General features: G+C 38.8%; 219 protein-coding genes and 2 tRNA genes (2 of these 221 only partly in view). 90 read left to right on the top strand and 131 right to left on the bottom strand.

What is annotated here, in order from left to right; all coding sequences use genetic code 11:
* Nucleotides 1–464, bottom strand: the 5' portion of a protein-coding gene (locus CRT24_RS01380) for a glycosyltransferase (protein ID WP_099369459.1). It extends 460 nt beyond the left edge of the window; only the first 464 of its 924 coding nucleotides appear in the window; its start codon is at nt 462–464; its stop codon lies off the left edge, out of view.
* A 124-nt stretch (nt 465–588) separates the two neighbouring features.
* Between CRT24_RS01380 and CRT24_RS01375 the strand changes: the two genes are divergently transcribed.
* The 3 genes from CRT24_RS01375 to CRT24_RS01365 are packed head-to-tail and all read left to right on the top strand — an operon-like array spanning nt 589 to nt 4515.
* On the top strand, nt 589–2043 hold the full coding sequence (locus tag CRT24_RS01375; RefSeq protein ID WP_099369458.1) for a lipopolysaccharide biosynthesis protein: 1455 nt from the start codon (nt 589–591) through the stop codon (nt 2041–2043).
* Nucleotides 2043–3416: a hypothetical protein gene (locus CRT24_RS01370; protein ID WP_099369457.1), complete on the top strand. Its 1374-nt coding sequence runs from the start codon at nt 2043–2045 to the stop codon at nt 3414–3416. The genes CRT24_RS01375 and CRT24_RS01370 overlap by 1 nt, the downstream gene beginning before the upstream one ends.
* Nucleotides 3394–4515 carry a CapA family protein gene (locus tag CRT24_RS01365; protein WP_099369456.1) on the top strand — a complete coding sequence of 374 codons (1122 nt, stop codon included), beginning with the start codon at nt 3394–3396 and terminating at the stop codon, nt 4513–4515. The genes CRT24_RS01370 and CRT24_RS01365 overlap by 23 nt, the downstream gene beginning before the upstream one ends.
* Here CRT24_RS01365 and CRT24_RS01360 read toward each other — a convergent pair.
* The 4 genes from CRT24_RS01360 to CRT24_RS01345 all read right to left on the bottom strand — a co-directional run bounded on the left by CRT24_RS01360 (nt 4512) and on the right by CRT24_RS01345 (nt 7822).
* Nucleotides 4512–5255, bottom strand: coding sequence for a DeoR/GlpR family DNA-binding transcription regulator (locus tag CRT24_RS01360; RefSeq protein ID WP_099369455.1), 744 nt, complete (start codon nt 5253–5255; stop codon nt 4512–4514). The two genes, CRT24_RS01365 and CRT24_RS01360, sit on opposite strands and share 4 nt — an antisense overlap.
* Nucleotides 5256–5313: 58 nt before the next feature.
* Nucleotides 5314–6069, bottom strand: a complete 756-nt coding sequence (locus CRT24_RS01355) for a hypothetical protein (protein ID WP_099369454.1) — start codon at nt 6067–6069, stop codon at nt 5314–5316.
* A gap of 75 nt (nt 6070–6144) precedes the next feature.
* Nucleotides 6145–6870: a YebC/PmpR family DNA-binding transcriptional regulator gene (locus tag CRT24_RS01350; RefSeq protein ID WP_099369453.1), complete on the bottom strand. Its 726-nt coding sequence runs from the start codon at nt 6868–6870 to the stop codon at nt 6145–6147.
* A 1-nt stretch (nt 6871) separates the two neighbouring features.
* A complete protein-coding gene (locus tag CRT24_RS01345) occupies nt 6872–7822 on the bottom strand; it encodes an NAD-dependent epimerase/dehydratase family protein (RefSeq protein WP_099369452.1) in 951 nt (316 codons plus the stop codon).
* A gap of 367 nt (nt 7823–8189) precedes the next feature.
* On the opposite strand from CRT24_RS01345, the gene CRT24_RS01340 reads away from it, so the two are divergent.
* Nucleotides 8190–9179, top strand: a complete 990-nt coding sequence (locus tag CRT24_RS01340; protein WP_099369451.1) for an aspartate-semialdehyde dehydrogenase — start codon at nt 8190–8192, stop codon at nt 9177–9179.
* A 110-nt stretch (nt 9180–9289) separates the two neighbouring features.
* Here CRT24_RS01340 and CRT24_RS01335 read toward each other — a convergent pair whose 3' ends face one another.
* Nucleotides 9290–10282, bottom strand: a complete 993-nt coding sequence (locus CRT24_RS01335) for a kelch repeat-containing protein (RefSeq protein ID WP_099369450.1) — start codon at nt 10280–10282, stop codon at nt 9290–9292.
* Nucleotides 10283–10285: 3 nt separating this feature from the next.
* Entirely contained in the window at nt 10286–11647 is a 1362-nt protein-coding gene (locus CRT24_RS01330) for a DUF4270 family protein (protein ID WP_099369449.1), read from the bottom strand.
* A 273-nt stretch (nt 11648–11920) separates the two neighbouring features.
* On the opposite strand from CRT24_RS01330, the gene CRT24_RS01325 reads away from it, so the two are divergent.
* From CRT24_RS01325 to pncA, 3 genes are read left to right on the top strand one after another with little or no spacing between them, the layout of a single operon-like run.
* Complete coding sequence (locus CRT24_RS01325) at nt 11921–13354, top strand: sensor histidine kinase KdpD (RefSeq protein ID WP_099369448.1); 1434 nt, start codon at nt 11921–11923, stop codon at nt 13352–13354.
* Nucleotides 13351–14025, top strand: coding sequence for a response regulator transcription factor (locus CRT24_RS01320; RefSeq protein WP_099369447.1), 675 nt, complete (start codon nt 13351–13353; stop codon nt 14023–14025). Before CRT24_RS01325 ends, CRT24_RS01320 begins: the two co-directional genes overlap by 4 nt.
* Nucleotides 14026–14038: 13 nt before the next feature.
* Nucleotides 14039–14629 carry a bifunctional nicotinamidase/pyrazinamidase gene (pncA, locus tag CRT24_RS01315; RefSeq protein WP_099369446.1) on the top strand — a complete coding sequence of 197 codons (591 nt, stop codon included), beginning with the start codon at nt 14039–14041 and terminating at the stop codon, nt 14627–14629.
* Here the strand turns inward: pncA and CRT24_RS01310 are convergent, their stop codons facing one another.
* Complete coding sequence (locus CRT24_RS01310) at nt 14630–16066, bottom strand: M28 family peptidase (RefSeq protein ID WP_099369445.1); 1437 nt, start codon at nt 16064–16066, stop codon at nt 14630–14632.
* Between the two features lie 36 nt (nt 16067–16102).
* Complete coding sequence (gene trmB, locus CRT24_RS01305) at nt 16103–16756, bottom strand: tRNA (guanosine(46)-N7)-methyltransferase TrmB (RefSeq protein WP_099369444.1); 654 nt, start codon at nt 16754–16756, stop codon at nt 16103–16105.
* A gap of 55 nt (nt 16757–16811) precedes the next feature.
* Here trmB and CRT24_RS01300 point away from each other — a divergent pair, with 55 nt between their 5' ends.
* Nucleotides 16812–17750: a GDP-L-fucose synthase gene (locus CRT24_RS01300; protein WP_099369443.1), complete on the top strand. Its 939-nt coding sequence runs from the start codon at nt 16812–16814 to the stop codon at nt 17748–17750.
* Nucleotides 17751–17763: 13 nt separating this feature from the next.
* Here CRT24_RS01300 and CRT24_RS01295 read toward each other — a convergent pair whose 3' ends face one another.
* The 3 genes from CRT24_RS01295 to CRT24_RS01285 all read right to left on the bottom strand — a co-directional run bounded on the left by CRT24_RS01295 (nt 17764) and on the right by CRT24_RS01285 (nt 19151).
* Complete coding sequence (locus tag CRT24_RS01295) at nt 17764–18321, bottom strand: hypothetical protein (protein ID WP_180269035.1); 558 nt, start codon at nt 18319–18321, stop codon at nt 17764–17766.
* 7 nt (nt 18322–18328) lie between these two features.
* On the bottom strand, nt 18329–18790 hold the full coding sequence (locus CRT24_RS01290) for a hypothetical protein (RefSeq protein ID WP_180269034.1): 462 nt from the start codon (nt 18788–18790) through the stop codon (nt 18329–18331).
* A 91-nt stretch (nt 18791–18881) separates the two neighbouring features.
* On the bottom strand, nt 18882–19151 hold the full coding sequence (locus tag CRT24_RS01285; protein WP_099369442.1) for a YtxH domain-containing protein: 270 nt from the start codon (nt 19149–19151) through the stop codon (nt 18882–18884).
* 389 nt (nt 19152–19540) lie between these two features.
* On the opposite strand from CRT24_RS01285, the gene CRT24_RS01280 reads away from it, so the two are divergent.
* Nucleotides 19541–20359: a penicillin-binding transpeptidase domain-containing protein gene (locus CRT24_RS01280; RefSeq protein WP_099369441.1), complete on the top strand. Its 819-nt coding sequence runs from the start codon at nt 19541–19543 to the stop codon at nt 20357–20359.
* A gap of 738 nt (nt 20360–21097) precedes the next feature.
* Here CRT24_RS01280 and CRT24_RS01275 read toward each other — a convergent pair.
* From CRT24_RS01275 to CRT24_RS01145, 29 genes are all read right to left on the bottom strand, one after another.
* Nucleotides 21098–21676 (bottom strand): hypothetical protein, encoded by a 579-nt coding sequence (locus CRT24_RS01275; RefSeq protein ID WP_099369440.1) that lies wholly within the window; start codon nt 21674–21676, stop codon nt 21098–21100.
* A gap of 50 nt (nt 21677–21726) precedes the next feature.
* Nucleotides 21727–22542 (bottom strand): DUF4099 domain-containing protein, encoded by an 816-nt coding sequence (locus CRT24_RS01270; protein WP_099369439.1) that lies wholly within the window; start codon nt 22540–22542, stop codon nt 21727–21729.
* Nucleotides 22543–22570: 28 nt separating this feature from the next.
* Nucleotides 22571–23797, bottom strand: a complete 1227-nt coding sequence (locus tag CRT24_RS01265; RefSeq protein ID WP_099369438.1) for an ArdC family protein — start codon at nt 23795–23797, stop codon at nt 22571–22573.
* Nucleotides 23790–23945, bottom strand: a complete 156-nt coding sequence (locus CRT24_RS20755) for a hypothetical protein (protein WP_180269033.1) — start codon at nt 23943–23945, stop codon at nt 23790–23792. Before CRT24_RS20755 ends, CRT24_RS01265 begins: the two co-directional genes overlap by 8 nt.
* A 1-nt stretch (nt 23946) precedes the next feature.
* Nucleotides 23947–24471 carry a M23 family metallopeptidase gene (locus CRT24_RS01260; RefSeq protein WP_099369437.1) on the bottom strand — a complete coding sequence of 175 codons (525 nt, stop codon included), beginning with the start codon at nt 24469–24471 and terminating at the stop codon, nt 23947–23949.
* A gap of 53 nt (nt 24472–24524) precedes the next feature.
* Nucleotides 24525–26561, bottom strand: coding sequence for a type IV secretory system conjugative DNA transfer family protein (locus CRT24_RS01255; protein WP_099369436.1), 2037 nt, complete (start codon nt 26559–26561; stop codon nt 24525–24527).
* A gap of 139 nt (nt 26562–26700) precedes the next feature.
* The gene (gene traN, locus CRT24_RS01250; protein WP_099369435.1) at nt 26701–27549 is read right to left on the bottom strand and encodes a conjugative transposon protein TraN; all 849 of its coding nucleotides are present in this window, start codon (nt 27547–27549) and stop codon (nt 26701–26703) included.
* Between the two features lie 22 nt (nt 27550–27571).
* Nucleotides 27572–28732: a conjugative transposon protein TraM gene (gene traM, locus CRT24_RS01245; RefSeq protein ID WP_099369434.1), complete on the bottom strand. Its 1161-nt coding sequence runs from the start codon at nt 28730–28732 to the stop codon at nt 27572–27574.
* A 15-nt stretch (nt 28733–28747) separates the two neighbouring features.
* Nucleotides 28748–29188, bottom strand: a complete 441-nt coding sequence (locus CRT24_RS01240; protein WP_099369433.1) for a hypothetical protein — start codon at nt 29186–29188, stop codon at nt 28748–28750.
* On the bottom strand, nt 29166–29786 hold the full coding sequence (traK, locus tag CRT24_RS01235; RefSeq protein ID WP_099369432.1) for a conjugative transposon protein TraK: 621 nt from the start codon (nt 29784–29786) through the stop codon (nt 29166–29168). The genes CRT24_RS01240 and traK overlap by 23 nt, the downstream gene beginning before the upstream one ends.
* 21 nt (nt 29787–29807) lie before the next feature.
* Nucleotides 29808–30641, bottom strand: coding sequence for a plasmid transfer protein (locus CRT24_RS01230; RefSeq protein WP_257213913.1), 834 nt, complete (start codon nt 30639–30641; stop codon nt 29808–29810).
* Nucleotides 30536–30949 (bottom strand): hypothetical protein, encoded by a 414-nt coding sequence (locus CRT24_RS21135; protein ID WP_257213912.1) that lies wholly within the window; start codon nt 30947–30949, stop codon nt 30536–30538. Before CRT24_RS21135 ends, CRT24_RS01230 begins: the two co-directional genes overlap by 106 nt.
* A gap of 18 nt (nt 30950–30967) precedes the next feature.
* Complete coding sequence (locus CRT24_RS01225; RefSeq protein ID WP_144034476.1) at nt 30968–31756, bottom strand: hypothetical protein; 789 nt, start codon at nt 31754–31756, stop codon at nt 30968–30970.
* Between the two features lie 2 nt (nt 31757–31758).
* Nucleotides 31759–32433, bottom strand: coding sequence for a hypothetical protein (locus tag CRT24_RS01220; protein WP_099369430.1), 675 nt, complete (start codon nt 32431–32433; stop codon nt 31759–31761).
* Complete coding sequence (locus CRT24_RS01215; RefSeq protein WP_099369429.1) at nt 32430–33086, bottom strand: hypothetical protein; 657 nt, start codon at nt 33084–33086, stop codon at nt 32430–32432. Before CRT24_RS01215 ends, CRT24_RS01220 begins: the two co-directional genes overlap by 4 nt.
* A complete protein-coding gene (locus CRT24_RS01210; RefSeq protein WP_099369428.1) occupies nt 33083–33745 on the bottom strand; it encodes a hypothetical protein in 663 nt (220 codons plus the stop codon). Before CRT24_RS01210 ends, CRT24_RS01215 begins: the two co-directional genes overlap by 4 nt.
* Nucleotides 33742–36231, bottom strand: coding sequence for a TraG family conjugative transposon ATPase (locus tag CRT24_RS01205; RefSeq protein ID WP_099369427.1), 2490 nt, complete (start codon nt 36229–36231; stop codon nt 33742–33744). Before CRT24_RS01205 ends, CRT24_RS01210 begins: the two co-directional genes overlap by 4 nt.
* The gene (locus tag CRT24_RS01200) at nt 36203–36514 is read right to left on the bottom strand and encodes a DUF4133 domain-containing protein (protein ID WP_099369426.1); all 312 of its coding nucleotides are present in this window, start codon (nt 36512–36514) and stop codon (nt 36203–36205) included. Before CRT24_RS01200 ends, CRT24_RS01205 begins: the two co-directional genes overlap by 29 nt.
* Nucleotides 36511–36819 (bottom strand): DUF4134 domain-containing protein, encoded by a 309-nt coding sequence (locus tag CRT24_RS01195; protein WP_028069947.1) that lies wholly within the window; start codon nt 36817–36819, stop codon nt 36511–36513. Before CRT24_RS01195 ends, CRT24_RS01200 begins: the two co-directional genes overlap by 4 nt.
* Before the next feature lie 41 nt (nt 36820–36860).
* Nucleotides 36861–37166 carry a DUF4134 domain-containing protein gene (locus CRT24_RS01190; RefSeq protein ID WP_099369425.1) on the bottom strand — a complete coding sequence of 102 codons (306 nt, stop codon included), beginning with the start codon at nt 37164–37166 and terminating at the stop codon, nt 36861–36863.
* Between the two features lie 7 nt (nt 37167–37173).
* The gene (locus tag CRT24_RS01185) at nt 37174–37494 is read right to left on the bottom strand and encodes a hypothetical protein (protein ID WP_099369424.1); all 321 of its coding nucleotides are present in this window, start codon (nt 37492–37494) and stop codon (nt 37174–37176) included.
* 336 nt (nt 37495–37830) lie between these two features.
* Nucleotides 37831–38466 carry a ParA family protein gene (locus CRT24_RS01180; RefSeq protein WP_099369423.1) on the bottom strand — a complete coding sequence of 212 codons (636 nt, stop codon included), beginning with the start codon at nt 38464–38466 and terminating at the stop codon, nt 37831–37833.
* A 37-nt stretch (nt 38467–38503) separates the two neighbouring features.
* Nucleotides 38504–39751 carry a relaxase/mobilization nuclease domain-containing protein gene (locus CRT24_RS01175; RefSeq protein ID WP_099369422.1) on the bottom strand — a complete coding sequence of 416 codons (1248 nt, stop codon included), beginning with the start codon at nt 39749–39751 and terminating at the stop codon, nt 38504–38506.
* The gene (locus CRT24_RS01170) at nt 39748–40158 is read right to left on the bottom strand and encodes a hypothetical protein (RefSeq protein ID WP_099369421.1); all 411 of its coding nucleotides are present in this window, start codon (nt 40156–40158) and stop codon (nt 39748–39750) included. Before CRT24_RS01170 ends, CRT24_RS01175 begins: the two co-directional genes overlap by 4 nt.
* 406 nt (nt 40159–40564) lie before the next feature.
* Complete coding sequence (locus CRT24_RS01165; protein ID WP_180269032.1) at nt 40565–41218, bottom strand: toprim domain-containing protein; 654 nt, start codon at nt 41216–41218, stop codon at nt 40565–40567.
* A 317-nt stretch (nt 41219–41535) separates the two neighbouring features.
* A complete protein-coding gene (locus CRT24_RS01160) occupies nt 41536–42369 on the bottom strand; it encodes a hypothetical protein (protein ID WP_099369419.1) in 834 nt (277 codons plus the stop codon).
* A gap of 576 nt (nt 42370–42945) precedes the next feature.
* Nucleotides 42946–43194 carry a hypothetical protein gene (locus tag CRT24_RS01155; RefSeq protein ID WP_218962551.1) on the bottom strand — a complete coding sequence of 83 codons (249 nt, stop codon included), beginning with the start codon at nt 43192–43194 and terminating at the stop codon, nt 42946–42948.
* A gap of 156 nt (nt 43195–43350) precedes the next feature.
* The gene (locus CRT24_RS01150; protein ID WP_099369417.1) at nt 43351–44523 is read right to left on the bottom strand and encodes a hypothetical protein; all 1173 of its coding nucleotides are present in this window, start codon (nt 44521–44523) and stop codon (nt 43351–43353) included.
* 66 nt (nt 44524–44589) lie between these two features.
* Nucleotides 44590–45564 (bottom strand): hypothetical protein, encoded by a 975-nt coding sequence (locus tag CRT24_RS01145; RefSeq protein WP_099369416.1) that lies wholly within the window; start codon nt 45562–45564, stop codon nt 44590–44592.
* Between the two features lie 246 nt (nt 45565–45810).
* Here CRT24_RS01145 and CRT24_RS01140 point away from each other — a divergent pair, with 246 nt between their 5' ends.
* The 5 genes from CRT24_RS01140 to CRT24_RS01120 all read left to right on the top strand — a co-directional run bounded on the left by CRT24_RS01140 (nt 45811) and on the right by CRT24_RS01120 (nt 49457).
* Nucleotides 45811–46755, top strand: coding sequence for an AvrD family protein (locus tag CRT24_RS01140; protein ID WP_099369415.1), 945 nt, complete (start codon nt 45811–45813; stop codon nt 46753–46755).
* Nucleotides 46752–47456, top strand: coding sequence for an ATP-binding protein (locus CRT24_RS01135; RefSeq protein WP_099369414.1), 705 nt, complete (start codon nt 46752–46754; stop codon nt 47454–47456). Before CRT24_RS01140 ends, CRT24_RS01135 begins: the two co-directional genes overlap by 4 nt.
* Nucleotides 47457–47460: 4 nt before the next feature.
* Complete coding sequence (locus CRT24_RS01130) at nt 47461–48432, top strand: helix-turn-helix transcriptional regulator (RefSeq protein WP_099369413.1); 972 nt, start codon at nt 47461–47463, stop codon at nt 48430–48432.
* A gap of 104 nt (nt 48433–48536) precedes the next feature.
* Nucleotides 48537–49031 carry a MauE/DoxX family redox-associated membrane protein gene (locus CRT24_RS01125; RefSeq protein ID WP_144034474.1) on the top strand — a complete coding sequence of 165 codons (495 nt, stop codon included), beginning with the start codon at nt 48537–48539 and terminating at the stop codon, nt 49029–49031.
* Nucleotides 49032–49130: 99 nt separating this feature from the next.
* A complete protein-coding gene (locus CRT24_RS01120) occupies nt 49131–49457 on the top strand; it encodes a hypothetical protein (RefSeq protein WP_099369411.1) in 327 nt (108 codons plus the stop codon).
* Nucleotides 49458–49554: 97 nt separating this feature from the next.
* Here the strand turns inward: CRT24_RS01120 and CRT24_RS01115 are convergent, their stop codons facing one another.
* Genes CRT24_RS01115 through CRT24_RS01105 form a run of 3 tightly spaced genes read right to left on the bottom strand, consistent with a single transcriptional unit; the run spans nt 49555 to nt 55648 of the window.
* Entirely contained in the window at nt 49555–50919 is a 1365-nt protein-coding gene (locus tag CRT24_RS01115; RefSeq protein WP_099369410.1) for a RagB/SusD family nutrient uptake outer membrane protein, read from the bottom strand.
* Nucleotides 50920–50923: 4 nt separating this feature from the next.
* On the bottom strand, nt 50924–54109 hold the full coding sequence (locus CRT24_RS01110; protein ID WP_099369409.1) for a SusC/RagA family TonB-linked outer membrane protein: 3186 nt from the start codon (nt 54107–54109) through the stop codon (nt 50924–50926).
* 9 nt (nt 54110–54118) lie between these two features.
* On the bottom strand, nt 54119–55648 hold the full coding sequence (locus tag CRT24_RS01105; RefSeq protein ID WP_099369408.1) for a TlpA disulfide reductase family protein: 1530 nt from the start codon (nt 55646–55648) through the stop codon (nt 54119–54121).
* Between the two features lie 690 nt (nt 55649–56338).
* On the opposite strand from CRT24_RS01105, the gene CRT24_RS21355 reads away from it, so the two are divergent.
* Nucleotides 56339–56566, top strand: a complete 228-nt coding sequence (locus CRT24_RS21355; RefSeq protein ID WP_099369407.1) for a helix-turn-helix transcriptional regulator — start codon at nt 56339–56341, stop codon at nt 56564–56566.
* 128 nt (nt 56567–56694) lie between these two features.
* Here the strand turns inward: CRT24_RS21355 and CRT24_RS01095 are convergent, their stop codons facing one another.
* Entirely contained in the window at nt 56695–57618 is a 924-nt protein-coding gene (locus CRT24_RS01095) for an IS3 family transposase (protein ID WP_257213927.1), read from the bottom strand.
* Nucleotides 57619–57647: 29 nt separating this feature from the next.
* Nucleotides 57648–58061 carry a hypothetical protein gene (locus tag CRT24_RS01090; protein WP_099369405.1) on the bottom strand — a complete coding sequence of 138 codons (414 nt, stop codon included), beginning with the start codon at nt 58059–58061 and terminating at the stop codon, nt 57648–57650.
* 44 nt (nt 58062–58105) lie between these two features.
* On the opposite strand from CRT24_RS01090, the gene CRT24_RS21000 reads away from it, so the two are divergent.
* A complete protein-coding gene (locus tag CRT24_RS21000) occupies nt 58106–58378 on the top strand; it encodes a hypothetical protein (protein ID WP_218962550.1) in 273 nt (90 codons plus the stop codon).
* A 44-nt stretch (nt 58379–58422) separates the two neighbouring features.
* Nucleotides 58423–58716 (top strand): site-specific DNA-methyltransferase, encoded by a 294-nt coding sequence (locus tag CRT24_RS20995; RefSeq protein ID WP_218962558.1) that lies wholly within the window; start codon nt 58423–58425, stop codon nt 58714–58716.
* 374 nt (nt 58717–59090) lie between these two features.
* Here the strand turns inward: CRT24_RS20995 and CRT24_RS01080 are convergent, their stop codons facing one another.
* From CRT24_RS01080 to CRT24_RS20985, 7 genes are all read right to left on the bottom strand, one after another.
* Complete coding sequence (locus CRT24_RS01080; protein WP_099369404.1) at nt 59091–60176, bottom strand: FRG domain-containing protein; 1086 nt, start codon at nt 60174–60176, stop codon at nt 59091–59093.
* A gap of 171 nt (nt 60177–60347) precedes the next feature.
* On the bottom strand, nt 60348–61424 hold the full coding sequence (locus tag CRT24_RS01075; RefSeq protein ID WP_099369403.1) for a restriction endonuclease: 1077 nt from the start codon (nt 61422–61424) through the stop codon (nt 60348–60350).
* Nucleotides 61402–62586, bottom strand: a complete 1185-nt coding sequence (locus CRT24_RS01070; RefSeq protein ID WP_099369402.1) for a DNA cytosine methyltransferase — start codon at nt 62584–62586, stop codon at nt 61402–61404. The genes CRT24_RS01075 and CRT24_RS01070 overlap by 23 nt, the downstream gene beginning before the upstream one ends.
* 202 nt (nt 62587–62788) lie before the next feature.
* A complete protein-coding gene (locus CRT24_RS20990; RefSeq protein WP_218962549.1) occupies nt 62789–63478 on the bottom strand; it encodes a winged helix-turn-helix domain-containing protein in 690 nt (229 codons plus the stop codon).
* 318 nt (nt 63479–63796) lie between these two features.
* Nucleotides 63797–65416: a hypothetical protein gene (locus CRT24_RS01055; RefSeq protein WP_099369401.1), complete on the bottom strand. Its 1620-nt coding sequence runs from the start codon at nt 65414–65416 to the stop codon at nt 63797–63799.
* A 198-nt stretch (nt 65417–65614) separates the two neighbouring features.
* Nucleotides 65615–67045: a hypothetical protein gene (locus CRT24_RS01050; RefSeq protein ID WP_099369400.1), complete on the bottom strand. Its 1431-nt coding sequence runs from the start codon at nt 67043–67045 to the stop codon at nt 65615–65617.
* Entirely contained in the window at nt 67038–67229 is a 192-nt protein-coding gene (locus CRT24_RS20985; protein WP_218962548.1) for a hypothetical protein, read from the bottom strand. The genes CRT24_RS01050 and CRT24_RS20985 overlap by 8 nt, the downstream gene beginning before the upstream one ends.
* 141 nt (nt 67230–67370) lie before the next feature.
* Here CRT24_RS20985 and CRT24_RS21130 point away from each other — a divergent pair, with 141 nt between their 5' ends.
* The gene (locus CRT24_RS21130) at nt 67371–67655 is read left to right on the top strand and encodes a phage integrase N-terminal SAM-like domain-containing protein (RefSeq protein WP_257213906.1); all 285 of its coding nucleotides are present in this window, start codon (nt 67371–67373) and stop codon (nt 67653–67655) included.
* Nucleotides 67656–67676: 21 nt separating this feature from the next.
* Complete coding sequence (locus CRT24_RS21125) at nt 67677–68210, top strand: tyrosine-type recombinase/integrase (RefSeq protein WP_257213924.1); 534 nt, start codon at nt 67677–67679, stop codon at nt 68208–68210.
* Nucleotides 68211–68501: 291 nt separating this feature from the next.
* Here CRT24_RS21125 and CRT24_RS01040 read toward each other — a convergent pair whose 3' ends face one another.
* Nucleotides 68502–69236 carry a VCBS repeat-containing protein gene (locus CRT24_RS01040; protein ID WP_099369399.1) on the bottom strand — a complete coding sequence of 245 codons (735 nt, stop codon included), beginning with the start codon at nt 69234–69236 and terminating at the stop codon, nt 68502–68504.
* A gap of 22 nt (nt 69237–69258) precedes the next feature.
* Nucleotides 69259–69573 (bottom strand): VCBS repeat-containing protein, encoded by a 315-nt coding sequence (locus CRT24_RS01035; protein ID WP_099369398.1) that lies wholly within the window; start codon nt 69571–69573, stop codon nt 69259–69261.
* Between the two features lie 78 nt (nt 69574–69651).
* Here CRT24_RS01035 and CRT24_RS01030 point away from each other — a divergent pair, with 78 nt between their 5' ends.
* The 4 genes from CRT24_RS01030 to CRT24_RS21350 are packed head-to-tail and all read left to right on the top strand — an operon-like array spanning nt 69652 to nt 70633.
* Nucleotides 69652–69852, top strand: a complete 201-nt coding sequence (locus CRT24_RS01030) for a hypothetical protein (protein ID WP_180269031.1) — start codon at nt 69652–69654, stop codon at nt 69850–69852.
* Nucleotides 69803–70090, top strand: coding sequence for a GNAT family N-acetyltransferase (locus tag CRT24_RS01025; RefSeq protein ID WP_099369397.1), 288 nt, complete (start codon nt 69803–69805; stop codon nt 70088–70090). Before CRT24_RS01030 ends, CRT24_RS01025 begins: the two co-directional genes overlap by 50 nt.
* Nucleotides 70091–70136: 46 nt before the next feature.
* Nucleotides 70137–70322 carry a hypothetical protein gene (locus CRT24_RS20750; RefSeq protein ID WP_099369396.1) on the top strand — a complete coding sequence of 62 codons (186 nt, stop codon included), beginning with the start codon at nt 70137–70139 and terminating at the stop codon, nt 70320–70322.
* On the top strand, nt 70310–70633 hold the full coding sequence (locus CRT24_RS21350) for a dihydrofolate reductase family protein (RefSeq protein WP_099369395.1): 324 nt from the start codon (nt 70310–70312) through the stop codon (nt 70631–70633). The genes CRT24_RS20750 and CRT24_RS21350 overlap by 13 nt, the downstream gene beginning before the upstream one ends.
* Before the next feature lie 34 nt (nt 70634–70667).
* On the opposite strand, the gene CRT24_RS01010 is transcribed toward CRT24_RS21350, so the two are convergent.
* The 5 genes from CRT24_RS01010 to rsfS form a co-directional block, all read right to left on the bottom strand.
* Nucleotides 70668–71084: an SRPBCC domain-containing protein gene (locus CRT24_RS01010; RefSeq protein ID WP_099369394.1), complete on the bottom strand. Its 417-nt coding sequence runs from the start codon at nt 71082–71084 to the stop codon at nt 70668–70670.
* An 83-nt stretch (nt 71085–71167) separates the two neighbouring features.
* Nucleotides 71168–71797 carry a rhomboid family intramembrane serine protease gene (locus CRT24_RS01005; RefSeq protein WP_099369393.1) on the bottom strand — a complete coding sequence of 210 codons (630 nt, stop codon included), beginning with the start codon at nt 71795–71797 and terminating at the stop codon, nt 71168–71170.
* Between the two features lies 1 nt (nt 71798).
* Entirely contained in the window at nt 71799–72446 is a 648-nt protein-coding gene (locus tag CRT24_RS01000) for an LUD domain-containing protein (RefSeq protein WP_099369392.1), read from the bottom strand.
* Between the two features lie 49 nt (nt 72447–72495).
* Nucleotides 72496–74568: an ATP-dependent zinc metalloprotease FtsH gene (ftsH, locus tag CRT24_RS00995; protein WP_099369391.1), complete on the bottom strand. Its 2073-nt coding sequence runs from the start codon at nt 74566–74568 to the stop codon at nt 72496–72498.
* 33 nt (nt 74569–74601) lie between these two features.
* Nucleotides 74602–74976, bottom strand: coding sequence for a ribosome silencing factor (gene rsfS, locus CRT24_RS00990; protein ID WP_099369390.1), 375 nt, complete (start codon nt 74974–74976; stop codon nt 74602–74604).
* A 62-nt stretch (nt 74977–75038) separates the two neighbouring features.
* On the opposite strand from rsfS, the gene CRT24_RS00985 reads away from it, so the two are divergent.
* The 6 genes from CRT24_RS00985 (at nt 75039) to CRT24_RS00955 (ending at nt 81327) form a co-directional block, all read left to right on the top strand.
* Nucleotides 75039–75818 (top strand): biotin--[acetyl-CoA-carboxylase] ligase, encoded by a 780-nt coding sequence (locus CRT24_RS00985; protein WP_180269029.1) that lies wholly within the window; start codon nt 75039–75041, stop codon nt 75816–75818.
* A 96-nt stretch (nt 75819–75914) separates the two neighbouring features.
* Nucleotides 75915–76367 carry a protein-disulfide reductase DsbD domain-containing protein gene (locus tag CRT24_RS00980; protein ID WP_099369388.1) on the top strand — a complete coding sequence of 151 codons (453 nt, stop codon included), beginning with the start codon at nt 75915–75917 and terminating at the stop codon, nt 76365–76367.
* 78 nt (nt 76368–76445) lie between these two features.
* Nucleotides 76446–78164, top strand: a complete 1719-nt coding sequence (locus CRT24_RS00975; protein ID WP_099369387.1) for a protein-disulfide reductase DsbD — start codon at nt 76446–76448, stop codon at nt 78162–78164.
* A 52-nt stretch (nt 78165–78216) separates the two neighbouring features.
* On the top strand, nt 78217–79191 hold the full coding sequence (gene pfkA, locus CRT24_RS00970) for a 6-phosphofructokinase (RefSeq protein WP_099369386.1): 975 nt from the start codon (nt 78217–78219) through the stop codon (nt 79189–79191).
* 439 nt (nt 79192–79630) lie between these two features.
* Nucleotides 79631–80938: a UDP-N-acetylmuramoyl-tripeptide--D-alanyl-D-alanine ligase gene (murF, locus tag CRT24_RS00960; protein ID WP_306473154.1), complete on the top strand. Its 1308-nt coding sequence runs from the start codon at nt 79631–79633 to the stop codon at nt 80936–80938.
* Nucleotides 80938–81327, top strand: a complete 390-nt coding sequence (locus CRT24_RS00955) for a VOC family protein (RefSeq protein ID WP_099369383.1) — start codon at nt 80938–80940, stop codon at nt 81325–81327. The genes murF and CRT24_RS00955 overlap by 1 nt, the downstream gene beginning before the upstream one ends.
* Here the strand turns inward: CRT24_RS00955 and CRT24_RS00950 are convergent.
* The 9 genes from CRT24_RS00950 to xseA form a co-directional block, all read right to left on the bottom strand.
* Nucleotides 81324–81770 carry an Rrf2 family transcriptional regulator gene (locus CRT24_RS00950; RefSeq protein WP_099369382.1) on the bottom strand — a complete coding sequence of 149 codons (447 nt, stop codon included), beginning with the start codon at nt 81768–81770 and terminating at the stop codon, nt 81324–81326. The genes CRT24_RS00955 and CRT24_RS00950 overlap by 4 nt on opposite strands.
* Nucleotides 81771–81816: 46 nt before the next feature.
* Nucleotides 81817–83457 carry an alkaline phosphatase PafA gene (pafA, locus tag CRT24_RS00945; protein ID WP_099369381.1) on the bottom strand — a complete coding sequence of 547 codons (1641 nt, stop codon included), beginning with the start codon at nt 83455–83457 and terminating at the stop codon, nt 81817–81819.
* Between the two features lie 13 nt (nt 83458–83470).
* Complete coding sequence (uvrA, locus tag CRT24_RS00940; RefSeq protein ID WP_099369380.1) at nt 83471–86278, bottom strand: excinuclease ABC subunit UvrA; 2808 nt, start codon at nt 86276–86278, stop codon at nt 83471–83473.
* 83 nt (nt 86279–86361) lie between these two features.
* A complete protein-coding gene (locus tag CRT24_RS00935) occupies nt 86362–87486 on the bottom strand; it encodes a cytochrome-c peroxidase (RefSeq protein WP_099369379.1) in 1125 nt (374 codons plus the stop codon).
* Between the two features lie 8 nt (nt 87487–87494).
* Nucleotides 87495–89003: a DUF6850 family outer membrane beta-barrel protein gene (locus tag CRT24_RS00930; protein ID WP_099369378.1), complete on the bottom strand. Its 1509-nt coding sequence runs from the start codon at nt 89001–89003 to the stop codon at nt 87495–87497.
* 5 nt (nt 89004–89008) lie between these two features.
* Nucleotides 89009–90205 (bottom strand): DUF4876 domain-containing protein, encoded by a 1197-nt coding sequence (locus CRT24_RS00925; protein WP_099369377.1) that lies wholly within the window; start codon nt 90203–90205, stop codon nt 89009–89011.
* A 13-nt stretch (nt 90206–90218) separates the two neighbouring features.
* The gene (locus CRT24_RS00920) at nt 90219–92981 is read right to left on the bottom strand and encodes a carboxypeptidase-like regulatory domain-containing protein (protein ID WP_144034472.1); all 2763 of its coding nucleotides are present in this window, start codon (nt 92979–92981) and stop codon (nt 90219–90221) included.
* A gap of 178 nt (nt 92982–93159) precedes the next feature.
* Entirely contained in the window at nt 93160–93366 is a 207-nt protein-coding gene (gene xseB / locus CRT24_RS00915) for an exodeoxyribonuclease VII small subunit (RefSeq protein WP_099369375.1), read from the bottom strand.
* On the bottom strand, nt 93356–94627 hold the full coding sequence (gene xseA / locus CRT24_RS00910; protein ID WP_099369374.1) for an exodeoxyribonuclease VII large subunit: 1272 nt from the start codon (nt 94625–94627) through the stop codon (nt 93356–93358). Before xseA ends, xseB begins: the two co-directional genes overlap by 11 nt.
* An 88-nt stretch (nt 94628–94715) precedes the next feature.
* Here xseA and CRT24_RS00905 point away from each other — a divergent pair, with 88 nt between their 5' ends.
* Together CRT24_RS00905 and CRT24_RS00900 are read left to right on the top strand one after the other, a co-directional pair.
* On the top strand, nt 94716–96446 hold the full coding sequence (locus CRT24_RS00905) for a serine hydrolase (protein ID WP_099369373.1): 1731 nt from the start codon (nt 94716–94718) through the stop codon (nt 96444–96446).
* Nucleotides 96446–97612, top strand: coding sequence for a dipeptidase (locus CRT24_RS00900; RefSeq protein WP_099369372.1), 1167 nt, complete (start codon nt 96446–96448; stop codon nt 97610–97612). Before CRT24_RS00905 ends, CRT24_RS00900 begins: the two co-directional genes overlap by 1 nt.
* Before the next feature lie 560 nt (nt 97613–98172).
* On the opposite strand, the gene CRT24_RS00895 is transcribed toward CRT24_RS00900, so the two are convergent.
* Nucleotides 98173–98712, bottom strand: coding sequence for a hypothetical protein (locus CRT24_RS00895; RefSeq protein ID WP_099369371.1), 540 nt, complete (start codon nt 98710–98712; stop codon nt 98173–98175).
* Between the two features lie 96 nt (nt 98713–98808).
* On the opposite strand from CRT24_RS00895, the gene ung reads away from it, so the two are divergent.
* Entirely contained in the window at nt 98809–99480 is a 672-nt protein-coding gene (gene ung, locus CRT24_RS00890) for a uracil-DNA glycosylase (RefSeq protein WP_099369370.1), read from the top strand.
* Between the two features lie 6 nt (nt 99481–99486).
* Here the strand turns inward: ung and CRT24_RS00885 are convergent, their stop codons facing one another.
* Nucleotides 99487–100551, bottom strand: a complete 1065-nt coding sequence (locus tag CRT24_RS00885) for a DUF6695 family protein (RefSeq protein WP_099369369.1) — start codon at nt 100549–100551, stop codon at nt 99487–99489.
* Between the two features lie 10 nt (nt 100552–100561).
* The gene (locus CRT24_RS00880; protein WP_093101265.1) at nt 100562–101032 is read right to left on the bottom strand and encodes an Lrp/AsnC family transcriptional regulator; all 471 of its coding nucleotides are present in this window, start codon (nt 101030–101032) and stop codon (nt 100562–100564) included.
* A gap of 327 nt (nt 101033–101359) precedes the next feature.
* Between CRT24_RS00880 and sufB the strand changes: the two genes are divergently transcribed.
* From sufB to CRT24_RS00860, 4 genes are all read left to right on the top strand, one after another.
* The gene (gene sufB / locus CRT24_RS00875) at nt 101360–102811 is read left to right on the top strand and encodes a Fe-S cluster assembly protein SufB (protein WP_099369368.1); all 1452 of its coding nucleotides are present in this window, start codon (nt 101360–101362) and stop codon (nt 102809–102811) included.
* 14 nt (nt 102812–102825) lie between these two features.
* Complete coding sequence (gene sufC / locus CRT24_RS00870; RefSeq protein ID WP_099369367.1) at nt 102826–103584, top strand: Fe-S cluster assembly ATPase SufC; 759 nt, start codon at nt 102826–102828, stop codon at nt 103582–103584.
* 48 nt (nt 103585–103632) lie between these two features.
* Entirely contained in the window at nt 103633–104940 is a 1308-nt protein-coding gene (gene sufD / locus CRT24_RS00865; RefSeq protein ID WP_099369505.1) for a Fe-S cluster assembly protein SufD, read from the top strand.
* Between the two features lie 232 nt (nt 104941–105172).
* Entirely contained in the window at nt 105173–106414 is a 1242-nt protein-coding gene (locus CRT24_RS00860) for an MFS transporter (protein ID WP_099369366.1), read from the top strand.
* Here the strand turns inward: CRT24_RS00860 and CRT24_RS00855 are convergent.
* From CRT24_RS00855 to CRT24_RS00845, 3 genes are all read right to left on the bottom strand, one after another.
* A complete protein-coding gene (locus CRT24_RS00855) occupies nt 106411–106842 on the bottom strand; it encodes a PH domain-containing protein (protein WP_099369365.1) in 432 nt (143 codons plus the stop codon). The genes CRT24_RS00860 and CRT24_RS00855 overlap by 4 nt on opposite strands.
* Before the next feature lie 46 nt (nt 106843–106888).
* Nucleotides 106889–106961 (bottom strand) — tRNA-Gly (locus CRT24_RS00850).
* A gap of 78 nt (nt 106962–107039) precedes the next feature.
* Complete coding sequence (locus CRT24_RS00845; protein ID WP_099369364.1) at nt 107040–108587, bottom strand: NAD(P)/FAD-dependent oxidoreductase; 1548 nt, start codon at nt 108585–108587, stop codon at nt 107040–107042.
* A gap of 151 nt (nt 108588–108738) precedes the next feature.
* Between CRT24_RS00845 and CRT24_RS00840 the strand changes: the two genes are divergently transcribed.
* The 4 genes from CRT24_RS00840 (at nt 108739) to CRT24_RS00825 (ending at nt 111842) form a co-directional block, all read left to right on the top strand.
* On the top strand, nt 108739–109317 hold the full coding sequence (locus CRT24_RS00840; protein ID WP_099369363.1) for a LemA family protein: 579 nt from the start codon (nt 108739–108741) through the stop codon (nt 109315–109317).
* Nucleotides 109318–109401: 84 nt separating this feature from the next.
* Entirely contained in the window at nt 109402–109836 is a 435-nt protein-coding gene (locus tag CRT24_RS00835; RefSeq protein ID WP_099369362.1) for a TPM domain-containing protein, read from the top strand.
* Between the two features lie 6 nt (nt 109837–109842).
* Nucleotides 109843–110673: a YgcG family protein gene (locus CRT24_RS00830; protein ID WP_099369361.1), complete on the top strand. Its 831-nt coding sequence runs from the start codon at nt 109843–109845 to the stop codon at nt 110671–110673.
* A 41-nt stretch (nt 110674–110714) separates the two neighbouring features.
* Nucleotides 110715–111842 carry a TlpA disulfide reductase family protein gene (locus CRT24_RS00825; RefSeq protein ID WP_099369360.1) on the top strand — a complete coding sequence of 376 codons (1128 nt, stop codon included), beginning with the start codon at nt 110715–110717 and terminating at the stop codon, nt 111840–111842.
* Between the two features lie 68 nt (nt 111843–111910).
* Here the strand turns inward: CRT24_RS00825 and radA are convergent, their stop codons facing one another.
* Nucleotides 111911–113299: a DNA repair protein RadA gene (gene radA, locus CRT24_RS00820; RefSeq protein ID WP_099369359.1), complete on the bottom strand. Its 1389-nt coding sequence runs from the start codon at nt 113297–113299 to the stop codon at nt 111911–111913.
* Between the two features lie 69 nt (nt 113300–113368).
* Between radA and CRT24_RS00815 the strand changes: the two genes are divergently transcribed.
* Nucleotides 113369–113875: an RNA polymerase sigma factor gene (locus tag CRT24_RS00815; RefSeq protein ID WP_099369358.1), complete on the top strand. Its 507-nt coding sequence runs from the start codon at nt 113369–113371 to the stop codon at nt 113873–113875.
* Nucleotides 113875–114501, top strand: a complete 627-nt coding sequence (locus CRT24_RS00810; RefSeq protein ID WP_099369357.1) for a hypothetical protein — start codon at nt 113875–113877, stop codon at nt 114499–114501. Before CRT24_RS00815 ends, CRT24_RS00810 begins: the two co-directional genes overlap by 1 nt.
* Nucleotides 114502–114510: 9 nt before the next feature.
* On the opposite strand, the gene CRT24_RS00805 is transcribed toward CRT24_RS00810, so the two are convergent.
* The 4 genes from CRT24_RS00805 to CRT24_RS00790 form a co-directional block, all read right to left on the bottom strand.
* Entirely contained in the window at nt 114511–114984 is a 474-nt protein-coding gene (locus CRT24_RS00805; protein ID WP_138089416.1) for a hypothetical protein, read from the bottom strand.
* Nucleotides 114985–114994: 10 nt separating this feature from the next.
* Complete coding sequence (locus tag CRT24_RS00800) at nt 114995–115468, bottom strand: DUF4293 domain-containing protein (protein WP_099369355.1); 474 nt, start codon at nt 115466–115468, stop codon at nt 114995–114997.
* Between the two features lie 98 nt (nt 115469–115566).
* Nucleotides 115567–117564 carry a sensor histidine kinase gene (locus tag CRT24_RS00795; RefSeq protein ID WP_099369354.1) on the bottom strand — a complete coding sequence of 666 codons (1998 nt, stop codon included), beginning with the start codon at nt 117562–117564 and terminating at the stop codon, nt 115567–115569.
* An 80-nt stretch (nt 117565–117644) separates the two neighbouring features.
* Nucleotides 117645–118100, bottom strand: a complete 456-nt coding sequence (locus CRT24_RS00790) for a hypothetical protein (protein ID WP_099369353.1) — start codon at nt 118098–118100, stop codon at nt 117645–117647.
* Nucleotides 118101–118294: 194 nt separating this feature from the next.
* Between CRT24_RS00790 and truA the strand changes: the two genes are divergently transcribed.
* The 3 genes from truA (at nt 118295) to CRT24_RS00775 (ending at nt 121551) form a co-directional block, all read left to right on the top strand.
* Entirely contained in the window at nt 118295–119056 is a 762-nt protein-coding gene (gene truA, locus CRT24_RS00785) for a tRNA pseudouridine(38-40) synthase TruA (RefSeq protein ID WP_180269028.1), read from the top strand.
* Nucleotides 119057–119066: 10 nt separating this feature from the next.
* A complete protein-coding gene (locus CRT24_RS00780; protein WP_099369352.1) occupies nt 119067–120830 on the top strand; it encodes an ABC transporter ATP-binding protein in 1764 nt (587 codons plus the stop codon).
* Nucleotides 120831–121002: 172 nt separating this feature from the next.
* Complete coding sequence (locus CRT24_RS00775; RefSeq protein ID WP_180269027.1) at nt 121003–121551, top strand: putative glycolipid-binding domain-containing protein; 549 nt, start codon at nt 121003–121005, stop codon at nt 121549–121551.
* Between the two features lie 112 nt (nt 121552–121663).
* On the opposite strand, the gene CRT24_RS00770 is transcribed toward CRT24_RS00775, so the two are convergent.
* Nucleotides 121664–123793: a M3 family metallopeptidase gene (locus CRT24_RS00770; protein WP_099369350.1), complete on the bottom strand. Its 2130-nt coding sequence runs from the start codon at nt 123791–123793 to the stop codon at nt 121664–121666.
* 160 nt (nt 123794–123953) lie between these two features.
* On the opposite strand from CRT24_RS00770, the gene CRT24_RS00765 reads away from it, so the two are divergent.
* From CRT24_RS00765 to CRT24_RS00740, 6 genes are all read left to right on the top strand, one after another.
* Nucleotides 123954–125042, top strand: coding sequence for a DUF4407 domain-containing protein (locus CRT24_RS00765; RefSeq protein ID WP_099369349.1), 1089 nt, complete (start codon nt 123954–123956; stop codon nt 125040–125042).
* 46 nt (nt 125043–125088) lie between these two features.
* On the top strand, nt 125089–126264 hold the full coding sequence (locus tag CRT24_RS00760; RefSeq protein WP_099369348.1) for a P1 family peptidase: 1176 nt from the start codon (nt 125089–125091) through the stop codon (nt 126262–126264).
* A complete protein-coding gene (locus tag CRT24_RS00755) occupies nt 126233–127345 on the top strand; it encodes a serine hydrolase (RefSeq protein ID WP_099369347.1) in 1113 nt (370 codons plus the stop codon). The genes CRT24_RS00760 and CRT24_RS00755 overlap by 32 nt, the downstream gene beginning before the upstream one ends.
* Nucleotides 127346–127358: 13 nt before the next feature.
* The gene (locus CRT24_RS00750) at nt 127359–128114 is read left to right on the top strand and encodes an aspartate/glutamate racemase family protein (RefSeq protein WP_099369346.1); all 756 of its coding nucleotides are present in this window, start codon (nt 127359–127361) and stop codon (nt 128112–128114) included.
* Between the two features lie 37 nt (nt 128115–128151).
* Nucleotides 128152–128661 (top strand): ecotin, encoded by a 510-nt coding sequence (locus tag CRT24_RS00745; RefSeq protein WP_197734045.1) that lies wholly within the window; start codon nt 128152–128154, stop codon nt 128659–128661.
* A 90-nt stretch (nt 128662–128751) separates the two neighbouring features.
* Nucleotides 128752–130161, top strand: coding sequence for an aldehyde dehydrogenase family protein (locus CRT24_RS00740; protein WP_099369502.1), 1410 nt, complete (start codon nt 128752–128754; stop codon nt 130159–130161).
* On the opposite strand, the gene CRT24_RS00735 is transcribed toward CRT24_RS00740, so the two are convergent.
* Both CRT24_RS00735 and typA read right to left on the bottom strand, forming a co-directional pair.
* The gene (locus CRT24_RS00735) at nt 130158–130517 is read right to left on the bottom strand and encodes a Rieske (2Fe-2S) protein (protein ID WP_099369345.1); all 360 of its coding nucleotides are present in this window, start codon (nt 130515–130517) and stop codon (nt 130158–130160) included. The genes CRT24_RS00740 and CRT24_RS00735 overlap by 4 nt on opposite strands.
* A gap of 95 nt (nt 130518–130612) precedes the next feature.
* Nucleotides 130613–132418 carry a translational GTPase TypA gene (gene typA, locus CRT24_RS00730; protein WP_099369344.1) on the bottom strand — a complete coding sequence of 602 codons (1806 nt, stop codon included), beginning with the start codon at nt 132416–132418 and terminating at the stop codon, nt 130613–130615.
* Between the two features lie 358 nt (nt 132419–132776).
* On the opposite strand from typA, the gene CRT24_RS00725 reads away from it, so the two are divergent.
* Nucleotides 132777–133736, top strand: coding sequence for a hypothetical protein (locus tag CRT24_RS00725; protein ID WP_099369343.1), 960 nt, complete (start codon nt 132777–132779; stop codon nt 133734–133736).
* Between the two features lie 209 nt (nt 133737–133945).
* Here CRT24_RS00725 and kbl read toward each other — a convergent pair whose 3' ends face one another.
* On the bottom strand, nt 133946–135136 hold the full coding sequence (kbl, locus tag CRT24_RS00720; RefSeq protein ID WP_099369342.1) for a glycine C-acetyltransferase: 1191 nt from the start codon (nt 135134–135136) through the stop codon (nt 133946–133948).
* Nucleotides 135137–135271: 135 nt separating this feature from the next.
* A complete protein-coding gene (locus tag CRT24_RS00715; RefSeq protein WP_099369501.1) occupies nt 135272–135685 on the bottom strand; it encodes a DUF2147 domain-containing protein in 414 nt (137 codons plus the stop codon).
* A gap of 151 nt (nt 135686–135836) precedes the next feature.
* Between CRT24_RS00715 and CRT24_RS00710 the strand changes: the two genes are divergently transcribed.
* Entirely contained in the window at nt 135837–136187 is a 351-nt protein-coding gene (locus CRT24_RS00710; protein WP_099369341.1) for a phage holin family protein, read from the top strand.
* Between the two features lie 126 nt (nt 136188–136313).
* Here CRT24_RS00710 and CRT24_RS00705 read toward each other — a convergent pair whose 3' ends face one another.
* From CRT24_RS00705 to CRT24_RS00695, 3 genes are all read right to left on the bottom strand, one after another.
* A complete protein-coding gene (locus CRT24_RS00705) occupies nt 136314–137792 on the bottom strand; it encodes a PepSY domain-containing protein (protein ID WP_099369340.1) in 1479 nt (492 codons plus the stop codon).
* Nucleotides 137793–137877: 85 nt separating this feature from the next.
* Complete coding sequence (locus CRT24_RS00700; RefSeq protein ID WP_099369339.1) at nt 137878–139230, bottom strand: hypothetical protein; 1353 nt, start codon at nt 139228–139230, stop codon at nt 137878–137880.
* 24 nt (nt 139231–139254) lie between these two features.
* A complete protein-coding gene (locus tag CRT24_RS00695; protein WP_099369338.1) occupies nt 139255–141678 on the bottom strand; it encodes a TonB-dependent receptor plug domain-containing protein in 2424 nt (807 codons plus the stop codon).
* Nucleotides 141679–141767: 89 nt separating this feature from the next.
* On the opposite strand from CRT24_RS00695, the gene CRT24_RS00690 reads away from it, so the two are divergent.
* Nucleotides 141768–142712, top strand: a complete 945-nt coding sequence (locus tag CRT24_RS00690; RefSeq protein ID WP_099369337.1) for a helix-turn-helix transcriptional regulator — start codon at nt 141768–141770, stop codon at nt 142710–142712.
* A gap of 86 nt (nt 142713–142798) precedes the next feature.
* Here the strand turns inward: CRT24_RS00690 and CRT24_RS00685 are convergent, their stop codons facing one another.
* Nucleotides 142799–145216 (bottom strand): TonB-dependent siderophore receptor, encoded by a 2418-nt coding sequence (locus tag CRT24_RS00685; RefSeq protein WP_099369500.1) that lies wholly within the window; start codon nt 145214–145216, stop codon nt 142799–142801.
* Between the two features lie 161 nt (nt 145217–145377).
* Nucleotides 145378–147300, bottom strand: a complete 1923-nt coding sequence (gene nagB / locus CRT24_RS00680) for a glucosamine-6-phosphate deaminase (RefSeq protein ID WP_099369336.1) — start codon at nt 147298–147300, stop codon at nt 145378–145380.
* A gap of 265 nt (nt 147301–147565) precedes the next feature.
* On the opposite strand from nagB, the gene CRT24_RS00675 reads away from it, so the two are divergent.
* A complete protein-coding gene (locus CRT24_RS00675) occupies nt 147566–148231 on the top strand; it encodes a TlpA disulfide reductase family protein (RefSeq protein WP_099369335.1) in 666 nt (221 codons plus the stop codon).
* A 112-nt stretch (nt 148232–148343) separates the two neighbouring features.
* Here the strand turns inward: CRT24_RS00675 and CRT24_RS00670 are convergent, their stop codons facing one another.
* Nucleotides 148344–149165, bottom strand: a complete 822-nt coding sequence (locus CRT24_RS00670) for an SMP-30/gluconolactonase/LRE family protein (RefSeq protein WP_099369334.1) — start codon at nt 149163–149165, stop codon at nt 148344–148346.
* Between the two features lie 131 nt (nt 149166–149296).
* On the opposite strand from CRT24_RS00670, the gene uxaC reads away from it, so the two are divergent.
* Nucleotides 149297–150703 carry a glucuronate isomerase gene (gene uxaC / locus CRT24_RS00665; protein WP_099369333.1) on the top strand — a complete coding sequence of 469 codons (1407 nt, stop codon included), beginning with the start codon at nt 149297–149299 and terminating at the stop codon, nt 150701–150703.
* Between the two features lie 3 nt (nt 150704–150706).
* Here uxaC and CRT24_RS00660 read toward each other — a convergent pair whose 3' ends face one another.
* From CRT24_RS00660 to CRT24_RS00645, 4 genes are all read right to left on the bottom strand, one after another.
* The gene (locus tag CRT24_RS00660) at nt 150707–151294 is read right to left on the bottom strand and encodes a TIGR00730 family Rossman fold protein (RefSeq protein ID WP_099369332.1); all 588 of its coding nucleotides are present in this window, start codon (nt 151292–151294) and stop codon (nt 150707–150709) included.
* A gap of 204 nt (nt 151295–151498) precedes the next feature.
* Entirely contained in the window at nt 151499–153928 is a 2430-nt protein-coding gene (locus tag CRT24_RS00655; protein ID WP_099369331.1) for an outer membrane beta-barrel family protein, read from the bottom strand.
* Between the two features lie 51 nt (nt 153929–153979).
* The gene (locus CRT24_RS00650; RefSeq protein WP_099369330.1) at nt 153980–155761 is read right to left on the bottom strand and encodes a PspC domain-containing protein; all 1782 of its coding nucleotides are present in this window, start codon (nt 155759–155761) and stop codon (nt 153980–153982) included.
* A gap of 24 nt (nt 155762–155785) precedes the next feature.
* Nucleotides 155786–156121, bottom strand: a complete 336-nt coding sequence (locus tag CRT24_RS00645) for a PadR family transcriptional regulator (RefSeq protein WP_099369329.1) — start codon at nt 156119–156121, stop codon at nt 155786–155788.
* Between the two features lie 190 nt (nt 156122–156311).
* On the opposite strand from CRT24_RS00645, the gene CRT24_RS00640 reads away from it, so the two are divergent.
* On the top strand, nt 156312–156698 hold the full coding sequence (locus tag CRT24_RS00640) for a VanZ family protein (RefSeq protein ID WP_099369328.1): 387 nt from the start codon (nt 156312–156314) through the stop codon (nt 156696–156698).
* Here the strand turns inward: CRT24_RS00640 and CRT24_RS00635 are convergent.
* Entirely contained in the window at nt 156695–157339 is a 645-nt protein-coding gene (locus tag CRT24_RS00635) for a ComF family protein (RefSeq protein ID WP_099369327.1), read from the bottom strand. The genes CRT24_RS00640 and CRT24_RS00635 overlap by 4 nt on opposite strands.
* A gap of 195 nt (nt 157340–157534) precedes the next feature.
* On the opposite strand from CRT24_RS00635, the gene CRT24_RS00630 reads away from it, so the two are divergent.
* Both CRT24_RS00630 and CRT24_RS00625 read left to right on the top strand, forming a co-directional pair.
* Nucleotides 157535–158569 carry an LLM class flavin-dependent oxidoreductase gene (locus CRT24_RS00630; RefSeq protein ID WP_306473153.1) on the top strand — a complete coding sequence of 345 codons (1035 nt, stop codon included), beginning with the start codon at nt 157535–157537 and terminating at the stop codon, nt 158567–158569.
* Nucleotides 158570–158642: 73 nt separating this feature from the next.
* Nucleotides 158643–159527, top strand: a complete 885-nt coding sequence (locus tag CRT24_RS00625) for a DUF4349 domain-containing protein (RefSeq protein ID WP_099369326.1) — start codon at nt 158643–158645, stop codon at nt 159525–159527.
* Here the strand turns inward: CRT24_RS00625 and CRT24_RS00620 are convergent.
* Complete coding sequence (locus tag CRT24_RS00620; protein ID WP_099369325.1) at nt 159524–159859, bottom strand: hypothetical protein; 336 nt, start codon at nt 159857–159859, stop codon at nt 159524–159526. The two genes, CRT24_RS00625 and CRT24_RS00620, sit on opposite strands and share 4 nt — an antisense overlap.
* Nucleotides 159860–160094: 235 nt before the next feature.
* Here CRT24_RS00620 and rlmN point away from each other — a divergent pair, with 235 nt between their 5' ends.
* Nucleotides 160095–161177 carry a 23S rRNA (adenine(2503)-C(2))-methyltransferase RlmN gene (gene rlmN / locus CRT24_RS00615; RefSeq protein WP_099369324.1) on the top strand — a complete coding sequence of 361 codons (1083 nt, stop codon included), beginning with the start codon at nt 160095–160097 and terminating at the stop codon, nt 161175–161177.
* A 39-nt stretch (nt 161178–161216) separates the two neighbouring features.
* On the opposite strand, the gene CRT24_RS00610 is transcribed toward rlmN, so the two are convergent.
* Entirely contained in the window at nt 161217–161798 is a 582-nt protein-coding gene (locus CRT24_RS00610) for a tRNA-(ms[2]io[6]A)-hydroxylase (protein ID WP_099369323.1), read from the bottom strand.
* Between the two features lie 76 nt (nt 161799–161874).
* On the opposite strand from CRT24_RS00610, the gene CRT24_RS00605 reads away from it, so the two are divergent.
* Nucleotides 161875–163101 (top strand): glycosyltransferase, encoded by a 1227-nt coding sequence (locus CRT24_RS00605; RefSeq protein WP_099369322.1) that lies wholly within the window; start codon nt 161875–161877, stop codon nt 163099–163101.
* Between the two features lie 39 nt (nt 163102–163140).
* On the opposite strand, the gene CRT24_RS00600 is transcribed toward CRT24_RS00605, so the two are convergent.
* Nucleotides 163141–163545, bottom strand: a complete 405-nt coding sequence (locus CRT24_RS00600; protein WP_099369321.1) for a hypothetical protein — start codon at nt 163543–163545, stop codon at nt 163141–163143.
* Between the two features lie 209 nt (nt 163546–163754).
* Here CRT24_RS00600 and CRT24_RS00595 point away from each other — a divergent pair, with 209 nt between their 5' ends.
* The 3 genes from CRT24_RS00595 to CRT24_RS00585 all read left to right on the top strand — a co-directional run bounded on the left by CRT24_RS00595 (nt 163755) and on the right by CRT24_RS00585 (nt 170093).
* Nucleotides 163755–164810 (top strand): sugar phosphate isomerase/epimerase, encoded by a 1056-nt coding sequence (locus CRT24_RS00595; RefSeq protein WP_099369320.1) that lies wholly within the window; start codon nt 163755–163757, stop codon nt 164808–164810.
* 418 nt (nt 164811–165228) lie between these two features.
* Complete coding sequence (locus CRT24_RS00590; RefSeq protein WP_257213899.1) at nt 165229–168708, top strand: SusC/RagA family TonB-linked outer membrane protein; 3480 nt, start codon at nt 165229–165231, stop codon at nt 168706–168708.
* Nucleotides 168709–168725: 17 nt separating this feature from the next.
* Nucleotides 168726–170093, top strand: a complete 1368-nt coding sequence (locus CRT24_RS00585) for a RagB/SusD family nutrient uptake outer membrane protein (protein WP_180269025.1) — start codon at nt 168726–168728, stop codon at nt 170091–170093.
* Between the two features lie 57 nt (nt 170094–170150).
* Here CRT24_RS00585 and CRT24_RS00580 read toward each other — a convergent pair whose 3' ends face one another.
* Nucleotides 170151–171959 (bottom strand): hypothetical protein, encoded by a 1809-nt coding sequence (locus tag CRT24_RS00580; protein ID WP_099369319.1) that lies wholly within the window; start codon nt 171957–171959, stop codon nt 170151–170153.
* Between the two features lie 318 nt (nt 171960–172277).
* Here CRT24_RS00580 and CRT24_RS00575 point away from each other — a divergent pair, with 318 nt between their 5' ends.
* The gene (locus tag CRT24_RS00575; RefSeq protein ID WP_099369318.1) at nt 172278–172811 is read left to right on the top strand and encodes a hypothetical protein; all 534 of its coding nucleotides are present in this window, start codon (nt 172278–172280) and stop codon (nt 172809–172811) included.
* A 4-nt stretch (nt 172812–172815) separates the two neighbouring features.
* Complete coding sequence (locus CRT24_RS00570) at nt 172816–173685, top strand: hypothetical protein (RefSeq protein ID WP_099369317.1); 870 nt, start codon at nt 172816–172818, stop codon at nt 173683–173685.
* A gap of 5 nt (nt 173686–173690) precedes the next feature.
* On the opposite strand, the gene CRT24_RS00565 is transcribed toward CRT24_RS00570, so the two are convergent.
* The 7 genes from CRT24_RS00565 to CRT24_RS00530 all read right to left on the bottom strand — a co-directional run bounded on the left by CRT24_RS00565 (nt 173691) and on the right by CRT24_RS00530 (nt 177866).
* A complete protein-coding gene (locus tag CRT24_RS00565) occupies nt 173691–173957 on the bottom strand; it encodes a hypothetical protein (RefSeq protein WP_099369316.1) in 267 nt (88 codons plus the stop codon).
* 596 nt (nt 173958–174553) lie between these two features.
* Complete coding sequence (locus tag CRT24_RS00555; protein WP_099369314.1) at nt 174554–175312, bottom strand: class I SAM-dependent methyltransferase; 759 nt, start codon at nt 175310–175312, stop codon at nt 174554–174556.
* Nucleotides 175306–176043, bottom strand: coding sequence for a DUF2071 domain-containing protein (locus CRT24_RS00550; RefSeq protein ID WP_099369313.1), 738 nt, complete (start codon nt 176041–176043; stop codon nt 175306–175308). Before CRT24_RS00550 ends, CRT24_RS00555 begins: the two co-directional genes overlap by 7 nt.
* 3 nt (nt 176044–176046) lie before the next feature.
* Nucleotides 176047–176367 carry a DoxX-like family protein gene (locus CRT24_RS00545; RefSeq protein ID WP_197734037.1) on the bottom strand — a complete coding sequence of 107 codons (321 nt, stop codon included), beginning with the start codon at nt 176365–176367 and terminating at the stop codon, nt 176047–176049.
* A gap of 4 nt (nt 176368–176371) precedes the next feature.
* Complete coding sequence (locus tag CRT24_RS00540) at nt 176372–176983, bottom strand: hypothetical protein (protein WP_099369311.1); 612 nt, start codon at nt 176981–176983, stop codon at nt 176372–176374.
* Nucleotides 176984–177122: 139 nt separating this feature from the next.
* Nucleotides 177123–177476 (bottom strand): hypothetical protein, encoded by a 354-nt coding sequence (locus CRT24_RS00535; RefSeq protein WP_099369310.1) that lies wholly within the window; start codon nt 177474–177476, stop codon nt 177123–177125.
* Between the two features lie 3 nt (nt 177477–177479).
* Nucleotides 177480–177866: a hypothetical protein gene (locus tag CRT24_RS00530; protein ID WP_099369309.1), complete on the bottom strand. Its 387-nt coding sequence runs from the start codon at nt 177864–177866 to the stop codon at nt 177480–177482.
* A 167-nt stretch (nt 177867–178033) separates the two neighbouring features.
* On the opposite strand from CRT24_RS00530, the gene CRT24_RS00525 reads away from it, so the two are divergent.
* On the top strand, nt 178034–178933 hold the full coding sequence (locus tag CRT24_RS00525; protein WP_099369308.1) for an AraC family transcriptional regulator: 900 nt from the start codon (nt 178034–178036) through the stop codon (nt 178931–178933).
* Nucleotides 178934–178985: 52 nt separating this feature from the next.
* Here CRT24_RS00525 and gldM read toward each other — a convergent pair whose 3' ends face one another.
* From gldM to CRT24_RS00500, 5 genes are read right to left on the bottom strand one after another with little or no spacing between them, the layout of a single operon-like run.
* Nucleotides 178986–180518, bottom strand: coding sequence for a gliding motility protein GldM (gene gldM, locus CRT24_RS00520; RefSeq protein WP_099369307.1), 1533 nt, complete (start codon nt 180516–180518; stop codon nt 178986–178988).
* 29 nt (nt 180519–180547) lie between these two features.
* Complete coding sequence (gene gldL / locus CRT24_RS00515; RefSeq protein WP_099369306.1) at nt 180548–181360, bottom strand: gliding motility protein GldL; 813 nt, start codon at nt 181358–181360, stop codon at nt 180548–180550.
* Between the two features lie 46 nt (nt 181361–181406).
* The gene (gene gldN / locus CRT24_RS00510) at nt 181407–182591 is read right to left on the bottom strand and encodes a gliding motility protein GldN (RefSeq protein ID WP_099369305.1); all 1185 of its coding nucleotides are present in this window, start codon (nt 182589–182591) and stop codon (nt 181407–181409) included.
* A 33-nt stretch (nt 182592–182624) separates the two neighbouring features.
* The gene (locus tag CRT24_RS00505; protein WP_171017491.1) at nt 182625–183911 is read right to left on the bottom strand and encodes an SUMF1/EgtB/PvdO family nonheme iron enzyme; all 1287 of its coding nucleotides are present in this window, start codon (nt 183909–183911) and stop codon (nt 182625–182627) included.
* Between the two features lie 39 nt (nt 183912–183950).
* Complete coding sequence (locus tag CRT24_RS00500) at nt 183951–184640, bottom strand: outer membrane beta-barrel protein (RefSeq protein WP_099369303.1); 690 nt, start codon at nt 184638–184640, stop codon at nt 183951–183953.
* A gap of 1487 nt (nt 184641–186127) precedes the next feature.
* Here CRT24_RS00500 and CRT24_RS00495 point away from each other — a divergent pair.
* Complete coding sequence (locus CRT24_RS00495; RefSeq protein WP_099369302.1) at nt 186128–188719, top strand: TonB-dependent receptor; 2592 nt, start codon at nt 186128–186130, stop codon at nt 188717–188719.
* A gap of 52 nt (nt 188720–188771) precedes the next feature.
* Here the strand turns inward: CRT24_RS00495 and CRT24_RS00490 are convergent, their stop codons facing one another.
* Nucleotides 188772–189242: a hypothetical protein gene (locus CRT24_RS00490; RefSeq protein ID WP_099369301.1), complete on the bottom strand. Its 471-nt coding sequence runs from the start codon at nt 189240–189242 to the stop codon at nt 188772–188774.
* 117 nt (nt 189243–189359) lie between these two features.
* A complete protein-coding gene (locus CRT24_RS00485; RefSeq protein ID WP_099369300.1) occupies nt 189360–190421 on the bottom strand; it encodes a DUF5007 domain-containing protein in 1062 nt (353 codons plus the stop codon).
* A gap of 80 nt (nt 190422–190501) precedes the next feature.
* Between CRT24_RS00485 and CRT24_RS00480 the strand changes: the two genes are divergently transcribed.
* Both CRT24_RS00480 and CRT24_RS00475 read left to right on the top strand, forming a co-directional pair.
* Complete coding sequence (locus CRT24_RS00480) at nt 190502–191071, top strand: beta-lactamase family protein (RefSeq protein WP_257213922.1); 570 nt, start codon at nt 190502–190504, stop codon at nt 191069–191071.
* A gap of 26 nt (nt 191072–191097) precedes the next feature.
* Nucleotides 191098–192114: an acyltransferase gene (locus tag CRT24_RS00475; RefSeq protein ID WP_099369298.1), complete on the top strand. Its 1017-nt coding sequence runs from the start codon at nt 191098–191100 to the stop codon at nt 192112–192114.
* A gap of 521 nt (nt 192115–192635) precedes the next feature.
* Here CRT24_RS00475 and CRT24_RS00470 read toward each other — a convergent pair.
* Both CRT24_RS00470 and CRT24_RS00465 read right to left on the bottom strand, forming a co-directional pair.
* On the bottom strand, nt 192636–192929 hold the full coding sequence (locus CRT24_RS00470) for a nuclear transport factor 2 family protein (RefSeq protein ID WP_138089368.1): 294 nt from the start codon (nt 192927–192929) through the stop codon (nt 192636–192638).
* Nucleotides 192930–193720: 791 nt separating this feature from the next.
* Nucleotides 193721–194710, bottom strand: coding sequence for an alpha/beta fold hydrolase (locus CRT24_RS00465; protein ID WP_099369296.1), 990 nt, complete (start codon nt 194708–194710; stop codon nt 193721–193723).
* Nucleotides 194711–195044: 334 nt separating this feature from the next.
* Here CRT24_RS00465 and CRT24_RS21120 point away from each other — a divergent pair, with 334 nt between their 5' ends.
* Both CRT24_RS21120 and CRT24_RS00455 read left to right on the top strand, forming a co-directional pair.
* Entirely contained in the window at nt 195045–195260 is a 216-nt protein-coding gene (locus CRT24_RS21120; RefSeq protein ID WP_257213895.1) for a transposase, read from the top strand.
* A 295-nt stretch (nt 195261–195555) separates the two neighbouring features.
* Nucleotides 195556–195795, top strand: a complete 240-nt coding sequence (locus tag CRT24_RS00455; RefSeq protein ID WP_099369295.1) for a hypothetical protein — start codon at nt 195556–195558, stop codon at nt 195793–195795.
* A gap of 634 nt (nt 195796–196429) precedes the next feature.
* Here the strand turns inward: CRT24_RS00455 and CRT24_RS00445 are convergent.
* Complete coding sequence (locus CRT24_RS00445; RefSeq protein WP_257213894.1) at nt 196430–199402, bottom strand: DEAD/DEAH box helicase; 2973 nt, start codon at nt 199400–199402, stop codon at nt 196430–196432.
* 200 nt (nt 199403–199602) lie between these two features.
* Between CRT24_RS00445 and CRT24_RS00440 the strand changes: the two genes are divergently transcribed.
* Together CRT24_RS00440 and CRT24_RS00435 are read left to right on the top strand one after the other, a co-directional pair.
* Nucleotides 199603–200403 carry a hypothetical protein gene (locus CRT24_RS00440; RefSeq protein ID WP_099369292.1) on the top strand — a complete coding sequence of 267 codons (801 nt, stop codon included), beginning with the start codon at nt 199603–199605 and terminating at the stop codon, nt 200401–200403.
* Nucleotides 200404–201270, top strand: coding sequence for a nucleotidyl transferase AbiEii/AbiGii toxin family protein (locus tag CRT24_RS00435; protein ID WP_099369291.1), 867 nt, complete (start codon nt 200404–200406; stop codon nt 201268–201270).
* A gap of 77 nt (nt 201271–201347) precedes the next feature.
* Here the strand turns inward: CRT24_RS00435 and CRT24_RS00430 are convergent, their stop codons facing one another.
* The 3 genes from CRT24_RS00430 to purD form a co-directional block, all read right to left on the bottom strand.
* Complete coding sequence (locus tag CRT24_RS00430; protein ID WP_099369290.1) at nt 201348–201800, bottom strand: Arm DNA-binding domain-containing protein; 453 nt, start codon at nt 201798–201800, stop codon at nt 201348–201350.
* 233 nt (nt 201801–202033) lie between these two features.
* Nucleotides 202034–202108, bottom strand: a tRNA-Glu gene (locus CRT24_RS00425).
* Nucleotides 202109–202205: 97 nt separating this feature from the next.
* Nucleotides 202206–203480: a phosphoribosylamine--glycine ligase gene (gene purD, locus CRT24_RS00420; protein WP_099369289.1), complete on the bottom strand. Its 1275-nt coding sequence runs from the start codon at nt 203478–203480 to the stop codon at nt 202206–202208.
* 105 nt (nt 203481–203585) lie between these two features.
* On the opposite strand from purD, the gene CRT24_RS00415 reads away from it, so the two are divergent.
* The 7 genes from CRT24_RS00415 (at nt 203586) to CRT24_RS00385 (ending at nt 212412) form a co-directional block, all read left to right on the top strand.
* Nucleotides 203586–206255 (top strand): TonB-dependent receptor plug domain-containing protein, encoded by a 2670-nt coding sequence (locus tag CRT24_RS00415; protein WP_180269024.1) that lies wholly within the window; start codon nt 203586–203588, stop codon nt 206253–206255.
* Nucleotides 206256–206406: 151 nt separating this feature from the next.
* The gene (locus CRT24_RS00410; RefSeq protein WP_099369287.1) at nt 206407–207174 is read left to right on the top strand and encodes an enoyl-CoA hydratase/isomerase family protein; all 768 of its coding nucleotides are present in this window, start codon (nt 206407–206409) and stop codon (nt 207172–207174) included.
* A 4-nt stretch (nt 207175–207178) separates the two neighbouring features.
* Complete coding sequence (locus CRT24_RS00405; RefSeq protein ID WP_099369286.1) at nt 207179–208051, top strand: SDR family oxidoreductase; 873 nt, start codon at nt 207179–207181, stop codon at nt 208049–208051.
* Nucleotides 208052–208053: 2 nt separating this feature from the next.
* Complete coding sequence (locus tag CRT24_RS00400) at nt 208054–208704, top strand: hypothetical protein (protein WP_099369285.1); 651 nt, start codon at nt 208054–208056, stop codon at nt 208702–208704.
* 41 nt (nt 208705–208745) lie between these two features.
* Nucleotides 208746–210485: a phospho-sugar mutase gene (locus tag CRT24_RS00395; protein ID WP_099369284.1), complete on the top strand. Its 1740-nt coding sequence runs from the start codon at nt 208746–208748 to the stop codon at nt 210483–210485.
* Entirely contained in the window at nt 210485–211027 is a 543-nt protein-coding gene (locus tag CRT24_RS00390; RefSeq protein WP_099369283.1) for an NUDIX hydrolase, read from the top strand. Before CRT24_RS00395 ends, CRT24_RS00390 begins: the two co-directional genes overlap by 1 nt.
* Before the next feature lie 71 nt (nt 211028–211098).
* Entirely contained in the window at nt 211099–212412 is a 1314-nt protein-coding gene (locus CRT24_RS00385; protein WP_099369282.1) for a nicotinamide mononucleotide adenylyltransferase, read from the top strand.
* Between the two features lie 46 nt (nt 212413–212458).
* Here CRT24_RS00385 and CRT24_RS00380 read toward each other — a convergent pair whose 3' ends face one another.
* From CRT24_RS00380 to gcvP, 3 genes are all read right to left on the bottom strand, one after another.
* The gene (locus CRT24_RS00380) at nt 212459–213283 is read right to left on the bottom strand and encodes an N-acetylmuramoyl-L-alanine amidase (RefSeq protein WP_257213892.1); all 825 of its coding nucleotides are present in this window, start codon (nt 213281–213283) and stop codon (nt 212459–212461) included.
* 20 nt (nt 213284–213303) lie between these two features.
* On the bottom strand, nt 213304–214056 hold the full coding sequence (locus CRT24_RS00375; protein ID WP_099369280.1) for a DUF1080 domain-containing protein: 753 nt from the start codon (nt 214054–214056) through the stop codon (nt 213304–213306).
* 129 nt (nt 214057–214185) lie between these two features.
* Nucleotides 214186–217059, bottom strand: coding sequence for an aminomethyl-transferring glycine dehydrogenase (gene gcvP / locus CRT24_RS00370; RefSeq protein ID WP_099369279.1), 2874 nt, complete (start codon nt 217057–217059; stop codon nt 214186–214188).
* Between the two features lie 477 nt (nt 217060–217536).
* Here gcvP and CRT24_RS00365 point away from each other — a divergent pair, with 477 nt between their 5' ends.
* On the top strand, nt 217537–218451 hold the full coding sequence (locus CRT24_RS00365) for a dimethylarginine dimethylaminohydrolase family protein (RefSeq protein ID WP_099369278.1): 915 nt from the start codon (nt 217537–217539) through the stop codon (nt 218449–218451).
* On the top strand, nt 218451–219365 hold the full coding sequence (gene ctlX, locus CRT24_RS00360) for a citrulline utilization hydrolase CtlX (protein ID WP_099369277.1): 915 nt from the start codon (nt 218451–218453) through the stop codon (nt 219363–219365). The genes CRT24_RS00365 and ctlX overlap by 1 nt, the downstream gene beginning before the upstream one ends.
* Nucleotides 219366–219379: 14 nt before the next feature.
* Here ctlX and CRT24_RS00355 read toward each other — a convergent pair whose 3' ends face one another.
* From CRT24_RS00355 to rpmB, 7 genes are all read right to left on the bottom strand, one after another.
* The gene (locus CRT24_RS00355; protein ID WP_218962547.1) at nt 219380–219982 is read right to left on the bottom strand and encodes a Crp/Fnr family transcriptional regulator; all 603 of its coding nucleotides are present in this window, start codon (nt 219980–219982) and stop codon (nt 219380–219382) included.
* A gap of 1 nt (nt 219983) precedes the next feature.
* Entirely contained in the window at nt 219984–221573 is a 1590-nt protein-coding gene (gene bshC, locus CRT24_RS00350) for a bacillithiol biosynthesis cysteine-adding enzyme BshC (protein ID WP_099369276.1), read from the bottom strand.
* 94 nt (nt 221574–221667) lie between these two features.
* Nucleotides 221668–223002: a 30S ribosomal protein S12 methylthiotransferase RimO gene (rimO, locus tag CRT24_RS00345; RefSeq protein ID WP_099369275.1), complete on the bottom strand. Its 1335-nt coding sequence runs from the start codon at nt 223000–223002 to the stop codon at nt 221668–221670.
* 13 nt (nt 223003–223015) lie between these two features.
* Nucleotides 223016–223978 (bottom strand): signal recognition particle-docking protein FtsY, encoded by a 963-nt coding sequence (gene ftsY / locus CRT24_RS00340; protein ID WP_099369274.1) that lies wholly within the window; start codon nt 223976–223978, stop codon nt 223016–223018.
* Nucleotides 223979–224122: 144 nt separating this feature from the next.
* Nucleotides 224123–224284, bottom strand: coding sequence for a DUF4295 domain-containing protein (locus CRT24_RS00335; RefSeq protein WP_099369273.1), 162 nt, complete (start codon nt 224282–224284; stop codon nt 224123–224125).
* A gap of 44 nt (nt 224285–224328) precedes the next feature.
* Nucleotides 224329–224511 carry a 50S ribosomal protein L33 gene (rpmG, locus tag CRT24_RS00330; protein ID WP_002998409.1) on the bottom strand — a complete coding sequence of 61 codons (183 nt, stop codon included), beginning with the start codon at nt 224509–224511 and terminating at the stop codon, nt 224329–224331.
* Between the two features lie 75 nt (nt 224512–224586).
* On the bottom strand, nt 224587–224820 hold the full coding sequence (rpmB, locus tag CRT24_RS00325) for a 50S ribosomal protein L28 (RefSeq protein WP_099369272.1): 234 nt from the start codon (nt 224818–224820) through the stop codon (nt 224587–224589).
* 204 nt (nt 224821–225024) lie between these two features.
* Here rpmB and CRT24_RS20565 point away from each other — a divergent pair, with 204 nt between their 5' ends.
* Nucleotides 225025–225264 (top strand): signal peptidase, encoded by a 240-nt coding sequence (locus tag CRT24_RS20565; RefSeq protein WP_138089354.1) that lies wholly within the window; start codon nt 225025–225027, stop codon nt 225262–225264.
* Nucleotides 225264–225983: a DNA repair protein RecO gene (gene recO / locus CRT24_RS00320; RefSeq protein ID WP_099369271.1), complete on the top strand. Its 720-nt coding sequence runs from the start codon at nt 225264–225266 to the stop codon at nt 225981–225983. Before CRT24_RS20565 ends, recO begins: the two co-directional genes overlap by 1 nt.
* A 68-nt stretch (nt 225984–226051) precedes the next feature.
* On the opposite strand, the gene CRT24_RS00315 is transcribed toward recO, so the two are convergent.
* Nucleotides 226052–226243, bottom strand: coding sequence for a cold-shock protein (locus tag CRT24_RS00315; protein ID WP_093100014.1), 192 nt, complete (start codon nt 226241–226243; stop codon nt 226052–226054).
* A 159-nt stretch (nt 226244–226402) separates the two neighbouring features.
* Here CRT24_RS00315 and CRT24_RS00310 point away from each other — a divergent pair, with 159 nt between their 5' ends.
* The 5 genes from CRT24_RS00310 to gcvT form a co-directional block, all read left to right on the top strand.
* Nucleotides 226403–227116 carry an SIMPL domain-containing protein gene (locus CRT24_RS00310; RefSeq protein ID WP_099369270.1) on the top strand — a complete coding sequence of 238 codons (714 nt, stop codon included), beginning with the start codon at nt 226403–226405 and terminating at the stop codon, nt 227114–227116.
* 2 nt (nt 227117–227118) lie between these two features.
* Nucleotides 227119–227598: a DUF4112 domain-containing protein gene (locus tag CRT24_RS00305; protein ID WP_099369269.1), complete on the top strand. Its 480-nt coding sequence runs from the start codon at nt 227119–227121 to the stop codon at nt 227596–227598.
* A 33-nt stretch (nt 227599–227631) separates the two neighbouring features.
* Complete coding sequence (locus CRT24_RS00300; RefSeq protein ID WP_099369268.1) at nt 227632–228000, top strand: DUF4359 domain-containing protein; 369 nt, start codon at nt 227632–227634, stop codon at nt 227998–228000.
* A complete protein-coding gene (locus CRT24_RS00295; RefSeq protein ID WP_099369267.1) occupies nt 228000–228683 on the top strand; it encodes a pseudouridine synthase in 684 nt (227 codons plus the stop codon). Before CRT24_RS00300 ends, CRT24_RS00295 begins: the two co-directional genes overlap by 1 nt.
* A 1067-nt stretch (nt 228684–229750) precedes the next feature.
* On the top strand, nt 229751–230686 hold the 5' portion of the coding sequence (gene gcvT, locus CRT24_RS00290; protein ID WP_099369266.1) for a glycine cleavage system aminomethyltransferase GcvT. The gene runs 144 nt beyond the window's last position; the window shows 936 of its 1080 coding nt (coding positions 1–936); the start codon lies at nt 229751–229753; the stop codon falls past the right edge of the window.

Here is a 230686-nt window from a genome sequence, read left to right as displayed (position 1 = left end):
CAGCCCCAACTATTTGCTACCCTGAAGAAAAATGATTGCGGCAATTTTTTAGGCTTTTCTACAGGATACATATAACCAGAAATTTCCATCACTTTTTCTTGGTCTTCATATTGGTTCAAGGCATCATTGAAATATTGAAGAGCATAAACAGAAGTCTCAAGGTCATCTTCCAACACAATAATTCGTCCGTGCTTTTGAACAACCTGTGTTACTCCTTCAATAATACTGTTAGCAAGACCTTTATTTTGAGATCGTTCTATGATAAAAATATGTTTGAATTTCCAAGGTTCACGGATAATGGAACGAACTTGATTCACTGCATCAACATCTTGAGCCGTCTTTGCACCGTCTGAAAAAATATAAATCTCAGAATCCTCCGCCAACGTATTGGCTTCTAATGCTGCTAAGGTTTTCCTAGTATGTGTGGGTCTATTATAAACAAATAATGCGATCGGTGCTAACATGAAAAAAGCAAAATCAAAGTATTATAAATCAAATATATGAGTAAATCTTGTAAAGCATTAAGTATAATGCTTTTTTCTTATGCTGTACAAGAATCTTTCCTAAATTTGTTGATTAATCAAATTCATGAGCGAAAACACGAAAAACATCACCATCAAAGGACTATTCTGGAATGCCCTAGATAGGTTTGGAAACCAAGCTATCGTTACGATAGTAGGTATTATCACCGCTAGGATATTGATGCCGGAGGATTTTGGTGTTGTGGCAGTCCTTATGATCTTTTCGATTATTGCTACCGCATTTGTCGACAGTGGGTTAGCAACATCCCTGGTAAGGTCTAAAGTCGTTGAAGAAAAAGATTATTCTACAATGTTTGTTTTCAACCTCGCCATCAGTGTTGTCCTTTATTTCATCCTATTTTTTTCGGCACCATTAATAGAAAAATACAATGAAATTGAAGGCCTTACACTCTATTCTAGGATATTATTTCTTCAGATCATAGTGCATTCTTTTGGAATTGTTCAATATGTAAAAATCCTCAAGAAGTTCCAGTTTCAGCTCACCGCGAGAGTCAATGTACTATCCATCTTATTTGCTGGAATATTGGTGATAGCAATAGCTTTAATGGGTTATGGTGTATGGGCATTATTGCTTCAGCCCGTATTTTATTCATTATTTAGGACAATTATGCTCTGGATGTGGGGCGATTGGAAGTTTAATCTCACATTTAGCCCTGATTCTTTAAAAAATCATTTTTCATTCTCCTTGTCATTTATGGTTTCCAATATGTTAGGAAAGGTTCTTTCTCCATTCTATTCCTTTTTCATTGGAAAACACTATAGCTTGGATGACACTGGATATTATTTCACTGGCAATAAATGGGGCGAAACTCCTGGTCAAACCATTACAGCAATTATTCAAGGAACGACACTTTCAACGCTTACTCCCATTCAGGACGATAAACCCAGATTTCTAAATGCTTCAAGAAAAACCATGTCTTCATTGGCTTTTATCTTGGTACCTATTAGTTTTTTGGCAATCTGTGTTGCTAAACCTGGTTTTATTTTCTTCCTTACAGATACATGGATCCCATCTGTAGTTTTGTTTCAGATCTTATGTTTCGCAGGAATATTCACATCCATTACTGACTTGAATGTTAATTTTCTGAATATAAAAGGAAGATCAAAATTCTTCCTTTCCCTTGAAATCATTAAAGTCACATCCGCATTACTATTGCTCTATTTTACCATTGAACATGGCTTAACCACGATTGCTGTGGGTTTATTAACTGTACGCATCCTTTGTTATATCATTGCTGGCATAATGAGTGGAAAAGTATATGGTTATAACCTTTTGCTTCAGATTAAAGATTTACTGCCTTCAGTGATTATTTCTGCCATAGCCGCTGCTGTTGCTTACTTACCCTTATATTACAACCTATTGCAACATAATTTAGCTTTAGTCATCGTACAAAGCATTATCTTCGCAATAATATATATTGGCATCAACCATATAATGAAAAATCATATATGGATGGAAATATTGAGTTTATTAAAAAAGAAATTAGTTAAAAAGTCTTAATGGAAGTTGCAAAAGGAAATTGGGTAGGATATCAAACTTTATTTTACAATTTAAAAAATGGAAAATACAGCCATGATATCAATGAGGTTATAGATTATTCTGATCTAGAAATAGATCTGGAAGGATTGGCCGCCTACTTAGATTTTGGCTATAGTGTTTTTGGGCATACTCCAGTAAAAGATGTGCATTATCTTCTACCGAATCAGGTTTTAAATTTCCAGAACGGCATGCTTTCAGTTCAGGAAACTGATGACAAAACTCTTAATTTATTGGGAAGAACAACCCAGGAAGACGATGTTCTTGACAAGATCAGTTCTGCCATCAACCAATGGGCTGATGGTTTCAATGATGATATTTTAATCCCAACAAGTGGAGGTTTCGACTCCCGTTTGATGAATGTTTTATTGAAGGATAAGCGTAGAATTCATGCCTACACCTATGGTACATCCTTAAATCAAGATGAATCTCGCGAATCGGTATATGCAGGTCTGCTATCTAAGCGCTTGGGTACGCAATGGAAACGCATTCCTTTAGGGAAGTTCAATGTTTACATGGATCAGTGGTATGATCAGTTTGGGCCAGCTGTTGCTGCTTCTGGCACCTATCACATGGAATTTTATAACAAGATCAAACAATTAGAAGGTGGAAACCCAATGCATTTATTGAGTGGTATCATTGGTGATGCTTGGGCTGGAGCTGTAAAAGTTCCAATGATAGACAGTGCTGCCTCCTATCGTACCTTGGGATACACCCATGGCATGAGTGCCGATTCAAAACTAGCCATGAATGTGAATTATATTGGCATCGTTGAGCCCATCTATGATAGACAGAAAGATTATCTGAAATCATCTGAATATCGAATAATCACGGCTATGAGGACAAAAATGATGATGTTACAATATCTAATTTCCGTCCCAGCAAAATTAGGCTACCCCGGATATTCTCCATTTGTAGATGAAGATATTTCCATTTCTATGCTAAACCTCCCTGCAGATCGCAGAGAAAACAGAGCTTGGCAAAGAGATTTCTTCAAAAAACAAAACCTGCTTTTCGAAGAGGAAAAACATAAGTACACTTACCAAAACACATTGAACTACTACGCTCTTTTGAATGAATCTTTAGTGCCATTAGACACAGATGTGTTGAAAGAAGTCTTTAATACCGAGTATTTAAACTGGATAAACTCCAAGATTCAACATATAGGCAGAAAAGAACGTCTTTTCCAAACCTTGATGCATACTCCAAAAGTGAAAGGAGTTCTCAAACTTCTTGGTGCCAAGAACGACCTTTTGGAAGCTTATTTTGCTTATATTACCATTAGACCAATCGAAACTTTATTGTTAAGAAGAAATGCAAGCATCAAAAAAGCATAAATTCATCTTTGTTGGAGATGTGGTTTGCGAGAAAAAACCGCACTTTTCTGAGGAATTGCAGAACCTTTTCCGTTCTGCAGAAATTAGGTCTTGCAATTTTGAAGCTCCAATAGCGGGTTTTGGAAAACCAATCGACAAAACCGGGCCCCTTGTTTCCCAGAATTCAGAAGCACCCCAATGGATCCAGGAATTGGGATTCAATTGCTTCTCTTTAGCCAATAATCATATCAATGATTATGGTAAAGAGGCACTATTGAAAACAATGGACCAATTTCCAAAGGATGAAATATTAGGTGTAGGAAATGAAAAGGATGCCTATAGCTTGAATACAAAAACAATCGATGGTGTGAGTTATGGATTCTTAGCCTATGGTGAAAATGGTTATGGTGCCTTGAATGGTGACCGAGAATTTGGGCATGCCTGGGTAAATGCAAAAAGAGTAAACAACGATATACAAGAATTCAAAAAACAGGTAGATATCCTAATCGTTCAAATTCATGCTGGAGTTGAATTATTGGATGTTCCTATTCCAGAATGGAAAGAAAGGTATCACGAGCTGATAGATTTGGGAGCTGATGTTATCATTGCTCACCACCCGCACGTTGTCCAAGGCATAGAAGAATATAAAGGCAAATTCATCGCATACAGCTTAGGAAATTTCTATTTTGATTATCCCTCAAATCATCCTCAATGGAATACTGGCGGGCTATTGGAAATTATATTTGAAGAAAAGAAATTATCAGCATTTAAGTTCCGTCTTGTTGAGAAAAAAGGCCAATCTGTAGAGTTAAAAGATGAAACAAGTTCCAATAACTTCATAAATCCTCTCTCTGAAAGATTAAAAGGCAAGGATTATGAAGAATATGTCAATATAAAAGCGGTAGTGGATTGGGAAAATCATCATGCCTCTTATTATGCGAAACCATTTAACGGACTAGCGGATTACAGCTTAGGCAAACTGTTGAAACATGTTAAGAGGTCTATCTTCAATCGTGAGGTCAATCATAACTTAATTTGGCACAATCTATTTATAGAAAGCAACAAATGGCTCGTAGAAAGAGCCATTCGCATAAAAACTTTTGGTAAAAACAGATCTTAGATAACGGTAATCTGTTTACTGAACTCTTCTAAACTTGGATGTTTAGGGTTTAAATCTGTTATCAGGTAAGTAATATCTTTTAATTGACACACCCTAAGTTTCTGATTAGAATTCAATTTCTCAACAATACTCAACACTCCTAATTTCTGTGAAGATTTTATCATAGCCTTTTTTATCTGCACGACTTCCCAATCTGAATCAGTCACACCTTCTTCGACCGATAAGCTATTTGTCCCTAATAGACATAGATCCACTTTAATATCTGACAGTTCATTGATAACTTGGGACCCAGAAACTACATTGGTATTTCTGGAGAGTTTCCCTCCTAACAAGAACACTTCTAAATTTTCTTTCTCAGCTAATTCCAAAGCAACCAATGGGCTAATGGTAAAAAACGTACATTGAATATCTTTTGGAACCAATCTAGCCAATTCAATCATACTGGTACCACCCCCCACAAGAATGGTCATACCACTTTGAATCAAAGAAATAGCTTTGGAAGCAATTTCCTTCTTCGCTTCCTTAGCATATACATTTCCTTCCTGAAATGGATATTGGAAAGATTTTGATAATGCACCACCATATACCTTAAGTACCTTTCCACTTTCTGCCAACTCATTCAAATCACGACGGATAGTGTCCTCTGAAACATTTAATTGAACACTCAGATCAGAAGATAATACTTTATTGTGTATGTTGATTTGGTGTATAATATATGCTTGCCTTTCTTCTTTTAACATAGTTTAAACTGAATTTTGTATTTAAAAATATAAAAATAATGGGAGTTTCACACTCTTTCTATTCTTCTTTGTCGTTTTGGTCTGGAGATTTTTTTGCCGCAAATCTTGGCTTAAAACCAACAGGTTTGGATGTAGTTGGGGTAGATGGTTCTTTAGGTTGTGCAGTATTCTGCTCCGAATGAGTGTCCGGAATATCTTGGGTAGTATTTGTTTTTGTTACACCTGCTTTAAACCGAGGTTTAAAACCAGCAGGTTTTGAAACAGGCGTATCGATATTTTCTTTCGTATCTTTTAACTCTATTTTTTCTTCTGAAGATTTTTCTTCATTTACTTTTTCTTCCTCGACTTTTTTCGGAAGGTTACTTGCCTTAAATCTTGGCGTAAAGCCTTTTGGTTTTGAAGCAGGCTCAGTTTTTTCTGTCTGTGCATCTGAGGTTGCCTCAGGCTGGCTAGAAGATGGAATATCCTCTTCGACTTTTTTCGGAAGGTTACTTGCTTTAAACCGTGGAGTAAAACCCTTTGGTTTTGCAACCGACTCCTGTTTATCTGTAGAGGCACTATCGCGAACTACTGTCGCTTCTTTTTTCGTAACGTCAGCTTGGCTATCAGTTTTTTTAGATTCAGAAATTTCAATTTCTTGCAATAAATAATCTTTTCGCAGTCTATTGAACCAGAATTTTTTGCTGTGGTCGAAACTCTTTTCACCCATCAAAGCATAGTCTCTATCAAATTCTTGATATAGGTCAGGTCTTCCGATCTGCAAAGCTTTGAGGTCGATTTTCTTTTTCGTGAAGAATTCCGTGAACGATAGCATATACAAATGTATACATTTAGACATAAAAAAAGAGGGCAAAGCCCTCTCGTTTAATATTTATAAGCATTTAATGCATTATTCCATATTGTGGTAAACTGCTTGAACATCGTCGTCTTCCTCGATTTTGTCGATCATTTTCAGTACATCTGCTGCTTGTTCTTCAGACAGAGCAGTATGTGAAAGGGAGATGCGCTCAAGTTTGGCAGAGGATACTTCAATTCCTTTTTCCTCCAGTAAACGTTGCATATTCCCGAAGTCTTCAAAAGAGGTTTGAACAACCACGATATCGTTTCCTTCTTCATCAGCTTCTACGTATAACTCTTCCAATCCACCATCGATCAATTCCAACTCTAGTTCTTCCACGTCAAGTTCATCATTTGCAGGGAAGCGGAAAATAGATTTTCTTTGGAAAATAAAATCCAGGGATCCAGTTTTTCCTAGTGAACCACCGGCTTTTGTAAAATAGCTTCTGATATTCCCTACGGTTCTGTTGGTATTATCAGTTGCTGTTTCAATCAATACAGGCACACCATGGGGGCCGTATCCTTCATACACATATTCTTCGTAACCTTTGGAATCCTTTTCAGAAGCTCTTTTGATTGCTGCTTCTACACGGTCCTTAGGCATGTTTACAGCTTTGGCATTTTGTACTGCGGTACGCAAGCGCGAGTTATTCTCCGGGTGAGGACCGCCTTCTTTTACTGCCATTGCAATTTCTTTTCCAAGACGCGTAAATTGAACGGCCATTTTGGCCCAGCGTTTAAATTTTCTTTCTTTTCTGAATTCGAAAGCTCTACCCATTTTATTTTAGTTTTGTTTTAAGATTCTCCAGCATGTCTTTTGTCATCCCTGCCAGATCAAATGTCGGCTGCCAGCCCCAGTCTGCTCTTGCTTCATCATCATTGATGCTCTTAGGCCATGAATCAGCAATTGCCTGACGTGGATCATTGTCTGAATAGGAGATTTCAAAATTAGGGAGAATTTTTTTAATTTCTTCAGCAATTTGTTTCGGAGTGAAACTTACTCCCGCCAAATTATAGCTTGAACGAATTTTTAAACTATCTGATGGCGCGTCCATTAGCTCAATTGTACCACGTACAGCGTCATCCATGTATAACATCGGAAGCTCCGTGCTTTCTGACAAGAAAGAAGTGTATTTCCCTTGACGAATAGCCTCAAAAAAGATATGTACAGCATAATCTGTAGTACCTCCTCCGGGTTCTGTTCTCCAAGAAATAATTCCAGGATAGCGGATACTGCGGATATCTAAACCATATTTATTGTGATAATATTCGCATAAACGCTCACCTGCCAATTTACTGATCCCGTAGATACTGTTAGGATCCATAACGCAATATTGAGGGGTATCGATTTTTGGTGAATGAGGTCCAAATACAGCGATAGAACTTGGCCAAAAGATTTTTTTAATGCCTAGTTCGACTGCTAAATCCAGGACATTCAACAGTCCATTCATGTTTAGATCCCAAGCTTTCTGTGGATATTGCTCTCCGGTTGCCGAAAGCATCGCTGCCAATAAATAAATCTGCGTAGGTTTATATTTTAATATCAAAGCTTTGATAGCTTCTTTATCTAAGACGTTTAAAGTTTCAAAGATTTCGCCTGCTGCGATTTCTTTGGGCTCTCTGATATCTGAGGTGATAACATTCTCGTTGCCAAACTTAACTCTTAATGCGGCTGCTAATTCAGAACCAATTTGTCCATTGGCTCCGATCATCAAAATGACTTCTTTCATTTGAAAAATGATAGTTTTATAAGTTGAGTTATTTCAATAACCATTAATAATGGCGAAATTACCAATAAAATGCCTGAATAGGATGAATCCCAACATTTTGCGCAAACGTATGATTTAATTTTTTACATTCAAAAAGCTTTCAACATATTATACTCTCCAAAAGCAAATTTTCAATGAAACATTGTCAATAAAACCGACGATTGACTGAACGAATTACATCAAAACACAATAGTCATTGAACATTATTCTATCATTGTGATAATCAATTATTAAAAGCTAAAATATTCCAAAAATCTTCAGGTTTATTTAGTATGTTTGTTACCTTAAGAAAATCAATAATAATTAAAATTTAAAGCAAACATTATTTATGAAAGTTGCAGTAGTAGGCGCGACAGGATTAGTCGGGTCAGAAATGTTGACAGTATTAGCGGAGCGAAATTTCCCCGTAACAGAATTGATTCCAGTAGCTTCTGAAAGAAGCAAGGGTAAAGAAATCGAATTCAAGGGAAAGAAGTATAAGGTGGTTACTGCATCTGAAGCTATTGCACTTAAACCTGATGTTGCAATATTCTCCGCAGGAGGTGGCACCTCAACAGAATATGCGCCTTTGTTTGCAGAGGCCGGAATCACTGTGATAGATAACTCTTCAGCGTGGCGTATGGACCCTACTAAAAAATTAGTAGTACCTGAAGTTAATGGAGACGTATTAACTGCGGACGATAAAATCATTGCAAATCCTAACTGTTCGACCATACAAATGGTTGTCGTATTAAAACCATTGCACGAAAAATATAAAATCAAACGTGTGGTAGTTTCTACTTACCAATCTGTTACGGGTACTGGTGTGAAAGCAGTAGACCAATTGATGAATGAGCGTAAAGGTATTGAAGGAGAGAAGGCTTATCCTTATCAAATCGACCTGAATGTTATTCCTCAGATTGACGTATTCCAAGATAATGGATATACCAAAGAGGAAATGAAGATGATCCTAGAGACAAACAAAATTATGGGCGACGACTCCATCAAGGTTACTGCGACTACTGTACGTATCCCAGTAATTGGCGGTCACTCAGAGTCGGTAAATATTGAATTTGAAAATGAATTTGACTTAGCAGATGTTCGTGCTGCATTAGAAGCGCAGGAAGGCGTGGTTGTTGTAGATAATCCTGCTAATTTGGAATACCCTATGCCTAAAGATGCACATGGCAAAGATGAGGTTTTTGTAGGTCGTATCCGTAGAGATGAGACACAAGATAAAACTTTAAATCTTTGGATCGTTGCTGACAACCTTCGCAAAGGTGCCGCTACAAATGCAGTTCAGGTTGCTGAACTCCTTCATTCCAAAGGTTTGATTTAAGAAGATTCATAAAACTAATATAAAGCGGTTCAAATTTGAACCGCTTTTATTTTGTCCAACAAAAAAGGGATATCTTAATGGATATCCCTTTTCTATCGTTATATAAAATATTATCTAACAGGTGTAAACACGTAAGTGTCATCGAAGAAAGTTGTACCGCTACTTCCAGTAGTGATATAACCTTTTCCTTTTAACGCGAATGCTACAGCTTTTTCACGTGGTGAAGGCAATTGTTGGCTACCATCTGTCCATGAGTCATCTGAAGGGTTGTATTTCCAAACTGTTGAAACAACTCCAGTTTGAGAACGACCACTCACAACATAACCATTACTTCCAATTGCAAATGCACCAGCTCTGAAACGTCTAGCGTCTTTGTTATCAGCGTTTAATGCTTTTTTCTTAGTCCAAGTTTTTCCATCAAACGAATAGAAATCTTCAGTAGGAACTCCATTAGAGTAACCACCACCAACATAAGCAACATTATTAATTACGAATGCAAAAGCATCGCCTTTTTTGTTGCTGAATGAAGTTTGGATTTCAGACCATGTATTTGAAGCCGGATCATATTTGTAAATATCCGAGAATGTTTCGTCAGTAGCATCAATTCTACCTAATCCTACATATGCAGCATTTCCTAAAGTAAATGCAATAGCTGAGTGACGAGCTTCACCCGGGAAATCAGCCACTTTTTTCCAAGTATTTAATGCTGGATCATATTGGTAGAAATCTTTTAAAGCACCAGTAGTTTCGCCATCAGTTCCATAACCTAAACCAATATATCCTTTTCCAGCAACTTCAAAACCTACTGCGCTATGTCTTTTAGGACCTGTAAAGTCAGCTTTTTTAGACCATGCATTTCCGTCAAATGAATAAGAGTCACTTAATATCTCATTGTTTTTCATTTGGCCACCTACTAAATAAGCTACATCATTGATGGTAAATGTTGCAGCACCATTTCTTGGTTTACCAGTAAAAACAATTGATTTCTCCCATTCTGTAGGACCAGAGTCTGTTTCTTCTGCGTCCTCTTTCTTACACGAGTTAAAAGTAGTAATTGCGAAGGCTCCTATCAAAAGTAGTACAAGCCAATTTCTCTTATTCATAGACTATTTAAATTTTGTATATACGATATTTAATTTAACTTTCGGTTTATTGTTTTCTGTGGCCAACACGCTAGTATAAGGTGTAAAACCTAACCCCATTGTTGGAGCCAAAGTTAAGAATAATGATTTATCCTCAGAATTGGCCTCTGTTGCTGATTTAATATATTGAATCAAGTTGAACAGATATCTTCCTTTTATCCCAGTATTATTACCTACCAAATAAGTAGCTGGTTGAATTCCATCCGCAAATGGGCTAACTACATAACTTACCGCAACCCTTGAATCTGCGATCATTAAAACAGGATTTGGAATAGCAGGAAACATCCCTGTATGTGGCGTTTCAAGAGTTATTTCTAACTCTGCTTTATTGATTGCGATTCCTGGTTGCAATAAAAACTCTTTTAATGCAGGGAATTTTATTTCTGTAACAACTCCTGAACCACCTTGAACATAGGTCACGCCAGATGTTGCTGAACTTTCAATTGGTTTTTCTGTTGTCAGGCCAGCAAAGGCGGTCCCGCTAACGTTTTTCTCAATATGGTTGTACTGCAATGTTCTCTCAGACAGGCTCAATACTTTAGATCCATTTTTCTTGAAACCATCTGAACCAATATAGGAGTAATTAACTCGAACTTGAAGCGTATCAGAGAATCCGATCATCGCCGTATTGGTTTCTGATGGCACCAAGCTCAAACCTTTAAAATATTCCTGAAAGTTAGATGCTGAGTTAAATGCAATATCAGATGCTTTAATCTTGCTGAAAAACTCTTTACCCAATGCATCATTCAAGCGCATTGAAACAGTGTCAGTCTTATTAACTTTAGGTCTGAAATTTACTGATCCCAAAGCTTCTGCAGCATAATTGAATTTTTGTTGACCAAAAATTGCTGGTGCCGTAATATATACCGGTGTTGGTAATCCTGTCAATGAGTTATCGATTGTTTTGGTTTCCAGGGATTGGGTCAATCGGTGCGCAGAAATAGAAAGCAATTTGGTGGTATCACCATATACAATCCTTCTGTTACTTGGTACCAAGACAAGGTTCAATGAATCGAAATTTGCATTCGTTGGAATGTCATTGGTAATACCAGCTGGATTTAGTCGGAAATATGAAGTAGACTTTATACTACCAGTAGTTGGTTGGCTAATTTTACCTACCAGAATTACAGAAGAACCTGAAGTAGGGATATTAGGCATTTGCAAAGTAGCAACTGAAGCAGTCAAGGTGTCATCTTCAGTAACGAGAAGATTATCTAATTTGTCGTTGTCCAACGAAATTGACATATCTTTATCGCAACTCACAGTAAATAATGCAGCACTTAAACCAAGGGTAGCAAAAAGAATAATTCGTAAATGTTTAATCATAAAATCATTAAGTCTAGCAAAAGTATGGAATGAAAATAGATATCCCTTGTTATTATATGTTAAAACTCCTTAATTTTAACCAACCAGCGGCATACTTTCTAAATTCCAATGGAAAATCTTTTGTAAGCAACATAAACCTTTTGTGCCTTTTAACGTAAAATCATCGAAGAATGCGACAATTTAAGCATCACTTTGTTAATCAGTGTTATAATTTGTTAAAAGCCATCAATTATTTATGCGGAGCAAATCTACTAATTTAAATTTGTTTTAATTATGTTAAAAAAGTATAAAATATTGTTGGCTTCCATAATACTCACAATCGCCGGAATAATCGTCGTATTGGTTTTTTGGCTATTCGGGAGTTATTACGGACAAAAACAATTCTACTTGGGTATGACCGAGCATGAGCTTTTTGACGTTGTTCAAGACTTTTACAACGAAAATGAAGAACAAATTCAAAGAGACAATCAAAATCAAAGAACAGCAAGAATTGAAAGAATTTCTTCAGCATTTAAAGAAAAGTATCCAGAAATAAACTTAGATACTGCAAAAAAGATAATTGAAGGGCTCAACTTTGGCAGACGGTCAACTAATGACAAAAATAGCAGCGACTCATCAAATACCGGAAAAACAAGGATGAGCAGGCATTACATCTCTAACTATGTGGTCAGAACCATAAATTGGAATGATACAACATTAGATTCTTTAAAAGTCCGACTGACCAAAGCCTTGAAAGAAAGAGATATGTATTCAGCTTTTGACTTAAAGATTTCAAATTTGCCAGATGAAGAAAGCAGGACAAAAGAATTTTACAAACAAAGGTTTGAAGACAGTAAATCTAAACCTATCGTTGTGGATCAAAGCGAAAACCTATACCTGGAAGTGGATTATGTAAATCCGAATGGGTATTTGCTCAAAAAAATAAGTTGGCAATTGATCTTTTCATTGATTTTGGTGTCTGCATTAATCGGAACATTCTTAGCACTACTGAGTACAGTTCGGAAACAGAATAGATTGGCAAAAATGAGAAAGGCTTTTGTAAATAATATGACTCATGAGCTGAAAACACCAGTTTCTACCGTAATGGCAGCCGTGGAATCTATCCAGCGATTTGGTGCACAAGATGATAAAGAAAGAATGAACAGATATCTCGCTGTCTCAAGACAAGAATTAGAGCATTTATCCAATATGATCGAACGTGTCTTGCAGGTAGATGTCGCTGAAACCAATGGGGTACAACTTGAAAAGTCTTGGTTCAACCTCAATCAGCTCATAGATGAGTGTACTGAAAACGCAAAAATATTTGCAAAGAAAAAGGTTGAAATCGTGAAATCAAGTTCAGGTACAGATTTCAATTTTTTAGCAGATCAGGCTCATATCAAAAATGTCATTAGTAATCTATTGGATAATGCCATCAAATATGCCGGAGATGAAGTACATATCAAGATAGATCTTCAAGAAAAAGATAAAAGTTTTATATTGTCTATTTCTGACAATGGAATTGGAATACCCAAGACGTATCAGAAAGGAGTATTTGACTTGTTCTTCCGTGTACCATCCGGGGACATCCACAATGTCAAAGGATTCGGATTGGGCCTTGCTTATGTAAAACAGATAGTTCAGCAACATCAAGGCACTATTGACCTGAGCAGTGAGGAGTCAGTTGGCAGTACTTTTGTTATAGAATTACCTAAAGAGGCGAAATGACAAACGTTTTATATGTAGAGGACGAAGAAAGTCTAGCGATGATAGTTTCTGACAGCTTGGAGGCCCAAGGTTTTATCGTACGCCATGTACTGAACGGTCAACAAGCCCTGATCTTCCATAACAAATATAAACCTGATATTATTGTTATGGATGTCATGATGCCCATTATGGATGGTTTTACAACAGCAAAAGAAATCCGAAAAACTGATCTTGTAACGCCTATCATCTTCCTCACGGCAATGACACAAACTGAAGATGTTGTCAAAGGGTTTAAACTTGGAGCTAACGATTATATAAGGAAGCCATTCAAAATTGAAGAGTTAATTGTCCGCATGGAAGCTGCTCTCAAAAAAAATGGCAATAGTATGTCCCCGAGCAAGATAGTGTTGGGAAACTACACCTTGGATTGCGCAAAAAACACCTTATCACTTGGAGAAAGTTCTGAAAAGCTCTCTTACCGCGAGTCAGAATTATTGAAAAGGTTGATAGAAAATAAAGACAAGGTAGTACCTCGTGATGAAATTATTAGGACTTACTGGAGCAATGACACTTACTTTACTGGACGCAGTCTAGACGTATTTATCAGTCGGATCAGGAAATATCTTTCTGAGGATGAAAGAATTAAAATCACAAATATCCGTGGCGTAGGCTATATGCTAACTGTGGATTAATGTAAATAGAATAATGAAAGCTTTAATAATAGTAGACATGCAGTATGATTTCTTGCCAGGAGGCTCTCTAGAAGTGGCGAAGGGTGATGAAATCATTCCGATCATAAATAACATTCAAAAAGATTACGATTTAGTGGTTGCTACACAGGACTGGCATCCAAAAGAACATATGAGCTTTTCCAGCCAACATGTGGGAAAGTTACCCTTTGAAGTCATTGATCTTGATGGATTAAGTCAGGTACTTTGGCCAGACCACTGTGTTCAAGAAAGCTACGGATCTGAATTATCTGAAGATCTAGACACTACCCAGATTGAGGCTATTTTTAGAAAAGGAATGGATCCTAGGATTGATAGCTACAGTGGATTTTATGACAACGGAAAAAGGAAAGACACTGGTTTAGCCGGTTATCTAAGAGCCCGAAAAATAGATGAAGTACATGTTTGCGGATTGGCAGCAGATTATTGTGTTTTCTATACCGCAATGGATGCTATTTCAGAAGGGTTCAAAACCAGTATCATTTCCAAAGCTACTAAAGCTATTGATAAAGGTGATTTCATGGAAAAGAAAAACACCTTTATTCAAGCAGGTGGATTTTTGATATAATTATTTCCCCCAGCGCCATTCGCCAGAAATAATCAATGGCTCCTTTAGTCCTTTTGATTCAAGGAATTTTACAATTTCCTCGTCTGAAAAGCGCTGTGCAGGAATCTCATTGGCATCGGTCAACCCATAAAGGTAAGCAGCTCCGACTTTAATAGTTTGTTCCATTCCTTTTTTATCCACCAATTTAAAGACATCATTGTCGGAGTGGTAGTATTGTCCAGCATTGTTCGGCAACTTACCGCCGGTACCGGAACCACTTGGAATCCCCTGCATCATAAAAGGCTGGTGATCACTGTGTAAACCTGCACCTGAACTATTTTGATTTTTAAAATCCGTGTCAACTTCTGCATACACAGCCCCTATTGAGTCTAAAAGCGTTTTCATTTCATCTCTGCTTGTTGTAAATCCCGTTGGTGCATTGACCATATCAAAATTCAACATATATCTTACCTGACCAAGGGTTCCATTTTCAATGGCTTCATTCACATATGCTTTAGAACCCAACAACCCTTGCTCTTCACCCATAAACAAAACAAAATCTACACTTCTCTTTGGTTGCAAGTTCAACTTCTTGAAAACCCTTGCTATATCCATTACAGCATAAGAACCCAAGCCATTATCAATTGCTCCAGTGGCCAAGTCCCAACTATCCAAATGCCCTCCGATTACGATTTTCTCTTCTGGGTATTCCGTACCTTTAATAGAAACAATAACGTTTCTGGCAGTGGTTAACTCAGATTTATTGCGCATTTTAATAGCTGCAGAAACCTTTTCTTTCTCCAAGGTTTCTTTCCATTTCATGCCATCCTCATATCCGATACAGATTGCTGGAATATCAATTAATTTCCCCGTAATAGACGCCGTTCCGGTCAAAAGCACATTTCCCTTGACACTATTGATAAAAATAATTCCCTTGGCGCCATTTTTATTCGCTAAGGCTGTCTTTTCAGAGCGATGCAAATTCTTTAGGTTCTCCCCTGAATTAGGTAAGATATGAAGATATACCAAGGCGATCTTCCCCTTGACCTGTTCTCCAGCTTTTTCATAATCAGCCTCAAGACCATTACCCAAATCAATAAGATCAGCTGTTAAATCAACCTTTACAGGTGAATGTGCCAAAGAAACGGAGGGTACATTTTTGTTATTTAAGGTGAGTTCAAGAGATTCACGCGCCCAGCTTTCGGTAGTAAATGGCTGGTAACTGACTGCATAACCATAGGATTCAAGAAGATTATAAGCATATTCTTCCGCTTTTTTACCATTCTCTGATCCCGTCAGCCGATGTCCTAGATTCTCTGTAGAATATTTCAGGCGATCGTAGGCTTCGGAATTCGTATTGATATCCTCGTAAATCCTTTGAAAGGTTGTTTTCAAGCCTTCTTGTGCAACTGCAAACTGAAAACTTAATAAAAGGCAGATTAGGTAAATTCTTTTCATAATAAATGAATTTACGAAATCATTTTTAAACGTCCTTTATTTATCGAATTTCCATTGTACGTAATTGATGTTTTTATCTTCCGCTAAATATTTTTTCTCATAATATGTTTTGATTGACAAAACATCATCTACCAAATCAGAGTGATAAAGGTCTGTTGTTTCCTTTATCTTAGGTAATGATTGTAATTCAATTTGTTCGATGGTGTACGCAAAAAAACCGTCATTGTCGGTTTTTAAATGCAAAATACCTTCAGGGACAAGAATATGCTTGTATCTTTCCAAAAAGACAGGATTCGTCAGTCGTTTTTTCTCACGGCTATCTTGAGGTTGAGGATCAGGGAATGTAATCCATATTTCAGAAACTTCACCTTTTTCAAAATGGTCTAAAATAGTCTCAATCTGTATTCTTAGAAAACCGACATTATCAATCCCTTCCTCTATTGCTGTTTTGGCGCCGCGCCAAATTCTATTCCCTTTATAGTCAATACCAATAAAATTCTTGTCAGGGAATAATTTGGCCAAGTTCACGGTATATTCTCCTTTTCCACATGCCAATTCCAGAATAATAGGTTGTTCATTCTTAAAGAATTCCTTAGCCCATTTTCCTTTAAATTCCTTGCCTGCATCTAGCTGAACAACATTTTTGAATGTAGCAACTTCTGCGAATTTTCTTAGTTTATCCTTACCCATAGCTGATAATTAAGTCGCAAAATTAACCTTATATTTGTATAAATAATATATTCAGGTGGAAAAACAAGCGAAAATTTACGTTGCAGGACATAGAGGGATGGTCGGATCGGCTATTTATCGTAGATTAAAAGAGTTAGGATATGAAAATATCATTACCAGAACATCCAAAGAACTAGACCTTCGTGATCAACAAGCTGTAAAGGAGTTTTTTGAAAATGAAAAACCGGAATATGTTTTTTTAGCTGCAGCCAAGGTCGGCGGAATTATGGCGAACAATATCTACAGGGCTGATTTTTTATATGAGAATTTAGCTATTCAAAATAATGTTATCCACTTTTCTCACGAAAATGATGTTAAGAAACTAATGTTCTTAGGATCCAGCTGCATCTATCCAAAAATGGCTCCTCAGCCATTGAAAGAGGATTATTTATTGACAGGAACTCTTGAACCTACCAATGAGCCTTATGCTATTGCTAAGATTGCAGGGATAAAAATGGTAGAATCTTATCGGCTTCAATATCAGGACAACTATATTTCGGTTATGCCAACAAACCTTTATGGCATAAATGACAATTACCATCCCGAAAATTCACATGTGCTGCCAGCTTTGATCCGAAAATTCCATGAAGCAAAAGTGAATAACAGCCCTACTGTTAGTATTTGGGGTTCTGGGACGCCACTCCGAGAATTTATGTATGCTGACGACCTCGCCGATGCCTGTGTCTTTTTAATGGAAAATTATGATGACCTTCAGTTTGTAAATATTGGTGTAGGTGAGGATGTCAGTATTCGAGATTTGGCACAACTCATTAAAGAGGTCGTGGGATTTGAGGGTCAATTGGAATTCGACAGTAGTAAACCTGATGGTACTCCCCGGAAATTGATGGATGTCAGTAAACTAAATAGATTAGGCTGGAAAGCCAAAACAGATTTAAAAGACGGCATCAGATTAGCATATCAAGATTTCCTGCAAAACTACAATGAAAAAGCTTAATTAGGAGTTTATCCTAATAAGCTTCACTGTCCTTTGGAATACCGTAAGCATTATCTTGTACACTTTCTTCTGCGGTAATCATCGGTGGATGGTTGGGTGGAATAGTTGGAGTTTCAACAACAACATCAACAATTTCACCTTTTTTCTTTTCCTTCTTTTTAGGTTTAATAAAAGAGGTAATCTTATCGATTATAGAAGACACTTTACTTTGGTTAACCTGGCTAGCAACAGTTTCCGATCCTAATAGAACAAGGCCTTTTTTCAACCAACCAGCATTTTTCAACAATGTTCTGTTTAAAACCAATGGCAATCCCAATTGCAATGTTTTAGTCAACCAATCAGCTTTATTATTTTTATTCGTCACTTGACCGATACCTGATATCAAGCCTTTTACAGTTGATACTCCAGGTACGCGATTTAATACCATATTCGCAATTCGAACTGGCTTTTCAATTTTATTTTTCAGCAAATCATACTGATTCAATAAAAATGCCTCTTGCTCTTTTTTCTGTACTTTCAATCGAGCAATTTCTGCAGTCAATTCGTCAAAATTCGTAACCTTTGTCCTCATAATCAGATTAAACTCGTTCTTTTTCTACCTTTACTTCTTCTACAACTTCATTTTCTACTTCCTCAACTGCCTCTCGAACCTTTTCTTTGATTTCCTCTTCATCCAATTCGTCATCATCGTCAGCATCCCATTTTGACATGATACGTTTGATGGTAACATTCATGAACTTTTCTTCCAATTTAGGCTCAAATACTCTTATCAAAAGCAATATGACAAAGAATATACCTCCTGTAGCTAAAAATCCAAGTGAATAACTTCCCAAAAGTTCTCCTAAGTAAAAACCCAGAGCCAAGGAAATAAAAAACACAATCAGCAAACTCAACAACACCTTACTGCCATCAACAATCAGTGATCCGACGATCCGTGAAGACCTTGACAAGGCTTTTAGCTTTGCCAGTTCGATTTGTGTCTCTAGGTATTCTTTTGATTTATCGAATACTTCAGAAAATGAAAATTTTTGTTCTTCCATGCACGTAATTCCATATCATAGATTCCAAGACTATCCATGTGATAGTCCTGGAATTATTTAAAACTCATTAATAATCTAAGGCTTGGTATCCTTAAGCGTGCTCTTCGATTTCTTCATCGATAGCATCCTCAGCTCTTCCAAGCTTCGATTTTACCGCAGCAACTAACTTATCTTTAAAATCACTTAGCTGATCAAACTGCTCCTCTGCACGTTCCTTAATCGCGTCACCAAGATCAGTCAATGATTCATTCAATTTCTCTCTTGTTTCACTACCTTTCTCAGGAGCGAAAATAATTCCTAAAACTGCACCTGCGGCCAATCCAGCCAACAGCGCTGTTACAATCTTACCGTTATCATTCATTTTATACTGCAATTTATGTGTTAAACTAATTTCTGCATTTACTTACTTAATAACAAAAAATAGACCGAATCGTTTTATGAAATAAAAATAAACTATTCTTCGTCGCCTATTAACCACAATCAGATATTGTAATACAGTAAAATGTAAGAATTTAACATCAATTTTACACTATTATTTTATTGTCAAATAAATTTATACCGTAATAAAACAATAATTGTCTTATTATTTATACAGATTGCAACTTCCAAAGACCATTGTCATTGCTTAATCAATTACAGAGTTCATGATCACATTTGGCAAAATGGCAGTTTGTTATAATTTCGTTTTTATATTAAATAATAATAAACTGTATTACTAACCGTTTTTTAATTGTTATAACGCGAAAATAAATGACATCTATCAAATACTATCTCTTTATTACCATTACAGTCATACTTTTCAACAAATCCTTTGCTCAAACAAACAATTCAGACTTATTTTCTGTGAATAATGTTAGTGGAAGCACCACTATCTTTGATCTAAAAAATTCCAAATGGTACTATACCGATGAAAAGGATGCCCATATAGGAACTTTACCAGCCTCAACTTTCAAAATCGTCAATTCCTTAATTGCCTTAGAAACTAAAGCTATTTCTACCGCAAATGATACGCTGATGTGGGATGGGAAAGAAAAATCTCATTTAGGGACCGTTATCCCTGCATGGAACCAAGACACCGATTTAAAAGGTGCATTCAAAAATTCGACAATCTGGTTTTATGAAGTTCTCTCCCAGAAGATTGGTAAGAAAAAATATAAAAAAACATTGAAGAAATTGAAGTATGGAAAAGGAGATATTAGTCAAGCAAAAGATGATTTTTGGAACTATGGAGATTTTGAGGTCACTCCAAAAAATCAAGTAGAATTCTTAATCCAGTTATCTCAAAATCAACTCCCATTCTCACCAGAAAATATGGACCTTGTAAAGGAAATGATGGTTTTAGAAAAAAAGGACAATACTATCCTAAGAGGCAAAACAGGTTGGACATTAAAAGACTGCCTTAACATCGGTTGGTTTATTGGATACTTATCAACGAATGACAACCAATATTTCTTCGCAACGAGAGTTATAGATTCTACAGAAACAAAAAATCCCTATTTTGCAAAATCAAGGGTTGAAATCACAAATAAGGTCCTAAATGATTATATCCAAAAAACTTCAGGAAAATAATTCATCATTGAATTCAAAACATCCGGAACATACATTAATCCGTCTTGGGAAAGAGAATTGACCTTTAATCATGAGCAGGACAATAACTCCCTTAGGCAAGAATGCACTTAACAAATCGGCAATAAGTTACAATTTTACTTGTAGAGGTGACACGTTGTGGATTTTCGGAAATGCTTTTTCGGACATATATTATAGCATCTTTGCTTCTTTACGACAGTGATCTCTTGAGGATTAGGAGTATTAGCTTAATGCCCTTCCCATTTGTATCCCAAACAGACTGTCAACAGAGAAGTTTCCCAATCCTCTCCCGTAAAATATCCGACGCAGTAAACTTGCTTGGAATTTCCTCTCGACCCCATTCCTCCATGGCAGCGGCAAGCCTAAAGAATACCCAACCGATAGGGTGCTCGTGCATAACTATCCTGCTAAGGAAACTAAATCCGAGGCACCTTTCCTTGAGTTTTATCCTAAATCTATAAGTTCTTCAGTATTTTGGGCAATACTGCAATTTGAGAGAATGCTAAACCTTTTATATGCCCGCATTAATCCAATAAGCAGGCATTGCGCATCGGCTGATTCTACTATCAAATTGCAGATTTAAATCGCCTTGGATAAAAAAAGAAGACATCGTACAGGTGTCTCTAACAAAAGATCTAGAATGGTTCTTTATGTCGGGATTTTTGACCTTACCATTAGGTCAGGCCTATCCCAATTAATGATCATTTGCATGGAATGGAACTATTTAGACAGGACCCCTTTTGCAAAGGATTGGTAAAACGTCTCAAAGTGTGCCTTCGGTTTATGGGTTCTGATATTAGCCCGGATTCCGGACATTTTTTCAAAACAGTTCAATGAAAAATTTTCGATAGGAATAATGTATCTCTTTTTTTTGCAAAAAAATTCGACATTTTCATCGACAATACTGAACATCGCACTCATTCCGATCTGCCAAGAAGCTACTTTACAATCTGCAACACGGCCACTTAGCCCCCCATCGAATACTGTATGTATTTTTGCGTTCGGAAAAACGGTCTTAAGCCCCGTAAACTGACCTTTGGTTGGCAACAATCCCAATGAAGCAAATGCACACGGACAATGTGGGATAATCCAATTGGTGTAAAAATGACAAAAGCAGATTATATCACGAGCCGAATGACCGATAAAAAGGTCGGTAACGGACAAAGGCAAGCTGTTCGCCGCCAACCATATACCTTGTGTAACCGGATCACGAACACTATTTTCACTCCAACGTTCATTCTCTACAACCTGATTTTTTAGGGTATATGGAAATAGAATATTACCTTCGACTATATTCAAATAGGGGGCAAAAAACTTCCGTACTTGGGTCTTCAATCGGAGAAATACCATTACCTCGCCCCGTTACGACCGTAGCCTCTGCTTTCTTGTTTATCCCGAAGATCTAGTACGAAGTCTTCAACGGTTTTCTCATTGCCTCTGTCTTTCTGTTTTTTATCCGCCATCATCATATCGGCCAATGCGCGGTTATACCCCTCGCTGTAACCCTCGCTCTGCGGTTCAAGCCTACCTTTTAGGTTATTGATACCTCTGAACACCAAGTAAGATATACCGCCGTCCAAAAGCACCGATAACATAAGCCGTTTTCTGTCTGAACGGATACCCTTATTGTCCGTTGCCGAATGCTGGATTTTTGTCCCGTCTTTGAGCTCCACGACTTCTCCGTTACGGAAAGCCTCCTTTTGCTCTTCCGAAAGTTCTTCGCCGTTTACTCTGATCGGGGCCTGCACTTCGTCGGGTTCATACGCTATAAATTCCCTCGTCAAGTCGTCATATTCAATGATGACTTTCTTTTTTTTGTTGCCGTCAATCTCCTGCTCCTTGCTGACTACGTGCTGTTCTCCTGCGATCAGGGCTTTTTCCTCGTCATCGCTCAATAATGGATGCCATTGCGGTTCTCGGTAAATGGGATGTATGTTTAGCTGGACATCGCCGAGTTCATTCCGGCTAAGGGATAACTTGGCGTCGAGTTGACGGATGGCAAGCCCGTCGATGTTCAGACCTGCCATGCTCAACATATCGGTTCTTCTCCCTGCAAGCAGGGCATCGATATTCTCCGGACCGATACTGAACCCTCCGTCTTTGTAAAGCCCCAATTTTTCAAGTTCGATTAGGGGCATTTCATTTTCGTTGATGGGATATTTCATGATGTAATTATTTGTTAAGTTTTAGATTTTATCTTCTGATACCATAGGCGGCAACAGCCTCCTTTTCGGCATGTACCGGGCGGTGTAGGTCTTCACTTATTTTGATAGCATCGGGATACTGTTTGGCATGGAGCAGTGAACCGTATAGCCGATCAGTTTTCGATAGCGGGAAAATATTTCCGGTAGTCAGGTCTTCCACACGCATACGGCCACGTTTCAGATGACCTTGCACTTTGTAGACGGTATTGTTATAGGCGATTTCATCACCTATGGACAGGCTGCTTTCTTTTGTCCTTTGTGATCTTGCTTCGGCCTGTACCTCGGCCTGAACATTAGCGGCTGCTTTGATCTCCCTTTTTTGCTCAAAAGCCAAAAGGTAATTAAGGATTTTTTCCGCATCGGCAGCGGCCGCGTGTATTTCAAAAGGTGTGTCACGCAATATCTGTATCCAACTGTCCACGTAGGCCACGTGTTGGCCGGGATCGTGGCCAATATTGAGTTCCTGACCGATAAGCATCGAAGCGATTTCAGCACGGAGTTCCTCGCGAGCATAGCCCTCTGTCCCAAAGCTGCCAATCATACTTCTGTCCAGACGGTCTTTGTGTCCCGTCCAATGGCCGAGCTCATGGAGCAGGGTGGCATAATACTTATCCGATGCGTCGAATTGTTCGCGCATAGGCATGGTGATACTGTCGAGTGCCGGACTGTAATAGGCTCGGTCTCCCGATCTGTAGGTTATGTCCGCTCCCGAAGCCTGAATGATATTTTCTGCCCGTTGGATAGAGTCCCATTGGAATTGCTTTACGTCGGGTTTTACCAAAGGTTCGATGCCATCGATCTGCTGCGCATTGAAAACCCATGCGCTGGTAATGATTGCCCGGTTCAGACCTACTTTGGCTTTTACAGGCTTGCCCTTTTCATCCAAAATCGGCTTGCCCTGCTCGTCTCTTTTGGTAACAAGTTCATGGGTCTTGACAAATTGGATCATGGATGCTTTTTCTCCCTTTCGTACTTTCCAACCGTTTGTCGAAGCCTGATTGAACGTCATCCAACGCGGGTCTTCACGGTCTGACGATAACAGCGACAGGCTGTTGATACCTTTGTAACGGTTGCCCGTAATTGCATTATAGGGCAGTTCAAATGCTGGACTGTTGCTGTTCCACGGCTTTTGCCACGGCGCTGTACCCTGTTCAAGTTTCTTGATGATGTTCTCCGCAACTATTTCATGCAGGGATTTTGAATTTTTGCTACTCATCTTCGTCCACCTCCGGGGATTCGTCGTCTGGGCATTCGTCGGCGTATTCTACGCCATAAATGGCCGCTTCCGCTGGTGTTAGTCCAATGTCTTCACCACTGGCCAGGACACTTAGTTTTTGTTGCAGTGTTCTTAAATGATAGTCCATATTATTCGATGTTTAAGGATTGATCTGATTGTTCTTTTAACCTGCGCAGGAATTTCAAGGGGTCAAGGAATTTACCATTGAATTTCACCGAAAAATGCAGGTGTTCTCCCGTTGCCCTGCCCGTGCTTCCAGTGATGGCGATAGGCTGTCCAGTTATAACTGTATCACGCGTTGCAACGAGTATATGGGAAAGGTGTCCGTAAATGGTTTCTACTTCGCCGTGTGCTATGCGTATGTACTTGCCGAGCAACTTATGCTTTCCGGTTTCTTTAACCCGGCCGTCAAGTACATTGAAAACGGGATCGGAACGGGCGGCAAAGTCAACACCGTTATGGTGTGAAGCCTTACCACTGATCGGGTGGATACGGTATCCGAATGGCGAGGTAATCTTTAATTTCTCCAACGGTGGACTGTAGTCGATAGCCTGTCCACAAAGCATAAACGGAACGAACATCAACCACCCCAAAAAAAGGCTTGGGACGACAAGTCTGTTCCGCAGATATGCGGAACGTTCGGGTTTCTTCATGATGTTTTGGATTTTGGTTTAACGGCTTATACTCCCTTTAAAAAGTCGGGTGACTATTTTCTTTTGTTGTACTCCGTTATTTCACTTGGTGTGGGGAATTGCATGTTGTCCTGAACGGGAATAAACTGTTCGACAATTTCTTCAACCTCCCTGTTGATACGGAAAAAATTGTCCAGTAGGATTTCTTCTTTCCGACCACCGAAGTCGTAATAGGTAGGTAGTTCCCGATAACTTGCTTCTTCCTTTTTGATGGCTTCCATGTCCAGATTGACGCGGCAATTGACCGCCGTGGTCTCGTATTTGCCCGTATAAGTTTCCATCGTATCACGGGCAACGATGCCGACAATTTCACCCGCTTTTAATGATGCTATCTTTCCGGCGGGTATCAGCGGTTCAAGTTTTTCATTCAGGGATAGCGAGGTTTTCGTACGGTCGATGCTTAGGCTTTCACCCGTTTGCTTGACCTTGCCAAACAGACGTTCCAGCCACTCCAAAGTTTCTTTGCTCCTGACCGCACCGGACAGTACATTCCCCATGATGGACGTGATGGTTTCGGCCGTTTCCTTGCCGTATTGTTGACGTAACATAGGCAACTCCTGAAGCCCCAAAACCACCCCAGAAAAATTGGATCTGCTCTGTGCCACCAATAGGTCAACACGGTGAATATAGAGGCTTGGAGCCTCATCCACCACTAAACCGATGGGTAAATTGCCTTTCGTATTGATAAGTTTCGTAACCCGATTAAGTACTACCGACAGGCAGGCGGAGTTGATGCTCTGCGTGCTGGGATCATTGGCAAGCACCAAAACACCGGGGTGTTTGGGATTGCTGACCTGTAGTTCGAAATCATCGCCAGCGAACACCCAAAATGTTTCTTTGGTGGCCATCCGGCTGATAAAGATTTTGAGCGTTCCGACCTGCCCCTCCAATTGGTCAAATGCCTTTGCCTTGTAGGCGGACATGAACGGCGATAAAAGGGAACTAAGCTCTCCGTTGCTGAACAATACCGTAAAAATCTGTTCATAGGACAGGTTAAGAAAGGCAAGCACATGGGGCAGGCTGGAATAACGGCCGTCCTCGTACCTGCTGAAAAAGAAGATACAGGCGGCAAGGAAATTGACGGCGGACTGCGTGAAAAACTGGTCGCTCCCGCCGGATTTGTCGCCCTTTTTCAAGGCTTCAACAAGTGCTTCGGCTGTTTCCGAAGCATCGGCAAGCGTACCCAGATACTCCCGCTTCATCGGGTTTACCCGTCTGCTCTTTGCCGGGTCGTTGAGATTGATAACATGGAATTTGTAATCCTTGCACCGATTGTCCTGTTTGGCAAGCAGATAGTGATAATAGGCTACCTTGCCGAGATCGGGGTATTTCAGATCGTACAGGCACATCGTGAACGAATTGGCCAGCATTTGGCGGATGATCGGCATGATGACCCCAAACGATTTTCCACTTCCCGGAACTCCGCAAAGAATCAGGCCCCTAAAAATGTTTTCGATGGATAGAAAACCTTTGCGAACTTTCCCTTTGTAATAGAACAATGTCGGGATGTTGATCGAATACGGGCTTACGACGGGCTGGGTCGGCTGCATAAAGGATTCTTCTTCGACGTTCCAGCGATCCTTTCCCAGATTGGTGCTTATGATCTTGGACACGTTATCCATTGCAACGTGTACCAAAACGGCTCCCGCAAACGAACTCGTGACATAGGCAAGGTCAAACCAATTTACTTGCCCCCATATCGGAGCCGCTACACGTCCTTGCAACCACAATCCCGAAAACAGAATGAGCATCCCCAATGCCAAAGGGTAACCGATCTGTGTCTTGGGATTGAGGTCTTTTTTCTTTCGGCTCAATGTTCCAACGGAGACCAGACAGATCAGTACGAACGTAAAGAGTTTGCTGTTTATCAGTTCGGCATAGAACGGCACCCTCGAAAGCCTTTCCGCAAATAGGAACAACCCGCTATCGGTTGTTCCTGTCAAGACGAACCTATCTACATAGAAAAAAAGAAAGGCTTCGAGGACAACGGATAGGTAGATGCCAAATTGCAGGGAACGGTAAAGCCCCAGCTGTTCTTTGGTTTCTTCCATAAATATTTTTTTTATCGGTTGGAAGGAGGGCTTCGCCGTTCCTCCATAATAAATTGGGTTATTTATCAGTACTAAGCCTTCAATCTGGTTAGCAGAAGGCTTCCATAAAGTCAGCTTTGAAAGGTTAGATAAAGCCGGTTTAAAAAGTGTCGGCTTTCAGAATATCTCCGTACTTTATTTTTAGGTTGACAGTACGGCCTGAAATCTGTTTTTCGGTAAGACTTACCTTAAGTACCTTACTGCCGGGAAAGGTGGCCTTTTTCAGTACGAACACATTGCGGTGTCTTTTCTCAAACTCCTTTAAAGTTTGGTATTGCCAAAGGGGGTTGATTTCCACGGTCTGCACGTTCGTTGCTTTGGTGATCTTCTTGTCCTCGATGAAAAAACGGAGTTCGTCCACATTGTAGGAAACATTTGATGTGTTTGTAAATGAAATATCCAGGAAGATGTAATCACCCAATGTGCTGATACCATTAAGTACAATACCCACACCGTTTTCCTGTGTGCTTCTTACAGGATGATGAACACCTTTTGTAAGCAGACCGAATGCGAGGTTTTTCATCTGGCTACGGCTCAATCCGATTTCCGAAATTTCCAAAGGGCGGGTGTGTTCCGGTTTGATTTCCAGCATGGCCGGAATGCTCTTATCATCAATCAATAATGGCGCCGTCAAGCGGTATTGCGCGAAGTAATTATCGCCTACAATGGTAACCGCTCCAAGTTCGTAATCGAGGCGTTCTGTCAGCATGGTGTCCTCATTTAATTTGATTCGCAACACGTTGTCAAGTGGCAGGTCACCTGATACATGGTGCGAAGCAATATCAACATACTGTATAGGTTCTGGCGAAAGGATATGCAGCGTATGTCCTTGGTGCAAAGGAAGTTCGGGAAGTGCTCCTAACCGGGTTTCCGTAGCTTGTTGACTATGGGCGGAATATCCGATACAGCACAAAAGGAAAAGGATTAGAAAATGATGTTTTTTTTTCATGGTGAAATCTTAAATGGTTTTACTATTTATAATTTTGTTGGTTTTGGTGGAGAGCTTGAGGATCGATGAGGTAGACCATCGTGTTGTATTTCAGTTTCGCCCTGTTCTTCCGTATATGCTTTGATACGGCGGTCGTTGTGGATTGGAACATCCGCTGGATGGCGCTCATGACCAATTGGCTGTTGTTTTCCGCTTGTTGTTGCAGGTTAACTCCCTGCGTGGTGTTACCGCCGAGCTCCCGGCTAAACTCCCTGAATGCCGAAGCGGGCACGTACAGTCCGGGTGAACCGTCATTATCATAGATTTCCAGTCGGACAGGCAATATGTTGTTGCCGTACATAATGGAAGTGATGGTGAGCAGTACCCGTTGCCCTGAAAAACCGGAAATTTTTGCAAATACGTGGGTACCTTTCTTGACCACGTGCGGGCCGACCAATAGGTCATCCATGAGCCGAATGCGCAAACGCGAATCGGCATACCCTGTCATGTTTTCATCGACAATAGCCTGAATGAAAGTATTGTCATTTTCGGGGCGGACGGTGTTGAACGTTCCCTGGCCTGTACCGTATTTGGAGACGGACAGACGGGGCTGGTTTTCGAGTTCCCTTTTTGCTTCTTCCATACGTTCACGTTCCATGCGGGCTGCCTGTTCGTCGGGATCGTTTGCCCTTGCCATGCTGTCCGCATAGGCCATCTGTTTGCGGAAAAGTTCCATCGGATCGGCCTTATCGGGCATGGCTCTCGTCGGTTCACGTTTTCGCTGTAATGAGGAAAGAGCCTGTTGTAACGCTCGATCTTGATCATTGTTTTCCGAATCTCTAGTAGTGAAAACAGGTCGCTGATTTTTGATTGCCCGTTCGATGGAATCAAGCCTGCGCTTTTCTTCCTCGTTATACATTTCATCAAAACGAAACTGTTCGGCTCTTTCTTCCTGTAGCTGGCCTATTGCTGTATAGCCATCACCATGGCGGTACTGTTCACGATAGGCGGCAAGTTTGTCCGAAAGCACACGTTTTTTCACATCTTCCGATACTTCGGCAATCTGTCCCTGCAGGGGATCGCCCTCTTGGTGTGGTACTTCATCCTTCGCAAAGCCTGTCTGGTACACGTAAAAGAACAGGCATAGAAAAGGCAGCACTATGATTGGCAGCACATAGCGCGGTTGTCTGAAATTGATTTTCATGTTTGTTGGATTATATTAGGGTGAGTTGTGGGGTTTGTTGGCTTCGGACAGTCGTTTTTCGAGTATCTGCATCCTGTCGATGGCACTTTCCATAAGAAGGCTGTCGGCACTGTTTAACTGTTCCTTTTGCATGAGTGTGTCAAGGACAGCGCGGATTTCAAGCAGTTCTTTTAAAGCTGAAACGGTGGTAACAATACCGCCCATTCCATCCATTAGGGGCTGTTGTACCGAAAGTTGTAAGGGTTCTTTCTTCGGTATTTCCTTTGGGAGAAAAAGAAAGCAACTGGCAGAAACGAGGATGCTCAACACCATTACCGAAAATACCGCACGTGGCCGGGCTTCAAGAAACCGTTGGGTACGTGTGATGCTCCCATCGATGTACTTGCCAAACTCCTTATAAAAAGCTGCCCATACCGTAGTGTCGGGTGGTCGGTTAGAAGTTATTTTTTTGAACATAGGATATATCTTTGTTTTCGAGTGTTTTCCATCGGGTTATCAGTACACCGTGACCATTGTTCTCCGTACGCATTTCAAGGTCCCGTAAATAGCCCTCGGTGACCAGCGAGCGTATTACGGTAGAGCTGCGCCGATCTATGGTCTGTTTGCCATAAAACTTAAAGTATTTCTTTACCGGATCGACATGGATGGAATCTGTCTGGATGGTGAGCACGGAGCTAGATGATAGCACGGAGTTGAAAAATCCCTTTTCCCGCAAGTTGTTGTACTGCAAAGCACCGGATTCATCGATCAGGTACATAGCTTTTTTCATCTGGTATTCGATAAACTTATCGTCAGGTGCAAGGGTAAAGAATAGTGAATGAAATGAGTTGATGTGTGTGCGGTATTCAATGGGTCTATTTACCTCGACGTCGGTTTGGTTTGCGGACATGGGTACATTATTGGCATCAAGTATGTACACGGATTTCCGTGCATTGCCGACCTGTTTGTAGGCAAAAAAAGATACCGCCACCACCATGAGCAGGGCGGCGATCAGGCTTGCCCCTGCAATAAAAGTGGCAAGCCTGATCTTGGCTTCGATATTTTTTATTATCATGAAATGAAGTGTTTAAAAGGTTTAAAACTTGGCGATCAGCTTTCTTGCCGTACGGGCTGCGTTGGAAGCACCGCGGCCCATCGTGGCGGCTGCCGAGGTGATGCCGGATGTCGATACGATCCATGTGCTGATACTCGGCACGGTGAGCATGGTCAGTCCTCCGATCAGGAATGTCACGATGACGATGCCAAAACTTAAAATCCCGTTGCCCGCAAACCAGCCCATTTTCTCCAATGTGTCGCCCGTGCTTTCAAGGAGTTGTTGATACCTTGTAATCTCGGCTTCCATTGCATACTGTTGGAACAGGCTGGCTACGTGCATGACCAGATAGGCAATGCCGGAATAGAGGTTAACGGCGATAAACCGGGCTATCCATGTACCAAAGGAATCCCTAAAGGCAGGCAGGATACTTACGGCAACACTAAACGGGCCTAAAATGATAAGGATGCTCGAATAGATGATCTGGATAATGAATATAATATAAACGCAGATGCGCAATACCCAGACGGCCAACGTTTCTAAGGTATAGGTCGCCAGTAGCTGCAACCCCACTTGCATACGGTTTTTAAGTTCAACGATTGGGTTCCATACCGAAGCAAAACCCTCCTTTACGGTTGATGTGACCGCATCCCATGCCTGTCCGTACCATGTATCCGCTTCTTTTTCGGCGATCTCGGTTTCGGCCTGTATCGTGGTCAGTTGGTCGGCAACGTCCACCATGAGTTTTGCACGTTGCAGGCGTAGGTTATTTACTTCGATCTGCCCGCTGTCAAACAGGCTTTCCGTCTTGGCGGCAACGATGTCCGTGGGATAGGCAAGTACGCGTGTGAACGTTCCCCACCAGATGATGACCATGCCAGCCCGAACGGCCGCAACAAGGGCATGATTTCCATTTTTTTGTCGCCCGCCATCATTTCGTAGGATTTGATGGCAAAGAATATGAGCATGAAAATGGCGGCAAGGGCCTGTGCATCGGTGATGAACGTATCGAAGTGCGTCCAGATCGTGTTTTTCATGCCTTTGAGAAAGTGCATGACACCCTCCTCATAGACACCGTTCCCCTGTAAAAAATTGAACGTGTCTTTAAAAGAGTCCGGCACATTTACAGGATTTCCCTGCAATAAAAAACGAGGCATTAGCCCCGTCATGTTGATAAAGTCCATAAAGTAATCTGATTTTGGTTATTGGGTTCTTTTTAGGATGTCCTCCGCAATCTGTACATCGGAACGACCGCCACCAAACTCCGGCAGATCGGGGCTGTCACTTTGCATGCGGTCACGGTTCTTTGCCAATAAAAGGAATTTGGTGGCATAGTTCTTTTTGGCCTCCCATGCGGACAGTAGTTTTCTATGGTCTCCAAGCAAACGGTGATAGGCCATGATACGGCTGCCTCGGTCAAGCGTGGTCGTTCGGGCTGCTTCCAACCGTTCTTTGAGTTCTGCACGTTCTTCGCCGTACCATTCCAATAGACCTTTATTTCTCAAATAATCCCTCACGTCCGGTGAAAGTCCGGAGAGTGGATCGGCCTCTGTTCCGTCGATAAGGTTTCCAAATTCCCTGCGGTAATACAGGAGCCATAAAGGGTCGGCATCTGTAACCAGACCGGAATAATTGAGGGCTTCGGTAACTGCCACATTTCGGATGGTATCTGCGTGTTTTTTAAAGGCTTCGTCCGTCTGTTGCATGGCCAGTACCATCCCCATGCGCAAGGTCTGCGGGCCTGTACCGCTCAACGGTCGACGGTCGGTCTTGGGGTAGTTGGGGTGCCACGCCCAGGTGAGCCAATATTGGTAGTTGAGACCGAGAAAGCCACTTGTCGGCGTAAACTTCTTGCGATCCCATTGCTTGTGAACCATGCGCTCATGTTGGTGTACGATATGTTTGTCGGTCTGTCGCTTCACGTTCTGGGCCATTGTTCCCGTGATGGAAAACAGGCACAACAGTAAGCCGGTGATAAATATTCTATTCATGTTCAGCCCTTTAGTAGATAATAGTTTCGTATGATCTCGTCCGCTTTACGTTTGTCCATGTTGATGAAATTGCGGTAAGGGTTTGCCATTTTCAGTACACCGTTGATTTTTGCCCAATACATTGATCTTTCCATACTGAATACCAATGCCCGTATAACTTTTAGTTCCAAAATGATTTTCCGCATGAGGTGATCTCTTTTTTCATAGTCCATCAATACGTTTTTTCCCTCTTGGAGAACAAAATCGGAGACTTCGGCAGCAAGGTTTATTCCCCTGTCTTTGAGCTGCCGGGCAACGTCCTCGGCAAAGAGCAGTAACCACGGTTCTCCTTTGGCGGTTTCCAGCATTTTTGTGCTGTGCGTGGCAATGTCCTGAACGAGCCTTGAAATATGGAACGCGGAGCGGCCGGACTTCAACGCCCGATCCACTTCGGTCAATGATCGGTGGATCATGTTCTGGACCAGCACGACGGAAGAAAGGTTAACATTGATGTCGTCGATCCGTCCTCGGATATTGCCCAGCATGTTGTTATGGGTCTGTTCGGAAACCAACCTTACCGCGCCGTTCTCGTTTACGATGGCGAGGTGCTTGGCATCATAGATAATGGTTACATAGCTTTGTCCAAAGGCAAGCGTCGAAAAGCATATAAACAGCACGGATATAAGTTGTTTCTTCATGGCTTAAATTCCTCCAATTGCCTTAAGATATTATCAACTATACGCTTGTCCTCATTGATGTAACCCGAAAACGGATTTAGGGAATCAAGTAGCTTTTTGCGTGTTGAATAGTACATAGTAACCGCAAGCCCCCGTGATGCTCCGGCTATTGCCCGAAGCTCCTGCAGGACGTGTCCGTACAGTATTCTTCTGTCACTTGCTTTCATCTGGTTGAGGTCGCCGATACTGATAAAAAGCCCGGTGAGGTAGCGTGCCAATTGCACGGCTTTTTCTGCCATATCCTTTTCTGCATCGATAGCGAGCAATAGAAATTCGGGATGTGCGGAAACAATGCCTATAATCCTTTTTTGTTGGTTTATGATCTCGGTAACGATAGGTGCGGATTCAAGCCCCATGCTAAGCCCTTGCAATGCCATACCGAGGGTCTGGAAACGGCTGTGCAACTGCCGATAACGGGTTTTGAGTTTCGAGGTTTCTTCTCTGTTTACTTCCTCGTTAGCCGTGGTAATGGCCTGTCGGTTCCGTGCAGTGATCTGGCGGTCGTATTCATCTTTGCTGTGTTCGACCAGTTGATGGAGCAATTCAACGTTGAGCTGTGCATTTGCTCTGGTCAAGGTGATGACCAAAAGCAGTATTAGGATAATGTATCTCATCGTTTGAGCAATCTTGAATTACGGATAATGTCATCGGCAATCTGTTTGTCGATATTGATAAAACCTGCGTATGGATTAAGGGAATTAAGGATACCGCGTTGTTTTGCCCAATACATACTTCTGTGCATCCCAAAGGCTACGCCTCGCAGGATGGTCAATTCCGTACGTATCCGGTTTAACAGTTTTGCCCTTTCCCCCGAATCCATTAGGTTGTCCTTTCCACCTTTCAGCACAAAAGCGCTGACCTCGGCGGACAGGTTGGTCGCCCGTGTCTTAAATTCCCTTGCGCCAGCTTCGGCGAACAAAAGGAGTACCGGATTTCCCCTTGCGATGTTCATTGCTTTTTCCACGTCGTTAACGATGTCAAGGGAAATATCGGCAATGTCCTTTACGGTCAGCAGGGAACGGACAACGCCGGATACTTCGCTCAATCCCTTGTAAATCTTATCCTGTAAATCGTTCACGATCAGGAGCTGGCCTGTTACCGCCATCTGTCCGCGTTGGATAAGCGTGAGGTTGTCGTTCACATTGTTGAGCTGGCTGTTCATTATTCCTGCATGGACACCCGTTGCGGCTGCCACGGCGGGGTCTATGTAAATCTGACCTCTTGCATAGAAAACAGCAAAGGACAGGATCGTTATTGCAATAAATCGTCTCATGTAAAATCGGGTTTAAAGTATTCTCTTGTTGTTTCAACAGGTGCATTATTTTGGTTTACCTTTTGCACAAAATCGCCCAATGCAAGACTGCTTTTTTCCATGTCGGACACGAACGCCGTTAAGGCGGCTGGGTAGCTGCCATGATGTTTGGCGTAAATCTCCACGGCACTTTTTTCGGGCTTTTCGGTCGTGAAAGCCAAGTGGTGGTAAATGCTGACCTCCACGCCGTAAACTTCCCCGACGTTTCCCCGACGTATATAAAACTCGTTGAAACGGGCGCGCCCCTCTTTGTTGTCGAGACGGTTGATCGTGAAAATCTTCTTCTGCTCGGCTTCGCCTATGGAAAGCAGTTCGGCGACCTTTCTAAAATCGGCTTCGTTCTGTTGCAGCAGGATGATGGTGTCCGAATTGTTTATGATGCTGTCCTTGATAATAGGGTTGCCGATGATGTCGTTGATCTCCTGTGTCACTTCGATGATTTCGCCCCAGAACTTCCGTACGGTTTTGTTCAGGTATAAAAGGAAATTCGCCATCATGGGCGACGAAATGGCCCGCCATGCTTCTTCCAATATCAGCGTTTTCCGGCGGTTCTTCCGGTGGCGCATCTTTTGTACGAACAGATCCATAATGATGAGCGTGACAATTGGCAGGAGCGTTTTATTATTCTGTATATTGTCAATTTCATAGACTATGAACCGTTCGTTGAACAGGGATTGGTCGGCATCTTCGTTCAGTATCGCTTCGTATTCACCCCCTCTGTAAAACTTCTTTAATACAAACCGAAATTCCTCCACGTCAAAAGCAATGCTTTCTTCGTTCCTTATATCGGGGATTTTCTGAACGGCAAATTCATAAAAGGAATTGAAGTCCAACCTGTCTACACGGTCTTCGATGGCCTTATCGAAATGATGGGCGTAATAGGCTGAAATGACATTGGAAATTACGTCACGCTCGACAGTGGATACCGAACCCTCGGAACTTTTCCAGAGCAGACAGATCAACGTTATCAAAAAATCCTTTTTCTCGATGTTGTATTCTTCCTCGCTGATCGCAAAGGGGTTCATCGTAATGGGCTTTTCCTCCGAATAGGTGATGTACTTGCCCCCGTAGGTACTGCAAAGACCGGAATAGGAATGTCCCACGTCCACGATCACCACGTCCATGTTGTATTGCAGGTACTGCTGACAGATCGCATTTATGGCATAACTTTTACCCGTACCACTGCTCCCCAAAACGAAGCGATTGCGATTTTTTATACGGCCTGTCCTCATAACCAAATCCGATGGGTCAATCGCCACGGGCACCCCTTGACGGTCGGTAAACCTTAACAGAAACTCCGAGGGTTCGTCCGTCGGTAGCCGTTCCTTGAAAAAGAAACAAAGCGCGGCATCAGCTGTCGTCAGGAACCAATCGTATTTTTTCAGTTCCACGCCAACACCCGGCAGGGCACAACGGAAAAGTTCCAATTGGTTGTAAGCATTGCGTGACGGGATGATCCCTTGCTGGAACAGGGCGGCTTCGATAAAATTGGCCGTCTTGTCGATCTTGTCCGTATCGGCACATACGATCATGGAATAATGTGCATTTACCAATAACTGGTTATCACGTGCTACGTCCACCAATAAACGGTCGATGTCCTCCACGCACATGAGGTTGGCCGGATCGGGTACACTCGAATGCCTTTTACGCTTTACTTCAAGTTTACCGAGCGTGATCTGTTGGCTGGGTATCTCCAATAATTGGTTATAGATAATGGTGCGGTAACCCGGAACATTGTGCAGGAAAAAAAGGTTGTCCACCGGAAAATCGCGCATACCGTTCGTTTCATTTTTGGCCGTGAACGTTCCGACCTTTTCGGGCAGGTCAACCGAATCGGTGCCCACCATGCTGATACAGCGGACGGTTCGGTCACCGATCTGCAACCCGCGGTCTCCGCAGCGGAGATTGTCCAATGTGATGTGCGGCTGTTCAAACTCTACGGCGAGCACCCTGTTTACGAAACGGTTTATTTCCGCTTCGGTAAGGTATGCTGGGTTAAGTGCGGCGCCGGAAAGCAGATCAAATACTTTGGCCATGTTCTGCCCGAAAGTGGCCAGCACTTTTTTGTCATACGTATAGAATGCCCCTTTTTTGACCAGACGGGTAACGGTCAGATAGGTTCTGATCTCGGTATATTCCCGACCTTCAAAATGTTCTTGGTATTTCTGTTCCAAGAACTCGGTTGCAGGTTTGGGGCGGTATTTCCGTTTGATGAATACGTCGTGCTTTTGGATGATATGTCCCTCGCCAAGTATCTTGATGACGTTAAGCAATACCTGTTGGAAAGCGGTATAGGCTTCGGGATCGGCACCATACTGTAAGACAGGATTGGTCAGTCGCATCACGACTGAAAAATCGCCACGCTCACCGTACAGTATGGACATTCCCTGATAATGGTCAATACCCACGTAGGGCATTTCAAAGGCTGTCTTTCTCTCTGTTCTCATAGCTGATCGATAATTTTGCGGTATGGATAAATACGCCTCGGTGGCGGGTTTTGTCATGGAGACCGTTACCCTGTTTCATGAATGTATAGGCAAGTCCTGCACCCATCAGGGCAAGGGTGGCAAAGCCGCCCAGGATCAGGTTGGTCAGTGCGCCGATAAGCCCACCGATGGCCAGGCCGCCGATAAGGGAGCCTATGCCCCAATAGATAAACTTACCCTTGAAACCGCGGTAAATAAGGGGCTTTTGCAGCCCCTTATAGATCGGATAACGCTCTTGTGTCATACGCCGAAAAACGCTTTGATGACCACCGACACGAGTACCAAGAACAGGCAGGAACCTCCCCATGACATCAGTTCCTTATTGATGTCCTGATCTCCGCTGTTCCACTTGATGTACACCCGTATTCCCCCGATCAGGCCGACGACCGCGCCGATCGCCAAAATGAGCGTCGAAATGGGGTCTACATAGCTGGTGAGCGATGATGTGGCGGCATCGATACCCACGGTACCACCTTGTGCGAATGTTGATTGGGCCGCGGAAAGGCAAAGCGCGGCCATTGCAAACAGTTTTTTAGTGTTTACTGTCATAGAGATAATGGATAAAAAGTGAATAAAAAATGATTGGATTGTCAGTTTACCCCGAAAAGGGCCTTTAGTGCGGCGCCGACGAGCGACAGGAACAGGCAGGAAAAGAACCATCCCATGACCTGCGCATCGATGTGGTGCTTGCCGGACTGCCAGTTGCTGTACACCCGCAAACCGCCGAGCAGTCCGCACACGGCACCGATGACAAAGGCAAGGTCAGAGAAGTTGTAGTACCACGTATTGACTTCCCTGCGCACTTCCCTAAATTCCGCAAGGCCGGGCTGGGCGGTTGCGTACAGGGCAAAAAAAATGGCAGTGAGGAATACTGCCACAAAGCGGATTGGTCGCATAATGGATTCAATAAGGGATGGCTTTGGTGTACTCGATAACGTCGTTCTGTACGAGCGATACGAGCTGCTTTAGGTTTATGCCTCCTGTGGATTGCAGGGGGCCGGACGAGATAACGGGTTTCCCCTCGGTTACTATAGGTTCGTTTTCTCTTTTGGATGGTTCGGGAATAACCCTTTCTGGCGGTGAATCTTCATCAAATGTCAGTTCGTTTCCTCCATCGGCCGCCCGTGGAGCACGGCGGTGGATAAAAAGGTCATACAGTACGTTTAGGGCATAGTAAATGCCATAGATGGCGATAACGCCGAGCAGGAATTGTGTCCAGTTCATAGATCAAGGGTTTTAATGTGTTCTTTGATGTACCGGGTGAGTTCGGGATGGGTTTTTAGAAATTGGTGCAGGCTGAAAGACATGATCTTTGTCATGTTAATGTCTTTGGCAACATTCAGTTTTTTGAGCAGAAAAAGGGTCTTGTCGTCCAGGCGGATTAGTAACCGTTCACGTCCGGTCAGTTCATGGTTTTGGATACTTTCAAACAGGCGTTCCAGCGTTTCCGCTTTTTTCTTTGGTGCCTCCCTTTTGCCCTGCAGGGGGATTTCTTATGGCTGTGGCGGTTCCCCTTTCCGTTTGGAATCCGCAGCGCGTCGGCAAGGATTTTTATTGAGATCAAGGTGATACTTGCTTGGCGATGTACTGATCATAGATAAGGTCCAGTAATGGCAGGATAACGGGATACAGGATGCTCGGTGTGTGTAACGAATTTACCCGCTGGAAGTCTATGCGATCCGGCAGACCGGGGGCTACAGTGCCGAACACCCGAAGTACCTTTTCGACTTCCGTGCGGGTTTCGTACTTGACGGTGTTCTTGATACGGTTAGGTACGAAAACCAAGGGAGCCCGACTGTTGATCTTGCCGATGACCATTGCAAACAGCAATGTCGAATCCACGGAAAATTCGTCAAAGGCAAACGGACAGAGTACCGCATCGGCGGCGGCGAATATGGGTATCAACCCGTCGTCGTCCATCTTGCCCGGCAGGTCTACGAGTACGATTTCGTTCCGTGATTTTTCCAGTTTCCGTTGCATTGCAGGAAAATGGTCAAGATCGGCAGGTACGATTTCGTACAGTGGTTCATTTTCCAAAATCTTTGCTTTCTCGGCTTTGGCGGAAAGTGATTGCTGGTAATCCATGTCAAGTATCGTAACCCGCCGTTCCTGTTGCTGGGCCAGGTAATTGGCGAGCAGCAGGGTGAGCGTACTTTTTCCCGCCCCGCCTTTTTGGTTTCCAATGAGTATGAGCATAGTGCATTGTGTTAATGGTGTTGTTGATAAAGGGGTGTCAACGGGTATTTGTGCGGGCCTTGCGCTTACGCCTCCGGTTGCGCCCGTGGATCGCCTCGTCGTCGATGTCGTCGGAAATATCGATCTGGATATTCGGTATCCATTGATCGGCTGTTCCCTGTACATGATCGGCAACTATGGTGGTTTCTTCGGATACCGATTTCCGTTCTTTTTCGTTCGGCTCTGCGAAGTCGTCTTTGGCTGATTGCACATAACCGTTCTCGGTGACTGTTTCTTCCGGCCGGGATACACGCCCCTTTAAAGTAGGTTTCGTTATATCCGCTTTAGGCGATATTTTGTGTCTGTCTTCCGATGGTGTGATAAATTCTGCCAATGGCATGAGGTCTTTGCCTTTATATACCATTTTCCTCGAATGGTCAATGATCGTGTAGCCGTATGGCGGTTTTCCGTCCTTACCGTGGAATATGACCTGTACCCCGAATTTGGCCGATAGCATTTGCGCCATTGCTGATGTATAGCCGGATGGAGCGGACGGCCTGTTGCCGGGAAGTGGAGCCGGAGTATGAACCACCGCCGGATCGTATTGGTCTTGATATTTAGCAAAGACTGCCCGGAGCTGCCCAAGCCGACTGATGTCTTTGCTGAAAGTTGCGATCTTGGCGTCCACCTGTTCCAATGACACCGTGCCTTGCCTTTTGCCGTAACGGAAGATCTGATATTCCTTATCACATAGCTTGAGGGAATAGCCCAGTGACCCAAGTACCATCATGAATTGCTCCCGCATGGAGAAACCATAGGTCAGGACTTTTCCGATATCCTTCTCTGTCTGTTGTTTGACGTCCGTGCCAAGGATACGGTTGAGCACTTCGTGGGCACGGATTATCTCGAAGTTGTCGTTTATCTTTTTGCCGTTGCGGCCTACCCGCGTGGAAATGATATGTATATGGTTGTTTGCTGTGTCCTTATGGAATACCAAGAGATAAGGCTGTTCGCCATAACCCATACCGTCCATCCATCGGTCGGCAATGGCAGCAAGCTCATGCTTACTATGCGAGCGACCTTTGCCGGAAATGACTGCGTGCAGCTGCGGAAACTTCGTCCGTTTGCTGGCAGCGGATTGGGCCTCCAGATAATTGACGTAATCCTTTGGGCTGGGATTTTGCAGGGCGTGCAGGGCACCGAAACCCGATACTTTCATCAGTTCCCCTTTATCCTTGTCAACTTTGTCCGTGTTGTAACGCACCCCCCTGAAAGTGGCAGACCGCTTTAATATCTTGACGATCATGCCTGTCTCCTTATAAGTCTGAGGAGATGTCGGAAGGTCCGTTCCAACCTCCTTTGCAACTGGATATATTCGGTGAACAAGGGAGCAAGGTCACGGATCAGGCTGGGCTGCAAAATTCCCTGTTGTTGCAAGATGTTGGCTTGTTTCGCCATTCCGTTGATTTTGTTGCCTGACCGACCGATCTCTGTGCCGATACTGTCCAACAGTTTCATGATTTCGGTGGTATTGACCAACATCTTTTTGGAATGTTGTAGTACCCAGATTCGCACGATGTCCGCACGGTTCATGCCAAGTGCTATTTCAAGTTCGAGAAACTGTGCGTGTTCCTCATCGCTCAACCGGAGCTCAAAGCGCCGGTGACGCTGTACATGTCCTGTGGATTTTCGGTCTGCTTTTTTGTATTTCATAGCTTTAATTTGAATTCTTTTTCTTTGTCGGTGCTTTGCAGGATAATGACGAGCTTCGGCCTTTACCTACTCCGGTACATCCCTGTCTCATCGGAACCGCGATGTTCTGCAAGTATGATTTTTTCGTACTTTCCCCTGTAGGTTCGGCATTGTCGGATTGATATCCATTTAACTTAAATCCCTAAATCTATATGTGGCCATAAAATATCATATCGTCTCCTATCTGGATACAAAACCTATAGTGGGAGATATGAATATCGATATGCACTGCTTTCTGAATAGCTGTATATCGGATTATCGGAGCATATGGATGCCAATATTTCGGAATGGCAATAGAGCTAGCTTCGGTATGTAACTATATCGGATTACCTATTTAGCTGAACAATCGTTTTCGAATCTCTAAAAATCAGCGCTTCTGCCACGCTCTCTGAAGCTGTACTTCCTGCTCATTTAGGACTGCCCTTAGCATATCGTTGTAATCCTTGTGCGACCCATAAACACCCGAACGGTCTTTAGCCTGTGGTACGGCATCGATCAGCATTTGGGTACAGTTGCGCCCGGGACCGTCGTTGTCGAAATACACGTCCACCTCGGGAATTTCCCTGATCCGCTCGATGGCATTCTTTAACTGGACAATGGAGTTCAGGACAATGGCTGTAGGGGCAGGATCCGGGCGGTTCACTTTGAGCCAACTTAGGCAATCCATATATCCCTCAAAGAGAACGGCATGTCCAGGCTTACCGGGTATCACGGAAATTCCTTTTTTGCCGATACTGCTCTTGAAGCCTTTGGCATTGGTAAATTCCCAACCCGCTTGGTCGTTCTTCCATCCGATGGCATAGAATATACTTTTATTTTCGATATCAAGACGGTTTCTGTAATAGATCTCTTGCATGTATCCATGTGCAATGTCCAATATCCCTCGTCCTTCAAGGTATTTTGTCAGTACAAAGTTTCTGCCGATTGGCTGTGTTCGTACGAGTTCAAAGGCGTATCCTTTCTGCTCTTGTTCTGTAGGGTATTTGACAGGTTCATAAGCGGTTATCATGGATACCTGCATATCGCAGGTATCCTTTATCTTTCCCAGTACCTCGACAAAGGAAAGCCCTGGCCAATAGGCAAGGCCGAGCTGGACGATACTACCGCCCTGTATGCCCGTCGAGTTCGGGCCACCTCGGTCAATCCATTTTCCACCCTCATCCCAAACGGTAAGGGATGGCGTATCTTGCTTGGTTTCCCGTAGCATACTGTGGTAAAATAGTTCCTTGCCCGACCTGCGTACCGGGTAGTGGCCGAGACGGGCCAAGAAGTCCGAAATTGCGATTTCCCGGAGGTCATCCACATTTACATATTTTGACATAAGCAGGGATGGAATAATTAAAGGGGTTTAACCTCCGCATGCGGTAGTTTATCCTTGAACACTTCACTCGTTGATTGGTACCCTAGCCTCATATCATCGATATAGGATAGTACCTTTTTAAAATGGCTGGCACGTTTCAGTGCGGCGGACAAAAATTCGGGATGGTTCAGTATCAGTATAGATGCGTAGTACAGATGCTCATCGTTCCGTCTTTTCAGAAAGTCCACATATTCCGGGAATATGGCAAGCACGGAGTGGCTTCCCGGAATAAAGGTCATTCCTTTTGTGCCGATACAGCCCGAATATTTTTGGGCGCGCACTTCCCATCCTCCGTTTTCGTTCTGCCAACCTGCTGCACAGAAGTCCTTTCGCTTACCCTTTTGATCGATGACATAATAATGGACTTCTTGTATGTTCAGATCGGCAAGTTCCAAAAGATCGCTTTCCAACAGAAAATCGGCAAACTCATTGTTATACCCCAATGGGTGAGCACTGGCGAAACGATAATCGGGTATCCTGATTGCTTTCCGTTTTCGAAGGGGCCTATTTTCTTTTGCTGATCTGACCTGTATCTCCCGAAGTTTTCCTTCGATCTGTGCGGTAGACAGGTTTGGCCAATAGCTATGGGCAAAATCCATGAGCTTTCCCCCTTTGCGAAGTGAGCTGTCAAACCAACTGTTAAATTGTTGATTGACCGTTAGTACAATTTTGTTATTGCTTCTCTTTCCAAACACACTGGCGTACCCAAATTCAATGGAATTGATTGAAATCGGTTCATGCCCCAATGCTTTGAGCAGGGTTACGAGGTCTGGCGTTTCGTTGGATGGTATGATTTTATTGTAAGATGTCATAATAATTGTTTTTGGAGGTTTATATTAGGATTAGGTCTGCTGGGATTTGCAGATGGTTTCGATATCCATGCGGTCGACCCTCCCCGCTGCGGGTGTGGTCGCCGTCTTGAGAAGGATCAACAGTCCCAGATCGACCCAATGATGTACGTTTTTAGGCCCATACCGCTTGAATGCCTCTGATTTTTTGAGCGGATTTTGGACCTGACAGTTTTGCGCCCATTTCGACAGCAAAGCAAAGCAGTGTCCGCAATTGAAACGGTGTCAAAAGTGAGTCATGGCTTCTTTGGGGTTTAGCGGTTTACAGATATAGAGATTAAGATTTTCAATAAAGGAACCGGCAGCGGGCAACGGGCAGCCGAAAAGATCCGTTGTTGCCGATTGACAGTAAATTGTCGGAGTTACTCACGTCAGTCCGTACAGACCGGGCTACTGCCTGCCAATGCGCTTTCAGCATATTGGTATCGCCAAGGTTATAGGCTTTACCTCACTTTCGCAAAATTTCCCGTTCCTCGCAGGATAATGCTTCACTCCTCGATGTCAAAGACCGTCCATGCTCCGCTATCGCAGCGGATGCGCTTACCTGTCGCATGCGGGCAGGTAGGTGATCGGAATTCGAAACCGTCGCGGCTTCGAGTTCCGATCTGTCAATAAGATTTGGGAAGTGTCTGCTTGGTTCAACTGATCTGGAACAGGTTGCTCTTTTTTGATTGCGGTTTCAGATCCTTGTTCCGCTGTATTTTTAAGCAGCGTTGCCAGTTCTATATCCTTCATTCTTCCCGATGGATCTATTCTTCCATACGGGTACAAAACACGAAAATTGGACAATGCAAAAACAGTGAAAGAGGGTGAAGGAAAAGTTTCACCCTCTGTTAAAAATATAGTCGGTGGGATATGATTGTTAGGATTTTGGAGGAATCTATATGTGTAAAAAAAATAGAAAATAAATATTATGAGGCCAATGTTACTCTATATGAATTATTTTCAGGGTTTGGAGGTATTATTGTGCTGGTTTAAATGGTTGATCATCCAAATAAGATAAGCTTTCATTTTCTTGGCAGCAGAATATTCTACATCTAGGGATTTCTTCTGTAAGCTTTCTGGTGAGATGATTGGAGCTCTCGGGGTAGAGAAATTCTTGGAAAAGAATTCAAAGGTTTTGGAAACTTCTCTTTCCCCGATCCAGCCAGCCAGAATTGCAAGTCTTATGAACAGCCCGAATTGGGATACTGGCAGGTTGAGTGGTAGCTTCCTATTTCCCTGATAGTTCTGTTGATCAATTGCTTGTTTTCTATGAAGTTTAATTTTCGTGGACATATTGAAACTTTGGGATCTGTAATAAGATTCCAGTTTTTTACTTGTAATAGATGCTTCATTTGTTTGATATTTTCCAATTAGGATGGAAAGAGTATCCGAATCTTCCTTAAACTTAACCAATTCTATCGCTTGGTCATAGAGAGATTCCTTATCGAGCAATGAATCCATGGATCTATTGATCAAATAGCCTGCTACAGCAGGTGGATCTAGATCTGATAGTACTAGGACCTTCTCAATTTTCTCATCGTTAATTCTTTCCAAGGATTTTATTCTGCTTAAAACCTTGCGGATTTTGTCAATCTGTCTATAGGTGATTTTCCGGTTCATTGTCTGCCGATTTATCGTTCTTTCCAATAATTCTCTCAGTCCACAACTTATACCGTCACGGATAAGCTTAGAGGATATTTCAGAAAGTTGCTTCCTGATGGACGGTTTCTCAAGAGACATGCCGTAATGGGACATCTTTATTGAACAGAATACGTTCGGGCTCACTTTATTTATCTCCATGAGAATATCCTCGACAAGGTTGAGGATTCTTAAAATTAGTTTATTTAAACATTCTTTTTTTGCAATGTTAGACCCCCGTCCGAACAATAAAAAATTGGCATATATGCTGTCGCTAATTGCAACGAGGACCTGGACCTCGGTAACCATTTTACTTTCAGAATCCAATGATCTGAATAGACTAATTGCCAGGTTCAATGGGGAACTATTGTGGACAATTCTATCATTGATACATAATAATCCCTTTAGGGAGTCAAGATCCCATTGGTATAAATTCGATTGGATTTTCTGTAGGTCCGTTAAGAAATCCGTATATTTATAGGTGTTGTTTTTCAATATAGTCCGAGATCAATGAGAAATATTAGGGCACCAATAGAAATAGATATTCGTGTCCTTATCAAACTAGCCTGTCAATTTATTTTTCAATCGATCGATCTTGGATTGAAAACTCTTGAAGAACTGGATCCTTTCACGTTCAGAAGTGTGGCTCAAACAAGTCGATTTGGACAGGATCCCTTTGATGACCCTAAGATTGCTTTCCTGGAACCTCATATCAGCCGTCATTATACTGTTTATGGTATAGAGCTTAATAGAAGTCACGAATTTTTCGTTTACCATACTGACCATCTGGCTCGAACCGAAATCCAAAGGGGTTATGTACAGTTCAAAAGATGCGCCATTGCCCTTTTCCTTCTCTATGGTATATTTTTCAAGTTTTGCTCTTAGACTTTCTAGTTGGCCCAAAAGCTTTCCCAATGAATCGCCTTCAGAAAAACTTCCAATATTTTCGTAATAATCAATGAGTCTGAGGAAAGGATCAACCGTGTTTTCGGTCCAAATTTCTCTTGAGGCTACACTTTCGTATTCCTTTCTGAGCTCGGAGAAAAGGGGTTCAATATCATTCCTTTTCATCTCGTATACAAATTCCTCGAATTGCATCTGGTGATCGATATTACCCATCCATTGGGACCAAACGTACAATTTAAAATAGGTAAGTTCGGGAAAAGCCATTAAATGGAAAATGGGAATGTCATCCGCACAGAAAATGATTTCCCTTTTCATCGCAGACTTCGTTTCAACTATGGACCTCATGATACCTTTTATATAGTTCCGATAATTTTCGATATCGTTCACATCAACATCCAAATAACGAAATTGGACATATTCGCTCTGTCCATAGAATATTTCGGCAAGATCGATCCCGAAAGAATCGGAAAGTACCCCCACCTGCTCCATGTCCAACGGAACCTCCCCCCTCTCCCTTCTGTAAACTGAGGCATGGCTCATGTGAAGCACCCTTGAGACCTCTTCTACCCATTTTTTTTGCCCATAAACTTTTCTCTTGATAATTTCGAACAACTTGGTCTGTTTTTTCATGATCAGCTGATTTAATTAATATTGGAAATTTCAATTTATCTGTTCTTGCCTTTTTGAACAAAAATTTACGTCCATAGATAGGATTGAACAAAAAGGTTCTGATCTTTATGAATATCATAAAGAAAAATCTATCAACCTCACTAAAGTTACGAAATCCGTAAAAATCATAATATCCTTTACGGGAATAGAACATTGCTTGATGAACTGAGCATCTAGATTTACATTATGGACAAATCATAATAGATCATGGAAGAATTTTGCACAGAGATAGACAGTTATTTGGGAAACGGAGATTCAAGGTATTTTTCTCAAGGGTTCAAACATTTTGAATTTGACCTGCACATTGTTAGATTAACAGAAGATGGATTTACTTCAACCCTTGCTGCATCATATAATGGACCGGGTAGGCCACGTCAGGAAAACCCCCATTTGGGCAGTATAGAATATTCCGCAATTGCACTTTACCTAGCGGAAGTACATATGGTGAAAATATCCAGATTGACGAGATCTGAACTCGCAAGGGCATTTCCTAGAGATTTCAAGATGAAGATCAACCAAGAGGTCACGATACTTTCCAAAAGTCAAGAGATCAGCGTAGAATGCCATCAATTGAGCTCCAAGCTGACCTTGGAATCTCTTAATGGCAGCCTTACGGAGCTCGATATAAAGATCGGAAGGACGACATGTAGGGTGATTCTGGACCATCCGGGTCCATCCCAGGTAAATCTGAGGGAAAAAAACTGGCCCATTGAGGATGGCACAATGTACAGTAGGTCCTATCGCGAAAGAAATAACGAGATATCTGAAATTAATATATATGAGAGCCAAGAAAGGATTTCCTGTAATATGAAGGTCACACAAACACTTTTTCAAGAACTGAGCGGTCTGGGCACTTCATTCGATCATATCATTCTTACTGATCTGATAGTGACCACAGGCCAACTGATGCAGACCCTCCTCTATAGAATATTGAAGACTGAAAGGGAGAAATGCCCAAATATTTGGCTCAGGACAATGGAAGTTAAATTTGAAAGACCAGAAAAGAGGGAAAAATACGGGGTCAAAGTCAATTTTACTGACAGGAAGATGCTCAGAATTGGAGACCATACCTATCATTCGTTTTCTGTGATCAGCAAGATCGGAAATATGGATGCAAGATTCAATGTTTGTCACATAACTGATTGCCAATGAAACGAATCGTCATCAGTGGAACTTACTGCACAGGCAAGACCACACTAAGCATGGCCCTGTCTCAGGCTACAGGAATCCCTTCAACACACGCCCCAACGATGCGCGAGATCTTACCTGATCTGTTTCCCGGCAAAAATCTTAAGCAGTGCTCCTACCCGGAATTACTGCGTCTTGGCATGGAACGTTTCAAGAATAGACTGGAAGCGGAAATCAGGTTAACATCAGGTTTCATTTCCGATGGTTGCCCTATTCAGGAGTGGTTATATGGGAGCACTCGTCTCATAACCGGTGCGTATCCTGATGAGAACGAATGGACGATGTTATGGAAGAAAATAAAGAATTACAGACAGTTTAGAGATTTTGAATTGTTATTGAAAGGATTCGAAGGTATGGCAAGAACATATACAAAAAACAGTTATGAAATCTTCTTTCATCTCCCAGTCGAATTTCCATTTGTCGAGGACGGACATCGTCCGACTTCTGAACGGTTCCGAAAAGTTTCCGAGGAAAGGCTGTTGGCCTGCTACAATGAGCTGGGCATTTTACCTATTATCGTATCTGGAACCATGCATGAACGGTTGGCGCATATGCTTAACCATCTAAAGCTCCAACCTTTGATCACATTGGATCAAGCCATTCAGCAGGCCATAACGCTCAAAGAACGAAATTTTGATGCAATTACCTTAGAGAAGCACAATTAACAATATGAAGTTCGAACTTTTCTATAATGATAAAGAAATCATGCGGGAGGTGGTCATATGTACGCCCTTTGAATCTATTGAGGATCCTGTCTATCAGAAGATTCGGCATTTGTCCGACAATATGGAAATCGTTCAGGAAAATTTCAACTGCCTTTCTGTAATGATCGATCAATATCTTCTTGAGCTGAACAAAAAATGGGTGATATCAATTAGATCCCAACAGGCTTGCTATGTACTAATGTCATTTTTTCAGGGCAAGGCCGTCTATTCAATGCAGAATATAAAGGAAAGCATTTTAATGGAAGAAGGACAATGTGCTTTCTTTTATGTCAAGTCAGGAAAATATCAGGCAACCTTTCCACCGGGAAAGCATGCCTTTCGGGTAATCTGCTTGGCGCACGATGTCAGCGTATTATTTGCAAACCAATTTCCCGTTCTATTGCAATTCATCGCTAGGAACAAGGAAACATTGGAATCCTTTAGGACATGTCTCATGGATACCAAATTCAGAAACGGACTTTCAAAATTGCATCCAAACTCACTTAGGCAGCAGGCACACCAGACTCCATTTATCCTGATTCAGCTTAGCAGGCTCATATCGACATTCAAGGGGTTGATCAAAGGGCGTGATCGTTTCTCTGCAGAAAAGAAATTGGTGCAAAATATCCTTTCCGCCATCGAGACGGCCTTGAAAAACCATCAATCAATCAAGGTCTCTGATCTCATTCGAGACTTTCCTATAACCAGGCGCAAACTTGAAAAACTATTTCAAGCCTATCTTCATTTGGGACCTTCAAGGTATATCAGGAATAAAAAAATAGAGCGGGTCCAGCAATTGCTGATCTCCACCGATCAAAGCTTATTGGAAATATCCCTAAATGTAGGATTCAGTGATGTGCATTCGCTCAATCGGACATTTAAAGCCTATACAGGCTCTACCCTTTCTGAATTTCGAAAGAAAAATAAGCCTGAATAAGGGACATTATGCGAAATTCAAGACTGAATATTTAGACGGAAAGCGGTTGCATTTACATGATTTTAGAAAATAAATTTGTTTATGTAAATCCAATTGAATGAGCCATGAAAGTTACTTCCCACCACTCCTATTACATCTGTACGCTGATCCTGCTGTCCATGTGGATTCCGGTAAGCCTTGATAAGATCCTGCACTTTGAACTTTTTAAGAATGCTATGATCCAACAGCCCTTTAATGACGGATTGGGTGTCCTGTTGGCATATATTCTTCCCCTCTTTGAATTGGGTACCGTCATTCTGCTGATAAAACCAAGCCTTCGCAGATACGGGTTCTTCCTTTCTGCATTCTTGATGTTCCTATTTACAGGTTATGTTGCCCTAGCCATCTTTGGAAATCCCGACGATTTACCCTTTGGATGTGGTTTGGTATTTCAGCATCTGAGTTGGGAAGTTCACCTGGTTCTAAACGGAATTTTTCTGATGATCAGTTTACTTGGCTTACTGCTTGAAAAAAATATCGTGCCTAAAAGTTCCAGGGATCTTTCCTCCCAAGACAATTCCAATGATATCAATCTTCCGAAAAAGAATCTAGGATTCTAATTCAGAGGCGGACCGGCCAAAAGGTCAATAAGAAGTAATCTTAATCTATAAATTTAGTTTAGATTTGAACCAATCACCGTTCAATTAAAATGAAAAAAAATGAAAAATCTAATTTATGTTAAAAAGCATTTTCTTGCGGTATTTGCAATTATGCTTTCCTTAGGGTATGGAAGCTTTAGTTTCGCCAAAGCTAAGTTTGCCACAAACTGGCACCTTTTGACACAAGCTTCAACCCCTGCCAATGATGTGGTTGGGGCCATTACAATGAATCCTACGCAGGGTGGGACCTGTAATACGGCAACTAAGCCTGTAAGATGTTCTATTCAATTCGATAATGATTTCAATGCGAACATTGTAGGATTAACCGTATCGGCAGCAGAAGCCCTTCCCGGTGTTGATGAGACTGCAAGAACTTATAAACCCTAGTTCTTTGTCCTAGAGGACTGCATCTGGGATGGATTTTTATAAGGCTGAACCGAACTATCCTTAGCCATAGATCCATTTTCAGATGCAGTACTTTACTTTATCTGGGTACCTGAATCACATCTGAGCGTTCAACAACATTATTTGGTGCCAGTAAAATCAATCGCTTGTCCTTCCCTTTTAGATCATAAACTTTTCCCGTCATCTCCCTTTGTAAACTAAATGTTTGATTTTCCAGATAAGTTAACCTCCGAATGTCGCTCCAGCGCAATCCTCTATTCGGTAAACTTTTCCTTCGCTCCCTAAGGACAAAATCAAGCGCTTCTGACTGGCTGAAATCCGTTGCCGACCGATACATTTCCGGGCTAAATCGCGTTTTTAAAAATTCGTTCATAAACCCTAGGCAAGCTTCTACCTCACCCAACCGTACTGCGCTCTCGGCAGCAATCAAGTAGAGTTCATCCGTAGCTAGACCGGTGAACAGTATCGGGTTTCCTGTGTAGGAGCCTTTGTAGGAGTAAGCACCGTCCAGTTCCTGTCGAAAAAGGATATTTTTACGCAGGTCACCTTTCCCGTACATGGATATCAATTCTTCATTTACACGGTACCTTTCTCGGTACAATGCTAAGGCAGCATGCGTGCAATCATAGAATATGATTTCCGGATTATTATTTCCATTGATTCCAAAGCTAAAATCCTGTACCGAACTCAACTCAGAATAATTAATCAATTTACCCTTTACCATTAAAGCTTTCTCTGCAAATTCTAAGGCCTTAGCGTAGTTCCCTTTTACTAAATAAAAACGGCTCAATAGCGCTAAAGAAGCCGTCTTGGACGGAGAAAATCTTGAATCGGATTCTTCGGGTAACAACGATGAAGCATCGAGCAAATTCTTTTCAATTGCGGAATAGGTTTCTTCCACAGTACTTCTTTTAGAAATAAGCGTTGGGTCAACATTCTGGATCAGAGGTATTCCAAATTGACTATTTTCGGTATCTCCAAATGCTGCGGCAAACTGTTGAGAGACCATAAATTCTGCATAGGCTCGATGGAAAAGTGCTTCACCTTTGATTCGGTCTAATTTATTCTTATTTTCTACATCTGGATTTAATTTTGCCAATCCTTCCAGAATGATATTGGAATATAAAATACGTTGGTATGGATAATTCCAATCCATACATTCAGATCCTACATAATTTTCATCCATCCACAGGTAAAGGCGCTGTTCATCCGGTCTCCCCAATTGATCAAATGCAAGTTGTGAAAGCTGGAACTCCTCTCCAGCTATACTGCTCATCACGTGGCCCGAACCATGATTGAATACCGTCAGGTTATCAAGGAGCAAATCAAAATCATCCAGTGACGTTGGAACTTCTTGGGTAACATCTCTTTTTACCTCTAAAAATTCTTTTTGGCAACCAAATATCAATGAGCAAATTGCCAAGATTATAATTAATTTTTTCATTTATCTAAAGTTCTAGTTGAAGGCCTAAAGTATAATTTCTTGGCTGCGGATATCTTGCCGAAACTGATTCTGGATCGATGTTCTCCTGGCTTGACCTCCACAATATCCCAACATTTCTTGCCTGGAAAAACAAGCGGAAATTCCTTATCCAAGTCGAATTTAGGGGAACAGCATAGTGAACAGTGAGATCTGTTAGCCTGACAAAATCACCTTTCTCAAACATGATCGAGGAGCCATTGTAAAGTGCATCCTGAATAGTATTGGCCTGCTCGGGCAACGCAGGAACATTTGTCTTTAATTCATCGCCCAAGGTTTTCCAGCGTTTTAGATAGTCGCTGTGCATAGCACCCGTTGAAAATAACCGGCTATAATCTATACTGTTTCTTTTATAATAAAATCCATTCTTCCATTCGACAACCGTACTGATTTCGAGCGACTTAAATCTAAGCGTGTTTCTCAAGCTTCCCTGGTATGGGGGAAATGCCACACCGATATACTTTAAGTCTTCAAACACGGCCGCGTTGTAATAATCTCCATATTGTTGATCTCCATCAGGAGTTAACAGCTGACCATTTGTTCCCAAGCCGCCATATTCCCAGGCAAACAGGGCGTCCCTGGAATATCCCTGACGCGGCTGGAGATTGGAAACGTAACTGGATGCACCTCCGTTTTCATTTGCTAGATAGTTTGTCACTTTATTTCCCGTCCAACTCCATAACAGGTTCACATTCCAGTCGAAATGATTTGTTTGTACGGGCTTAACAGCTAGTGACAGGTCTATCCCTTTCGTTCTTAAATTTGCATAGTTGATCAGGTTACTTACTGGATATGTTCCTTCAATTGATATAATTCCAGTGGTCGGATCTAGGTAATTGGGGCCAATCAGATCGAGTCCTTTCTTCTGATAATAATCAAACGTGGCATTGAAACGGCCCGAAAACATTCCTACATCCAGGCCCAGATTCAAGGTCTTCAATTTTTCCCACCTTAAGGAGGGATTACCGGCACTGGTAAGCTTAGCATAGGGCCTTCCTGAAACAAAATCCAACTGTTCGAATCTCATGGTTGCCAAACTGCTTACCGAATTATTTACGTTTCCGCTAACTCCGTAGCTTCCCCTGATCTTAAAGAGATCTAATTGTGGAACTGCATCCTTAAACAGAACCTTTAAGTTTTCAGAGAAACCGATAGACCATAAGGGAACTCCCTTTTGATTGGTAGAAACACCAAAAATATTCGATGCATCCCACCGTACACTGGCACTCAGCACATGCTGATCCTTAAATTCATAGATGGAATTGGCATAGTAGGAAATAAAACGGTCCGTAAGGGATTCATTTCTGAAATTAGAACCAGGAACCCTTGCTGCTCCCGCCGGTCTTAAAAGATAATCGGTTGCATAATCTATGGAAGCCATATAGGTTTGGTTTTCTGGACTGTATCCATAATATCGAAATCCCCCATTATATTCTAGGTTTTGATGGCTTATTTCAGATCCCGCAAGGATATTTATTTTGTGATCGTTGGCGAAAGATTTATTGAAATTCAACTGAAACCTGAGGTTGTGGGAATTGAAGGTGGAATTATTTCCTTCCATGATGTTCCCGAAAGGAATAATCCGTGTACCATCCGGCTGCGTGTAGGCATTTACCATATTTCGAATAAAATAGCTCTCCCGATCATAATCATTTCTATTTTTCCCCAATTGATTGCCATACCGATACTTCAAAGTGAAACTCAAGGTCTCAAGGGGGCTATATTCTAATCCAGTCTGAATCTGAAGGGTATTTTTAAGATTTGTAAACTGTCTGTGACTTCGATCCTTGACCGGATTAAAGGTCCAGTCCAACAGCCCGTTCGATTCGGCTGCATCCCTGTAGGCATGACTATGTTCAAAGTTCATGCTGGCGTAACTCCCATCGGCATTAAATATGGTTGCATAGGGAGACAGGTTCAACATTCCAGCGTTAAGAAGATCTAAGGAATATCCATTGGCGCTACTTTTTAAAAACCCCAATTGCAGATCTGTGGTAACCTGAAGGCGTGGGTTCACTTGAAACTGATCCAAGAAATTTAGCGTAGCTCGCCCGGATGAATTTCCCATGATGGATTCTTTGGTACTCTCCCATCCGATCGAGGAACGATAGGAATGCTTTTCATGTTTTGCTGCAATAGCCAGGTGATGGCGCATTTGTACCTCGCCTTGATATAAGGATTTTGCAGCATCCCTTCGGATATCCGCTTGCTGCATGCGCTGTTTTTCCCTTTCAAAATCTGATTGACTTATTTCTCCTTTATCTCTTTTATTCAATAGGGATACATAATCGGGTATGGGAAAGAAATCAAAGAAATAATAGTTCCCCTTTTGATAGAGTTCCTCCTCGAGCTCCATCATATCCTTGGCGGGAATAAAGTTTGGACTGTAAAACAGGTTCGGCGATTTTGCTATGGTCATATTGCTGGAAAAGTCAATACTAGTTCTTTCCCTTTTCCCGGACTTACTGGTAAGCACAATCACACCATTGCCCGCCTTCGCCCCCCAAATTGCGGCAGCAGAGGCATCCTTGAGGATGGTTACCGATTCAATATCGTTCGGATTTATGGCCTGAAGATCCCCTTGATACGGAAAATTATCCAAAATGATCAAGGGCTCACTATCGCTATTAATGGATCCGAGACCACGGATCCTTAAGGTCGGCGAAAGTTTCGTGTCTCCATAACTTTGCCTTCTGTCAAACTGCAATCCACTGCTTACCCCTTCCAAACGTTCAAGGATATTCGATGATGGATTTCGGTTCAGCAGTTGATTATCGATCTGAACAACGGATCCGGTGGCCTGTTCGGGTTTGATTTTGTAATATCCGGTATTGATACTGACCTCTTCGATGGAAATGGTGCTTTCTTCAAGGGTCAAACTTGGGGTAGCAAGTAACTCCTGGATACTTAATCTGACCTTTACATATCCCTGTTTAGAAAAACTGACATGGGTCAGATTCTCTAAATCAAGGAGAAACTTACCTAAGCTATCGGTCATCACATCCCGGTCCAGTGGAATGAGATGGACCGTAACAAAAGGAATGGGTCTTCCCCTACCATCAAAAATTTGACCTGTGTATTGCTGTTGACCTAAACATGGTTTGGTCAAGATCATACAGATTAGGATGGTTAATATTTGTCTGAACGATTTCATCACTTCCTGTTATTTAGGTTTCCGAATTGATTCCACATGTAAATAATCCATCTGCGCCTTCTTGATTTCAAGAGACATGCCGTATTCCTTCATAAAATCTAGGAGTTCATCAAAGGTTATTTCCTTCCTTTCAAAAAAAGATCTTGGCACTTGAAATTGAATGTTCTTTTGGGGTGGAAATTCAGAATCGTCCGTAATTGTAGTGTAATCCAGGTCCCGATCGTTTACCAGACCCATTAAATGACTGATCAATTTATTCCATTTTGAAATCGTGTAATCCCTATACAGAAGGTTACCGTCATGTTCCAAGCTTTGGGCTATCGGTAGTGGTTTGGAAAACACCTTTTCAAGTTGTTCTAGGCTTACCAAAGCAATTTGCCTGGGATAGGTCTTTAACGGACTTTTTCGGATACTTGTTTGCCAGCCCAGTTCAGATAGCAGGTATTTCTGCAGACTGGATCTCAGCAGGTTTCCAACAGCAGAATCAGGTGTGGATTTTGGAACTCTGAAGTCCATGCTAACCCAACTTTCCATTTCCCAAACCCTCACTTTCAGGTCTTGTTGATAGTTTGCATCCTCAGAATAAGTTGGTCTGGAGGTTTGAAGAAGCCTTTGCGACAAGGAATCCAGATCAAACGTAATAGCCCCTTTATACTCAAAAAAATAAGGCGAAATCTGGCTTTGAAAGCAGCGATATAGTAAGTGACCTATGGGAACATTGACCATATGGATAAAAATGCTATCCTTGGTTTCTGTTCTTTCTAGATCGAGCGTTTCAAAATCCGGAATATATCCAGTTATTGTCAAATGCTCATCACGATATTTTACTTTGGTTTCGATATCTTTATTGTAAAGTAGAGGAACGCTGAAATCTGGAATTTTTACGCGATCTAATTCGAGCAGGTTCACTTTTTTATTTTCCAAAACCCTGTTGATATTGTCAGCTGTTGCATAACTGATCATAGGCATGGAATGTACTTTGGAGTCCTTAATCCAGACCATATGTGGAATTCCTTGATGAGGAAAATAAGCCCCCAGGTCAATGTCGCTATGGACAGATCGATGGTCCCAGCCAAACCGGTCGATGATAATTTTTATTTCCTCCGGTTTTTGGTAATTTACCGGAAGAACCAAAACTTTGGAGGTGTCTAGGACCGACCTGATTTCATGGAGGTGTTTTAAGGAACCAAGACAGCTTGGACACCAGGTCGCCCAAAAGTCCAAGATGATCAGTTTTGACCGATGATCCTTCAATTGAATCTGGGATAAATTCCCTTTTTTTAGATCTATCGTGTTTAATTTCAATTCATAGAATTCCTCTGGGATCTGATCTCCAACATATAAAGATTTACTGGATGGTTTTTGAAATGGGCTACCCGATTGAGCCTGTATTGAAAAACTGATTAACAAGAATAGGATTGACAAGAACGTCGTTCGGAAGGTGCTCCAATAGCTAATACCATCAAATTTTGATTGTATAGATTCAAGATACCAGAGCATTGGTATTATTAGCAATTTTGGTTTTGTAAGGGTTTTCATAATTTATGACAATTTGTTTTAAATGGTTTATTTAAGAAGTGATGTAAACAAGTCTTTCTTTTTAATCTGGCACAGCTTGATTCGTGACGTAAACTAAGTCCTGAGACGCAGGCATTTATTCATTATCCTGCGTCTTTCCAGGACTACTAAACAACAATTTTTACAGTGCACCTTTTTTCAGGCACTTCTCTCCCAGCCCAAAAAAGTGTTTGTTTTTTTTTAGGCTAAATGAATTCTTAAAAAAGATAATACTTCAAAAAAATTTAAATAATCTTTTAGAAATTTCTTACCACACGATTATTAAATGAAAGAATAAAAAAATTAGACTGGCGATTTGATAAGGTTTTTTAAGAATTGTTTTTTCATAACTCACTGTTTTAGTTTATAAAGTGAGTCTCAAATGAAAGGAACCTATAGTGGGTTACTGCCAACCGTACAGCAGGCTTCCGACGGCCAAACAGAACGGAATTACAGCAGTAACCCAAGAACTATAGTGAATACCGAAGGTACACAAAATATTCTTGGGCATTACACTACCGTCTCGTCTGTTTGCAGTTTGTCGGAATTTGCTGTCGAGACTCTTTTTAGTCTAATGCACTTACACCAAATAATGGTGTGATGATACAAATATAAATAAAAGGACATAAATGTCCTAACAATTTTTAACTTATTTTTTGACATTAGTAAACAATGTCGGAAAAAATTAGAGATATAAATTTTTTAAAGCAATTTGGGAAAAATCTTAAATCCATAAGGGAATCGAAAGAAATGTCTCAGGAGCAATTTGCTTCTTACTGTAATATCGATACGAGACAGTTGGGGAGAATAGAGAGAGGTGAATCCAACTCAACAATTCTAACAATAAAAAAATTAGCAGATAAACTTAATCTTCCAATTAGCTATTTTTTTGAATTCTAGCAGAAATCAATCACGAAAATATTCATTTCTAGATCCAATCAAAAAAAATAATTAAAAGTAGGGTATGCCCAACTTCGGCTTGCTCACTTGACTCATCCTGGAATAAGTTTACACATTTCTGTTAAAATTTAATCATTGTCCTGAAATAGCTTTACAGCTTCTTCTCTGTCCTGAAATGTGTTTACAATACTACTTTTTTTTTGATAATAATTCCTCCAAAGTTGTTCGGTTTTTAATTTTTCTGCGTGAACCGTGGGAGGACACAGATTCCCTAGGCTCATATGTGGGCGTTCTTCGTTATAGAGCATGATCACAAAGTCAAGGACTTCCTTACCGTCCTTCAGGTTATCTACCTGATAGCTGCAGAGATATTCGTTCTTTATGATGCCGTTTACCCGTTCAGCGATGGCATTGTCCCTGGGATCGCTGGTCTGTGTCATGCTGACCTGAATATCATTTTCCTCCAATACCCTGAGGTACTCATTGCTACAGTATTGCAGTCCCCGGTCCGAGTGGTGGTATAATGTCCCTGTTCGTTCTGCGTTTTCGATTGCCATTTTTAATGCCTTTACCGTTTCGATCGAAAGAAGGTTTTCGGCAACATTATAGCCCACGATCTTTCTAGAATAGGCATCCGTGATAAAACTGATGTAGAGAAAGCCCTTCTTGATCCTCCAATAGGTTATATCGCTTACCCATAACTGGTTAGGCCTGCCGACCACCATTCCCTTGATCATATTGGGAAATTTTCTGTAAAGGTGAAACAAATCAGTTGTGGAAATTCTTCGCTTATAGCGCTTGATCAGCAATTTTTCCCTGCCCAGTAATTCAAAGAGTGCATCACGTCCCATCTTTATGCTATGCTCAATTAAGAACGGCTGCAATAGCTCATAGACCTTTCGGGTTCCCATGTGCCTATGGTCCTTCCGTAGGTTCATAACCTCCCTGATCACCAAACTATGCTCCACGCTCAAGGTTTCCTGCTGCCACCAATATTGATAATAGGCCTGTCTGGTCGTACCAAGTATTCGGCAGATTCGGGAAAGCCCTATCCGTGAATAACTGCCATTGATCTCTTGGATTACTTGGTACTTGACTTTTTTCGGATATCGATGCGCAATTCCTTTTCTGCCATTTCGATCATTCGGCGATAATACTCTTCCCTGATCTTCGATTCCTCCAATTCGCGCTTAAGACGTAAGATTTCAGACTTTTCATCGATATCCTCTACCGTGTCTTTGATGGGTTTCTTTTTGTTCGGCTTATTTTCCATAAAAAATGTCAAGGGTTTCTTATCCACTTGCTCATCAAGATAGCCAAGTTGTCGCATAAATTTCAAGATCTGTCCCTTTTCTACACTCTCTCCGGTAAAATCATACCAGATCTGCTGCTTGGAATGACTGCCCTCAAGATACGCATTGATGATCTCGTGCTTCTGTTTGACACCGAAATAGCGACTTGGTCGTTGCTTGGATTTGAATCTCTTTTCTTCCATGTTTTGTCCTTTTTAGGTGTAAACCTATTCCAGGATAAGACAACTTGCTCACTTGCTCACTTGCTCACTTGCTCACTTGCTCACTTGCTCATATTCAAATTGCACTAGAAAATAGTGGATTTTATACGAGAGATTTATTGGTTTATAAAAGAAATTCTGGAATACCTAGAGGATTAAATCTAGAAAAAAAACTTGAGAAGTTAGGAGTTGAAAATGCTAGTGACTGGAATGGATGGCATAATGCTTTAAGAAATGAATGGGAAGTTATTGTTTTGGTACAGAAGCCATTAATAAATAATTATTGGGAAACAATTTAAGAAACTAATGTTGGACTTTTTAAAACTATTAATAATGATGGTTCATTCCAATCAAATATTTTAGAAAACCTTTCCCAAAAGAAAAAGATGAAAAGTATGAACATTGTACAGTTAAACCTTTAGTTCTTATGAAAAAGTTAGTTGATATGCTTGTACCACCACATAAAGACAATATTATTTTAGATCCTTTTGCAGGTAGTGGAACGACATTAGTTGCTGCACAAGAATTAGGTTTTGACTATATAGGAATTGAAATTGAAGAAAATTATATTCCAATAATAGAAGATAGATTGATTAAATCTAAACAAAATCAGTTAAATAATCCGGAGCTTTTCTAACACTTGCATATAACGGATCGGGCGCTTGGCGCACCTGCTGGAGCATTGCTCCAAGCGCGTGTTAGAGGACAGTCCCGAAGGGCTGTACTCAGGCAAGCTCCCGATCCGTTGAGTGGGAAGCCCGGAGGGATTTCCACTCAACGGGCCGCGTATTGGCGATAGTGGCGGATTAGAAAGCCAAAACTTTCAATTTTGCACTAAGCTAAGCAACAGCCTTTTATTATTTTCTAAATTTATAAAAAAAGGAAATATAAGCATTAGGCATATCGGATCGGGCGCTTGGCGCACGTTCTGGAGCATTACTCCAAGCGCGTGTTAGAGGACAGTCCCGAAGGGCTGTACTCAGGCAAGCGCCCGATCCGTTATAGGCAGTATTATATTAGATTTAGAATATTAATAAGATTTTCATTCATTTTTTGAACTTCTTCGTTTGAAACACTTGAAGGTTTATGTACAAGTTTATTTCTGAATTTTCTTAAATGATCAATTTCTGAATAGAGATAACTTCTATCAGGTTCGTATTTTAGTAAGACATAAATTGCTTGACTCAAAGTGTGTGTATCTCTAATATGAATTTTTGCCTTATTAATTATTTTATGTTCGAACTCTGTCCAAATTTTAATAAAGTTTCCTATGTTACTTGAATTTAACTCTGTTTCTACTTCGACTTGAATTTCCTTACAGATTGCTTGAATTGTATCGTTTGGTGGATACAATGCTGATTCAGGTATTTTATTAAAATCATTTCCCCAAAAATTATCATTATTAGGAATTTCATATTTTGCGATTAATCTATTATTTAAATCTAATTCAGATTTATTGGAATAATCATTAACAACATCATCAGTCCCGATTAAATAGCCTTCTTGAAAATAAGGCCTTAAAGCTTGTGGTGGAGAAATACTTAATAGCCTTATATTTATTAAATCGTGTTCAGAATTTATAGATATTCTATTAGTAAAATAGGGTAAACCAAAAACATATATAAAAGCGTTTTCCTTGTCGTTATTCAGTTGAGCAAAGGAACAAGCTACTCTCAAAGATTGTGTAACATCTATGAATGGGGTTTCTGTTACTTCATAATGTTGTAATATGCTCCATTGAATATATTTTTTTCTTTCTATTTCAGTAATGCCATTGATTTTACTTTTTCTCAATAAGTCGACTAGAATTTTCGAGGCTGAATTTAATTTTTCAAAACGGAAATCTAGTTCACTTTGAGTTAAATAATCGCTTCTATATATTGTTGGATAAAAAGTTGAATTATTATTTGTGTTTCTATAATCGTTTTTTTGACCTCTAAAAAACAATAAGTAATCTTTATTTAGATATGATAGATTTGCTATTTGTTCGACAAGTTGTCTAAAAGTTGAAACTTTATAACCATCGTCTTTTCCGACTGTTTTCGATGTTGTATGTTTTAATAATTCGGGAGTTAATTTTCCTGTAATATTTCTCATTGACGGGCGTGGTTTAAATATTGCTTATAACGTTTGGCGGCTTGGCGTAGTGGCGGATTTTTAGCACAAAAGTTCAATCGAAGAACTGCACTTGAACCTACCACAAAACTGTCATACGAAGCACTGAACCCGCCATTACGCCAAACCGCTGTACCGGCTGAGCTTATTTTGTTAGTTCAGTATAGGCTCCATAAAACAGTCCAAAAATTCTTCTGTCACTCCTTTAAGTTTTCGTCTTTGGCAAAGTGCGTATAGTTCTTCAACTGCTGAATATGTAAAATATTTCGTGTCCAAGTCTCTAAATTGTGGTTTGTTCGCTTCCTTAATTACTTTGTCTCTGTCTTCATCAGGTGCAACGATTACATATCTTGTCGGGAATGGTGGAAATTTATCTTTGAAGTTTTTCATTCTGCTTAGTCCACTTGTAACACCTGTTGAATGTTCGACTTCCATAACTGCTGGCATTAGTTTTCCATTCTTGAACCAAATGCAGTCAATCAGCAATGCTGCTTGAATTGCATCATCATAAGCAGTCATAAGTTTTTCGTCTTTCAATGAAGCAATAACACCATCAAATTCTCCAATTCTTTTGTTTTGATACAAAATGCCTTTGTCGTTTTGAGCAATCCAAGTTCTAAAGTTTAGTTGCTTCCCGATAAAATAAAGTGCTATTTGGATTTGAGCGTGCCGTCTTTGTACATCAAGGTCAATTTCTTTTCGCTCAAAATTGTCAGGTAATACAAGAGAATCGTAAAAAGCGTCTAATGCCGGAATTTCTGAAATTACTATGTCTGTTTCAATTTTAGAAAGAACACCTACCTTATGTGGTGCATCCGGTTTCCAAAGGAGGTGTTTATGTCCGTGTTTAATTGCGGAATGTCCGCCTTTGTTTTCTATTCTACCCGGATAGCAAAAATAAAATTCAGGTGTGTGTGCTAAAAGTGCTTCAAAAACACTCCTTGTATTGTAGCTTGCTCCTAAAATTCTGTCAATATTGATAGGTTGATTAGGATTAAAAGCATTTGCTACTCTCCAAATCAATTCACTTGAAATACTCTCAACTTTTTGATTTGCTTCAGTTTCTCCGGCAGAAGGATTCCACCTTTTAATTCTTATCGGACCTTCAGGCAAGTCAACTCCTTCAATTCTTATCACGCCTTTTGTTTTCGGGTTAACGTAATTGTAAACCTGTTTTTTGTCTAACTGGTTTATGTAAGCTACAAGGTTACTTGCTGATAATTTCCGCATATTTTAATTCTTTTGATTTAACTTTTTCAATAAAATCGTTTATCGTTTCTGCAAGTCCTTTTGCAGCAAGATAAGGAACGCCATTGCCAATTGTCTTAAACATATTTGATAATGAAATATGCTCTGGTATTATAAAATTCTTTGGTAAAGATTGTATAGATAATGCTTCGGCAGCAGAAATTCTTCTTGGTTTGTAAGGGTGCAAATGAACTTCATTATTTCCGTAAGCTGCTGTTGGTGAGTATCTCCATCGGTGAAGCCTTTTGTATGACTTTTTTAAGTCGTCACCTTCTTGGATTGATAAAAATTTTGAAAGTCCGGCTCTTGGCTGAAAGTAATGTTCAGCATTTGGGTGATTTTCCACATCATTTTTATCAAACCAATGCTGAACAGTTAGCTTTTTGTCAATCCCTTTTGGGATTGCTCTTTGTTGGTTGTTTAAAAATGGTTCTTGTTTTGGCCAATTTTTAGATAGAATTTCTTTTGCTTTGTAAATTGTTTTAGCGTTCCAATCAAAAGATTTCAAAATTGGTGAGCCGTTTAGCTCCAATCCTAAATCAGTCAAGACATTTCGTTTGAAGCCAATTAGGATTATTCTTTCTCGGTCTTGTGGTGCTCCAAATTCAATTGCATTTATTAACTTCTCTGTTAAGTAGTAGCCACTTGAAATAAGTTTAAGTTTTACTTCATCAAAAAAGGCTCTGTGTTTTTTCGTTCTGTAAAGTCCTTTCACGTTTTCAAATAGGAAAAAGTCCGGCTGGTTTCTTACTATTAATTCTATGTAAGTACCTGATAATTTTCCGTTTTCGCCTTCAACGCCTTTGTTTTTTCCACCAACTGAAAAGTCAGGACAAGGCGGACCACCTATGAAGCCAACTAAGTCAAAGTTCTTTTTTGATTTTTGTATGTTTTCTTTAAGAGTCTTAGCTTTTTCATTTTCAAGAAATGCACAAATGTCATCTGTGCTGTGTCCGAATATTGGCTCTTTTATCTTAAGTCCTTTTCTTGAAGCCTTGTAAACTTCCATAAAAGGCTCGTGGTATTCGTTGACAAAAACAGTCTCAAAGCCTTGAGTTGTCTCAAAACCCAAGTCAAGGAAACCTGCTCCTGCGAAAAAGGAAAAGATTCCAATTTTTGTTTCTGTTTTTTCTTTGTCTGTCATAAGGCAAATTTACAATTTATATACTGTCTTTTGTTTGTTTGCAGTGTCTTTTTAGCTTTGCCGGTAACGGATCGGGCTTTGCGTTCGGGCGGGTTTCGGAGCACAAAACTGTCAACCAGCACTAAACTTGAATAGAAGCACAAAGCTCCAAGTTTGCACGTCACCCCGCCTGACGCAAAACCCGTGTTATGTGCTGTTATTCTCACTTCACAAAGTCTTTAAGTTTTTGCTTAATAATCTCAGTGTCGTGTTTAATATCTCTGATTATGCGTTTTTGGCTGTTATGATTAAAGTCTGAATATGATAGTTCGATAAGTATAATGCCGTTTTGAGGTAAAACTTGTCTTCTCCTTTCATCATATATTTTTCTTTGGTCTCCTCGATGAACACCACTTATTGTCAATTTATTTGGTTTATCAAAATGTGCTACGCTCTCTGTATGTTGTCTTTCACAATACTCAATAACTAATTTAAGCTTTTCGTAGTAACTGTCCACTGGTAATTTACGCGGTTTGCCATTTTTACCAAGATCACCGAGTAAAAAGTCAAACTTATGTTGTCTTTCAGAAGTTAAACCTAAAACTTTGTCGCAAATGTCTAACACATAATATTCGTCTTTGTCTAAAGTTATTCGTTTGGGTGTCGAACTTGGATTTTTTTTCGTGTTGGTCTGTTTAATTATCCCCTGTCCAACAAGCGAAACGGTTGCTCCATCACGTTGGAATAAATTCGCATATTTTCTTGTCCTGCCGTGGATTTGAAAGTCAGTAATTTTCGTCCCGTCTTCTTTTTTATACCACCCATTTATATTCAACTCGTCAGCGATTTGTTGAGTTGTCATTGGTCGTCCGGTTTGCTTTAAAAGTTTCTCTATTGCTAAATGTAAAGTCATATTATTCGGTCTTACGGTGTCGCACTATAATGGCACATAACGGATCGGGCGCTTGCCTGAGTACAGTCCCGAAGGGCTGTACTCAGGCAAGCGCCCGATCCGTTGAGTGGGAAGCCCGGAGGGATTTCCACTCAACGGGCCGAGTATTGGCGATAGTGGCGGATTAGAAAGCCCTAACTTTCAATTTTGCACTAAGCTAAGCAACAGCCTTTTATTGTTTTCTAAATTTATGAAAAAAGGAAATATAAAAGGCTGTTGCGACAAAAAAAGGAGAAACTTTCAATTTCTCCCTTAAGCCGCCATTTCGCCAATACGATGTTAGGAGCTTTTTACTTTAGGACCATAATTCGCAAAATCTTTCGCTCTGAAAAATTTACGTATACTCGTATGAGCAGAACTATATTCAGCATTATCTAAAATGTTTACGAGAACTGGCATATCGTCATTTTCCACATATAAAGAAGATAGTTTTGCAATCCAATATTTTTTTGTTTTTACTTCTAAATTATCGTCTTTTAATATTTTGTCAATAACAATTGAAATGGGAAGTTCTTCATTAAACAAATCTGTTAAATCTGTGTTATAATCTTCGCTTAAACCATTTAGGCCATTTTTTTCGTAAATACTTTGTAATTTATCCCAATTCTCAACTATTAATTCTTGTTCTGATAAAATTTGTTGTATAAATATTGAATTAGAATCTAAAAATTCATCTTTCTCGATCGCCTCAATTCCTTTTATTACATTGTTAATATTATTTTTTAATGATTCGTTACCAAGTTTAGAAGCTTTTTTTAAACAAGATTTTAATTGTCCCAAGTCATCTGTATATCTTATCAAAAACCAAAATGGTGGAGTCGTATTATTCTTGGAAACATCAAGAGACGCTACAATAAATGGCCAAGATTGATGTGCTGTGAATTTACTTTTAGGTTGTAAAATATTTAATTCAATAAATCCTACTGCAAAAGCTGTATAAATTGAAGATTTAGGGGGTAAGTCTAGTTGTTTTGAATTAAGTCTTCCATTTGCTGTTGCAATATCAGCATAAAATTGATCTTTAATTTGGGTGAATTCTGATTTTAAAAAATGTGCCGTAATTGGAATTGCACCTTCGACATCTCTTCCTACAATTTTTACATTAAGTTGGCTAGATGTATCCGTAACTTTATTTAAGGCTACAGGATTAGCTTTTTCTAAAGCATCAATAAGATAAACTATATCATTCTTTTTGGGTGAAATTTTAATACTTTCAAATTTATCTAACCAATCTGGTAAGTTTTTAGGAATCTCCGGTAATATTAAAAATAATGAAGTTATTAGACTTTTTTGATCTTGAATATTTGTTGCTTCATTTAATTTATTATATAAATCATCTATTAAAATATTTTTATCTATTCTTATTCCTACTAATTCTGGAACTTTAGTTAAATAAGGACGAATGTTATCTGATTGAGCTAGTAAGTTGTAAAACTCTGTTACGTCTTGAAATAGTGACGCGACTATTTCATATTTAAGTCCATAACCGTTATGTAGCCCATTTGCTCTACTCGTAATTATTAATTGAAAACGATTTGTAAGATTTAATAAATTTGCGTTATGTGTTTTAGGATCTGAAATACCATTTAATAAAAATAAAATATTTGAAGAAGACTGTTTTAATAAATTCCTAAAATCATATAGAATTTCAGCAGCTGTTTTGTAACGACCTGTTTTAAAATCCTTATATATACTTTTTTTACCTAACGCTTGGATTAAAATTGAACTCATCATTAGTTCAATTGATGATCCTATCAGACCAACTTCAGCGGAATACCTAACTTGTTCAATTTTTAATTGATCTCTTCTAAATACGCAAATTCCAAATTGGGCTAAACCCAAAGTCTCAATACTTGCTTCAATTAATCTTATTGTATCGTTCTTTAATAGTCTTGGCATAGTTTTCTTTGTAAATTGCGCCCGATCCGTTGAGTGGGAAGCCCGGAGGGATTTCCACTCAACGTTTTCGGGCTTTGCGTTCGGGCGGGTTTCGAAGCACAAAACTGTCAACCAGCACTGAACTTGAATAGAAGCACAAAGCTCCAAGTTTGCACGTCAGCCCGCCTGACGCAAAACTCGTGTTAGCTGTAGTCCTTCTCATCTCAACAAGGTCTTTAAGTTGTCAACCGAGGTTTTTACTGTCTTGTCGAGCATCAAGTTTGATGATTTGCCTTTGTATTCTTCCGTTATATATTTTATTAAGTCGTTTACAGGAGGTGATGTAATGCTTGGTTTAACTATTTCTATGAGTTCTTTAAACTTTCGTTCGCATAATGAAAATTGCAGTCGGCTCGAAATTTTTGAATCTGTAAAAGATAGAGCAGCAATGTTCGCTTGGTGTGAGTCAAGACTGGAAAGAATCTCTGTATATATTTCATTAGCCGAAACAGCAACACCATTACCATTTGTCAAAAATGTTTCAACAATAGCCATCACAAATTTCTTTTCTACTGACTTTGGGATTTTCATTGGTTGACCGATTATTCGTAACAGTTGGCGAGCAAAGGCAGGTTCATTATAAAAATTGTTGAAACCCCTGTGTGCAGAAAGAAGGTTGTCGATTGTGTTGTCTATTTCAATTGCTCTCAGGTCGTCAGGTATATAACTCTCTGCATTGACAATTTGCAGAAATTGTCGAGATAGTTTTTTCTCGTCCTGACTATTATTGGCTGTAAAATGTGCATACTTTAAACCAAATGATTGTTTTACGTCTTCATCTACACGCCCCCAAATTTCAGGTAGTAATAAGTTAATATTTTGATGTGTTTGACTTGTGGTCTCTGGTCTAACATATATTCCAAAAAATCCAGATGCCAAATTGTTTATCTGCTCCTGAGTTAAGCTAGTTGAGAATACTGCAATTTCTTGTGCATCACTTGCAGATATAGTTGTGGTCTTGACACCTTGAAGAAGTTGCTTAATTCTAATTGTAACATTTGAAATGGGTAATGTTATAACTTCTTTTATACAGGTTTCAAGCCAAGAAACTAATTGAAGTCCTGTTATTTCACTATTGTTCGGATGAGCAGCACTCGCCCAATTTCGCATATAGTTTATGTATTCAAGATGTTTAAATCCTAAGTCAGAAATTAAACCTATTTCTTTAGCCCCTTTAATCAGGTCATAATCATCAACTTTATCTAAATCGCTTTCATCCTTTAGTCTTTTTCTTCTCTCACCAGTTACTGCATTGTCATAGAAGAACTCAATGTCATATTGGGAAACACGTTTTCTAATTTGCAAAATTGTTTCGTCCCATAGGTAATTTAGTGAAGCGTCAAAAAGTCCAGAAGCTGTGCTTGCAATGAATTTTGATAGATAAAGTGATTGTTGCTTTTCGTCTTGCGTTATTTGGTTAAGAACTGTATCAAGATTCTTAAATACATTCACTCTCTCCGGGATGTCAACAAACACACCCTTAGTCGGTAAGTTATGTAAATTCAAAACCTGTTTCAATCCAGTTTCAAATTCATTCAACTGAATTAAACCGTTGTTGGCTTGTTGATTCTGTGGTAAATTGTCATTCATTGTCGTTGTTGTTTAGGATTACAGCTAACGGATCGGGCGCTTGCTTGAGTACAGCCCTTCGGGACTGTCCTCTAACACGCGCTTGGAGCAATGCTCCAGCACGTGCGCCAAGCGCCCGATCCGTTGAGTGGGAAGCCCGGAGGGATTTCCACTCAACATATTCTTTAGCGAAGCTAATATACAAAATATTTGGTCAATCCGTCTCTATAGAACCACTTCGCCTTACAGATCCAAAGACGATATAACAGACTATATTTTAATATGTTGACACAACATTAAATACCGTAAAGCGAAACAATTGATATGAATAAATCGTTATCTCTATATGGATAACGAAACTATACTGAAAACATTTGAAAAAAAGCTGACTACGCAAAGATATGCTAACAATACAGTTAAAGCATATAAAGATTATGTCCGTTTATTTCTCAAATATGTTGATAATTATCCCTCTTTAGAATCTATACCAATTACTATTATAGAATCCTTTATAAATGAAAAAGTTCAAAAAGAAAAAATCAGTATTTCCTATCAAAAAGGTTTAGTTGGAGCTATTAAGAAAATTTATGAATTGATACTGAATGAAAAAATTAAACTTGATTACTTATAACCTAAAAGACATTTAAACAAACTGCCAAAATTCTTTTCCAAAGAAGAGATCAGACTACTATTAGATAATACGGAAAACATTAAACATAAGGCCATATTAACAACTATATATAGCTGCGGACTACGCCTTAGTGAGTTACTAAACCTCAAAATAAAAGATATCCGATCATCTGATACGATTATCCGTATTTACCAAAGCAAGAGCAACAAAGACCGCATTTTGCCATTACCAGATAAGTTGCTAGATATTTTACGGGAATACTATCTAATTTATAATCCTACCGACTATCTTTTTGAAGGAGAAAAAGGGAATCGATATAGCGAAAGAAGTGTTCAGCTAATTTTGAAAAAATCATTATCAATGGCTAAGATCAAAACTGAAGGTACAGTCCATATGTTACGGCATTCGTATGCTACACATTTAATTCAGTCTGGTATTGATATAAGAATTGTTCAGGAATTACTAGGTCATGAGAATATCAAGACTACCATGATCTACACACATATCACAGATATTGATAAGAAAAAGACCCCAAGCCCACTAGATTTTTTATAATTTCTAAGATAAACACTATATGAGACTACCCTAATCTAGACTTACCTATCTTAATATTAAGTTAAAAAATAAGTGATTTTTGTCCGAAATAAGTCCGAAAATAGAAAAAGTCACTGATTATCAGTGGCTTTTGTCGGGGTGGCAGGAAGATTCCATTCCTCCGCAAATGTCTATCAATCAATTGGTTGAAAACACTTTCGAAGAACCGCTCACCTTTTTGCTCACATATAGTTTGCTTGGTGATTACTACAAATATCACCATTTTATATGGAACTGTACAGAAGAAAACAATTATTTTTTAAGAATCGTGTAATAGTAAAGATTCCATGCATCGGAATTAGCTTCAACAATATCTAACAAGCCATCATTGTTTAAATCCCCAATTTCCACATGATAAGTATCGTCCTTTAAATCCTCTCGAAGATTTTGTATTTCGAAAGTGCCATGTACCTTTCCGATGAAAACTCGATTTACAGATTCAACATTCCCTTCAACGATATCCATAATACCATCTTGGTTCAAATCACCCACTGCAATTGAACTTGTTGTTGTCGAATCTCCAAACTCATCAAAATTATCGTATTTCAAGTTTTTATCTCCGTAATAGATTCGGTTTGCAGCACCTAAATAGCCTACTATCACATCCAAAAAACCATCTTTGTTAATATCGGCAACAGCTATGGAACGGCATTCTATTTCTTCATTACCAAAGTCTTTAACATTATTAAAAACTTGCTGACCATTATTTATAAAGATTTTATTCTTACCACCTCGTTCCGCTGTAACCAAATCAACATATCCATCCATGTTAAAATCTACGGCAACAGTCTGTATAGTCTCTGATTCTTCAACTCCAAAATAAACACATTCAGTAAATGAAGCTTCCCTGTCATTTATCCATATTTCATTTTGAGCTTTCCTATTCGATACAACTAAATCAAGATGACCATCTTTATTAATATCAATTATTTCTACATGCCTCGATGGAGATGCCTTTCCAAATTCGTGATACTTCTCAAATGACATTGTGGAATCCCCGAAATAAATTCTATTTGGAGTTTTTCAAATCTCCTGCTTTGATACAATACGATGCTAGAAGCAATCTATCTAATGGTCTCCCAGACTTAAAATTACCACTCCCGTCGTTAAAAAAGACATAGCTCTGTTCTGCCCAATGCCTCCCATTTGCAACCAATGCATCAAGGTCACCATCATTGTCAATGTCTGCTAACGTAACCCATGCTGTTCTGTTTGATTGCGTACCGATAGATAATGCTCCATCTCTATTTACGAAATCAATCTTTTGACAAAAACCACAATAATACGTAAGGATTAAAATATTCAGTAAGAGTAACTTTTTCATATTTACACAAAATTAGTTCCCAAACTTACTGAAAAAAGTATTTTTATATGTATTCTAATACTCTGCTCAATACCATTAATGGATATTTTAAGAGATTATTATTTGGTTTATAAACCTACAAACTACCTTTTTGAAGGAGAAAAAGGAAATCGATACATTGAACGTAGTTTGCAACTTGTATTGAAAAAATCATTACCTAATGCAAAAATAAAAGCCGAAGGCACAGTACATACATTACGTCATTGTTGGGAGTATTGCCAAATTTATATTAGAGGGTAAAAAAGAAATCACTTACTGGATTGACAGCAAATATTGGGGCATGGGGATAGCAACAGAAGCACTCTCGGCATTTCTGGAAATGATGACCGAAAGACCCATTTTTGGACGTGTGGCTTTTGACAATTTCGGTTCTCAAAAGGTATTGGAGAAATGTGGTTTTATCATAGTTGGAAAAGACAAAGGCTTCGCAAATGCCAGACAAGAAGACATAGTGGAATTTATTTATGAATTAAACTAAGAAAAGATGAAAAGGAAATTAATCATGCGGAATATCATGAATTTGGATGGTTATTTCGAAGGAACTAAGGAATGGGATTTATCTTTCCATGAAAATATTTGGGGACCCGAGACCCGAAACTGAGGAACTTAGCTTACAACAATTACCAGCGGATTTTCCGGTCTTAGGACGCAAGACTTATGAAGGTATGGCAGCGTATTGGAAAAATGAAAAGGTTCAATTGCAGATTTAATAAACAGTATTCCAAAAATTGTTGTATCCAGAACTTTAAAATCAGTCGATTGGAATAATACAACCTTAATCCAGAGTAATATTTCCAATGAAATCAAAAGATTAAAAGAAGAAGGGGGCAAGGATATGTATGTCTTTGGGAGTGCCAATCTTTCAGAAATATTGATGGATGAAAATTTATTCGATGAATATAGGATCGGGATATCTCTAGTTATACTCGGCAATGGAAATCCTTTGTTCAAAAAAGATTTCAAGTCTTATGTCTTAAATCTATCTTCAGCCAATGTCTTAAAATATGGCGGGTTATTTTAACCTATACCCCGAAATCGGAGAATTAAAGAATTTCTCAATTCGACTTTTCAACAAAAGACTTAAACCTTTCCAAAACAGATTGGCAGAACTCCCTCTGCAAATTTAAATCAGTTTTTTCTTCAGGTTCAAACTCTTCGGTTAAGAAAACTTTTCCTTGACTCTCTTCAAAAGTAATTGTTGAGATCCTTTTGTCTTCCTGAAGGGTGATAATTTTTGAATATGGAATCACTTGGGTGTATTCTCCTTTGTAATCAAATCCTTCAGTACCATTCAGATTTTCCATCCGGAAGTGAAATTTCCCTCCAGTTACCACATTATTCTCCACAAATGGGCAATGCCAATCAGGAAATGGGACATTCCATATTTTTACATTTTCTTCTAAAGTCCAAGCATCCCAAACTTTTTCCAAAGTAGAATTAACAATCACCGATACTATAATTTTATTTTTCATAGGCTTATTTTATCCATCAAAATTAAGGGATGATGAATAGAATATAATTGTCCTATGACAAGAAAATGGAAAACTAATGATTTCTAAAATTGTCCAATAAAGTGCTTGATTACCCAAGGATAGGCTATAATGGTAAAGACTAAGCCTGTCAATGCACCGAATAAATGGGCATCATGGTTTATGCCATCGTTAGAATTTTTAGAAGCCCAGATACAATATGCCAGATAGACAAATGCGAAGATATAAGCTGGCATAGGGATAATCATAAAAATTCCCAGCATCATCTTAGGGTTGAACAGGATATAACTGAACAAAACGGCACTAATGGCCCCCGAAGCTCCTAAGCTATGGTAATGATAATTATTCTTTTGTTGAATAACAGTTGGGATATCACTCAAAATCAGGGATACGATATACAGCAGGGCGAACAGCAAATGTCCCATTGAACCGCTGATCTCCACAAATATCTGCTCAAGACCGAAACCGAAGTAATAAAAGGTGATCATATTAAAGATCAAGTGCATCCAGTCTTTATGGATCAGCCCACTAGTAAGCATGAGGTACCATCTGCTTTTATCACGATATACAGTATATGGATGGAGCATCCATTTGCCATATAACTCAGGTTTAGAAAATACATAGATACTCAAACCGATGGTCAAAGCAAAAATAATACTGGCAACAGGTGTAGCGGTAAGATAATATTGGATCATTTTAAAAACGGTCTTCTAACAAGAATAAGTATAGTTGTTTTGGTCCATGTGCCCCCAACACCAATCTCTTTTCGATATCGGCTGTTCTACTTGGACCTGTTATAGTTGTTATCATGGTAGGTAGATCATCCCCATAGCGTTCTTTGATCTGAGCCATGGCATGTTTGACATCCATGACCAGCTGTGACGCTCTGGCAATTACGATATGTACCGGAGGATAGACACTTAATCGTCGTCCTGATTCAGAGGCATTTGAAACCATAATGCTGCCATTTCTGGCTATCAAAGCTTCGCAACCCGTAATACTGGCTTCAATTTCCTCCAGAGCTTGTTGGGATTTACGATATGGAAAACCAAATTGATCCATCATTTGTTGAATGGGTTTTTCCCAAATGTAGATCTTACTGATATTTATTTTTTCCACAAGAATAATCAGGTTTTCTATCAGATTGATCTCTCCATCGCAGTATATAAAGTTACCGGACATCTGAGTAAACTCTCTAGCAAAAGTGACATCCAAAGAATCCTCCTCATCTTTATACAGCTGATTTTCTTCAAACATAGGATGTGGATTCTCCTTCTTTTGAAGCAATGCTTGCCGAATCTTTTTCAGCATCTTTTCCTTTGCCGTGGTATTCCTGATATTCATATCATAAAAACAGACAGGACTCCGGGTCCTGTCTGCTAAAATATTCTAATTATTCTGAATCTAATTTCTTCTGCTCCTCAGGGTTTGCCTGTACATCTTCCCTATCGGTAGATGGTACTGGAAGATCCGTTTGTGGAACCCCACCTCCATCTGCTCCACCATTTACAAACTCATCGTAAGTCGTTTTGTTGGTGAAAGGACGCTTACCCAAGATTTCCTCCAAATCCGTTTGGAACAAAATCTCTTTTTCCAATAGTTTCTCAGCAATCTTGATCAAACCGTCTTGTTTTTCTAACAACAAGTTTTTGGTTCTCTCGTATACTTCAGATATCAATACCCTTACTTCATCATCAATCAACTCTGCAGTCTGATCTGAATATGGTTTTTGGAATTGACTATTTCCTGAACTATCTCTAAAGGATACATTACCTACTTTATGGTTCATACCATATACAGCAGTCATGGCATATGCCAATTTAGTAATACGTTCCAGGTCATTTTGTGCCCCTGTACTGATTCTACCAAAAGTGATATCTTCAGCTACACGGCCACCCATGGTCATACACATACTGTCTATCAATTGTTCAGTTGTGTACAAGAATTGCTCTTTAGGCAAATACTGCGCATAACCCAATGCTGCAACACCACGTGGAACGATCGATACTTTTACCAAAGGGTCAGCATGTTCCAAGAACCAGCCAGCAATTGCATGTCCTGCTTCATGGTAAGCAACAATTTTCTTCTCCTCAGGGGAGATAATTTTATTTTTCTTCTCCAGACCTCCGATGACACGGTCGATAGCATCTTGGAAATCCTGCATTTCAATTGCTTTTTTGTTTTTACGAGCAGCGATCAAAGCTGCCTCGTTACATACGTTTGCAATTTCAGCACCAGCAAATCCTGGAGTTTGAGCGGATAATTTCTTTGCATCTACCTCTTCGGCAAGTTTCAAAGGCTTTAAGTGAACGTTAAAGATATGCTCACGTCCGATCAAGTCAGGTTTATCGATAGAGATTTGTCTGTCGAAACGTCCTGGACGCAATAATGCGGTATCCAAAACATCCAAACGGTTGGTTGCTGCTAGGATAATAACCCCAACGTTAGTACCAAAACCGTCCATTTCCACCAATAACTGGTTTAATGTATTTTCACGCTCATCATTTCCACCCATGATTGAGTTTTTACCACGGGCACGCCCGATAGCATCGATCTCATCAATGAAAATAATACATGGCGCTTTCTCTTTGGCTTGTTTAAACAAGTCACGAACACGAGAGGCACCCACTCCGACGAACATTTCTACAAAATCAGAACCTGATAATGAAAAGAAAGGAACTTGCGCTTCACCGGCAACCGCTTTTGCCAATAATGTTTTACCAGTTCCCGGAGGGCCTACCAATAAGGCTCCTTTTGGAATCTTTCCTCCCAGGTCAGTGTATTTTTTAGGATTTTTCAAGAAGTCCACGATTTCCATGACCTCCTGTTTAGCCTCTTCGAGGCCAGCAACATCATTAAATGTGATGTTGATTTGCGATTCTTTGTCGAACAATTGTGCTTTAGATTTTCCAATATTGAAAATCGCGCCACCGCCTCCACCTGCACCACCATTCATGCGGCGCATTAAGAATATCCAGATTACCACAATGATCAACAAAGGCAACATAAACGAAATAAACCATCCCGCATATGGGTTTGATCTATCTTCGTAGGTCACTCCAATCCTAGGTTGTCCAACTGCCATACTGTCTTGTGAAGCCTTTAACTTCTGTTCTAAAATCTCAGCAGACGGCTCAGTAAAGTTGAACTGAGGACCTGTGGCATTAGAAAAAGACAGATTGTTGGGACTCTTAGAAATATCTTTGTATTTCTCTTGGTCTAATCTATCGCTCTTAATATATACTTCGACATCGATCAGGTCATTGCTTTTATAGGCAACCAGCTTTTCAACATCGCCAGGAATAAGACTGTTTTGTTCAAACTCTTTATAGGTAATCTTTTTAGATGATTCGCCACTAAATAAGTATTGAAGCCCAAAAAACCCCACTATCATCGCAATCCAAAGCCAGATCATATTAAATTTCGGTGGCATTGGCGTAATCTTCTTACTCGGAACTTTCTTCATTTATAACTCTTATACTACGTTTCACAACAATTATTATGCGCTTTGGTATTTATTCATGGCTGCATCGCCCCAAAGATCCTCTATCCTATAATGATCACGCATATCCGTCTTGAAGATATGGACTACGACGTCCACAAAATCAAGCAAAATCCATTCGCCATTTCCTTGGCCTTCTTTATGCCAAGGATCTTGACCAAATGCTTTATAAACTTCATCCTCAACGCTCTTTGCAATTGCGTTTACTTGAACATTAGAATCGGCATGGCAGATCACAAAATAGTCAGACAAGGCTCCATTCACCTCTCGCATATCCATCCTCACAATTTCGTTGCCCTTTTTTTCCTGCATCCCGTGGATAATCACGTCTGCTAACTTCTCCGACAACGAAGATTTTTTGTTTTTACTCATCAAGATTTGTTATACTTTTGACTAATTAAATTGTTTTCAAACTACTTTAAATACAATATCTTTTGCAAAATAACACATTTTCGGGAGAATCACTACGTCAAAAATTAATTGTTTTGGACGAAATCGGGTCTACCAATGATTATTTAAAATCTAAATTGTCAAATTTCAAGCCACTACCGGAATGGACTGCCATAATGGCAAAAAACCAAACCATGGGCAGAGGACAACGACAAAACTCCTGGAAATCAGAACCTAATAGCAATATCACCTTCAGTTTTGTCATTTATCCTAATCATCTTTCTCTGCAACAGCATTTCACCTTAAATATGCTCGTAAGCTTAGGGATTATAGATTGGCTAAAGTCGCTCCATATTGATTCAACCATAAAATGGCCCAATGATATCATGATTGGCAACAAGAAAATATCAGGGATATTGATCGAAAATATCAGCAACAGCAAAGAAATAAGACAATCCATTATTGGGATTGGTGTAAATGTCAACCAAAAGCAATTTTCAGAGGAATTCAGCAACCGAGCGAGTTCGATTCTGAATGAAACCGGAATTTTTACCGAAGACCTGGAGTCAGAATGCCTAAACTTGCTTGCTTTCATTGCTAAAAGAGTTGAAAGACACAAAAAAAACACACTGACAGACAAAGACTTACTGATAGAATACAACAATAATCTTTTTAGAAGGGACATTCCTGCATATTACTCGTCTGGTAATATATCATTCGAAGCAACGTTGGTTAAAGTTGATGGGAATGGACAATTATACCTACGAACAAAAGAGGAGGTAAAAACCTATTATTTCAAAGAAGTTGTTTTTCAAATGCAATAAAATGATTACAACTTCATTAATTATAGAGATAATACTAACTTTGAATTAAACTTTATAAATATAAATTAGTCAAAAAATAGAATAAAACGGTTTTTTATGAAAAAAATAAATCTATTAATTGCATTTTTAATCTTTGCTGTATCAGGAGTTTTCGCTCAGGTGGAAAATCCAGTGAAATGGTCAGTAGGGTTTAAAAAACTTCCCAACAATGAAGCAGTTATCCTTTTAAAAGCTAATGTAGAGCAAGGATGGCATATCTATGGACTTAATGTACCATCAGGAGGCCCTATTTCTACTTCATTTACCTTTACTCCTGGGAATGGTGCTAAAGTGACAGGTAAACCCGCAGCAAAGGAACCTAAGACCAAATTTGAAGATGTCTTCAAAATGAATGTTCCTTATTACAATGGAGAAGTAATTTTCCAACAGAAAGTTAAATTGGCTAACAACAAACCTACTACAGTAAAAGGTGTTGCCACCTTTATGGCTTGTGATAAAGAGCGTTGTTTACCACCAGATGAATATGAATTCGCGGTAACAATCAAATAGCGAAATAACAGTTTAGAAAAATACCAAAAGGCAGGTCTTCCCTGCCTTTTTCTTAATTTCTCCCGTTAACACTCAATTATGTTTAGCTTTAAAAATGCTTTGATAGCCTTTGGTTGGCTATTGCTAATTTCTATAACTCCGTTAAAAGGAATTTCACAAGACACCCTGATCAACATAGATGATGTAGAGTTCAGCTCTGGTCAAGAGGAGACCGGCAGCACTGACACATTAATATCTGACCTTGAGGGGGTTGAATTCTCTTCAGGAGAAGACTCAGCTGCTACTGATAGCACCGCTACTGTAGCTCCTGCTGTTGATTCTACTGATAATCAAGAAGCGAATACTTCCCTTTGGGGAATATTCATTGAGGGTTTATTAGGTGGATTCTTGGCCTTCCTAATGCCTTGTATCTTCCCTATGGTTCCTCTTACGGTAAGTTTTTTTACTAAAAAATCAGCATCCAAGCTACAAGCGGTCTCCCAAGCCCTGACTTATGGTTTGTTTATTATCGTAATTTACGTGGCTTTGGGTATGTTGATTACGATCGCTTTCGGTCCAGAAGCCATGAATGCGCTATCTACGAATGGTATCTTCAACTTCTTCTTCTTCCTGATGCTCGTCTTTTTCGCAGCCTCATTCTTTGGAGCATTTGAGATTACATTGCCTAGCAAATTCGTGAACAAAATTGATGAGAAGTCTGATAAAGATGGTCTTATCGGTTATTTCTTTATGGCTGCCAGCCTTGCGGTTGTATCTTTTTCTTGTACAGGGCCCATTATCGGTACTGTATTGGTCAATGCAGCTGTAAAAGGTGACCGTTTAGGCCCTGCAATTGCGATGTTCGGATTCTCTTTCGCCTTAGCTATTCCATTCGTTTTATTCGCTATGTTCCCAGCTCTATTAAAATCAATGCCTAAATCTGGCGGTTGGTTGAATAGTGTAAAAGTAGTATTGGGATTCTTGGAATTAGCATTGGCACTTAAATTCTTGTCGAATGTAGACTTAGCATACAACTGGCAATTCCTAGATCGTGAGGTCTTCTTGTCATTATGGATTGTCATATTCGGTTTAATGGGATTATACTTGATTGGAAAGATTAAATTCTCGCATGACAGCGACTTAAAATATATGTCAGTTCCCCGCACCATCATTGCCATCATTGTATTTTCCTTTGTGGTGTATATGGTTCCGGGTATGTGGGGTGCTCCGTTGAAATCCATTGCGGCATTCTTGCCTCCTATAGGAACACAGGATTTCGATATTTCTGCTGGTGTTGCGGCTAGTCCGGGGCATGGTACCTCTGCTGATGCAAACAGCAGAAAGTATTTCAGCCACTTCCATGACCGCGCAACGATCAAGGGAATGGATCCATATTATGATTACGATGAGGCATTGGCTGCTGCCAGGGCACAGGACAAACCTTTATTGGTAGACTTTACAGGCTGGAACTGTGTAAACTGTCGTAAGATGGAAGCTGATGTATGGTCTGATCCAGGAATCAAGCAGATGATCAATGAGAACTTTATCCTTGCAGAACTTTACGTAGATGATTATGATCTAAAACTTCCAGAATCTGAACAGTTTGTATCTCCGACCACGGGCAAGAAAATCAACACGGTTGGACGTAAAAACACAGATTTCCAAATTTCTAAATTCAACAGTAACTCACAGCCATTATATGCCATGTTGGACAATGATGAACAATTGTTGGTGCCGACTAGCGGTGCAAATTATAATATCGAAAGCTACAGAGCGTATTTACAATCTGCAATCGACGCTTACAAAGCGAAGAAATAGGCTTTCTTATAATTTTGTACAAAAAAAATAAGTATTTAGGTATATTTGACGTATGAGCAACATTAATAACATCGCAGTATTAACGTCAGGGGGCGATTCCCCAGGCATGAATGCAGGTATTCGTGCAGTAATAAGAACAGGGATTTATCATGGGAAGAACATGTTTGGTATCCGCAGAGGATACGATGGGTTGGTTCAAGGAGATATCACTCCTATGGACGCAAAATCTGTAGCAAACATTATTCAACGCGGAGGGACCATTCTTAAAACTGCTAGAAGCGATGAATTCCGTACTGTTGAAGGCAGACAGAAAGCTTACGAGAACTTAAAGAAACTAAATATAGATGCTTTGGTTGTAATCGGAGGTGACGGAACATTTACTGGTGCTTCGAAATTCATTGAAGAGTTTGACATTCCAATTATAGGAATGCCTGGCACGATCGACAATGACTTGAACGGTACTGACTTCACCATTGGCTATGATACCGCTATCAACACTGTTGTAGATGCTGTAGACAAGATCCGCGACACGGCTGAATCCCATGACCGTCTTTTCGTTGTTGAAGTAATGGGTCGTGACTCTGGTTTAATTGCTTTGCGTTCAGGAATCAGCACAGGTGCTGAGGCGGTATTGATTCCAGAGCTTGAAGTAGACTACGACGCTATCATGAAGCGTCTGGATAAAACCAGAAAGAACAAATCATCCCGTATTATCATCGTTGCTGAAGGGGATAAAGAAGGAGGTATGGTAGTTGCTGAAAAGATTCAATCGAACTTCCCAGCATACGATGTTCGTCTTTCTATTCTAGGTCACATTCAGCGCGGAGGCTCACCAACATGCATGGACCGTGTTTTAGCCAGTCGCCTAGGTGTTGCTGCAGTAGAAGGCTTGATTGAGGGTCGTAAAGGTGAAATGGCAGGTCTGATTTGTGGAAACGTCCAATTTACCCCATTCAACAAAGCAATCAAACACATCGATAAAGTAAACGAAAACCTAACAAGAATTGTAGAGTTACTTTCTTTGTAAAGGTAAACAAGAATAAAAGTAAAGGCTTGCCCGTTTGGGCAGGCCTTTTTTCGTTTCTGCCCTGCTAGCGCAAGTCTTCGACTTTGCCCTGGTTGGTGTCCCTGCTAGCGCAAGTCTCCGACTTGTGTTTTTGCCCTGGTTGGTGTCCCCACCAACCAGTAATTTTTTGTTCCTTATTCGAGTCTTGTTCCACTCTCGTTCCTACCTCGTTCCACTCTCCGTCCTCTTTTGTTCGGACCTTGTTCGGACCTTGTTCGGTTGTTATCCGGAGCAGCTCCGAACAAGGTCCGAACGAAGTCCGAATGAGAGACGAAGGAGAGTGGAAGAAGAGTAAAATGAGAGTGGAAGGAGAGTGGTCAGGTAGGCAAAAATTGAGGGTATTGGCAAAACAACTTTTTTCCATCTATTCACTATTGCTTACATTTGTTTAAAATTAAAAATGATGCAGATAGCTCAACTCTACCAGATCTACAAGGATTTCCCGAACATTTGTACTGATACTCGTAAAATCAGCAAGGACTGTTTATTTTTTGCGCTGAAAGGAGACAACTTCAATGGAAATAGTTTTGCTGAAAAAGCACTTGAGGCGGGGGCAAAATATGTGATTGTTGACGACAGGTCATTTTACAAGGAAGATCCTGCTTATGTTTTGGTAGATGATGTACTCACTGCGCTGCAAGAACTTGCAAGGTTCCACAGGAAACATTTAAACATCCCTTTTATAGGAATCACTGGAACCAACGGAAAAACCACCAGCAAGGAGCTACTGAACAGTGTCCTTTCTCAGAAGTACCATACCTACGCAACAAAAGGTAATCTCAACAATCATATTGGCGTTCCGCTGACCATCCTTTCCTTAACTGATGATGTAGAAATTGCTATTGTAGAGATGGGGGCAAACCATGTCGATGAAATTGCTTTTTTATGCAGTATTTCCCAACCTACCCATGGCTTTATAACCAATGTTGGCAAAGCTCACCTCGAAGGATTTGGGTCGTTTGAAGGCGTTATGAAAGCGAAAGGTGAACTTTATGATTACCTAAAAGAAAACAATGGCCAGATCTATATTCAAGGTGACAATGACTATCTCACCGAAATGGCAAAAGACAGGGATCTCCAACATGTAATTTATTATGGTTTTTCGGAGAAGAATGAAATCCAGGGAGGTTTGGTTGTTGCTGATCCTTATCTGACGATTTTCTGGAACATCAAAGGTGAAGAGCAGAGAAATGAAGTTAAAACCAATTTAACTGGCGCCTATAACATCGAAAACATGTTGGCGGCTATTGCTCTGGGAAAAACTTTTGGACTGAATACCGAAGAGATAAACAACGGACTGAGCAATTATATCCCACAGAACAACCGATCTCAAATCACGCAAACTGAAAAGAACACCATAATTGCTGATTATTATAATGCAAATGCCAGCAGTATGGCAGCGGCATTGGGGAATTTGGACGTTATCCAAGCAGACCGCAAAGTAGCCATCCTTGGGGATATGTTTGAAATGGGAGATCAAAGTGAAGTAGAACATAAAAAAGTAATCGAAAAAGCAAAGAGCCTAAAAGTCGACAAATTGATTTTTGTCGGGAAAGCTTTTTATGCGTTAAAAGACGAGGGCGCTAGCTTTTTTGAAAGCACAGATGATCTGAAAAAAGACCTTCAGGAAAATCCATTGGAAGATTTTATGATTCTTTTGAAGGCATCCCGCGGGATGGCTTTTGAGAAATTAATCGAAGTGTTGTAATGTTAAATCTTAAGGGTATCCACCATATTGCCATTATCTGCAGTAATTATTCTGTTTCCAAGGCCTTTTACACGGAAGTTTTGGGTTTTGAGATTTTGCAGGAGGTATATCGGGAGGAGCGTAATTCCTACAAACTGGATTTAGCACTGAATGGACAATATATCATTGAGCTCTTTTCCTTTCCGGATCCTGCCGAAAGGCCTAGCTATCCAGAAGCAAGGGGTTTACGGCATTTGGCTTTTGCGGTTGAAGACATTGAAAAACAAGTTGCCTTGCTTAAAAATTTGGGTATAAAAACGGAGCCCATCCGTGTTGATGAAACGAGCGATAAGAAATTCACTTTTTTCACCGACCCCGATGGGCTTCCATTAGAACTTTATGAAGTCTAGTCCTTACCTACTTCTAGGTTAAGTTCTTTTTCTTTGTTTATTAAATTTGAGATACTCGTATCGTTCAAGATTTGCAGCATAGCATTTCTAACTTCGACAAAAGTATCACGGATGCCACATGCATGCTCCTCTACGCATTCTTCGCATGAGCGGTAGAAATTCAAGCTTACACAAGGCAATAGGGCAATAGGTCCATCAATCAGGCGCATCACTTGCGACAAGTAGATGTCTTCTGGAGCTTTGTTGAGGCTATAACCCCCTCCAGCACCTTTTTTGGAATAAAGAATCCCGGCATTGCGCATCTCCAGAAGGATTTGTTCCAAGAATTTTTTGGGAATCCTTTCTTCCTCGGCGATTTTGCCAATCTGCATAGGTTCTTTTCCGTAGTTTCTGCCCAATACCATAAGGGCTTTTATCGCGTATTTCGTTTTCTTCGATAGCATATCAAACCTGTCTGGTCTTAATTCATCAAAAGTATAAAAAATAAAGCTATTTCTGCAATACGCCTACAATCGGTTGCCCGATAGAGCCATTTGGTTCCATCACATGGAGTAAGGAAGAAATAGTGGGAGCAATATCTGTAATATTGACAACTTTATTGGTCGTTCCATGTTTTACACCCCATCCCATGAATACCAAAGGAATATGAGAATCATAAGGTGTCCAAGTACCATGTGTTGTACCGGTTGAACGTGGAGTTCCATCATACCATTGCGGTTCTGTGATAATCTGGATGGCACCGCTGCGTTTACGATTGTACCCATTGATAATCTTTTCACGGATTTCTGCTGGCACCATCATGTTCTCACCGCCTTCCATATCTACCACATAAGCCACACCATCCTCATGTCTCAACATTTTGATAATGGATTTCTTTACTTTTTCTTCGTCCAGATTCGCTTTTTCAATTGCAGCATAGTTCAAATGGACCTGGTAATTCAAAAGGCTTACAATCAGGTTTTCTGAACCAAATTCTTTTTTCAGTTCTTCATTCATTGTTCTCTGTAGCTGTCTGGAGAAGAAATAGCCTCCATTTCCACGCATATCCATAAAGTAACGAGAGTTATAGGATGCGGCATGGTCGGCAGTCAAGAAGAATGTATAGTTTCCTTTTCCTACTGTTTTATCCAAATATTTGAAGAATTCGGCTAATTCTTGGTCAAGTCGTAGGTAGATATCTTCGATTTCTACGGATGATAAAGAATACCTGTGTCCGACGTAATCAGTAGCGGAAAGACTTACACATAAGAAATCAGTAGCATTTTTAGGGTTATGGCCCAATTTTTCATTTTTGATAGCATCTTTTGCAAAGTCTAGTGTTAATGTGTTGCCATAAGGAGTTGATTTTATCAGTTCATAGCCGGCATCTTTCATCAACAGCGATGTTTTCCGAGGGAAAGCAGCAGTTTCCTCGCCTGCCCATTTTCCTTCGTAGATGTTGTCATCGTCGATACTGTTAGTTTTGTAGGTATCGATTGGGTAAAGTGTATTCCAATCTTGTTTGAGATATTTGTCAGCCAATTTCTGTTGGTTGAATCCTTTTACCCATTCTGGCAAGTTTTCCATGTAGTAGGTACTGCTGATCCAATCTCCTGATTTCGCTTCAAACCAATATGCAGCATCGGCGAAATGACCAGCAGGTAGGATTCCGCCCCTATCTTTGATTGCAATACCGATTACTTTTGAGTTGAAGTTTGTGGCCAATTTCAATTGGTCAGTCACCGTTGAGGCCAATAGGTTTCTAGGTGATTGTTTACCTTCTTTTTCTGTTGTTCCTACGCCTTCCACCGCATCATCTTGGGTACAATACATAGAAGTTCCAGTTTGTTGCTCTATCCAGTCATTTCCCGCGATTCCGTGGATAGAAGGTACACTTCCTGTATATACAGAGCTGTGACCGATTGCAGTAAAGGTAGGCACATAGTTGATCATTGCATTTTCACAAGAGAATCCTTCACGCAAAAGGCGCTTGAATCCGTCATTGCCATAGCGATCGGCAAACCTATAAAGATAGTCCCAACGCATTTGGTCAACCATCAATCCTACTACTAATTTCGGCCGCTCTACCTGCGCTGATAGCAAGGTACAGAAGCATAAGAACAACATAGAAATACTTAACTTTCTATACATTATTAATTATTATTTAGGGTTTAAAATTTAATTGACGTTTTAAGAAATCACCCGTATAAGAGTCTTTACACTTGACCAAATCTTCGGGAGTTCCGGCGAAAACCACTTTACCGCCTTTTTCTCCACCTTCAGGACCGATGTCTATTACCCAGTCTGCAGATTTAATCATATCTAGGTTGTGTTCGATTACTAATACTGTATTTCCGAGGGCTATCAAAGCATTGAATGCTTTCAAGAGCTTACTGATATCATGGAAATGCAAACCTGTTGTTGGCTCATCAAAGATAAACATTGTTTTTTTCTGATTGTTTCCTTTGATCAGGAACGAGGCCAATTTAATCCGCTGGGCTTCCCCACCTGAGAGGGTGCTGGAAGATTGTCCCAACTTCACATAGCCTAATCCTACTTCTTGCAATGGTCCTAATTTGTTCAGGATTTTCGGTTGATCGGCAAAAAATTCTATTGCCTCGTCCACACTCAGGTCTAAGATATCGGAAACTGATTTTTCCTTGTATTGCACATCAAGGACATGCTGTTTAAATCTTTTACCATCGCATGCTTCACACGGCAGAATGATATCAGCCATAAATTGCATTTCAATTTTTACCACTCCTTCACCTTGGCATACTTCACATCGTCCACCTTCGACATTAAAAGAGAATGCTGAAGGTTTCAAACCATTTGCTTTTGCTGCTGGCAGTGATGAATACAGTGCTCGGATTTCATCCCAAGCCTTTACATAAGTTACAGGATTGGATCGTGTAGACCTGCCGATAGGGTTTTGATCTACCATTTCAACTTGTTCGATTTGATCCAATGCTCCTTCAATCCCATCGTAAAGTCCTGTTTGTTCTCCAGAGTACGATCCAATTGCTTTTTGTAATGCTGGATATAGAATTCTTTTTACCAATGATGTTTTACCAGAACCAGAAACCCCGGACACTACGGTAAACACATTCAAAGGGAAATCAACATTCACACCTTTTAGGTTATTTTCTCTAGCACCATTGATTCGGATGCTTTCATTCCATTTTTTACGTTTCTCTGGAACTATGATAGAAAGGTCTCCGCCAAGGTATTTACCTGTAAGGCTATTTTTATCTTTTAAAATTTCTTTATAGGTTCCTGCAAATACTAATTCCCCACCATTAATACCAGCTTCTGGCCCAATATCAATGAGATAATCTGCAGCTTCCATCATTTCTTGCTCATGTTCTACGACAATCACGGTATTACCGGCATCACGAAGCGATTTCAATACGCCAATTAACTTTTGCGTATCACGAGGGTGCAGACCAATACTGGGTTCATCCAGAACATAGATTGACCCCACTAGGGAGGACCCCAATGAAGTGGCCAGGTTTATCCTTTGAGATTCACCACCAGAAAGGCTATTGCTCAATCGGTTCAAGGTCAAATAACTTAATCCTACATCACACAAGAACTGCAATCGGTTTACAATTTCTGCAAGCAAGCGTTTTGCTATAATTGCTTCATTGTCCGAGAGGTTTAGATTTTGAAACAGATTTAAGGCTTGTTCCAAAGGCAACAATACAACATCGGTAATAGAATACCCATTTATTTTCACGTATGATGCATCTTTGCGCAATCTAGTTCCTTTACATTCGGGACAATCTGTTTTTCCTCTGTACCGAGATAGCATCACGCGATATTGAATCTTATATGTTTGCTCTTCCAGTTCCGCGAAGAAATCATTCAACCCCCTGAAGTATTTGTTTCCGGTCCAGATCAGTTCTTGTTGTTCTTTGCTGAGGTCAGCATAAGCACGATGGATAGGGAAATCAAATTTGAGTGCTGATCGCACTAATTTATCAAGCCAAGCACCCATTTTCTCGCCACGCCAAGGGGCTATGGCACCATCAAATACAGATCTGCTTTTATCAGGGATGACTAAATCCGGGTCGATGCCTATTATTTTACCGTACCCTTCACAACGTTTACAAGCACCATAAGGATTATTGAAACTGAAAAAGTTAGGTGAAGGTTCTTCAAAAGTAATTCCATCAAGTTCAAACTTGTCTGAGAAATGGAAAATGTCAGCATCTATTTCCACTTCACATTCTCCTTTTCCTTCAAAGTATGCAGTCTGTACTGAATCGGCCAAGCGATTGATGGTGTCGTCATTATGTTCTAAACGAACACGATCTATTACGATGAAAACATCACCTTCCTTAAATGCTTTGTTTGATACTTCTTTATCTTCAATAATGGATTCTATTTTTTGGATAGAATCATTAAGCTTGACACGTACAAATCCTTTTTGCAACAACAAAGAAAGTTCTTCTTTGAGTTTTCTGTTATTTGTAGGGATAAGTGGGCTATAGATGGTTACTGTAGCATCATCTTCATAGGACAATATTTTGTCTACAATGGATGTTACGGTATCTTTTGTTACTTCTTTTCCAGAAATTGGGGAAATAGTTTTACCAATTCTTGCATATAGAAGTTTTAAGTAGTCATATATTTCAGTGGATGTTCCTACGGTAGATCTAGGGTTGCTAGAGATCACTTTTTGTTCGATAGCGATCGCCGGTGCAATTCCTTTAATATAATCTACATCAGGTTTGTTCATCCTTCCCATGAACTGCCTAGCATAGGAAGAAAGACTTTCTACATATCTACGTTGACCTTCTGCGTATAAGGTATCAAAGGCGAGAGATGATTTTCCGGATCCCGACATCCCTGTGATTACAACCAATTGGTTTTTAGGGATATCAACATCAATATTTTTCAGGTTGTTTACACGAGCACCTTTAATTTGAATATGGGATTTTGGATTATGGGTAGCATTTTTTTGCATAACTTTCAAAGTTAGGCAAAACTCATGAAAAGACACTCCGTTAAACTAAACAAAAACGATTAGTTTACAACATAGTTACATTGTTAGCGTGGAAGTTTCTCAGGTCTTGGCATACGGTATTTCGTTGCTGTGATAGATTCCAAAAATGCTGCAACCTGCCTGATTTCGTCTCGGGTCAAATCCAGTTTCTTCATGAGTGGATCGATGCGAGGATGCATAGGGTCAGCCTCTTGTTCTGGATTTCTTGGATTGTTCATGGTCATGCCTGAATTGTACATATTGATCACTCCAATTATGTTATCAAACAGCCCATTGTGCATCCATGGATTGGTATGCATGACATCTCTCAACGATGGTGTCCTGAATTTTCCTACATCTTTAGGGTCTTTTGTGACGATATATCGTCCCAAATCTTCATACTTACGTTTGTAATAGGTCAATCCAATATTATGGAAATCTTCATCTGTAAAATATTGACCATTATGACAGTTCATACATCGAGCCTTTGTTCTGAACAGGTGTAATCCTGCGATTTCTTCGTCATTTAGGGCATCATATTTTCCATCCAGGAATTCATCGAAACGACTTCTTTTGGAAGTTAATGTTCTTTGGAAAGTGGCCAGAGCACTCATGATTTCAGGCATTGAGAAATCATCATCCCCAAACGCTTGCTTGAAAAGCTTGGTATATTCTGGAATGGCTTTGAGTTTTGGGACCAATTTTGTTAGATCCATAGCCATTTCATTGTGTGCTTCGATTGGGCTTAATGCTTGTTCCTCTAGGGAATTTGCTCTACCGTCCCAAAACATACTTTTCCGTTGTCCAACATTCAATAAAGAAAGGGTATTTCTTGTGCCTACTAAATGGTCATGACCCACTGGGACTGTTGAATGGTCTCCCCAGGAAGTCTGTGGATTATGGCACGAACTGCATGAGATTTGGTTTGATCCCGAAAGGATAGGATCGAAAAACAGAAGCTTGCCCAATTTCACTTTGGGTTGTTCCATTAGGGAAAAATAGCTTGTATCGAGCTTTGGAAGAGATTTAAATTCCTCATATATTACTCCTGAGTCAATGGTTGGTTTAGGCCATTCACTAATAGGTCTGCTATATAGACTTCTTAGATCTTGAATTCCCTTATCACTTAAGAATGCAGTGCTTAACACTGTAATTCCCATTACCAAACCTATAACTAATATTCTCTTCATTTCCGTTTTTAAAACACGAACCCTAGGGTCAATGCATAATATTTTTGTTTTATTTCTGTAGATGTTAGGGCATTTGCCTTCACGAAAGGTTTCACTTGTTCATTGACGACGAAGTCATAACGCGCTTCTCCTCCCACTGTGAACGGTTCGGCAGTCAAGAACATGTAATTCTTCGACAATAAATCTTCCAGGGCAGTCCCCCTAGTGATATTGAACACAGAATTTTTATCTAAAACCTTCTGCTTCTGCAAATTTAAACTAATTCCAAACAAACCGTCCTTCATTTGATATAAATACTGCCCTTGTACCCCCACTTTTACAATATTTGCCCATTGTTCTCTGAATGGATTCAAATACTGTTCCTTGATTTGAGTAAAAGTTGCAAATGGCTTAATGCTCCAGTTTTCTTTTCCGATAAAAGCTTCAAGATTATATTGGAAGTTGTAATATCTATAGGATGATATTTCAGAAATTTTGGTATAACCACCAGTAACGGCTCCATCATTATTAAATAGTCCTTCGGATCCTTTCCTAGTCTGAAGATCCATTTTAGCCATTGCTCCATAACGCCAACTATCATTCGCGTTTACATATCCTAATTTCCCTGAAATGACCTGGTCGATCCAATCATTGGCATTTGCAGATGATAATGGCAAGGTTCTTTTTCCGGAATTTTGGGAAACTCCAACCTCTGCCATAACTCCAGCATCATTTTTTGGAGCTAATGATAATTTAGCATTGATGCCGTTAACATTATATAAAAATTGCCCCGGTGGGTTAAATGAACCTGACAACAACCTATTATAAGCTGCTAAGCCATTAAAGTAAAATACTTGAGGTCTTCCTTTTTCGGATATAAAATCCAATGTATTTCTTTGTTTATAGAACCTGCCACCTACATGTGCGGAAATTAGATAGGCGGGTGTTAAAAAATAAGAAGCTCCTAATTGTGCATATATATCAGAGGAATTATTATCAGGTCTTGGATCTCTTTTTCGATGGGATAAGTTCGCTTTGTATCCAGCTTCCCCTGCCAGCACCCAATTTCCGATTTCCTTGGCGATTCCTCCTGAAAATTGGTAAACCTCAGAGTTCAAATTCCCACCTACTGAATCTGCAATAAGATATGGGAAAACAAGATGATAATCAGATGTTTCATTAAACTTTAGATCTTGGACTTTAATATTTTCATAGGTTGCATTCCCCCACAGGGTGAGATTAGGAAATGAATTTTTAATATATGAGTCTGTTTTAATCCTAAATCCTTTATCACCTGATCCTATTTGATAATTATATAGTTCCTTATTATCAGAAAAGTATGAAATGTCCACAGGTGTCATAGATTGTTTATATTGAAAAGGTCTGAGCGCAGGTAATTTATAGAAATCATTCCTGATTGCTCTGTCTTGACTAACCCTTTCCTTGATTCCTTGCAAATGTAATTGCAGGGAGTCTTGTGCATTTGCGGAAAAGGCAAATAAACAACTGAGGATACCTATGGACATCAATTTTCTCATGGTCCTTATTTCAATGAATATGGAGTGGCATGGTTAAAATCAACGGTTGAATTATTGCTGTCCTGCAAGAAAGGTTTTCCGTTGTCCAATACACCTAATGGTTTTCTAATGACCGCTTTTCCATATCTTTCATCAGTTTTATCACCTGCGTAAGTCCATCCCATGTCTAATATTTCAGAAGTCACCAACCATTCAAAACCTGTTTTTTGAGAAACATTGACCGCATCTAGGATATAGCTGTTTGGGATTTTATAGGAATCATTTTTGATCACAGCGCCATTTACGGCTACATAACTAAAGTTATAAGCGTTTTCAGTTTTGAATTTTTCTGCATCCATTCCTTCAGGGAATCTACCCATCACATAGGATTTATTACCCTGCACGGTCATCAATAAATTCCCTGCAACATTGGTTGCATTTGGCACTTGCGGATTATCGATATTGATGTTTTTGATGAGTTCAATTTCAAAATTTGCCTTACTCAAATCGAAGGAATTAGGATTTGCTTCAGTATGGTTTATTGCATTATTTGCGATGATAATATCTTCGCCTGGCGCTACAGGGTATTGTTTTCCTGTTCCGGGCAGCAAAATGATTTCTGAAGATGTGAAAGCATCTTTCATGACATCAGGGGTATAGACTCTTTTTGTAGTGGTCAAAAACTGGGATTGAGCAAGGAACAGTCCATCAGCATACAATGTATCATTTGAATTATTATGGACAATAAAATACTTGTCACCATTATATACTTTTCCTTCAGGTGTCAGGTTTCCTGTGAAGAAGATTTCTTTGAACACGAAATTTGCTGTTGGATCTGACAGGAAAGTTTGCAGTGTAATATTTGTTGTTTCGGAGTTTACTACAATATTGGATTTGCGAGCTTTCAGTTCCATTTTTTTGTCGGCGCCATTAACTTTTATGGTGATTTCTCCATTTAAAGTTGCTGTATATGTGCCGTAAGTTAGATTTGCTTTAGCGGTGTCTGCTCCTGTTCCTAGTGTTGAGGAAGTAATAACTTCGGAGTTTATCTCTTGTAATTGGATATTGACATTGCTGATGCTGTATTCGCCCACTAATTTTGAATTGTCTAATTCAATAAAGACATTGGAGCGAGATTCCAAAAATTCATCTTTCATACATGAACTCAAGGAAAACAGCATTAGTCCAAAGCAAAGCCATTTAAAAAGGGATGTATTTTTCATTGTTATCTATATTTTATATTTTAATATTTAATTCCATACCGAAATAGGGGTTATCTTCCGCATTATTTCTTCTGATAAAATAGTGTCCATGTTGAGTATAATTAGGTTTGTAAATAAAAAGCCTATTTACGAACATGGCTATTCTGATTTTTTCCTTGATAACTTTTGTTGCTTTCACATTGACCAGTAGATCGATGGGTTGTGTGAATTTATAATAAGTATAAGGATCCGTTTTAAGGTCAAAATTCCTAAGAATTGGATCATACCGGTCAGCTTCTTTATACTCATGATAATTTTGGTCAATATCATAATAACCAATTGGCAAATCGTCTCTAAACAATCTTTGGGATGAATTATACCATAAGCTTTGTACAGAAACAGATAGATTAAAACCTAATTTCGGTAGGTAAGAATCCGCCGTCAGATTGGTGTTGAATGATTCATAAGTACCCCCTGAACTTCCATTTCTATAAGAAGCAATGTATTGTCTCACTTTTCCGTCGGTCACTAAATTTTGATCTATTACGGAATATACGGGTTGAATATTTCTATTATTTATTTTCAACCATGCTCCATTGATTGTAAATCTGGTATTGATTCCTTTTATCCGTCTTGAGGTAAATTGATATTCAATACCATTTTTTTCTGTTAGACTACCATTCTCATTTTTTGTATAACTATGGTATTGGGCTTGATTTTCTCCGGTAAAATCTTCGATAGAAGGTTTTGCAGTTATCGTTGATGGGTCTACAGAATTAACGTCATATTTTGTAAATGCAATTGGATTGAACAGGGTGACATCTCTGAATCCATTGTTCATTTTCTCATTAAAATAGTTGATGGAAAATGTATTTCCTTCGAGATCAAACTGTGTTCCTACTTCCCATTTAAAATTTTTTGCAGGCTTTAAATTAAAGTTTGTTGGGTCATATATGTTAGTCATTCCCCATGCTAGCCTGTGTTCAGGATTATTTGGGTAAAAAGAAAGTTCTGTAATATCGTTATAATGCAATGCAGGGTATAATAGATTCTGGTTTGGCATCAAAGTTTGAATTCCATAGCCTGCGAATATATTTGACTTTAGATTTTTTCCGAATAGGCTAGTTTGGGGTAAATGAAGCTTAGCATTATATCTTGGCTCAAGGTATATTTTGCCATCGATATGATATCTGTTATCTAAATTTAGTAGTGTGAATGCTCTAATACCCAGATTATTTTCAAACAACACCTTGCCAAAGTTGATAAAGAATCTATCTTCAGCAAATAATGCCAAATTGCTCATAGCAGGAATCTTGCTAAAATCGCGCGGTCTTGCTGTAATGGTCATGTTCAATGGTTTATTTAAATCATATTGCTGACCTTTTCCCAAGTTTTTGGCATAGGAATATTCTATTCCTCCTTTTATTTGATGCTTTACTAATGCTTTCACATTCCAATTGCTGACTGCTTTTAGGTTGACGTCAAGTGGTCGGCTATCAATTTGCATATTCGTAACATACTTTGAAGACAGAAAGGACATTTCATGACTACCTGCAATCAAAGAGTTCATTAACACATTAACAGCAAGTGGCTGCACTAACTTGTCTACATCGATTTGATTGGACGAATGATTGACATTCACTGAAAATGTAGCATTACGGAACGCTCCTTTAGGATTAGAGGAGAATATTTTCACACTATTGCCCACGGTAATTCTTTGTACCGAATTATTATAACGATCTGTTAAAGCATAATCATTATCTGGGTCAAATCTTTCATTGTCAATAGTGGTATTGAAATCTACATTATGACTCCAAATTAATCGATATCGGTTTAAGTTCCAGAATTTTTCACCACGAATGGAAGCGTTAATACGTTTGTAACCATTAAAGATATCTGATACTTTTTTGAGTGAGTTGAGATAGCCCGCATCAAAATTAAGTTTGTACTGATTTAAGTCAAACCCTTTTCCTAAGTTGAACAACTTGCTGTATCCGTCGGATTTAAATCTTGCTGACCAAGGTTCATATCCATTTATTCTTTCGATCAACACTACCCCACTGGTTAGATTTCCATATTCAACAGATGGAATACCACGTATAATTTCTACACTTTGAATGTTATCGGTTGCGATTGTTCGCATATCCACTCCAATATTTGATGTGTTTCTATTATTATTAGGCACACCAATTCCAAATCCTTGGGTAGGGTCGATCATGGACTGTGAGTTCAGACTCATTCCATCCACCGAGAACATTGTTCCTAAAGAATTTGTTGAATAACCAGACATTGAAGCATTGGTTGGGGTTCTCAAATTGATTCCCCTCACCTGATCTAAAGCGTGAGTTCCAGTTCTACCACCTGGCAATAACTCCAGTATATCAGCAATACTTGATGGTTGCAGGTGCTGCATGGCATCTCTGGTGATTATGGAGCTGGTACTGATATTTTTGGATTCCTTTGCCGTGACATGGACTTCATCAATGTTTATTTCATCTTGACTGAAAACAATCTGCGTTTCTCTATCGCTTTCTATTCGGAAGGTTCTAGAAATCGGATTTAGTCCTACATGAGAAAATTGAAGTTGATAAGTTCCTTTCGGGAGGTTTGATATGACAAATAATCCCCGTTCATCAGAAAAGGTATTAAAGCTTATGTTATCTTTTACTTCGATAGAAACATTAGCCATAGGTTCGCCCTTACTGTCTTTGATAGAACCAGATAATGTATAAACCTGAGCAAGGCTGCAAAGGGGAAATAATACAGAAAACAATAATATGTAGATGTTTCTTAACAAAGGACAATTAAGACTAATTCTAAACTACGCAAAATAACGCAAAAAATATTATTTAACGAAATGATGATTTTTTTTGAGTAATTAGGAAAAAAGGAGGGATTCCGAGCCTATTATCTATTGTATGTCTACTGTCTATTGTCTTATGTCTTATGTCTATCTCACATCTCAAATCTTCTTTCTAATCATTTTCCTTTTCCAGTTTTTGCAGGAGTTTTTCTACTTCGGCTTCGGAAGCTGTTAGTTTCGCTTTACAGATTGTCAGCAGTTCAGATGCTCTATTGATTTTTTCGGTTAGTTCGTCGACTGCAATTTCACCATCTTCAATATCAGCAACGATGTTTTGTAGTTCTTCGAAAGCATCTTTATAGGTATATTTATTTTCCATTTTGTTCTTCTTTTTGTATAACTTTTGAAATCAGTTTACCGTCTTCGAGCTGGATTACTAATTGGGATCCTACTTCTACCTGGTCTAATTTATGGACGGATTTTCCATCTATTCTTACAATACTGAATCCTCTTTTGAGGATATGAATTGGGTTTACAATTCCTAGTATACGCTCAATATGTTGTAATTGCGATTGATTTTCTTTAATTTTTTGTCTACTATGGCGGATCAGGTGATTTTGTAGGTTATTGATTAGGGACTTGTCTTTGAGCAACCTTGTTTTACTGTTCCAAGAGATTGCTGAGATGATATGCTTTAATTTTGCGCTTTCATCATCAAATGTTCTACGTACTGCTCTTACAATCCTTTCTTGGGCTTGATCGACTGGAATTGCGAAATTATGGAATTTCTGCAACAGGAAATCTGCCAATTCACTTGGAGTAATTGCATTTTTGTAAGCGACCATTTCGCTGACCGTCTCATTAGTTGAGTGTCCAATACCCGTTAAAACAGGGATAGGGAAAATTGCTATCGCCTTGGATAAAAAGTAATTATTATATGAACTCAGTCCTACGTCACCCCCACCACCTCGAATTATGGCAACGGTATCAAAATTCTCCAATCTATCTGCAATTACTTCCAATTGCTTGATTATAGAACTGATGGATTTATCACCTTGTAATAGTGCTGGAAAGAGGGTATATTCTATTTTGTATCCCCAGGGGTTACCATCTATAATTTTAAAGAAGTCAGACAGTCCTTTACTTGTTTCAACTGAAATTATTGCTAGCCTTTTTGGAATCAACGGAAAAGGCAATCTTCTGTTGGCATCAAATATTCCTTCCTCTTGGAGATTTTTGATGCTTTCCTTTTTTTCCTTTTCCAACTCACCCAAAACGAATGTGGGATCAATGTCAACGATTTTCAGGCTGAAGCCATATAAAGGGTCATAGGATATCCCTGCCTGAAAGAGCATGGTGATACCTTCGCGCAGTGGTTCTCCTAAAACCTCTTTAAATTGCTTGTTTATGCGCTGATAGTCCATTTTCCAAAGGATGGAGCGCATTTCAGCCACGACCTTACCTTCTTTTTTTTCTAATAATTCGGGATAACAATGACCGGAGTGGGAATAATGGTTGAGTTTATTCATTTCTGCTTTTATCCAATAAAGGCTTTTATATCGGTCTGCAATCGTCTTTTGAATGCTTCTCGACACCTCCAATAAGGTAAATACAGTTTTGTTATCCACTAATTCTGGCATAAACCAAATATACAGAATTATTACACGCTTGCCATGCGTGTTTGTGCGTTTTATTTGTACATTTACATTAAGAAACCCTTAAACAATTATGATTCGTTTTCTCAATCTACTAGGTATTTTTCTAGCTATTGGCTTATCTTATGCGCAGGCACAGTACAAACAAGTCATTCAAAATGAAACTGTACTATTAAACAACAACCGCAATATTATTCCATTCACTAGATTAGATGCTCGTAGAATCGCTGTAATTACCTCCGACAGTGTAAAATATGCTCCTTTTATTCAGCAGTTACAACGTTATGCTGAGGTCAAGAATTTTGGATTTGAGCAATACGATGAACATACCAAGTATTATAATACCATTATTGTTGCCGGTACTGTTGAGGAACTCAGACCTGATCATTTAGCGATGGTATTACAATCTGCTGTCAACCGAAAAGATGTGATTCTCTGTAAATTCGGCAATGATATAAATTACGTTAATATTGGCTTATCAGCTGCAAATTTAGGGAGATTTGCGAGTATTTTGACCTCTCCAGATTTAAACGAGGAGGCACAAGCCAATGCTGCTATGTCTATTTTCGGTGGTTTAGGCATTACTTCTGGTTCTAACAAGACTACACAGACACGATTGCAATATACGAAAGGGAAACAATCAGGGCTTGATATTGGGAAAATGACCAATCAAATTGACGCAATTGCCAAAGATGCTATTGAACAACTTGCTGCTCCAGGTATGATGGTCATGGCCATTAAGGACGGACAGGTAATTTTTGAAAAGGCATACGGTAGCCACACCTATGATAAAAAACAAGCCAATAGCATTTATGACATCTACGATCTTGCTTCAATCAGCAAGATAGCTGGGACGACGCCTGTTGTCATGCATCTGCAGGAAAATAATATCATCCACCTAGACAGTACGATGGGTCATTATCTATGGCAAGCAAAAAACAGCAACAAAGCCAATATCACTTTAAGGACAGTTTTGTTGCATGAGGCGGGATTTACTCCATTTATTCCTTTTTATAAGAATTTAAAACCTGGAGATCTCCAAACAACAGCCTCAGCAACCCATCAGGTAAAGGTTGCTGACAATGCCTATCTGAAAAACAATTATTATAGGGATGTAATGTGGCCAGAGATGTTGAATTCAACAGTGAAGCCTATCGGCAACTATGTATATTCAGACATCAGTATGTATGTTATGAAGGAGGTTTCAGAACATGAGACATCTACTCCTATGCAAGATTATGTTCAGGAAATTCTGTATCAGCCTATTGGGATGAAAACTGCGGGCTACTTACCTAGGGACCGTTTCAATAAAAATCAAATAGTTCCTACTCAACAAGACACCGCCTTTAGAAAAGTATTATTGCAGGGTTATGTCCATGATGAAGGTGCTGCTATGGCTGGTGGAGTTGCAGGACATGCTGGACTATTTGCCTCGGCCAATGATTTGGCTATTTATGGTCAGTTATTGTTGAATAGAGGTGAATATGGTGGTGTTCGATATTTCAGACCTGAGACAATCGATTTATTTACATCAAAACAATCTAAAACAAGTCGCCGTGGCTTGGGATTTGACAGATTTGATCCCAAAAAAGGTGCTGATTACCCTTCGAAACTAGCGAATTCATCTGTATATGGACATACTGGGTATACAGGAACATGTATATGGGTAGATCCTAGCAATCAATTTATCTATATATTCCTTTCCAACAGAGTCCATCCGCAAGTATCCACCAAAATCTACGACTTGAATGTCAGGAGCAGGATTCAAGACGTTATTTATGAGACTATCTTTAACGCTAAATAATGAAAAAGCTACTCATACTTTCATTCCTATTAGGAGGAATTGCTTTAAAAAGCATGGCTCAAACCGATTATAAAAAGATCCATGAGGATTTGATCGTTGTAGATGGTCATAATGATGTTATTATAACGAGCATTCTTCCTGGGAAAGACATCAGCAAGCGGTTAAAAAGCGATCATACAGATCTACCTAGATTGAAAGAAGGAGGAGTGGATGTTCAAGTATTTGCTGTTTGGTCGGATGATAAGAAGTGGAAAAAGAATGCATTTAAACATGCCAACGATCAGATTGACGCATTGGAAAAGGTCATTTCCAAGAATCCCGAGAAAATTGAGCTGGCCAAGAATTCCTCGGATATTCAAAGGATTATTGAAGTTGGTAAGATAGCTGCTTTAATTGGTATTGAAGGTGGAAATATGATCGAGGGCAGTGAAGCCAACTTAGAAGCCTTGTATAATCGTGGGGCTAGATACCTGACCTTGACTTGGAACTATAACCTTCCGTGGGTCACTGCGGCTGCTGAGGAGGTTAAGACAAAAGGAAGCAAAGGGAAAGGGCTGACAGAGCAAGGGAAAAATATTATCCGTAAGATGAATGAATTGGGCATGATGGTAGACCTTTCACATGCTGGCGAGCAAACTTTCTATGATGTGTTGAGCATAACGACGAAACCAGTTTTGCTATCCCATAGCAATGCTGCGGCTTTGACTCCACACTATCGCAACCTCAAGGATGCTCAGTTGGAAGCCTTGAAGAAGAATGGAGGGGTTATAGGCGTCAATTTTTATTCAGAATTTTTGGATTCCAAATACGTAAAGCGGGTTCGAGACCTATATTTTAAATCTCATAAAAAAGACAGCGTCAACAGGAAATATTCTATTGGAAAAATGTATTCCGCTCTTTCCGCAAAGCAGAAACACTTGGCAAATGCCCCTTTTGAGAAAGTTTTGGAACATATTGATTATTTAGTTAAAAAAGTTGGGATAGACCATGTTGCTATTGGTTCTGATTTCGATGGTATCGAGTCTCCACCTCAAGGGTTGGAAGATGTTTCTAAGTTTCCGGTATTGACCAAAGCGTTGCTGGAAAGAGGATATAGTGAAGAAGATGTAGCCAAAATAATGGGGCAGAATTTCTTGAGGCTTTTAAGGGAGAATGAGGGGGAATAGACAGTAGGCGATGCCGGATATGAGATGTGAGATTTGAGATTTGAGATAGTGGAAAGCGATCATTTTTCCTGCCATGGTTGGTGTCCCCACCAACCATCAATTGCGGATACGGCTATTTAAAAAAGTCGCGGCGGCCCAAAAAACTATAATAGTTACAACCCACTGGGGTTGGCTCGGCGAATTTAAACAAACATGCCACACCTACGGCGTTGGTTAATGAGGCGATATTCATGCTATAGATATTACATGCCTACGGCATTTAAGATATATTTCATGCCTATGGCACTTAACCCCGATGGGGTTTTTGAGAAGTATTGCCTTGTTCTCGCCGTGGCAGGTGTCCCCACCTGCCACTGAAAATATGTCAATTGCCTTATTTTTTTTTACTTAATGACATTGCCCGATAGGGTTTTTGGGGTGTATGGTCTTGTTCTGCCGTGGTTGGTGTCCACACCCGCCTCGGCTTGCTGTAAAAATAAAAAAGGTCAGGATTTCCTCCTGACCTTTCTCGAAACTATGCAATTTCTAATGTCTTATGTCTAGTGTCTATTGTCTATTGTCTATCTAGAATACCTAAATTGTTGTTTATCCATCATTCCCATTTGAGCTTTCATCATTTTGATTTGCTCTTCAAGGAGTTTGTTTTTATCAGCTTTTTTAGCTTCTGCCAGGAGTTTTTCAGCTTCGCGTTTATTACGTTTTGCCATTGCGATTCCTGCAAGGGATAATTTCGCCAAAGCGACATTATGGTCCATATGTAGACCCATGGTTAGGGCTTTTTTGAAATATTTTTCTGATTGTAACGGTGCTCTTTGGGATTCGATCAATCCTAACAGCATATGGTAATAACCGTGCTGTGCATTGATTAATTCTTTTTCGTAGTTTTTGATTTTGTTCAACCATACTTCGGCTTTATCCATACGTTCTTTACGGAGGAACCATTGTGCGATCAACATTTTCTCGTTGAAGAAAACGGTCACCCAAGCCAAAATCGTAATCAGGATTGCTAAAATCCCCCAGCCCCATTGTCCAATCCAGAACAAAGCAACTGTTCCGATTACCAATAAACTACAAATTATAATGCGAACTATATTTGACATAATTATGCTTAATACTGTAAGTTTGCAAATATCCGTTAAATTGCTGTAGTATACAACTTGTTTACAGCAAAATAATGTAAAATTTTATCAAAAGCTATGTCAGAACGTTTCGATTCATCTTGGGATTCTATTATAAAACCATTATTTCAGACTTCAAAACTACAGGAGCTCTCAGAATTTGTGAGGAACGAGCGGAGTTTACATCAGGTTTTTCCGTCGGCAGACTTGGTTTTCAATGCTTTTCGGCTGACTCCGTTGAACAACCTGAAGGTTGTAATTTTGGGTCAGGATCCTTATCATAATGATGGTCAGGCGCATGGTCTATCGTTTTCTGTTCCTGCTGGGATTGCAATTCCACCAAGCTTGAGAAATATTTATACTGAATTGGTTACGGATATCCCGGGGTTCAAATACCCTAATCATGGTAATCTTAGCAAATGGGCAGAACAAGGTGTCTTATTGCTGAACGCCACGCTTACTGTTAGGGCACATGAAGCTGGTTCTCACCAAAAGAAAGGTTGGGAATTTTTTACCGATGAGATTATAAAATCCATTTCAGACCAAGCAGAAAATGTTGTTTTCTTACTTTGGGGAAGTTATGCAATCAAGAAATCGGCTCTGATAGACAGCAAAAAGCATCTTATTTTAACGGCAGTCCATCCTTCACCCCTATCCGTGTATCGTGGGTTTTTCGGCTGTGCTCATTTCTCGAAAGCAAACGAATATTTGAGATATCATAATAAACTGCCGATTGACTGGCAGGTATAGTGTAATCTAAGCGTACCGCTCGATTAAGTTTTTATACTTGTAATCTTCAGTTGATAAGATTTCGATGTGATTGATCTTTATCTTCTGGTCATTTTGGATGATATGAGTAAACATCATATGGCTATCGTATGTTATTTCCCAATCTGCATGAAAATCTATTGGCTGAACAGCTTCACCCAACACTACATACTCGAGATTTCCCTGTGTTGAATAACGACTGATTTCAATGTGGTTGTCAGGTCTTTCGTTAAGGTAATACCAAGCTCCATCACCTACACCGCCTAAGTATTTAGCATGCTTAGGGACAGATATTGGTTTAGACCCAAAGTTTACTGCACCGATTATAATATCATTAGGCAGCAGACTAGCTTTATTCCTGAATACGTTATCACCCAATTGTTTAACCAGGAAAAAGAATGATTTCCATCGGTTCATTTTGAAGGTTTTCAATCCTTCTTGTGGGGTATAGCTACTGACCATTCTGCTATTGCATACGTTAACAATATTGCTGATGGGGCTTGCTTTAATTGTTTCCGGAAAGTTAATTCCATGCCAATAGTGATACTTCGGCGAGGATTTCATCAACATTCTTGTAATAAATCGGGAGCAATTATTGTTGTTTTTTGCTACTGCACCATAAGGGAATGTTCCTTCTTGTACACATTGGTCGCCATATTCTTTTGCGATATCAAAGTTTATGTTTTTTGCTATGCTGAAGAACAATCTACCTTCACCATACATTGCAGACTTCAATGTTTCAAAGTGCTTGACGATTTCTTCGATATTTTGGATTTCGGAATTTTCGATTTTTGCTTTGACTTTAATTTCGAGCATGGGGTCTGAGTCTTTTGACCTTGCTCTGCCGTATCCTCTGGGAGTAATATATCTTCCAAAGTCATAAAAGAACATTTCTCCGTTTCGGTGATTTACCAAAACGACTCCGGTGTGACCTACCTTAAAGTTCAGGTTTTTGACAATACCGATTTTTTTGAAAAACATCATCCATTTTTCATCTCCACGTATGGTGGCATCTGGCCATGTCAATATGATTGCAGAATCTTGATATGACATTCTAAAAAGATTAATACTCTAGCGGTACAATTGGTTCCTTTTTACTTGTTGACATAATCATCATCGTCTGGAAAGTTTTGACAAAAGGTATTTTTGAGATTTTTTCCATGATTACGGCTTCATATGCCTTAATATCTTTGACATATACTTTCAACATAAAGTCGCAGTTTCCCGTTACGTGATGACATTCCGTAACTTCCGGTATTGCACGTACAGCTTCGACAAATTCTGGGATTGCGTTATGCGTATGAAAGTCTAGTGAGATTTGTATAAAAGATTTAATTCCCAGTCCTAATTTTTCTTCATCTACAAAAGCGTGATAACTTTTGATGAAACCAGAATTTTCGAGCTTGCGGACGCGTTCCAAAGTGGGAGCGGGCGATAGTCCAATATTGGTCGCCAATTGCAAATTCGTGATACGTCCGTTTTCCTGAAGCAACTTCAAGATTTTTAAGTCCGTTTTATCTGGTTGGTAAGACATAGGCATTTAAATAAAATTAAAGAACGATAAATATACAAAATTTTATTTGGTTTAATGCAAAATGTATTTCCAATTTGTTGGCGGGGTATTATATAGTTACAATTGATTTTAAGAAACATTATCAATTGATTTTATTTATATCAATCATTCTATTGTCATAATATAACGATTCTAAATAGCTTGAAATGCGAGAGAAATGACTTTTATCATTTTTTTTATGATATGGGGTGTAAGAAGAACACAAAACAGGCTATTTTATGCTTTTTTAGTCGTAACTTTGCAATTCAAAACTAGTGGGCGCTTACCCATTTTTAAAGTGAAAGAGATATGAGCACCAAAGACGACGATTTATTAAAAGAGTTAGAGCTCGAAGAATATAAGTACGGTTTTACGACCGACATCGAGATGGAAATTGCGCCAAAAGGGCTTAACGAAGATACTATCCGATTGATTTCTCAGAAGAAAAACGAGCCGGAATGGTTATTGGAGTGGCGTTTGAAGGCCTATCAACATTTCTTGAAGATGAGCATGCCTACATGGCAGAACTTCAAGAACCCAGAAGTTGATTTTCAAGATTTATCTTACTATGCAGCTCCGAAGCCAAAGAAGCAATTGGAGAGTTTAGACGAGGTTGATCCGGAGTTATTGTCAACTTTTGAAAAGTTAGGCATTCCATTGGATGAGCAAAAGATTCTTGCGGGTGTAGTAGCTGTTGATGCAGTATTTGATTCCGTATCGGTTAAAACTACCTTTAGGGAAAAGCTGAAAGAACAAGGAGTAATTTTCTGTTCGTTTGGCGAGGCTGTTCAAGAGCATCCAGAATTAGTTAAACAATATTTAGGAACTGTTGTTCCCCAAACAGATAACATCTATGCGGCATTGAATTCTGCGGTATTTTCAGATGGTTCATTTGTTTATATTCCAAAGGGTGTTCGTTGCCCGATGGAACTATCGACCTATTTTCGTATCAATGCTCAGAATACGGGTCAGTTTGAGCGCACCTTGATCATTGCGGATGACGATTCATATGTTTCATACTTAGAGGGCTGTACAGCTCCAATGCGTGATGAGAACCAATTGCATGCTGCGGTTGTTGAATTAATTGCTATGCGCAATGCAGAGATTAAGTATTCGACTGTTCAGAACTGGTATCCTGGTGACAAAGACGGAAAAGGCGGTATCTACAACTTTGTGACGAAACGTGGTATCTGTAAAGGGGACCATTCTAAAATTTCATGGACTCAGGTTGAAACAGGTTCTGCTATTACATGGAAGTATCCAGGCGTTATCCTTAAGGGTGACCATTCCGTAGGTGAGTTCTATTCAGTTGCAATGACTAGGAACAAGCAATTAGCAGATACAGGAACAAAAATGATTCACTTAGGAAAGAATACTCGTTCGAAGATTATTTCTAAAGGTATCTCTGCTGGACACAGTCACAATAGTTACAGAGGATTGGTGAGAATTGGTCCTAACGCGGACAATTCAAGAAACTTCACACAATGTGACAGTTTATTGATTGGAGACCGCTGTGGAGCCCACACATTCCCATATATCGAGAGCAAGAACAAAACTGCTACTCTAGAGCACGAAGCGACCACATCAAAAATCGGCGAGGATCAAGTTTTCTATTTAAATCAACGTGGTATTGATTCGGAGAAAGCTGTTGGTCTTATCGTGAATGGTTATGCTAAAGAAGTATTGAATCAATTACCAATGGAATTTGCCGTTGAGGCACAGAAATTATTAGCGATCTCCTTAGAAGGGTCGGTAGGATAGAAATAAGATAGAATATGTTAAGCATTAAGAATTTGCATGCGTCGATTGACGACAAACAAATATTAAAGGGACTGAATTTAGAAGTTAAAGCCGGAGAAGTTCATGCGATCATGGGCCCTAACGGTGCTGGAAAGAGCACTTTAGGAAATGTTTTGGCCGGACGTGACTCTTACGAAGTTACTGAAGGGGAAGCTTTTCTAGATGGTGTTGATCTATTGGAATTATCACCAGAGGATCGTGCTCGTGAGGGATTGTTCTTAGCATTTCAATATCCTGTTGAAATCCCTGGGGTCTCTAACATCAACTTCTTGAAGACTGCGGTCAACGATATCCGTGAATATAAGGGATTGCCACCGATGGAAGCAAAAGACTTCTTGAAGATGGTTAAGGAAAAGCAACAATTGGTTGAGTTTTCAGCAAACTTGGCTAACCGTTCTTTGAACGAAGGATTCTCAGGAGGCGAGAAAAAACGTAATGAGATTTTCCAATTGGCGATGTTAAATCCAAAATTATCGATTTTGGATGAAACAGATTCAGGTTTGGACATCGATGCATTAAGGATTGTAGCTAATGGTGTAAACCAATTGCGTTCCAAAGACAATGCATTTATCGTCATTACACACTACCAACGTTTGTTGGATTATATCGTCCCAGATTTTGTACACGTATTGCACAATGGTCGCATTGTAAAATCGGGCACAAAAGAATTGGCATTAGAATTAGAAGAAAAAGGTTACGACTGGTTAAAAGAATTAGATACGCAAAACGCCTAATCAGTTGTATTAAGAAACGAGGTAATGAGCGGATTGACAACAAATAACATGAGTACACTAGTAGCAAACTCCTTATTCCAACAGTTGACATCAACATTTCAGGAATTGGAAACAAGCAATGATACGTCTGCGGTTAAGGCTCTTCGCGAGGAGGCTTTCACACGCTTTCATGATCTTGGTTTTCCAACAGTGAAGAATGAGGATTGGAAATATACGAATATCCATGGATTGGTAAACAGAAACTACTTATTAAATGAGGATGTTGATGTTTCAGATTTAGATCTTAGTGCAGCAGATATCCCAGGATTAGATGCTCACCGCATCGTGTTGATCAATGGTCAATATGTATTGGCTTTTTCATCTCTTGAGGATGAGATAGGTTTGATTGTTAAACCTATTGAAGAGGCACAACATGAACCGAAGTTCCAACAGCATTTTGCAAAACATGCTGACAAAACTGAAAGCACAACGGTTGCACTGAACACGGCATTCCATACTTCAGGGATTTTCTTGCAAGTAAACAGGAATAAAGTAGTTAGCAAGCCTATTCAGATCGTGCATGTGGCAACTGGAAATCAAGATTTCTTTGCCCAAACGCGTAATTTGTATATCCTTGAGCAAAATGCAGAAGCAGAGATCATCGAATCTTTTATCACCTTGGATGGTGCCGCTTTCAACTTGAACAACAAGGTTACTGAGATTGTGGTTGAAGAGAATGCGAAATTGCAACATTATTACTTGCAATTAGCATCCAATAATAGTCACTATATCAACCATACTGAAGTTTATCAAACGAAGCACAGTTTATACAACAACTACAATTGTAATTTCCCAGGTGTTGCATTTGTTCGCAATGATTTAAATGTACGCTTGGATGCTGAAGAAGTTGAGTCCCATCTTTATGGCATCAATTTATTGGCAGACAAACAATTTGTGGACAACCATACGGTCGTAGATCACATGAAACCACATTGTGAATCTTATGAATGGTACAAGAACATTCCGCAAGACGAATCTACTGCAGTATTTAACGGTAAGATTTTCGTTCGCGAGGATGCTCAAAAAACAAATGCATTTCAACAAAACAACAATATGTTGATTGGTGATAAATCAACCATCTATACTAAGCCGCAGTTAGAGATTTTTGCTGACGACGTTAAATGTTCACATGGATGTACCATGGGTCAATTTGACAACGATGCATTGTTCTATCTTCGTGCTCGTGGTATCGGTGAAGAAAGTGCACGCATTTTATTGGTGCACGCTTTTGCTTTCGATGTGACTTCGAGGTTCTCTGACGAAAATGTTAGAAACTATGTGGAGGAATTGGTAGCGAAAGGATTAGAAAGAAAATAATAGTAGTGTAGTTTTAGTATAAAAGCGTTTTGGCGAAAGTTAAAACGCTTTTTTTATTTAATGCATTTGGATTTCAAGTAATTGGATTATATTTGCTTTATGAGCACTTACCAATATACAGCATTAATCAAGAGCCCCTTGCTCTATTGAGTTAGCTTTAAGCATTCAAAACTCAAAGATGTTCAGTCGAATATTTGGCTGTCTGTATTTTTAATCATTCAATATTTATTTCATGGAAAAGAACCATTGGTTTAAGACCTATATTTATATATGGATAGGGCAATTTGTCTCTTTGATAAGTAGCTCAGCCGTAAACTTTGCGGTTATTATTTGGTTAAGTTTAGAATTCAAGTCTGCTGAGGTTCTGGCGGTTGCAGCTATTGCTGCATTACTGCCTCAAGCTATTATTGGTCCATTTGCTGGAGTATATATCGATCGATGGGACAAGAAGAAGGTTATGATTTATGCGGATGCCTTTATCGCGACTTGTACATTGTTAATGACCTTCGCCTTGCGTGATGGTCAAGTACAATTAAATTTGATGTATCTATTGATGGCTTGTCGTTCAATAGGTTCAGCATTCCACCAACCTGCTCTTCAGGCAGTAGCTCCATTGATTGTTCCACAAGACCAATTGCTTCGGGTATCAGGGGTCAATCAGATCTTACATTCAGTAAGTGCTATTGCAGGTCCTGCATTAGGTGCTTTGGCTATTGCTGCCCTTCCGATACACCAGGTATTATATCTAGATATAATAGGCGCTGCCTTTGCTATTGTTAGTTTGATGTTTATCAGTATTCCTTATATTAAACCTGAGAGCTTGGCAACTATAAGGCAGGTATGGCGAGATTTGAAATTAGGATTTCTGGCAATTCATCAAAACAAAGGGTTGAATAGGATGTTCCTTTACTCTATCCTAGCAATGATGGGTGTATTACCAGTCGCCATTATGTTTCCTTTAATGACCATAGGTCACTTTGGTGGAGACAAGTTAGAAATGAGCATTATCGAAGTAGTCTGGGGTGTTGGAATGCTAGTTGGAGGATCGGCATTAAGTGCATTCAAGGTGTCTTTCCGAAAAATTCTCCTGATCAATGTTATGCACATTGTTCTTGGATTGACCTTCGTTTTATCAGGAATTCTACCACCAGCATCATTTATTCTTTTTGTTGTTTTGACGGGTTTTGGTGGGGCTTCCATGTCGATATTCAATGCCGTCTTCATGACTATTATACAAGAAGAAATTGCAGCAGATATGTTGGGTAGAGTATTCTCATTATATTTTAGTTTTGCAATTATTCCAAGTTTGATCGGTTTATTGTTTGCTGGAAATATTGCGGATCATATCGGAGTAGCTAATGCATTTATTATCGCAGGACTGTTGTGTATTGTTTTAGGTGTAGTTTCATTTATGACGCCGAGTTTAATGAAGTTGGGCTTGAAAGAACAAGTTCTAATGGATGAGGAGAATTAAGCTCTTACAACCTCGATTTCAGGGTTAATCTTCAGTAATTCTTCTACAAATTCATTGTTATCAGGTGGTGAAATATAAATCTCATCGTATTTATTATATCTAACAATAATTCCATGCCTTGCAAATGCAGGTTTCATTCCTACATACATGGTTTTACCCACCTCTAGTTTATTGATATTTTTAATCTTTATTTTACCGAAAAAAATAAAGCTACTATACCTTAAATATTGGCCATCAATTTTATAAGATGTTGTGAAGTAAATGATTAACAAAAGAACTGTTATTCCACCAAGCAATGAGAACATTACCATAAGCCATTCTTTGGCTGTTGCATCGCTAAAAATGAGCATGACCAAAAATACTGGGATAAGTATTCCGTAAGCAAAAAAGAAATTATAGTTGTCCCATCTAGACTTATAATTTGGCATATTCTAAAATAAAAAAAGCTTCCAATATTTGGAAGCTTTTTTTTTGAGCGAAAGACGAGATTCGAACTCGCGACCCCAACCTTGGCAAGGTTGTGCTCTACCAACTGAGCTACTTTCGCTTGAAAGTGGTACAAAAATACAATAATACTTGCTTCCTGTCAATATCAAGGGTGATATTTTTGCAAATATTTACAATCTTATAGAGTTGCTTTGATCGCATCTACACAATTCATACCGTCTATTGCTGCCGAAACTATCCCTCCAGCATAACCTGCTCCTTCTGCACATGGATATAAACCAGTCACTTGCGGGTGTTGCAGAGTCTCCTTATCTCTTGGAATCCGAACAGGGGATGATGTCCTCGATTCTACCCCGACTAAGATAGCTTCATTGCTATAATATCCTTTCATCTTCTTTCCAAATACAGGCAAAGCACCTTGCAGTGCCGAATACACGAATTTTGGCAAAACTTCTCTCAAGTCTACAGAACGGGTTCCAGGCTTATAAGAATTCTCGGGTAAGTCTATCGACACTCTGTTATTGACAAAATCTTCCATTCTTTGTGCTGGAGCAACTAAGTTACCTCCGCCAAGTTCAAATGCCTTCTGTTCTATCTGTCTTTGAAATTCCAACAATGCGAAAGGATCTTGGTCAGCACCTACGACATCTTCAAGATTTATCTGGATCACCGTTCCAGAATTGGCATGAGGATTATTTCTTTTAGATGGAGACCATCCGTTTACTACAATTTCGTTTTGATCTGTTGCGCAAGGTGCAATAATTCCACCGGGACACATACAGAATGAAAAAACTCCTCTTCCATCCACCTGTTCTACCAGGCTATAATAAGCTGGTGGCAAGTTTTCCGGACGGATGCTGCAATGGTATTGTGCTGAGTCAATGACGGATTGAGGGTGTTCAATACGCACTCCCAAGGCAAAGGGTTTTGCTTCCAAAAGCCAGTTCTTGGAGCGGAACAGTTCAAATATATCTCTAGCAGAATGTCCTGTAGCGACTATTACATGATCAGCATTAATAATACCTGCGTTTTCAGTCCTTACACCTTGCACTTTACCAAATTGTTCGATAATATCGATCACCTTACAATCAAAATGGACTTCACCCCCCATTTCAATTATTCTTTCACGGATACTTTCGATGATATGTGGTAATTTATTAGTTCCGATATGCGGTCTCGCGTCGACCAATATATCTTCAGTAGCACCATGTTCGACGAATATGGAAAGTACCTGCTGCACATCACCCCGTTTATTTGAACGGGTATATAGTTTACCATCCGAATATGTTCCAGCTCCCCCTTCACCAAAGCAATAATTAGATTCAGGATTGACAAATCCTTCTCGATTGATTTTTGCCAGGTCTCTTCTTCTATCCTGTACTTTTTTCCCCCTTTCGATCACGATAGGTTTTAAACCTACTTCTAGGCATCTGTAAGCTGCAAACAAGCCTGCAGGGCCGGCCCCTATTATGATAACAGGTTTTGCATCCTTTACATTTTTAAGTTTCGTATGGTAATGGGGAGCTTGAACAGGCTCATCGATAAAAAAGACCACTCTCATTCTAAACAAGACCTGCTTTCCACGAGCGTCAATTGATCGTTTCCTGATGTGGAACCCGTTGATTCTATTGGGATGTACTCTAAGTTTTTTAGATCCTTCAGCAAGGATACGTTTTTCGTCCTGTACAAAGTCGGGACTTAAGGCGATTTCAATTTCTTTTTGCATAATGATGTTGGGGTTTTATCCCAAAAAGCAATGCAAAGATACCAAAAACTGACAGAATTTCGTTTTTTGCGTGTATTGGTATGTCATTTGATATTGCTTTTTTGTGAAAACAAATTCTTACTTTTAAATATTACTTGTTAAAACATTACACATGAAAAGATTATTAATCGTATTTGTAGGTTTATTGACTGCCCTTTCATTCAGTTCTTGTGGGTACAATACCATGGTATCGAAGGATGAAAATGTAAAAGGAAAATGGGCGCAGGTTGAAAATGCTTACCAACGTAGGGCGGACTTGATCCCTAACTTAGTGAACACTGTTAAAGGAGCTGCACAGCATGAACAAGGGACTTTGACAGCAGTAACTGAGGCTCGTGCAAAAGCGACTTCTGTACAAGTAGATCCAAACAACTTGAGTGAAGAGGCAATTGCAAACTTCCAACAGTCGCAAGATGGTCTATCACAAGCTATCGGTCGTTTATTGGTTAGTGTAGAAGACTACCCGGATTTGAAAGCTAATTCAAACTTTCAGGAGTTACAAGCACAGTTAGAGGGTACTGAGAACCGCATTTCGGTTGAGCGCAGAGCTTACAATGAGGCTGTTCAGGACTACAACACTACTGTCCGTAGCTTCCCTAACAATATTATGGCTGGAATCTTTGGATTTAAGGCTAAAGGTACGTTCAAAGCTGCTGAAGGTTCTGATAAAGCACCGACAGTTCAGTTTTAATGCATTTTTATTGTTGTTAATATAACGTAAAGATGAATGTTGGGGGCTTTCACTTCTGCATTCATCTTTTCTATTTAGATACCCATGGAGATATTCAATCAAGAAGAACAAGAGCAAGTAGTTCATGCGATAAGCCTTGCTGAGAACCGCACTTCAGGCGAAATCCGGTTGGTGGTTGAGCGTAGGGTACATAATATGGACGCTATTGATCAAGCAAAATACTATTTCGAAAAGCTGAAGATGCATGAGACCACACAAAGAAATGGTGTTCTTATTTATCTTGCCACAGATGACCATCAGTTTGCCATCATCGGCGACACGGGAATCAACAATAAGGTTCCAGAGGATTTTTGGGAATCAACCAAGGAGTTAATGCTTGGTTATTTTAAAAAGGGAGATTTTGCTGAGGGCCTAATTGAAGGCATCCAAAAAGCAGGTGATCAATTAGCCACCTATTTCCCTAGGAGAGCGGACGATGTGAATGAACTTCCGAATGATATTTATTTCGGTAAATCTTAAATTTTTATGCAGAAAGCATCACTAACTGTGAAATTTTCAACTAAAATATTCCTCAGTTTCTTTGTAGGATTATTGTTTCATTTTCAAACCTATGCGCAGGATTTTCCACCTGTTGCGACGTCCTTGGTAACAGACTATACGAACACGTTATCTTCTGGACAGAAGCAACAATTGGAGAATAAGCTGTTGGCATTTGAAGACTCTACCACGATTCAGATTGCAGTAGTGGTCATGAATAGCACTGGAGATTATGATATTGCGGACTATGGCGACCGATTAGCCCAGAAGTGGGGTGTTGGGAATAAAAAATATGAGAACGGTATTTTATTTTTAGTAGCGTTGGGGGATCGTGCTGTTACTATCCGTACTGGATATGGTCTTGAAGGTGCCGTTCCTGATGCCATTGCTTATAGGATAATAGAGAATGAAGTAAAACCAGCCTTTCGACAGGGAGACTATTTCAAAGGGATTGACGATGGCACAAGTGCCATTATTTCTTACACAAAAGGGGAATATAAGGCAGATCCTAAGGATAGCTATTCTACCGAAGGCGGTGGAGGAGTTCCTATTATATTCATTATTATCGTTATTATCATTGTTATATCACTGATTTCGAAATCCGGAGGTGGCGGTAAGAACGGCGGTGGTCGTGTTATGGGCGGTCGAGGTTCTTCAGATTTATTCTGGTGGACCTTATTGAACTCATTGGGCGGTGGCCGTGGTGGAGATAACGGTGGTGGTGGCTTTGGCGGCGGATTCGGTGGAGGCGGCGGTGGCGGCTTTGGCGGATTTGGCGGCGGAGGTTTCGGTGGCGGTGGTGCTAGCGGAAGATGGTAATTGGAACGATATATGTATGAAACTATTATAAAAAAAGCGATATGAAAAAAACAATGTTAGCTGTATTGGCAGCGGTCCCATCATTGCTATTTGCGCAAGAGGATTTCTCCATAAAGGGAACTTTGAAAAATGTGGATGCGCCAGCGAAAGTGTATTTGATGTATGTAGACGGCGGGCAGCGCCATATTGATTCTGCTAACGTTGAAAAAGGACAATTTACCTACAATGGTATTGTTGCCGAACCAACACAAGCACAATTGATATTATCTGCCGATGGAAAATCACTTCGCGAACTTAGCAACCCTGATATGACTATGCTTTATTTAGCAAAGGGAGTTATCAATGTGAATGGTGAGACATTAGCTGCGGCGGAAGTCACAGGAAATGAAATCAACAAAGATTTTGCAAAATATAAAACCTCTATCAAGGGTGTTACGGATCAATTTGCCGCTTTAAACAAGGAGTTTCAAGCAGCAAGCCCGGAACAACAACAAGATGAAGCATTTGTAGGTGGACTGCAAGCAAAAGCGCAAGGACTATTTGACCAACAAAAGAAAATCAATGAGGAATATGTGAAAGCAAACCCAAATAGCTATGTTACTTTGGGCTTGTTGGAAGAAATGGTAAGCGCTGAGAATGTAAATGACGTAGTTGTTCCAACCTATGATAAATTATCTGGAGCATTGAAAAACACGACTAAGGGAAAAGCTTTGGCAGCCAAGATCGATAAACTTAAAAAAGTTGCAATCGGTTCAGTTGCACCTGAAATTGCGTTGCCTGATACTTCGGGAAATGTTGTTAAGCTATCCTCTTTACGTGGAAAATATGTGCTGATTGATTTTTGGGCAAGTTGGTGTGGACCTTGTAGACATGAAAACCCTACAGTAGTAGCTGCTTTCAACAAATTCAAGGATAAAAATTTCACTGTATTTGGGGTTTCATTGGACCGCGAGTCAGGCAAAGCAGATTGGTTGCAAGCGATTAAAGATGACAACCTTACTGGTTGGCCACAAGTGTCGGATTTAAAATTCTGGCAATCTGAAGTTGTTGATCTTTATGGTATCGAAGGAATTCCACAAAACTTCCTATTAGATCCAGAAGGAAAAATCATCGCGACTAACCTTCGTGGACCCGCATTAGAAGCAAAATTAGCGGAAGTAATCAAATAGATTACCGATAAAAAAAAGCGAGCCTAGAAGAATCTAGGCTCGCTTTTTTTTATGAATTAAGTAGCCGTTTAGCCAAATAATATTCTGAATATATCCTCTAATGTTGCCACTGGTCTGACCAATATCTGATATCTTTTAATATCTAATCCTTTGGTGTTGTATTTCGAAATAAAAATCTGTTCGAACCCTAATTTTTCTGCTTCTTGAATTCTTTGTTCAATTCTATTTACAGCTCTTATTTCCCCGGAGAGGCCTACTTCACCGGCAAATGTAATATTAGATTCCAAAGCTATATCTTGTTGCGAAGAGATGATTGCAGCAATAACGGCGAGGTCAATTGCTGGGTCTTCGACTCTCAATCCACCTGCAATATTCAAGAATACATCCTGTGCACTCAATCTGAATCCGAATCTTTTTTCCAGGACTGCCAGCAACATGTTCAATCTCTTTGTATCAAAACCTGTAGAGCTTCGCTGTGGCGTTCCATACGCTGAATTTGAGACCAATGCCTGCACTTCAATCATTAAGGGCCTCATACCCTCTAACATGGCCGCTACAGCAATTCCACTGACCTGCTCTTCTCTTTGGGAAAGCATAATTTCTGAAGGATTGGAAACTTCTCTTAATCCAGAACCCTGCATTTCATAAATTCCTAATTCCGAGGATGATCCAAATCTGTTTTTTACTGCTCGTAAAATACGGTATACATGGTTCCGATCTCCTTCAAACTGCAAAACCGTATCCACCATATGTTCCAATACTTTTGGTCCGGCGATAGATCCGTCCTTGGTGATATGGCCGACTATAAATACCGGTGTATTTGTTTCTTTTGCGAAGCGCAACAATTCAGCGGTACATTCTCTGACCTGGGAAACCGAGCCGGGTGCTGATTCAATCTGTGCCGAGTGCAGCGTTTGGATAGAATCAATGACAACGACATTGGGTTCCACTTGGTCAATCTGTTTAAAGATATTCTGCATTGACGTTTCCGTCAATATATAGCAATTAGCATTTGAGTTTTGTGACAACCGTTCGGCCCTCATTTTTATTTGCTGTTCGCTTTCCTCGCCTGAGATATAAAGTGTTTTGACTTTCGGAATTGATAATGCAAGTTGTAACATTAGAGTTGATTTACCGATTCCGGGTTCCCCTCCGATCAGGACCAACGATCCAGGTACAATTCCTCCTCCCAGTACGCGATTGAATTCTTTGTCTGGAGCATGGATTCTTTGTTCTTCAGAATATACGATTTCATGTATTACTGCAGCTTTGTTTGCTCTTTTCTGTACACCTGGGGTTGAGGTTGTGCTTCTCCATTCAGGCACTCTGCTGGATGCCTTTTCCACAACTTCCTCTACGAAAGTATTCCACTGTTTACATGAAGGACATTGACCTAGCCATTTAGGAGATTCATATCCACAGGATTGACAGAAATATGCTGATTTTGATTTTGCCATTGAGCGAATTTAAAAAAATGCCTCTAGAAGTTGTAACAATACCTTACTATTGTCGACAAATACCAATAAATGAATCAAACCCTAGAGCAAGAATTTGTGAGTCTTTTGGAGGATAATCAGAACATCCTTCATAAGATCTGCAAGCTATATACCGCAGACTTGGCTTCACATCAGGATCTGTTCCAGGAGATGGTGATTCAACTATGGAAATCATACCCAAAATTCAAGGGTGATTCTAAGTTTTCAACATGGGCGTATCGAGTTTCTTTGAACACCGCGATCTCGCTATACCGTGGCAGGAAAACTAAAATTGAAACAGTGGATTGGGATTATTCATTAACCAATATTCGTTACGAAGAGTACAATTCAGAAACTGAGGACCAGCTTAAATACTTATATGATGCTGTTAGACAGCTCAATGACATCGACAAGGCATTGGTATATATGTATCTGGAGGACAAGGATTACACGGAGATTTCAGAGACATTGGGGATCAGCGAGGTAAATGCTCGGGTAAAAATGAATCGAATTAAAAGCAAATTAAAACAAATGCTTACAAAAAAAGGAGTGGTATAATGGATGAATTAGACTTTCTGAAACAGCATTGGCAAAAAGACCAGGAGTTTCCTAAAATTAATAAGGAACAGATCCAAACTATGCTCTATAAAAGCTCTTCATCATTGGTAAAATGGATTTTCATTATCAGTGTGATCGAATTGATTGTAGGTATAACCTTAAATGTTTTTTTATATTTCAAGGTGGATGAACAACAAGATAATGCTTTGGATATATTTAGTAATATTATAGATGTATTGTCGTATATCGTTATCATTTATTTTATTTATGCTTTCTTTAGATCTTATAGGAAGATTAAAAACACAAACAATACTAAAGATTTACTTTCTGATATTTTGAATACTAGGAAAACCGTTGGATATTATATCAAGTTCAACATTTACCTCATCATTTTCGCGATTAGTATTTCGAGTTTAAGCCTGATCTGGGAAGAAGATATTATGAACAGATCCATAAGCCATAATATATTGTTCTTCACCTTATTAACTATTTTTATGACAGGTTTTGGTTGGTTAATCATCAAGCTTGTCAAGCTTTATTATAAAGCAATCTATATTCGATTAATCAAGAAATTGGACAAGAATTATGAAGATTTGATCAAGTTAGAAGAAGAATATCAAAAATAGAAGAGAAGCTTAAAGCTCCTCTTCTTTGTTTAGATCTATAAATGCTTCTAGAAATTGTCCTTCGTCGTCTAAAGCATTGAAGACAATTTTGACAAGTTTTGCATTTTTTATTTCTTCAGTCAATGGTGAAAGTTTCAGTTTGATTGCAACTGGTTTATCTTGATGTAGAAGATAATTCAAATAATTCTGTCTGTCGGACAATTGAACTACTACTCTATCCATTTGAACAGATGTTAACATATGAGATTGATCTTCAGAGTCTATGATTGCTGAGGCAAATACATTCAATCTAAATTCACGAGGATTCTTATCGTAAGATATTGCAAACACATCCACCACCAAGGTGTCCCCTGAGGCTGTGATTGATTTTAGGTCAAACTGTATATCATCTACGATATTCAATGAGCTGTCCTGTTGCGCAAGGGTTAGCTTTGGAAATGCCAGAGCACAGATGAGCCCAAGCATCATAAATAAGTGTTTCATAAGAATAATTTTAACGAAGCCTGTCGGCCGATTTAATCAACTTATTATCATTTCTTATGCCACGAATTGCAAAGGACAAACATAAGATCGATACAGGTAACAGAAAGAAGCCGATTCCGATATTGCTTGCGCCAATACTTTGATTGATTAATCCCAAGATATTGTTTGCTGAAACAAACATCCAAACAGCAAAAAGACAGATAAGTATAACTTGAACCAATATTAAGTTTAACTGCAATTTTCTGTTTTTATATTGAAATATGATAAATATTGGGATCAAAGCCAATATCACCGTTGCAATAGTCATTAAAAGGAACCCAGACTCTTTGGTCGTCACATTGTTAGCTGAAGAATAAACGCCAGTAACATAAATGTTTTTGCCAAGACCAACTAAATCAATGTATCCTACAAATGGGAAAATGAAAAGTCCACAAAGAACCAAGCTTGAGATTAACAACCAAACGGTTTGAATACGTTGTATCATATTTATAGATTATTTATACCGCAAATATAATACAAACAACTTAAATAGGATTTGGTTTCTCCAGGATTGGTAAAATGGATGGAGATAATTGATGTAATCTAGACGGACAATTCAATATCCACGCTTGTACCCTTTCCTATCTCAGATCTGATGTCTAATTTACCATGTAGGTAATTTACCCTTATTTTCACGTTCTTCAATCCAGCTCCAACTTTTGAAGTTTCGTTTAAAATATGTGGAGCAAACCCAACTCCGTCATCTTCCACGGTAATGAAAATCACGTTGTCTTCCATACTACATTGCACCAAAATATGTTTTGCCCCTGAATGTTTCAGTGAATTATAGATCAATTCCTGAATAATTCTATAAATATGAGTCTGTTGATCTAGTATTAGGTTTTCTAGTGACCCATATACTTGCAGTTCTATTTTTGTGTTAATATTTTGGAGGCTTTTGCACAAATCATTTAAGGAAACTTCTAATCCAAATCTCCGCAATGCTTCAGGCATTAAGTTATGGGAAATCCGGCGCATTTCTGTTATTGCGTAATCCATATCCATCAAAACTGAATTTACCTTGTCATGGGGATTAATCAACTGAAGATCCAAGACCTTATATTTAATAGATGCCAAGATACTTCCCAAACCATCATGAAGATCTCTGGAGAGCCTATTTCTTTCCTTTTCCTCTCCCTGCAGCATAGCATCCAAGGACATCAGCTTTTGTTTTTGTTTCTCATCCAAAAGTTTTTGTTGATTGTTGATTTCCTGTTGTTGCAATAGACGTTTGTTTTTTTGATGGTTCTTGACTAAGAAATAACCTATAAGGACCAGCATTATTGCGACTAATGCAATAATAACCCTCGTGTTTCTAATATCACTTTCAGTTTTATCTCGTTCTGCTTTTAAAGAAAGGATTTCATTTTCTTTCTGTAAAGTTTGGTACTTCACTTCATAACCGACAATTGATTCTCTGATTTTGCGATTATACATTGCTTCTTGCAGGACATCTTTTTTCTTTATCCATTCCAGGACTTTCGGATAATCCCCTAATCCTTCATAAATTTTTACATATGCCAAGGCGAGATTCAAGCTGTCTTGAAAAAATGCTGTATGAGATTTAATATTGGCTTCTACATTATTCTTGAGATCGACCAATGCTGCTTTATAATCTTTCTTAGCAATATTGATCAATGTCCTTTGATAATGCAATCCACCCCATGACCTTGGATCAGAATCTTTGTCTCTGATGGTGGCTTCAATAGCCTTGTCCATAAGCTCCAATGCCTTGTCATATTGTTTTTTAAATCTGTAATGAGTTCCGTGGATGTAATAGTAGTCACCCAAGGGCAACTCGCCTTTATGTTTTTTTGAAAACCTTTCAAAGTCTGCAATTAACGAATCAGCTTTTTCAGTTTCATTTGATGCATGAAGTGAAATAATCAGCAATTTATAGATCTCATTAAGGGTTAGGTGATCATAATTTCCTTTTTTGAGATAAGAGACCGCATCATTTAAATAACGGTTTGCTTCTACATATTGTAGATTATTCCAAAAGTTCATTCCTATCTTATAATGGATATTTCCAGTGATAACATTGTCATTTGCATCAAAAGCGACGGGTAATGCTCTATTGATCAGCACATCTAGCATTTTGACATGTTTATCCTGCCATTGATAAGCTGTTGCGATATTGTTAAGCGTCCTTGCTCTCAATTTTTTGGCTTCCGGAGAATTTATTGCAGCAAGTTCACTTTCTGCCGACTCCATCAATTCAATTGCTCTTGGGAGGTCATAGTCCATATAGAACATGCCTTCATAGAATTTACCCATCCCTGAAATAATGGGCGCTTTTCCGTTCAAGGCCAGTCCTTGATCCAGGTAATAATGGGCATTGGTAGAATCAGAAAAGGAATAATAATAGGAAAGATCAAATAAGACCCTTGCTCGGTCTACCACTTTTTGCTTGGTGTTGAGGACCTTTTTAAGGCTATCGATTTCTTTTTTATAGGGGTATGCAACCTGCTGTGTAGCAGTACTTGTTAAGGCAATGCCAAGGAGTAGGAAGATAAAAAACAAATTACGCCTAGCATTCATAATTTAGTTATCTATAAGTTTTATTAAATAGAAATAGGCAGTGATAATCACTGCCTATGCATGATGCGTATAAAGATAAACTATTTTTCTATTTTAATTGCAATCCCTTCATCCTCTATTGCTTGTACAGACTCATCTGTAATCAGCGGTGAAGTTTTCTTAAGGGTTTCAAACAAAGCTTCTGAGTCACCATTAAACAATACTGTCAATGTTGAACCTGATGCATTATACTTCATTTTAACATCGCTAACTTTCTTATTTGATTCCAATCCAGTTGAGATTTTCTTCAATTCGGCCAGATTTATTCCTTCAATCAAAACGGTCATTTCAGCGGCATTTGCACTTTCACCTTTTTTACCCATCAGGCTATTTAATTTGCCTCCTATTCTTCCTGCTTTTTGAGAAGCGTTATCTACTTTGTTCGAAGTGTTCTCAACCTTGTTTAATGCTCTATCAATTTTATCTAAAAATCCCTGCGCATTTGCTGCAAATGTGCAGCCTAAAAATAATGTCAATACGAATAATATCTTTTTCATAACCAATGAATTATATGTGAAGTAAAGGTAGAGCGAAAAGGAGGCGAAATATATACCTGATTCAGTGGTAAATTTTGTACTTGGTTTCTAGTACAAGAAGTTCAATTTAAACAGGTAATTCTTTTGTAGTCATTAATTTTACGTGCTACTTACTAAATGCTGTTAGGAGCTAATCTTAGAATATTTACCTTTGCATGGTGGAAGATCAAATGCCGAGATACTTTTTAGAGATTTCCTATAATGGTACTGCTTATCATGGATGGCAAATCCAGGAGAATGCTGTATCTGTACAAGAAAAGCTGAATCACGCCTTAGCTATTCTATTAAGGGAAGAAGTGGAGACCATTGGTGCTGGAAGAACGGATACCGGAGTCCATGCAAAACAATTGTTTGTACATTTTTCACATCCGTCTTCAGTGTTGCAGAATAAGGAGAAATTCGTTCATTCTTTAAATGCTTTGCTTCCTTTTGATATTTCTGCAAAACGGCTTATTGAGGTTTCAAAAGATGCACATGCACGATTTGATGCTACCCAAAGGAGTTATGAATATCATGTTCATTTTCAAAAAGATCCATTCTTACATCAGTTCTCTTGGCAATTAAGGGATAGACCGGATATAGAAAAAATGAACATAGCTGCGCAAGATTTGTTAGGTAAGCAGGATTTTTCTTGTTTCAGCAAATCTAACACACAAGTATTCACGAATAATTGCGATATTAAATGTGCAGAATGGGTGTGGGATGGTGAGAAATTGATTTTCCATATTACAGCGGATCGTTTTCTTCGGAATATGGTTCGTGCTATCGTTGGCACATTGATGGAAATCGGCCTAGGCAAGAAACCTATAGAACATATTAAAGCGGTAATTCAGAGTAAGGATAGATCCAAAGCTGGAACTTCAGTTCCTGCCTGCGGTCTATATCTAACAGAAGTGGCTTATCCTTATATAGATTAATACAAAGATTTTGGAGAAAGAGAAAATTTCGGGAAACGCATACGACAGTAAATTGCTGGGGAGATTAGCGAAGTATATCCGCCCATATAAGACTATCTTTTGGGTATCGGTTATACTAACGATCTTATTGGCAGCAGTTGCACCTGCATTGCCTTTGTTGGTGGAATATACCTTGGACCACTATATCCTTTCGGGAAGCGGTGAAGGCCTAAACTATATGCTCTTTCTGATGTTTGCCCTATTAATAGCGCAAACTGTAATCCGTTATTTTCATACTTTAATGACCAATACGCTTGGTCAATCTGTAATCCGCGATATCCGTATCCAAGTATTCAACCATATCACCAATCTCCGACTTAAATACTTCGACAATACGCCAATCGGAAGATTGATTACCAGAACAATCTCAGACTTGGAAACCATTGCCAATATTTTCTCAGAGGGGTTGATTCAGATTATTGGGGATTTATTGCAGTTAGTGGTAATCTTAGGTGTGATGTTCTATACAGATTGGAGGCTTACTCTTGTGGTTTTGGTTCCTATGCCTTTAATGATTGCTGCGACTTATATCTTCAAGGAAGCGATGAAATCAGCTTTCCAAAGTGTGAGATTATGGGTTTCCAATTTGAACACTTTCCTGCAGGAACATATTACAGGGATGAGCGTAATCCAATATTTTGCTCGTGAAGATCAGGAGATGAAAAAATTCGATGCGATCAATAAAGAACATCGGAATGCTCACATTCGCGCTAACTGGTATTTCTCCATATTCTTTCCTGTTTTAGAAATTATTGTAGCCATCGCAACAGGTTTATTGGTATGGTATGGTTCGAGGCAGATTTTGGCGGATGTGATCTCTCCAGGTGTGGTCGTAGCTTTTATCATGTACATCAACATGATCTTTAGGCCTATTCGGGAATTGATTGATAAGTTCAACACCTTGCAAATGGGTATGGTATCCGCAGAGCGTATTTTTGATGTTTTGGACACTGATGAATTCACGCCGAACCCAGGGAAATATAAACCTGAACATGTCAAAGGAGAAATTACTTTTAAGAATGTTTGGTTTGCCTATAATGATGAAAAGTGGGTTCTGAAAGATGTTAGTTTTCATGTTAAACAAGGTGAAACCCTTGCTTTAGTTGGTGCAACGGGAGCTGGTAAGTCATCTATCATCAATATTTTGAGTAGATTTTACGAAATCCAAAAAGGAGAAATCCTCTTGGATGGTGTTGATATCCGTGAATATGACCTTACCTTCCTTCGACAAACCATAGCCACGGTTCTACAGGATGTATTCTTGTTTTCAGACTCTGTTTTGAATAATATTAATCTTCATAACCCTAATATAACTTTCGACTCCATTGAAGATGCTGCGAAGAAAGTAGGTGCTTATGATTTTATTATGCGTCTTCCGGGGAATTTCAACTACCAAGTTCAAGAAAGAGGTTCAACGCTTTCAGCAGGACAGGCTCAATTGATATCCTTTATCAGAGCATTGGTGCATGATCCCAAAATTTTGATCCTCGATGAAGCAACGTCTTCTATCGACACAGAAACAGAGGAATTAATCCAAAACGCGATCGAAAATCTTATGGAAGGCAGAACTTCCATCGTAATCGCCCATAGATTATCCACTATTCAAAAAGCTGATAAGATCATCGTTCTTGACAAAGGTGAAATCAAAGAAATCGGAACCCATCACGAACTGCTGGAGCTGGAAGGATATTACAGGAAATTATATGACCTTCAGTTTAATTCTGCGGGGATATAGTATTTGAGATGTGAGATGTGAGATATGAGATATGAGATATGAGATGTGAGATGTGAGATGTGAGATGTGAGATGTGAGATATGAGATATGAGATATGAGATGTGAGATATGAGATATGAGATATGAGATATGAGATATGAGATATGAGAAAGAGAAATTAATGTCTAGTTCCATGAAACATATTATTTGGAAAGGCATCTATTATAACTCGATGGAATACCTTCGGTTTTATTCAGATGCCGATCATAATCTTTTTAGTTCTCGAATAATTGGCACGTTAGAAGATCAATTCTGGTTTCTAGAATATCAAATAATAACCTATCCAAATTGGGAGGTTTTAAGTTTTGAAATTTCCATAGAACTAAATGGGGAGAAAACTTCAATAAATGCGACTTCGAACAATAAAAAATGGTTGATCAATAATCAAGAAAAACCAGAATTTGAGGGATTTATATTTATTGACATTTCTTTAAGCCCATTTACCAATTCACTTCCAATCAACAATTTACACATCAATCAAGGGAATTCCCAAATAATTGATGTTATCTATCTCGATATTCTCAAAGGGGAAATCTATCCTGTAAAACAGAGATATTTCAGAAAAGATCAAGACAGCTATATCTATCAAAATATTCCAAATGATTTTGAAGCTGAAATTAAAGTTGATTCTGATGGATTTGTGTTGAAATACCCGGATTTATTTTTGAGATATGAGATGTGAGATGTGAGATGTGAGATGTGAGATAGTAAGTGTCTCAAATCCCAAATCTCATATCTCACATCTGTTCAAATAAAAAAGGCTGGAAAAAATTTTCCAGCCTTTTTTTTGATTCTTAGTTCAGTCCTCTTTTTTTCATTAAGTGGATTGGGTCAGGATCTGCTCCGCGGAATTTGCGGTACATTTCTGCGGGGTTTCCGGTACCACCTCTTTCAAGGATATTGCTACGGAACGAAGCAGCTGTATTTTGATCGAAAAGACCTTTTTCTTTAAATGCGGCGAATGCATCTGAATCCAATACTTCAGACCAGATATAGCTATAGTAACCTGCTGAATAACCTCCACTGAAGATATGTTGGAAATAAGTACTTCTGTAGCGTGGGATAATTGCATCAATTAGTCCGATTTTATTCATGGCTGCTTTTTCGAAATCATTTGCTTTAGCAGTAATTGGAGATGTTGCACTGTGGTAGTTCATATCCAATAAGGAAGCTGCTATATATTCAACTGTTGCGAATCCTTGGTCAAAAGTTCCTGCTTTTTGCATTTTTTCGATCAATGCATCAGGAATTGCTTCTTTTGTTTGGTAATGTTTCGCGTATGTTTTCAATACTTCAGGATCTCCCGCCCAGTTTTCCATAATTTGGGAAGGAAGTTCTACGAAATCGCGTGGAACAGAAGTTCCAGCTAGGCTTTTGTATTTAACATTTGAGAACAATCCATGCAACGCATGTCCAAATTCATGGAACAAAGTGCTAGCTTCGTCAAAAGTCAACAATGCAGGACTGTCACCAACTGGTTTTGTAAAGTTACATACGATTGAGATTACTGGGGCAACACGTTTTCCGTTCTCTCTGCTTTGTGATCTGTAAGAAGTCATCCAAGCACCAGAACGTTTAGAAGCGCGTGGGAAGAAATCAGCATATAATAATCCTAAGTGGGATCCATCCTTATCACGAACTTCAAAGACTTCAACCTCAGGATGGTATACAGGAACATTGTTTAAAGCTACAAATGAAATTCCCCATAATTTATTAGCTGTTGCAAAAGCACCTTCACGCACATCTGTTAAGCTGAAATAAGGTTTGATTTCTTCTTCATTCAATGCGAAACGTTTTTGGCGAATTTTCTCTTGGTAGTAACGCCAATCGTATGGAGCTACATTGAATGTATCTTTTGCGGCATCAATTTCTTTTTGAATATCTGCTGCTTCAGCTTTAGCTTTTGCTAATGCTGGCGTCCAGATTTTGTTCAATAATGCATTTACATTTGCTGGGTTTTCAGCCATTGATTCTTCAAGCACATAAGCTGCATGAGATGAATAGCCCAATAATTTTGCTTTTTGTTGACGAAGGTTAGCGATTTTCACTAATATCTCTTTCGTATCACCTTCATTATCATTGTTACCACGTAATTGGTAAGCATCCCAGATTTTTTTACGCAATTCACGGTTATCTGCATATTGCAAGAATGGCATTACGGAAGGATTTTGCAAAGTAAACAACCATTTACCATCATGACCTTTTGCCTTAGCTTCTGCTGCTGCAGCTGCCTTCAATTCCTTAGGTAATCCAGCCAAATCCTCTTCTTTGTCGATCAACATTTCGAAAGCATTTGTTTCTGCCAAAAGGTTTTGACCATATTGAGTAGATAACACGGAAAGGTCAGCGTTTATTTTCTTTAGTTTTTCTTTATCAGCATCTTTAAGATTTGCTCCTGAACGCACAAAACCTTTGTAAGTTTCTTCAAGCAATTTTAAATCTTCCGCATCCAAGCCTGCATTTTCTTTTTGGTCATACACAGCTTTCACCCGTTTGAAGAGCTCAGGGTTCAGATTTATTTCATCACGGTGTGCAGACAATACTGGCGCCAAATCTTTTGCTATAGCTTGGATCGTGTCATTTGTATTTGCACTGTTCAAGTTGTAAAACACAGTAGATACTTTATTTAACAACTGACCCGAGTTTTCTAGTGCTACGATTGTATTAGCAAAAGTTGGTTGATCTTCGATTTTTAGGATAGAGTCTACTTCTGCTTCATGTATTCTTAAGGCTTCTTTAAAAGCAGGTCTGAAGTGCTCATCTTTGATTAGATCAAATGGAGGAACTTCAAAGTTAGTTTCATACTTAGCTAATAATGGATTTTTCAAATCTACAGTTTCTTCTTTTTTAGTTTCGTTGTTGTTACACCCTACTAACAAGCTGGCAATCACCATGCAGTAAGGTAAAAACCCTTTTTTATTCATTCTATTATAGTTTGTTTCAATTTTTGTGCAAAGGTACTAATTCTTTGTCTAAGAATCCATTTCTTTGTGGCTGACAAACTACTAAGAATTTCTAAATTTTTTGCTTAATTAGCTGTAACAAAATCGACGCGCTAACGTCTAATTACTAAAGCTTTAGAAAATGAAAGAATTCTTTTGGTGGTGCGCAGGGGTACACAAGGAAACATTAGACCGGTTTCCTGAGGAGCAGAACAAATATATAAGCATTGGCGCGACAATCTTTTTTACAGGTCTATTTGCGGCGTTAGCTGGTGGCTACGCTTTATATTTTGTTTTCAGCGGAAGTGCATTTGCTATTTTTTATGCCCTTCTGTTTGGAATAATTTGGGGATTAGCAATCTTCAACCTGGATCGTTACATCGTTCTCAGTATTGATAAGAGCCGCGGTGTGGGCATGCAATTATTGCAAGCACTGCCGAGGATATTATTGGCCATTCTAATTGGTCTTGTCATTTCTCGCCCGTTGGAGCTTAAAATCTTTGACAAAGAAATCAAAGAGTATCTCCGAGCGGAATATTTAGTTCAACAGAATGCTAGGATCGACACGCTAAACAAAACTTTTGAAAATAAGTACCGCGTTGAATACGGCCAGTTAAAAGCTCTGCATACCCATGCTGACTCCTTGGAATCCAGCATCAAAACATCAAGGCAACAGCTCAACCACGAAATCTTCGGTACAAAGACTGATGAAACATCAGGCGTGATGGGTTATGGTCCATACGCAAAAATGAAAGAGGCAAATCTAAATAGCCAACAAGCGTATTTGGACAGCTTAAGGTTAAGACTACAAGCCAAAGAATCTGAGTTATTGCAGAGAAAGACTGCAGAGGGGTTATTGGATCAAAAAATATTATCTGATAAATCTCTGGATAGCGCAATCAATGTTGCGGGATTTGCAGACCGGAATGCTGCCTTGAGCAATCTACACAAAAAACCCGATGGCACAGTCAACAAGTCTACTGAATATGCCGTAATCTTTATTGCGCTATTGTTCATTTTCTTCGAGTGTTTGCCTGTTTTCGTAAAATTAATGAGTGGTCGTGACGCTTACGATAATGCATTGAAGAATCAGAAAGAAGTTCATAATTATGAGTCTGACACGGGTGTAACTGTTGAAAAAACAGCGATCGACAAAATAGATGATTACAGGGTTGATGCTTCGATAAAACGGCGAATGGACAAGCTCCAGAAAGAATTTGCGGAGGAATAAGTGTAAAGAATTCTGTATACTTGCCAAGCAATTTAATCTAAACAGCATGAGCAAGCGATACACTCTATTAGCTCTGGCGTTATTTACCATTACCAACATCTGCCAAGCACAAGAAAAACGAGGAAGAATCAGGGATTTTGGGATCCATATTGGTATTTTACCGACAGGACCCAACAATGCTATCACTGATGTCGCCGGAGTAACTGTGGGTCAGAAAACCATTATCAAAGGGGATTCTGTACGTACAGGGGTTACGGCTATCATTCCACATCAAGGAAATGTCTTCCAACAGAAATTACCTGCTGCAGTTTATGTTGGCAATGGTTTCGGTAAGATGATGGGTATTTCACAAATCGAGGAACTCGGGAATATAGAGACCCCTATTTTATTGACCAATACCCTGAATGCTCCTAAAGTTGCCAATGGCTTGATTGACTATATGCTTTCCTTGCCGGGCAATGAAAATGTGAGGTCTGTGAATTCAGTTGTCGGAGAAACCAATGATGGGGGATTAAACGATATCCGTGGCAGGCATGTTGAATCGAATGATGTATTGGAGGCGATCAAAAATGCAAAATCAGGAAAAGTAGAGGAGGGTAATGTTGGTGCAGGCACAGGAACGGAATGCCTTGGCTTCAAGGGCGGAATTGGAACGGCATCCCGAAAGCTTCCTGAATCCAGAGGTGGCTATACTGTTGGAGTGTTGGTTCAGACCAATTTCGGAGGGGTTCTGAATATTAATGGAGCTCCTGTGGGTCGAGAATTGCACAATTATTATATGCAAGAACCTAAAGAAGCACATAAGGTGGATGGTTCATGCATGATTATTATCGCCACTGATGCTCCTCTTTCTGCTCGCAATTTGGAAAGATTGGCCAAAAGGTCGTATATCGCATTTGGTAATGTTGGTTCATTCTCTTCTAATGGAAGTGGAGATTATTCCATTGCTTTCTCAACAAATCCATCAAATTATATCCCTCATGAATCAAAAAGCATTGAACTAAATTCCAATGAAGTAGGAAATGATTATATGTCTCCCCTATTTATGGCGGTATGGGAAGCTACAGAAGAAGCAATCCTAAACTCTATGTTTATGGCAGAAGATATGAAAGGCATTAAAGGCAGAACCGTCAAAGCCATTCCTATTAAAGAAACCATAAAAATCTTGAAAAAATACAATGCTTTAGATTATGACAAACTCCCTAAAGCTGTTCAGAAATAAGCTGACCAAGGCTGTCCTTGGCTTGACGCTTTATTTAATTCCGGCTATTTCATTTAGCCAGGATACTTTAAGCAAAATACAAGAAATTGCTCATGCTGCTAACGTTCCTGCTATTCAACTCAATTACCAAAAGGATGGAATAAACCGACTATACAATATAGGATTCAAGAATAGCGAAACTAAATCTAGAATTGATCGTAATACTATATTTCAAGCGGCCTCTTTAACAAAGGTAATTGCAACTTATACATTTTTAAGATTAATGGATCAGGGTCTAATAGAATTAGACAAGCCATTATATTCATATTATGCTTACGATCGTCTCGCCCATAATCCAAATAAGGATAAAATAACTGCAAGACATGTGTTAACACACCAAACAGGCTTATTGAATTGGGAAGGGGATGTTCCTTCTGAAGAATGGCGCAAAACTGCTCTTACCTCACAATTTGAAGCGGGAACAGATTATATGTATTCGGGTGAGGGTTTCTATTTCCTACAGGAGACCATGGAACACATCACAGGAAAGACCTTTCAGCAATTGGTTGAGGAAGAAGTTCTTCTACCCTTTAAGATGAAAAATTCAGCAATTGTTTGGCAAGACGGTATGGAACAAAATGCAGCATTTGGTCATTATGAAAACAATAGCCCCAGAAAACTGGGTATGTATAGGAAAAGTAATGCTGCATATACACTCTATACCACTGCAGCGGATTACAGTCAATTTATAAAAAAGTACATTTTCGAGGGTTTTGGACTAAAAAAGAAGACACATGAATTGGCATTAAAAAGACTTTCAGAGGCTAAAAAATCTGAAGGAATCAGTGCAGATGACAGGCATGTTCCATGCGCATTAGGGATGAGAATGCAGATCAATGAAATGGGCACATCTTATTGGCATACAGGGTCGAATCCTGGTTTCCGATGTTTCTTTTTGGCTTACCCAGACAGCGAGGAAATCGTGGTTGCATTTACCAATTCCGATAGCGGTTTCGCAACAATACCGTATATATTGGCGTTATTTTTGAACAATAATCAGACCTTTTGGATGTATAAATGGCGTCTAGGAGAGTTAGACTAATTAAGATATAAACATGATTGGAATCGTTGGAGGTGTCGGTCCATTAGCAGGGGTAGACATCGTAAAAAAAATTATTGAGGAAACAAATGCGCGTCGTGATCAAGACCACGTACCGGTTTTGCTGTCCTCGCAATCGCACAGAATTCCGGACAGAACAGAATATCTATTAGGGAAAGAACCTATTAACCCGGGCATTGCGATTTCAGAAATTGCTCTAGAGCTTGAAAAAGCAGGAGCTACGGTTTTGGGTATACCTTGCAATACTGCACATTCACCAAGAATATTTGATGTTATTCAGGAAGAATTACAGAATAACGGCTCTCATGTTCAAGTTTTGCACATGGTAGCTGAAACGGCAAGATTTATCAAGGAGCATTTTCCCGAATCTACTGTTGGAGTTTTGTCAACCATTGGTACGCGAAATACAGGACTATATAAACAAGTGATTGAAGATTTCGGATTGAAATGTATTGAACCTAATGATACGCTTCAAAATAAAGTCCATGCTGCTATTTATGACGAGACCTACGGAATTAAAGCTTTTTCGTCTCCTGTTACTAATCGGGCCCATGACCAGTTGGTTGCTGCTATTCAGGAATTGAAAGGAGAAGGTGCACAAGTTATTATTTTAGGATGTACGGAATTGCCATTGGCACTACGTGAAAAATCTTACTCAGGACTTCCTGTCATTGATCCAAACCGGATTTTGGCAAGAGCACTTATTAATGCAGTAGATCCTGGGAAACTTAATCCTGTAGCAGATTTATAAGATTTAACGTTTAAGGATAAACACAAAATTGAAAAACATGAAATTAAATGCAGTACCAACCCTTATTATTTTAATGATGGGTTTATTCTTAATGCCTCAAGCCAGTCATGCACAAGCAACTTATTTAAAAGTGAATACTGACATATTTCCACAGGCTGAAAAAGGCTATAAACAAATGGTTATTGAAGTTCCCCTGTCTCAAAATGATAATAGCAAGAAAATTGAGTTCAGCGTTGGTAAGATGATGGAAGTTGATGGCTGTAACCATTTTGGACTCAATGGCACTTTAGAGACAAAAGATTTGGAAGGATGGGGATACCAATACTATATCTTCAAGACTGATGGGCAGGTGGTTTCCACACAAATGGGTTGTCCTGATGCTCCAAAAAGAAATCTTTTTGTTTCCGCTCAACCTACCATGGTCAGATATAACGGCAAAATGCCTATTGTAATTTATGTTCCAGAGGAATATGACGTTCAATATAAGATCTATACTGCTGGCGACGATGTTTATCAAGCATTAGAATCAAAACCCAGCAAGAAATAACTCTAAAGATTTGTTGAAAATAAAAACCCAGACATGAATATGACCTGGGTTTTTATTTTATTATTTAAATTTATAGAACACACATTTCATATGGCTTATACTACTCTTTCAGAAATTGATAAAATCTACCGTTCCCAAGTTCAGAACAAATCTGCTATTAAGCATAGCACTCCGGAAAAGAGGATTGGCTGGATCAAGGCATTATTACGGAGAATCAATTCTGAAGAGAAAGCGATAGAAAAAGCTTTGTACCAAGATTTCCATAAGTCTGGAATAGAGACAACTATCACGGAGGTATTGTCCGTACAGATGGAGCTAAAACATATTGCCAAGCATCTAAAATCTTGGATGAGGGATAAGCGTGTTGGCAGATCTTTAATGATGCCGAATGTCAATGGGTATTTGCACCATGAATCAAAAGGAAATGCATTGATTATTACACCTTGGAATTATCCATTTCAACTTCCCATTGTCCATCTTGCATCGGCTATAGCTGCTGGGAATACGATTATCCTCAAGCTTTCAGAGTTTTCTCCATATAGCAATCAATTGATCAGCAAAATCATATCAGACCTATTCCCAAAAGATCATATTGCGGTTGTGGAAGGAGCTGTTGAAGAAACTACACATCTCTTGGGCTTAAAGTTTGACCATATCCATTTCACGGGTTCTCCAAAAGTTGGCAAGATAGTGATGGAAGCTGCAAGTAAGAATTTGACAGACATTACTCTTGAATTGGGTGGTAAATCTCCAGCTGTAATCGACAAAAACGTAAATCTTAAACAGGTGGTAAAAAACTTGATCTGGGCGAAGTTTGTCAATGCTGGGCAAACTTGTATTGCTCCGGATTATATATTAGCCCACAGGCATCAAAAACACCAAATAGAGGAATTGTTTAGAAAGGAGTTGGAAGAAGCTTTCGGCAGCGATCCATTGAATTCTCCTGATTATGCAAGAATAATTAATGAAAGTCAATTCGAGAGGTTAAAGGAAGGTTTAGAATCTGCCAAGAACTTAGGTGCAGTAATCATCAGTGGTGGTAGATTAGATGCTAAGTTAAATTACATTGAACCCACGGTGATTACAAATGTTGCTGCGACCAATCCACTTATGACAGATGAAATTTTCGGCCCTATTTTGCCCATTGTCTATTATTCACAGAATCAAGAGGCGATTGACTTTATCAATTCGAAAGAAAAACCATTGGCCTTATATATTTTCAGTAAAGACTCCAATTTTTCAAAACATATCATCAGGCATACAAGTGCTGGTTCAACGTGTATCAATGATGCGATGATTCAGATTATGCATCCCAACCTTCCATTTGGAGGAATAAACAATTCTGGAATCGGGCAATCTATGGGTAAATTTGGATTCAAATCCTTTTCTCATGAAAGAGCAGTTGCAGATGTCAAGATTATGCCTGTTTCATCAATGTTCTGGTTTCCATATACTGAAAAAACAAACAAGATGATCCAATGGATCCGAAGGTTATTCTAACCAAAGATTTTGTTCCACAGGCTTTTCTTTATTCCGACATAAAATTCACCGTTTTCCTTTTTTAAAGGATAGATTCGGATAAAGTTATGTTGAGGCTCATCTCCTTTTCCATTTTCAATATTGAATCGATGTCTATGGAACGGACAGATCAATTTACCTTCTTCACACCACCCTTTTGTCAAGTCAGCACCTGCATGGGGGCACCTACTTGAAGTAACAGATAGGACCTCGCCTTCTTTGATCAAGCAGAGCTTTTTGCCTGCTACATGCAAAGCCTTCACATAATTCCTGCTTTCATCGATCTTTACTGGTACTTTATGCCATTCTAAATCATCATCTTCGAAATTCTCCATCATTTTATTTCTAGTAATCACCAGCAATTTAAACAAAAGACCACAAAAAAGAGGCTTTCCGTGTGGAAAGCCTCTTGTATTTTAAGCTAATTTAAATTCTAAACGAATTTCTTAGCGTTTACTTTACGTTCATTTTCAGTAAGGTAAATCTTACGCAAACGCATGCTTTGAGGAGTAACCTCGATGTATTCGTCAGCTTGGATATATTCCATACATTCTTCTAAAGAGAATTTAATTGCCGGAGCGATACGTGTGTTGTCATCAGAACCTGAAGCACGCATGTTTGTCAATTGCTTTCCTTTAGTAACGTTGATTGTTAAGTCGTTATCACGGATGTGCTCACCCAAGATTTGTCCTTCATAGATTTCAACACCTGGATCTACGAAGAAACGACCGCGGTCTTGTAATTTATCGATTGAATATGCTGTTGTAGAACCTGTATCCAAAGAGATCAATACACCAGCCATACGTCCAGGGATTGTTCCTTTCCAAGGCTCGTATCCTTTAAGACGGTGTGCCATTACAGCTTCACCCGCAGTAGCAGTCAATACGTTGTTACGCAAGCCGATAATACCACGAGAAGGGATAGAGAACTCTAAGTGTTGCATTTCACCTTTGGTTTCCATAATCAACAACTCGCCTTTACGTTGAGTTACTAATTCGATTACTTTACCAGAAACGTCTGCAGGTACATCAACTACCAATTCTTCGATTGGTTCGTGTTTTTGTCCGTTGATTTCTTTAACGATTACTTGTGGCTGTCCTACTTGCAACTCGTATCCTTCGCGACGCATAGTCTCGATCAATACTGACAAGTGAAGAATACCACGACCATATACTAACCATGCATCTGGAGATTGAGTAGGAACTACACGCAATGCTAAGTTCTTTTCTAATTCTTTTTGCAAACGGTCATAGATGTGACGTGAAGTCACGAATTTACCTTCTTTACCGAAGAATGGAGAGTTATTGATGGTGAACAACATGTTCATAGTTGGCTCATCAATGTGCATAACTTCCAATTGCTCTGGGTTTTCAAAATCAGCGATTGTATCACCGATTTCAAATCCATCGATACCTACCACCGCAACGATATCACCAGCATGTACTTCAGGAACTTTAACACGGCCAAGTCCTTCAAACAATTGAAGTTCTTTAACACGTGATTTGATGATTTTTCCATCACGTTTCACCAATGAAACAGGTTGGTTTTCTTTGATTGTTCCTCTAACTACACGTCCGATCGCGATACGACCAACGAAAGTAGAGTAGTCTAATGAAGTAACCTGCATCTGTAAAGTACCTTCAGATACTTTTGGAGCAGGTATATGTGTGATGATCGCATCTAGCAATTCAGTGAAGTCAGTTGTTGGTTTAGTCCAATCAGTAGACATCCATCCTTGTTTTGATGAACCATATAATACTGGGAAGTCTAATTGTTCTTCTGTAGCACCAAGACTGAAGAATAGATCGAATACATTTTCGTATACTTCTTCAGGGCGACAGTTTTCTTTATCCACCTTGTTTACAACAACGATAGGTTTGATACCTAATGCTAGGGCCTTACCTGTTACGAATCTCGTTTGAGGCATTGGTCCTTCGAATGCATCTACTAATAGCACAACACCGTCCGCCATTTTCAATACACGTTCCACTTCACCACCGAAATCGGCGTGACCTGGGGTATCAATAATGTTGATTTTAGTGTCTTTGTATTTTACAGATACGTTTTTTGATACGATTGTAATACCACGCTCACGTTCCAAGTCATTGTTATCCAGGATTAATTCTCCTGTATTTTCATTGTCTCTGAATTGGTTTGTGTAGTGTAAGATTTTGTCGACTAGGGTAGTTTTACCGTGGTCAACGTGCGCGATAATCGCTATGTTTCTGATATTCTGCATTGAGCAATAATGTGTTATAAAAAATAAGAGGTGCAAAGATATATATTTTGCACCTCATTTTTCACATATTCCTGTTATATTTTTATTAGGTTCTGGTTTATTTATGATTAATTCTCAATTACTTGGCAAATAAACCGCGATAATTTGACGGATGGGGAATATTTAACAAACTTAATGGAGATTCGAGATGGGATTTTTAGAACGGTAACTTTAACATTATTAGCGGTTATTTCTCTCGAGGTACAGATATTGTAAAATATATTTTCCGTAATTACGGTTTTTAGGTCCCTGAATTTTGTTAGGATTCGATAAAATCATTTTAGCTTTGGCCAATTATTAATCCAATTAATTATTTTTTATGAAAATTATACCAGCATTATTAACCGTTGTAGGGATGTCTCTTGTTTTGAGCTGTTCAAAAAACAACGAAGAACCAAATCCAATTGACAATTCAAAATTGCATGAACTGAAATTTACAGTTAGTGGATTTAATGAATCCCATATCCCTATGGACAGCAAAGCTGCAACTTCGAATTCTACTGCAGCAAGTCCAATTAATAATATTCTGTATGTTTTGCTTGACAAAGACTTACTACCAATAGATACATTAATGAGACCTGTAAAAGGTTCAGCTAGTTCACTAAGCTTGAAACTTCCTAACGGAGATTATACATTGAGAGCAGTAGGTTATGATAATAGTAATACACATTCATTGTATACAAAATATCAATTGGTATTCACAAGATTTATAGAAAAAGAAATATTTAAAATTAAAGATTACGATATAAGTGATGTTTTTATTTTAAACAAATCCTTTAAAGTATCAAAAGATTCAACATATTCTAAGTTGGCTTTAAAGAGAATAACTTCAAAAATTGAATTAAACATATTAGATAAAATCCCAACTGAAGCTTCTTATATAGAAATTGCAACAATTTCCAGTTCAACTTTTTACAATATATCAAAAGATTTAAAAGATAATATTACTTTTCCAATTAACACAAATCTTGTGAGCAACGTGATAGACATTAGTTCTCTGAGATCATTATCCAATCAAATAATTTCCTCAAATATCTTAACGATTGACCAAAGGTTCACCTCTCAATTTGAAAGGACCTCACCTGTTAAGATAAATGTATTAGATAGTTCAGGGAAGGTTATCTTAAGCAAAGAGATTTTAAATGTTCGTTTAATTCCTAATACAATTACTAGGTTATCAGGAAAGTTATTTGAAGATATAAACAAGGACAAAAATGAATCTTTTGCAGTAACAATAGATCAGAATTTCAATTCAAATGTAATCACTCAGACTTTTTAATATTATACAATAGTAAATAGCTTATTGATTAAAGAACTGTATGCGCCAAAATAGTTTCTTGAGCTAAAGCTCACGGATGACACGTTCTTTTCATATAAAATGGGCGAAATTGAGGAATAGACCATCGGTAAGTTTCCGCTCTATTCCCTCAATTTCGCCCATTATTAGATTATAAGGACTTTTTACCTCATCCTACGATGAGTATTTTATTACTTAATTACGCCTAGTTCTTTACCTACTTTGGTAAATGCTGCAATAGCTTTATCAATATGTTCTTTGCTGTGTCCTGCAGAGATCTGCACGCGGATACGTGCTTTGTCTTTAGGTACTACAGGGTAGTAGAATCCGATTACATAAATTCCTTCATCCAACATTTTTGCTGCGAACTCTTGAGCTAATTTAGCATCATAAAGCATTACTGGCACGATCGGGTGGAAACCAGGTTTGATATCGAAACCGGCTTCGGTCATTTTTTCACGGAAATATTTTGTGTTGTCTTCTAATTTGTCGCGCAATTCTGTTGTTTCGCTCAACATATCCAACACAGCTACAGAAGCACCTGCAATTGCTGGGGCTAAGGTGTTTGAGAACAAATATGGACGCGAACGTTGGCGAAGCATATCAATGATTTCTTTGCGACCTGAAGTAAAACCGCCAGATGCACCACCTAACGCTTTACCCAATGTACCTGTAATAATATCAACACGGTCTATCACATTGAATAGTTCATGTGTTCCACGACCTGTTTTACCAATAAATCCAGAACAGTGGGACTCATCGATCATCACCAATGCTTCATATTTATCTGCTAAATCACAGATTTTGTCCAATGGAGCTACTGAACCGTCCATGGAGAATGCCCCGTCAGTTACGATGATTTTATGTCTAGCTCCTGATGCAGCTTTTAATTGTGCTTCAAGGTCTTCCATGTCAGCATTTTTATAACGGAATCGTTGAGCTTTACAAAGACGAACCCCGTCGATAATGGATGCATGGTTCAACTCATCGGAGATGATTGCATCTTCAGCGCCTAACAATGGTTCGAAAACACCACCATTGGCATCAAATGCTGCAGCATAAAGGATGGTATCTTCAGTTCCCAAGAACTTGGAGATCTTAGCTTCTAATTCTTTGTGGACATCTTGAGTACCGCAGATAAAACGTACCGAAGACATTCCATAGCCATGGCTATCGATAGCAGCTTTGGCAGCTTCGATAACTTTTGGATGTGACGATAACCCCAAATAGTTATTTGCACAGAAGTTGATCACTTCTTGGCCAGTACTGATTTTAATATCTGCTCCTTGTGGAGTAACAATAATGCGTTCTTCTTTGTATAAACCTGCGTCTTTAATTTCTGCAAGTTCCTTTTCAAGGGCTGGTTTTAGAGTTTTATACATAGTAATTCAATTTATCCGCAATAAAGATAACCTTTTTGGATGTCGAAACCACGAAAACGTTTGTCCAAAATGCATGAACGTTTCATAAAGAGCCCTATAAACAAAAAAAGGGCTTTAAAAGCCCTTGATTTATTTCTATTTGATTCGTTTCCAGGTTTCACTTCGCCCGATGAGGCTGATTCCTATAAAACCTCGTATATCCAATTTATCATCTTCTTTGAGGGTCATCTTACAGCTGTAAGTTTTTCCCGATTTTGGGTCGTAAATTTCGCCACCTTCATAGGTTTTACCATTCTTGGTGAAATTGGTTAAAATCTCCGTTCCTTGGATATTTCTGCTTCTTAAGTCTGGGTTTGGATTTTTGACATCCTTCTTGGAGGATTCTTTTATCCAATAAAGTTTTCCGAAATACTTATTGTTCTTTTTGTAGATTTCTATGCGTCCTTCCCCACTTGGGTTCTCCCATTTTCCTAAGATCGGATCATTGCCTTGCGCAAATAATGCAATGGAAAATAATAAGGCACAGAATGTTGCAACTATTTGTCTCATAACCTTTGTGTTTAAAATTGTTGGTTCAATATACATAAATTAATCTATGTTAGCATAATAATTTTTTCGTTACGCCTTAAAATAACCACCATTCTGCACCTTTATTGGCATTAATTTTGAACCCTTTTAATACACACAAATAATTTAAGTTATGAGGTTCATTATTAGTCTCTTGGTTACAGGTTTAGTTGTTGCACTTGCGTCTTGGGTCATTCCAGGGGTAACAGTTGCTGGATTCGGATGGGCCATCCTAACAGGATTGGTTATAGGTTTCGTAAATGCTGTTGTAGGTGGAATTCTACGATTATTTACTTTCCCATTAAATTGGTTAACATTTGGTCTTGTATCATTTATCATCACTGTTTTGATGATTATGTTGTCCGACAAAATTATGGGATCGAAATTTGACGTTGCTGGATTTTGGCCTGCAGTATTCTTTGCGATTGTAGTTGCCATTATCGAAATGATTATTGGAAGAATGGGCAGCGACAGCAAAAAATAAACAGAAAAACCTTATTGAAAAAACAAACTAAAAGCCGAGCATCGTTGCTGGGCTTTTTGTTTTTGAAAAAAAATTGGGCCTAACCTATATTAGATTAGACCCAATCGTATAAAGAGAAATTAAAAGCTATTTTTTTGTTTTTTTCATCTTGTTGATCCATATCATAACCCCTGTAACAGGCAGTGAAGTAGCGATCAGACAAGATATAAAATAGAGTAGTTTAGTAAATGGCCCATAAATATCTCCAATATGGAGTGCCTTTATGGACGCCGAAGCGCGTTCATTAAAAGGCTTTTCTCTGAAGATATCTTTTTCCAACACCTCCCCTGAATATTGATCCAATGTCAGTTTATCTCCTGCCGATGGCGCGAAGAATCCCACTCTGTTTTTGCTCACAGTAACGGTTCCTACGCTATCTTTAGCGAAATTGATGGTGACATCGCCATCATAGGGAAGGATTTTGTTCACCGCCAATATTGTTTCTTCTATATTCAACGGATTTTTACCATTAGCCGGTAATGTGGAAAGAACAGGTGCTTTTTCTTCCTTTGGAGTATCCGGAGATTTATAAGTTCCCCAAGTTTTTTGCCATCCTGCACGGTACCATTCAAAAGACCAGAATGGTCCAGTAACTGCCATCAGGAATAAAATAATACAGCTGTAAAATCCTAATGTATTATGCAGATCATGGTTTAACCGTTTCCAATTTGCACTCCAACGGATGTTCAATCCATTCTTCCATGATCTCATTTTATTTGGGAACCAAATTACAATTCCTGTTATTACCCCAAAAAGAAACAATAAAGTCGCAGTACCCGTAATCCAAGAACCTAATTTTCTATTTTCGACGCCTTCAAAGATCGGCTCTTCTATTTCATTCAACATTAACCATCTATGCAGGCTGAACATTTTCTGCATAAAATCAGCAGTTTTAGTTTTTACATCGCTAGGGTCGCCAATAATCTGTCCAGAATAAGGATTTACTGCCAATTGATTAGCTCTAGGACCACGGCCTCCACCGGGACCTCCAGCACCTCTTTGGCCTCCTTGAGGTCCTTTTACCTCAGAAGGTTTTCCTTGTTCAGCATTTGGTTTTGCTCCTTCAACTTTCTTTTCCGGTTCAGTTTCAGCCTTAACATTTGGGATAGCCTCTGTTTTAGCTTCTTTCCCCTCTTCGGATTTACCTTCTACTGCGCGTTCTTTCCCTTGTTCAGGACTCTTTAGCTCGTTTGATTCTTTTCTTTCTTCACGGCCCCTACCATCAGCTGGACCTTTTCCTTCACCTTCTTTTTCCTTTTTATTGTACAAGAACATGGTTGGCGCATTGTCTGCATATGGAACTTTTACGCCTACGATTTTACCCTTTACTTCAGGCTGAACCGCAGCTAAAAGCACATCAGCATTCTTTTTCTGACCCTCAACCTTCACTTTATTGAATTCCGGTTGTGCCCAGGCTCTAATTTCAGTATTATAGGTATAGATCGTACCAGTAATACAGACCACAAAGACCACAATTCCTGAAATCAATCCGCCCCATAAATGGATATCGTTGAAGAACTTCCTCACCTTCATCCATGTTGTCGTTTTCTTTACTCTTTTACTCATCTCTCTCTTTATACTAATTTTTTTAAATCAAAAATCAGGTGAGCAAGGGTTTGCCCACCTGAAAGAATATTTTAGAAGAGTTCTGTTAATAAACTCCGATATATTGGTTACCTGTTTTATTAATAAGTTTTGCTCCAACAACCATATCTCCAGTTTTTCTGTTGAATACATAGATATTTCCATCTTTTCCTACAGGTGCAATTGCAATAAACACATCATCACCTTCTAAAGAAATATTTTGGATCTGACGGAAATTCAATTCAGTTTCATTAGGAATTGTATATTTTTTTGCGGTATTGTTTTTCAGGTCAATTCTTGCGATATACCCACCTTTTCCTGCAATATTGTAAACTACAAAACCGATTCCATCACCAACATATTTCCAAGTTTCGATGTAAGAATCTTTAACTCCTAAAGCTTGGTCCAAACTGAAAGCGAATGAATTGTCGTAATCGTTCGTAGCAGAGCTAATTCTTAAGATTTTTGAACCACCATCTCCTTTTGCTTCACCAGAAGTTGCCTGATACACATGTCCGTCTGTGCCTACATATTGCATAGTACTTCTGTATCCATTCGTATTACCTCTGGTTTTGTTTGATGTAAGAACTTTTGGATTAGTTAATGAAGGGTAATCTAAAACCAATGTTTTAGCCCAGCTTTTTTGTCCAGTTCTATCTGCTGACCATGTAGGTTTGCCATCCGTTCCTATGGTGAATGAAGATTTGTTATCCATGGTTACTGCAGCACCGATAAACACCTTATTTCCAGCTTTGTTGATTACAGGAACATCGATTCTGCTCACATAGTATCCTTTTTCAATTTCTTCTGGAGTTAATTTCAATTCATAAGAAGTGGTTTTATTAATTTTAGGGTTATTCAAATCCAAAGAAATAACGTCAATTTTGGAAGATCTTTCTTTGTATACGAAGTTTGGTTTCTCTCCTGTATAAACTACATCGTTTCCTGTTCCTCTAACTGCTACTCCAATTCCTTCAGCAGCTTTTAACCAACGTGGTGAAGTACTAACATAGGTTGCAGTATGCACTTCTGGTCCTTCAGGAACTAAAGTCTTACCACCGCGCACTCTATATTTTTGGAACATACCACCATCATCACCTGTATATTGAATATTGTAAAGGTATTTACCATCAGAAGATGCTTGCAGGCGAGCTGTTCTTGATGATTTCACGTGCTGTCCTTGGTCAAAAACATTAACCGAGAAAGCAGGGTTTTTTGCGTCTTCAGGTTTCATGGCAAAAACCATTGTTCCTGCATTTCCATCACCTGGTTCAGTATCCATTAAAGCTCCAGAAACAGTTACCCAACGAACATTGTCTTCATTTTCAGTGTCTGGCCCACTATCTTTGGAACAACTTGAAAAACTTATAGTTGAAACTACTGCACCTATTAGGGCAAACTTTAGCATGTTCATTTTCATTGTAAAAAAATTTAAGAGTAATTATTATATATTATTAATTGAGTAATTCAGCTTTAGATAGAATCCACGACCAGGTTTTTGAACCCCAAAATTGTCGTAGATTTCCGCGTTGAAAACATTCTTGACATCCAGAGCAAGTATTATTTTTTTGCTAGGGAAAACATAGCTCATACCTAGATTTTGAGCATATTGAGCTGGAGTAACAAACCATTCCGAATCTGGCCATACGGTGCTGAATGGCGCAACATAGCCAATGTTGTAAAACAAGTTCAATTGAGATGATTTTTGCATCAAATTATCCAAACGGTAATGAACATTTCCATTCATTGTGTAGAATGGTTCATTCGGGATCTGTTTATTATAGTAGGTCATTTTCTGGCCTGTTCTTTCATCAAATTCTTGCTTGAATAGTGAATTGAATTTCGAGAAATTAAACATCACCGTGAGATTGTCTTTATGAGCATAAGTCAATTCTCCTTCGAATCCTACTGATTGAGAAAGCCCTAAGTTAATATACTGAGTCAATTCAATCTCCTGATTGTTGATCAATTCATTTGCTTTAGGCATAATCCGATCCTTAGTATTTCTCCAGAAAACATTTGTCCCTAGTGAAATCTTGTGATTATCGAATTGATAGGTTCCCAGCCTAAAACCAGCATTGTAGTTATTACTGATTTCCGGAGATATTCCTGGATTTGCCAACACATTATCTTCTGGGCTTCCAAAAGTTTCCATGTCTACGGGCATACGGACAGCTCTTTCAGCAGAAGCTAATAATACTACACGATCAAATAACCTGTAAGAAGCAGCAAGTCCATAACCTGTATTGGTCCTATTGTCCTTCATTTCGTCCTTGACAATAACAGTTTGGTCATTTTCAATAACACTTCGGAAAATGTTACTCCCTATCGACTGCTGGTAAATTTTATAGAATAAATTAGTAGTAAGCTTATTATTTAGGGTTTGAGCCTCGTAATTAAATGAAATTACATTTTTTGCTAGGTCGTTTGAACTATTAATACCAGTATTTCCGTCCTTAATCAACAAATTCTTATCCTTCCGGGCTACGGTATAGAATACATGATTCACGGACAATCTATGTCCTGAGAATATGTCATAACTTAAATTTGTACGGATATTAGTTACCTGACGGTCAATGTCAGTCATTGAAGGTTTCCCTTGCTGAGCGCCATCAAGTGTCCGAATAGGATTTCCATTTAAATCGAGACGGATTTGCCCATCCCAATTATATGCCCATGGCACGGTATCCAATATGTTTGTATTTCTAAAGCTGTGAACAGCATTAGTAGACAATCCTAACCCAGGGATTAATAGATCCTTTTTGTTATACGTTAGGCTTAATACATTGGCACTTGCTTCTGATGTTCTTCCCATATAGGGTGTACCCATAGTTTGTCCATGCTGTATTTCATTATATGAATCAGAGATATTATAACCCAAGAAAAAAGCATCTGCCCATTTTACATCAGTGAATCCAGCTTCAAATCTTCCTGACAATGCTCTATATCCATCAAAAAATCTTTTGGTTCTATAATTACGCTGAACGACACCATTAGGTTCTATGTACTTAGAAAACTTACCCCATATTTCATAATCATTGTCTGTATTCAAAAAACTTCCAGAAACGCGTGTTGTAAACCCAGATTTTGGATTTCTATACAATCCACTTACATCCGCCTGTGAAGTATTAAAAGACCCGTAAGAAATTGATGCAGACAAGTTATTTGTTGAGGTTCCTTTTTTGAGTACGATATTAATTGCTCCTCCTAATAGGTCGCCTGTTAAATGTGCAGGCAATACCCCTTTATAAACCTCTATGCGTTCAATCATGGCTGGAGGAATATTATTAAGGTTGAAGGAAGATCCGTAGGTTGAAATTTCAATACCATCGATAAATATCCCTACTGAGCGACCCGTCATTCCATTCAAATTGTATTGCACTTCAGAACCAAGACCTCCACTCTGGCGAACTCTTACACCTACAGTTCGATCTAGCAATTCGTTGGTTTGAATATTCCTTGTTGATGCTTCTTTAGTTTCAATTACATTTACAGCAAAACCCTTTGTTTCAATTTGTCTTTTTACTGAATTACCCTGTACCCTTACTTCATCTAAGCTGATATCACCTCTAGGGTCGATATGAATATGAAGATCGTAAATTGGCTTATTGACTTCAAGCGGAAGTTTTTTGGATTTGATTTCGACAGATGTTACCAAGATGGTTTGTTTACCATATGGCACTTGTTCTAATTTATAAAGACCTTGATCGTCAGAAACTGATACGATCTTTGTTCCTTCTATACGGACTGTTGCTTTTGAAACAGGTGTTCCATCTAATAAATGAACCTTTCCAGTGATCGTAGACTGCTGTGCAAACAGCAAGGTTGTGATCAATAAAAATAAGTTGGTAAGGCAAAAATGTTTCATTATTCCAGATTAATGTACTAATTTTGATTTTCTTTAGAACAAGTCTAAATAAATACTGCTGCAAATGTAGAATTATTCTAAATAGCAAAATGACGCAATCGGAAAAAAAAGCTACGCAATCGGAAATTTTAACTAAAAAGAACAATGAATTATCTGCCAATATGCTCGAATTGGGCACATTGATGTATTTTACTGTGCTTAAAGGAAGGCAACGGTTTAGCTTTATTTCCCCTATTGAAGGCTATTTAAATTTATTGGTTCTAGAGGATTCTGCCAATTGCGGACTACAGATTCAGCAGAACTCTTACCTCTTACAATCAGGGGAGAACATGCTGATTCACATGAATAAGGGTGATCATTTTGATTTAAAAAGCATCTGTCTAGACAATAGAATCCTGTTGATGCTAATTCCGAGTGACAAACTCTTAGCTTTCCATAATAAATACGTAGAGGATCAGCAGCGCTTTCTGCATGGCCTATTGACCAAATCTGATGGAAGAATTTCTTTATCGTTAAATCAGGTCTTTGATTTATATGAAGCTGATTCATATTTAAACCAGCTGAAGATTCAATCATTATTACTGGAGGTTATCATTCATCAAGTGGAGAGCTTGTATGTTGAGAACGATAATAAAGAGATTATTTCCAATAAAAATCATTATGAAAAGATCCAAATGGCCAAAAAGTTAATTGACGAGGATCTTTCGCAAAATCATACTATCACCGAACTTGCAAAAGCAGTAGGCACGAATGAGCAGTATCTTAAAAAACATTTTAAGCAATACTACGGCAAGACCATCATGAGCTATATTACGGAAATGAAAATGGAGCATGCCAAAAAACTGATTCTTATGGGCAAATATCGCGTTTCAGATGTGGCAAGGATGACAGGCTATAAACATTCAACTCATTTTACTACGGCATTCAAGAAGTATTTCGGAATTATTCCCAACTCCTTGCGCTATACTTTTTTGGTGGCACACGAGGGAGTTCAGGCCATCCCTGAGATATTGAACTCCATTCATTTATTCTAAGCAATTACTCCATCTATTTTAATAAAAAAAGCTGCTTTCAAATTTGAAGCAGCTTTTTGCAATTATTACTATTTATGAAACAAATCTTAGAATCTATAGCTCAAGGTACCTGTAAAGTTTCTAGGAGGAATTGGATTTACACTGTAGTTTTCATGTACATAGTAATTGAATGCATTCCCGATATTTGCGATCTTTCCTAGAATGCTCCAGTTTTTATAAGTGTATCCTGCAGAAAAATCAAATGTTGTGAAAGGATCAATTGGGATCAATCTATCAACACCTTCTCTTTCATTTACTTTGGTATTATTCCATCCCGCATTTCTTTTTCCGGTATAGAAGGTTGATAATCCTAATTTCAGACCTTTAAGTGAACCATTTTGTAGGGTATAGAAAATTGTTCCATTTGCTGTGTGGGCAGTTGTTCCAACCAAACGAACATCTTCCACATTTCCATTATCATTGGTTTCCAGGTATCTCATAAAATTGTAGCTGTATCCGGCTAAAATATTCAACCCTTCGGTAATCTTTCCTGATACATCAAGCTCGATACCATCTGAAGCTGTTTTACCAGTAAATTCCTTCATATTGGCATCTTTTACTGATCCGTCTGCTTCAATAATGGTCTGTGCAAACCTATTGTTCACTATCTTATACCATGTTAGATTTGCTGTCACACGACCATTAAAGAAATCATTCTTTACTCCAGCTTCATATTGATCTATCAATGATGGTCCCATGGGTTGATAATTGATGTCATACCCAGAATTTGAGGTGAAATTATTTGCATAACTTACATAAAGACTAGTTGTAGGGATGGGTTGATAGATCAAAGCTACTTTTGGTGACCATGCTTTATCTATCTTATTTCCCATATCCACATCATCTTTTCCTTTATTCGGAGTTGTTGTTGTTTCCCCTGTTGCATAATCATATACTTCGGCATTTTTGGTCTTTTGATACGTATAACGGATTCCAGCCAATACCTTGAATTCTTTGGTCAATGAAACTAAATCTTGAACAAAGGTACCGTATCTGTAAATATCAGTTGTGGTCCTAGTTTTTAAATCTACACCAGGGATATCGGTTCTAGAAATAGAATTATAAGGATCAAACACATTGATGGTATCATACGCAGTATTAGGCTTTTGACCCAACCCTTTCCCATAAATATTAAAAGCATAATTTTCGGTATTTGATTGATCAGCATCGGCACCAACTAAGATTTGATGTTTTATGGTTCCAGTCATTACTGTTCCTCCCAAATTCAGTTGCTGATTGAATGTTAATTCATTTGTTTCGGTTCTGCTTAGAGCTCTCGGTGCAAGACCATCGGCCTTTGCTTGAATTCTTTCCGAACCATAATAATCACGATCATACTTTTGATAACTCGCAATAGCTTGTAAATCCCAATTGGTAGAGAATTTATGTTCAAAATTGATCTGCCCACTTGAAGAATTCGTCTTATTAAAAGCCCAAGGCGTATTTATAAATGTATTTCGTCCTACCTCTTCATTAATTTTACCATCTACCGATCCAATTCCAAAGTCTGGTGTAAAGTCTGATTTAAGGTAATCGAACATAAAGTTCAGGCTTGATTTCTCAGAGATCTGATATAATAATGATGGATTGATATAAAAGCGTTTGCTCTCCACATAATCTCTATAACTTTCAGCGTATTCGCCTGTTCCTACGACACGAAAAGCTAACTTTTTCGACAGCGGCCCATATACATCCACAATAGGTTTGTATTGATTAAAACTTCCAACACGCATAGATACCTCGCCACCATACTCAAACTTAGGTTTTTTGGTAACCAAGTTTACAACGGCACCACCTGTAACTCCGCCGTATAAGATAGCAGCACTACCTTTTAATATCTCAACCGATTCTAATGTACTTGCTTCGATTGATCCACCATTGTTTGTCCTTGCTCCATTTTTGAAAATATTGTTGGAACCTAAACTGTATCCACGGGCATAGAAGTTTTCATTTACACCCCCTCTATTGGCCCCCATTGCAACACCATTGGCATTTTTCAACGCGTCGCTCAATCTATTGATCTGTTGATCCTCGATAACTTGGGCATTGACAATCTGAACAGCCTGTGGTAAATCACGATCCAAGATGCCAGCCTTGCCAATGTTCAGAACCTTTTCATTCAAAGAATTGTAACCCGTAACATCAACTTGTTGGATATTGTTGTTGGAATGTTTTATCACTATGGTTCCCAGGAACGTTTCTTCATCTTTTGGATTTACAAAAATGGTCTCCTTATGAAAGCCCATACCCGTAATTTCAACTTGGAAATTCCCAGTGAATGGAATGTATAATTCAAAGTTACCTGCTGTATCGGACATGGTAACCTTATCTTTTACTTTGATATTTAATCCAGAGATTGACTCGTTGTTATTGGTACTTAATTTACCTTTTATAGTTGTTTGTGCATTAACTGCTGTATAAAAGAAAGTTGCACCAATGAAAAGTAGTAGATGTGATATTTTCATTGCTTTTATTTGTACTAATTCTAAATAGTGCAACAAAAGTAATGTTGAAGGGACACTTAAAAAATAAAGAATCCGACAAAAAGCTTCAAAATCCGAAATTTTTGACGCAAAAAATGCCCCTACTAACAGAAGGGGCATTTAGAAGTATATATCTGATACTATTAATCAAATTTCCAGCGTACGAAAGCTTCAATAGCTTCATAGTTCGCCAAACCAAGTTGGTGGTATAATCCAGCAGTTTCGCTAGTACGATCTTCAGCACGAACCCAGAATTCTCTTGGATCATCTCCAGGGAATACAGGAAGGTCTTTTTGTGATTGATGTTTGAAGATTGCCAAACGCTTGCGTTTCACTTCTTGTGGAGATAGTGGAACAGCCATTTCGATATCATGGATAGGATATTCATGCCATGCTCCTCTGTACAACCATAACCAACAATCTTTAGTCCACTCATCAGTTTCTCTTAAGCGAAGCAATGCTTCAAGGATAATATCGAAACAAACTTTGTGTGTACCATGTGGATCTGCAAAATCTCCTGCCGCAAATACCTGTTGAGGTTTTACTTGACGCAGTAGTTCCATTGTTTGCTGAATATCATCTTCGAAGTTGATTTCTTTGGAGAATTTACCGCGGTCATAGAATGGAAGGTCCATAAAGTGGATGTTTTCATCCGGAAGACCAACAAAACGAGCTCCAGCGATAGCTTCACCTTTACGGATTAACCCTTTAATAGTTCTGATAATCTCAGGATCTACTTGGTTAGGAGTTTTTACCTTGAAGAATTCACGCGCCTCGTCATAGATATTACGGGTTACCCCATTATCATCTTCAATAGCTACAGCGAAATCCTGTACAAATTCTAAATAACGCAATACATCATCATCCCATACTGCTGTGTTTCCTGAAGTTTGGTAAGCAACATGTACATTGTGACCCTGATCCGCCAAACGGATAAATGTACCACCCATTGAGATTACGTCGTCATCTGGGTGTGGAGAGAATAGGATTACATTTTTGTGGGCAGGTTCAGCTCTTTCAGGGCGATTGGAGTCGTCTACTCCTGGTTTTCCTCCCGGCCAACCTGTGATCGTACGTTGCAATTCATTGAAAATCCTGATGTTGATGCTATAAGCGGTACCTTGCTCGGTAATGAGTTGAGCCATACCATTGTTATTGTAGTCATCATCTGTAAGTTTCAGGATTGCTTTATCCAAATGACGTGACAACCAAACGACTGCTTTTTTAACCAATTTATCGGTCCAGATGACATCATGAGCCAACCAAGGAAGGTTGAAACGTGTCAATGCTGACGCAGCATCTTCATCCAATACAAATTCAACATGGTCAGACATCTGAAGGTAAGTTGCAGGGATTTCAGATGAAATTTCTCCTTCCACTGCTTTTTTCACGATTTCAGCTTTCTTTTCGTTCCATGCCATCAATACAATCTCTTTGGCTTTGAAGATTGTACCGACCCCCATTGTGATCGCTTTTGTAGGTACATTTTCCTTACCACCGAATTCGCGAGAAGCATCTCTTCTAGTAAGGTCATCTAAGGTTACCAAGCGAGTACCTGAGTTTGGCGCAGAACCTGGTTCGTTGAAACCGATGTGTCCTGTACGACCGATACCCAAAATCTGGATATCTAAACCTCCTAAGTTGGAGATCTTTTGTTCATAAGCTTCACAAAAAGCTTGAACATCTTCTGGTGCTAGCGTACCATCAGGAATGTTGATGTTTTCTTGTGGAATATCAACATGGCTGAACAAATGCTTGTTCATAAATGCTACATAACTCTGCTCTGCAGTTGGAAGCATCGGATAATACTCATCCAGGTTGAAAGTGACAACATTGTTGAAACTTAAACCATCTTCTTTGTGCATTCTAACAAGTTCTTTGTAGACTTTGACCGGCGTAGCTCCTGTGGCTAATCCAAGAACTGCCTTTTCCCCTTTTGCTTGCTTATCTTTAATGATAGTAGCGATGCGCTCAGCAACTTTTACAGAAGCTTCGTCTTGAGAGGGATAAACCGTTACCGGAACTTTCTCAAAGCGGGTTTCCTCTAATAAATTTAATCTTGCCATTTAAATTGAAAAATACCTTAGTGAGCCTCAAATTTAGTAATTTATAAGCCTCAGCCCACAAAAAATGCAAATCTTTTTGTTTTTGTCGCTCTAAAAGCAAATAATCGCATTTTTTGAAAATTGTTTAACCAATAATTATACCTATTCAACGTTATTATTTACTAAGAGAATCATTAAAGAATAAATACAGCAATGAGATTTTTACAAAATAAAATCTAGTAGTTTGGTAGTTATTCCATAAATTTGGCCTACAGAAAAACATAAAATGAAGAAATTATTATTATTAATAGCCCTAATTCCCAGCTTATTGTTTTCCCAAACAAAGGAAGAATTAATAGCACAGGTAAAAGCAAATCCAAAAGATGTCAACTCCATCCGCCTCATTCAAAAGGTAGGTGGTTACTATCCAGACTATCAAGAATTAGCTGGCCTATTCAAGCAATTGGATAAAAAAGTTAGAAAAACAAATGACGGAAAGTTATTTGAAAGATATTTGGACGCCCTTAAAAATACCATGCCAGGTAAAAAATCACCTAGCATCACACAATTGGACTTAAACGGTGAACCTTACGCACTCTCTGATTTAAAAGGCAAGTATGTATTGATTGACTTTTGGGCTTCTTGGTGTCCTCCATGTCGAGAAGAGAATCCGAAATTGGTGAAAACTTATGCGGAATTCAAGGATAAAAACTTTGAAATCTTGGGGGTTTCTTTCGATCGCGAATTTGACGCTTGGGCAAAGGCAGTAAAAGACGATAATCTAACCTGGAAACATGTATCAGACCTTCAGGGCTGGAACAACTCCGCAGGTCAAGCTTATGGCGTAAAAGCAATTCCACAAAACATCCTAGTAGACCCCGAAGGGAAAGTTGTTGCCAGAAACCTACACGGAGAAGACTTGAACAATAAATTAAGAGAAATCTTAAAATAGTATAAAGTAGAAAGTATTTAGTAGTTAGATACCGTTTGGTTGATATTTCCTACGATAGAAGAGAATAAAAAAAGCAGGTTGAATAAAGATATTATTCAACCTGTTTATGTTTTTAATCCAATTTGTAAGCTACAACACTGTTGTTCAAAAATGTTGGAACGTATAGGATTTGTTCTTTCTGATTGAAACCTAAATCTGCGGTTTTCATATTGTCTCTCAAGTCCAGCAGTTCATTTACTTTTCCGTCTGCGCCAATATGATAAATTAGTCCTCCCCAACAAGTCACCAAGAAACTTCCGTCTCCAACAGGTTCTAAGCCATCACCACCAAGTGCAAGTCCTTTTGCAACTACGGTATGATTCTTATTTGCATCGATCTTCCACAATTCTGGTCCAGCCATTGCGTATAGAGTTCCATCAATGACTCTTAATCCATTGACATCTTTCACATCCTTCATAAACAAACTCGGTTTATTATTATGAATTACATAGATCTCTCCTCTTCTAGTATCGGAAACATATACTTTACCATTGTTGTCTACAGTTACATCGTTCAAGAACTGAGCCTCTGGCACTTTGATTTGATTGATTACATTGCCAGTGATCATATCAATGACTACGACTTCGTCGATATCAGCAACGTACAATAAGTCTTTGTACATAGCCAAACCTTTAGGAGCGTTCAATCCTTGAATCCATGTTGCATCTTTAAGACTTCCATCAGGGTTTAATATGGCTACACCACCTTTGCCATCCTTTGCAGAACCATCGCCATCGATCAACGAAACATAAAGTACAGATTTCCCTGGGTCGTATAGCACAGATTCGGGGGTCGGAAGTTGTTCCTTAGATTCCCAAAGCTGGGTCAATTTCTTTTGGCCAAAACCTATTTGAGTACAGAACAAAAGAAGTGCGAATATTATTGTTGTTTTCATATTAATATGGTTGTTAATGAGACTCTAACTATAAATATAACATTTTTTAAAGGTTTTTGTTAGCTTTTAATTCAGAATTACTTATTTTCAGACTCAATCGATTCTAAACTTATAAACAACAAAAATTGAACATGAAACCATTCTTGGACGAAAACTTCCTTTTACAGAGCCGGACTGCGGAAGAACTTTACCATGATTTCGCTAAAGATCTGCCAATTATAGATTATCACAATCACTTACCCCCAAATGAAGTAGCAGAAAACAAACAGTTTTCAAACATCACGGAAATTTGGCTGCATGGTGATCATTATAAGTGGAGAGCTATGCGAGCCAATGGTATTGATGAGAAATACATTACTGGTTCTGCTACAGATCAAGAAAAGTTCAAAAAATGGGCTGAAACTGTACCATATACGCTGAGAAACCCACTTTATCACTGGACCCACTTAGAATTGCAGCGCTATTTTGGCATTTATGAACTATTGTCAGCTGAAAATGCAGACGCAGTTTATGATAAAGCAAGTGCTGAATTAAGAAACCCTGACAAATCTGTTCATGGTTTATTGGAACAGATGCGCGTCGAGACCATTTGTACAACCGATGACCCGATAGATTCATTGGAATATCATCAGGCATATGCGAAAAACCCGGCAAGCTTCAGTATGTTTCCCGCTTTCAGACCAGACAAAGCTATGAGTCCCGAAAATAAGGAGGCTTTCAATCAGTATGTTGATAAATTAGGTGTAGTAATCGACCAAGATATCCAGAGCTTCCAACAATATATCGATGCTTTAAAATCTAGACATGACTATTTTGCTGAAAATGGCTGTTGTGTATCTGATCACGGCTTGAGTCATCTTTACGCTGAAGAGTATACGGAATCGGAAATTTCAAGCATTTTCCAAAAAGTAAGATCGGGAAGTGATCTAAACCTGGAAGAGATCAATAAGTTCAAATCTGCGCTGCTGATTTATTTTGCAGAGTGGGACCATGAAAAAAATTGGGTTCAACAATTTCATGTTGGAGCTTTCAGAAATACCAATTCTGGTGCTCTCAAGAAACTTGGTCCTGATACTGGTTTTGACAGTATTGGTGATTACAGTCAAGGATTGGGCTTGGTGAAGTTCCTGGGAAAATTAGCTGAAAAAGAGACCTTAGGCAAAACAATCCTCTATAACTTAAATGCTTCTGACAACGATCTTTTTGCAGCGATGTGTGGAAACTTCAACGATGGATCCATCGCTGGGAAGATACAATATGGATCGGCTTGGTGGTATCATGATCAAAAGGATGGAATGACCAAACAGATCAATAGTTTGTCTAATATTGGTTTGATCAGTCGTTTTGTTGGGATGTTAACCGATTCCAGGAGCTTCCTTTCATTCCCAAGACACGAATATTTCCGGAGATTATTATGCAATATCTTCGCGGAAGATATTGTAAATGGCGAGTTACCAAATGATATCAAATGGATAGGTAAAGTAATCCAGGACATTTGTTATTACAATGCCAAAAATTACTTCCCGTTTAAGAAATAAGATCTAGGACCTTTCGATATTCAACCATTTTGGAACAGGTGGCGCTTCATAAGCTTCCATTTGTTCCAATAGATCTTCGATATTATCTGAATATAATATCATCTTTTGGTTTTCTTCTTTCAATAAACCAGAGTCTACCATATGCTGGATAAAAGCAATGAAATGATCGTAAAAACCATCGACATTCAATATGCCAATTGGTTTTTTATGCAAGCCCAACTGCCCCCAAGTAGTCATTTCAAATAATTCCTCCATAGTACCAAATCCTCCTGGCATCGCAATCACTCCATCACAGAGAGCATTCATCTTAGCTTTGCGCTCATGCATGGTATCCACCTCAATCAAGGTTGTAATTCCACTATGTCCAATCTCTTTGCTATTGAGAAATTGAGGAATCACACCAATGACATGGCCGCCATTTTCCATAACTGCATCTGCCACTGCTCCCATCAATCCAACCCTGCCTCCGCCATAAACCAACGTAATCTGCTTTTCTACAAACACCTTCCCAACTTCCTTAGCAGCCTCTAAAAATGCTTGACCATGCCCCGGACTCGAAGCACAGAAAACTACGATTTGATTAAGTTTCATGTGGGTAAATATAGGGAATAGATGTGAGATGTGAGACGTGGGATATGGGATAGAAAAACGCTACTCCATATCTCAAATCTCATATCTCAAATCCCATATCCAGTTTAATATCTCAAATCTCATATCTCATATCTAATAAAACAAGAAAGCCCCAGATCGGGCGATCTGGGACCTTATTAACTAAACATTGAAACAAAGACCTTATTAGTTGGTTGACACCCTGTCCTTTTCCTCGTTTTTGGAATCGCTTTTTCGGATCTGTTGTTTTAGGTTACCGAATTTGTAGGTGAATGTCAAACGCACTGTTTGATTATCGTTATATTGACGAATACTTGATCTGAATTCGTTGAAATCTGTATCTAAATTATTTCTGTTGCTTCTGAAAACGTCCGTTACCGCTAGTTTTAAAGAGCTTTTTTGGTCCTTGAAGTTGTAATTAGCCCCTAGGTCGGTATTGATCCTTCCTTGAATTTTAAAAAGGTTATAGATGAATGGAGTATTTCCATTTACTGATGCTTCAAATGACCACTGAGGGTTTATTCTGAAGTTGTGGAAGCTATTTGCTTGAATGAAAAACGACCCACGGTCAACTTCATATCCTGCAATTGGACCTTTGAAATGCATGTAAATACCCGTAATGTTATTGTTCATTGTCCAAATTTTACCAACCTTGAATGGTATATTCATATTCAAATATGACGTTACCGATCTACCTAGGTTTTCACGAGTAACCCAAGTTTCATTCAACACAGAATCCTGACCCATGCTTTCAACAATCGCATCATTGGTGATATCGGTACCTAATGTGAAATTGAACATCTGCATCAAAGTATAGTTCAATGTAAAGCCATGAGTATACTGAGGTTTAACACCTGGATTACCCAATTGATACGTTTTCTCATCAATATAATACCTGAATGGATTTAAGAACCTATAGTTCGGACGGGTGATTTTCTTGGCATATCCCAAAGAGAAAATATGATTTTCACTCATGTTGTAACCAATATTTGCCGAAGGGAACAAATCCAAATAATCACGTTTCACACTTGCATCATTTGAAATAAACTGTGCATCTGAAATGGTGTATTCAGCACGTAAACCAACTTTTGCGGTCCATTTTCCAAAAGGTCTGCTGTAATCCAAATAACCTGCAGCAATTTGTTCATCATAAACGAAATGGCTAGAGCGTTTAACTATATTCTCCCACACATCACCATCCAGCCTGTCGTAAACCATATTGTTGTCCGATTTCACTTTGCTATACTTCAATCCCGCTTCTAGGTTTCCTTTTTTGAATGGCTTAACATAATCCAACTTCCCAACATAGATGTCGATGTCCGTTGGCATGATACTTCTATCGATCTGTTCTGGTTTTACCAAACTACCATCAGGAAACTCCATCCTGTTGTCGTAGTTCATGTTTGCATCATTATTGAAAATACTCCAATCTAAATCCAAGGTCAATTTCTGACCCAATGTATCCATCTTGTATTCATTATTGAAGTTTAGGGAGATACGATCCAGCCCCATATCATTTTTAGCAGGAGATCTTAAGATCGAGTCTATCTTCGACGGTGCGGACCCAATGTTGGTAAAACTAGAGTTCTCGGATTTTTCAGAATAACTGTTTCCAGAAACCTGAAACATCATTGTGTTGTTTTCGGATGTTTTTTGCTCAATACCTGCACGGAAGTTATGGTTCTTACTTCTTTCTAAGAATTTAGCCTTCTGATCAAAATATGTGATGTTTTCTCTATTTCTAATTTCACGATATAGGTTTAGAGTGTTTTCTTGTTTATCGTTTGTATAGGCGTAGGATCCAAAAAGCGTAGTATTTCTTTTCTTATAGTTCAAGCTCAAAGAACTGTTACCACGTAAATGTTTACCATGAGCTGCACTCGCTATAAATGAACCATTGAAACCTTCGGTATTATTCTTTTTAAGCACTATATTAATGGAGCCTACTGCACCTTCTGCATCTTCTTTTGCAGATCTGGTGGTCGATACTTCTACACTTTTGATCTGCGCAGCATCTGTAGATTTCAAGAAATTCGACAACTGTTCACCTGTCATATAGGTTTGTCTACCATCAATTGTAACCGTAACACCTTGTTGCCCCATAAGTTGAAGGTTATCATCCTTGTCAACACTTACGCCTGGTGCACGTTTTACGACTTCTAGCGCATTGTTACCTGCCGCCAATGTAGAATTCTCAACGTTCAATACGAGCTTGCCATTGACATTTCGAACGGTTGGCATCTGACCTTGAACAGTTACTGTTTCAATGCTTTGACTACTTGGACTTAATTTAATGTCCTCTGCTTGATAGGTTTGATCCCCCAATTCAAACACGGCTGATTTGCCCTTGCTGTATCCTACTGAAGTTACCTCGATATAATAACTCCCTTTGGGAGCCTTGATGATGGTGTAAACCCCGTTTTCATCTGTCACGGCACTCTTTATCAATACATTTGCAGTTGAAGACATCAGATATACAGAGGCTGCTGCAACAGGCTGATTATCCTGATTCAATACGCGACCTTTGATATCTGTATCCTGAGCCATCGGGTTAGCTAGGGCTTTACTTGCAATCGCAGCAAGAAAGAGGATCATCATTGTAATTATTCGTCCCATTATAATTTTGGTTAGTATGTATGTTAATCGTTGGTTTGGTAAATTTTAATATTATGCTAAGTTTTCCTCAGAAGACGATTTTTCGTCTTCTGAAGTTGCTTCTTCTTTATCTTTTTTCTTTTCCTTTTTAGCTTCCTTTTCTTTCTCCTCTTGCTCTTCTTTTAATTTCTCCGCTTCTTTAGCTTTTTCTTCTTCTAATTTAATGATGCATTTTAGACCACTTTTCGTCATAATCCATTCAGAAAATTTTGCCTTGTCATCACCTTTGCAATCATGCGCCCAAATATCCCTAACTTTCCAATCCATATTACGATTCAACAAAACCTTAGTACCAACTGGTAAATATAGATTCATTCGAACATTTTGATCACGAATCAATTGCTTGTCTTGTAAGGTAAAATGACTGTCGAAGTTGATATTTTCACCTTTTTGATTCACTTGGTAAGCGATTTTCGAAGCTCTTGCTGAAGCATCCGCATATGAAGAACCCTTAGCATTATAGTTGTATTGGATATAAGGAGCTTTTAATGAATCCAATGGTTCAATATAGATGGCAATTTCATTACGCAGGTAGTTACCCTTCAACAAACCATTCTTTCCAGAACCAATTCTGTTCTGCACAAAATCTTCATCTGATGCCCTAATTACTCTCACATCATTTTCACTGATGATGTAAGTATCCTTTTGTTCAATTGGCTTTTCTATTGAAATGGTACTTTCTTCAACAAAATCCTGATTGGTAACCACTACGAAGTAAAGGATCATGACAATAGAAACAATCCATGCTGCCCACAATGACATGGTTGCATAATTGTTCATTGGCTTAGTTTTGAAGATCACGCGTAGCATGATAAAGAATATAGCCAATAGAGGTATGATGATAGCTACTGTCCCAGCTAGTATGGCAAAAAATGCTGATGCCGGGTCAAGTACTTCTAATGGAGGGAAGAACATTGGGTTTTGGTAACCCATAATATTCAACACATTGAACACAAAGAACACGAAAATACCGATGATGCTCAAACCTGCCCAAATCAGAACCAATACGGCTAATATTTTTCCAATTACCGAGAAAAAAGATCCTAAGGAGTCTCCAACCGAACGAGCGCCTCGACTAATATGCTCGCCGGCCCCCGAAAAATTTTCACGGACACCTTTCATTTCTTCATCAAAAGATTTCTTGAAGTTGTGTAGGTTGGCCTGTTCACCGCGCATCGCCAATTTATCAGCTCGGGTTGTAGCCTTAGGCATTACCGCCCAAAGCACAAAGTACAATAGCACACCAGATCCACCGAACAGAAAGAATAATACGAAAATAATTCGTACCCATTTCGCTTCAATATTGAAGTAATGAGCCAATCCGCTACAAACACCGCTCAACACCTTATCGTCCATGTCACGCATTAACTTCTTGGAGGTAAGGTATTCTGTGAATCCATAGTCAGAACCTTGCTCTGGGTTTTCCTTGAACTCAGGCTCGTCAGAATTTACTTGTTCCGCAGTATCAGCAAAAGCTGCTTTTGGATCTGTTTCAACTTTTGATTCAACTTTCGGTTCATCGCCCAATTCAGCATCAAAATCACTTACTCTACCCATTTGAGCAATTACTTGATCCACGTCCTCACGGTTGATGACCTCCTTGCGCCCTGTTTGGATACGCTCAGAAAACATCTCCGCAATACGGTTCTCGATATCTTCTAGAATCTCGCGGCTATCCTCGGAATTCCCGAAATGCCTCTTGATCTCGATCATGTATGATCGAAGGGTTTCATATGCATCCTCCTCAATGTGGAAGACGATACTGTTTATATTGATAATTATTGTCTTGTTCATGGCTGTATTTAGTTAATGGTATAGTTATATTTCTCTGTTTTGTAAGGATGTCTCCACAGCGAATACCAATTCTTTCCAGGTTACATCCAATCTTTTTAATACTTCCATTCCTTCGGAAGTGATTTGATAATATTTTCTTGGTGGACCAGAAGTTGACTCCTTCCAGATATAGCTCAAGAGACCGTTGTTTTTCAATCTCGTAAGCAATGGATATAGTGTGCCTTCAACCACCAACAACTCAGCTTTCTTCAACTCGCTGATAATGTCCGAGGCGTATATTTCTCCCCGAGAAATAATTGAAAGAATACAGTATTCCAGTATTCCTTTCCTCATTTGGGTTTGTGTATTTTCAGCTATCATAACAATACAAAGATATATCCTTTGGATGGTACTTTGCAATACATAGTACTATATTTTTTGGTGCAAAATATATAAATACCTAATTTTCAGTATAATAATTTTTAAATATTTTTTTTGGCACTCATTTGGACAACAAAAAAAAGCTTTAAAAGCTTTTATATCTGAGTTTTAAATACGACTTTTAACATCAATGAATTGGATAATTAATTATGCTTGGGCAATTCTTTGGGCAATCATCATGATGCTTTTAATGTTGCTACCCGCTAACGACATCCCCGTAGATGGTTTTTTTCCTGGTTTTGACAAACTAGTTCATACCGGAAGCTTTTATTTACTGACAACTCTAATCCTATTTGGACGACTTGTGGACACCAAAAGAAGAGCAACAAAAGTGAAAACTTTTATCGTTGTATTCTGTGTTGCATCGCTATTTGCATTCTTTACTGAAGGTGCCCAAATGTATTTTACAAATACTAGACAGGCAGATTGGTGGGATATCTTTGCAGACTATGTAGGAATCGGGATGGCATTATTTAGTTATTTACTGCTGTACAACAGAAAATTCCAATACTCTTAAATCTTGGCGCGAGCTAAACTGGCGATGTAAATCTTACAAGATGGCGCCGATTTATTGAGTTCATTTGCAGCTGATGCAATCGTTGAACCGGTAGTCAATACATCATCAACTAACAAAATATTCATATTACCAAATTTTTCAGGGTCAATACATTGGAACGCATCTTCTACGTTCAGAAACCTTTCGAAAGTCAACAATTTCGTTTGGCTAGATTGGTAGGTTCTTCTGATTAAAGTTTTGCTATCAACTTTGGACCCTAGTGATTTTGCTAATCCCTTAGCGAAATACTCGCTTTGGTTATAGCCCCTTTTGTTCAATCGCTTTCGGTGCAATGGAATCGGCACTACAAGATCGATCTTCTCCATGAATGGAGAATCCAGCAAGTCCTTGCCATAGAGCCTTCCAAAATAATAACCTACCTGTGGATGATTGTTATATTTCAAGTGGTAGATAAGCCTCTCCACTAATGATCCTGAAGAAAGATACAACATGGAACAGGCAAACTTAAATTGAAACTTGCCTTTCAGTAATTGAACCGAATCATTATTACAATCCATATGGAAATCAGTTTTCGGAAGATGGAATAGACAGGCTGTACAAACCATTTCTTCTTGTTCCACCAAACTGTTATTGCAACCCATGCACAGTTCTGGAAAAAAAAGATGAACCAACGATCGGAAGTATCTATGCAGCATAACGGTTTTTGCCTAAATCTACCTTTTCAAGATAAACAGAACATGAACTGAAGTTTAAATCAACTCCCTCTTTCTTACCATACATCAAGAAATCAGAACAATTCAGGTCGTACTTTTGTAGTATACTTTAAGGAAAATATTATGATGGAATTAGGAATAGGCATGTTTGGGGACTTGCAAATTGATTCTCAAACAGGAAATATACAACCCGCTAAACAAAGACTTCAAGAAATCATTGAGGAAATAAAGTTGATGGATGAAGTCGGAGTGGATTTCTTCGGAATGGGTGAACACCATAGGGCAGATTATGCAGTTGCAGCGCCAGAAATAGTTCTAGCTGCCGCAGCAACGGTTACCAATAGAATAAAATTAGGCTCGGCAGTATCAGTGTTGAGTTCCTCTGACCCTGTTAAACTTTATCAAGATTTTGCAACCGTAGACTTAATCTCAAACGGTAGAGCCGAGATAATGGCCGGTAGAGGTTCTTTTATCGAATCATTCCCGCTTTTTGGGTATGACTTGAAAGATTACAGCTCCTTGTTTGAGGAAAAACTCGATCTATTGCTTCGAATAAATAATTCACAAACGGTAAACTGGACAGGAAAGCATCGCGCAAGTTTAATCAACCAAACCATTTATCCGAGAGCTGTCAATGACAAGCTTCCGATTTGGATTGCCGTAGGCGGAACAACAGAATCGGTAATTAGAGCAGGCAGATTGGGATTGCCAGTGATGTTCGCTATTATCGGAGGTTCTCCAATAAACTTCAAACCTCTGTTTGAAGTCTATGAACAGGCGTATAAAGACAATGGCCACGATATGAGCAAATATCAAGTTGGAGTACATATGCACTCTTTCTTTGGAGAAAACTCAAAGGAAATTGCTGATTGGTATTACCCATATTATTCAGCACAGATGAATAGAATAGGCTCTTCTAGAGGGTGGCCTCCATACCAACGTACGCAATATGATTATGGCAGATCAAACCACGGACACTTGATTGTTGGGGATGTTAATGAGTCTGTAGATAAGATCCTTCAATTGCATGAAACCTTCGGGTTGACAAGATTCTCAGCACATACAGATGTGGGTAGCCCTGATCACAGCAAAATGATGAAAGCAATCGAACTTTATGGTAATCAGATCATCCCAAAAGTGAAAGATGCATTAAAATAAAACTAAAGGGCTTAGGCCCTTTTTTTATTTATGGAATTTCAGCAAGTCTAGCATCCCACTTTAAATTATCGTTATGAAAAGAAATAATTTATGGATCCTGATCTTGCTGATTGCAATGGGATCATGCGCAGATAAAAATGATGAAACATCTTCAAAATCAGTTGAAATTTCACCAGCAACTTTAATGGAACCTGCGGAAGCGGCGGATGATGAATTTGCAGGAGTTAAAGATTATGCACTTGAGCCTCGTGATAAAGTAGAATTAAGCATTCCAAATCATGTCAAGATCATCAAAAACGGAAATGTTTCTATTGAATCCAAAAATATCACAAAGAGTAAGAAAAACCTGGATGCGTTGATGAAAAGGTTCAGCGCATATTATCAACAAGAAACTACCAACAACAATAATGACCTTACCTCCTATAATTTAATTATTCGAGTACCAACAACTTCTTTCGAAAGCATGATGACAGCCCTAGAAAGCGGTGAAGACAATGTAACCGAGAAGAATATATCAGCAGAAGATGTGTCCTTGCAATATTTTGACCTTCAGTCTAGATTGAAAAGTAAACGAGCCTACCTTGAGCGTTATCAGGCGATGGTATCGAGTGCTAAAAACGTAAAAGGATTATTGGAAATCCAAGAACAGATCAGACAATTGCAAGAAGATATTGATAGCAATGAAGCGACCTATCGAAATTTAAGCAATCAAATCAATTACAGCACACTAACAGTAAACCTGTTTGAGTACCAAGCGAACTTACCGATGGGAAGCAATTCTTTCTGGGTACAGATCAAAGAATCCATAAATTTCGGATGGAATATAATAGAAAGCCTAATTTTAGGGATCATTGGATTATGGCCTGTTTGGATAATTTTGGGAACTCTGATTTTTGTCATCAAAAAAGTAATCAAAAAAAGAAAACAAAATAAGAATATAGAGAACGTTCAGATTTAGAAATCTAGATCCTTTAAATTCTCTCTATCCCATAAAATATAGCTTCTTGAAAATGCTCTTTGTCGGATATATTGGATTAAATCAAATTGTTCTGTGCTGATGGTTATGATTTCTTGAACTTGATTATGATGGATGAAAACAAAATAGGCTTTATCTGAATAAGGCTTCGAGAGTTTATTGGGAAGTACAATTCCGGTTTCTTCTTTGATCTGTTCGTTGTAATGATAGGGTGCTAACATCATTAAAGTATCCCAAGGAAAACAATTTACAGATTCAAAATCGATGTTTCCAGATTCCTTTATTTCTGCAAAACTTTCTTTAAAATCTTGCACACAAGAACTCCTCTTAACCTGTAAACATGACAGCATAAAAAAGGCACAAGAAAAAGTAAATAACTGATTTTCAATACTAATGAATATTAATCCACAAAAATTTTATAAGTATAGAAATAATCATTTGAACCATTATCATGACAGGAAAAAGTTAATAAACAGTTAATCTTTATTTAGCATTCAACCCTCTCGCAAAGGCTCTAGGAATTTTATTACTTCTAGCTTATAATTTTTGATGTATCTTTGTACCGTGGAAAAAGCAGTAAAACAGGTAGATATCAGGAGCTTAAGTTTAGCTCAATTAAAAGATTCACTAGTTGAAATGGGTGAACAAGGCTTTCGTGCAAAACAGATTTATGAATGGCTGTGGCAAAAATCCTGTACCGATTTCGATGAAATGAGTAACCTGAGCAAATCACTACGCGAAACTTTAAAAGCGAATTTCACAATCAATGCCGTAAAAGTAAAGCAGTCTCAAATCAGTTCCGACAAAACCATTAAAAGTAGTTTCACCTTGTACGACAATAATATCATTGAAGGTGTATTGATTCCTGCAGATGATAGAATGACGGCTTGTGTCAGTTCTCAAGTAGGATGTAGCTTGACCTGTAAATTCTGCGCAACTGGTTATATGGACAGAAAGCGTAATTTGAATGCAGATGAAATATACGATCAAGTTGTGTTGATTGCTAAACAAGCTGAAGAAAAATACGGCCATCCATTGACCAATATTGTCTATATGGGAATGGGCGAACCCTTGTTGAATTATAGCAATATGATGAAGTCAGTGGATCGCATCACTTCTCCTGACGGATTAAATATGGCAGCTAAGCGAATCACCGTATCGACAGCTGGTATAGCCAAAATGATCAAAAAACTCGGAGATGATGAGGTAAGGTTCAATCTTGCTCTTTCTCTCCATGCTGCAAATGACAAAAAACGAAATGAAATCATGCCCATTAATGAGCAGAATTCATTGGCAGCATTAGCAGAAGCACTGAAATACTTCTATGCTAAAACTAAAAGCCCAATCACCTTTGAATATATTGTTTTCAATAATTTCAATGATGAAATCCAGGACGCAAAAGAATTAGCAAAATTCTGTAAAAATGTACCTTGCAAGGTCAATATCATAGAATACAACCCCATTGCACTAGCAGATTTTGTAAATGCTGAGGCTGATAAGATAGATGAATTCGCTGCCTACCTTCGTAGTCAAGGAATTATCACAAACGTGAGAAGAAGTCGTGGAAAAGATATTGATGCCGCTTGTGGACAATTAGCAATTAAGGAAAAGGAAGCCGACCAGGTAAACTAAAACATAAAAAAGGGCTGAAGTTTTTTCAGCCCTTTTCCTTTATCCATGGATTTGCTCCTTTTTACCATACGATTGAATCAGATTTCCTTCAAACTCCAACCATTCCTTCCATCGCTTGTCGACATCCACATCCTTCGAATATTTCTTGGCAAAGTTTAAAAACGTGGTATAATGGTTTGCTTCAGAAACCATCAAGTCATGGTAGAATTTCGCCAAATCCTGATCTTGAATATTTTTTGAGAGCACTCTAAAACGTTCACAGCTTCTAGCTTCGATCATAGCAGCAAACAACAACCGGTCAATAAAAGCCTGGTTTCTTGAACCATCTTTCTTCGCAAATTTCATCAGCTGCCCTACGTAATCATCTTTTCGCTCTCTGCCCAGCTCGTAACCTCTTTCTTTGATTATATCGATTACCATTTTGAAATGCTCCATTTCTTCAATGGCAATTGCAGTAAGTTCATGCACCAAATCTTCATGTTCTGAATTTTGAGTAATTAATGAAATGGCATTGGAAGCTGCTTTTTGCTCACACCACGCATGATCAGTAAGAATCTCCTCCAGATTGGATTCTGCAATATTGGCCCACCTCGGGTCTGTCAAAAGTTTAAGTCCTAACATAACATGAAAAATATCCACAAAGGTAATCAAAACAAAATCATCCCACTAAATAGATGAAAATATAGTAATTTGCAACATGAGTAAATCATTGCTAATTATTGGGTTGGTGTGGCCAGAACCAACGTCTTCAGCCGCAGGATGGAGGATGCTGCAGATCATTGACTTATTTCTCCATAATGGATACGCTATTACATTCGCTTCAGCAGCAAGCAAATCTGAACATTCTTTCCCATTAAACAGCAAAGGTATTATTGAAAAAGAAATTCTCCTGAACGACTCCTCCTTCGATGAATATATCAAAGAATTGAATCCAGACCTTGTTTTATTTGACCGATTTATGGTTGAAGAACAATTCAGCTGGAGGGTGGCCCAATCATGCCCCAATGCCATTAGGATTTTGGATACCGAAGACTTGCATTTTGTTAGGAATGCTAGACAGGAAGCCTATAAAAAAGGACTTGCGAAAAATGAAATCAATTTCAACAATGACCTTGCAAAACGCGAATTAGCGTCCATCTATAGATCAGACCTGAGCTTGATTATTTCGGAATATGAAATGCAATTATTAGATGAGCAATTCAGAATCGATCCAAAGATTTTGGAATACTTACCTTTTCAGGTCACTAAAAGAAACAAACCGACCCCAGCATATTCAGAGCGTAAAAACTTTATGTTCATCGGAAATTTCTTGCATGAGCCAAATTGGAAAACTGTCCAGGTTCTCAAAGAATTGTGGCCACAGGTTCGAAAACGATTACCACAAGCTGAAATCCATATTTATGGAGCATATCCTTCAGAAAAAGTGTTTCAACTTCACAATGCCCAACATGGTTTCATCATAAAAGGGCGTGCAGAAAATGCAATTGAAACGATGGAACATTACCGCGTACTCCTTGCACCTATTCCTTTCGGTGCTGGACAAAAGGGTAAATTTATAGATGCGTTATTCGCTGGCACTCCCTCTGTAACTACGCAAGTTGGAGCCGAAGGAATGATGAATAATTTCCAATGGCCAGGGTTTATAGCTGGTAATAATGAAGAACTGATTGACCATGCAATTGTACTTCATGAAAACCAAAAGCAATGGGAATTAGCAAGAGAAAAATCAGAGGAGGCTTTGAAAGCATTATTTGATGAGAATTGGGGAACCGACTTCATCAATAAAATTAAATCCATACAAACAGATCTACAGCATCACCGTTCCATGAATATAGTAGGTGAGATTTTATGGACTAACCAGTTTCTTGCTACAAAATATATGTCGCAATGGATAGAAGCAAAAAATAAAAAAGCGCACACGTAAAACGCATGCGCCAGTTCTCAAAATTAAGCCTAATTTTTATTATCTCTTAAACTCTATTGTTGTTGTTGTAGTTTCTGAAGAATTTTGTAAAGTAAATTTCACTGTAGATTGGATAATATTTTCTTTAATCATATAAGAAACCTTATCAAAATTCATCGATTTGTTAGTTGGCATATCGTAAGCAAACGATTTAGAACCACCTTTTCCATCATAAACATAAGCAAACCCATCCTTATCAAAATCTAGATATGTTCCTTTTGATTGTGCTGCAATGGTATCTCTTAAAACTTCTTTCCCCGCAACATTCACTGTTTTAACAACATTTTTCCATTCGCCCGTTCTAATAACGTTTTGAGCCACATCTCTTCCCGCACTGTCAATAGTCTCCTTGCTACAAGAAGAAAAACCCAATGCCACTAAACCCAAGATCAAAAACTTTTTCATAATATCTTATTCTTTTCTTTTATAATTTCACTAATTCTTAACTCTTGGGCATACTTTCAATCATTATGCCAATAATTGTTAAATCAGATAAAAAGAAACCTTGCACTTAAGTTAAAAATTGCAAATGATTCGTTATAATAGTAGAATTTAGTGTTAGCAATACACTATTTAATGAATGGATTTGTTATATTTATTAAAACTAATAATTTATGAAAACATTAAAAGGTCCGGGCATTTTCCTAGCCCAATTTATAGCAGATGAAGCACCTTACAATAATTTAGAAAGCATTAGTAAATGGGCAAGTTCCTTAGGATTCAAAGGAGTTCAGATCCCTACTAACGACCCAAATTTCTTTGACATGGCCAAAGTTGCTGAAAGCAAGACCTATGCCGATGAAATCAAAGGAAAACTAAATGAACAAGGTGTTGAGATCACAGAACTTTCAACTCACTTGCAAGGTCAATTGGTGGCTGTACATCCTGCCTATGATAAACTTTTTGATGGTTTTGCTCCTGAAAAACTTAGAAACAACCCCAAAGCAAGAACAGAATGGGCTATCGATCAATTGAAATTAGCAGCAAAAGCTTCTGCTAATCTTGGTCTTAATGCGCACGCTACATTTAGTGGTGCCTTGTTATGGCAGATGGTTTATCCATGGCCACAACGTCCTGCTGGTGCTGTAGAAACAGGATTTAAAGAATTGGCAAATCGCTGGTTGCCAATATTAGATGAATTTGATAAACACGGTGTGGACGTGTGTTACGAAATACACCCTGGTGAAGACCTTCATGATGGCGTGAGCTATGAGCGATTCTTGGAAGCCGCAAATAATCATCCCCGGGCTTGCCTGCTTTATGATCCATCCCACCTTTTATTGCAAGGAATGGATTATTTAAGTTATATCGATCATTATCACGATAGAATAAAAATGTTCCATGTCAAAGACGCTGAATTCAACCCTACGGGAAAACAAGGTGTATACGGTGGCTATTCTGGCTGGGTAGAAAGAGCTGGAAGATTTAGATCTTTAGGAGATGGACAAGTAGACTTCAAAGGAATATTCAGTAAGCTTGCAGCTTATGATTTTGATGGATGGGCTGTAATGGAGTGGGAGTGTGCTATCAAAAACTCTGTAGATGGCGCAACTGAAGGTGCCAAATTTATAAAAGATCATATCATTAAAGTTACCGATAAAGCATTTGATGACTTTGCTGCAACTGGAGCAAATGAAGATTTCAATAGAGAAATATTAGGGCTAAAATAATCTCCCTAACTATATAAAATTAAAGAGCCGTTCTGTTCAGATCGGCTCTTTTTTCATACAAATAGTCCAACAAATATTGGCTTTTTTTATATCTAAAATTTCCCCTCAAAAAACCGTCAAAATCGCCCTCCTAGGCTCCTAACCCAAATTGATGCTCCTACACGATATAAGCATAAAAGGGATAGATTTTAATTATTTCACAAAAATTAACAACAAAATACGTTTGAGTGCGTTTAATACATACATATAAATGTAACAAACTTGATATAATGGTCGTGAATAAGCTTGAATATGTTCCCTCACATTTTGGCTATAATAATCACCTGATAAAAAGAATTTTTAGTGAAAATTACCCTGTAAATTAATTAAACATATGATGCAAATCCTTAATCGTTGCCTTTTCTTAGCGTGCGCTCTTATGCTATTTTGCCTACATGGCCGGGCAAGTACAACAGAAAAGGCCCACAAATTTGAAACAAACTACTTAACTAAACTTTCAACTCCCGAATTAGATTCTTTGGATATTGTTGGTAAAATAACAGATTCAACGGGAACTGCTGTGGAAGGAGTGGTAATTACTGAAAAAGGAACAACCAACAGTACATTATCGGATCAAAATGGCGAATATAAAATCGCCGCTAATCCAAATGGAATATTGGTTTTCCTAAAATCGGGATATGCTACTCAAGAAATCCATGTCAACAACCAAAAACAATTGGATGTTAAGTTGTCAACTGCTACAGCAGAATCTGAGGCCGCAGAAACCCAAGCTACAGACAGTACGACCGCTGTTACAGATAGCACCGTTACACAAACAGATTCAACAATCATCCAAACGGACAGCACCCAAACTATCATAACCGATAGCACAAAGACTACGGTAACAGATAGCACGGCCGCTCAACCTACCGGAACAACTACAGCTCCATCCGGTCAGCAGGTAGTAACAGGTACGGTAACTGGTCCTTCAGGACCGCTCCCTGGAATAACAGTCAAAGTAGTCGGAACTGATCTATCAGCAAGTACGGATCAAAACGGTAAATTTGAAATCGCAGCTGGACCACAAAATAAAATCCAATTCACTTCTGTAGGCTATCAGCCCATCACTCAGACCGTGGGAAACCGAAAAGACATCCAAGTAGTGATGCAAACGGAAACCAATACAATCGAATCTGTACAGGTGGTAGCGGTGGGATATGGCACAATGAAAAGAGCTACCTTACCAACAGCAGTTTCCAGTATAGGCGCCAATGAAATCGAAGATGAAGTGTTACCAAGTGTAACACAAGCAATCCAAGGTAAAGCTGGTGGTGTACAAGTTACTCAAAAATCAGGTTCGCCAGGTGGTGGTATCAGCATCCGTGTTCGTGGTACAACATCCATCAACGCCAGCTCAGACCCTTTGTATGTAGTAGATGGAATACCCGTAAACAGTACAACAAACTTTACTGGAGGATCCACCTTTGATTTTGGTGGTGGTACCCAAGGTATCAATGTGCTCTCATCAATTAACCCTTCCGATGTGCAATCTATCGAAGTGCTAAAAGATGCCGCATCATCTTCAATTTATGGATCTCGTGCCGCAAATGGTGTCGTGCTCATTACAACTAAAAAAGGACTGGCTGGACAGAGCCAATTCAACTTCAATATGTATGAAGGATTCTCACAAGTTCCTACTGAAAGATATTATGACTTCATGAATACTGCGCAATACCAGGATTATATGAAAGACTATTACAGTATATTGCAACAACAAGATCCAAATGCAACAATCCCTGATCAGATTTTTGCAAACCCAAACCTCAATACAAATTGGCAAGATGAAATCTTCAGAACTGCAGCTACTAGAAACTATGAGCTTTCTGCTTCTGGCGGCAGTGACAAAACTCAATATTATACCTCCGTTGGTTATATGAAACAAGGCGGGGTCATTCTGTCTTCAGATTTTGACAGATTGAGCGGTCGCTTGAACTTAAATCATCAACATAATGACAAACTGAGGTTTGCTACATCCATCAACCTAACAAAAGCAACAAACCACCGTGTACAGGAGGAAAACTCAAAAGAAGGATCAACAAAAACTGGTATCTTCTCTCCTCCAAACATTCCAGTATATGGCCCAGATGGAAACTATTATTACGATCAAGTTAGATTGACCCGTGAGAATCCCGTAGCAATGCTTGAACTTCCAGTAAACGAAGCTAAAACATACCGCATCTTGGCCAATGCCAGTGCAGAATATAACATCATTCCAGAATTGTTATTGAAAACCAGTTTTGGAACTGACTTAAGCTTTATCGATGAAACGTTCTTTATGCCTCCAACAGGATTGCGTTCATACGCTGCGCAAGGTGGTATTGGGGCAAGCAGAAGCACCAGAGATCAATTATGGATCAATGAGACAACCTTAACTTTTGATAAAGGATTCGGTGACCACAGCATTAATGCATTGGCAGGTTTATCAGTACAGGGATCTCGATTAGAGTTCACCCATGCTCAACGTGCAGGATTCCCTAACAATGACATCCCTTATGTAACTGCTGGCGGTGTGATAACAGGAGCAAATGCATATCCGGAAGAATGGGCAATAGCTTCTGGATTTGCTAGAGCAACCTATATCTACAAGGATAAATATATTTTAAATGCAAATGTGCGTATGGATGGATCTTCTAGATTCGGTGCCGACAACCGTTGGGCAGTATTCCCTTCATTGGCCGGAGCATGGAGAATCTCAGAAGAAGATTTCCTACAAGACAATGCAACCTTCAGCGACTTGAAACTTAGAGCAAGTTGGGGTATTACTGGTAACCAAAATATCGGAAACTACGCCAGCCGCTCTCTATACTCTGGAGGAAATAACTACATGGGCCTAGCAGGATTTGTTCCAAATGTTTTGGGAGACAAAGGCCTTAAATGGGAAACGACCAGACAATGGAATGTCGGAACAGACGTAGGTTTGTTCAATGACAGAATTACCCTATTAGCTGATTACTATTACAAAAAGACTTCGGATTTATTGATCGGCCTACCTATTTTGACTAGTTCAGGATATATAAACAGGTTCACCAATTCAGGTGATATCGAAAACAAAGGTTTTGAGTTCGAAATCAGCAGCAAGAACCTTGTGGGTGAGTTCAAATGGAATACTTCCTTAAACATGACATTCAATAGAAACAAGGTATTAGCATTGCCTGAAGGATTAACTGAAATGCGCGGTGGTGTGGGCGACCTAAACAGAGCTATCCCTGGCCAACCCTTGGGTGTATTCTATGGTTGGCAAGCAATGGGTGTAAACCCTGAAACAGGAATGATCGATTACCTTGGTAAAGATGGACAAATGGTAGCTCCAACAGACTATGAAGATCATGTAATGATTGGAGATCCAAACCCAAAATTCTTCGGTGGTATTACCAATAACTTCGAATACAAGAATTTTGACTTAAGCATCTTGGGTCAATTTTCATATGGAAATGACATCTTCAACTACAATTTGGCATCAGGACTTGAAGGATTCAACCCGAGTTCTAACCAATTTATAGATTTTGTCGACAGATGGCGCCAACCAGGAGACATCACTGATGTACCTAGACCTGCTCCAGGTAGTTTGGACAACGGTGCTGTATCCTCTAGATTCGTAGAAGATGGCTCCTTCTTTAGATTAAGAAATATAACATTGGGCTATTCTTTGCCGACCGAAGTCGCAGAACGCATCAAAATGAAAAGATTGCGATTCTATGTAACCGTACAAAACGCTTACGTATTTACAAAATATAGAGGTTATGATCCAGAGGTAAGTTCTAGTCATGGAGGTGCTAATACCGGATTGATTTATGGATATGATTACGGTAGTTACCCACAACCTAGAATATTTACAACTGGTATTAATTTAACTTTCTAAAAGCCTCAAAAATGAAAATGAAAAATAGAATCTTATCCTTAACATTCGTTGCATTGATGGCTTTTGCAAGTACATCATGTAATAAATTCTTAGACAAAGATCCTTTAGGACAAATTGCTCAAGACGAATTCTTCAATTCTGAAACCAATGCAAATGCCGCTGTTATCGGCGCATATAGGTCCATGATGAATTCATTCTCCTGGGGTCAGTCTACCATTATAGTTCCCGAATTCTCAGCGGTCCATGTCAGACATTCAGCCGTATTCCCAGAATACGAAATGTTTGCAGCCCATGAAGTACAAGCTAATAATCCGTGGACATCCAATTTATGGCAAGCGCTATATGCAACTATCAATGCCGCTAACAATATCATCGACGAAGTTCCTAAAATGGATGCTTCAATGATCTCTGATGATAAAAAGAAGCTGTTCATAGCGGAAGCAAAATTCTTAAGAGCATTCAACTATTTCTTCTTGGTGCGTGCATTTGATAGAATCCCTTTGAAACTTACTGCAACAAAAGAAGGAGATGATTTAGCAACTCCGCAAGTGGAGAAAAAAGAAACCTATGCTCAAATCGTAAAAGACTTAACCGAAGCAATTGCTGACCTACCAAAGGAAAATCCATATTCAGGAGATGCCGCTAGAGGTAGAGCATCACACTATGGAGCAAAAGCTCTGTTAGCAAAGGTTTATCTGTACGAAGCTTCATTCACCAATGACTACAAGAAAGCAGCGGACTTGGCTAACGAAGTTATCACGGCTGGCGGATATAATTTGGTGCAAGATTTTACAACCATCTTCACCACGCAAAATACCAACGAAGCAATATTTGAAATACAGTTTGATGACCAAGCGACCAATACTTTGGCAGCAGTTTCAAATGACAACCCTTCGGTATTGTTCTTTGCAAAAGATTCAACGGTGCTTGATATCTACAAAGATGCTGACAAAAGAAAAGCATTTACGATCAAGAAAGGAAGTAATGACAATTATTTTATAGGTAAATACCCGAATTTCTCTCCTGCTAGTCAAAATGTACCAGCGATCCGTTTAGCTGAGATTTACCTGATCCATGCAGAAGCAAAAGCTAGAGTGGACAACAGCGTGAGCAAAGCAGCCTATAATTCACTGAAGATGGTACAAGAACGTGCCGGAGTAGTACAGCCAATCACTAGCTACAGCAATTTGGCGAACTTTATTACTGGTGTACAGGAAGAAAAAGAACGCGAATTGATGTTCGAAGGTGAAACTTGGTTCGATTATGTCAGAACGAAACTGGCAATGAGAAAATATAATTTGACTAATGAACAGTTCTTGGTTTACCCTATTCCAACAGCTCAAATTTCATTGGGTGGTGGATTAACACAAAATCCAGGTTACTAAAACTAGATTATATTATTATTAAAAAAGCTCCAAAAACATTTTGGAGCTTTTTGATTTTTAGGAACCTACCTCTTGCAAAAAAGTTTCTAAATCACTTTCCTTTGATAGGCCAAATTTCTGTTTCAATCTATATTTGAACATCCGTACTGATTGAGCCTCAACATGCAAAACCTGGGCAATTTGCTTGGTCGACATCTGTAAATAAATATAGGCACAGTACCTCAAATCCAATGGTGTCAGTTTTTGATTTGCCCGTTCAATCAGTTGGGAGAAAAATGTCGGATGCAATTGCTGGATCTGCCACTTTATGTCCTCAAAGTCGGCATTCAACAAGGTCTCTTCCTTCAATAATTTCTGTATGTCCCTTGAATCGCCATCCTGCAGTTTGCTCTGAATCTGCTTCAGCATATCATTTTTATGATCAATGATCAGTGAGTTTGCCAAGGCTTCCTTCTGCAACTGCGAATGCTTTAATTCAAGCAAATCTTGCTCGGCCTTCAACCTCGCTTGTTCCTCTTTTTCCAACCTTACCTGCATCTCTGCATTGCGCTCAGCATCCTCTTTTTCCTTCGACAATTGCTTTTCACGCTCGATGGAATAACGCAGCTTAAAATGATACGAACGAAACATAAAAGCCAATCCCAACATCGCCAAAACGGCCAAGCCACCATATAAATAGTTCTGGCGCTGCCTCAACGCTGCCGTTTCACCCAATAACTTTAATTGCTCATCCTTCTTCTCAGTCTCATATTGAACTTCCAATTTCTGAGCACTCGCAATCTGTTGTTGGTCGAAATTCTGTTTTAATATAGATTCCGACTTCTTCTGATAGTTAAGTGCTGAATTTAAATCTCCTTTTTTCTCAGAAATATCAGACAAATGTTTGTAAACTGAATATTCAAGACGCAATAAATTATTGTCCTTTCTGGTATCCAATCGGTTGATCGCCTCCAACAAATACTGTTCAGCTAACGGAATATTGCCCTCTTTCAAGGCAAAATCGCTCTTAATCCCATATATATTGATCCATCGGCTGAATCTTGCACGGTCATGCTTCAGCTCTTCTTCCGCTTTAGCCAAATATTTATAAGCCGTCTCCTTCCGATCTGCTATGGGTCCCTCTGAAAATTCCAGTAAATAGTTCGCCATATTGATACATGCAATCACAAAAGTATTACTGCTCACCTCCTCCGGGAATTTCTCAAATAAATCATAAGCCTTTTGTAGATAAAAATAATTACTGTCCAAATCAGATTTTCCCTTATCCTTACGGTATCGATTAAGGAAAACACTCGAATACCCTAAATATACATTCGCTATAAAGTTTTGATTGTTTTCCGCTAATGCATATTTTTCGCACTCTTTGATATAGTGCTCCATTTTGTCACTTTCATTCCAACCACTGTATGTAGCATATATCAAATAGTTTAAATAATATTTCAGTCTGTTTTGGTCCTTCCTGGATTCCAATAATTTCAACGCGTCCTTAGAGTCTTTTATAACTTGGTCAGTTAAGTTTAAATAACTATTTAAATACGCTCTTGATCGCAAAGCCATAGCTTGAGATACTGAATCAGTTGTTTTTTGAGCTTGGACAAAAATCTGATCAACCAAATTACTGCTCAATTTTAAACTATCCTGGTCCAAAAGAATTCCACTTTTATAAGTGTATAAGTATATTAAGTCGTCAGGACTGGTAGCAGGATTTTTTAAGGCTTTATCCAATATCTTTAATGATTCATCATCCTGATTTTTCAAGTTCAGTTGATCTATTTTCCGAAGAACATCAGACGTCCCTTTGAGCAAACCTTGACCAAATGAAACCGAAGTACTCAGAAAAAGAAGTATAAATAATATGTTTTTCATAAAGATAATTGAGCCGAAAATAGGTATTGGCAATCTATAAATTTTTTCAATTGATTCAATCAAAATCTAAATTATCAAAAACCTAGCCATGCAATTCAATCTATTGTATATCAAGTTGTTAATATTTATGTATATACATTGTATATACAAGATTCCTCTAAAATATACGCATTAAAAATTAATTTCATCATTATGTCGCAGATTGAAAATGCCATATATTAATATGAATTAGATATTGAATATATCATTTCATGCGTTTTTGTTTTAGGAAATCATATTATCTAGTTTTTTTATTACAATAATCATATCAATTAAATTATGTCTGAACCAAATTCATTATTTATAAAGGTTAAGATTTCAAAAGAAAATCTTAATGCATTTTTAAATGCACGCCCAAAATCAAGTACTTTGAATTCGAATTGGCTTGAATGGTGGGATTCAAGGATGATGTACAGCAAACCAGATTTAAAAGATGTGCTTTCATTTAATGTTGAATCCAATAGACACCTATTAGAACATCTGCTTCAAGATCATTATGCATTCTGTAAACAGGAATATAATGAAGAAAAAAACACATGGTATTTCATGTCTCTTCAATATTCTGAAAATTATGAGGAGATTATTCCAATGCTTTCCTGGATTAAAGACCTAGCAACATATACTGACGAATCAGATACCGGAGCAGCATTTATTTATGATCATCTTTGGGGAGATGGCACAGTAATGGCATATATAGAAATACAAAATAAACAGGGCTTGCTCAACAAATACGACAGGGTATTGCAGATTGACCCAGACTTATTAAATGAAGCGGATTCAAAACTTGAAAAGTTAACACAACAATTCGAATGAAAAAATGGAAGTAATTAAAATTATATATATCATCTTGGGAACTTTCTTTATGCGTGAGCAACCCGGATTAATCGCTGAAAAAGCAACAGTAACAGTAGATCCTATAAAAAAAGAGGTTGTCATCTTTCAAGAAAACTTAATATCCGCTACAGATATTAAAGATGTCAAACAAACTGAAGAATACCGCAAACTTACAGCAAACGAGCTGAACTGGGTCAAAGAATTAGAACCTTTTCAGAATAAAACTTTGACATTTGAAGAAAAGGATGGAAAAATTAATGCGAAACTATCTTTTAATTATGCTGATCCAAAGGACTTAGCAGGAATCCATATTGGATTTGACAAGAATGAATTTAATGTTTTCAAAGAAGAAAAATTATCTCCATTGACTGGAGAAAATCGTGTTGAAGAACCCTACCTAATCTATGGTTCCAAAACACCCTTCTCTTTTAAGGTTGATGTTTTTAATGAATGGTTGGAACCAAATTCCCAGACTGCGACCTTCAATCAAGAGTTTGTGAATCAACCATTGGTAGCTAAAAAGTCAGATGACATCAAAGGTAAATCATTGATTCAAATGCCCTCCGGGACACAACCAGGAACAAATCCTGCAGGTGAAGCCCTTAAGATATTCTTTGCTGAAGATCAAGATTTTGCACTTATTAATGAGGAAATAGAAATTGAAGTGAAGTACTTTGACAATAATACCGTAATGATACCTATGACAGAGGATATCGGACCTTTGAAAAAAGGTGATAATTACTTTATTTATAAAGTATATAATGATATGAATGGTGTCGGGTTAATTCCATCCGCCAAAAACGGGAAGATTTTGTCCAAAAATGAGATATATCTTGCAATGCCTACAGAATAGACCAGCTATGATCTAGAATAAACTACATCAGATTCTTTAGCTTTAATGATTGCATTGATTTTATTCAGCTTCAAAATGGAAGGAATAATACTCAAAATAGTTGCAGTTACTAAAACAATCATTGCTAAATCAACGTCTTTCTTAACAAAAAGTCCAACCATGGCAATCAAGATCGCCATAACAATGGTACCACCAAAGATGATTGCATAAGATATTTTACGTTGTAAAGCTAATTCTGATAAAGTGATGTCGGTGTTTTTTCTGCTTTCCATAACATGCTACAATTAATACCTGAACCTTTGTTTGTAAACTTATGATTAAATCTACCGAATAGTTTTCATTTTGTAGCTACAAATTTACACAAGTCATCTGTAATTACCTAGTGATCATTAAAATAATGTTACAACATTTATAAATTTATCATAAATTTTACAAACTAGAGAGTATTCTCTAAAGTTTTTCATAGAACCAATCCTTTTATGATGAAATAGAAGAAAAATAGCCGAAAATGAATACATAGCACAAGTATCCCCAAAAAATTACAGCAAGGATATGTATCGTTGTCTCAAATTTTTTCCCTTTCCACAAGGCTGACGGATAAACAAAAAATTGAAACAACAACCTGATTAACCAAAAAATTCCTAACCCTAAACAAATTTTATTCCCCAACGAAGTTTGTAACAAATCCTCTGATGATGTAAAACACAACAGCCCCATCATAAACACAGTCAATCCAATAAAAAAGGTATGAACCTTCATTAAAGACTGATTTATAAGTTGTATCCCAGACAAATCATTCTTCCAATCAAAATACTTGGGAAATATGATATGTAAACATGCCAAACCCATAAGCAACACGCCAACTATTCTAATTTGCAGTTCCATTTGACCTAAGGATAAAGGTGGATACAAAAGGATTGATTTTCTTTTCCTGAACTAATTCCAATCCAGCTTCTCGAAAACAATATTTCCAGGAATCCAAAGAATAGAAATGTAAGAACCCCACATTGAAAGCTAAAAAATTTGCGAAATCCCGTAAGTGTTCTGTGATGATGATTTGTCCAGTCTCATAATTAGTTACGTTTTTGATTTCTCGCAAAAACTGAATTCGCTCTTCCTCATTCCGAATCTCATGCGCCGAGAAAATGCAGATCGACCGATCAAAATACTGATTCCTAAAAGGAAAAGAATCCGTGTTAACAGACATGGTATCCTTATGTGAAGGATAGACTAAGCGGGCACGTTTGATAGAAACTTCTGTATGGACATGTGGATCATAAAAATCTGCCATCGTCAATTGAATATGGGGAAACTTCTTCAAAAGGATTTCACTCGTTTCATCAAAACCAGCACTGATATTTAGGACTTTTTCTTGGTCAAGAACTTCTACAAAGTCAAGTTCATACAAATTAGAATAATCATAGACATAGTAAGAAACCAATAAGGAAACAACGGTAGCCAAAAACGCCAAAATAGCTCCCCAAATAAACAGATTGTGAAAAAAACCGTTCACAAACAATGATAAACTCAAGAATAAGAGGATCAATACAGCAACAATGACATATTGGTGCCAATTGAATTTGACGATGTTCAACACTCCTTGATACTTTTTCCTTGTGATTACCATTTATCGAAGCTTCCTTTCTTCCAATAATATGGAATATCTGTGATTTCGAAGGCATTGGATAAACGGATATCCTCAAAACCTAAACTATTAATAAAATCAAAATCACCGGAAAGAACCTCTATAGGTCTAGGTTCCCAATTTTGTCGCACTCCTTCGATCAATAATATTTCTCGTTTTTTCGAGTCCACCTCAAATGTAAACGGCAATGGCCCCGCAAAACGCCTTGCCTCCTTCCATGAACTGAAGACCGAATTTTCTGGCAAGGGCGTCAACTCACCTGATGCCTTGCGATATGTAATATGAAATCTTGACTTTTTGGAACTTATTTCGACAATATCATTTTCTGCGGTTCTTTTGATATCAGTAGTCGTATAATGATATCGAGTGAAGATATTTCCAAAAAATCGCATAAATTCTTTATTGGTTTCAGACTTGATGATGTAAAGCCCTCTGAGATTTTTACCTTTTGAGGTTTTATATCTCACAAAAATCCGATATCCGATCAATACGAAATCCTTTCCAAAAAAATCAGGCATCCCTTTGGGTTTTAAATTCTTGGTGTCCACCATAGCGATGGTCAAAAATGCCCATTGGTCATTGTGGAGGTCCAAGGTTAATGGCTCGGGAACAAACCGCTCCAATTCTTCCTTCGGAACAGCAAATGTTATAATCGTTGATGAAACAAAATAAGCAGAAACAGCAAAAGGATGATATTGAAGTAGGCTAGTCATGGATTATTCATTTTCCAATTTCGGTTCCAGGATGAATGTTTGATAATACACTAAAATTATAAAACAAAATGCAAATAAAATATTGAATTTTTCCCATAGCAATAAATGTGAGACCAGGAAAAATTCCAAGATATTCATAACACCGACTAGAATGATCTGCATCATCGCACTAAAATGGCTCCAGCGACGGGAAAATATCCAGATCGCCATCCCAACTTCACCTAAGCCGATCAAGAATGTAATCTCCCTAGCGTATTCCTGGCCCAATATCTCAGCAACGATTTCTTGATGTCTCGGAACTAAATTTAAAATTTTACAAATCAAGCCATTAACCAGCCAAACCAAGGAAAAAACCAAGATTAAAAACATATTTAATTGTTTTGCTTTCTTCATTTAAAGGTTTATAGTTCTTAGGAATTTTGAATAGAATAATAATTGCCCAAACTTGAATTGCAATCTGACCTAGCAATAAAACAATATGGATTAAATTAAAGTTTGTTTGATTAATGCCAGAAATTAATGAAGGAATACTTGTTATCAATAATATGATCCAGATGTATTTCATAAAATGAAACCCTCGACTGGTAAACCAAGCTAGAATTAATTGAACAGCTATACTCAAAATATCCAATATGAAGTTATCAGCAGCATAACCCTCCGGTCGAACAAACAAAAGTATGATACCTATCACTCCAGGTATACAAAAATACATCGCTGCCTCTTTATAGTCAGGATGGATATAATAAGCTTCTTTTTCCTCCAAATTTTCAATCATGCTTAGTACCCTTTTCTCTTCATCCTCAGAGAAGACTTTTCCCCTCTCTTTTAAAATTTCATAAGCATATCTCATGGCTGTGGCTACGTAACGACTTTCTGGAACTAAGTATTTCTCCAAATCGACATCCGATTTCTTTTCTAGAATCTTTCGGTTAACTTCCATAGGGCTAATAATTTTTCTGGTAAACAAATTTACTTCAGTTCCCCTGATAAGCAAATCAATTAACTCATGTAAACAATAAAAAAAGCATCCCCCTGCTAGAGGGATGCTAAAAAGAAAGGATTAGACTTAACACTAAATTCTAATTTCTTACACATCGAATATTTTTGAAAGGTGTTTGAATAACATTGATTGTACCCAATAAACCGATGTTCAATAATTCCAGATTTACTGCACTACCTAGATTATTTGCGTAATAATACCATCCACCTAAACTAATGAGGACATTTGCCCCCTCATCGTTTGACCAAATATGTGCTGACAAGCCGTATGTTGACCCAAAATTCAAACCCACTAGATTTAAGATATCAATAGCAATACCCTGGCCGTTGAAATTCATTCTCAGCCGGATCTTTGGGTAAGGAGAAGCGGTTTCAGTAGCAGTATATTCAATATATCTCAGTCCAGAAGTCGTACCATAGGTTCTGGTTTTCAAAGATCATGGTGCCATAATTAGTTCTAAAAAACAGCTATAGTGCTTTAACAGTTCATCGTTGAAATGGCAATAATACCCCTCGATATCTTCAGACATAAACTCTGTACTGGAAACTGAAGACCTGGCAACAAATAATAGATCGCCAGCTTTTAATTCATAACTGTCAATTCCAACTTGCCTCATGCAGGTCCCTTTAGTAATCAGCATAAAATCATTTACTGTTTTCCGATGAACAGGAAGTGGCAAACGCAAATGAACCTTATCTTCCTTTAGAGAATGAATAAAAAATTGATCATAGCCCTTCTTGAAGATATCTTTATCAAATTGATTATCGATAAAGATGGATCTAAAACTGACTGGCCGGAAGGTAACTATCTTATTCTTATTCATGAACACCAAATTGGAATTCTAAAATTCTATTTCAAACAAATATCTCTTAAAATACATTAATGTATTATACATATTACGGATTTTACAACCATTATTACTGAATTGTGACCTGGGATTCTATTTTACGCAAAATCTATCCTTATTTTTAGGATGCAAAACTTTTTCAGATGGAAGATATATTAATTTTTGACCATATCAGTGAGTACAATGCTTTCAACAATAATGAGACAATGCATCCCCTGGTTTCCGTTGTGGATCTAGGCAAGGCTGACGTAAGGAGTTTGAGAAAAATGAGATATGATTTTTACCTGGTTTTTCTCAAGAAAGTGAAATGTGGGGATTTACGCTATGGGCTCCATAATTATGACTATGAGGAAGGGACATTAATTTTTGTATCTCCTGGGCAAGTGATAGGTGAAAATGGCACAGAAGAATATAAACCACAAGGTTTTGCTTTGGCTTTTCACCCTGAGTTGTTGAATGGGACAAACTTAGCCAAGAAAATCAAGGATTATCACTTCTTTTCCTATGCTGTAAATGAAGCTTTGCATTTATCGGAGAAGGAACGCAAAATTATACTCGACTGTTTTTCCAAGATAGAATATGAACTGGAGCAAAACATGGATAAACACAGCAAGCAACTGATTGTATCCAATATTGAGCTGTTTTTAAATTATTGCGAACGCTTTTATGACCGTCAATTTATTACTCGAGACCATGTCAATAAAGGGATTTTATTAAAGTTTGAAGAGTTGTTGAATCAATATTTCAAATCAGAATTTCCTCAGACCTTAGGTATTCCTACGGTTTCTTACTGTGCAGATCAATTGCATTTATCTGCAAATTACTTCGGAGACTTAATCAAAAAGGAAACGGGGAAATCACCTCAAGAATATATTCAAAACAAGTTGATCAATGAAGCTAAGTCAATCCTTTTTGATTCTGAAAAAAGCATCAATGAAGTTGCTTATGATTTAGGATTCAAATATCCGCAGCATTTTTCAAGATTCTTCAAGAAGACTGTTGGTCAAAGTCCTGTTGAGTTTAGGACTCTGGGATCAAATTAAAAACTATTGTGATATTAAAAAAGCCCGATTTTAGAATCGGGCTTTTATTTTATTAGTTAGCTGTCAGAGCCACAGCGTTTAATTGTCTAGGAGTTCCATCAGGTCCTACGGCAATAATATTATCAAATATTACACGTGAACCTGGGGTAATGCCGTTCAATGCTGATTTCATAGAAGAACTCAAGCGGTTTCCAGAAGTGGAAAGAACGATTGCATCTGCTCTTGGTTTTGCAATGATCAGTGAGAATTTGGTTACTTTAAATGACGCATCGAAATCAAAGTTATCCAATTTTGCAAAGATTGCATTCTGCGCTTTAATTGCCACTGTTGCCATTGCACCACCGGTTTTTCCGGCAAATTGTGCGATTGGGTCAGGGATTCTTTTTACGCGGAATTCTGTTGTGCTCAATGTTTGGGTTTTTCCTGGGGCAACTTCAGCAGCTACTGAGATTCTTGCCGTTCCTGGCGAACTTACCTTTACATTGTATTTACCACCAGAACCACTGATGCTACCGCCGCTCATGCTGACCTTAACCTTGTCTGTTGGTGTTCCTGGAGCCGATACTGAAATTGGGTTGTTAACACCAATATACAGTACGTTCATTTTGTCAGGAGAAACTACAGCAGAAGGTCTTGCCACTTGGTAAGTCTGTACGGGAGTACGGTATTCCCTTATAGATCCATCCGTTTGTTTTACTTTGATCACACCGGACCAGGTAAAGATACCCTCTCTGTTGGTTGGTACGCGATATACACCTTTACCATCTACAACATCTAGGTTGGCTCCATTTACGCTGATCGAAGGTTGTGATTTCGAGTCAGATGCTGTCAAGAATACCTCTGCAGCATAGGGCTGGCCTTGAACAAGATATGAAGTTGGAGCTACAGCTACCGCAGCAAATTTATCAAGATTAACAACCGCTTGGTCCATCTTACCCAAAATAAGTTTTACCACATCAGACTCAGCATTCTGTGCATCTGTTTGGATTTTGGTCAGGATGGTCATTGCAGCGGTAAGTGGAGTCCCACTACCAAAGTTTATCTCTTCCCATTTTCTTTTGCCGTTTACTGCTTTTTCTGGGTCATTGGCTTCCAGTGAAAATGAAACTGATTTTTGCTCTTCTGGGGTCAACAATCCCAAAAGCTTAGATCTTGTACTGTTTATTTTTTCTTTTAGTTCAACGCCTTTTTTGCCATTGATCATGATGTTCGGAGCGATATCTTCGTTTTCACGCATCTTAAGGTCTCCTGTTTTTTCATCATAACCACCACCTTGGTCGACAAATTCTTCTTTGATGCTATTGATGTACTGGTTTAAATCGTTGATGATTGCCTGAGCATTCTTAGCTTTATCATAGATTGGCTTCGCTCGTCCGGGTTCATCTTTCAATTTTGTACTTTCAAAAGCGGCAAACAATTGTTGAACTGAGTTATTAACGTTTGATTTGGAAGTCTCCAAACTATTATTGATGTTTTTAAAAGCATCCAATATTGAATCGGGTACATTTAACGCGAGCAAGGCTAGCAACACGAGATAAAGAATATTTATCATCCGCTGCCTTGGCGTCTCTCTTCCTATTGCCATATTTTTTGTTTAAAATTTTAATGGATGAATTACACGCGAGGTTGGTTCATAGCACTTAGCATGTTACCATACACGGCATTCAATGCATTTAAGTTTTTCGCCAATTTGTTTACCTCATCTTTGAAAGCTTTGGAGTCATCCAAAGACTCATTGAAGTTATTCATCGTAAATTTCAAATTCTCATAGAAAGAATTCATGGATTGTAGGTGAGATGCAGAGTCGCGAAGTTCTTTTTCGTACATCGAGTTCAGCTGACGCAGGTTCGAAGTAAGGTTTTGAACTTGTTCATGGTATCCGGTAGTGTCCGTATTGGTGTTGGACATAGCGACAAAATTCGCAGATGCTTTTTCAAAAGCTAGGCTTAAGTTATCGAATTTTGATGTTGCAGAACGCAGCTTTTGCGTAAATTCATCTGTCGCCAATGATACATCGCTGATTCTATTGATTGCAGAAACCTTTTCGCCAAAATCTCTTAATCCTCTACCTAGATTTTCAATTGTTGCAGGTTCAATATTCGCATCGACGAACATTTTATCCAAAGCAGCAGTTGCTGAAGGTCCTTGTGGACTGTTTACAACTTGAGCAGATCTTACAGGCAGTTCACCTTGGAATTTCTCATCCAATTCAGGATAAACACGGGTCCAGTCTGGTTCTTGTGGCGGCGGATTGAAACCCATCAGGAAGAATAAAATAGCCTCCACGGTAAGTCCTAAACCAATCATGTAATTCGCCATGGAACCTCCAATATGAAGGATCTTGAACAAAACACCTATAATTACGATACTTGCTCCCCAAGAAATGGCAACATGTAGCCATCTTGAATTGTCTTTCTTTCTACTCATAATGTAAATTTTATGCCCCTATTTTTTTTATGTGTAATACTGGATTTTAGAATTGATTTTCTTCAGTTGTATTTTCCTCCTGGAATGTACTTTCTTCTGTAGCGCCTTCCTCTGTTGAACTTTCAGTGCCTTCTTGGTTCTGTTGTTCACTCTGTTGCAATAGCTCCTCTAACTGTTGTTCAGATTGCTGTTCTTGTTGCTGTTGTCTATTTTGATGTTGCAATTCTTGTTGTTCTCTAGCTCTCTTTTCCTCTTCTTCACGTTTAAGATCTTGCTCATGTCCTTCTAGGTTTTCAGCCTTAACTCCTTTTGGAGTGGTCCACAATTTCTTTTTGTAAGTCTCCAGCTTGTCCTCCAAGTTGGCTGCATTATTTGTCTGCGTACTATCCGTTCCGGCATAGGTAGCTTGTTGCAACATTCCCGGAGAAGATTCCCTTACAATTTTGCTGGCGAATTTTCTCTGTACAAAGAGGTCATCCATTGTCATATCATAGAGCCCTCGATCGGGATCTGAAATATCCACTTTAACTAGGCTATAGCGTAATTGCGGGAAATACAACCAGAATGCTGGTGTTGAACCCACCGAAGTGGCAAGTTCAGAAGACGTCGTGATATCCATCAACGGTGCCACCCCAATAATTCTTGTTTCCAGTCTACCTCTTTGTTTATCGAAGAAGATATCTTCCTTGATTCTGAATTTGGTGACACGTTCTGGGTTAAACTCATTCAAGGTCATTCTCGAATCGATTTGGTTACCCTCATCATCAAAAATGGGAACCAATACTGAATCTGCAAATCTTGCGATACCTTCTGAAGCAGAAAGCTTTCCTTTGAAAGAATCGTCCTCAGGATTGTATGGAGTCAATTTTCCTGTTTCAATTCCTTTCATAATCACTTCCATCAAGGAGTTTCCAGGGATTGCATAGATGTAGTTTCTTTCATCTTTCAAGTCGATATCTCTCCATACCCTTTTATAGAATCTAATATTTTTCAAGTTTACTTCCGGGTATGCAAATGGGACTGCATCTTCCAAGTTATTCACTTGATAAAATCCATCTGTTGTGGGTATGGTATCAGCCAAAACTTCTCCTTGCACCATTACATTGGAGTCATTTATGGGCTGAATAAAGGTCTCTGTCACAACGGTGCTATCTGGTATCGTATCGATACTTTGTGCTACAGCAGGGGAAATTCCCAATGCCACAGCTATTACCATCATCCAATTTTTCATTTTTAAAATCTTTAATTCGTAAACAAATCAATGTTAATATTTGCGGGTTTTACTTTGTGTCGTCGGTAATTCGAATGCCGACATTACGCAACGGAACCCAATATATGAATGTGGTTCATAGTCAACGGAATAGTTTCTGGTTTCGCTATTCAACTGCTCACCATTATCTTTCCAAGAACCACCACGTACCACTTTTCTCTTCAACGCATCAGCGTCGTCCTCATCCGCATCATATAATAAAACTGGATTTAAGTCATTTACAAACGCCACAGCTGAAGGGCTATACGCATCCAATGTCCATTCAGACACATTCCCCGCCATGTTGTATACACCAAATTTGTTAGGAGTATACGATTTTACTGGAAGTGTAAACGTAGCACCATCACGTGAATAAGTACCTTCACCTTGTTTATAGTTTACGGCAAGTTTTTCTTTGCCATCATCGCCATCGATTGTCAATTTGGTTCCTGAGATCGTATCTCTTGGATCAATTTTACCTTCAGCAGCATATTGCCATTGTGCTTCTGTTGGCAAACTGAATGTCAACTGATAACCACTCAAGTATGAGTTCTTCATCAAATTGGCCATCATTTCTTTACCTCTCCAATCGGAATATGCTCTTGCCTGTCTCCATGAAACGCCGACAACGGGGTAGAAATCAAATGATTGGTGAGTGAAATAATTGGCATCTAGTGAGGTCAACTGTGCATTAGGGAAATCTTTTGACCAGATGTCTTCTGCTGGGATTACCGACACGGTGTCGGTCACATATTCTTTCTTCAAGTTACCTTTGGTTTTCAAATAGGAGAAGCGATATTTTACCACTTCAGGGTTAAGGCCTCTATTTGATCCTTTCATTTCCAACATCGGAGCAATACGCTCTGCTATTGTCGGATCTGAACTTCTCCATATTGGTGAAATCCTTTTTACAGCTTTCCAGTTAATTCTTCTTCCTTCACCATCTTCGCTTGCAGCCTCCAAGAAGTATTGGTCATCTTGCAGATAGTCCGTAACAGCAATTGAATCTGCTACCCAGTTTACGAATTGGCGATATTGTTTATTGGTAACTTCAGTTTCGTCGATAAAGAAAGCACTTAAGCTGATGTTCTTACCCACATTACCACTGTCCAATGATCCTTTGAAAAGGATTGTTCCAGAAGGGATGTACACCATTCCCGGAGGAGCTGGCAATTTGCCACCTTTGAAGGCATTAACCTTCGGGGCATTATAGAAATTATTTGAAGAGTTACAGCCTGCAATTGCAAAAACCAACAATAAACACACTGCGGAATATATTCGATTCATGAATACTCTATTCATACGTTTCATCTTTAATTTTATTCAATGATTGATTAGGTATTAATTTCTTTGAAACAATGCGTATTTAACGCCCAAAGAAATATAGCTATAGTGATCTTTTTTGCTATTTATGACAGCATCGAGATTATCGTTTGTCGTAATGGTGTGTTGATAATTTAGGTTGATTGCCCATTGTGGTCCATATAATCCTCTGCCAAACGGGATGTCCACTCCAACATTAATCGGCACTACAAAATGGAAGCCGTCTAGGTCATCAGAAATTTCACCTCCATTTGAAATCACTGATTCAGAATATAGGTCTGAAATGTTGCTTTCGATGTTGTTTTTCATAAGTCCGGCACCTGCTCCTACATAAACGTTTGCAAGGATCTTGTGGAAGGTACTTGATTGGAGATTATAATAGCTATAGTTATTTGGCAGGTTCATAAATTGACCCAATCTAACTTTAGCATTTGCATTGAAAGCCCAGTAATCGTTCTTAAAAGTACTCGCATAACCATTTCCACTTAAGACACCTTTTTCTGCATGAATACCTGCTGAAACGAACGGGGTAATTAACCCATCTACATCGACATGACCGGCGAATTTTGCTTCGACGTTGGCCAAGTCCGTGAGGTTAATTGTAGGACCTCCTCCAATACCAACACTAAGCGGACGTGAGAATTGTGCTTGCGCTGATTTGAAACCACAAACTGCAAATAATAGTAAAGAAAAAATAGTTTTTTTCATATTAAGAATTCTTGTTAGTATTACAGTACATTATTATTTAGACGAATTTTGAGGCCTTTTATTGCAACTTCAATAAAATAATAGCCCCTAAATTAATAAGTCGTGAAAAAACGTCGGTTTTCTATGTCACAAGAATCTTACCAAAGATGATTGACCAATTGGAATCACTGAGGAAAGCGTGCATGGTTTCATAGCTGAAAACTCCAATGAAAACGCACCTTGCAGATTGCAAAAGCTGTTTTTGACGAAATAAAATCTGATTAGTTGTGGTCAAAAATTTATTTAAAATAATTTTGGTCGAGGCACCTTCTCAACAGTGGGTTTGTTTTTAATGGACATTCAAGGCAACAACAAATTTCAAAATATTTTTATTGCTTTTTATTAAAAGTACCGATATGTTATAGAGTTTTTTTTGATAACAATGAATTAACTATAACAAGAAATTTTAGATAGATCTTTGGATATTTTTATATCTAAAAATATAAATTTCAGATAGGAAAGACATAAACCTTCAATCAATTTTTATCAAAAACAAAAGCGGGTTGAATGCCCGCTTCCTAACTATAATAATAATACCATTAACAAAATCTGCAAAACAATGTAGGTAATTTTTTCTTTCGGGTTTTTGACTGCTACAGCCGTTGCCGTTCATTCCCCATTTTGATGCTTCGCTAGTCAACTATAAGCAATGGTCTGTAGTGAAACCATTTTCATTACCCAAAAATTGTTAATTGTTAAAAACTCAGATTGAACAGGAATTATTATAATAAATGTGCTAATTACCAGAGACAACGTAACAACTTGACCGTTAATTGGTTACAAACCATAAAGACATATAGTGTTGTTCATATTGCCCAATATATAATCAGACAGAAAAAAATATTAAATAAATAATAAACGATCGTAAATAGATGTACAGATTTACTTCTCACATTAAAAATATTGGTTAGATGTTGCTCAGTTTATAACTTGTAGCTGTAATTTACAGCATATTCATTTAATAGCAAAAGAGTTTTTTAACCAAAGCCAAAAAACCAACGTTTTTTGCCCAAATTATAGGCAAATTTTTCCCTGTGTAAAAACTCAAATCTTTCCTGTAAAATTATATTTTATTTACCCATTTTTGTAAAAACCTTTAACAACCAACCTATTTAATTAAAATTTTTTTGCGCTTATTATCAATAATTTACATTATTATTTAACAATGTCTATAGATTTAGTAGATTATTATTGAAATCTGTTTTTATATTTGTTTTATAAATCAGACAAAATCATAAAAATGAACAGACAAAATATGATTACTCAAAACACTTTAAATCTTTCGCTCCAAAATAACAATCAGGAACAAATACTTGATTTTAATCGAATGTGTACTGAAATTATCTTCCCCAAATAGGATATCGCGGGAACTCCACCAGTTCCCGCTTATCCATACTAACCCGAATCCTTAAATAGGATTTTATTCTCAACCATTAAATCTTCATTTCATGAATTCCAAGAAAACATATCGCTTTCTATACCTCGCTATTGCCTTTACTCTAGGGATCACAGTTGCCAAATCCCAGGAAACACCAAAGGCTATAATTAATGCCACACTCAGTGGAACTGTCGTAGACTCCATTAGCAACCTTCCGATTGAGGGTGTCACATTGCAACTTGAAGGTGTAACTCACCAAGTGAAAACTGACAAAGACGGTCGGTTCCACTTTGTAACAGGACAGAAACTTCCATTTAATTTAATTATCAGCAGAATAGGTTACCAGAAAAAACGATTGGTAATAAAAGAATCCCCTGCTGTTATCTTGTTGCAACCCACTCAGGAGAAGATAGACCAAATCGTCGTAACATCCCGAAGAAGAAAAGAGCAGCTTCAGGATGTTCCCATTCCTATCACGACGATTAACGCAGCAACGATAGACGATGCTAGGGCATTCAATGTTAACCGAATCAAAGAACTAGCGCCTACAGTTCAGTTGTACGCATCTAATGCCAGAAACACAACGTTAAACATTCGTGGTTTGGGTTCTACCTATGGGCTAACCAACGATGGAATTGATCCTGGTGTTGGGTTTTATTTGGATGGTGTATACTTGGCAAGACCTGCCGCCACGTGGTTGGATTTTATAGATATTGAACAGGTGGAGGTTCTACGAGGTCCACAAGGGACTTTGTTTGGTATGAACACGACATCAGGGGCTTTCAATGTGACATCCAGAACTGCAGAATTTAACCCTTCAGCTAATTTTGAGTTGAGCTATGGCAATTACGGTTTCATCCAAGGCAAAGCGTCAATCACCGGTCCTTTGACCAAAAAACTGGCGGCTCGTGTTTCCTTCTCCGGAACTCAAAGGAACGGAACCTTATATAATGAATCTTCAGGTCGCGCAATCAACAATATGAATAATTTGGGACTAAGGGCGCAATTGCTGTACAAACCAAATGATTATATCCATATAACCGTTGCTGCAGATAAAAGCATTCAGAAGCCTGACGGATATGGCTGGGGAGTTGCGGGAGTCGTAGAGACACAACGCGCAGATTACAGACAATTCAATAATATTATCAAAGATTTAGGCTATGAATTACCTTATAACAGTGCTTTTGAAAGGAAGGTTGATCTAAACACACAATCAAAAGCTGACAATGAATTGGGAGGCATTTCAGTAAATACGGACTTTAAAATCGGGGATGGAACCTTGACCTCTACGACGGCATGGCGTTATTGGAAATGGGTTCCATTAAATGACCGCGATTATCTTGGCCTCCCAGTATTTACTATCTCCGCCGGAAATTCTGCTCACGACCAATATTCACAGGAATTTAGATACTCTGGCAAAATCCGCGAAAACATAGAACTTGTCGTTGGATTATTTGGTCTTTACCAAGACCTAAGAACCGACCCGGTACACACCGAAGAAGCTGGTTCTTCATTGTGGAGGTTTGCACAGAACACAAACAGCGACCTTTGGAAAACTCCAGGTCTGTTTGACAACTTTGGAATAAAGACGAGATATGGCATTAAAACTACAAGTTTGGCAACATACACACAGATTGATTGGGCAATAACAGACAAATTACACTTCCTGCCAGGAATTAGATATAATTATGACAAGAAAGAAGCTCATTATGATCGCCAAACCTATGGTGGGCTTCAAACTGAAGATCCTGCGTTATTAGCTCTTAAAAATGCGGTGTACACAAATCAAGCTTTTAATACAGATGCATCTGCAGGGAATTTTTCTGGCCAATTATCCGCTCAATATCGTTGGAGCAGAAATCTCAATGCTTTCGCCACCTATGCCATCACCTATAAACCCGTTGGTATCAATGTCGGCGGATTGCCCACATCTAGGGGAGAGGTATTGTTGGACTTAGCTAGAGTAAAACCAGAGTCTGTAGATCATAAAGAAATTGGTATAAAATCAAGCCCGAATAGAAATTCAATCTTAAATCTTACATTTTATCAAACGGACATTAAAGACTACCAGACCTTGGTGCAAACTCCTGAGCCTGGGGTCAACAGGGGTTATCTTGCAAATGCAGAAAAGGTTCGTGTTCAAGGAGTTGAGTTGGACGGAAGCCTTCGTGTTGGGAATTATCTTCGTCTGAATGCTGCTGCTGCCTATACGGATGGCCAATATGTTAAGTTCACTAATGCTCCAGTTCCATTAGAGGAGGTTGGCGGACCAGAAGCTTTTAAAGATATTTCGGGAGGAAGATTGCCGGGAATATCAAAGTGGTCATCCTCAATTGGTGCCGAATTTTCCCAAAACGGAAGTTTAATTGGCTTGGAAGGCTCCTATTTTTTGGGAACAGACCTTTTCTATAGGTCAGAATTCTCTTCAAGTCCCTCTCCATCCCAATATTTAAACATTGATGGCTATGCTATATTGAATGCAAGATTGGGATTTAAGGCAGATAATGGAATTTCAATCTCTGTATGGAGCAGGAATCTAACAGATAAAAAATACTACGAACAATTGTTGGCAGCTCCTGGTAGTTATGGTCAATATGCAGGGATCGTTGCTGATCCCAGAACATTTGGTGTTACCATCAGATATAATTTGAACAGTTTCTAATTAAAAATAGGTTATCGTCTGAACCTAGCTATTCCCAGTAGCTAGGTTCTTTTTATTTACCTATGACCTTTAATATATAGTCCCCTTCGAAAGGATCTCCCTGCATTAAGCTTTCGCCTATAATCAATTTAAACTCGCCTTGTTGGTTCAATTTATATTCTAAATCTTTTCCGAATGGTCCATCACTGTTGCTGTCTGGAGATATAATTTGATTTATTCTAATATTTCCCGGTTTAGAACTGACTATTTCAGCATTCAAATTTTTAAATCCGTTGCTATTGATTACGATAGTATCCGATTGCTTTGATATTTTATGAAGTCTAATAGAATCCCAACTCGATTTCAGTTCCAATGCTTTAGCAGGAATACTAGTTGCAGAATCAATTGATTCCGAAATAGACATGGAGTCTGCGAGTGTGTCTGCGCTATGATCATTTTTACCAGGGCTGTTACAACTAGCAAAAAAAGCAATAGACGTAAATAGAAGGGCTGAGTTTCTGAATGAATTATTAAAGTTTTTCATGATTTTCTATTTTAATACCTGAAAGCTATCTATGTTATTGTGCATAAATTGTTCCAAGATATACATAAAAAAAGTGGCTCCAACAATTGTCGGAGCCACACTCTGTTTATCTAATAATTAATTAACGCCGTCCTTTTTGGTTGCTTTTAAATGCATGTCCACATGGTAAGTTCCTGGGAGATTGAATTTAAAGTCAAACCTGATCTGTAAGATATACGGATTTGAATCTGTCTTATATGTTACTGAATTTAGTGGATTCCACGCGTCCACATAATCTACTGACTCTATCCATTTGTCATAGATCCTGTAATAACAGAACACGCCATTTGGTTGATTATCCCAATATACATCAGGGAATCGAGCCTGCGCATAATCGTAAATCACGGAGTTTTCTGTTACGGTAGTTTTATATGCAAATGTTTCCCAAGTGTTCAAGAACGTGTTTCCACTAGGTCTTTTTTCCAAAGCTTTTCCAGGGAAAACTTTTCCATTTTTATCATATACTTTTAAGATAATCTGGTTAGGACCATTTGCATCTCTGCTTACATTAATTTTGGTATTTGCACTTTGTATTTTATTGATGTCGAACCAGTCCACGTCATGAGGATACCTTTTGCTATTTCCTGTTCCAGGCTCTACCAAGATGAAATATGGTGCTGTGGATATTTCATAGAGAACTGGATTGTTTACCTTAATGGACGTTATCCCTTCGTATTTTTTGGTGCCATTAGGATTTTCGATTTGTAGGTCTAATAAATATTCCCCTGGAGGAACATTATCTGTTGCTTGGGTAAACATTAATTGACCGCTCTTTTCGATAACCTGAAGCGGCAAACTCATTTCTTTTACACGCTTAGCATTAATTAACTCTAATGTTGTATCGGTCTTTGGGTCATATTTTTCTTTCCAAACCGTGATTTCAGACTCTTTAAAAAATGCTTCTTCCCTCTTGCCTGTTTCTTTGTTTCTCACATCCAAAAGAGTAATCTTAAATGGAGGAGTTGAATTATCAGGAATAATACCAGTTACAATTTTGAATACCCCTTTGTCCACCACCACTGGGTTTGCGCCATAACGGATATTGTCGCTCAAGTATCCAACATCCACTTTTTTACATCCTGCTGCCATAATGGAAGCAAGGATCAATAGCATTGCTGAAAATTTATATATCGTTTTCATGCTCTTTCTAATTAATGTTTAGTTTTAAACTTCTTATCCAGGTATGTGTATTATAGCCCAATAAAGAATTTCAAGAATCCATTAGCACTGGAAAGCTCAATAACGATAGCCTAACAGTCGGAATGATGGATAGTTATTCGGGATTTGGATGGATGTTTATGGATAAAACCGAAAATGAAAAGATGCACTTCCATAGCGGTGGTTGGCCGGGTTACCAAACATTAATCGTTCGTAATCCTTCAAAAAAACAGTTTGTAGCACTTTTGTTAAACAAGATGAACCTTATTGGTGTAATGCCAATAATGGCTGCTGTAGATAAAATTCTTAAAAATGATACTCCTCCAAAAGTTTCAATTGAAGAATTTGGAAAAGGGGTAGTTTTAATGGAATTTCAAATCAATCCGTTGATAGGAACTTATGCATTCACCCAAAATAAAAACCTTAAATACCATATTACAGTGAATGATGAAGGGAAATTATTCGCCCAATTAACAGGCCAGCCGGCTGCTAAAGTTTATGCAACCTCAGAACTAGAACTGTTTTACACCATTGTTGATGCAACAATCAAATTTCAAAAGCAAGACGATGAAATTCACAGTTTGAACTTATTCCAAAATGGAATGGAATTGGTATTTGAGAAAGAGAAATAGAATTCAATTATTCCTACTTTTACATCATGGCAGAAAAATATAATTTCATCAGCTACCTACGTGCTATTGCAGCCATATTTGTAGTCTTGATCCATGCGTCAACGGGTTTTCTCTACCATATTGACACCAATGGTTTCAACTGGAATTATGCCAATTGGATAAATGCCGCAACAAGATGTTCAGTGCCGATTTTTGTCATGATCTCTGGGTATCTACTCCTTCATAAAAATGAAAATACATGGACCTTTTACAAAACTAGACTTCCGAAACTCATCTATCCCTTTATATTTTGGACCATAGTCTATCTGATTTATTATTTCTATCGCTACACCAATTTTGAAACGCTTTCTACAGAAAAGATCTGGTCCATTATTCTTGATAAGGTTCTCCATGGAGCAAATGCCCACCTATGGTATTTTTACATGATCATCGGGCTTTATTTGGCGATTCCATTTTTGAGGAAAATTCTTATTCAATCCAGTACTCGTGAAATTGAGCTTTTTCTGGTTCTTTGGCTCATTTCCATGTGCTTTACCAGTAAACCACTATATTCCGTAATGCCAAAATTTGACCTCACTTTCTTTTCCGGCTATATCGGATACTTGGTCCTCGGATATTACTTAAGCATCAAGGAGTTTAAGTTCAATATGAATGCTCTCGTCTTCGCACTTATTTATATTCTTATGGTAGTAATAGGTGCTAATTGCACAAACCTACTCAATCAAGATGCAAAAAAACTAAACACCTTCTTTTATAACTACCTATTTGTAACTACAGCAATAGCTGCCGGATCCCTCTTCCTATGGGTTAAAGATGCGGTAAAAGATACGAAGGTGCCAACCTGGATTTCTGGTATTGACCATTATAGTTTTGGAATATTCCTAAGCCATATTATTCCTTTAAACTTCTTGCACCCACTAATTTCCAAATACTTCAGCACGGTCTGGGTAATCCCATTGGCAACCATAAGTGCCGTTATTGTATCCATTGCGATTACATATGCTATTCGGAAATTGCCGTATGGGAAATATGTAAGTGGGTAGATTTTTTGATGGTCAGAAATCTTAAAACAGAAGGGCTTTCTTTCTAGGCACTTTCCGTCGGGCCAAACTACTGGCTATCTGACCTCCATTTTGCTTTTCTGATGGCATTATTCAGTAACTAGGATTAAATAAGTATTTTAGGATGTTTAAGTTGTTTAAGTGAATTAATCCAGCCCATTCATAAGTTTCGAATTACTACAAAAAAAGGATATCAGAAGGAGAGAATAGTTTGGACAAATGCACTTTTTGCTGAGGACCTGCTCGAAAATCCATTGATAGTGAGATTTTTTCTATCAGATGGGTAGGGACATAGGGATATAGCCCTTCAGCATAGCCAGAGTTTGAGGGTCAGTACGGATATTTTTTTGTAGAAAAAATTAATTATATGTCCACATCCTAATGTGCTAGTGGACCGTAAGCAGATGACCGAAGGCACATTGCTCCGGCGAGACAAAAGAATTCCCAAATTTTCTGCCTGGAGAAATGCTCAAATTTTGTTCACCGTAGTGGTCCAATGCTTTTTAAAGTTCCAGCTGGGAATTGAAAAAATCGTCTACCTGATGCTGGTCTTGGGAAAAAGGGAAAACTTCCCGGATCTTTCCTTCCCCGAGCTTCCATAAAATGCAGGACAGACAACTGATCGCAGGACAGTTCCCATGATTGTTCCATATCCTGTGGCAATCTATGATATGCTCATCAGAATAGCCCAGAACTATTCCTTCGGCACTGAATTTGAATTCTGCCAGTCTGTCCATATCTTCTATTGTCTCCTCAATGCCTGTTTTGGTTCCACTCAGTGCGTGTTTTCCCGGCACATGCCACCTTATCTCTTGGTGAAGCACCTCATACAGGACTTCCTCAGACCTCAATGCGTGCGCCTAAAAAAACTGTTGATTATGACCAAGTTTGGATGGTTGAAGTCTTTCATTATATTAGAATTGTTGATTCAGCATATCGTTAATTTTATCAGAAATATGCATGTCCGCTAATATAACAAAATTATGTAAAAACTTGTTGCAGAACTGGTTCATTCCCGATCTTATCGAGATCTTATCAGTGTAACGCCACGGACTTAAGCGTATGCCACAGAAAATCTGCAGTTTGATCGGTAGAAAAAAGTTATTCATCATAGTGGGGCATTCAAGTTATTGGTCAATTGTGTTTCTGTAAAATGGTATACGAAAATTTAAGGATTTTACAAGATCATTTTATTCCATTCTATCTGATTCCTGAAATATCGGTTTAATAATCCAAAGTTTTTAAAAGGGGTTGTCAGAAAATTAGGATATTATGCTATATACCCATAGGAATCTTGGTAGGACTTTAAACTTACCTATGGAGATCAATAATTTTTCCTGTTCATTTTTTTTCCGATGAAAGAGTGGACAATCCCTTGGTTTCCAAGAGCATCAAGCACGATAAAGAATTTATGGGAAGATCCAAATTCTATTATCTTATGGACCGAATAGGTGGATAACTATAATCATTGACCAAATTTCCCTACAAACTGGAGCGTGGATGTTTACAAGGCTCAGGGTAGGATTGGATAGTGGTGGAAATCTGTACAGTTGTCATTCAGCAAAATTAAGGAAAAGTTATCACCATGTCATTCTTGTCTATTTCTGTTCCATGGGAAAGAGGAGCTCAGGATGTGATTGAATTCTTCTGCCCGGTCGAGCCATATGTAATGTGAGGAATGTTCTATCAGGTGGACCGAAACATGGTCTAATAGGTCTGAGATCAGTTTCCAGCTATCTGCCGATAGATAGTCCTCCGTTCCCTGGATGATCGATATGGTAATTGGGAACCGCTCCAAGGTAGGTCGGATATCATAGCTTTCGGGCATGGACCCTCCGATCGCACCCTCTACGGCCGAATTGAAGAAAGCCCTCCCTCCCTTGAAAGATCGCCAGTTCCGTAGGTCGATCATATTGAAAGAAGCGAGCCCCGTAATCTTATAGCGGTCAGATTGCTGTTTTTTGTTCAGTCCTTCTTCTTCCCATAGTCCCTCATCCCTAAGTATGGCTTCAACCTCCGGTCGGTTCCTAAGGGCTTTTATCCTCTTGTGGAATTCAGGAACCAGGTCGATAAAGGTCTTTCCGCGGGGTATAAATGGCGGCATGGACGCCGTAAGCACCATTCCGCGAACATTTTGGGGATATTTCAAATAATAGGAGATGGCCAGGACCGTCCCAAAGGAATGGGCGAAAAGGGTCAATTTTTCCTGCCCGATTTCCTTTCGGAGCGATTCCAGGTCGTCTACCAGGATGTCGAGGGAAAGGTCTCTCACGGAGGAATCCTGTACCCTGGAATATAGGCTTCCCCTTTGGTCAAATAGTACAAAACAAGTGGAATCGGTGCTTCCCCGGACGGCATCCACCAGATAATTGAAGTTATTTCCTGGACCTCCGTGGAGAGAAACGACGGTATCTCCTCTTCCCAAGGAAGTAATGTACAGTCTGGCTTTTCCGTCAGCTGTAGGAAGGTACCAGGAATTCCTCTCCAGTTCATCGAACAGGCCGTTCTCCTGACCGGTCTGGCCTTTGATTGTGAAGTTCAGAAAAAGACAGATGGCAAGAGTCAATGCATTTCTCATATTGTTGGGGCTTTAGGTAATCTGTTGGCTATGTCCACGGAGCCTGAATTTCCTCCGAGCCAAAATGAAATCAACTGATATTCCGCAAGTTGTGTGCCATCTTCAGGTTCCAACATTTTTGATGTCTGTTTCTATAAACATGTTGATCATAGGATTATTATTTAAACCAAATGTGGAAACCTCTCTAAGTCCACTACCAAAGAACTTACTTCTAACGAGTCCAGGGTCAATTTCAGTCACCAACATTCATAGGTGAACGGTTAAAGTTGGGAAGGTAGAGTTTAAATCCTTGAATACCGTCCCCAGAACATAAATATCCTTCAAAAAGAACATATTGAACTACTTCGACAACAAGAGTACAAATGCATCGGCAGAAACATTCAATGTCAAAATAAAGGCTTTCACAAGTCAGTTTAGAGGTGTAGGTAACATCAATTTCTTCCTGTTAAGATTGACCAAATTATTTGTTCAGTCCACAGATTTCGAAACCGATCCGTTCGTTGGGCAACAACGACTTTTACCAGTTTATCATGATTTAATAAACCGTTAAATTACAGACTTAAATACAACCATTCGGTTTCGAAAGAAATTTATTATTTTTTTATGCGCTTTTTGTTTCAAAGTTGAACGGAGTGCTGAAGCTATGGAATGAACGCTTTTGGAAATTCAGCTGCTTAGGTCTTTCTTATGGCTATACCTGATAAAAGAGGGAACTATATACATTCCCTCTTCATTGTTGAAAATAATAAAAATATAGAACAAGCCGTTATTACTACTATCATTGCGTTTCCTCCTGTGGCTTCCGTCAAAAAGCCGAATTAGCCAACGATATTTTTGAAAAGAGTATGCGACAGTTTGCTTTAAACGGCAATGCTCAAATAGTGAAAAAACTGTTGCTGGACAACTACAAGAAATTCGTAAAAAATCCGTTTGACGAAAAGAAACTGATTGCACAGGAAATGGATAAACTAAATGCAAGGTTATCAGTAGCACGCAACAAACTGTTATCTGAAATTATTGATGATGAGGAATACCTCGAAATCAAAAATGAGTGTAAGAAACGAATCGAGAGTTTGGAAGAATAGTTGAGCAAAGACGGTTCTGACACAAATAAAATCAATATAGATAAGTCTCTGGACAGGGCTTTAAAGTATATAGAAAACATTTCCAAAATGTACTGCGAGGGTGAAATCAACACAAGGAGAGGTATAATAGGTTCGATATTCCCTGAAAAATTGGAGTTTGACGGAAAAACGTATCGAACTACCCGAATGAACGCAATCGCAAACTATATCTTTCAGATAATCAAAGGATTACTCCAAAATAAGAACAAGACAAACGAAAATAAATTTCATTTGTCCTGTTTAGTAGCCCGTAGGGGAATAACACCTCTAAGGCAACAGTCTCTTTATCCGCCGCTTACAAACCTTCGCTTTTCCAACTCATCGAATAACTCACTGATTTGATATATTTTTTTGCTGCAATTTGCTATTAAATAAATTTAGTGATTTTTGTTAATATTATTTAATTGTAAAATTTATTTTTTTATTAACTTCAGTGATTCGAATGCTGTCGTTTTGATAAAATCTACTGATAATCAGCTGGTTTTTTCTTTTTCGGATAGAATCCCTAAAGCTGGAGAAAGTCGGGGCTTGTTACATTATTTTTTATATTTCCCAGTATGACACGGTTTTAACTTCAACCTTAAACTTATCTTTCTCAATGAAGGATTTCTTCCAAGCATGCTTTCCAGAGAATAAAACCTCTATCCGGATCGCTATAATCATGTAAAATACGGTTGAAGTTCGAAGGGAGATTATTTTCCAAGAATCTTTGTCTACCTTTTTCACGAATAATCTGCAGATCTTTATCTATCGTCACAATGGCTTCTTTCAGAGTAGTCCTATCTTTCTCTATGTGCCAGATATATGTTGCCTCCTCGGTATCTAGGGTTTCAAGAATTACGTGGTACTTCTGATCACCCGACAGAAGAAATACAAACGCGAATGGACTGAGAACAAACCTAATCTTCATTATATTACTTTGGTGGTGATCTGCTAAAAATTGAACTTGCCTAGAGTGTTTGTATTTTCGTAGTTTAAGGATTTCAGATAATAATTCCTCTTCGTTTGCATATACAGTCTCACCATCCTGTAACTGGTCCGAAGTCAAAATATTTTGCTTTTGAAAAGGCAGCTTGCTTAATACCCCCTTGTTCAGAAACTGAAATTTTACCCCTTCCACAATTTCTTTATTTATCCGTTCAATATCTTCTGATGTGGCAATCTGTGCAACCAGTTTTCCATACTCAAATTCTGCGTTTAACTGAACTTTGATGTTTTTAGTTTTCAGTATCTTGATAAAGTAAGGTTTTAATACCTCAAACTCAGGCCTAATCTCCAAATTTTCGATATGAAATTCTAAAACTGTATGCATCTCTTGAACCTTGTAAGTAAAGGCTACATAGCCATAATGGAACGATAGATCCTCAACGGCTATTTTGGCACTCTTTTCTAAAGTAAATAGGTGACCGGTTTGAGGTTGGAAATCCATTGTAGGTTCGTCGAAAAGCGTTGCCTGTTTGGTTATTTTACGGTAATATATATTTCGTTTGAGAAACATTTTGTCTAGGTAATCGATCTGTACATCCCGATAGTCGTATATCGTTGGATTGATCTCGGATCGCTGCACCCGACCGATGTATTGAATCAATTTACCATGGAAAGCAAAGGGATAGGCCAAAAGAAGTGTGCTGATATGCTGAATATCCGAACCTTCGCCAAAATACTGACCTGTCGTAATAAGTACTTGAAAATTCCCTTCTGACAATGTTTTCCATTTCGCTTTCTTGCTGCTGTCTGAATCATCTCCGCTGAGCGTTATAGTTTCATAATTTGATTTTAGCAATAGATTAAGCGTCTCGATATGTTCTTTTCTTTCGGTAATTATAACCGCCTTTTTCCCTTGATTTAGCTCTGCGGATACATCGTCTACTATTAATCTGTTTCTTGCTGTATCATGAATTAGAATTTGGGAAAGTGTTTCGAAACTGTCGCTTTTAGAATTATAGGGAATATGGAGTTTGGTATTCCGGACGATGATATTTGCCCTTTTGTAATCTTCAATTTCTTCTGGTTGGATTTCCATAATGATATCACCGAGATAAGTAAAGATCAATTTATCATCATTATATTTCCGAAAAGGAGTCGCTGTGAGACTGTAGCAATAAACACTGTTCAGTTTTCCGACGGTAGCACGGTAAGATTCCGCCGGAACATGATGGCATTCGTCGATTAGAATTGTGCCAAATTTGTCCTGAATAATTTCGATATGTTTTGGAAGACTTTGTATCGTTGCAACGGTTATTTTACCAGTACCCAATTTTACTTTTCCCTGCCCTATAATTCCGATATCTGCTTTTGGTATCCCCAAGAATGATTCTATACGTTCTACCCATTGATCTAACAACTGTTTACGGTGCACGACAATAAGTGCAGGTTGTTGTTTGACTGAAATTATCTTCAAGCCAATAACAGTTTTTCCCGTTCCTGGTGGTGCGACGATTACCCCGAAATCTTTTTTTCGTACTGCGCCTACAGCAGTGGTTTGATGTTTTCGCAACGCGGCATTAAAAGAGAATTGGATTGTCGGGAGTTCACGCCTATTGTCGACAAAGTCATGTGCTAAATGTGCTTCTCTACAGAATCGTAGCAATTTCCCAATAAATCCTCTTGGGATGAGGATTTCATTTTCCGTTTCTTCAATTAATTTAAAAAATCTTGGCGTTTCGAAAGTGCTTCTCCCTGACTTTTTCTTGATAATAAAGGCTGAATTGGCAAAATTAAGTTGCTCCTTCAAAAAATTGATGAGTACAAAAGGTATAGCGTGACTATTTAGACGGATCGTATTGCTTAGGGTAATCTTAAGTTTTTCGTCAATAGCTGGGATATAGCTATCTGCACTAGTAGCCCCAGTATCGTTATATAATTCCTCAAGTAAATTTAAACTTACTCTTTTTACTTCTTTTAGATATGCGATTTGATCAGGAAATGGATCCATTGTTTTAGGATCGACAAAGGAACTGTTGCCCTTCTTTACAGCCGGCAAATATAAGGGCAGCGCAATTAGGTTTCCTAAACCTTTCCCTGACAGGCGATCTTGATTTGGAAACAGACGGTCAAAGCTGGAACTCTTATCAAATGGCGAGAATGCACCGCATTGTTCCAAAATATTTATAAATAGCTTACGGCTCTTGCTTGCTGAATATGGGCTCTCAAAGAAAATCCAGATATGTGCGCCATTGCCGGAACGGGACCGTTCAAGATAAGCGGGAACGTTTTTAGCAGTACACGCTTCTAAAAATTTCAATGCCTGTTCTTTCCAGTCGGATTTATCGAAATCAGCTACTAAAAACCAAGAGGTATTGTCTTGCAATAGCGGATAAATTCCGACCTGTTGAAGGCCTTTAAGATGTTTAGCAACTTCCATTTCTGACAATGGCAGGTAAGTTTTGTGTGCATAGCTTTGAAAAGTACCACCATTAGCTTTATGTAGTCGATAATGGTATGGATCATAGCTATAGGCCGGCATATACCCGCTTTTATTTCCCTTCTCCCAGCGTAAAGCAAATACGTCTTCTCGACCTTTAAAAAGGTTGAGAAGATAGCTTATGTCGTCGTTAGTGAACTCCACTTGTTTTTATTTTGGTATTAAGATAACGAATTGGAATATACATCTTAAAAATATTAATAAACTGGTACGCTTTAGTTTCTTTCAGAGGTCTGTTGAGATTTGTTATTAAACGTTGCTTTTTGAAGAATTGTTACTTATCTTTACCAATCGTGGAACGATAAGACCCAATTTTTAGGTCTTATCGTTCCACAAAAGGTAATATGGCGGACAGCGTTTATATATCAGAAAACCTCACTAAACCCCAACTCGAGTTCTTGAAGTTGCTGGATGACTATGAAATTCAGCTATTCAAATTTACCGAAATCGAACAGTTATTGGGGCAAAAGTTTGACAACTTAAGTGAAATCCTAGAAAATCTGGTAGACAAGGAACTGCTTGTACGGATTGAGAAGGGCAAATTTTGCAAACAAGGTTTTAGGGATGAATATGTCATAGGGACTTTCATCGCAGACAACAGTGCTGTTGGGTATTGGTCTGCACTCAATTTACATGGGTTGACGGAACAGTTTTCTAATACTGTCTTTATTCAAACTACACATAAAAAATATGACAAATCAATTCTAGGTACTTCTTATAAATTCGTCAAGATTGCGCCCAATAAAAAACTGGGTATCATACACAATGGTTATGGTAATCTTCAGTACCCGATCACTGATATAGAAAAAACAATAGTAGATTGCTTTGATTTACCTCAACATTCCGGGGGCTACGCGGAACTGATCAGAGCCGTCGGACAAGCGAAATTGCAATCAAATAAATTAGTCGAATATTGCCAGGCTATTAATAATATAGCGGTTACCAAACGAATTGGCTACTTGGTCGAACTTCTCCAAATCATAGGTATGGAACCTTTTATAGATTTTGCCAAGAAACAGGTAAATAATAGATACAACTTGTTTGATCCCCAGGGATTGGAAGAAGGTGAATTTGTTTCGGAATGGCGATTAAGGTTAAATATCAGCCGGGAAGAATTGTTAGACATATCCAATAAACAATACTAAATGATACTGAAAAAGGAAATAGAAAAAAAAGCGTTGGAACACGAAGTGTCCAGAAGTACCATTGACAAGGATTGGGTATTAGGTCATTTTGTCGATGCTATATTTTCGATAGATTCCTGTAGAGAAGCGTTAATATTCAAAGGAGGAACATGTTTACGAAAATGTTATATCCCGGATTATCGTTTTTCAGAAGATTTAGATTTCACATCCATCAGTCCTGATTTTCAATTGGATGAAGATTTATTGCGACAAATCATATCAATAGTACAAGAACGTACTGGTATGCAATTACATTTAGAAAAGCTCACCGATCTTCGACATAACGATATGCCAACTGGCTACGCTGCGATTGTAAAGTTTTGGGGAGCCGATCATTCGAAGGACCAAATTCCGCCAGATCCTTCCCGTTGGACGACTTCGATTAAGATTGAAATTATTTTGTACGAGAAGATGCTGTTTGAACCTAGTATGAAAACAGTGTACCATGACTATTCTGATCAGCTGAGTTCTGCAGTCAATGAAATTGTCTGTTACGATATAAGAGAAGTGTTATCTGAAAAGTTAAGAGCTCTGATTCAACGCTCCTATACAGCACCTCGAGACTATTATGATATTTGGTATTTGTCGAAATATGTTGACAATCTGCCTTGGTCAGAAATTAAACAGGCTTTTTTAGAGAAAATGGCATTTAAAGGACTCGAGTTTACGGGTGTAGATCAGCTTCTGAATGCTAAAATTGAAAACACGGTGAAACGAGCATGGAAAAATAGTTTAGGGCATCAGATCGCAAGTAGAAAGCTACCGGCTTTTGATGAAGTTAAAAAGGACTTGGAATTATTGTTTAATGAAATCTTCGAAACGAGATAATGCCATTTAATGAGAACTCACGAGTAAAGATTCCTGCCCTCCTCCACTTAATGAAGCTGGGTTACACCTATATTCCCTTATTCTTTTGAAATATAATTTTCTAAATGCGAGTAGGTTGTTTTATAACCCTTTAAGGTATTTTCCCGAAACCCATTACCCAGCAAGGAATCCATTTTATGGTTATGATCTTTTAAAACCGTCAATAATCTCTTTTGGTTTTCTACCTTCCCTGTAATTTTAGCCTTTAACAGTTCAATTGTTGGGGTTTCTCCCATTTTCAGGATTTCAAGGTGGATAGCTGCAACTTTCAGATTCAAGGTTTCCAAATAGCTGTTTAAAGTTTTGACCTCCTCGGTATTTCCTTTTGATCGATTTGCTTTAGAATTACATCGATTGGGGTCACAATTCTTTCCTGTAGAGATTTCACAGACTGATCCATTGATCGTAATTCTCATGTAAATGGGCTTAGCTCCACTGACATAATTCTTTGGTTTCTTCAAATAGAAGAGCAAGGAATAATTTGCACTCATAATTTAACATTTAAAAGTGTAACAAAATTAGCCTTGCAGCAAAATCGTATCAAGATGTTCAATTATAGAACATGTTGTAAGCCAGTGATTTGAATATGTTTCAGTGAGTACTTCAATCGAATTTAATGACTCACTAAAAGTTTGCGAATTTCTGAACATTTTGACCGGCCATAAAAACAAAAAAGCCTGCAAACGTTCAATTTGCAAGCTTTTGTATGTTTTGATCTTAGATCTGGTAGCCCGTAGGGGAATCGAACCCCTGTTTCAAGAATGAAAATCTTGCGTCCTAACCCCTAGACGAACGGGCCATTTTGCTTTGGTGATGCAAATATAGAAGCTTTATCTATTCTTCCAAAATATTTTCACCTGCAAAAATATAACTCCTTGGCTCTGAAATCAATATTTTTATATTAAATCAAATCCAATGTCTGTTCTGAAGTACTTTCCTTCGAAAAATATGCGTCCAGCGTCAGCGGTTGCCTGTTGCAAAGCTGAAAACAAATCCTCTTCAAGAGCGGTAACGGCCAATACCCTGCCGCCTGCAGTCACTACATTGGCGCCTTCTTGTTTTGTGCCCGCATGGAAGACAATAGACTCTTTCACGTTCTCCATGTTCGAGATAACCTTTCCTGTTTCATATTTTCCTGGATAGCCACCAGAAACAATAACCACAGTAGCTGCAGTCTTATCGGTAACGGTATAAGAACGGCTGGCAAGATCTTCCTTAGCAACACCTTCCAATAGATCCACTAAATCAGACTCAATACGTACAAGAACAGATTCTGTCTCTGGGTCACCCATACGTACATTATATTCGATAACATAAGGCTCTCCATCCACATTCATCAGACCTATAAAGATAAATCCTTTATAAGGAATACCATCTTTCTTCAAGCCATCAACGGTAGGTTTTATAATTCGTGATTCCACTTTGTCCAAAAACGCTTGATCAGCAAATGGAACTGGAGAAACAGAACCCATACCACCGGTGTTCAATCCTGTATCACCTTCACCTATCCTTTTATAATCCTTTGCTGAAGGCAATACTTTATAGTCATGTCCGTCTGTAAGAACAAATACGGATAGTTCAATCCCTTTCAAGAACTCCTCTACCACGACTACATCAGATGCAGCTCCAAATTTGGACTCGTTGATCATTTCTTTCAATTCAGCTTTAGCCTCTTCGTAAGAATCTAAGATCAAAACACCCTTTCCTTGTGCCAGTCCATCGGCTTTCAATACGATCGGTAATTTTTGAGTGTCCAAATATGCCAATCCTTCATCAAGGTTTGTTTTATCGAATGACTTGAACGCTGCAGTCGGGATATTATGGCGAATCATGAATTCCTTGGAGAAATCCTTTGATCCTTCCAGCTGTGCTCCTTCTTGTTGAGGACCTACGATAGCGATATTTTTGAGGTCTTCTCTCGAAAGGAAGAAATCATGAATACCTTTTACCAATGGCTCTTCAGGACCTACAACAATCATTTCCACATTATTCTTTAAAGCAAAATCGGCGATTCCTTCAAAGTCAGTAACTTTCAACGGAACATTTTCGCCGTATTGTTCAGTTCCAGCATTCCCTGGAGCGATATATAATTTGCTTAGTTTTGGGCTTTGTGAGATTTTATAGGCAAAGGCAGACTCTCTACCTCCAGAGCCGATGATCAGAATATTCATACCGCAAAGATATTGAAGCAGATGAGAAATCCGATTTCAAAAAAATATTTTATAGAGAATAAGCCTAAATTTTCGTATAATTATAAAGAATTAGCCAGCTTAATTATGAAGAAACTCTTAGCCTTAATAGGCGTACTGGGTTTAGCCAGTTTTCTATTCCAAGCCTCTGCACAGTCTACCGATGCATTTCAAACCAAAATGACGCAGATTGCCGATAAATTCCCACAAGAAAAATTACATATACAGACAGACCGCAACAACTATGGTGCAGGCGAAACCATTTGGTACAAGATGTATTCGACGATCGACATCGCAAACAAAATATCTGTGCTGTCCAACGTAGCCTATGTTGAACTGATCAGCCCATCTGGCGAGGTCACATCCCAAAAAATAAACTCATTGTTCAGTGGTGTTGCTGTCGGAGATATAACTCTTTCCGACACCTTGGTGGAGGGCTCTTATCGAATGCGGGCATATACCAATTGGATGCGCAACAGCAGCAGCGATTATTATTTCGAGAAAGTCCTGAATATTGGTAACCTCAGGGCAGATAACATCATCAGCAGTACGCAATTGATATCAGAGGGTGAGAATGAATACTATCTTCTACAATTCAAGAATCCAAATAATGCTGAATGGAAAAAGTCTTCCGTATCATATGCTGTATTAAATGGTGAAGAGGTGATAGATCGTGGGCGAGAAACCATGCAGCCTGATGGTACCATAAAAATAAAAGTAACCGATAAAAACCGTGGAAAACCGATTTCCCTACGCTTCAAAAATGTGGATGAATCCACGGTAAAAAAGTTGATCAACACCAATATCTTCAACAAAGAAAACAGTGTGCAGTATTTTCCTGAAGGAGGTCAGATCGTCGGCAATGAGGTGAACAGGATTGCTTTCAAAACATTGAACCCTAAAGGACTTGGGATTAAAGCCCAAATAACTATAGTAACCCCTAATGGAGAGACTGCAGCAACACTTGAAACCAATGAACTGGGTATGGGATCTGTATCTAGCTATTTCGCAACGGGGAAAAAGTTCAAGATTGTAACAAAGTTTGAAGACGGAACCGAGCAAACAATGGATATGAGTGATATACCTACGAGCAGTATCTCCATTGCATTGAACAACACTAATCCAGACAAATTTTTTGTTCAAGCCAATATATCAGAGGACAGAATAAATAGTGAAGAAATCTATTTGGCAGTTCAACATTTGGGAACCATTTTTTACATGTCTAAAAACAAGGCAAATAAAACCAATGTATTGTTCACGGTGCCTAAAGAAAATCTTCCAACAGGGGTATTGACAGTCAGTTTGCTGAACAAAGATTTCTTGCCGATTTCTGAAAGACCGATGTTTAATTATTCCGCATCCAGCTTGATGCAAAATGAGATTAAATTGGATAAACAGAGCTACGGTCTAAGAGAAAAAGTAAATACTGAAATAGAGGTAGGAAATCCGGGAGACAGCTTAAGGTATGCTGCAATGTCAGCTTCGGTGGTCAACATGAAGAACTACAAGGATGATGTTCCAAATTCGGTGAGTATCTTGAGCTCGCTATATCTCAATGCGGATATTAAGGGATTTATTGAAAAGCCTAGCTTTTATTTCAATGAAGACGGAACAATTAAAGCCACTGATTTAGATAATTTGCTCTTGACTCAAGGGTGGAGAAAAATTAATCTCAACAAACTTGATTCAATAGATGCTTCTACGCCTAAATATCCAGCTGAAAAAGGACTTACCATCAGTGGAAATATCAATAAGGTCGGTAGAAAGACAGGGATTCCCAACTCCAAGGTCCAACTGATCTCCACGAACAATTTCATGGATTTTATCGATACGGTTACGAACTCGGAAGGGCACTTCTCCTTCGACAACCTCTTGTTTCCAGACAGTGTCAAATTCTTGATCTCTGCAAGGAATCAAAAAGGAAAGAACTTTGTCGATATTATCGAAGACAAACCTGTAAGACCAGAAATCAATTTCGACAAAAGTGCTCCATTAATTTTGAATGATATCAATAAACTGAATGAAGATCAGCTATTAGCTAATAAGAAGTTCTACGATCAATTGGAAAGAAAAGGGATTATGGACAAGGTTTTTCAAATCGAGGAAGTAACCGTTCGTGCACAGCGACCAAAAGCCTCCGAAAGATCTTCCAACCTAAACGGTCCGGGTAATGCAGACCAAATCATCACAGCAGAAGAACTCAGCACTTGCGCAACATTGGAGATGTGTCTGAACGGAAGACTTATGGGCGTATTTTTCCAAAATGGTGTGCCGATGAATACGAGAGGAAATGTTCCGATGCAAGTGGTTATAGATGGTATGTACGTGGAATCCGATATGTTATCGATGATTAATCCACAAGACGTTCAAAGTGTGGAGGTCTTGAGAAATACAAACTTTACAGCTATCTACGGCTCATTTGGTGGCGGTGGAGTCATTATTATCACTTCAAAAACCGGAAGAGATGCGCAGCGATCTTCATTCCAACCTACGGGAATATTATCAATCACTCCGAAAGGAATATCCATATCCAAGGAATTCTATAAACCAGTATACGATGTAAGCTCAGACAAACAATTCCAAAATGACCTGAGAACTACCATTCACTGGGAACCTGGAATTGTGGCAGATAAGGATGGTAAGGCAAAATTTGACTTCTTCACGTCCGATGAGGCCGGAACTTACAGAATGATTATTGAAGGAATTGATTTTCAAGGCAAAATCCTCCGAAAGATCATCAACTTCGACGTAAAATAAGAAAATGCTGTCTTACTTGGTTAAGACAGCATTTTATCTTTAATTGCTTTATACCTTCAAATATTATCCACAAAGCTGTTTATAAACGGTAAATTGTTGTTATAAACTTTATTTTTTCCGTAAATTTCCATACTTAACAAAGTAAAACCATATGGGTGCATTCTTAAATACTCAAATCTCAGATCACATCTGTTATATCCAATTAGATCGTGGAAAATCAAATGCTATGCATTTGGAGATGATTGAAGAAATCTCGAACACTTTTCAGACTTTAAAGGACGACCCTACCATATTTGCGGTTGTCTTACAGGGCAAGGAGGGTTTTTTCACTTCTGGTCTTGACTTAATTACGCTTTATCAATACGACGAAGCTCAGATGAGGACTTTTTGGGACAAATTCATCAACCTGATCGAACAGCTCGTATCCTTTCCAAAACCTTTCGTTACGGCAGTTACAGGGCATAGTCCTGCTGGGGGATGTGTTTTAGCATTATGTTCCGATTACCGTGTTATGGCAGCAGGTGAATATATCATAGGGTTGAATGAAGTACCTGTAGGCATCATAGTACCTAGCAGTATTTTCGAACTATACAGCTTCTGGATTGGCTCTGGCAATGCAAGCCGGTTCCTTTTGGAGGGAAAGTTACTGAACCCTCAAGAGGCTTTAAGTGCTGGATTAATTGATGAAGTCGTAAACTTTGACCGAATCCAAGGAACTGCAACACGCAAGATCAAACAATACTTACAGTTTGAGCCCAATGCGTGGCAGGCTTCAAAATTAAATATCCGCAAACATTTGATCCAACAAGTTCAAGAAACAAAAGGTGCAGCAATCGACCAAGTATTGGAACGTTGGTGGGCACCTTCCACAAGGTCTATTTTGAAGACCATAATTGATAACCTTACTAAAAAATCTTAATTATATGAGCGTACAAGGAGCTTTACAGAAAGATGCATTAAAAGGCAAAACAGTAGTCGTAACAGGTGGTGGAACTGGCTTGGGTAAGGCGATGTCGACTTATTTTTCCGAGTTGGGAGCCAATGTGGTTATTACCAGTAGAAAACTCGAAGTCCTTGAAGAAACCGCAAAAGAGATACAAAATAAAACAGGATATCCTGTTTTACCAGTTGCATGTGACATCCGCAATACGGAAGAAATTAAGCTGGTCCGAGAAAAAGCAATCCAACTCTTTGGAAGGGTAGATGTATTGGTAAACAATGCTGCTGGGAATTTTATATCACCAACTGAAAGACTGTCAGCAAACGCTTTTTCAACGATTATTGACATTGTCCTGAAGGGTACAGTTAACTGTACTTTGGAATTTGGAAAACATTGGATTGAAAACAAACAAGCAGCAAATGTTTTGAACATAGTCACGACCTATGCCTTTACGGGCTCAGGTTATGTCGTTCCTTCGGCTGTGGCAAAAGGAGGGGTCGTGACACTTACGAAATCATTGGCCGTAGAATGGGGTAAATATGGCATCCGTCATAATGCAATTGCACCAGGACCTTTCCCTACCAAAGGTGCTTGGGACAGGCTCCTTCCTGGAGAATTGGCGCAGAAATTCGACTTTAAAAATAGAGTCCCTTTGAAACGCGTGGGTGAACACCAAGAATTGGCAAACTTGGCAGCTTTCTTGATATCTGATTTTGCTGGCTATATTAATGGCGAGATAATCAGCATTGATGGTGGAGAATGGTTGCAAGGAGCAGGTCAAATGAATGGAATGGAAGCAATCCCAGCAGAAATGTGGGACACTATAGAACAAACTATCCGGAAAAACAACAAATAATCATGATCAAAAATTACGGTCTGGATTTAATAGCATTCATCGTGCTATTGGGCTCTTGTAATAATTCTCAAAAAAGTGCCTCGGCACAACAGGATACAGTGAAACGAGCAACCCTTAACAAACCCGAAGAGATCCAGCAAATCTCAGAGGTCATTACTCGTTTTGTGCGCGCTTATCTGAGCCAAGACAATGAAAAAATCAATGCCCTAATTCATCCTGAACACGGAATGGCGATTATCTATCGACCAGGCGTCATGGATGATTTTAAATTAGTGGATACTTTTGACTTTAAATCTCCTGTACCTGAGTCTTATCCATATTCCACATTTCAGAATGATAAAATGTTAACATTTGAATCACTTCCTGAATTTAAATGTGAAACAGATAAATGGACAAAATATGGCTTCTCTAGTGATACAACCGCTAAAAGCGTAACCCATTTACTAGACACCATCATGAAATATCAAGGTGAATTCAATGAAGTAAAATACGATGATAAAACACTTTCTCGAGTTTCTGCTCTTGAAGACGGTAGTTATCGAGTGATTTTAAACCCTACAGACGAACACTTTTTAATATTTCATGTTAAACAATTTGAGGGTTCTTGGTATGTAACGCTATTGGACCGTTCTTATGGTAATTGCGATGCCTAATTATTAATTGAAATATAAAATCACGACAAAAAATCCAAGACATGGGTAATTTAGATAAAGACACACAAGCAAGAATTGACCAGTGGCTGACTTCAGAATATGATAAAGACACGGTCGCTAAAGTCCAAGAATTAGTGGACAATAACCAAGAGACAGAACTCTTAGATTCTTTCTACAAAGAATTAGAGTTCGGAACAGGAGGACTTAGAGGCATTATGGGTGTTGGTTCAAATAGAATGAACAAATATACCATTGGCAAGGCAACACAAGGATTAGCGAATTATTTGAAAAAACAATTCCCTGACCAAGAAATCAAAGTGGCAGTATCCTATGATAGCAGGAACAATTCGCAAGAATTTGGTCATTTGGTTGCCGATGTTTTCTCCGCAAACGGGTTTCAGGTCTATTTATTTAAAGAATTAAGACCTACCCCAATATTATCTTTTGCAGTACGCCATTTCAAATGTCAGGGAGGAGTGATGCTAACAGCTTCACACAACCCAAAAGAATACAATGGCTATAAAGCATATTGGAATGACGGTGGCCAGCTGGTAGCACCTCATGACGAAGAGGTTATTACTGAAGTCAATAAAATCAAATCTGTTAAGGACATTAAATTTGACAGAAACGAAAAGAATATCCATTTGGTGGATGAGGACTTTGATCAAATCTACATTGATGCAAACCTGAAACTAAGCATTCATCCGGAGTCTGTAAAATCACAGAAAGACCTTAAAATTGTCTATTCTCCAATTCACGGAACTGGTATAACCATTGTCCCTAAAATGCTTGAGGCTTGGGGTTTTACGAACATTACGGTTGTTGATGAGCAGGCTAAACCGGACGGGAATTTTCCAACGGTGGTTTATCCAAATCCAGAGGAAGAAGATGCGATGTCAATAGCCATGAGAAAAGGCGAAGAAATCGATGCGGATGTTGTCATGGCAACAGACCCTGACGCTGACCGCGTAGGGGTAGCTGTAAAATTGCCTTCGGGAGAATTCCAACTCATCAATGGTAATCAAATCGGAAGTTTATTGACCTATTATGTACTTTCAAGCAAAAAAGACCTCGGTCAATTAAAGGATAACCAATACATCGTTAAAACCATTGTAACGTCTAACCTATTCTCAGATATTGCCAAATCTTTTGATGTTAAAACTTATGAAACATTAACGGGCTTTAAGTTCATCGGAGAGGTGATGACCAAGTTGGAAGGCAAGGAGACTTATTTGGTTGGTGGAGAAGAAAGTTATGGATTCCTTGTAGGTGATTTGGTCAGAGATAAAGATGCGGTAAATTCATGTGCATTTATTGCTGAAATGACAGCATATTTCAAAAGCCAAGGAAAATCTCTTTATGATGTTTTGATTAAGCTATACCTAGATTACGGTTATTACAAAGAAAAGCTGATATCATTAACGAAAAAAGGAAAAGCTGGTGCGGATGAAATCAAACAGATGATGGCAGACCTTCGAGCAAATCTTCCTAAGACTTTGGGATCAATTGAAGTAACCGAAGTTAGAGATTATGAAAGCAGCGAAGCTACAGACATGGCCACTGGTAAAAAATCTAAAATTGACTTACCGAAGTCTGATGTGTTACAATTTATCACAAAAGATGGTGATGTAATTTCCGCAAGACCTTCAGGTACGGAGCCGAAAATAAAATTCTATTGTTCAGTAAGGGAAAATCTTGAATTTACCACTGAATTAGGACAGATTTCTAACCGCCTAGATGACAAGGTCAGAGAGATGATGGCAGATATTGTGAAGGATTAATGGAAAAATGGAAAACAATAGACTCTAAATATATTATTCAACGTCCTTGGGCAACTCTTCGCGTCGACAAGCTGGAGATGCCCAATGGCAATATAAAAGATGAATATTATGTTCTGGAGTATCCCACCTGGGTCAATATGGTTGCCATTACAGAAGACAACCAAGTAATTTTCGTGAAGCAGTATCGTCATGGTGCTAGCCAGATTATGGTTGAGCTTCCAGCTGGAGTCGTAGAAGAAAACGAAGACCCCGAAATTGCAGCACGCAGAGAACTTTTGGAAGAAACAGGCTATGCATTCGATGATATTTCATACGTCTGCGAGCTGTACGCAAATCCCGCAACCTCAGGAAATCTAACTTATACCTACCTTCTGACTGGAGGAAGGAAGGTGCAGGAACAAGAACTTGATCCTTCTGAAGACATTGATGTGGTATTGATGGATCTTGAAGATGCCAAACTGTTTCTATTTGACAATAAGATCGGGCAGGCATTACATACCTCTGCTCTATTCTATACATTAAAAAAGTTAGGCAAGCTATAACCTTGCCTAACTTTATTCTTTATACTTCCCTCTTTACACAATAATTGACGCTGTTTTCGTATCTTTGCCGCATGGCAAGAGAAATTTACGAAACCAAGCGAAAAGCGTTAAAAATTAACCTTAATCCTGATATTTACGGGACTTTTGCAGAAATCGGAGCAGGACAGGAAGTCGCCCGCAATTTCTTCGAAGCAGGTGCCGCATCCGGAACCATTGCGAAGACAATGTCAGCTTATGACATGGCCTTCAGTGACGCAATCTATGGAGTAGAAGATTCAGGAAGATATGTGAGCAGAACAAGGCTCACAAAAATGCTTGACCATGAATACAACCTGCTAACAGAACGCCTTCATGGCGAAAAATACTGCAGTAAAACATTCTTCGCTTTTGCCGATACCGTAACAACCCTTAACTTCACTAAAACTAACGAACCTCATGGATGGATAGGAATCAGATTCCAACATGAAGTCGGCGGCCCTACAAACGATATCATTATCCACGTAAGGCTATTGGACAGTGACAATAGATTGCAGACCAAAGTATTGGGGATATTAGGGGTAAATCTAGTTTTTGCAGCATATTACTACTCAGAGAACCCACAGACAATGATCGAATCTCTTGTCGACAACCTATCAGTAGGTTCTGTGGAAATCGACCTGGTGAAAGTTTCAGGCCCATTGTTTGAAAAGGCAAATGAACGCCTGTTGAACCTGTATTTAATCGCAAAAGGATTCTCCAAAGCTGCCATCTTCAAACCTGATGGAAAAGCAGCGCAGATAAAAGACTATCTATACAAAAAGAACATCATCATCCTGCGCACCAAATATCGCCAGAAATCAAATCCTAACTTTGATCTCTTTAACCTCGCTGTCGAGGAGTTCCTAAAGAATACAAAGGCAGTTCCAGAAAACACGGTTGTGCTGATCGAGGTACTGATGGGGAATGTTCTGGATGAAAACACCAATATATCCAATGAAGATTTGATCTATTTCGCCGAACGTGCAGAATACCTATGTTCCACAGGAAACAATATCTTGGTTTCAAACTTCAGAAGGAACAACCACTTGGCAGAGTTCGTTCAGACTTTCAAACCAAAGCATGTCGGCATCGCAACAAATACGGCCAATTTGAAGAATATCTTCAACACCGATAATTACAACAAAGAAAACTACACAAACGAACTCCTAAGCTATATCTCAGGGATGTTCAGTAAAAACGTGAAGCTATATGCATACCCTTATCTGGACAAAAAATCAGATAAAATTATAACCACCAAAAATCTCCCTGTAGCCGAAGAAGCTAAACCTTTGTTTGACTTCCTAATCAACAATAGATATATCGTGGATATCGAAAACTATGACGAGAAATTCGTAAAAACAGTATAAGAATATATCAAATAGAAAGGGGCAAAATTTTATTTGCCCCTTTCTATTATAAATACTTTTTAAGGACTGAATACAGAATCTTCAGATCATGCTCAGTTAAGGTCGCACTGCTCACATCCATCTGAGTATAGTGATGCTTAAACCCTTTAATCGCAGCATCTAAATTCTTTACGTCATAGCCTATAACTTTTAATGCAATCTTCGGATCAAATCCAATAGGCGGATTCTCCAAAACATCATCATACCAATATCCAAAACCCTTTTCAGCTAAAATCTTCCACGGGAATCGTGAAGGATCATTCTTCCGCGTTGGAGCATAGTCCATATGGCCGATAAAGTTTGCCTGAGGGATTTTATAAGTTTCTTTCAAATAAGCCAACAATTGAACCAAGGCATTGATCTGAACCTCTGGCCATGGATCACTGCTTCCATTATTGTCCAGTTCTATCCCAATAGATGATGAGTTCATGTCGGTATCATTGCCCCAACGGCCTAAACCAGCATGATGAGCACGGTATAGATCATTCACCATTTGGACCACTTTCCCATCTCGACCAATCACATAATGTGAGCTAACACCAACCTTTTCATTATGAAAGGTTCTCACCGTTTGATCCAAATCTTTCTGTGCAGTATGATGGATCATAACATAATTTGGCTTTCTAACACCAAAATTTGTCGAAGCAATCCATTCCTTATTATTGGTATTAACTCTTTCCAACTGCCCTTTTACAGGCGCTTCCTTATAAACTTCAGAAAAGTCTTTCGCTTTCTTCTTATAAATTTTCTCTGTGCTAGCATACTTTCCACCCCCACAAGAGCTAAGTGCTAAGGCAACAGTAAAATAAACTAAGTATCTTTTTATCATCATTAAAAATTAATTAATTTCTGCTATAAGGCATCTACAACAAATTCTGGTCGATCCATTCCCGGTTCCAGTTCAATGATCTGTAAGTTTCTAAACTCCATTTTTGCACCTTCCGCCTCTAAACAAAGATAGCCTTTACGCTTAGATGCAAAGCGGATGCTGTTTACAAATTTTCCATTTACAGCGAGTTTCACAGTTCCATCAACGCATACAACCGTATACTTGTTCCATTCTCCAACACCAAGACATCTGTTCTCCAGCGATTTGCTGCGCACTCCCCTTGGATTATCTGGCGATGCGGTCATTCCTCCAGCACCAAACAACTCCCCATGGACATAAGCAATGGGCTGTTGTTGTCCATTAACAGCATGCTGGTTCACCCAATCCAACTCCAACATCTGCACTTCCATTCCCATTGGCAGCCTGGAATTAGGGTCAGCTTTAGCATCACACCACACAAAAATCCCCGAATTACCCCCCTTCTCCAAATGACGCCACTCAACGTGCATAATAAAATTCTCATACATCTTCTCCGACCTTACAACACCAATCGGATTACCACTGTTCTGCAGCAATTTGCCCTTCGCCTTCCAAGTCGTATCAGAAGTGTTAACATCAAACCATTGAATAGGCTTGCCCTTTCCTTTGCCATTCAAAATGGATTCATCAAAACTCTTTTCAACACCAAATTGAAAAAGTTTCTGCTGAGCTACCGCAAATTGGATACCTAAAAAAAGAAAACTAAAGATAATGAGGATAGAAATATAGGTTTTCATGTTCTAATGTTGTTGTTTGAAAACCTAAAATAAGAAAAACTTATAGGACTCTTTCCACATCCCTAAAATGAAAAAAGCCTTTGCTCAAAAATAGAGCAAAGGCTTTATGAATATGTATGCAGAAATCTATTAAATCTCTGCGTATGCTTCCATTGGAGGACATGAACAGATCAATGTTCTGTCACCTTGAGAATCATTAACACGACCTACTGAAGGCCAGAATTTGTTGACTCTTAAGTACTCAATAGGATAAGCAGCAGTTTGACGTGAATATGGTCTGTCCCATTCGTCTACAGTTACTACTCTTGCAGTGTGTGGAGCATTTTTCAAGACATTGTCTTTTTGATCAGCATCACCACTTTCAACCGCAGCAATTTCAGAACGGATAGCAATCAATGCATCAGAGAACCTGTCTAACTCTGCTTTAGACTCAGACTCCGTTGGCTCAACCATTAAGGTACCAGCAACAGGGAATGAAACAGTTGGAGCATGGAAACCATAGTCCATTAAACGCTTAGCGATATCGGCAACTTCGATTCCGGCATTTTTGAAGCCACGACAATCCAAAATCATCTCGTGTGCACAACGACCATTCGCACCAGCATATAATACTGGGTAATGTTGCTCTAAACGAGCTTTAATATAATTTGCGTTCAAGATTGCTGTTTTGGTTGCATTGGTTAATCCTTCAGCACCCATCATAGCGATATATGCATGAGAAATAACTAAAATTGAAGCAGAACCAAATGGAGCAGCAGAAACTGCAGAGATACCTTCTTCTCCTGAAATCTCTATAATCTCATGGTTAGGCAAGAAAGGAACCAAGTGTTCCGCTACACCGATAGGACCCATACCTGGACCACCACCACCATGTGGAATACAGAATGTCTTGTGCAAGTTTAAGTGACAAACGTCAGCTCCGATAAATCCAGGACTTGTCAAGCCTACCTGAGCATTCATATTTGCTCCGTCCATATATACCTGACCACCATTTTCATGTATGATATTACAGATCTCAATAATAGGCTCCTCAAATACACCGTGAGTAGATGGATAAGTAACCATTAATGAATTTAAGTGAGCAGCATGCTCAGTTGCTTTCGCTCTTAAATCCTCAACATCAATATTTCCACGTTCGTCACATTTAACAACCACAACTTTTAATCCTGCCATCGATGCAGAAGCTGGGTTTGTACCATGCGCAGAAGCAGGAATCAAACAGATGTTTCTCTCAAAGTCACCACGGCTATGGTGATAAGCACGGATTACCATTAATCCAGCATATTCACCTTGAGCACCTGAGTTTGGTTGGAATGACATCTTAGCAAAACCAGTAATCTCACACAACCAATCGTTTAATTCATTGATCAATTGCATATATCCTCCTGTTTGGTCAGCTGGCGCAAATGGATGCAAGCCTCCAAAACGTGCCCAAGTCACAGGAACCATCTCTGTTGTTGCATTCAATTTCATTGTACATGATCCCAAAGGAATCATAGAATGACACAAAGAAAGATCTTTTGCCTCAAGAGACTTGATATAACGTAGCATCTCACTTTCTGAGTGGTAGCTGTTAAATACAGGGTGGGTTAAGTATTCTGAAGATCTTTCCAATTCCTCAGGAATAGAAGTACCGATCTCCTTAACCAATGATTCCAAATCTACATCATTAGCAGATTTTCCTTTGATTTTAGCAAATACCTTAACAATAGTCTGGATATCTTCAAAAGTTGTTGTTTCATCGATTGAAATTCCTACAGTACCATCTTGGTAGAAGAAATTTACTTCATTGTTCAAAGCTTCACTTTTCAATCCACCAACTTCTTCACCTAATTCAAAACGAAGAGTATCAAAGTAAGATTTATTTACTTGTTTGTATCCTAATGCTTGAATAGCTTTATCAGTCAGTTTGGTCAGATCGTTGATGCGCTGAGCAATATTTTTGATGCCTTGAGGACCATGATATACAGCGTAGAATGATGCCATAATAGCCAATAGAGCTTGAGCAGTACAGATGTTTGAAGAAGCTTTATCTCTACGAATATGTTGTTCACGTGTCTGTAAGGCCATACGCAATGCATATTCACCGTTCGAATCAGAAGTTACGCCAATGATTCTTCCTGGAATATTACGTTTGTAGCTATCTTTAGTAGCGAAAAATGCTGCGTGAGGTCCACCAAATCCCATTGGTACACCAAAGCGTTGTGAGTTACCTACCACAACATCAGCACCCCATTCTCCTGGAGGCGTCAATAATGCCAAAGACATTAAATCTGTAGCCACACAAACCGTGATATCTTTATCATGAGCATATGCAGCAAATTCTTTATAGTCATTTACAGTACCGTCGGCAGCTGGATATTGTACAAATGTTGCAAACACATCGTCAGTCAGATTTTCGATTGTTAGGTCAGCAACACGGATCTCAACACCAAATGGAACAGCTCTAGTTTGTAAAACGTCTAAAGTTTGAGGGTAAACATTTGGAGTAACCAAGAAAACATTAGCATCTTTATTCTTACGAGTGCTGTACAGCATAAACATACCTTCTGCTGCTGCAGTAGCCTCATCCAATAAGGATGCATTCGCGATTTCCAAACCTGTTAAGTCCGAAACCATTGTTTGGAAGTTTAATAATGCTTGAAGACGTCCTTGAGCGATTTCAGCTTGGTATGGTGTATATTGTGTATACCATCCTGGATTCTCGAAAACATTACGTTGAATAACTCCTGGAAGGATTACATCATTATATCCTTGACCGATATACGACTTGAAAACCTTGTTTTTTTCTGCTATTTGAGCGATTTTTTCCAAATAAGCAACTTCGCTAAGCGCTGGAGGAAGATTTAAAGCTTGTTTCTTGCGGATTTGTGCAGGAACGGTCTGCTCGATCAGTTCATCTACTGACCCAACACCAAGCACGTTTAACATTTCCTCTACTTGGGCAGAGCTAGGACCATTATGACGATCCTCAAATTTTTCTTGGTAAAATACGTTACTCATTTTCGTATTGATTGTAACTTTTGAGACTGATTAACTATCTGTTATCCATAATATTTAAATAGAATTCCTATTCAAAAATTTAGATGTGCAAAGATACGGTTTTTAAAGGTAATTTTAATGGACACCATCAGTTGAAAAACTTTTATTAACACATCAATCGATTGCATACTTTTTTGAATTACAAACAATATTTCCCTCAATAATTTAGCATTGTAGTAGCGAATCCTTTCATTTATTTTAAATGAACAAAATTATACAACATCAGAACACATAGATACGACTCAACAATTTGACCTAGGTATTAAAAAAACGGCAATAAATCCCCCAAAACATTTAATTTTCTGCATTAAACTACCAATCTTTGATACCTTTATTTTAGCATTAAAGGACTTAATATTAAATATTTACAATAATTTTTATCATTATATTTAAAATAGGAATCTTTGCTAATTTAGGCCTGAATCAATTTATAAATGTATGCTTAAATTAAACGTTAGGAATGAAACCAACCGCCTGTCTGCCGTCATATTAGGAATAGCAAATAGCAATGGCTCCACTCCTACTGCCGAAGAAGCCTATGACCCAAAATCATTAGAACACATCCTTGCAGGAACATATCCCAGTGAATCAGATATGGTATTCGAACTAACAGCGTTCAAAGATGTGTTAAACAGATATGGTGTGGAAGTTTACCGCCCTGAAACCATAGAAAACCTGAACCAGATATTTACCAGAGATATAGGATTCGTAATCGACGACTATTTCATCAAATCCAATATCCTCCCCGATAGAGCAAAAGAATGGGAAGCAATTCTTTACATCATTGATCAAATCGACCCCCAAAAAGTAATTACAGCTCCTGAACATATACATATGGAAGGTGGAGATGTAATCCTATGGAAAGAATATATTTTTATTGGAACTTATTCCGGAGAAGACTATTCTCAAATAAATACCGCAAGGACCAATAAAGCCGGTGTAGAATTTATTAAAGAAAAGTTCCCGAATAAAATTGTCAAAGATTTTGATCTAATCAAGTCTATGACAAACCCAAGAGCAAATGCCTTGCACCTGGACTGTTGTTTTCAACCTGTTGGCGAAGAAAAAGCGATCATATTTCCAGGAGGATTCAGAAAAAAAGAAGACGTTGATTTTCTAAAAGACCTTTTTGGTGAAAACAACTTATTTCAAATCTCAGCGGATGAGATGTATGAAATGTTCTCCAATGTTTTCTCCATATCCCCAAATGTAGTAGTTAGTGAAAAGAACTTTACTCGGCTGAACAATTGGCTGCGAGAGCAAAATATAATTGTTGAGGAAATCCCTTACCATGAAATCGGAAAACAAGAAGGCTTACTTCGTTGTTCTACTTTACCCCTAATAAGAAAATAATGCAAACGACCAATACAGTCCTCATGGTGAGACCCTTCTATTTTAGAAGGAATGAAGAAACTGCTGTGAACAATTTTTTTCAAGCAGAAAACGAAAGAACCGATAGATTGGCAGATCTCGCGGTAACTGAATTCGACAACTTTGTGAATATCCTAAAAGCCGCAGGGATAAAGGTCGTTGTTGTCCAAGATCCAGGAAGATTAGATACCCCAGATAGTATTTTCCCTAACAATGTAATATCATTCCATCATAATAAGGCGATCATTTATCCCATGTTTGCCGAAAACAGAAGAAATGAACGTTTACTCAATTATTTGGGCAAATTGGACATGAACGGGATCCATTTTGAAAAAACACAAGATTATACCGCTTGGGAAGAAAACAATAAATTCTTAGAGGGAACTGGTTCAATGATCTTGGATCGGGTAAATAAAATTGCTTATTGCTCTTTGTCAGATAGAGCAAATGAGGAGTTGTTTCATATCTTCTGCGAAGACCAAGGCTATGAACCGGTAGTGTTTCATGCAACACAAACATTAGGAGACCTTTTCTACCCCATCTACCATACCAACGTCATGATGTCGATAGGAACGAACTTCAGCTTGATCTGTTTGGAGGTTATAAGAACTGAAGAAGAAAGAGAACTTGTAAAGTCAAAATTATTGGCTACCGGAAAAGATATCATTGTCATTACGGAAGATCAGATGAATCATTTTGCAGGAAATATTCTCGAGGTCAAGAATATTGAGGGCGATCCCATTATCTGCATGAGCTCTCAAGCATTTGAGGCTTTAGAAGATGAACAAAAAGAGCAATTAGAGCAACATGGCAAAATAATCCATGCGCCATTATTCAGTATTGAGAAATACGGTGGTGGCAGCGCAAGATGTATGATGGCTGAGGTTTTCAATTAAGAAAACCTCCGCTATTAAAAACTATCTTTTGCAATCTCCCGCCTTACCCGGCTCAAGCTTTCAGGAGTAATACCTAAATACGAAGCAATCATCCACTGAGGCACCCGTAACAATAGATTTGGGTACAGCTTAATAAATTCTAAATACCGCTCTTTGGCAGTCATTGCTAGCAGGGAATTGATCCTGCGCTGAAGATAATAGATGCTTCGCTGTAATGACTTCTCTGTAAACAAGGAAAACTCAAATCTCAATTTTGCAGCTTCTGAAAAGAAGTTTGGATGCAAAAAAACAACTTTACTAGGCTCTATGGCTTTGATATAATATAGAGATGGCTCGTCAAAATACATGCTGGAACGATCGGCCATCAGCCAGTTCTCAGGCGCAAATTGCAGGATATGTTCAACACCCTTTTCATCAAGCGAAACAAATTGTAATAATCCCTCGTCCACAAAAAGAAAATGCTTACATACCTCGCCAGCACGTAAGATCAATTGATTGTGAGACAATTCACGAAACTCAAAATAGGGAAGCAACTTCTCAAAATCACAGTCATCCAATAAAGCTTTCTCGGTATAATACTTATAGAAATTACTGCCTATCAGGTCTTTCATGTCCATATTAATAAAGTATAGTGAATTTGAAATCCAATGGATTAAAGCTTTTTACCAAATCTGGGATCAATTCAGGGCCATGTTTCAGGTATAATTCCGCAAAATTCTCGGTCCGTTCCTTCAAAGCCCCTTTTGGAAACAGCTTTTCTTTTATCCTATCAATTTGAATCAAGGCATCTTCATGATTTCTTTTCTCGGCCTTGAGCAATTTTTTCTCGAGATTGTTTACAGCCTTCTTTAACCTTGCTTTTACGGCATCGGTACTAGGGCCAAGACTGGGGTCTATTTTATGGGCCCTTAATTTTATCTTACCAAAGATAGAGTTAAACTCCATCCATTCATCATGCAAGTTCAGTCGGTGTTTCGTAATCCGTTTGACGTAATCTTTCTTTAACGTTTCTGAAGGTTTAAAAATACTCTTGAAGGTAAAGTCCAGTCTAAATATTTTACCTGCCATTTGATCATCTGTAATCATGGCGGAATTTCGAGGAATCAAAATTGGAAATTGAACCTTATACTGATCAAAATTGGCTTTTAATTGCAGCCAATAAACGATTTCTGCTCCTCCACCGATATAAGCAAGGTTGGGCAATATCACCTCTTCGTACATAGGCCTCATCACCACATTAGGGCTGAATCGCTCAGGATGTGACTGAATTTCTTTTTTGAGCTCTGCTTCAGTAAAAAACAAATCCTGGTGCAAAACCTTAAACCTTCCATCTTCAAGATGAACAATTCGCTCCCTGAATTCGTCAGTAAGATAAAAGAAATTGATCTCACGAGCATGCACTTGAGTCGAAAATCCAGCTTCAAGTAATTGAGCCGAAGTTTGCTCAATGGCCTTAAAGCTTTTTTCTTTCAAAATATCCTCCTCCATTATCGTAGCAAAAACCTTCTTCAGCTCTTTACGGTCAGCATCCAATATAATTAAGCCATATTGTTTGAATAACGAATTGACAAAGACCCTGGTTGCATCTGCCAAGCTTCTGCCTTTTAAATACGCCTCCTCAACCAATTTAGTGAGTTCTGTGGCGTTTTCAGATAAACCAAAGGTATTGCAATAGGTCTTTACAGTTTCACGAATCGTGTCCGTGCTTATCCTTCCGGTTGCCGCGTGTTTGTCCACTTCCCATGAAATCTTCTTGCCAAATACGCGGGTGTGGTTAATTTCCTCAAAGTCATGATCCTCAGTAGCCATCCAATAAACAGGGACAAATTCTTTGTCAGGAAATTTTTCCTTGAGATCTTGTGCCAATTTGATTGCAGTAACTATTTTGAAGATAAAATATAAGGGACCTGTGAAGATATTTAATTGATGGCCAGTGGTGACCGTATAAGTGTTTTCGTCCTTTAATCGGATAATGTTCTGAGCCACTTCGGGCGAAGTGTCCAATAGATCCGCATATTGATCACTTAATACTTGTGTCAACAGCTCTCGATGAGCAAAATTCTTCTTCTTACTCATCTGTTCCCCAAAACCATTGTAATCAGGCTTATTGCCATAAAATGGAGCTAATGCTTCATTTTGGCCGAGATAAGCTATTAAGGTCTTGGAAAAACTGTTAGTGTCGTTATAATCAATATATGTGGCTTTCATTTACCGTTTTTAAACTTTTACAAATGTATACGCAATCAGTATACAAAATACAAAAATTTAAAAAAAGCACGACTACTCACCACAATTGTTATAGTTATTTGACAATATTGCCGTATAAATCAAAGTCCTCAGCTCGGTCTACTTTTACCTGAACGAAGTCTCCGATTCTTGCGTAATTATTCTTGGCTTCCAATACAACTTCATTATCAACTTCTGGTGAGTCAAATTCTGTTCTGCCGATAAAATAATCGCCATCTACCCTATCCACCAAAACTTTAAAGGTCTTTCCAACTTTTTCTTGGTTGATGTCATACGAAATGCCTTGTTGAACCTCCATGATTTGATCTACACGATCCTGCTTAACTTCCTCAGGAACATCGTCATTCAAATCATAAGCATGAGTTTTCTCCTCATGTGAATAAGTAAAACACCCTAAACGGTCAAATCTTGTCTCTTCAACCCATTCCAACATCTCCTGAAAATCCTGCTCCGTTTCACCGGGGTAACCGCAAATAAGAGTCGTTCTTAATGCAATATCAGGAACTTTATCACGAATTTGGTTTACTAAATCAATCTGTTTTTGTTTGGTAGTTCCTCTACGCATAGACTTCAACATCGAGTCAGAAATATGCTGTAGGGGCATATCCAAGTAATTACAGATATTGGAACGCTCATTCATGGCGTCTAAGATATCCATCGGAAAACCGGATGGGTATGCATATTGTAAACGGATCCAATCAATCCCTTCAACATCAGAAAGATGTCTCAAAAGATCAGATAAATTACGCTTGCCATAAATGTCCAATCCGTAATAGGTTAGATCCTGAGCAATTAAAATCAATTCTTTCGTGCCATTGGAAGCCAAAAATTTAGCTTCTTTGACCAGGTCATCAATCGATTTTGACACATGTTTACCACGCATCAAAGGAATCGCACAGAATGAACATGGACGGTTACAACCCTCAGCAATTTTAAAATAAGAAAAATGTGAAGGCGTAGTCAGCAAACGCTCCCCTAATAATTCAAGTCGGTAATCAGCTCCTATGGTCGATAATAATTCAGGAAGATCATTTGTACCGAAAAATGCATCAACACTAGGGATTTCAGATTGCAATTCTGGCTTATACCGCTCCGATAAACAGCCCGTAACGATTACTTTATTAACTTTTCCCTGATCTTTCAGTTCTGAAAATTGTAGAATAGTATCAATGGACTCTTGCTTAGCATTGTCAATAAACCCACAGGTATTAATTACGACAATGTCATTCGCCTGAATATTGCTTGCTTCATGCACAACTTCCATCTGATTGCCTTTTAACTGGCCCATCAGAACTTCACTATCGTGTATATTTTTAGAGCAACCCAAGGTCACCACGTTCACACGTGGTTTTGCTACACTGGGAGCAATTTTTGATTGTTTCGTTTTCATATTATGTTGTAGCCTACTTAAATAGCGAGTCTACAAAGTCTTTTTTGTTAAATAATTGCAAATCACCGATCTTCTCTCCCACTCCAATATATTTAACAGGAATTTTAAACTGATCTGAGATTCCGATCACGACGCCACCTTTGGCAGTACCATCTAATTTTGTCAACGCCAGGGCGTTCACATCAGTTGCTTGGGTAAATTGTGTCGCTTGCTCGATTGCATTTTGGCCAGTTGAAGCATCCAAAACCAATAGAATTTCGTGTGGAGCATCAGGAATTACCTTTTGCATCACATTCTTGATCTTGGTAAGCTCATTCATTAAGCCTACTTTATTGTGCAATCGTCCTGCTGTATCAATTATCGCTACGTCATCTCCATTTGCTACTGCAGATTTAACGGTGTCAAATGCAACTGAAGCAGGGTCTGATCCCATCGGTTGGGCAACAACACGTACTCCTACCCGATCACCCCACAATTGGATTTGATCTACCGCAGCAGCTCTAAACGTATCCGCAGCACCCAACACAACCTTGTTGCCAGCTTCTTTTAATTGATGCGCAAGCTTTCCAATAGTGGTTGTTTTACCAACGCCATTGACTCCAACGACCATAATCACGTATGGTTTTTGATTTCCATATTCAAAAGATTCAAAATCGTTGCTGTTATTTTCTGCCAATAATCCTTGAATCTCATCTTTTAGGAGGCGGTTCAAGTCATCAGTAGTAACATATTTGTCTTGAGCAGCGCGTTTTTGGATACGGTCCACGATCTTCAGGGTTGTTGTAACCCCAACATCTGAAGTGACCAATACTTCTTCCAGATTATCCAACACCTCATCATCAATGGTAGACTTCCCTACAACTGCTTTAGTAATCTTGCTGAAAAAACCTTCTTTGGTCTTTTCTAAACCTTTGTCCAAAGCCTCTTGAGCTTCAGGTGTTTCTTGCTTCTTTTTAAAAAAATCAAATAATCCCATGATGGATATGTTATAGATAATGGATTCTGAACAGTATCAAAGATACTGAAATAGAGAATACTAAAAAAGCCCTTTTGGTACACCCAAAACGGCTAATTATAAGATTTTTAAAGAAAAACTTTAAAAAAAGGAATATCTAACTGCTTATTTAGAAGCCCCAGCAACAACCTCTTTTACCTTGTCGTTGTGTACCATACTTTCTTTGAAAGTATAAGCGCCAGTTTTTGCAGATTTTGTAGTGATAACAACTTTTGTAAACTCTTTACCACCACCTTTTTGTAATGATGCAACTGCTTTCTTTGCCATGGTATACTATTTTTAATATGGATCCTTAAAATCCAATACGTTAATTACTTAATTTCTTTGTGAACTGTTACTTTTCTCAATACAGGGTTGAATTTTTTCAACTCCAAACGCTCAGTAGTGTTCTTTTTGTTCTTTGTGGTAATGTAACGAGACATTCCTGGAAGACCACTTTCTTTGTGCTCAGTACATTCTAAGATAACTTGTACTCTATTTCCTTTTTTTGCCATTGCCTTACTTTATTTATACCCTCACGGGTGAATTTCATGATTCTGTTTTCTGTTGATATAACAGGCTACTATCTATTAAATGTGACCTTTTTTAATAAATTTCTCGATAGAGGCTGTAATACCGTTCTTGTTGATCGTTTTAATCGCTGATGTAGATACTTTTAAAGTAATCCAACGATCTTCTTCTGGAAGATAAAAACGCTTAGTCTGTAAATTAGGATAAAATTTACGCTTAGTTTTAACGTTCGAGTGTGATACGTTATTTCCTTTTAATGCCGTCTTGCCTGTTAAATCACAAATTCTTGACATGATATTCGATTTTTAATGTTGTTCTTATTCAATTATCGTCCCTTAGAAACGAGTGTGCAAATATCTATATTTCTTTTCGGAAATACAACATTAATTCTCGAATTATTTTAAAATATTCGTGGAAAGGAGTCTAAAGTCAACAAAATTACTGTATTTTGCATTATATTTTAAAAGGAAGACAACAATAGTTTTCAACAATTCACAATGAACAAATATTTAATTAGGGGAACGGCCTTTACAGTAGTCGGTATATTATGCCTGTATTATGGCATAAATCTCATGAAATCGGACCTCACCGATAACCTCTGGTACAAAATCCTATTGATCGCTGGTGTATTATCCTTTGGATATGGATTTATTACTTTGATTTATCGAATGTTCCGTAAAATTGATAGAAACACCATAATTGATCACCGTAAATCCAATAAAAAGCAGAACAATTAATGCTGCAACAAACAAAAGGAATTACACTCAAAGTGACCAACTATTCCGAAAGTAGCGTGGTCGCCCAGATCTATACGGAATCATTGGGATTGCAATCCTATTTAATCAATGGAGCGCGAAAACCAAAAGCAAAAATCGGAAATAATATGTTGCAGCCTTTCCATTTGCTGGAGCTGGTGGTATACAACAAGGAAAACAACAACCTGCAACGAATAAAAGAAGCTCAACAATTTCCTCCTTTAAAAACAATACCCTTAGATATCGTTAAAAGTTCAATAGCTATGTTCTTGAACGAAGTACTGTACAAAGTACTGCGACATCAGCACCCTGAACCACAACTATTTCAATTCTTAGAAAATGCAATTATTTGGCTGGATGAGGCAAACGACGGGTTAGCAAACTATCACCTTGTATTTCTTGCCAAACTAACCCACTACCTAGGCTTTAAGCCCATAATAAGTAATTTACCTTATTTTGATCTGATCGAAGGCCAATTCACAAACAGCCTTCCGGGCCATGTTCATGTTTTGCAAGAACCTTATAGTTCATGCTTCCGGGAAATATTGCAAAGTAGTTTCACAAATTGTAACAAGATTAAGCTTACAAGAGAAGATCGATCATATTTATTGCAAAAAATTGTCGATTATTATCGGCTCCATACAGAGAATTTTGGAGAAGTAAATTCCCTTTACATCCTAGAAGAAATTTTTGGAAATTAAGGCATGAAAAAACCCATTGGAGTTTGTATTCCAACGGGTTTCCACAATAAATATATTGAATCTAATTATTAGATAAGTTTTACATTTACCGCGTTTAGTCCCTTACGACCTTGTTGTACTTCGTAAGAAACATGGTCGTTTTCACGAACCTTGTCAACTAATCCAGAAACGTGAACGAAGATTTCACTCTCGCCAGAATTTGGAATGATGAAGCCGAAACCTTTGGCTTCATTAAAGAATTTTACTACTCCTTCTTGCATAATAATTACTATTGTTTTTTCTAAAGGTATCATTATTTTTTGAATACCAATTAAATTTAATCGTTAAATGTAATAAACATTTTCAATTATTAAGAGTCTATTTTTTAAAACGCAGAAATTGGAAAGGTTTTTGTCAACAACATTTTAATTTAAAGAGACATGAAAAAATTTTTAACACTTATTGCACTCTTCGGAATGCTTACTGCAGTAAACGCACAAACTAATAATATGGAAAACACTAGGCGAGTAGCAACTCGTGGTTATGCTGAAAAAGAAATTACGCCAGACATCGTCTATTTATCTATTTCTCTGAAAGAATATTACCAAGATGGTAATACCAAAAAGAAAGTAGCAATTGATCAATTGGAAAAACAACTTTTCGATGCAGCAATGAAAAACGGTGTAAAAAAAGAAGACTTTACAGTTCAAAACATCTATAGCTACAACGTAGCCGATAAAAAGAAAAACAACGAGTTACTTCAAGCTAGGCAATATAGAATCAAAGTTGCCGACCTTAAGAAATTAAACACCATGCTTGAAGAAGTAGATGCTAGGGGATTACAAAGCACCAATATCTCAGGTTATGACCATTCACAAAAACGTGAAATAGAAAAAGAACTTAAAACATTGGCCGTTAGGGATGCTAGAACAAATGCAGAGATTTTAGCTGCCGCTGATGCAGAAAACGTAGGAAAAGTGATTTTAATAAATGATAACAGCAGCTTTAACTGGAATGAAATCGCTCCACAACCGCGCATGTATGCAATGAAAGCAAGCAATGCAGAAATGGATTCTGCCAATAACGGTCTAGACCTTGAGGTTCGTCCGATAAAACTTACTTGCAATATAGACGCTGTATTCGAGCTCAAATAAAAATGGAAAATAGATCTACCTATAATTTAGAAAAAATAGATAAAGATTTTCAATGGGTTAAACGACTATCTGTATTAATGGATAGTCGTTTCCGCATTGGAAACTTCAGATTTGGATTAGACCCAATCCTAAATTTTATACCTTTTGGTGGTCAAATCGCAACTTTTATAATCTCTTTGGTACTTGTTTCTGTCATGTATCGAAATGGCGCAAGTAGCAAAGTAGCCGTAAAAATGTTGCTTAACGTTACTTGGGACGCATTAATAGGATCAATACCGCTATTCGGTAACGTTTTTGACTTCTTCAACAAGGCGAATGAGAAGAACATCAAACTATTGAAAGAACATTATTACGACAACAAACATCAGGGCAGTGCAAAAAGAATACTCATAACATTAGGATTGGTACTTTTCATTCTCATCGTTCTGTTTATTTATGCCATGTATGCATTGACTGTTTGGTTAATGGGATTAATATTTTAATGGTTGTTAATAAAATAACATAATTTTGTAGCCATGAGCAAAACAAGAATATTTGCATTGTTGGGAATCGTTATTATGTTAACAGCGGTATTCACTAATCCGTCTAAGGAAAAAATAAACGATAAATTAACCCTGAAAGCTAAAGAAATACTGAAAAATCAACTTGACTACAAACATAAAGATGCTGTAGATTTCGGAATGATGCTTTTTGGAGATCAAGTCGTTAAAGAATTCGTCAATAACTATACACATACAGATAACTATTACCTTTTTTCATTAACTAAAATCAATTGGAACAGTGAAGAAGTGGTAATAGGAGGAGGGGCTTTTGGCCAAGTTTGGATCAGTGACAAGATCGATGAAAAAGCAGGTATGTTTATGGACGCATTAAAAAACCAATAATGCTGGAAATTATCTACCAAGATGACGAACTAATTGCTGTTAATAAACCCCATGGGCTATTGGTTCATCGATCATCAATTGCTGCTGATACTTCAGAATTTGCATTACAGATCCTGAGAGATCAAATCGGAAAAACAGTGTATCCAGCTCACCGCCTCGACAGAAAAACCGGAGGAGTTTTGCTGTTTTCCTTAAACAAGGAAATGGACAGCCTGATTCAGACGGCTTTTTCCTTAAATAAAATCAAGAAGGAATACCTTGCTGTACTCCGTGGACATACAGATCCGGAAGGAACTATAGATTACCCCTTAAAAAAAGATAATGGCACCCTCCAAGAGGCACTAACACATTATCAAACAATTTCTCTTTCTGAAATAGACTTACCTTTCGGCAAGTTCCCAACATCCAGGTACTCCTTGGTACTAGCAAAGCCACAAACAGGAAGAATGCATCAGATTAGAAGGCACTTTGCCCATATCTTCCATCCAATAATAGGGGATAGGCCCCATGGCTGCAACAAACAAAATAAACTCTGGAAAGAAACATTCCAACATGATACCATGTTGCTCCACGCCAAATCCATTGAATTTCAACACCCCAGAACACAAGAAAATATACACATCCAAGCAAATCTACTGTCCGAATTCACCAGAGCATTGGAGATTTTGGGGATAAGACAGTAGACGGTAGACGGTAGACAGTAGACATAAGACTCAAGACATAAGACAGTAGACGCCAGTGGCCGAGCGGAGCCGAAGCCCCCGTCAGCCTAACCCACCGATACATCATCAGTGGACGACGGTGGCCGAGCGGAGCCGAAGCCCCCGGCAGCCTAACCCCAACGATACATCATCTGTAGACGACGGTGGCTGAGCGGAGCCGAAGCCCCCGGCAGCCTAACCCACCGATACATCATCAGTGGACGACGGTGGCCGAGCGGAGCCGAAGCCCCCGGCAGCCTAACCCCAACGATACATCATCTGTAGACGACGGTGGCTGAGCGGAGCCGAAGCCCCCGGTGTAAAATCAATAGAAATCCCAGACGCTGGCGCAGGTCATAACCCTCTGCCGTGGCTGGTGTCCCCACCAGCCACTCAAAAGACATATCACGCCATGCCGCCCCAGAGGGTCGGAACTATTATAGAAAAGATTTTACAACGGCATTAAACCCTGTAGGGTTGTAACTATTATAGCGCCTAAATAGTTTCCCGAGCTAAAGCTCGATGACAGACGCCTTTTTTTTTAAAAAGGCCGATTTTTGGGGGAATGTTGTTGCGGCGAGCCGCAACAACATTCCCCCAAAAATCGGCCTCAAGCTCTCAACATGGCTGTCAATCTTCTGCCCGCTCATTTTCAGTGGCGGCAGGATGGATAAAATGCCGCGGCCATTGTGCGGTTGGGATTGCCCTTGGATGCTTTCAAGCAATTATCTCCTCAAAAGAGATAATTGATTAGAACGGCATCCTCGGCAAAAAGGCATTTTGTCCATGTGCATTGGCCGTGTGCGACAAGCCACCTTAAATGAGCAAGCGTTTTTGGTTACTTTTGCGCCTCAAAAGTAACGTCATCTTGCCATGAAATGGCATTATTAATTAGTGAAGATTAGCTCAGCCGATGGATGGTTGGTGGGGACACCAACCATGGCGGTCGTGTTTCCGCCAACCATGGCGGTATCTCAACCTTTGCCAAGTAATGGCAAATAAAGAATAAAATTCCTACTTTTGCATTAACTAAAAATCATTGAAATAACATGAAAAATACTGCGTTAACAGACGTTCATATCGCTTTAGGAGCTAAAATGGTACCTTTCGCCGGATTTAATATGCCCGTTCAATATTCTGGCATCAATGACGAACATGAAACAGTACGTACTGCTGTAGGAATGTTCGACGTAAGTCATATGGGCGAGTTTATCCTTAAAGGAGAAAAAGCTTTGGACCTTATTCAAAAAGTATCATCCAACGATGCTTCCAAACTTTATGATGGCAAAGTTCAATACGGATATTTGCCAAATGAAAATGGCGGTATTGTAGATGATTTTCTGACCTATAAAATTGACGACACCACATATTTATTGGTAGTAAATGCTTCAAACATCGAAAAAGATTGGAATTGGATCAGCAAATTCAATACGGAAGGTGTTGAAATGAAGGATATATCCGATGAGACTTCGTTATTTGCTGTTCAAGGACCAAAAGCTGCCGATGCACTTCAAAAACTTACCGACATCGAATTGGCACCAATGGAATACTATTCATTCCAAAAAGGTGTATTTGCAGGTGTAGAAAATGTATTGGTATCTGCTACAGGATATACTGGCGCTGGTGGTTTCGAAATCTATGTTGCAAATGAACATGCTGAGAAAGTATGGAATGCAATTATGGATGCAGGAAAAGAATATGGCATCAAACCAATCGGATTGGGAGCAAGAGATACTTTACGCCTGGAAATGGGATTCTGCTTATATGGCAATGATATCGATGATAGCACTTCACCGTTAGCTGCTGGACTAGGTTGGGTAACAAAATTCACTAAAGACTTTGTTAACTCAGAAAACTTAAAAGCAGAAAAAGAAAAAGGTGTATCACAAAAATTAGTGGGTTTTGAAATGATCGATAGAGGAATCCCTCGTCATGATTACGAAATCGTTGATGCTGAAGGAAACAAGATTGGTCGTGTTACATCA

The organism is Sphingobacterium sp. 1.A.5 (assembly GCF_002734235.1).
In the GTDB taxonomy this organism is placed as follows: Bacteria; Bacteroidota; Bacteroidia; order Sphingobacteriales; family Sphingobacteriaceae; genus Sphingobacterium; species Sphingobacterium daejeonense.
The sequence above is the reverse complement of the archived record's forward strand: the minus strand, read 5'-3'. Positions and strand labels throughout refer to the sequence as shown.

Coding starts and splice junctions, on each gene's coding strand:
- CRT24_RS01375 (WP_099369458.1), top strand. CDS start 589: ATGAGCGAAAACACGAAAAACATCACCATCAAAGGACTATTCTGGAAT.
- CRT24_RS01370 (WP_099369457.1), top strand. CDS start 2,043: ATGGAAGTTGCAAAAGGAAATTGGGTAGGATATCAAACTTTATTTTAC.
- CRT24_RS01365 (WP_099369456.1), top strand. CDS start 3,394: ATGCAAGCATCAAAAAAGCATAAATTCATCTTTGTTGGAGATGTGGTT.
- CRT24_RS01360 (WP_099369455.1), bottom strand. CDS start 5,255: ATGTTAAAAGAAGAAAGGCAAGCATATATTATACACCAAATCAACATA.
- CRT24_RS01355 (WP_099369454.1), bottom strand. CDS start 6,069: ATGCTATCGTTCACGGAATTCTTCACGAAAAAGAAAATCGACCTCAAA.
- CRT24_RS01350 (WP_099369453.1), bottom strand. CDS start 6,870: ATGGGTAGAGCTTTCGAATTCAGAAAAGAAAGAAAATTTAAACGCTGG.
- CRT24_RS01345 (WP_099369452.1), bottom strand. CDS start 7,822: ATGAAAGAAGTCATTTTGATGATCGGAGCCAATGGACAAATTGGTTCT.
- CRT24_RS01340 (WP_099369451.1), top strand. CDS start 8,190: ATGAAAGTTGCAGTAGTAGGCGCGACAGGATTAGTCGGGTCAGAAATG.
- CRT24_RS01335 (WP_099369450.1), bottom strand. CDS start 10,282: ATGAATAAGAGAAATTGGCTTGTACTACTTTTGATAGGAGCCTTCGCA.
- CRT24_RS01330 (WP_099369449.1), bottom strand. CDS start 11,647: ATGATTAAACATTTACGAATTATTCTTTTTGCTACCCTTGGTTTAAGT.
- CRT24_RS01325 (WP_099369448.1), top strand. CDS start 11,921: ATGTTAAAAAAGTATAAAATATTGTTGGCTTCCATAATACTCACAATC.
- CRT24_RS01320 (WP_099369447.1), top strand. CDS start 13,351: ATGACAAACGTTTTATATGTAGAGGACGAAGAAAGTCTAGCGATGATA.
- pncA (WP_099369446.1), top strand. CDS start 14,039: ATGAAAGCTTTAATAATAGTAGACATGCAGTATGATTTCTTGCCAGGA.
- CRT24_RS01310 (WP_099369445.1), bottom strand. CDS start 16,066: ATGAAAAGAATTTACCTAATCTGCCTTTTATTAAGTTTTCAGTTTGCA.
- trmB (WP_099369444.1), bottom strand. CDS start 16,756: ATGGGTAAGGATAAACTAAGAAAATTCGCAGAAGTTGCTACATTCAAA.
- CRT24_RS01295 (WP_180269035.1), bottom strand. CDS start 18,321: ATGAGGACAAAGGTTACGAATTTTGACGAATTGACTGCAGAAATTGCT.
- CRT24_RS01290 (WP_180269034.1), bottom strand. CDS start 18,790: ATGGAAGAACAAAAATTTTCATTTTCTGAAGTATTCGATAAATCAAAA.
- CRT24_RS01285 (WP_099369442.1), bottom strand. CDS start 19,151: ATGAATGATAACGGTAAGATTGTAACAGCGCTGTTGGCTGGATTGGCC.
- CRT24_RS01280 (WP_099369441.1), top strand. CDS start 19,541: ATGACATCTATCAAATACTATCTCTTTATTACCATTACAGTCATACTT.
- CRT24_RS01270 (WP_099369439.1), bottom strand. CDS start 22,542: ATGAAATATCCCATCAACGAAAATGAAATGCCCCTAATCGAACTTGAA.
- CRT24_RS01265 (WP_099369438.1), bottom strand. CDS start 23,797: ATGAGTAGCAAAAATTCAAAATCCCTGCATGAAATAGTTGCGGAGAAC.
- CRT24_RS20755 (WP_180269033.1), bottom strand. CDS start 23,945: ATGGACTATCATTTAAGAACACTGCAACAAAAACTAAGTGTCCTGGCC.
- CRT24_RS01260 (WP_099369437.1), bottom strand. CDS start 24,471: ATGAAGAAACCCGAACGTTCCGCATATCTGCGGAACAGACTTGTCGTC.
- CRT24_RS01255 (WP_099369436.1), bottom strand. CDS start 26,561: ATGGAAGAAACCAAAGAACAGCTGGGGCTTTACCGTTCCCTGCAATTT.
- traN (WP_099369435.1), bottom strand. CDS start 27,549: ATGAAAAAAAAACATCATTTTCTAATCCTTTTCCTTTTGTGCTGTATC.
- traM (WP_099369434.1), bottom strand. CDS start 28,732: ATGAAAATCAATTTCAGACAACCGCGCTATGTGCTGCCAATCATAGTG.
- CRT24_RS01240 (WP_099369433.1), bottom strand. CDS start 29,188: ATGTTCAAAAAAATAACTTCTAACCGACCACCCGACACTACGGTATGG.
- traK (WP_099369432.1), bottom strand. CDS start 29,786: ATGATAATAAAAAATATCGAAGCCAAGATCAGGCTTGCCACTTTTATT.
- CRT24_RS01230 (WP_257213913.1), bottom strand. CDS start 30,641: ATGGTCATCATCTGGTGGGGAACGTTCACACGCGTACTTGCCTATCCC.
- CRT24_RS21135 (WP_257213912.1), bottom strand. CDS start 30,949: ATGGACTTTATCAACATGACGGGGCTAATGCCTCGTTTTTTATTGCAG.
- CRT24_RS01225 (WP_144034476.1), bottom strand. CDS start 31,756: ATGAATAGAATATTTATCACCGGCTTACTGTTGTGCCTGTTTTCCATC.
- CRT24_RS01220 (WP_099369430.1), bottom strand. CDS start 32,433: ATGAAGAAACAACTTATATCCGTGCTGTTTATATGCTTTTCGACGCTT.
- CRT24_RS01215 (WP_099369429.1), bottom strand. CDS start 33,086: ATGAGATACATTATCCTAATACTGCTTTTGGTCATCACCTTGACCAGA.
- CRT24_RS01210 (WP_099369428.1), bottom strand. CDS start 33,745: ATGAGACGATTTATTGCAATAACGATCCTGTCCTTTGCTGTTTTCTAT.
- CRT24_RS01205 (WP_099369427.1), bottom strand. CDS start 36,231: ATGAGAACAGAGAGAAAGACAGCCTTTGAAATGCCCTACGTGGGTATT.
- CRT24_RS01200 (WP_099369426.1), bottom strand. CDS start 36,514: ATGACACAAGAGCGTTATCCGATCTATAAGGGGCTGCAAAAGCCCCTT.
- CRT24_RS01195 (WP_028069947.1), bottom strand. CDS start 36,819: ATGACAGTAAACACTAAAAAACTGTTTGCAATGGCCGCGCTTTGCCTT.
- CRT24_RS01190 (WP_099369425.1), bottom strand. CDS start 37,166: ATGCGACCAATCCGCTTTGTGGCAGTATTCCTCACTGCCATTTTTTTT.
- CRT24_RS01185 (WP_099369424.1), bottom strand. CDS start 37,494: ATGAACTGGACACAATTCCTGCTCGGCGTTATCGCCATCTATGGCATT.
- CRT24_RS01180 (WP_099369423.1), bottom strand. CDS start 38,466: ATGCTCATACTCATTGGAAACCAAAAAGGCGGGGCGGGAAAAAGTACG.
- CRT24_RS01175 (WP_099369422.1), bottom strand. CDS start 39,751: ATGATCGTCAAGATATTAAAGCGGTCTGCCACTTTCAGGGGGGTGCGT.
- CRT24_RS01170 (WP_099369421.1), bottom strand. CDS start 40,158: ATGAAATACAAAAAAGCAGACCGAAAATCCACAGGACATGTACAGCGT.
- CRT24_RS01165 (WP_180269032.1), bottom strand. CDS start 41,218: ATGCAGGTATCCATGATAACCGCTTATGAACCTGTCAAATACCCTACA.
- CRT24_RS01160 (WP_099369419.1), bottom strand. CDS start 42,369: ATGACATCTTACAATAAAATCATACCATCCAACGAAACGCCAGACCTC.
- CRT24_RS01145 (WP_099369416.1), bottom strand. CDS start 45,564: ATGAAAAAACAGACCAAGTTGTTCGAAATTATCAAGAGAAAAGTTTAT.
- CRT24_RS01140 (WP_099369415.1), top strand. CDS start 45,811: ATGGAAGAATTTTGCACAGAGATAGACAGTTATTTGGGAAACGGAGAT.
- CRT24_RS01135 (WP_099369414.1), top strand. CDS start 46,752: ATGAAACGAATCGTCATCAGTGGAACTTACTGCACAGGCAAGACCACA.
- CRT24_RS01130 (WP_099369413.1), top strand. CDS start 47,461: ATGAAGTTCGAACTTTTCTATAATGATAAAGAAATCATGCGGGAGGTG.
- CRT24_RS01125 (WP_144034474.1), top strand. CDS start 48,537: ATGAAAGTTACTTCCCACCACTCCTATTACATCTGTACGCTGATCCTG.
- CRT24_RS01120 (WP_099369411.1), top strand. CDS start 49,131: ATGAAAAATCTAATTTATGTTAAAAAGCATTTTCTTGCGGTATTTGCA.
- CRT24_RS01115 (WP_099369410.1), bottom strand. CDS start 50,919: ATGAAAAAATTAATTATAATCTTGGCAATTTGCTCATTGATATTTGGT.
- CRT24_RS01110 (WP_099369409.1), bottom strand. CDS start 54,109: ATGAAATCGTTCAGACAAATATTAACCATCCTAATCTGTATGATCTTG.
- CRT24_RS01105 (WP_099369408.1), bottom strand. CDS start 55,648: ATGAAAACCCTTACAAAACCAAAATTGCTAATAATACCAATGCTCTGG.
- CRT24_RS21355 (WP_099369407.1), top strand. CDS start 56,339: ATGTCGGAAAAAATTAGAGATATAAATTTTTTAAAGCAATTTGGGAAA.
- CRT24_RS01090 (WP_099369405.1), bottom strand. CDS start 58,061: ATGGAAGAAAAGAGATTCAAATCCAAGCAACGACCAAGTCGCTATTTC.
- CRT24_RS01080 (WP_099369404.1), bottom strand. CDS start 60,176: ATGAGAAATATTACAGGAAAATTAACTCCCGAATTATTAAAACATACA.
- CRT24_RS01075 (WP_099369403.1), bottom strand. CDS start 61,424: ATGCGGAAATTATCAGCAAGTAACCTTGTAGCTTACATAAACCAGTTA.
- CRT24_RS01070 (WP_099369402.1), bottom strand. CDS start 62,586: ATGACAGACAAAGAAAAAACAGAAACAAAAATTGGAATCTTTTCCTTT.
- CRT24_RS20990 (WP_218962549.1), bottom strand. CDS start 63,478: ATGACTTTACATTTAGCAATAGAGAAACTTTTAAAGCAAACCGGACGA.
- CRT24_RS01055 (WP_099369401.1), bottom strand. CDS start 65,416: ATGCCAAGACTATTAAAGAACGATACAATAAGATTAATTGAAGCAAGT.
- CRT24_RS01050 (WP_099369400.1), bottom strand. CDS start 67,045: ATGAATGACAATTTACCACAGAATCAACAAGCCAACAACGGTTTAATT.
- CRT24_RS21130 (WP_257213906.1), top strand. CDS start 67,371: ATGGATAACGAAACTATACTGAAAACATTTGAAAAAAAGCTGACTACG.
- CRT24_RS01040 (WP_099369399.1), bottom strand. CDS start 69,236: ATGTCATTTGAGAAGTATCACGAATTTGGAAAGGCATCTCCATCGAGG.
- CRT24_RS01035 (WP_099369398.1), bottom strand. CDS start 69,573: ATGAAAAAGTTACTCTTACTGAATATTTTAATCCTTACGTATTATTGT.
- CRT24_RS01030 (WP_180269031.1), top strand. CDS start 69,652: ATGGATATTTTAAGAGATTATTATTTGGTTTATAAACCTACAAACTAC.
- CRT24_RS20750 (WP_099369396.1), top strand. CDS start 70,137: ATGGTTATTTCGAAGGAACTAAGGAATGGGATTTATCTTTCCATGAAA.
- CRT24_RS01010 (WP_099369394.1), bottom strand. CDS start 71,084: ATGAAAAATAAAATTATAGTATCGGTGATTGTTAATTCTACTTTGGAA.
- CRT24_RS01005 (WP_099369393.1), bottom strand. CDS start 71,797: ATGATCCAATATTATCTTACCGCTACACCTGTTGCCAGTATTATTTTT.
- CRT24_RS01000 (WP_099369392.1), bottom strand. CDS start 72,446: ATGAATATCAGGAATACCACGGCAAAGGAAAAGATGCTGAAAAAGATT.
- ftsH (WP_099369391.1), bottom strand. CDS start 74,568: ATGAAGAAAGTTCCGAGTAAGAAGATTACGCCAATGCCACCGAAATTT.
- rsfS (WP_099369390.1), bottom strand. CDS start 74,976: ATGAGTAAAAACAAAAAATCTTCGTTGTCGGAGAAGTTAGCAGACGTG.
- CRT24_RS00980 (WP_099369388.1), top strand. CDS start 75,915: ATGAAAAAAATAAATCTATTAATTGCATTTTTAATCTTTGCTGTATCA.
- CRT24_RS00975 (WP_099369387.1), top strand. CDS start 76,446: ATGTTTAGCTTTAAAAATGCTTTGATAGCCTTTGGTTGGCTATTGCTA.
- pfkA (WP_099369386.1), top strand. CDS start 78,217: ATGAGCAACATTAATAACATCGCAGTATTAACGTCAGGGGGCGATTCC.
- murF (WP_306473154.1), top strand. CDS start 79,631: ATGATGCAGATAGCTCAACTCTACCAGATCTACAAGGATTTCCCGAAC.
- CRT24_RS00955 (WP_099369383.1), top strand. CDS start 80,938: ATGTTAAATCTTAAGGGTATCCACCATATTGCCATTATCTGCAGTAAT.
- CRT24_RS00950 (WP_099369382.1), bottom strand. CDS start 81,770: ATGCTATCGAAGAAAACGAAATACGCGATAAAAGCCCTTATGGTATTG.
- pafA (WP_099369381.1), bottom strand. CDS start 83,457: ATGTATAGAAAGTTAAGTATTTCTATGTTGTTCTTATGCTTCTGTACC.
- uvrA (WP_099369380.1), bottom strand. CDS start 86,278: ATGCAAAAAAATGCTACCCATAATCCAAAATCCCATATTCAAATTAAA.
- CRT24_RS00935 (WP_099369379.1), bottom strand. CDS start 87,486: ATGAAGAGAATATTAGTTATAGGTTTGGTAATGGGAATTACAGTGTTA.
- CRT24_RS00930 (WP_099369378.1), bottom strand. CDS start 89,003: ATGAGAAAATTGATGTCCATAGGTATCCTCAGTTGTTTATTTGCCTTT.
- CRT24_RS00925 (WP_099369377.1), bottom strand. CDS start 90,205: ATGAAAAATACATCCCTTTTTAAATGGCTTTGCTTTGGACTAATGCTG.
- xseB (WP_099369375.1), bottom strand. CDS start 93,366: ATGGAAAATAAATATACCTATAAAGATGCTTTCGAAGAACTACAAAAC.
- xseA (WP_099369374.1), bottom strand. CDS start 94,627: ATGCCAGAATTAGTGGATAACAAAACTGTATTTACCTTATTGGAGGTG.
- CRT24_RS00905 (WP_099369373.1), top strand. CDS start 94,716: ATGATTCGTTTTCTCAATCTACTAGGTATTTTTCTAGCTATTGGCTTA.
- CRT24_RS00900 (WP_099369372.1), top strand. CDS start 96,446: ATGAAAAAGCTACTCATACTTTCATTCCTATTAGGAGGAATTGCTTTA.
- CRT24_RS00895 (WP_099369371.1), bottom strand. CDS start 98,712: ATGTCAAATATAGTTCGCATTATAATTTGTAGTTTATTGGTAATCGGA.
- ung (WP_099369370.1), top strand. CDS start 98,809: ATGTCAGAACGTTTCGATTCATCTTGGGATTCTATTATAAAACCATTA.
- CRT24_RS00885 (WP_099369369.1), bottom strand. CDS start 100,551: ATGTCATATCAAGATTCTGCAATCATATTGACATGGCCAGATGCCACC.
- CRT24_RS00880 (WP_093101265.1), bottom strand. CDS start 101,032: ATGTCTTACCAACCAGATAAAACGGACTTAAAAATCTTGAAGTTGCTT.
- sufB (WP_099369368.1), top strand. CDS start 101,360: ATGAGCACCAAAGACGACGATTTATTAAAAGAGTTAGAGCTCGAAGAA.
- sufC (WP_099369367.1), top strand. CDS start 102,826: ATGTTAAGCATTAAGAATTTGCATGCGTCGATTGACGACAAACAAATA.
- sufD (WP_099369505.1), top strand. CDS start 103,633: ATGAGTACACTAGTAGCAAACTCCTTATTCCAACAGTTGACATCAACA.
- CRT24_RS00860 (WP_099369366.1), top strand. CDS start 105,173: ATGGAAAAGAACCATTGGTTTAAGACCTATATTTATATATGGATAGGG.
- CRT24_RS00855 (WP_099369365.1), bottom strand. CDS start 106,842: ATGCCAAATTATAAGTCTAGATGGGACAACTATAATTTCTTTTTTGCT.
- CRT24_RS00845 (WP_099369364.1), bottom strand. CDS start 108,587: ATGCAAAAAGAAATTGAAATCGCCTTAAGTCCCGACTTTGTACAGGAC.
- CRT24_RS00840 (WP_099369363.1), top strand. CDS start 108,739: ATGAAAAGATTATTAATCGTATTTGTAGGTTTATTGACTGCCCTTTCA.
- CRT24_RS00835 (WP_099369362.1), top strand. CDS start 109,402: ATGGAGATATTCAATCAAGAAGAACAAGAGCAAGTAGTTCATGCGATA.
- CRT24_RS00830 (WP_099369361.1), top strand. CDS start 109,843: ATGCAGAAAGCATCACTAACTGTGAAATTTTCAACTAAAATATTCCTC.
- CRT24_RS00825 (WP_099369360.1), top strand. CDS start 110,715: ATGAAAAAAACAATGTTAGCTGTATTGGCAGCGGTCCCATCATTGCTA.
- radA (WP_099369359.1), bottom strand. CDS start 113,299: ATGGCAAAATCAAAATCAGCATATTTCTGTCAATCCTGTGGATATGAA.
- CRT24_RS00815 (WP_099369358.1), top strand. CDS start 113,369: ATGAATCAAACCCTAGAGCAAGAATTTGTGAGTCTTTTGGAGGATAAT.
- CRT24_RS00810 (WP_099369357.1), top strand. CDS start 113,875: ATGGATGAATTAGACTTTCTGAAACAGCATTGGCAAAAAGACCAGGAG.
- CRT24_RS00805 (WP_138089416.1), bottom strand. CDS start 114,984: ATGAAACACTTATTTATGATGCTTGGGCTCATCTGTGCTCTGGCATTT.
- CRT24_RS00800 (WP_099369355.1), bottom strand. CDS start 115,468: ATGATACAACGTATTCAAACCGTTTGGTTGTTAATCTCAAGCTTGGTT.
- CRT24_RS00795 (WP_099369354.1), bottom strand. CDS start 117,564: ATGAATGCTAGGCGTAATTTGTTTTTTATCTTCCTACTCCTTGGCATT.
- CRT24_RS00790 (WP_099369353.1), bottom strand. CDS start 118,100: ATGAAAAAGATATTATTCGTATTGACATTATTTTTAGGCTGCACATTT.
- truA (WP_180269028.1), top strand. CDS start 118,295: ATGGTGGAAGATCAAATGCCGAGATACTTTTTAGAGATTTCCTATAAT.
- CRT24_RS00775 (WP_180269027.1), top strand. CDS start 121,003: ATGAAACATATTATTTGGAAAGGCATCTATTATAACTCGATGGAATAC.
- CRT24_RS00770 (WP_099369350.1), bottom strand. CDS start 123,793: ATGAATAAAAAAGGGTTTTTACCTTACTGCATGGTGATTGCCAGCTTG.
- CRT24_RS00765 (WP_099369349.1), top strand. CDS start 123,954: ATGAAAGAATTCTTTTGGTGGTGCGCAGGGGTACACAAGGAAACATTA.
- CRT24_RS00760 (WP_099369348.1), top strand. CDS start 125,089: ATGAGCAAGCGATACACTCTATTAGCTCTGGCGTTATTTACCATTACC.
- CRT24_RS00755 (WP_099369347.1), top strand. CDS start 126,233: ATGACAAACTCCCTAAAGCTGTTCAGAAATAAGCTGACCAAGGCTGTC.
- CRT24_RS00750 (WP_099369346.1), top strand. CDS start 127,359: ATGATTGGAATCGTTGGAGGTGTCGGTCCATTAGCAGGGGTAGACATC.
- CRT24_RS00745 (WP_197734045.1), top strand. CDS start 128,152: ATGAAATTAAATGCAGTACCAACCCTTATTATTTTAATGATGGGTTTA.
- CRT24_RS00740 (WP_099369502.1), top strand. CDS start 128,752: ATGGCTTATACTACTCTTTCAGAAATTGATAAAATCTACCGTTCCCAA.
- CRT24_RS00735 (WP_099369345.1), bottom strand. CDS start 130,517: ATGATGGAGAATTTCGAAGATGATGATTTAGAATGGCATAAAGTACCA.
- typA (WP_099369344.1), bottom strand. CDS start 132,418: ATGCAGAATATCAGAAACATAGCGATTATCGCGCACGTTGACCACGGT.
- CRT24_RS00725 (WP_099369343.1), top strand. CDS start 132,777: ATGAAAATTATACCAGCATTATTAACCGTTGTAGGGATGTCTCTTGTT.
- kbl (WP_099369342.1), bottom strand. CDS start 135,136: ATGTATAAAACTCTAAAACCAGCCCTTGAAAAGGAACTTGCAGAAATT.
- CRT24_RS00715 (WP_099369501.1), bottom strand. CDS start 135,685: ATGAGACAAATAGTTGCAACATTCTGTGCCTTATTATTTTCCATTGCA.
- CRT24_RS00710 (WP_099369341.1), top strand. CDS start 135,837: ATGAGGTTCATTATTAGTCTCTTGGTTACAGGTTTAGTTGTTGCACTT.
- CRT24_RS00705 (WP_099369340.1), bottom strand. CDS start 137,792: ATGAGTAAAAGAGTAAAGAAAACGACAACATGGATGAAGGTGAGGAAG.
- CRT24_RS00700 (WP_099369339.1), bottom strand. CDS start 139,230: ATGAAAATGAACATGCTAAAGTTTGCCCTAATAGGTGCAGTAGTTTCA.
- CRT24_RS00695 (WP_099369338.1), bottom strand. CDS start 141,678: ATGAAACATTTTTGCCTTACCAACTTATTTTTATTGATCACAACCTTG.
- CRT24_RS00690 (WP_099369337.1), top strand. CDS start 141,768: ATGACGCAATCGGAAAAAAAAGCTACGCAATCGGAAATTTTAACTAAA.
- CRT24_RS00685 (WP_099369500.1), bottom strand. CDS start 145,216: ATGAAAATATCACATCTACTACTTTTCATTGGTGCAACTTTCTTTTAT.
- nagB (WP_099369336.1), bottom strand. CDS start 147,300: ATGGCAAGATTAAATTTATTAGAGGAAACCCGCTTTGAGAAAGTTCCG.
- CRT24_RS00675 (WP_099369335.1), top strand. CDS start 147,566: ATGAAGAAATTATTATTATTAATAGCCCTAATTCCCAGCTTATTGTTT.
- CRT24_RS00670 (WP_099369334.1), bottom strand. CDS start 149,165: ATGAAAACAACAATAATATTCGCACTTCTTTTGTTCTGTACTCAAATA.
- uxaC (WP_099369333.1), top strand. CDS start 149,297: ATGAAACCATTCTTGGACGAAAACTTCCTTTTACAGAGCCGGACTGCG.
- CRT24_RS00660 (WP_099369332.1), bottom strand. CDS start 151,294: ATGAAACTTAATCAAATCGTAGTTTTCTGTGCTTCGAGTCCGGGGCAT.
- CRT24_RS00655 (WP_099369331.1), bottom strand. CDS start 153,928: ATGGGACGAATAATTACAATGATGATCCTCTTTCTTGCTGCGATTGCA.
- CRT24_RS00650 (WP_099369330.1), bottom strand. CDS start 155,761: ATGAACAAGACAATAATTATCAATATAAACAGTATCGTCTTCCACATT.
- CRT24_RS00645 (WP_099369329.1), bottom strand. CDS start 156,121: ATGATAGCTGAAAATACACAAACCCAAATGAGGAAAGGAATACTGGAA.
- CRT24_RS00640 (WP_099369328.1), top strand. CDS start 156,312: ATGAATTGGATAATTAATTATGCTTGGGCAATTCTTTGGGCAATCATC.
- CRT24_RS00635 (WP_099369327.1), bottom strand. CDS start 157,339: ATGGGTTGCAATAACAGTTTGGTGGAACAAGAAGAAATGGTTTGTACA.
- CRT24_RS00630 (WP_306473153.1), top strand. CDS start 157,535: ATGATGGAATTAGGAATAGGCATGTTTGGGGACTTGCAAATTGATTCT.
- CRT24_RS00625 (WP_099369326.1), top strand. CDS start 158,643: ATGAAAAGAAATAATTTATGGATCCTGATCTTGCTGATTGCAATGGGA.
- rlmN (WP_099369324.1), top strand. CDS start 160,095: ATGTATCTTTGTACCGTGGAAAAAGCAGTAAAACAGGTAGATATCAGG.
- CRT24_RS00610 (WP_099369323.1), bottom strand. CDS start 161,798: ATGTTAGGACTTAAACTTTTGACAGACCCGAGGTGGGCCAATATTGCA.
- CRT24_RS00605 (WP_099369322.1), top strand. CDS start 161,875: ATGAGTAAATCATTGCTAATTATTGGGTTGGTGTGGCCAGAACCAACG.
- CRT24_RS00600 (WP_099369321.1), bottom strand. CDS start 163,545: ATGAAAAAGTTTTTGATCTTGGGTTTAGTGGCATTGGGTTTTTCTTCT.
- CRT24_RS00595 (WP_099369320.1), top strand. CDS start 163,755: ATGAAAACATTAAAAGGTCCGGGCATTTTCCTAGCCCAATTTATAGCA.
- CRT24_RS00590 (WP_257213899.1), top strand. CDS start 165,229: ATGCTATTTTGCCTACATGGCCGGGCAAGTACAACAGAAAAGGCCCAC.
- CRT24_RS00585 (WP_180269025.1), top strand. CDS start 168,726: ATGAAAAATAGAATCTTATCCTTAACATTCGTTGCATTGATGGCTTTT.
- CRT24_RS00580 (WP_099369319.1), bottom strand. CDS start 171,959: ATGAAAAACATATTATTTATACTTCTTTTTCTGAGTACTTCGGTTTCA.
- CRT24_RS00575 (WP_099369318.1), top strand. CDS start 172,278: ATGTCTGAACCAAATTCATTATTTATAAAGGTTAAGATTTCAAAAGAA.
- CRT24_RS00570 (WP_099369317.1), top strand. CDS start 172,816: ATGGAAGTAATTAAAATTATATATATCATCTTGGGAACTTTCTTTATG.
- CRT24_RS00565 (WP_099369316.1), bottom strand. CDS start 173,957: ATGGAAAGCAGAAAAAACACCGACATCACTTTATCAGAATTAGCTTTA.
- CRT24_RS00555 (WP_099369314.1), bottom strand. CDS start 175,312: ATGGTAATCACAAGGAAAAAGTATCAAGGAGTGTTGAACATCGTCAAA.
- CRT24_RS00550 (WP_099369313.1), bottom strand. CDS start 176,043: ATGACTAGCCTACTTCAATATCATCCTTTTGCTGTTTCTGCTTATTTT.
- CRT24_RS00540 (WP_099369311.1), bottom strand. CDS start 176,983: ATGGAAGTTAACCGAAAGATTCTAGAAAAGAAATCGGATGTCGATTTG.
- CRT24_RS00530 (WP_099369309.1), bottom strand. CDS start 177,866: ATGAATAAGAATAAGATAGTTACCTTCCGGCCAGTCAGTTTTAGATCC.
- CRT24_RS00525 (WP_099369308.1), top strand. CDS start 178,034: ATGGAAGATATATTAATTTTTGACCATATCAGTGAGTACAATGCTTTC.
- gldM (WP_099369307.1), bottom strand. CDS start 180,518: ATGGCAATAGGAAGAGAGACGCCAAGGCAGCGGATGATAAATATTCTT.
- gldL (WP_099369306.1), bottom strand. CDS start 181,360: ATGAGTAGAAAGAAAGACAATTCAAGATGGCTACATGTTGCCATTTCT.
- gldN (WP_099369305.1), bottom strand. CDS start 182,591: ATGAAAAATTGGATGATGGTAATAGCTGTGGCATTGGGAATTTCCCCT.
- CRT24_RS00505 (WP_171017491.1), bottom strand. CDS start 183,911: ATGAATAGAGTATTCATGAATCGAATATATTCCGCAGTGTGTTTATTG.
- CRT24_RS00500 (WP_099369303.1), bottom strand. CDS start 184,640: ATGAAAAAAACTATTTTTTCTTTACTATTATTTGCAGTTTGTGGTTTC.
- CRT24_RS00495 (WP_099369302.1), top strand. CDS start 186,128: ATGAATTCCAAGAAAACATATCGCTTTCTATACCTCGCTATTGCCTTT.
- CRT24_RS00490 (WP_099369301.1), bottom strand. CDS start 189,242: ATGAAAAACTTTAATAATTCATTCAGAAACTCAGCCCTTCTATTTACG.
- CRT24_RS00485 (WP_099369300.1), bottom strand. CDS start 190,421: ATGAAAACGATATATAAATTTTCAGCAATGCTATTGATCCTTGCTTCC.
- CRT24_RS00475 (WP_099369298.1), top strand. CDS start 191,098: ATGGCAGAAAAATATAATTTCATCAGCTACCTACGTGCTATTGCAGCC.
- CRT24_RS00465 (WP_099369296.1), bottom strand. CDS start 194,710: ATGAGAAATGCATTGACTCTTGCCATCTGTCTTTTTCTGAACTTCACA.
- CRT24_RS00455 (WP_099369295.1), top strand. CDS start 195,556: ATGCGACAGTTTGCTTTAAACGGCAATGCTCAAATAGTGAAAAAACTG.
- CRT24_RS00440 (WP_099369292.1), top strand. CDS start 199,603: ATGGCGGACAGCGTTTATATATCAGAAAACCTCACTAAACCCCAACTC.
- CRT24_RS00435 (WP_099369291.1), top strand. CDS start 200,404: ATGATACTGAAAAAGGAAATAGAAAAAAAAGCGTTGGAACACGAAGTG.
- CRT24_RS00430 (WP_099369290.1), bottom strand. CDS start 201,800: ATGAGTGCAAATTATTCCTTGCTCTTCTATTTGAAGAAACCAAAGAAT.
- purD (WP_099369289.1), bottom strand. CDS start 203,480: ATGAATATTCTGATCATCGGCTCTGGAGGTAGAGAGTCTGCCTTTGCC.
- CRT24_RS00415 (WP_180269024.1), top strand. CDS start 203,586: ATGAAGAAACTCTTAGCCTTAATAGGCGTACTGGGTTTAGCCAGTTTT.
- CRT24_RS00410 (WP_099369287.1), top strand. CDS start 206,407: ATGGGTGCATTCTTAAATACTCAAATCTCAGATCACATCTGTTATATC.
- CRT24_RS00405 (WP_099369286.1), top strand. CDS start 207,179: ATGAGCGTACAAGGAGCTTTACAGAAAGATGCATTAAAAGGCAAAACA.
- CRT24_RS00400 (WP_099369285.1), top strand. CDS start 208,054: ATGATCAAAAATTACGGTCTGGATTTAATAGCATTCATCGTGCTATTG.
- CRT24_RS00395 (WP_099369284.1), top strand. CDS start 208,746: ATGGGTAATTTAGATAAAGACACACAAGCAAGAATTGACCAGTGGCTG.
- CRT24_RS00390 (WP_099369283.1), top strand. CDS start 210,485: ATGGAAAAATGGAAAACAATAGACTCTAAATATATTATTCAACGTCCT.
- CRT24_RS00385 (WP_099369282.1), top strand. CDS start 211,099: ATGGCAAGAGAAATTTACGAAACCAAGCGAAAAGCGTTAAAAATTAAC.
- CRT24_RS00380 (WP_257213892.1), bottom strand. CDS start 213,283: ATGATGATAAAAAGATACTTAGTTTATTTTACTGTTGCCTTAGCACTT.
- CRT24_RS00375 (WP_099369280.1), bottom strand. CDS start 214,056: ATGAAAACCTATATTTCTATCCTCATTATCTTTAGTTTTCTTTTTTTA.
- gcvP (WP_099369279.1), bottom strand. CDS start 217,059: ATGAGTAACGTATTTTACCAAGAAAAATTTGAGGATCGTCATAATGGT.
- CRT24_RS00365 (WP_099369278.1), top strand. CDS start 217,537: ATGCTTAAATTAAACGTTAGGAATGAAACCAACCGCCTGTCTGCCGTC.
- ctlX (WP_099369277.1), top strand. CDS start 218,451: ATGCAAACGACCAATACAGTCCTCATGGTGAGACCCTTCTATTTTAGA.
- CRT24_RS00355 (WP_218962547.1), bottom strand. CDS start 219,982: ATGGACATGAAAGACCTGATAGGCAGTAATTTCTATAAGTATTATACC.
- bshC (WP_099369276.1), bottom strand. CDS start 221,573: ATGAAAGCCACATATATTGATTATAACGACACTAACAGTTTTTCCAAG.
- rimO (WP_099369275.1), bottom strand. CDS start 223,002: ATGAAAACGAAACAATCAAAAATTGCTCCCAGTGTAGCAAAACCACGT.
- ftsY (WP_099369274.1), bottom strand. CDS start 223,978: ATGGGATTATTTGATTTTTTTAAAAAGAAGCAAGAAACACCTGAAGCT.
- CRT24_RS00335 (WP_099369273.1), bottom strand. CDS start 224,284: ATGGCAAAGAAAGCAGTTGCATCATTACAAAAAGGTGGTGGTAAAGAG.
- rpmG (WP_002998409.1), bottom strand. CDS start 224,511: ATGGCAAAAAAAGGAAATAGAGTACAAGTTATCTTAGAATGTACTGAG.
- rpmB (WP_099369272.1), bottom strand. CDS start 224,820: ATGTCAAGAATTTGTGATTTAACAGGCAAGACGGCATTAAAAGGAAAT.
- CRT24_RS20565 (WP_138089354.1), top strand. CDS start 225,025: ATGAACAAATATTTAATTAGGGGAACGGCCTTTACAGTAGTCGGTATA.
- recO (WP_099369271.1), top strand. CDS start 225,264: ATGCTGCAACAAACAAAAGGAATTACACTCAAAGTGACCAACTATTCC.
- CRT24_RS00315 (WP_093100014.1), bottom strand. CDS start 226,243: ATGCAAGAAGGAGTAGTAAAATTCTTTAATGAAGCCAAAGGTTTCGGC.
- CRT24_RS00310 (WP_099369270.1), top strand. CDS start 226,403: ATGAAAAAATTTTTAACACTTATTGCACTCTTCGGAATGCTTACTGCA.
- CRT24_RS00305 (WP_099369269.1), top strand. CDS start 227,119: ATGGAAAATAGATCTACCTATAATTTAGAAAAAATAGATAAAGATTTT.
- CRT24_RS00300 (WP_099369268.1), top strand. CDS start 227,632: ATGAGCAAAACAAGAATATTTGCATTGTTGGGAATCGTTATTATGTTA.
- CRT24_RS00295 (WP_099369267.1), top strand. CDS start 228,000: ATGCTGGAAATTATCTACCAAGATGACGAACTAATTGCTGTTAATAAA.